General features: G+C 54.7%; 212 protein-coding genes and 7 pseudogenes (2 of these 219 only partly in view). 100 read left to right on the top strand and 119 right to left on the bottom strand.

What is annotated here, in order from left to right:
• Window positions 1-623, top strand: the end of a protein-coding gene (locus E2F51_RS16420) for a serine/threonine-protein kinase (protein WP_134823981.1). It extends 823 nt beyond the left edge of the window; the window shows 623 of its 1,446 coding nt (coding positions 824-1,446); its start codon lies off the left edge, out of view; it ends in the stop codon at window positions 621-623.
• Between the two features lie 10 nt (window positions 624-633).
• Here the strand turns inward: E2F51_RS16420 and E2F51_RS16415 are convergent, their stop codons facing one another.
• Window positions 634-1,311, bottom strand: coding sequence for a gamma-glutamylcyclotransferase (locus tag E2F51_RS16415; RefSeq protein WP_134823980.1), 678 nt, complete (start codon window positions 1,309-1,311; stop codon window positions 634-636).
• A gap of 616 nt (window positions 1,312-1,927) precedes the next feature.
• Between E2F51_RS16415 and chaA the strand changes: the two genes are divergently transcribed.
• Entirely contained in the window at window positions 1,928-3,019 is a 1,092-nt protein-coding gene (chaA, locus tag E2F51_RS16410; RefSeq protein ID WP_134823979.1) for a sodium-potassium/proton antiporter ChaA, read from the top strand.
• A 72-nt stretch (window positions 3,020-3,091) separates the two neighbouring features.
• Here the strand turns inward: chaA and E2F51_RS16405 are convergent, their stop codons facing one another.
• The 6 genes from E2F51_RS16405 to hemA all read right to left on the bottom strand — a co-directional run bounded on the left by E2F51_RS16405 (window position 3,092) and on the right by hemA (window position 8,528).
• On the bottom strand, window positions 3,092-3,505 hold the full coding sequence (locus E2F51_RS16405; protein WP_245174124.1) for an META domain-containing protein: 414 nt from the start codon (window positions 3,503-3,505) through the stop codon (window positions 3,092-3,094).
• 34 nt (window positions 3,506-3,539) lie between these two features.
• A complete protein-coding gene (kdsA, locus tag E2F51_RS16400; protein ID WP_013201854.1) occupies window positions 3,540-4,394 on the bottom strand; it encodes a 3-deoxy-8-phosphooctulonate synthase in 855 nt (284 codons plus the stop codon).
• A gap of 19 nt (window positions 4,395-4,413) precedes the next feature.
• Window positions 4,414-5,223: an invasion regulator SirB1 gene (gene sirB1, locus E2F51_RS16395; protein WP_013201853.1), complete on the bottom strand. Its 810-nt coding sequence runs from the start codon at window positions 5,221-5,223 to the stop codon at window positions 4,414-4,416.
• 96 nt (window positions 5,224-5,319) lie between these two features.
• Entirely contained in the window at window positions 5,320-6,150 is an 831-nt protein-coding gene (prmC, locus tag E2F51_RS16390; RefSeq protein WP_134823978.1) for a peptide chain release factor N(5)-glutamine methyltransferase, read from the bottom strand.
• Complete coding sequence (prfA, locus tag E2F51_RS16385; protein WP_013201851.1) at window positions 6,150-7,232, bottom strand: peptide chain release factor 1; 1,083 nt, start codon at window positions 7,230-7,232, stop codon at window positions 6,150-6,152. Before prfA ends, prmC begins: the two co-directional genes overlap by 1 nt.
• A 39-nt stretch (window positions 7,233-7,271) precedes the next feature.
• Window positions 7,272-8,528 carry a glutamyl-tRNA reductase gene (hemA, locus tag E2F51_RS16380; protein ID WP_013201850.1) on the bottom strand — a complete coding sequence of 419 codons (1,257 nt, stop codon included), beginning with the start codon at window positions 8,526-8,528 and terminating at the stop codon, window positions 7,272-7,274.
• A gap of 227 nt (window positions 8,529-8,755) precedes the next feature.
• Between hemA and lolB the strand changes: the two genes are divergently transcribed.
• The 4 genes from lolB (at window position 8,756) to E2F51_RS16360 (ending at window position 12,792) form a co-directional block, all read left to right on the top strand.
• Window positions 8,756-9,379, top strand: coding sequence for a lipoprotein insertase outer membrane protein LolB (gene lolB / locus E2F51_RS16375; RefSeq protein ID WP_013201849.1), 624 nt, complete (start codon window positions 8,756-8,758; stop codon window positions 9,377-9,379).
• Window positions 9,376-10,272, top strand: a complete 897-nt coding sequence (ispE, locus tag E2F51_RS16370) for a 4-(cytidine 5'-diphospho)-2-C-methyl-D-erythritol kinase (protein ID WP_134823977.1) — start codon at window positions 9,376-9,378, stop codon at window positions 10,270-10,272. The genes lolB and ispE overlap by 4 nt, the downstream gene beginning before the upstream one ends.
• A 134-nt stretch (window positions 10,273-10,406) precedes the next feature.
• Window positions 10,407-11,354: a ribose-phosphate diphosphokinase gene (gene prs / locus E2F51_RS16365; RefSeq protein WP_013201847.1), complete on the top strand. Its 948-nt coding sequence runs from the start codon at window positions 10,407-10,409 to the stop codon at window positions 11,352-11,354.
• Between the two features lie 268 nt (window positions 11,355-11,622).
• Window positions 11,623-12,792, top strand: coding sequence for a diguanylate cyclase (locus E2F51_RS16360; RefSeq protein WP_134823976.1), 1,170 nt, complete (start codon window positions 11,623-11,625; stop codon window positions 12,790-12,792).
• A 40-nt stretch (window positions 12,793-12,832) separates the two neighbouring features.
• Here the strand turns inward: E2F51_RS16360 and ychH are convergent, their stop codons facing one another.
• Entirely contained in the window at window positions 12,833-13,114 is a 282-nt protein-coding gene (gene ychH / locus E2F51_RS16355; protein ID WP_041691986.1) for a stress-induced protein YchH, read from the bottom strand.
• 275 nt (window positions 13,115-13,389) lie between these two features.
• Here ychH and pth point away from each other — a divergent pair, with 275 nt between their 5' ends.
• Entirely contained in the window at window positions 13,390-13,977 is a 588-nt protein-coding gene (gene pth, locus E2F51_RS16350; protein ID WP_053143534.1) for an aminoacyl-tRNA hydrolase, read from the top strand.
• Between the two features lie 308 nt (window positions 13,978-14,285).
• Here the strand turns inward: pth and E2F51_RS16345 are convergent, their stop codons facing one another.
• The gene (locus tag E2F51_RS16345) at window positions 14,286-14,939 is read right to left on the bottom strand and encodes an EAL domain-containing protein (RefSeq protein WP_013201843.1); all 654 of its coding nucleotides are present in this window, start codon (window positions 14,937-14,939) and stop codon (window positions 14,286-14,288) included.
• A 253-nt stretch (window positions 14,940-15,192) separates the two neighbouring features.
• Window positions 15,193-16,674 carry a SulP family inorganic anion transporter gene (locus E2F51_RS16340; protein WP_134823975.1) on the bottom strand — a complete coding sequence of 494 codons (1,482 nt, stop codon included), beginning with the start codon at window positions 16,672-16,674 and terminating at the stop codon, window positions 15,193-15,195.
• A 354-nt stretch (window positions 16,675-17,028) separates the two neighbouring features.
• Here E2F51_RS16340 and ychF point away from each other — a divergent pair, with 354 nt between their 5' ends.
• From ychF to E2F51_RS24075, 17 genes and pseudogenes are all read left to right on the top strand, one after another.
• Window positions 17,029-18,120, top strand: a complete 1,092-nt coding sequence (ychF, locus tag E2F51_RS16335; protein ID WP_134823974.1) for a redox-regulated ATPase YchF — start codon at window positions 17,029-17,031, stop codon at window positions 18,118-18,120.
• Between the two features lie 514 nt (window positions 18,121-18,634).
• Window positions 18,635-20,320, top strand: coding sequence for a ShlB/FhaC/HecB family hemolysin secretion/activation protein (locus E2F51_RS16330; protein ID WP_134823973.1), 1,686 nt, complete (start codon window positions 18,635-18,637; stop codon window positions 20,318-20,320).
• On the top strand, window positions 20,320-20,850 hold the full coding sequence (locus E2F51_RS16325; protein WP_167738408.1) for a toxin-activating lysine-acyltransferase: 531 nt from the start codon (window positions 20,320-20,322) through the stop codon (window positions 20,848-20,850). The genes E2F51_RS16330 and E2F51_RS16325 overlap by 1 nt, the downstream gene beginning before the upstream one ends.
• A gap of 9 nt (window positions 20,851-20,859) precedes the next feature.
• Complete coding sequence (locus tag E2F51_RS16320) at window positions 20,860-29,625, top strand: hemagglutinin repeat-containing protein (protein WP_134823972.1); 8,766 nt, start codon at window positions 20,860-20,862, stop codon at window positions 29,623-29,625.
• The gene (locus E2F51_RS16315) at window positions 29,622-29,882 is read left to right on the top strand and encodes an immunity protein (protein WP_134823971.1); all 261 of its coding nucleotides are present in this window, start codon (window positions 29,622-29,624) and stop codon (window positions 29,880-29,882) included. The genes E2F51_RS16320 and E2F51_RS16315 overlap by 4 nt, the downstream gene beginning before the upstream one ends.
• Window positions 29,883-30,088: 206 nt before the next feature.
• On the top strand, window positions 30,089-31,312 hold the full coding sequence (locus E2F51_RS16310; protein WP_371732134.1) for a VENN motif pre-toxin domain-containing protein: 1,224 nt from the start codon (window positions 30,089-30,091) through the stop codon (window positions 31,310-31,312).
• Window positions 31,309-31,563, top strand: coding sequence for a hypothetical protein (locus E2F51_RS16305; RefSeq protein ID WP_134823966.1), 255 nt, complete (start codon window positions 31,309-31,311; stop codon window positions 31,561-31,563). The genes E2F51_RS16310 and E2F51_RS16305 overlap by 4 nt, the downstream gene beginning before the upstream one ends.
• Window positions 31,564-31,579: 16 nt before the next feature.
• Window positions 31,580-32,614, top strand: a pseudogene (locus tag E2F51_RS16300) (VENN motif pre-toxin domain-containing protein); the annotation flags it as partial.
• A gap of 337 nt (window positions 32,615-32,951) precedes the next feature.
• Window positions 32,952-35,033 (top strand): annotated as a pseudogene (locus E2F51_RS23865) (hemagglutinin repeat-containing protein); the annotation flags it as partial.
• Entirely contained in the window at window positions 35,022-35,486 is a 465-nt protein-coding gene (locus E2F51_RS24090; RefSeq protein WP_371732189.1) for a CdiA family toxin C-terminal domain-containing protein, read from the top strand. The pseudogene E2F51_RS23865 and the gene E2F51_RS24090, both read left to right, overlap by 12 nt.
• 8 nt (window positions 35,487-35,494) lie before the next feature.
• The gene (cdiI, locus tag E2F51_RS16280; RefSeq protein ID WP_167738407.1) at window positions 35,495-35,860 is read left to right on the top strand and encodes a ribonuclease toxin immunity protein CdiI; all 366 of its coding nucleotides are present in this window, start codon (window positions 35,495-35,497) and stop codon (window positions 35,858-35,860) included.
• Window positions 35,861-36,005: 145 nt separating this feature from the next.
• A pseudogene (locus tag E2F51_RS24085) lies at window positions 36,006-36,164 on the top strand (hypothetical protein); the annotation flags it as partial.
• A 44-nt stretch (window positions 36,165-36,208) separates the two neighbouring features.
• On the top strand, window positions 36,209-36,502 hold the full coding sequence (locus E2F51_RS24080) for a hypothetical protein (protein WP_245174207.1): 294 nt from the start codon (window positions 36,209-36,211) through the stop codon (window positions 36,500-36,502).
• A 278-nt stretch (window positions 36,503-36,780) separates the two neighbouring features.
• Window positions 36,781-37,035 carry a hypothetical protein gene (locus tag E2F51_RS16265; RefSeq protein ID WP_134823966.1) on the top strand — a complete coding sequence of 85 codons (255 nt, stop codon included), beginning with the start codon at window positions 36,781-36,783 and terminating at the stop codon, window positions 37,033-37,035.
• A 16-nt stretch (window positions 37,036-37,051) separates the two neighbouring features.
• Window positions 37,052-38,158 (top strand): annotated as a pseudogene (locus E2F51_RS16260) (VENN motif pre-toxin domain-containing protein); the annotation flags it as partial.
• 13 nt (window positions 38,159-38,171) lie between these two features.
• Window positions 38,172-38,543: a hypothetical protein gene (locus tag E2F51_RS16255; RefSeq protein WP_245174123.1), complete on the top strand. Its 372-nt coding sequence runs from the start codon at window positions 38,172-38,174 to the stop codon at window positions 38,541-38,543.
• Window positions 38,544-38,592: 49 nt separating this feature from the next.
• A pseudogene (locus E2F51_RS24075) lies at window positions 38,593-39,433 on the top strand (hemagglutinin); the annotation flags it as partial.
• Between the two features lie 149 nt (window positions 39,434-39,582).
• Here E2F51_RS24075 and E2F51_RS16250 read toward each other — a convergent pair.
• Complete coding sequence (locus tag E2F51_RS16250; RefSeq protein ID WP_134823963.1) at window positions 39,583-40,086, bottom strand: DUF2569 family protein; 504 nt, start codon at window positions 40,084-40,086, stop codon at window positions 39,583-39,585.
• A 385-nt stretch (window positions 40,087-40,471) separates the two neighbouring features.
• Between E2F51_RS16250 and E2F51_RS16245 the strand changes: the two genes are divergently transcribed.
• Window positions 40,472-41,605 (top strand): glutathione-independent formaldehyde dehydrogenase, encoded by a 1,134-nt coding sequence (locus E2F51_RS16245; protein WP_134823962.1) that lies wholly within the window; start codon window positions 40,472-40,474, stop codon window positions 41,603-41,605.
• A 135-nt stretch (window positions 41,606-41,740) separates the two neighbouring features.
• Here E2F51_RS16245 and E2F51_RS16240 read toward each other — a convergent pair whose 3' ends face one another.
• The 5 genes from E2F51_RS16240 to E2F51_RS16220 form a co-directional block, all read right to left on the bottom strand.
• On the bottom strand, window positions 41,741-43,069 hold the full coding sequence (locus E2F51_RS16240; protein WP_167738406.1) for a TolC family protein: 1,329 nt from the start codon (window positions 43,067-43,069) through the stop codon (window positions 41,741-41,743).
• A 58-nt stretch (window positions 43,070-43,127) separates the two neighbouring features.
• Window positions 43,128-44,129, bottom strand: a complete 1,002-nt coding sequence (locus E2F51_RS16235; protein ID WP_134823960.1) for a hypothetical protein — start codon at window positions 44,127-44,129, stop codon at window positions 43,128-43,130.
• Window positions 44,126-46,228 carry a peptidase domain-containing ABC transporter gene (locus tag E2F51_RS16230; protein WP_134823959.1) on the bottom strand — a complete coding sequence of 701 codons (2,103 nt, stop codon included), beginning with the start codon at window positions 46,226-46,228 and terminating at the stop codon, window positions 44,126-44,128. The genes E2F51_RS16235 and E2F51_RS16230 overlap by 4 nt, the downstream gene beginning before the upstream one ends.
• Window positions 46,215-47,447 carry an HlyD family secretion protein gene (locus E2F51_RS16225; RefSeq protein ID WP_134823958.1) on the bottom strand — a complete coding sequence of 411 codons (1,233 nt, stop codon included), beginning with the start codon at window positions 47,445-47,447 and terminating at the stop codon, window positions 46,215-46,217. The genes E2F51_RS16230 and E2F51_RS16225 overlap by 14 nt, the downstream gene beginning before the upstream one ends.
• 68 nt (window positions 47,448-47,515) lie before the next feature.
• Complete coding sequence (locus tag E2F51_RS16220) at window positions 47,516-47,713, bottom strand: hypothetical protein (protein WP_134823957.1); 198 nt, start codon at window positions 47,711-47,713, stop codon at window positions 47,516-47,518.
• A gap of 401 nt (window positions 47,714-48,114) precedes the next feature.
• Between E2F51_RS16220 and E2F51_RS24315 the strand changes: the two genes are divergently transcribed.
• Window positions 48,115-48,267 carry a DUF333 domain-containing protein gene (locus E2F51_RS24315; RefSeq protein WP_371732188.1) on the top strand — a complete coding sequence of 51 codons (153 nt, stop codon included), beginning with the start codon at window positions 48,115-48,117 and terminating at the stop codon, window positions 48,265-48,267.
• A 130-nt stretch (window positions 48,268-48,397) separates the two neighbouring features.
• Here the strand turns inward: E2F51_RS24315 and E2F51_RS16210 are convergent, their stop codons facing one another.
• The 8 genes from E2F51_RS16210 to E2F51_RS16175 all read right to left on the bottom strand — a co-directional run bounded on the left by E2F51_RS16210 (window position 48,398) and on the right by E2F51_RS16175 (window position 52,964).
• Entirely contained in the window at window positions 48,398-48,901 is a 504-nt protein-coding gene (locus E2F51_RS16210; RefSeq protein WP_134823955.1) for a FidL-like protein, read from the bottom strand.
• Entirely contained in the window at window positions 48,891-49,604 is a 714-nt protein-coding gene (locus E2F51_RS16205; RefSeq protein WP_167738405.1) for a winged helix-turn-helix domain-containing protein, read from the bottom strand. The genes E2F51_RS16210 and E2F51_RS16205 overlap by 11 nt, the downstream gene beginning before the upstream one ends.
• 239 nt (window positions 49,605-49,843) lie before the next feature.
• Complete coding sequence (locus tag E2F51_RS16200) at window positions 49,844-50,176, bottom strand: SMR family transporter (protein WP_209215564.1); 333 nt, start codon at window positions 50,174-50,176, stop codon at window positions 49,844-49,846.
• A 12-nt stretch (window positions 50,177-50,188) separates the two neighbouring features.
• Window positions 50,189-50,758, bottom strand: coding sequence for a LuxR C-terminal-related transcriptional regulator (locus tag E2F51_RS16195; RefSeq protein WP_134823953.1), 570 nt, complete (start codon window positions 50,756-50,758; stop codon window positions 50,189-50,191).
• Between the two features lie 37 nt (window positions 50,759-50,795).
• A complete protein-coding gene (gene mdtI, locus E2F51_RS16190) occupies window positions 50,796-51,125 on the bottom strand; it encodes a multidrug/spermidine efflux SMR transporter subunit MdtI (protein ID WP_134823952.1) in 330 nt (109 codons plus the stop codon).
• Window positions 51,112-51,465 (bottom strand): multidrug/spermidine efflux SMR transporter subunit MdtJ, encoded by a 354-nt coding sequence (mdtJ, locus tag E2F51_RS16185; RefSeq protein ID WP_245174122.1) that lies wholly within the window; start codon window positions 51,463-51,465, stop codon window positions 51,112-51,114. Before mdtJ ends, mdtI begins: the two co-directional genes overlap by 14 nt.
• A gap of 89 nt (window positions 51,466-51,554) precedes the next feature.
• Window positions 51,555-52,025, bottom strand: coding sequence for a hypothetical protein (locus tag E2F51_RS16180; RefSeq protein WP_134823951.1), 471 nt, complete (start codon window positions 52,023-52,025; stop codon window positions 51,555-51,557).
• Between the two features lie 720 nt (window positions 52,026-52,745).
• Window positions 52,746-52,964: a TraR/DksA C4-type zinc finger protein gene (locus tag E2F51_RS16175; protein WP_134823950.1), complete on the bottom strand. Its 219-nt coding sequence runs from the start codon at window positions 52,962-52,964 to the stop codon at window positions 52,746-52,748.
• A 282-nt stretch (window positions 52,965-53,246) separates the two neighbouring features.
• Between E2F51_RS16175 and E2F51_RS16170 the strand changes: the two genes are divergently transcribed.
• Window positions 53,247-54,104 (top strand): winged helix-turn-helix domain-containing protein, encoded by an 858-nt coding sequence (locus E2F51_RS16170; protein WP_134823949.1) that lies wholly within the window; start codon window positions 53,247-53,249, stop codon window positions 54,102-54,104.
• Window positions 54,101-54,583 carry a hypothetical protein gene (locus E2F51_RS16165; RefSeq protein WP_013201797.1) on the top strand — a complete coding sequence of 161 codons (483 nt, stop codon included), beginning with the start codon at window positions 54,101-54,103 and terminating at the stop codon, window positions 54,581-54,583. The genes E2F51_RS16170 and E2F51_RS16165 overlap by 4 nt, the downstream gene beginning before the upstream one ends.
• A 143-nt stretch (window positions 54,584-54,726) precedes the next feature.
• Here E2F51_RS16165 and aqpZ read toward each other — a convergent pair whose 3' ends face one another.
• Together aqpZ and E2F51_RS16155 are read right to left on the bottom strand one after the other, a co-directional pair.
• A complete protein-coding gene (aqpZ, locus tag E2F51_RS16160) occupies window positions 54,727-55,422 on the bottom strand; it encodes an aquaporin Z (protein WP_134823948.1) in 696 nt (231 codons plus the stop codon).
• A gap of 529 nt (window positions 55,423-55,951) precedes the next feature.
• Entirely contained in the window at window positions 55,952-57,868 is a 1,917-nt protein-coding gene (locus E2F51_RS16155; protein WP_134823947.1) for an Ig-like domain-containing protein, read from the bottom strand.
• 504 nt (window positions 57,869-58,372) lie between these two features.
• Between E2F51_RS16155 and E2F51_RS16150 the strand changes: the two genes are divergently transcribed.
• Window positions 58,373-59,596, top strand: coding sequence for an acyl-CoA dehydrogenase family protein (locus E2F51_RS16150; RefSeq protein WP_134823946.1), 1,224 nt, complete (start codon window positions 58,373-58,375; stop codon window positions 59,594-59,596).
• 138 nt (window positions 59,597-59,734) lie between these two features.
• On the opposite strand, the gene E2F51_RS16145 is transcribed toward E2F51_RS16150, so the two are convergent.
• From E2F51_RS16145 to E2F51_RS16125, 5 genes are read right to left on the bottom strand one after another with little or no spacing between them, the layout of a single operon-like run.
• Complete coding sequence (locus tag E2F51_RS16145; RefSeq protein WP_134823945.1) at window positions 59,735-61,114, bottom strand: NtaA/DmoA family FMN-dependent monooxygenase; 1,380 nt, start codon at window positions 61,112-61,114, stop codon at window positions 59,735-59,737.
• A 13-nt stretch (window positions 61,115-61,127) separates the two neighbouring features.
• Window positions 61,128-62,807, bottom strand: a complete 1,680-nt coding sequence (locus tag E2F51_RS16140; protein WP_134823944.1) for an ABC transporter ATP-binding protein — start codon at window positions 62,805-62,807, stop codon at window positions 61,128-61,130.
• Window positions 62,807-63,688 carry an ABC transporter permease gene (locus tag E2F51_RS16135; RefSeq protein ID WP_134823943.1) on the bottom strand — a complete coding sequence of 294 codons (882 nt, stop codon included), beginning with the start codon at window positions 63,686-63,688 and terminating at the stop codon, window positions 62,807-62,809. The genes E2F51_RS16140 and E2F51_RS16135 overlap by 1 nt, the downstream gene beginning before the upstream one ends.
• Window positions 63,688-64,701, bottom strand: a complete 1,014-nt coding sequence (locus E2F51_RS16130) for an ABC transporter permease (protein WP_134823942.1) — start codon at window positions 64,699-64,701, stop codon at window positions 63,688-63,690. Before E2F51_RS16130 ends, E2F51_RS16135 begins: the two co-directional genes overlap by 1 nt.
• The gene (locus E2F51_RS16125) at window positions 64,698-66,329 is read right to left on the bottom strand and encodes an ABC transporter substrate-binding protein (RefSeq protein WP_134823941.1); all 1,632 of its coding nucleotides are present in this window, start codon (window positions 66,327-66,329) and stop codon (window positions 64,698-64,700) included. Before E2F51_RS16125 ends, E2F51_RS16130 begins: the two co-directional genes overlap by 4 nt.
• 307 nt (window positions 66,330-66,636) lie before the next feature.
• Between E2F51_RS16125 and E2F51_RS16120 the strand changes: the two genes are divergently transcribed.
• A complete protein-coding gene (locus E2F51_RS16120) occupies window positions 66,637-67,269 on the top strand; it encodes an alanyl-tRNA editing protein (protein WP_134823940.1) in 633 nt (210 codons plus the stop codon).
• A 714-nt stretch (window positions 67,270-67,983) separates the two neighbouring features.
• On the opposite strand, the gene E2F51_RS16115 is transcribed toward E2F51_RS16120, so the two are convergent.
• Window positions 67,984-69,528: a methyl-accepting chemotaxis protein gene (locus tag E2F51_RS16115; RefSeq protein WP_013201787.1), complete on the bottom strand. Its 1,545-nt coding sequence runs from the start codon at window positions 69,526-69,528 to the stop codon at window positions 67,984-67,986.
• 135 nt (window positions 69,529-69,663) lie between these two features.
• On the bottom strand, window positions 69,664-70,557 hold the full coding sequence (locus E2F51_RS16110; protein ID WP_134823939.1) for a substrate-binding domain-containing protein: 894 nt from the start codon (window positions 70,555-70,557) through the stop codon (window positions 69,664-69,666).
• A 220-nt stretch (window positions 70,558-70,777) separates the two neighbouring features.
• Between E2F51_RS16110 and E2F51_RS16105 the strand changes: the two genes are divergently transcribed.
• On the top strand, window positions 70,778-71,902 hold the full coding sequence (locus tag E2F51_RS16105; protein ID WP_134823938.1) for an alkene reductase: 1,125 nt from the start codon (window positions 70,778-70,780) through the stop codon (window positions 71,900-71,902).
• Between the two features lie 16 nt (window positions 71,903-71,918).
• On the top strand, window positions 71,919-72,233 hold the full coding sequence (locus tag E2F51_RS16100) for a helix-turn-helix transcriptional regulator (RefSeq protein ID WP_134823937.1): 315 nt from the start codon (window positions 71,919-71,921) through the stop codon (window positions 72,231-72,233).
• Between the two features lie 167 nt (window positions 72,234-72,400).
• Here E2F51_RS16100 and arsC read toward each other — a convergent pair whose 3' ends face one another.
• The 4 genes from arsC to E2F51_RS16080 form a co-directional block, all read right to left on the bottom strand.
• Window positions 72,401-72,829, bottom strand: a complete 429-nt coding sequence (gene arsC, locus E2F51_RS16095; protein WP_134823936.1) for a glutaredoxin-dependent arsenate reductase — start codon at window positions 72,827-72,829, stop codon at window positions 72,401-72,403.
• Window positions 72,830-72,878: 49 nt separating this feature from the next.
• Window positions 72,879-74,162 (bottom strand): arsenic transporter, encoded by a 1,284-nt coding sequence (locus tag E2F51_RS16090; protein ID WP_134823935.1) that lies wholly within the window; start codon window positions 74,160-74,162, stop codon window positions 72,879-72,881.
• A gap of 85 nt (window positions 74,163-74,247) precedes the next feature.
• The gene (locus E2F51_RS16085) at window positions 74,248-74,601 is read right to left on the bottom strand and encodes a metalloregulator ArsR/SmtB family transcription factor (protein ID WP_134824887.1); all 354 of its coding nucleotides are present in this window, start codon (window positions 74,599-74,601) and stop codon (window positions 74,248-74,250) included.
• A gap of 440 nt (window positions 74,602-75,041) precedes the next feature.
• Window positions 75,042-75,815, bottom strand: coding sequence for a YdcF family protein (locus tag E2F51_RS16080; protein ID WP_134823934.1), 774 nt, complete (start codon window positions 75,813-75,815; stop codon window positions 75,042-75,044).
• A gap of 94 nt (window positions 75,816-75,909) precedes the next feature.
• On the opposite strand from E2F51_RS16080, the gene E2F51_RS16075 reads away from it, so the two are divergent.
• Both E2F51_RS16075 and dcuR read left to right on the top strand, forming a co-directional pair.
• On the top strand, window positions 75,910-77,550 hold the full coding sequence (locus E2F51_RS16075; RefSeq protein WP_134823933.1) for a sensor histidine kinase: 1,641 nt from the start codon (window positions 75,910-75,912) through the stop codon (window positions 77,548-77,550).
• Window positions 77,544-78,263, top strand: a complete 720-nt coding sequence (gene dcuR / locus E2F51_RS16070; protein ID WP_013201781.1) for a two-component system response regulator DcuR — start codon at window positions 77,544-77,546, stop codon at window positions 78,261-78,263. The genes E2F51_RS16075 and dcuR overlap by 7 nt, the downstream gene beginning before the upstream one ends.
• 2 nt (window positions 78,264-78,265) lie before the next feature.
• Here dcuR and E2F51_RS16065 read toward each other — a convergent pair whose 3' ends face one another.
• Together E2F51_RS16065 and E2F51_RS16060 are read right to left on the bottom strand one after the other, a co-directional pair.
• Window positions 78,266-79,231: an FAD:protein FMN transferase gene (locus E2F51_RS16065; protein ID WP_134823932.1), complete on the bottom strand. Its 966-nt coding sequence runs from the start codon at window positions 79,229-79,231 to the stop codon at window positions 78,266-78,268.
• A 372-nt stretch (window positions 79,232-79,603) separates the two neighbouring features.
• Complete coding sequence (locus tag E2F51_RS16060; RefSeq protein ID WP_134824886.1) at window positions 79,604-80,392, bottom strand: MipA/OmpV family protein; 789 nt, start codon at window positions 80,390-80,392, stop codon at window positions 79,604-79,606.
• Between the two features lie 324 nt (window positions 80,393-80,716).
• On the opposite strand from E2F51_RS16060, the gene E2F51_RS16055 reads away from it, so the two are divergent.
• The 7 genes and pseudogenes from E2F51_RS16055 to E2F51_RS16025 all read left to right on the top strand — a co-directional run bounded on the left by E2F51_RS16055 (window position 80,717) and on the right by E2F51_RS16025 (window position 88,938).
• Complete coding sequence (locus E2F51_RS16055; protein WP_013201778.1) at window positions 80,717-81,409, top strand: response regulator; 693 nt, start codon at window positions 80,717-80,719, stop codon at window positions 81,407-81,409.
• A pseudogene (locus E2F51_RS16050) lies at window positions 81,406-82,592 on the top strand (sensor histidine kinase). Before E2F51_RS16055 ends, E2F51_RS16050 begins: the two are co-directional and overlap by 4 nt.
• A 91-nt stretch (window positions 82,593-82,683) precedes the next feature.
• Complete coding sequence (locus E2F51_RS16045; RefSeq protein ID WP_134823931.1) at window positions 82,684-83,814, top strand: efflux RND transporter periplasmic adaptor subunit; 1,131 nt, start codon at window positions 82,684-82,686, stop codon at window positions 83,812-83,814.
• Window positions 83,811-86,849, top strand: a complete 3,039-nt coding sequence (locus E2F51_RS16040) for an efflux RND transporter permease subunit (protein WP_134823930.1) — start codon at window positions 83,811-83,813, stop codon at window positions 86,847-86,849. Before E2F51_RS16045 ends, E2F51_RS16040 begins: the two co-directional genes overlap by 4 nt.
• Window positions 86,850-86,900: 51 nt before the next feature.
• Entirely contained in the window at window positions 86,901-87,488 is a 588-nt protein-coding gene (locus E2F51_RS16035) for a TetR/AcrR family transcriptional regulator (RefSeq protein WP_134823929.1), read from the top strand.
• Complete coding sequence (locus tag E2F51_RS16030; RefSeq protein ID WP_134823928.1) at window positions 87,488-88,420, top strand: DMT family transporter; 933 nt, start codon at window positions 87,488-87,490, stop codon at window positions 88,418-88,420. The genes E2F51_RS16035 and E2F51_RS16030 overlap by 1 nt, the downstream gene beginning before the upstream one ends.
• A 29-nt stretch (window positions 88,421-88,449) precedes the next feature.
• Window positions 88,450-88,938 (top strand): GNAT family N-acetyltransferase, encoded by a 489-nt coding sequence (locus tag E2F51_RS16025; protein WP_134823927.1) that lies wholly within the window; start codon window positions 88,450-88,452, stop codon window positions 88,936-88,938.
• 61 nt (window positions 88,939-88,999) lie between these two features.
• Here the strand turns inward: E2F51_RS16025 and E2F51_RS16020 are convergent, their stop codons facing one another.
• Together E2F51_RS16020 and E2F51_RS16015 are read right to left on the bottom strand one after the other, a co-directional pair.
• Window positions 89,000-89,737, bottom strand: coding sequence for a GntR family transcriptional regulator (locus tag E2F51_RS16020; RefSeq protein ID WP_134823926.1), 738 nt, complete (start codon window positions 89,735-89,737; stop codon window positions 89,000-89,002).
• Window positions 89,738-89,835: 98 nt separating this feature from the next.
• Window positions 89,836-90,939 carry a sugar phosphate isomerase/epimerase gene (locus tag E2F51_RS16015; RefSeq protein WP_134823925.1) on the bottom strand — a complete coding sequence of 368 codons (1,104 nt, stop codon included), beginning with the start codon at window positions 90,937-90,939 and terminating at the stop codon, window positions 89,836-89,838.
• A gap of 519 nt (window positions 90,940-91,458) precedes the next feature.
• On the opposite strand from E2F51_RS16015, the gene E2F51_RS16010 reads away from it, so the two are divergent.
• The 7 genes from E2F51_RS16010 to E2F51_RS15980 all read left to right on the top strand — a co-directional run bounded on the left by E2F51_RS16010 (window position 91,459) and on the right by E2F51_RS15980 (window position 98,562).
• The gene (locus E2F51_RS16010; protein ID WP_134823924.1) at window positions 91,459-92,571 is read left to right on the top strand and encodes an ABC transporter ATP-binding protein; all 1,113 of its coding nucleotides are present in this window, start codon (window positions 91,459-91,461) and stop codon (window positions 92,569-92,571) included.
• A 17-nt stretch (window positions 92,572-92,588) separates the two neighbouring features.
• Complete coding sequence (locus E2F51_RS16005) at window positions 92,589-93,638, top strand: PotD/PotF family extracellular solute-binding protein (RefSeq protein WP_134823923.1); 1,050 nt, start codon at window positions 92,589-92,591, stop codon at window positions 93,636-93,638.
• Window positions 93,639-93,647: 9 nt separating this feature from the next.
• Window positions 93,648-94,475, top strand: a complete 828-nt coding sequence (locus E2F51_RS16000) for an ABC transporter permease (RefSeq protein ID WP_134823922.1) — start codon at window positions 93,648-93,650, stop codon at window positions 94,473-94,475.
• A complete protein-coding gene (locus E2F51_RS15995; RefSeq protein ID WP_134823921.1) occupies window positions 94,468-95,292 on the top strand; it encodes an ABC transporter permease in 825 nt (274 codons plus the stop codon). Before E2F51_RS16000 ends, E2F51_RS15995 begins: the two co-directional genes overlap by 8 nt.
• A gap of 24 nt (window positions 95,293-95,316) precedes the next feature.
• Window positions 95,317-96,741 carry a M24 family metallopeptidase gene (locus E2F51_RS15990; protein WP_134823920.1) on the top strand — a complete coding sequence of 475 codons (1,425 nt, stop codon included), beginning with the start codon at window positions 95,317-95,319 and terminating at the stop codon, window positions 96,739-96,741.
• Between the two features lies 1 nt (window position 96,742).
• Window positions 96,743-97,399: a flavin reductase family protein gene (locus E2F51_RS15985; protein WP_134823919.1), complete on the top strand. Its 657-nt coding sequence runs from the start codon at window positions 96,743-96,745 to the stop codon at window positions 97,397-97,399.
• 89 nt (window positions 97,400-97,488) lie between these two features.
• Window positions 97,489-98,562, top strand: coding sequence for a porin (locus tag E2F51_RS15980; protein WP_134823918.1), 1,074 nt, complete (start codon window positions 97,489-97,491; stop codon window positions 98,560-98,562).
• Between the two features lie 107 nt (window positions 98,563-98,669).
• Here E2F51_RS15980 and E2F51_RS15975 read toward each other — a convergent pair whose 3' ends face one another.
• Complete coding sequence (locus E2F51_RS15975) at window positions 98,670-101,447, bottom strand: flavocytochrome c (RefSeq protein ID WP_134823917.1); 2,778 nt, start codon at window positions 101,445-101,447, stop codon at window positions 98,670-98,672.
• A gap of 622 nt (window positions 101,448-102,069) precedes the next feature.
• On the opposite strand from E2F51_RS15975, the gene E2F51_RS15970 reads away from it, so the two are divergent.
• Both E2F51_RS15970 and fumA read left to right on the top strand, forming a co-directional pair.
• Window positions 102,070-103,581, top strand: coding sequence for an anion permease (locus E2F51_RS15970; RefSeq protein WP_134823916.1), 1,512 nt, complete (start codon window positions 102,070-102,072; stop codon window positions 103,579-103,581).
• A 165-nt stretch (window positions 103,582-103,746) separates the two neighbouring features.
• Window positions 103,747-105,393, top strand: coding sequence for a class I fumarate hydratase FumA (gene fumA / locus E2F51_RS15965; protein WP_134823915.1), 1,647 nt, complete (start codon window positions 103,747-103,749; stop codon window positions 105,391-105,393).
• Window positions 105,394-105,450: 57 nt separating this feature from the next.
• Here the strand turns inward: fumA and E2F51_RS15960 are convergent, their stop codons facing one another.
• On the bottom strand, window positions 105,451-106,881 hold the full coding sequence (locus E2F51_RS15960) for a 6-phospho-beta-glucosidase (RefSeq protein WP_134823914.1): 1,431 nt from the start codon (window positions 106,879-106,881) through the stop codon (window positions 105,451-105,453).
• Window positions 106,882-106,895: 14 nt separating this feature from the next.
• A complete protein-coding gene (ascF, locus tag E2F51_RS15955) occupies window positions 106,896-108,356 on the bottom strand; it encodes a PTS cellobiose/arbutin/salicin transporter subunit IIBC (protein WP_134823913.1) in 1,461 nt (486 codons plus the stop codon).
• 260 nt (window positions 108,357-108,616) lie between these two features.
• On the opposite strand from ascF, the gene E2F51_RS15950 reads away from it, so the two are divergent.
• The 4 genes from E2F51_RS15950 (at window position 108,617) to E2F51_RS15935 (ending at window position 115,222) form a co-directional block, all read left to right on the top strand.
• On the top strand, window positions 108,617-109,630 hold the full coding sequence (locus E2F51_RS15950; RefSeq protein WP_134823912.1) for a LacI family DNA-binding transcriptional regulator: 1,014 nt from the start codon (window positions 108,617-108,619) through the stop codon (window positions 109,628-109,630).
• Window positions 109,631-109,813: 183 nt separating this feature from the next.
• Window positions 109,814-111,481: an alpha,alpha-trehalase TreA gene (treA, locus tag E2F51_RS15945; protein ID WP_134823911.1), complete on the top strand. Its 1,668-nt coding sequence runs from the start codon at window positions 109,814-109,816 to the stop codon at window positions 111,479-111,481.
• A gap of 119 nt (window positions 111,482-111,600) precedes the next feature.
• A complete protein-coding gene (locus E2F51_RS15940; RefSeq protein ID WP_053145462.1) occupies window positions 111,601-112,878 on the top strand; it encodes an MFS transporter in 1,278 nt (425 codons plus the stop codon).
• Between the two features lie 226 nt (window positions 112,879-113,104).
• The gene (locus E2F51_RS15935; protein WP_134823910.1) at window positions 113,105-115,222 is read left to right on the top strand and encodes a TonB-dependent siderophore receptor; all 2,118 of its coding nucleotides are present in this window, start codon (window positions 113,105-113,107) and stop codon (window positions 115,220-115,222) included.
• Between the two features lie 62 nt (window positions 115,223-115,284).
• On the opposite strand, the gene E2F51_RS15930 is transcribed toward E2F51_RS15935, so the two are convergent.
• Window positions 115,285-115,533 carry a GlsB/YeaQ/YmgE family stress response membrane protein gene (locus E2F51_RS15930; protein WP_013201740.1) on the bottom strand — a complete coding sequence of 83 codons (249 nt, stop codon included), beginning with the start codon at window positions 115,531-115,533 and terminating at the stop codon, window positions 115,285-115,287.
• A 185-nt stretch (window positions 115,534-115,718) separates the two neighbouring features.
• Between E2F51_RS15930 and E2F51_RS15925 the strand changes: the two genes are divergently transcribed.
• Window positions 115,719-116,456 (top strand): flagellar brake protein, encoded by a 738-nt coding sequence (locus E2F51_RS15925; RefSeq protein ID WP_134823909.1) that lies wholly within the window; start codon window positions 115,719-115,721, stop codon window positions 116,454-116,456.
• Between the two features lie 53 nt (window positions 116,457-116,509).
• On the opposite strand, the gene emtA is transcribed toward E2F51_RS15925, so the two are convergent.
• On the bottom strand, window positions 116,510-117,133 hold the full coding sequence (gene emtA / locus E2F51_RS15920) for a membrane-bound lytic murein transglycosylase EmtA (protein ID WP_371732187.1): 624 nt from the start codon (window positions 117,131-117,133) through the stop codon (window positions 116,510-116,512).
• Between the two features lie 292 nt (window positions 117,134-117,425).
• Between emtA and ldcA the strand changes: the two genes are divergently transcribed.
• A complete protein-coding gene (gene ldcA, locus E2F51_RS15915; protein WP_105759226.1) occupies window positions 117,426-118,346 on the top strand; it encodes a muramoyltetrapeptide carboxypeptidase in 921 nt (306 codons plus the stop codon).
• A 15-nt stretch (window positions 118,347-118,361) separates the two neighbouring features.
• Window positions 118,362-119,024 (top strand): MBL fold metallo-hydrolase, encoded by a 663-nt coding sequence (locus E2F51_RS15910; protein WP_013201735.1) that lies wholly within the window; start codon window positions 118,362-118,364, stop codon window positions 119,022-119,024.
• A 7-nt stretch (window positions 119,025-119,031) separates the two neighbouring features.
• Here E2F51_RS15910 and E2F51_RS15905 read toward each other — a convergent pair whose 3' ends face one another.
• Entirely contained in the window at window positions 119,032-119,436 is a 405-nt protein-coding gene (locus E2F51_RS15905; RefSeq protein WP_041691970.1) for a hypothetical protein, read from the bottom strand.
• Between the two features lie 111 nt (window positions 119,437-119,547).
• Window positions 119,548-119,772 carry a YgdI/YgdR family lipoprotein gene (locus E2F51_RS15900; protein ID WP_013201733.1) on the bottom strand — a complete coding sequence of 75 codons (225 nt, stop codon included), beginning with the start codon at window positions 119,770-119,772 and terminating at the stop codon, window positions 119,548-119,550.
• 205 nt (window positions 119,773-119,977) lie between these two features.
• On the opposite strand from E2F51_RS15900, the gene E2F51_RS15895 reads away from it, so the two are divergent.
• Both E2F51_RS15895 and E2F51_RS15890 read left to right on the top strand, forming a co-directional pair.
• Entirely contained in the window at window positions 119,978-120,223 is a 246-nt protein-coding gene (locus E2F51_RS15895; RefSeq protein ID WP_013201731.1) for a DinI-like family protein, read from the top strand.
• Window positions 120,224-120,319: 96 nt separating this feature from the next.
• Window positions 120,320-120,562, top strand: coding sequence for a hypothetical protein (locus E2F51_RS15890; RefSeq protein WP_245174121.1), 243 nt, complete (start codon window positions 120,320-120,322; stop codon window positions 120,560-120,562).
• Window positions 120,563-120,577: 15 nt separating this feature from the next.
• Here the strand turns inward: E2F51_RS15890 and E2F51_RS15885 are convergent, their stop codons facing one another.
• From E2F51_RS15885 to E2F51_RS15870, 5 genes are all read right to left on the bottom strand, one after another.
• Entirely contained in the window at window positions 120,578-120,775 is a 198-nt protein-coding gene (locus E2F51_RS15885; RefSeq protein ID WP_013201729.1) for a hypothetical protein, read from the bottom strand.
• A gap of 299 nt (window positions 120,776-121,074) precedes the next feature.
• The gene (locus E2F51_RS15880; protein ID WP_134823908.1) at window positions 121,075-122,826 is read right to left on the bottom strand and encodes a glycosyl hydrolase family 28-related protein; all 1,752 of its coding nucleotides are present in this window, start codon (window positions 122,824-122,826) and stop codon (window positions 121,075-121,077) included.
• A gap of 232 nt (window positions 122,827-123,058) precedes the next feature.
• A complete protein-coding gene (locus E2F51_RS23860) occupies window positions 123,059-123,259 on the bottom strand; it encodes a hypothetical protein (protein WP_167738404.1) in 201 nt (66 codons plus the stop codon).
• Window positions 123,256-123,606: a hypothetical protein gene (locus E2F51_RS15875; protein ID WP_013201726.1), complete on the bottom strand. Its 351-nt coding sequence runs from the start codon at window positions 123,604-123,606 to the stop codon at window positions 123,256-123,258. The genes E2F51_RS23860 and E2F51_RS15875 overlap by 4 nt, the downstream gene beginning before the upstream one ends.
• On the bottom strand, window positions 123,603-124,070 hold the full coding sequence (locus E2F51_RS15870; protein ID WP_134823907.1) for a glycoside hydrolase family protein: 468 nt from the start codon (window positions 124,068-124,070) through the stop codon (window positions 123,603-123,605). Before E2F51_RS15870 ends, E2F51_RS15875 begins: the two co-directional genes overlap by 4 nt.
• A 279-nt stretch (window positions 124,071-124,349) precedes the next feature.
• Between E2F51_RS15870 and E2F51_RS15865 the strand changes: the two genes are divergently transcribed.
• Both E2F51_RS15865 and E2F51_RS23855 read left to right on the top strand, forming a co-directional pair.
• Window positions 124,350-125,039: a helix-turn-helix transcriptional regulator gene (locus tag E2F51_RS15865; RefSeq protein WP_013201724.1), complete on the top strand. Its 690-nt coding sequence runs from the start codon at window positions 124,350-124,352 to the stop codon at window positions 125,037-125,039.
• A gap of 121 nt (window positions 125,040-125,160) precedes the next feature.
• Entirely contained in the window at window positions 125,161-125,298 is a 138-nt protein-coding gene (locus E2F51_RS23855; protein WP_167738403.1) for a hypothetical protein, read from the top strand.
• Window positions 125,299-125,306: 8 nt separating this feature from the next.
• Here E2F51_RS23855 and E2F51_RS15860 read toward each other — a convergent pair whose 3' ends face one another.
• Both E2F51_RS15860 and E2F51_RS15855 read right to left on the bottom strand, forming a co-directional pair.
• Window positions 125,307-125,594: a phage holin family protein gene (locus E2F51_RS15860; protein WP_013201723.1), complete on the bottom strand. Its 288-nt coding sequence runs from the start codon at window positions 125,592-125,594 to the stop codon at window positions 125,307-125,309.
• Window positions 125,581-125,961, bottom strand: coding sequence for a putative holin (locus tag E2F51_RS15855; protein WP_013201722.1), 381 nt, complete (start codon window positions 125,959-125,961; stop codon window positions 125,581-125,583). Before E2F51_RS15855 ends, E2F51_RS15860 begins: the two co-directional genes overlap by 14 nt.
• Window positions 125,962-126,276: 315 nt before the next feature.
• On the opposite strand from E2F51_RS15855, the gene E2F51_RS15850 reads away from it, so the two are divergent.
• The 3 genes from E2F51_RS15850 to E2F51_RS15840 all read left to right on the top strand — a co-directional run bounded on the left by E2F51_RS15850 (window position 126,277) and on the right by E2F51_RS15840 (window position 128,326).
• On the top strand, window positions 126,277-127,107 hold the full coding sequence (locus E2F51_RS15850; protein ID WP_053145469.1) for an alpha/beta fold hydrolase: 831 nt from the start codon (window positions 126,277-126,279) through the stop codon (window positions 127,105-127,107).
• A 221-nt stretch (window positions 127,108-127,328) separates the two neighbouring features.
• On the top strand, window positions 127,329-127,856 hold the full coding sequence (locus E2F51_RS15845) for an ATP-binding protein (RefSeq protein WP_134823906.1): 528 nt from the start codon (window positions 127,329-127,331) through the stop codon (window positions 127,854-127,856).
• A complete protein-coding gene (locus E2F51_RS15840) occupies window positions 127,856-128,326 on the top strand; it encodes a GNAT family N-acetyltransferase (protein WP_134823905.1) in 471 nt (156 codons plus the stop codon). The genes E2F51_RS15845 and E2F51_RS15840 overlap by 1 nt, the downstream gene beginning before the upstream one ends.
• Before the next feature lie 131 nt (window positions 128,327-128,457).
• On the opposite strand, the gene icd is transcribed toward E2F51_RS15840, so the two are convergent.
• Window positions 128,458-129,708: an NADP-dependent isocitrate dehydrogenase gene (gene icd / locus E2F51_RS15835; protein WP_134823904.1), complete on the bottom strand. Its 1,251-nt coding sequence runs from the start codon at window positions 129,706-129,708 to the stop codon at window positions 128,458-128,460.
• A 132-nt stretch (window positions 129,709-129,840) separates the two neighbouring features.
• Between icd and rluE the strand changes: the two genes are divergently transcribed.
• From rluE to E2F51_RS15795, 8 genes are all read left to right on the top strand, one after another.
• Window positions 129,841-130,473, top strand: a complete 633-nt coding sequence (gene rluE / locus E2F51_RS15830) for a 23S rRNA pseudouridine(2457) synthase RluE (RefSeq protein ID WP_134823903.1) — start codon at window positions 129,841-129,843, stop codon at window positions 130,471-130,473.
• 33 nt (window positions 130,474-130,506) lie between these two features.
• Window positions 130,507-130,983 carry an NUDIX domain-containing protein gene (locus E2F51_RS15825; protein ID WP_013201716.1) on the top strand — a complete coding sequence of 159 codons (477 nt, stop codon included), beginning with the start codon at window positions 130,507-130,509 and terminating at the stop codon, window positions 130,981-130,983.
• A 57-nt stretch (window positions 130,984-131,040) separates the two neighbouring features.
• Entirely contained in the window at window positions 131,041-132,144 is a 1,104-nt protein-coding gene (gene mnmA / locus E2F51_RS15820) for a tRNA 2-thiouridine(34) synthase MnmA (protein ID WP_134823902.1), read from the top strand.
• 73 nt (window positions 132,145-132,217) lie between these two features.
• The gene (gene hflD / locus E2F51_RS15815; protein WP_134823901.1) at window positions 132,218-132,862 is read left to right on the top strand and encodes a high frequency lysogenization protein HflD; all 645 of its coding nucleotides are present in this window, start codon (window positions 132,218-132,220) and stop codon (window positions 132,860-132,862) included.
• Window positions 132,863-132,890: 28 nt separating this feature from the next.
• Window positions 132,891-134,261 (top strand): adenylosuccinate lyase, encoded by a 1,371-nt coding sequence (gene purB / locus E2F51_RS15810; protein ID WP_134823900.1) that lies wholly within the window; start codon window positions 132,891-132,893, stop codon window positions 134,259-134,261.
• A 127-nt stretch (window positions 134,262-134,388) separates the two neighbouring features.
• Entirely contained in the window at window positions 134,389-135,057 is a 669-nt protein-coding gene (gene phoP / locus E2F51_RS15805) for a two-component system response regulator PhoP (protein WP_013201712.1), read from the top strand.
• A 4-nt stretch (window positions 135,058-135,061) separates the two neighbouring features.
• Window positions 135,062-136,522: a two-component system sensor histidine kinase PhoQ gene (phoQ, locus tag E2F51_RS15800; protein WP_134823899.1), complete on the top strand. Its 1,461-nt coding sequence runs from the start codon at window positions 135,062-135,064 to the stop codon at window positions 136,520-136,522.
• A 103-nt stretch (window positions 136,523-136,625) separates the two neighbouring features.
• Window positions 136,626-137,753: a JmjC domain-containing protein gene (locus E2F51_RS15795; RefSeq protein WP_013201710.1), complete on the top strand. Its 1,128-nt coding sequence runs from the start codon at window positions 136,626-136,628 to the stop codon at window positions 137,751-137,753.
• A gap of 68 nt (window positions 137,754-137,821) precedes the next feature.
• Here E2F51_RS15795 and pepT read toward each other — a convergent pair whose 3' ends face one another.
• Together pepT and E2F51_RS15785 are read right to left on the bottom strand one after the other, a co-directional pair.
• Window positions 137,822-139,051 carry a peptidase T gene (gene pepT, locus E2F51_RS15790; protein WP_134823898.1) on the bottom strand — a complete coding sequence of 410 codons (1,230 nt, stop codon included), beginning with the start codon at window positions 139,049-139,051 and terminating at the stop codon, window positions 137,822-137,824.
• A gap of 113 nt (window positions 139,052-139,164) precedes the next feature.
• Window positions 139,165-139,722 carry a helix-turn-helix domain-containing protein gene (locus tag E2F51_RS15785; protein WP_134824884.1) on the bottom strand — a complete coding sequence of 186 codons (558 nt, stop codon included), beginning with the start codon at window positions 139,720-139,722 and terminating at the stop codon, window positions 139,165-139,167.
• A gap of 95 nt (window positions 139,723-139,817) precedes the next feature.
• Here E2F51_RS15785 and E2F51_RS15780 point away from each other — a divergent pair, with 95 nt between their 5' ends.
• Window positions 139,818-141,008: a benzoate/H(+) symporter BenE family transporter gene (locus E2F51_RS15780; protein ID WP_134823897.1), complete on the top strand. Its 1,191-nt coding sequence runs from the start codon at window positions 139,818-139,820 to the stop codon at window positions 141,006-141,008.
• A gap of 31 nt (window positions 141,009-141,039) precedes the next feature.
• Window positions 141,040-141,756 carry a GntR family transcriptional regulator gene (locus E2F51_RS15775; RefSeq protein WP_134823896.1) on the top strand — a complete coding sequence of 239 codons (717 nt, stop codon included), beginning with the start codon at window positions 141,040-141,042 and terminating at the stop codon, window positions 141,754-141,756.
• On the opposite strand, the gene E2F51_RS15770 is transcribed toward E2F51_RS15775, so the two are convergent.
• Window positions 141,753-142,952, bottom strand: coding sequence for an enolase C-terminal domain-like protein (locus E2F51_RS15770; protein ID WP_053145484.1), 1,200 nt, complete (start codon window positions 142,950-142,952; stop codon window positions 141,753-141,755). The genes E2F51_RS15775 and E2F51_RS15770 overlap by 4 nt on opposite strands.
• A 292-nt stretch (window positions 142,953-143,244) precedes the next feature.
• On the opposite strand from E2F51_RS15770, the gene E2F51_RS15765 reads away from it, so the two are divergent.
• On the top strand, window positions 143,245-144,645 hold the full coding sequence (locus E2F51_RS15765; protein WP_134823895.1) for a PTS transporter subunit EIIC: 1,401 nt from the start codon (window positions 143,245-143,247) through the stop codon (window positions 144,643-144,645).
• 536 nt (window positions 144,646-145,181) lie between these two features.
• Here E2F51_RS15765 and cobB read toward each other — a convergent pair.
• The 5 genes from cobB to lolC are packed head-to-tail and all read right to left on the bottom strand — an operon-like array spanning window position 145,182 to window position 150,082.
• The gene (gene cobB, locus E2F51_RS15760; protein ID WP_013201702.1) at window positions 145,182-146,015 is read right to left on the bottom strand and encodes a Sir2 family NAD+-dependent deacetylase; all 834 of its coding nucleotides are present in this window, start codon (window positions 146,013-146,015) and stop codon (window positions 145,182-145,184) included.
• A gap of 10 nt (window positions 146,016-146,025) precedes the next feature.
• Entirely contained in the window at window positions 146,026-146,937 is a 912-nt protein-coding gene (nagK, locus tag E2F51_RS15755; protein WP_134823894.1) for an N-acetylglucosamine kinase, read from the bottom strand.
• Window positions 146,938-146,941: 4 nt separating this feature from the next.
• The gene (gene lolE / locus E2F51_RS15750; protein WP_013201700.1) at window positions 146,942-148,186 is read right to left on the bottom strand and encodes a lipoprotein-releasing ABC transporter permease subunit LolE; all 1,245 of its coding nucleotides are present in this window, start codon (window positions 148,184-148,186) and stop codon (window positions 146,942-146,944) included.
• Window positions 148,186-148,890: a lipoprotein-releasing ABC transporter ATP-binding protein LolD gene (lolD, locus tag E2F51_RS15745; RefSeq protein ID WP_134823893.1), complete on the bottom strand. Its 705-nt coding sequence runs from the start codon at window positions 148,888-148,890 to the stop codon at window positions 148,186-148,188. The genes lolE and lolD overlap by 1 nt, the downstream gene beginning before the upstream one ends.
• Window positions 148,883-150,082, bottom strand: a complete 1,200-nt coding sequence (gene lolC, locus E2F51_RS15740) for a lipoprotein-releasing ABC transporter permease subunit LolC (RefSeq protein WP_013201698.1) — start codon at window positions 150,080-150,082, stop codon at window positions 148,883-148,885. The genes lolD and lolC overlap by 8 nt, the downstream gene beginning before the upstream one ends.
• A 272-nt stretch (window positions 150,083-150,354) precedes the next feature.
• Here lolC and E2F51_RS15735 point away from each other — a divergent pair, with 272 nt between their 5' ends.
• Both E2F51_RS15735 and mfd read left to right on the top strand, forming a co-directional pair.
• Window positions 150,355-150,564 (top strand): hypothetical protein, encoded by a 210-nt coding sequence (locus tag E2F51_RS15735; protein WP_013201697.1) that lies wholly within the window; start codon window positions 150,355-150,357, stop codon window positions 150,562-150,564.
• A 74-nt stretch (window positions 150,565-150,638) separates the two neighbouring features.
• Entirely contained in the window at window positions 150,639-154,082 is a 3,444-nt protein-coding gene (gene mfd, locus E2F51_RS15730) for a transcription-repair coupling factor (RefSeq protein ID WP_134823892.1), read from the top strand.
• Window positions 154,083-154,198: 116 nt separating this feature from the next.
• Here the strand turns inward: mfd and E2F51_RS15725 are convergent, their stop codons facing one another.
• The 22 genes from E2F51_RS15725 to yceD all read right to left on the bottom strand — a co-directional run bounded on the left by E2F51_RS15725 (window position 154,199) and on the right by yceD (window position 172,806).
• Window positions 154,199-154,738, bottom strand: a complete 540-nt coding sequence (locus E2F51_RS15725) for a glycine zipper 2TM domain-containing protein (RefSeq protein ID WP_013201695.1) — start codon at window positions 154,736-154,738, stop codon at window positions 154,199-154,201.
• 299 nt (window positions 154,739-155,037) lie between these two features.
• Entirely contained in the window at window positions 155,038-156,342 is a 1,305-nt protein-coding gene (locus E2F51_RS15720) for an NAD(P)/FAD-dependent oxidoreductase (protein ID WP_013201694.1), read from the bottom strand.
• Between the two features lie 221 nt (window positions 156,343-156,563).
• On the bottom strand, window positions 156,564-157,106 hold the full coding sequence (ycfP, locus tag E2F51_RS15715) for an alpha/beta hydrolase YcfP (protein WP_134823891.1): 543 nt from the start codon (window positions 157,104-157,106) through the stop codon (window positions 156,564-156,566).
• A 24-nt stretch (window positions 157,107-157,130) separates the two neighbouring features.
• Window positions 157,131-158,141, bottom strand: a complete 1,011-nt coding sequence (gene nagZ / locus E2F51_RS15710; RefSeq protein WP_209215447.1) for a beta-N-acetylhexosaminidase — start codon at window positions 158,139-158,141, stop codon at window positions 157,131-157,133.
• Window positions 158,142-158,163: 22 nt separating this feature from the next.
• Entirely contained in the window at window positions 158,164-159,033 is an 870-nt protein-coding gene (gene thiK / locus E2F51_RS15705) for a thiamine kinase (RefSeq protein ID WP_245174120.1), read from the bottom strand.
• Window positions 158,993-159,589, bottom strand: coding sequence for a penicillin-binding protein activator LpoB (gene lpoB, locus E2F51_RS15700; protein ID WP_013201690.1), 597 nt, complete (start codon window positions 159,587-159,589; stop codon window positions 158,993-158,995). Before lpoB ends, thiK begins: the two co-directional genes overlap by 41 nt.
• A gap of 10 nt (window positions 159,590-159,599) precedes the next feature.
• A complete protein-coding gene (locus tag E2F51_RS15695) occupies window positions 159,600-159,968 on the bottom strand; it encodes a YcfL family protein (protein ID WP_013201689.1) in 369 nt (122 codons plus the stop codon).
• A 25-nt stretch (window positions 159,969-159,993) separates the two neighbouring features.
• Complete coding sequence (gene hinT / locus E2F51_RS15690; RefSeq protein ID WP_013201688.1) at window positions 159,994-160,344, bottom strand: purine nucleoside phosphoramidase; 351 nt, start codon at window positions 160,342-160,344, stop codon at window positions 159,994-159,996.
• 170 nt (window positions 160,345-160,514) lie between these two features.
• Window positions 160,515-161,948, bottom strand: a complete 1,434-nt coding sequence (gene ptsG / locus E2F51_RS15685) for a PTS glucose transporter subunit IIBC (protein ID WP_134823889.1) — start codon at window positions 161,946-161,948, stop codon at window positions 160,515-160,517.
• A 290-nt stretch (window positions 161,949-162,238) separates the two neighbouring features.
• The gene (locus E2F51_RS15680) at window positions 162,239-163,033 is read right to left on the bottom strand and encodes a metal-dependent hydrolase (protein WP_134823888.1); all 795 of its coding nucleotides are present in this window, start codon (window positions 163,031-163,033) and stop codon (window positions 162,239-162,241) included.
• A 9-nt stretch (window positions 163,034-163,042) separates the two neighbouring features.
• Window positions 163,043-164,041, bottom strand: a complete 999-nt coding sequence (holB, locus tag E2F51_RS15675) for a DNA polymerase III subunit delta' (RefSeq protein WP_134824882.1) — start codon at window positions 164,039-164,041, stop codon at window positions 163,043-163,045.
• Window positions 164,038-164,670, bottom strand: a complete 633-nt coding sequence (tmk, locus tag E2F51_RS15670; RefSeq protein WP_013201684.1) for a dTMP kinase — start codon at window positions 164,668-164,670, stop codon at window positions 164,038-164,040. Before tmk ends, holB begins: the two co-directional genes overlap by 4 nt.
• Window positions 164,660-165,679, bottom strand: coding sequence for a cell division protein YceG (yceG, locus tag E2F51_RS15665; protein WP_134823887.1), 1,020 nt, complete (start codon window positions 165,677-165,679; stop codon window positions 164,660-164,662). Before yceG ends, tmk begins: the two co-directional genes overlap by 11 nt.
• Window positions 165,680-165,691: 12 nt before the next feature.
• Window positions 165,692-166,492: an aminodeoxychorismate lyase gene (gene pabC, locus E2F51_RS15660; RefSeq protein WP_134823886.1), complete on the bottom strand. Its 801-nt coding sequence runs from the start codon at window positions 166,490-166,492 to the stop codon at window positions 165,692-165,694.
• 169 nt (window positions 166,493-166,661) lie between these two features.
• Entirely contained in the window at window positions 166,662-167,903 is a 1,242-nt protein-coding gene (gene fabF, locus E2F51_RS15655; RefSeq protein WP_013201681.1) for a beta-ketoacyl-ACP synthase II, read from the bottom strand.
• A gap of 94 nt (window positions 167,904-167,997) precedes the next feature.
• A complete protein-coding gene (acpP, locus tag E2F51_RS15650; protein WP_013201680.1) occupies window positions 167,998-168,234 on the bottom strand; it encodes an acyl carrier protein in 237 nt (78 codons plus the stop codon).
• Between the two features lie 154 nt (window positions 168,235-168,388).
• A complete protein-coding gene (gene fabG / locus E2F51_RS15645) occupies window positions 168,389-169,123 on the bottom strand; it encodes a 3-oxoacyl-ACP reductase FabG (protein ID WP_134823885.1) in 735 nt (244 codons plus the stop codon).
• A gap of 18 nt (window positions 169,124-169,141) precedes the next feature.
• Window positions 169,142-170,065 carry an ACP S-malonyltransferase gene (gene fabD / locus E2F51_RS15640; RefSeq protein WP_053145597.1) on the bottom strand — a complete coding sequence of 308 codons (924 nt, stop codon included), beginning with the start codon at window positions 170,063-170,065 and terminating at the stop codon, window positions 169,142-169,144.
• Window positions 170,066-170,079: 14 nt separating this feature from the next.
• A complete protein-coding gene (locus tag E2F51_RS15635; RefSeq protein WP_013201677.1) occupies window positions 170,080-171,033 on the bottom strand; it encodes a beta-ketoacyl-ACP synthase III in 954 nt (317 codons plus the stop codon).
• A 5-nt stretch (window positions 171,034-171,038) separates the two neighbouring features.
• Window positions 171,039-172,073, bottom strand: a complete 1,035-nt coding sequence (gene plsX, locus E2F51_RS15630) for a phosphate acyltransferase PlsX (RefSeq protein ID WP_013201676.1) — start codon at window positions 172,071-172,073, stop codon at window positions 171,039-171,041.
• A gap of 26 nt (window positions 172,074-172,099) precedes the next feature.
• Window positions 172,100-172,270 (bottom strand): 50S ribosomal protein L32, encoded by a 171-nt coding sequence (rpmF, locus tag E2F51_RS15625; protein WP_013201675.1) that lies wholly within the window; start codon window positions 172,268-172,270, stop codon window positions 172,100-172,102.
• Between the two features lie 14 nt (window positions 172,271-172,284).
• The gene (gene yceD / locus E2F51_RS15620; RefSeq protein WP_013201674.1) at window positions 172,285-172,806 is read right to left on the bottom strand and encodes a 23S rRNA accumulation protein YceD; all 522 of its coding nucleotides are present in this window, start codon (window positions 172,804-172,806) and stop codon (window positions 172,285-172,287) included.
• A 142-nt stretch (window positions 172,807-172,948) separates the two neighbouring features.
• Here yceD and E2F51_RS15615 point away from each other — a divergent pair, with 142 nt between their 5' ends.
• Window positions 172,949-173,533, top strand: coding sequence for a nucleoside triphosphate pyrophosphatase (locus tag E2F51_RS15615; RefSeq protein WP_134823884.1), 585 nt, complete (start codon window positions 172,949-172,951; stop codon window positions 173,531-173,533).
• A gap of 92 nt (window positions 173,534-173,625) precedes the next feature.
• Here E2F51_RS15615 and rluC read toward each other — a convergent pair whose 3' ends face one another.
• Complete coding sequence (gene rluC, locus E2F51_RS15610; RefSeq protein WP_013201672.1) at window positions 173,626-174,588, bottom strand: 23S rRNA pseudouridine(955/2504/2580) synthase RluC; 963 nt, start codon at window positions 174,586-174,588, stop codon at window positions 173,626-173,628.
• A gap of 571 nt (window positions 174,589-175,159) precedes the next feature.
• Here rluC and rne point away from each other — a divergent pair.
• A complete protein-coding gene (gene rne, locus E2F51_RS15600) occupies window positions 175,160-178,984 on the top strand; it encodes a ribonuclease E (RefSeq protein WP_134823883.1) in 3,825 nt (1,274 codons plus the stop codon).
• A 160-nt stretch (window positions 178,985-179,144) separates the two neighbouring features.
• Here the strand turns inward: rne and flgL are convergent, their stop codons facing one another.
• The 11 genes from flgL to flgB all read right to left on the bottom strand — a co-directional run bounded on the left by flgL (window position 179,145) and on the right by flgB (window position 189,071).
• Window positions 179,145-180,104, bottom strand: coding sequence for a flagellar hook-associated protein FlgL (gene flgL, locus E2F51_RS15595; RefSeq protein ID WP_013201670.1), 960 nt, complete (start codon window positions 180,102-180,104; stop codon window positions 179,145-179,147).
• A 21-nt stretch (window positions 180,105-180,125) separates the two neighbouring features.
• Complete coding sequence (gene flgK, locus E2F51_RS15590) at window positions 180,126-181,778, bottom strand: flagellar hook-associated protein FlgK (RefSeq protein WP_053145608.1); 1,653 nt, start codon at window positions 181,776-181,778, stop codon at window positions 180,126-180,128.
• A 118-nt stretch (window positions 181,779-181,896) separates the two neighbouring features.
• A complete protein-coding gene (gene flgJ, locus E2F51_RS15585; protein ID WP_013201668.1) occupies window positions 181,897-182,835 on the bottom strand; it encodes a flagellar assembly peptidoglycan hydrolase FlgJ in 939 nt (312 codons plus the stop codon).
• Window positions 182,835-183,941, bottom strand: a complete 1,107-nt coding sequence (locus E2F51_RS15580) for a flagellar basal body P-ring protein FlgI (protein ID WP_134823882.1) — start codon at window positions 183,939-183,941, stop codon at window positions 182,835-182,837. Before E2F51_RS15580 ends, flgJ begins: the two co-directional genes overlap by 1 nt.
• An 11-nt stretch (window positions 183,942-183,952) precedes the next feature.
• A complete protein-coding gene (locus E2F51_RS15575) occupies window positions 183,953-184,651 on the bottom strand; it encodes a flagellar basal body L-ring protein FlgH (RefSeq protein ID WP_013201666.1) in 699 nt (232 codons plus the stop codon).
• A gap of 66 nt (window positions 184,652-184,717) precedes the next feature.
• Window positions 184,718-185,500, bottom strand: coding sequence for a flagellar basal-body rod protein FlgG (flgG, locus tag E2F51_RS15570; RefSeq protein ID WP_013201665.1), 783 nt, complete (start codon window positions 185,498-185,500; stop codon window positions 184,718-184,720).
• 17 nt (window positions 185,501-185,517) lie between these two features.
• Entirely contained in the window at window positions 185,518-186,273 is a 756-nt protein-coding gene (locus tag E2F51_RS15565) for a flagellar basal body rod protein FlgF (RefSeq protein ID WP_013201664.1), read from the bottom strand.
• 21 nt (window positions 186,274-186,294) lie between these two features.
• Window positions 186,295-187,539, bottom strand: coding sequence for a flagellar hook protein FlgE (flgE, locus tag E2F51_RS15560; RefSeq protein ID WP_134823881.1), 1,245 nt, complete (start codon window positions 187,537-187,539; stop codon window positions 186,295-186,297).
• A 27-nt stretch (window positions 187,540-187,566) separates the two neighbouring features.
• Window positions 187,567-188,238 (bottom strand): flagellar hook assembly protein FlgD, encoded by a 672-nt coding sequence (gene flgD, locus E2F51_RS15555; RefSeq protein WP_134823880.1) that lies wholly within the window; start codon window positions 188,236-188,238, stop codon window positions 187,567-187,569.
• Window positions 188,239-188,249: 11 nt separating this feature from the next.
• Window positions 188,250-188,654: a flagellar basal body rod protein FlgC gene (gene flgC, locus E2F51_RS15550; protein WP_013201661.1), complete on the bottom strand. Its 405-nt coding sequence runs from the start codon at window positions 188,652-188,654 to the stop codon at window positions 188,250-188,252.
• 3 nt (window positions 188,655-188,657) lie between these two features.
• Window positions 188,658-189,071: a flagellar basal body rod protein FlgB gene (gene flgB / locus E2F51_RS15545; protein WP_013201660.1), complete on the bottom strand. Its 414-nt coding sequence runs from the start codon at window positions 189,069-189,071 to the stop codon at window positions 188,658-188,660.
• Between the two features lie 157 nt (window positions 189,072-189,228).
• Between flgB and flgA the strand changes: the two genes are divergently transcribed.
• The 5 genes from flgA to E2F51_RS15520 all read left to right on the top strand — a co-directional run bounded on the left by flgA (window position 189,229) and on the right by E2F51_RS15520 (window position 191,757).
• The gene (gene flgA / locus E2F51_RS15540; protein WP_134823879.1) at window positions 189,229-189,897 is read left to right on the top strand and encodes a flagellar basal body P-ring formation chaperone FlgA; all 669 of its coding nucleotides are present in this window, start codon (window positions 189,229-189,231) and stop codon (window positions 189,895-189,897) included.
• Window positions 189,898-189,998: 101 nt separating this feature from the next.
• Window positions 189,999-190,298 carry a flagellar biosynthesis anti-sigma factor FlgM gene (flgM, locus tag E2F51_RS15535; protein ID WP_013201658.1) on the top strand — a complete coding sequence of 100 codons (300 nt, stop codon included), beginning with the start codon at window positions 189,999-190,001 and terminating at the stop codon, window positions 190,296-190,298.
• A 4-nt stretch (window positions 190,299-190,302) separates the two neighbouring features.
• A complete protein-coding gene (gene flgN, locus E2F51_RS15530) occupies window positions 190,303-190,734 on the top strand; it encodes a flagellar export chaperone FlgN (RefSeq protein ID WP_013201657.1) in 432 nt (143 codons plus the stop codon).
• A gap of 349 nt (window positions 190,735-191,083) precedes the next feature.
• Window positions 191,084-191,422, top strand: coding sequence for a type II toxin-antitoxin system RelE/ParE family toxin (locus E2F51_RS15525; RefSeq protein ID WP_134823878.1), 339 nt, complete (start codon window positions 191,084-191,086; stop codon window positions 191,420-191,422).
• Complete coding sequence (locus E2F51_RS15520) at window positions 191,419-191,757, top strand: helix-turn-helix domain-containing protein (protein ID WP_013201656.1); 339 nt, start codon at window positions 191,419-191,421, stop codon at window positions 191,755-191,757. The genes E2F51_RS15525 and E2F51_RS15520 overlap by 4 nt, the downstream gene beginning before the upstream one ends.
• Before the next feature lie 37 nt (window positions 191,758-191,794).
• On the opposite strand, the gene murJ is transcribed toward E2F51_RS15520, so the two are convergent.
• The 4 genes and pseudogenes from murJ to rimJ form a co-directional block, all read right to left on the bottom strand.
• The gene (gene murJ / locus E2F51_RS15515) at window positions 191,795-193,333 is read right to left on the bottom strand and encodes a murein biosynthesis integral membrane protein MurJ (protein WP_013201655.1); all 1,539 of its coding nucleotides are present in this window, start codon (window positions 193,331-193,333) and stop codon (window positions 191,795-191,797) included.
• Window positions 193,334-193,418: 85 nt separating this feature from the next.
• Window positions 193,419-194,341, bottom strand: a pseudogene (locus E2F51_RS15510) (Gfo/Idh/MocA family protein).
• 1 nt (window position 194,342) lies between these two features.
• A complete protein-coding gene (locus tag E2F51_RS15505; RefSeq protein WP_134823877.1) occupies window positions 194,343-194,984 on the bottom strand; it encodes a DUF480 domain-containing protein in 642 nt (213 codons plus the stop codon).
• Between the two features lie 4 nt (window positions 194,985-194,988).
• Window positions 194,989-195,579 (bottom strand): ribosomal protein S5-alanine N-acetyltransferase, encoded by a 591-nt coding sequence (gene rimJ / locus E2F51_RS15500; protein WP_013201652.1) that lies wholly within the window; start codon window positions 195,577-195,579, stop codon window positions 194,989-194,991.
• Between the two features lie 282 nt (window positions 195,580-195,861).
• Between rimJ and grxB the strand changes: the two genes are divergently transcribed.
• From grxB to solA, 6 genes are all read left to right on the top strand, one after another.
• On the top strand, window positions 195,862-196,509 hold the full coding sequence (grxB, locus tag E2F51_RS15495; protein ID WP_013201651.1) for a glutaredoxin 2: 648 nt from the start codon (window positions 195,862-195,864) through the stop codon (window positions 196,507-196,509).
• 154 nt (window positions 196,510-196,663) lie between these two features.
• On the top strand, window positions 196,664-197,230 hold the full coding sequence (locus E2F51_RS15490) for a lipoprotein (protein WP_013201650.1): 567 nt from the start codon (window positions 196,664-196,666) through the stop codon (window positions 197,228-197,230).
• Between the two features lie 164 nt (window positions 197,231-197,394).
• Complete coding sequence (pyrC, locus tag E2F51_RS15485; RefSeq protein ID WP_134823876.1) at window positions 197,395-198,441, top strand: dihydroorotase; 1,047 nt, start codon at window positions 197,395-197,397, stop codon at window positions 198,439-198,441.
• 81 nt (window positions 198,442-198,522) lie between these two features.
• The gene (gene dinI / locus E2F51_RS15480; RefSeq protein WP_013201648.1) at window positions 198,523-198,768 is read left to right on the top strand and encodes a DNA damage-inducible protein I; all 246 of its coding nucleotides are present in this window, start codon (window positions 198,523-198,525) and stop codon (window positions 198,766-198,768) included.
• A gap of 256 nt (window positions 198,769-199,024) precedes the next feature.
• Window positions 199,025-199,279: a biofilm formation regulator BssS gene (bssS, locus tag E2F51_RS15475; RefSeq protein ID WP_013201647.1), complete on the top strand. Its 255-nt coding sequence runs from the start codon at window positions 199,025-199,027 to the stop codon at window positions 199,277-199,279.
• Between the two features lie 105 nt (window positions 199,280-199,384).
• Window positions 199,385-200,500, top strand: coding sequence for an N-methyl-L-tryptophan oxidase (solA, locus tag E2F51_RS15470; protein WP_105759267.1), 1,116 nt, complete (start codon window positions 199,385-199,387; stop codon window positions 200,498-200,500).
• A 59-nt stretch (window positions 200,501-200,559) separates the two neighbouring features.
• Here the strand turns inward: solA and proP are convergent, their stop codons facing one another.
• Complete coding sequence (gene proP, locus E2F51_RS15465; protein WP_013201645.1) at window positions 200,560-202,032, bottom strand: glycine betaine/L-proline transporter ProP; 1,473 nt, start codon at window positions 202,030-202,032, stop codon at window positions 200,560-200,562.
• 617 nt (window positions 202,033-202,649) lie between these two features.
• On the opposite strand from proP, the gene E2F51_RS15460 reads away from it, so the two are divergent.
• Together E2F51_RS15460 and E2F51_RS15455 are read left to right on the top strand one after the other, a co-directional pair.
• Complete coding sequence (locus tag E2F51_RS15460) at window positions 202,650-203,204, top strand: cytochrome b (protein WP_134823875.1); 555 nt, start codon at window positions 202,650-202,652, stop codon at window positions 203,202-203,204.
• Window positions 203,205-203,227: 23 nt separating this feature from the next.
• Complete coding sequence (locus E2F51_RS15455; protein WP_041692258.1) at window positions 203,228-203,800, top strand: YceI family protein; 573 nt, start codon at window positions 203,228-203,230, stop codon at window positions 203,798-203,800.
• A gap of 48 nt (window positions 203,801-203,848) precedes the next feature.
• Here E2F51_RS15455 and E2F51_RS15450 read toward each other — a convergent pair whose 3' ends face one another.
• Window positions 203,849-204,898, bottom strand: coding sequence for a rhodanese-related sulfurtransferase (locus tag E2F51_RS15450; protein ID WP_134823874.1), 1,050 nt, complete (start codon window positions 204,896-204,898; stop codon window positions 203,849-203,851).
• 214 nt (window positions 204,899-205,112) lie between these two features.
• On the opposite strand from E2F51_RS15450, the gene E2F51_RS15445 reads away from it, so the two are divergent.
• From E2F51_RS15445 to E2F51_RS15430, 4 genes are all read left to right on the top strand, one after another.
• Window positions 205,113-206,207 carry an NADH:flavin oxidoreductase/NADH oxidase gene (locus E2F51_RS15445; RefSeq protein ID WP_134823873.1) on the top strand — a complete coding sequence of 365 codons (1,095 nt, stop codon included), beginning with the start codon at window positions 205,113-205,115 and terminating at the stop codon, window positions 206,205-206,207.
• 161 nt (window positions 206,208-206,368) lie between these two features.
• Window positions 206,369-207,289 carry a Kdo(2)-lipid IV(A) acyltransferase gene (locus tag E2F51_RS15440; RefSeq protein ID WP_134823872.1) on the top strand — a complete coding sequence of 307 codons (921 nt, stop codon included), beginning with the start codon at window positions 206,369-206,371 and terminating at the stop codon, window positions 207,287-207,289.
• Window positions 207,290-207,447: 158 nt separating this feature from the next.
• Window positions 207,448-208,683 carry a multidrug efflux MFS transporter MdtG gene (gene mdtG, locus E2F51_RS15435; protein ID WP_013201639.1) on the top strand — a complete coding sequence of 412 codons (1,236 nt, stop codon included), beginning with the start codon at window positions 207,448-207,450 and terminating at the stop codon, window positions 208,681-208,683.
• 647 nt (window positions 208,684-209,330) lie between these two features.
• Complete coding sequence (locus E2F51_RS15430; protein WP_134823871.1) at window positions 209,331-209,657, top strand: hypothetical protein; 327 nt, start codon at window positions 209,331-209,333, stop codon at window positions 209,655-209,657.
• A 2-nt stretch (window positions 209,658-209,659) separates the two neighbouring features.
• Here the strand turns inward: E2F51_RS15430 and E2F51_RS15425 are convergent, their stop codons facing one another.
• Complete coding sequence (locus E2F51_RS15425) at window positions 209,660-210,196, bottom strand: DUF4225 domain-containing protein (RefSeq protein WP_245174119.1); 537 nt, start codon at window positions 210,194-210,196, stop codon at window positions 209,660-209,662.
• Between E2F51_RS15425 and E2F51_RS15420 the strand changes: the two genes are divergently transcribed.
• Window positions 210,189-210,596, top strand: coding sequence for a type VI secretion system tube protein Hcp (locus E2F51_RS15420; protein WP_134823870.1), 408 nt, complete (start codon window positions 210,189-210,191; stop codon window positions 210,594-210,596). The genes E2F51_RS15425 and E2F51_RS15420 overlap by 8 nt on opposite strands.
• Before the next feature lie 320 nt (window positions 210,597-210,916).
• Here E2F51_RS15420 and E2F51_RS15415 read toward each other — a convergent pair whose 3' ends face one another.
• Window positions 210,917-211,639, bottom strand: coding sequence for an HNH endonuclease (locus tag E2F51_RS15415; protein ID WP_134823869.1), 723 nt, complete (start codon window positions 211,637-211,639; stop codon window positions 210,917-210,919).
• 380 nt (window positions 211,640-212,019) lie between these two features.
• On the opposite strand from E2F51_RS15415, the gene E2F51_RS15410 reads away from it, so the two are divergent.
• Complete coding sequence (locus E2F51_RS15410) at window positions 212,020-212,418, top strand: MysB family protein (RefSeq protein WP_134823868.1); 399 nt, start codon at window positions 212,020-212,022, stop codon at window positions 212,416-212,418.
• A gap of 65 nt (window positions 212,419-212,483) precedes the next feature.
• On the opposite strand, the gene E2F51_RS15405 is transcribed toward E2F51_RS15410, so the two are convergent.
• The 3 genes from E2F51_RS15405 to mdoG form a co-directional block, all read right to left on the bottom strand.
• Window positions 212,484-212,726, bottom strand: a complete 243-nt coding sequence (locus E2F51_RS15405; RefSeq protein ID WP_013201634.1) for a YceK/YidQ family lipoprotein — start codon at window positions 212,724-212,726, stop codon at window positions 212,484-212,486.
• Window positions 212,727-212,886: 160 nt separating this feature from the next.
• Window positions 212,887-215,457, bottom strand: coding sequence for a glucans biosynthesis glucosyltransferase MdoH (mdoH, locus tag E2F51_RS15400; protein ID WP_105759273.1), 2,571 nt, complete (start codon window positions 215,455-215,457; stop codon window positions 212,887-212,889).
• Window positions 215,450-216,988 (bottom strand): glucans biosynthesis protein MdoG, encoded by a 1,539-nt coding sequence (gene mdoG, locus E2F51_RS15395; RefSeq protein WP_173363026.1) that lies wholly within the window; start codon window positions 216,986-216,988, stop codon window positions 215,450-215,452. Before mdoG ends, mdoH begins: the two co-directional genes overlap by 8 nt.
• A gap of 270 nt (window positions 216,989-217,258) precedes the next feature.
• Here mdoG and mdoC point away from each other — a divergent pair, with 270 nt between their 5' ends.
• Window positions 217,259-218,410, top strand: coding sequence for a glucans biosynthesis protein MdoC (gene mdoC / locus E2F51_RS15390; RefSeq protein WP_013201631.1), 1,152 nt, complete (start codon window positions 217,259-217,261; stop codon window positions 218,408-218,410).
• Window positions 218,411-218,451: 41 nt separating this feature from the next.
• Here mdoC and E2F51_RS15385 read toward each other — a convergent pair whose 3' ends face one another.
• Complete coding sequence (locus E2F51_RS15385; RefSeq protein ID WP_013201630.1) at window positions 218,452-219,924, bottom strand: phospholipase D family protein; 1,473 nt, start codon at window positions 219,922-219,924, stop codon at window positions 218,452-218,454.
• 155 nt (window positions 219,925-220,079) lie between these two features.
• Here E2F51_RS15385 and E2F51_RS15380 point away from each other — a divergent pair, with 155 nt between their 5' ends.
• Complete coding sequence (locus E2F51_RS15380; RefSeq protein WP_134823867.1) at window positions 220,080-221,234, top strand: beta-glucosidase; 1,155 nt, start codon at window positions 220,080-220,082, stop codon at window positions 221,232-221,234.
• Here the strand turns inward: E2F51_RS15380 and E2F51_RS23850 are convergent, their stop codons facing one another.
• The 9 genes from E2F51_RS23850 to E2F51_RS15340 form a co-directional block, all read right to left on the bottom strand.
• Complete coding sequence (locus E2F51_RS23850) at window positions 221,235-221,375, bottom strand: hypothetical protein (RefSeq protein ID WP_167738402.1); 141 nt, start codon at window positions 221,373-221,375, stop codon at window positions 221,235-221,237. It lies immediately after the preceding gene.
• Between the two features lie 166 nt (window positions 221,376-221,541).
• Entirely contained in the window at window positions 221,542-223,746 is a 2,205-nt protein-coding gene (locus E2F51_RS15375) for a TonB-dependent siderophore receptor (RefSeq protein WP_134823866.1), read from the bottom strand.
• A gap of 296 nt (window positions 223,747-224,042) precedes the next feature.
• Window positions 224,043-225,275 carry a beta-ketoacyl-ACP synthase gene (locus E2F51_RS15370; RefSeq protein WP_134823865.1) on the bottom strand — a complete coding sequence of 411 codons (1,233 nt, stop codon included), beginning with the start codon at window positions 225,273-225,275 and terminating at the stop codon, window positions 224,043-224,045.
• Window positions 225,272-226,003: a 3-ketoacyl-ACP reductase FabG2 gene (locus tag E2F51_RS15365; protein WP_013201626.1), complete on the bottom strand. Its 732-nt coding sequence runs from the start codon at window positions 226,001-226,003 to the stop codon at window positions 225,272-225,274. Before E2F51_RS15365 ends, E2F51_RS15370 begins: the two co-directional genes overlap by 4 nt.
• The gene (locus E2F51_RS15360; protein WP_134823864.1) at window positions 226,000-226,473 is read right to left on the bottom strand and encodes a hotdog family protein; all 474 of its coding nucleotides are present in this window, start codon (window positions 226,471-226,473) and stop codon (window positions 226,000-226,002) included. The genes E2F51_RS15365 and E2F51_RS15360 overlap by 4 nt, the downstream gene beginning before the upstream one ends.
• On the bottom strand, window positions 226,466-227,623 hold the full coding sequence (locus tag E2F51_RS15355) for a beta-ketoacyl-[acyl-carrier-protein] synthase family protein (protein WP_134823863.1): 1,158 nt from the start codon (window positions 227,621-227,623) through the stop codon (window positions 226,466-226,468). The genes E2F51_RS15360 and E2F51_RS15355 overlap by 8 nt, the downstream gene beginning before the upstream one ends.
• Window positions 227,623-228,189 carry a DUF3261 domain-containing protein gene (locus E2F51_RS15350; protein WP_134823862.1) on the bottom strand — a complete coding sequence of 189 codons (567 nt, stop codon included), beginning with the start codon at window positions 228,187-228,189 and terminating at the stop codon, window positions 227,623-227,625. Before E2F51_RS15350 ends, E2F51_RS15355 begins: the two co-directional genes overlap by 1 nt.
• On the bottom strand, window positions 228,186-230,504 hold the full coding sequence (locus tag E2F51_RS15345; RefSeq protein ID WP_134823861.1) for an MMPL family transporter: 2,319 nt from the start codon (window positions 230,502-230,504) through the stop codon (window positions 228,186-228,188). The genes E2F51_RS15350 and E2F51_RS15345 overlap by 4 nt, the downstream gene beginning before the upstream one ends.
• On the bottom strand, window positions 230,476-230,686 hold the end of the coding sequence (locus E2F51_RS15340; protein ID WP_209215555.1) for an outer membrane lipoprotein carrier protein LolA. The gene runs 392 nt beyond the window's last position; 211 of the gene's 603 nt are visible here — the last part of the coding sequence; the start codon falls outside the window, past its right edge; its stop codon occupies window positions 230,476-230,478. Before E2F51_RS15340 ends, E2F51_RS15345 begins: the two co-directional genes overlap by 29 nt.

The following is a 230,686-nucleotide window of genomic DNA, read 5'->3' as shown; positions in this document are numbered from 1 at the left end:
AGTCGCTGGCGATGAAACCGCAGGATCGTCCTCAGTCTATCGACGCGCTGGCGGCGCTGATCGAGCTGCCGGTCAGCACGGTTGAGCAGCTGGTGACGGCTGTGACGCAAATCTCCGAACCGGCTCCCGAGCCGTCAGTCGAGCCGGAGCCGCTTCCAGAGCCGGTGATGATTGCCGTTAACCCGACGGCGGGCTCCGCAGAGATTGTCAGCCCGCGCAGCAGCCGTAAGCTGTCCAAACCGCTGGCGGTGTTAAGCGCGGTGGCACTGGTTGCGGTGGTGGGTCTGGTGGTGATGCTGAACCGGGGAGGCGATAAAACCGTCGAGCATCCGGCCGCGGCGGCGACGGCAGATGCCACGGCACCGGTCGCCAGTGCTGCGCCACCGGCAGCAGCACAGAACACCGGCCCGATGCTGGCAACGGTCTATCTGAAGCTGACCGCCGGTGAAACCGTGTTGCTGAACGGCACGCCGATGGACGTTAAGCCCAATAACAACGGCTATGCCTCGCTAAATCTGGCGGCGGGAAGCTATAAAATCGAAGTCCATTCCGGCACGGCGGTACACACCCAGCAGCTGGATATCAATAAAGCGGGTACCTGGCTGATTAACCCGGGCGTGTAAACGGTGGGGATCACCCCACCATATTGTTGTGGCACTCCTGCAACTCGCGTACGCGCTGAACCAGATCGGTCAGACAGTCGTCATACAAGCCCCGCTTCTTTAACTCCTGTTCAAGGGAGTAAAGATACTGCGCGTTGGTGCCCAATGGACCGCTGGCTTGTGCAATCAGCGGCGCAATGGTTTTCGGGCAGGAATCGGCCTCATACAGCGCATGCCGTGGGTCCATCACGAACGCCATTGCGGTAACCGTGCGGCCGTCTGCCAGCTTCAAATCGCACCAGGTGGGCAGATAGCAGCCGGTGACCATCTCGCGCTTCCACAGCAGCTCCAGCTCTTCATGCAGCTTATCTTCGGGCAAACGATAGGCCAGCCCGGTGGTTTCACCGCCCTCTTTCAACGCCAGCATGCGTCCCGGCTGGGTCGCCGTGCCGCGCCCGGCGGTTAAGCGCAGGCAGAATGCCCGATGCCAGCCTTCCAGCGTGCCTTCGGCAATTTCATCCGATTCGAAGATCGGGTTCCACATCAGCGAGCCGTATCCAAAAATCCACACCGGGCTATGATTGGGACGACAGGCCAGCGTAGCGGCTAATGAGGCTGCCCGTTGCTCACAGGTCCATAACAACGATTCCTCAATAGCACCAAAAGCTGTCTTACAATCCGCTTTTAACAGGAAATCTCTTGTTAACATAACCCCTCCGCCCGCCACTGCTCACTCCCTGCCACTGCGTTTTACCGTCCCTGAAATTGAATTATTATGAAACTCATGGTTTCAACGCTATCAATGACCCTATGTCATTCATCACCCGCAATCAAGTTTGAACCGCGTCACAAAAGAAAAAATTTCACTTAACTTCATCATCGGCATTATAAGAATAAACTTCAGCAGCAATGTGGCGAACAGAGGGCTTTATCCGCCTCTTTTGCTGCTGCCTGGAACAGCGCATTGCTGGTCGCCGCTAAAGTCACGCCTTTCACCGATCTTAAGGAAAAAATGTGCTTTACGCCCTGTTTAATCAGCAAAAATCCGCATAAAGCCAAATAAAGATGGGGTTAATGATGAATAAAGGCAAAATAAGCCATGCCAATACAGTATGATAGGTTGATAAAGTCATAGTTATTGGTCATTTGAGCCAAAAACATTAAAAACCTGTAAATTATGGTAAATAGTACAGGTTTAAAGTTGATAACCCGTTACAATTCCGTTGCTTGTAATATAACCACTGCCGTTCGATGCTATTATTTATGCCTGCAGGTGTTCCCTGAATTCAGGCTAACAGGACAGATAAACAAGGATAAATCAGCCTATGAGTGCCCATGAAGGCGTCAAAACACGCCATAAAGAAACATCCTTAATTCTTCCCCTCGCCGCGCTGGGTATTTTGTGGTTTTGGGGTGCCTCAAGCTCGTTTCCCATCGTTATCACCATCAACCTTATTGCCCTGTTCGCTATCCTTAGCAGCGCCTTTAGCGTGGTTCGCCATGCGGATGTGCTGGCACACCGTCTGGGAGAACCCTACGGCTCGCTGATCCTCAGCCTGTCGGTGGTGATCCTGGAAGTCAGCCTGATCTCGGCGCTGATGGCGACCGGCGATGCCGCACCGGCATTGATGCGCGACACCCTCTATTCAATCATCATGATTGTGACCTGCGGTCTGGTCGGCGCGGCGTTGCTGTTGGGCGGACGCAAGTTTGCCACCCAGTACGTTAACCTCGCCGGGGTTAAGCAGTACCTGATCGCCATTTTCCCGCTGGGTATTCTGGTGCTGGTGTTTCCCAATGCCCTGCCCGGCGGCAACTTTTCCGTCGGCCAGGCGCTGCTGATTTCGGCAATTTCTGCCGCGATGTATGGCGTGTTCCTGCTGATCCAGACCAAAACGCACCAGAGCCTGTTTGTTTACGAACATGAAGATGAGGGCGATGACCCGCACCACGGCAAGCCCTCCGCGCACTCCAACATCTGGCACTCGGGCTGGCTGATTGTGCATCTGATTGCGGTGATTGCGGTCACCAAGATGAACGCCACGCCGCTGGAGTTCTTGCTGACCACGCTGAATGCGCCAGAGCAGTTCACCGGCTTCCTGGTGGCTTTGCTGATCCTCTCCCCGGAAGGTCTGGGCGCGATTAAAGCGGTGCTGGCGAATCAGGTGCAGCGTGCCATGAACCTGTTCTTCGGTTCGGTACTGGCGACCATCTCGCTGACGGTGCCTGCGGTGACGATTATTGCTACCCTCACCGGCCAGCAGCTGATCTTCGGCCTGGAGCCGCCACAGATGGTGATGATGATTGCGGCGCTGCTGTTATGCCAAATCTCCTTCTCCACCGGCAGAACCAACGTGCTGAACGGCGCGGCGCATCTGGCGTTGTTTGTCGGCTATCTGATGACCATCATGCTGTAACGCTAAACGCAAAGCATAAAAAAACGGGGCGAAATGATTCGCCCCGTTTTTATTTGACTGACTGAAGAAGAGTTACTGCGCGCGATAGACCAGCGAGTGGCCCGCGCCGGTCAGCGTCAGCGTGTTCTGCTCAAGCTTAACGGTGGCGCCCGCGGTCAGCATTTTACCAATGGCCATTTCCCACTGGTTCAGCTTCGGATCGCTACACATCATGCGGGTAGACGCCATTTGCGGCACGCTCAGCACGTTGTCTTTCAGCGTGCCCTGACCAAAGAAGCGATTACACATTACGCCGGTGACGCGCATTTCATCACTGAAATTGATCCCCGGCTTCATGCCCTGAGGCGCGCTGATGGACTGGCCATCCACGGTGGTCAGCACAAAGTTACGGTTCGCTAAAGACGCCTGCGCGTCGTGCCGGGCAGCGCTACTGCATCCGCCCAGCACCATGGCGGCCGTTAACACGGCGAGGGTTCTTTTCATCATTCACTCCTTGTCCTGAATGTCCTTAACCGATTACTCAGTTGCTGGTATCCAGCTCCGCGAAGCTTTTAACCAGATCATCAATCGCTTTGATCTGCGCCAGGAACGGTTCCAGCTTATCCAGCGGCAGCGCCGACGGACCGTCGCATTTTGCGTTAGCCGGATCCGGGTGCGCTTCGATAAACAGACCGGCCAGGCCAACGGCCATACCGGCGCGAGCCAGTTCGGTGACCTGACCACGACGGCCGCTGGATGCGGAGCCAAACGGGTCACGGCACTGCAGCGCGTGGGTCACGTCAAAGATCACCGGGCTACCGTTAGACACCTGCTTCATCACGTTGAAGCCCAGCATATCCACGACCAGGTTGTCGTAACCAAAGTTGGCACCGCGATCGCACAGGATCACCTTGTCGTTGCCGCCTTCGGCAAACTTATCGACGATGTTACCCATCTGGCCTGGGCTGACGAACTGGGGTTTCTTAACGTTGATCACCGCGCCGGTTTTCGCCATCGCTTCAACCAGATCGGTCTGACGGGCGAGGAAAGCCGGCAGCTGGATCACGTCCACCACGTCAGCCACGGTCTGCGCCTGGCTGGCTTCATGCACATCGGTGATCACCTTCACGCCGAAGGCCGCTTTGATGTCCTGGAAAATGCGCATTCCCTCTTCCAGGCCTGGGCCACGGTAAGAGTGGATGGAAGAGCGGTTGGCCTTGTCAAACGAGGCCTTGAACACGTAGGGGATACCCAGCTTCTGGGTCACGGTGACGTAATGCTCACAGATGCGCATCGCCAGATCGCGAGATTCCAGCACGTTCATGCCACCAAACAGCACGAACGGCAGGTCGTTTGCTACCTTGATATCGCCAATGTTAACCACTTTCTGTTTCATGTCTTCGCCTTATTCTCTGTTAATGCAGCGTAATCTGTTTTTGTTCAATCGAATGGATCTGCAGCTTAATCATTTCGCTGACCGGGTCTTCTGGGCACTGTTCAACAAAGTAGGTCAGATCCGTCAAAGCCACATGTTCACACTCTAACTGGGCGAAAATCAGCCCACGGTCGCGAATTTCGTAGGGATCTTCCGGGTCCATCTGCACCAGCACCTGGCTGACCTGCAGTGCCAGCTCCATCTGCTTCTCTTCCATCAGCGCGGATTTCAGCGTATCGAGCATTTTATTCAGCACCAGCTGCGGTTCGGCTTCCTGAAGGTCGTCGTCATACAGCTCCGCGACCGGGCCAATATTGCCCTTAAGCCAGGCTTCCAGCGTATGTTCATCGAGGGTATCGCCGTTGAACGGGTTAATTAACCACATCTCTTCGTCGATCCAGTCGGCACGTAAAATCAGCTGGGTGGGGAAAATGACCGGCATCAGCGGTAACGACAGCTGACCGGCAATGTGCAGGAAAATGATGCCTAACGAGACAGCCGTTCCCTGACGGGTTCTGAGAACATTATCCAGCCACAGAGTGTCGGACAGGCGATATACGCCGCTGGCGCCGCCAAATCCCCACTGTTTCCAGAACAGCTCGATTAACTTCTCAAGCTGCATGTCCTGCTCTAACTGCTGTGGAATTGCTGCGCGGGCCTCTGCTACCAGTGCCGCTAACTGCTTATTCACGTCTTCAGCAGGGAAATCGGGGCGGATAGCTTTGGTGGCTGCTATTACCGCCTCACACAGTGGTAACACTGTGAGATCTTCAGTTGCTATCGACGTCATACACTCCCCAACAATGGCATTTTGCCACGATGATACCGCCAAATAGCCTCCCCGTCAGCCGGGGACCGCGCCATTCGGTCATTCTCTTGCGTTCATTTAGCGTTTCTGGGCATAAGTCACACGATCGTTGCCACCATAATCTTTTGCGGTGGCGACGCTGACAAAATGATTCTGCTGCAGGATCGCCCGCACTGTCTCCGCCTGCTGCCAGCCATGCTCCAGCAATAACCAGCCGCCGGGCAGCAAATAGTGCCCCGCTTCTGCTGCAATCAGCTTAATGTCCGCCAGCCCATTATCGGCGGCAATCAGGGCGCTGTCGGGCTCAAAGCGCACGTCGCCCTGCTGCAGATGTTGATCTTCAGCATCAATATACGGTGGATTGCTGACGATCAGCGTGAACTGTTCGCCGGATACCGCGCTAAACCAGTTGCTGAGCCGGAACCGTGCGTTGGTGATGCCCAGCCGCTCTGCATTGCTTTCGGCCAGCGAAACCGCGGCGGCAATGCGATCGACACCCGTCACCTGGCAATCTGGCCGCTCGGAGGCGATGGCTAACGCAATCGCACCGGTGCCGGTGCCGAGGTCAAGAACGGTACTCGCAGTTTCGGGAAGATGGGCCAGCGCCTGCTCGACCAGCAATTCGGTATCAGGACGGGGGATCAGGGTGTCGGGGGAAACGCTCAGGGACAGCGACCAGAATTCGCGCTGGCCGGTCAGATAGGCAACCGGCTCGCCGTTGGCACGGCGCGCCAGTAAATCGTCCAGCTGGCTGAGCTGTTCCGCGCTTAGTTCGCTGTCATCAAAGGCAATAATCCAGCTGCGGGATTTGCCAGTGACGAAGCCCAGCAGGATTTCGGCATCCCGCTTGGGGCTTTCGCTGCCCGCCAGGCGGGCAATCGCCGCCCGCAACCACTGGCGTACGGTCATTAGTCCTGACCGGACAGTGCGGCCAGCTGATCCGCCTGATATTCCTGCACGATAGGCTCAATCAGCATATCCAGCTTGCCCTGCATCGCTTCATCCAGACGGTAAAGCGTCAGGTTGATGCGGTGGTCGGTAATACGGCCCTGCGGGTAGTTATAGGTGCGGTTACGGTCGGAACGATCGCCGGTGCCCAGCAGGTTGCGACGGGTAGAAGCTTCTTCCTGATGCAGCCTGGCGGTTTCTGCCGCACGGATACGCGCGCCCAGCACCGACAACGCTTTCGCTTTGTTTTTATGCTGTGAACGTTCGTCCTGACACTCCACCACGATGCCGGTTGGCAGGTGGGTAATACGGATGGCCGAGTCGGTGGTGTTAACGTGCTGACCACCGGCACCGGAGGAGCGGAAGGTATCGATTTTCAGATCGCCGGCGTTGATTTCCGGCATTTCCGCTTCCGGCAGCTCGGGCATAATCGCCACGGTGCAGGCAGAAGTATGAATACGGCCCTGCGATTCGGTTTCCGGTACGCGCTGCACGCGGTGACCGCCTGATTCAAACTTCAGACGCCCGTAGGCACCGTCGCCGATCACTTTGGCAATCACTTCTTTATAGCCACCATGCTCACCGTCGTTGGTGCTCATGATTTCAATTTTCCAGCGGCGGGTTTCAGCATAACGGCTGTACATACGGAACAGATCGCCGGCGAAAATCGCGGCTTCATCGCCGCCGGTGCCGGCGCGCACTTCCAGATAACAGTTACGCTCGTCATCCGGATCTTTCGGCAACAGCAGAACCTGCAGCTCCTGCTCCAGCTGTTCGCTGGTAGCACGCGCGTCTTTTAATTCTTCCTGCGCCATGTCGCGCATTTCAGGATCGTCCAGCATCTCTTCGGCTGCGGCGATATCGTCCTGGTTCTGCTGCCAGCGACGGAAACACTGGCTCACGTCGGTCAGCTGCGCATATTCGCGTGACAGAGCACGAAAACGGTCCTGGTCGGCAATCACGCCCGCATCGCCCAGCATCGCCTCAACTTCTTCATGGCGTTCCTGCAAGGCTTCCAGTTTGGCAACAATAGAAGGCTTCATTGGTGTTGTTTTACCTTGTGTTCAATAGAGGCTAAAACGCTATTCCAGCCCGAGGCTGTCGCGTAAAATCTGCAGGCGTTCATCATCCCCATCACGGGCAGCCTGCTGAAGAGATTTGGTAGGAGCGTGGATCAAACGGTTGGTCAGCTTATGGGCCAGATCGCGCATCACTTCCTGCGGATCGGCGCCCTGTTGCAGCGCGGTAAGCGCACGGGCCTGCAGCTCTTCACGCACCTGGTCGGCCTGCGAACGGTAGTCGCGAATGGTTTCCACCGCGTTCTGCGCCCGCAGCCAGGACATAAACTCACTGCTTTCCTGCACCACAATGGTTTCGGCCTGCACGGCGGCGGCTTTACGCTGCGCCATGTTGCTTTCGATGATCGCCTGCAGGTCGTCAACGCTATAGAGATAGGCGTTCGGCAGCTTGCCGACTTCCGGCTCCACATCGCGGGGTACGGCTATGTCCACCAGTAACATGGGTTGGTTGCGGCGTTTTTTCAACGCCCGCTCCATCATGCCTTTACCGATAATCGGCAACGGGCTGGCGGTGGAACTGATAATGATGTCGGCTTCGGCCAGGCGCGCGTCGATTTCCGCCAGGCCGATCACTTCCGCCCCCACCTGATCGGCCAGAGACTGGGCACGTTCACGGGTGCGGTTGGCGATGATCAGATTTTTAACGTTGTGCTCGCGCAGATGGCGCGCGGCCAGTTCGATGGTTTCCCCGGCACCGACCAACAACACGGTGACGTCGGCCAGGGATTCAAAGATTTGTCTTGCCAGCGTACAGGCCGCAAAGGCGACCGATACGGCGCTAGCGCCAATCTCGGTTTCGGTGCGCACGCGCTTGGCCACCGAGAAGGTTTTCTGGAACATCCTTTCCAGCTCGCTGACAATCGGCTGTCCGCGATGGGAATCGGCAAAGGCTTTCTTCACCTGCCCCAGAATCTGCGGCTCCCCTAACACCAGTGAATCTAAGCCACTTGCCACGCGCATCAGATGGCTGACGGCGTCGTTATCATGGTGCCAGTAGAGGCTTTTCGCCACCTCTTCGGCACTCAAATGATGGTAGTCACATAGCCACTTAACCAACTGTTCCTGCAGGTTTTCCTGTTGCTCAACGCTTAAGTAGAGCTCGGTCCGGTTACACGTAGACAGCACCACGCCGCCCTGCACCATTGGCTGGGCCAACAGACTGCTAAGGGCTTGATCCAACGTCTCCGGGGAGAACGTCACGCGTTCACGCAGAGCAATTGGGGCCGTTTTGTGATTAATTCCGAGAGCCAGCAAGGTCATGGTGATTAGGTTGGGGTTATCCCACAGTTGATAGGGTTTTGTGAGGCGCATTCTACAAGATGCGCGAGATCAAGAAAAGCCATCGTTCACCGAAGGCTGTAACAAGATATAGTTATTATGCATCAAATAAGACAAATTGAGCATTGACGCCGTCCGCCGGTCTGGTTAGCTTGGACGGTTACTTTGGGCATGAAAGCCCTTCCGGAGTCTGAGGAGTTGACCCCTTAATGTTTACGCAGAATCGCCGCCTGATGCGGCTTCTCCCGCTTGCCGCCCTGTTATTGACCGCCTGTACCATCAATAAACCGCAAGGTCCTGGCAAGAGTATTTCCTCGCCACAATGGCAGCAGCACCAGCAAGACGTTGAAAAAATCACGCAATATCAGACCCGCGGCGCTTTTGCCTATCTTTCTGATAGCCAGAAAGTCTATGCCCGTTTTAACTGGCAGCAGACCTCCCCCGATCGCTATCGTTTGATCCTGACCAACCCGTTGGGCAGCACCGAGTTGCAGCTGGATGCCCAGGGCAGCGTGGTGCAGTTAGTCGACAACAAAGGCAAACGCTATACCAGCAATGACGCCGAGAAGATGATTTCTCAGCTGACCGGCATGGATATTCCGTTAAACAGCCTGCGTCAGTGGATGATGGGCCTGCCGGGTGATTCGTCCGATTACACGCTGGACGACCAGTATCGCCTCAAGTCAGTGAATTACAGCCGCGACGGCCAGAACTGGCAGGTGACCTATCAGGGTTATGACAGCAAGCAGAACCCGACGCTGCCGTCCAATCTTGAGCTGAAAGAAGGCAACCAGCGCATCAAACTGAAAATGGACAGCTGGATCGTTAAATGAGTGCAGGCTACGTTCCCCTGACGGCGAGCAGCCGTGAAAGCTGGCCGGCGCCCGCCAAGCTGAATTTATTTCTCTACATTACTGGCCGTCGTCCTGACGGCTACCATAATTTGCAGACGCTGTTTCAGTTTCTCGATTATGGCGACACCCTGACCATTGAAACCAACGCCAGCGGGCAGATCGGCCTGCTGACGCCGGTGGTCGGGGTAAAAGAGGAAGATAATCTGGTGGTGCGGGCGGCGAAGCTGTTGCAGCAGCAGGCTACATTGCGCGGAACGCTGCCGGCGCAGGCCGGTGCCAGCATCGCCATTGAGAAACGCCTGCCGATGGGCGGCGGGCTGGGCGGCGGCTCGTCTGATGCGGCCACGGTGCTGGTCGCGCTGAATCATCAGTGGCAAACCGGCTTCACGCTGAGCGAGCTGGCCGACTTGGGATTATCGCTGGGCGCGGACGTTCCGGTGTTCGTGGAAGGCTTCGCCGCCTTTGCCGAAGGCGTCGGCGAAAAATTGACTCCGGTGTCGCCTGCAGAAAAATGGTATCTTGTTGTCCACCCTGGCGTGAACATTTCCACACCGGCTGTTTTCACCGATCCTGAGCTGATACGCACCACGCCAGCCCGCGAAATCAGTGAGTTATTAAGTGCTGAATTCCGTAATGATTGTGAACCAGTCGTAAGAAAACGTTTTCGCGAGGTTGAACAGCTCGTTTCCTGGCTGCTAGAATACGCGCCGTCGCGCCTGACCGGGACAGGAGCTTGTGTGTTTGCTGAATTCGACACCGAGTCCGCTGCCCGCCAGGTGTTTGAGCTAACGCCGAAAGCGTGGCAGAGCTTTGTTGCGCGAGGCGTTAACGTTTCGCCGCTGCACCGCCACCTTTCGACGTTATTAGAGTGACCGTGACAGCATCGCCACGTTCCTGATGCTGCACGTAGATGACTATACCCGTATGAAACCGTCGTTACGGTATTCCGCCCAGTGCCGCTAACGATGATGTTCATTCTCTGGACGCAAAGCCTGAGGTTCTTCTCGTGCCTGATATGAAGCTTTTTGCTGGTAACGCAACACCCGAACTAGCACAACGTATTGCCAACCGCCTTTACACTAGCCTGGGCGACGCCGCCGTCGGTCGTTTCAGTGATGGTGAAGTGAGCGTACAAATTAATGAAAATGTACGCGGTGGTGATATTTTCATCATCCAGTCCACCTGTGCCCCTACCAATGACAACCTGATGGAACTGGTTGTGATGGTAGATGCCCTGCGCCGTGCATCCGCTGGCCGTATTACTGCCGTAATCCCGTATTTTGGTTATGCCCGTCAGGATCGTCGCGTACGTTCCGCTCGTGTACCCATCACGGCCAAAGTGGTTGCTGACTTTCTTTCCAGCGTAGGTGTCGATCGCGTACTGACTGTGGATCTGCATGCTGAACAGATTCAGGGCTTCTTTGACGTCCCGGTTGATAACGTATTTGGTAGCCCGATCCTGCTTGAGGATATGCTGCAGATTGGCCTGGAGAACCCGATTGTGGTTTCCCCGGACATCGGCGGTGTGGTTCGCGCCCGTGCTATTGCTAAACTGCTGAACGACACTGATATGGCGATCATCGATAAACGCCGTCCACGCGCTAACGTTTCACAGGTGATGCACATCATCGGTGACGTCGCTGGCCGTGACTGCGTGTTAGTGGATGACATGATCGACACCGGTGGGACGCTTTGCAAGGCTGCTGAAGCGCTGAAGGAGCGTGGTGCCAAGCGTGTATTCGCTTACGCCACGCACCCTATTTTCTCCGGCAATGCCGTGGAAAACCTGCGTAATTCCGTGATTGATGAAGTGGTGGTTTGCGACACCATTCCGCTGCCGGAAGAGATTAAAGCCCTGCCAAACGTGCGTACGTTGACGCTGTCTGGCATGCTCGCTGAAGCGATCCGTCGCATCAGCAATGAAGAGTCTATCTCTGCGATGTTCGAGCATTGATAGCGAAGGGACGGGTTCGCCCGTCCCTCTTTTTTTCCGGCCAATTATTCCAAATTCGTTAAGCCCTTTTATCACTTCTGGAACAACCTAAGGGTCCGCCTTCTTTCTTCCCCGGCGATTGCCTCTGTTGTCAGCCCTTCTGTACCGCCCTTTAGTCCTGATTGTCATCTCTCGCAACTATTTTTAATCATTCCCGCCAGCCAGCTCTTTTGGCCGCTATTTATTAATGATATTTTGCCTGAATGATTCCACCAGGAATAATCCTAAGATGACGCTGGACGTCTATACCCTGTTTGTTTGCGAGCTCTATGTGCTGTTTTTTCTCAGCATCATCATGGTGTTTGCATGGAAAGGCTCACAATATAATCGCGTATTGGGCTTTCAGTGCCTGGCGATGGTGATCACCATCATTGCGGTGTTCCTGAGCAGTTTGCGCAGCAACGGCAGTCTGTTTCTGCCGGTTGGCGTGGGCAATTTGCTGGTGATGCTGGCCTACAGTCTGCTGGTGATGTCGTTTCGGGCGTTTCGCGGCGCGCGCAGTGGCTGGTTATGGCTGGCCGGGCCACTGGTCTGGGTGGTTTTGTGTCAGTGGTCGACGTTTTATCACTCGATGCCGATGCGCATTCTGGCCGTCTGTCTGCTGTGTGTGATTTACACCGCCTGGATGATTATTGAGTTGCACCGTTCGCGGGCCACCTTGCCGGTGACCTACTGGCCGGCCCAGCTGCTGTTATGGATCCATCTGGTGTTCCATCTGACGCGCGCGGTGGTGGATGGCGGCATTCCCAGCCCGCTTCATGGCGCGATTGGCGGTTCGACCTTTTCGGTTTACGTCATTCTGGAGTCGATCATGATGGTGATCGGGCTGACCTTTACCATGTTGGCGATGGTCAATGAGCGCACGCAGATCAAGTATAAGAACGCCTCGTTGCTCGATCCCCTGACCGGCGTCTGGAACCGTCGCGCGTTGTTTGAGCAGGGTGAAGCGTTGGCTCGCCTGTGCGATAAAACGGCGCAGCCGCTGACAATTATGCTGTTCGATTTGGACCATTTTAAGAGCATCAACGACCGCTTTGGTCACAATCAGGGCGATCTGGTGCTGATTGATTTTTGCCGACAGGTGCAGCAATCACTGCCGGCGCAGAGTCATTTTGCGCGATTAGGCGGCGAAGAGTTTGCGGCGATTCTGGTGGCCAGCGAGCGCGATGCCTTGCGGATTGCCGAGAAGATCCGTCAGACGGTCGAGCATTCCCATCCGGAAGGGGTGAATTACACGGTGAGTATCGGTGTCGCCACCGCGCAGGGTGCCTACCATCAGATACCAACGTTAATGGTCGCCGCTGATGAAGCTTTGTATCAGGCAAAGGCATTGGGGCGAAATCGGGTGACGCGTTTTGTGGCAACCGAGGCGAATGCGCTGTCAGGCGTGGCGGGATAAGGGATGAAAACGCCTCTGAACAGAGGCGTTTTTAACGGGATTAATGGTGGCTATGCCCATCGGTGCTGCGACGGCAGCGTTTATCGTAGTGACGCACCCAGTAGTAGCGGTCCGCGACTTTTTCACGTCCGCTGATGCGCGCGCCGACCAGCCAGAGCAATGCGCCGATAAAGATGCTGAAGATTGCGCCGTGAACCATAAACTGGGGCAATTGCAGTTGCGGCAGCTGATTAAGCACGGAGTAACCGACACCAGCGACCATCACCACCAGCCCAAACACCATTAATGAATTACCGGTCAAATTGGCATGTTTACGTTTCATCATTCCCCTCCAGTTTCCAGATAAGGGCGTTGTCCTGTGCCCGGATGTCATAAGTTTATGCAATAGATGTTTAAGTTGGTGCGGGACAGATCACATTTGTTGCTAAAAGTTTGACAATTCTTTACGCACAAGCGACTGATTTCTTATAGAAAATGCATTATCACGCCAATGAACTATTGCGGAGTGTGTCACGTTTTGGTGGGGGATTTTGCGTTTTCAGCCGGGCAAAGTACACTAGCCCCCTTCTTCACCGCACTCTTCAGGAAAACAGACAAGTGAGCAGCATTAAACTGATTGTGGGCCTTGCCAATCCCGGCGCAGAGTACGCCGCCACCCGCCATAATGCCGGTGCCTGGTACGTCGATTTATTGGCACAGCGTCACAATCAAGCGTTAAAAGAAGAGAGTAAGTTTTACGGTTACACCGCGCGTTTGAATATTGGCGGCGAAGATGTCCGTTTACTGGTTCCGACGACCTTTATGAATTTAAGCGGTAAAGCGGTGGCCGCGATGGCGACCTTTTACCGGATTACGCCGGAAGAGATTCTGGTGGCGCATGATGAGTTGGATTTGCCGCCGGGCGTGGCGAAGTTCAAGCAGGGTGGCGGTCACGGCGGTCACAATGGCTTGAAGGATATCATCAGCAAGCTGGGCAACAATCTAAACTTCCACCGTTTACGGATTGGCATTGGTCATCCGGGCGATCGCAACAAGGTGGTGGGATTTGTGTTGGGCAAGCCGCAATCAGCCGAGCAGTCGTTGATTGATAATGCCATTGATGAAGCCGCGCGCTGTACTGAGGTGTGGTTGAAGGAAGATCGCTTAAAGGCGATGAACCGGTTGCACAGTTATAAGGCTGAGTAATTTCTTCGGTTGAAGGTCAAAACCGGGTCGGCGGCTCGGTGATCTTAAGGTCAAAACCGGGTTTGGTGGCTCGGTGATTTTAAGGTCAAAACCGGTGCAGTGGCTCGGCGTTACCACAGGGCGCGTTATCCGGGACGCCGTGAACCCATCCCTGGGGGCTTGGATGCCGCATCCCTGCGGCATACACCCGGCTAACGCGCCCTGTGGCACCACCCTGTAGCAATTGAGATAGTTACCCGTTCGGTGAACACACAGGTCAAAGGCTGAGATCGTTACCCGCTCGGTGAACATACAGGTTAAACGAAAGATTACTGGTCGGCTTTGCCCAATTCTTTCAGCGCCACCATCGGTAAGAAGTAGCCCTGAACGCCCCAGATTTTGCTTTCGGCCAGTTTCCCCAGTTGAATTTCACTCTGAACCCCTTCGACAATCACCCGGTTGGTGTACTGGCGGATATTGGCGATCAGGATGCTGAACCAGGGTTTGGTGACGTTATCGAGAAAGAACTGCCGATCCAACTTCACCGCTTCGAACATTTTCGACTGCAGCGCATTCAGGTTCGCGTCCCCTGCCCCTAAATCATCCAGCCACAGGATGTTGAGCTGTTCGATCAGCGTGCGCAGCAGCGGATTGTTCGGACCATCGTGCAGGTTCGGGAAATCCTCTGACAGTTTCAGACGGATAAAGGGCAAATGGCTGAGGATCTGCTGGATAAACGCCGACTGGCTGACCACTTTGGCCAGTTGGAAGTTGATTGTCAGGCAGCACAGCAAGCCGTGTTGTTGGAAATAGTCAGCGTAATGCTCAATGGTGAGCAATTGATTAAGCAAAAGGGTTTCCGGATCGAGCTGATCGACCAGCGGAGTACCCGAATCAATGTCCATTTCGCCCGGCGTCAGATCGAGTGCGATCAGTTCACCGTTCAGCGTGTGGATAGGAACACAGTTGTAATTATGTATCATGCCTTCATGCCAATGTTCAGGCGTCCTGCCAATGCTAAAAATCGTCGTACAGATAAAACATAGATGCTTATTCTGTAAAACAGCGAATCAATACGACGATTTTTAACGTTATCGGCAGGTCCAGCGGCAGCTTTACTGTTTAGTCACCCCTGGCAACAATTTTTATGCTTCTCAACCTTTCCTGAAGGTCAGGATTTTTTTACGGTATTGGAATCATTTAGATTGCCGGTTGGCCCGGCAATCATTTCATTACTCAGGCATCATTACTGGCAACTTTATAATCCGGATCGTCCAGTTCATGGCTGCAGAATGGCCCGGCCTGGCGCAACAGGCTGATGCAATCTTCGCTCAGGTGGCGCAGACGCAGGCTCTTGCCGGCCTCAAGATAGCGAGCAGTCAGCTTGTCGATCGCTTCCACCCCGCTGGAATCCATCACCCGGGTGCGGGCGAAATCGATCACCACACTGTCGGCATCCTGTTGCGGATTAAACAGTTCCTGGAAACTGGCGGTGGAACCAAAGAACAGCGGCCCTTCCAGACGGTAGGTTTTCTCACCCTCTTTTTCCGACTGCGCGATAATGGTGATGCGCGCATGCTGCCAGGCAAAGACCAGCGCCGAGATAATCACCCCGCAGATTACTGCCATTGCCAGGTCGGTGAAAATCGTCACCAGCGTTACCGCGATCATGATCACCGCATCGGCTTTCGGCATGCGTTTCAGGCGTTTAATGGAGCTCCATTCGAAGGTGTTAATGCACACCACGAACATAATGCCCGCCAGCGCCGCCACCGGCAGCAGTGCGATATAGTCCGACAGGCTAATGACAAACAGGATCAGCAGGACCGCGCCGACCAGGTTGGAGATGCGCCCGCGCCCGCCGGAGGTGAAGTTGATAATTGACTGACCGATCATCGCACAGCCGGCGAAGCTGCCGAAAAAGCCGCATATGGTGTTACCGATGCCCTGCGCCACGCACTCCTGGTTGCCGGCACCCTTTTTGCTGCCCATTTCATCCAGCACCGCCAGCGTCAGCAGCGACTCAATCAGCCCCACCAGCGCAATCACCACCGCATACGGCAGCACGATTTTCAGGGTTTCCCAGGTTAATGGCGCGGTCGGCAGATGGAAGGATGGCAGTGAACCGGAGATATTCGCCAGGTCGCCAACGCGTTTGGTATCCAGGCCAAAACCAATGGCAATCGCACTGATGACAATCAGCGCCGCCAGCGAACCGGGAATGGCTTTGGTCAGTTTTGGGAACAGCCAGACGATCAGCATCGCCAGCGCCACCAGCGCATACATCACCGGCCCCTGCCCTTTAATCATTGGGAACTGGGCCAGCATTATTACGATGGCCAGGCCGTTAACGAAGCCGTATATCGCCGGTTGCGGCACCAGACGGATAAACTTACCGAGCCGCAGTACGCCAATCGCCAGCTGGATCAGCCCGGCCAGAATGGTTGCCAGCAGCACGTACTCGTAGCCGTGCTGGGTAATCAGGCTGATCAGCACCACGATGATCGATCCGGCGGCACCGGAGATCATTCCCGGCTTACCGCCGAAGAAGGCGGTGACCAGCCCGAGAATAAAGGCGGTATGCAGACCGATGGTCGGCGACAGCCCGGCCAGCAGAGAAAATGCCGTCGCTTCCGGGATCAGCGCAACAGACACCACGGCACCGGCCAGCACGTCATTTTTGACGTCACTCGCCCTGAGCTTGCTCAGATTAAACATTAAAATTTCCAGTTATCATTATTCAGGTGAAATCCTGCACCGCGGAAGAACGGGCGCAAAGAGGCTCGTCAGAGAGACGAGTGGCGCAACAGGCGTTGCTGGCAAGGGAAGTCTTAAGGTGGCGTAAGCAGCAAGCGATGCATCTGCGGCGTTCTCCGTCAGCTGTAAAGTTAGGTCAGTATCGGGAATTGTGAGGCAGATCTCAACCCTAATCCCGAACGTCAGGGCATAAATCAACGTCATTTGCCGCATAATTCCGTGTATAATGCGCGGTAACTTTTTAGTCGTAACCAACTAATACTACCGGTGAGTCGTCTATCTCATTGGTTATCAAGCAATTAAGGTGATTCAAACATGGGATTCAAATGCGGTATTGTGGGCCTGCCAAACGTCGGGAAATCCACCCTGTTCAATGCGTTAACCAAAGCGGGCATCGAAGCAGCTAACTTCCCGTTCTGTACCATTGAGCCAAATACCGGCGTGGTGCCAATGCCTGACTCCCGTCTGGATCAGCTGGCGGCCATCGTTAAGCCACAGCGCATCCTGCCAACCACCATGGAATTCGTGGATATCGCTGGCCTGGTAAAAGGCGCGTCGAAAGGCGAAGGCCTGGGTAACCAGTTCCTGACCAACATCCGCGAAACCGAAGCGATCGGCCACGTGGTGCGTTGTTTTGAAAACGACAACATCATTCACGTGAACAACAAAGTGGACCCGGCTGACGATATTGAAACCATCAATACCGAGCTGGCGCTTTCCGACCTTGATACCTGCGAACGTGCTCTGCAGCGCGTGCAGAAGAAAGCCAAGGGCGGCGATAAAGACGCCAAAGCTGAACAGGCCGCGCTGGAAAAATGTCTGCCGCATCTGGAAAAAGCCGGCATGCTGCGCGCGTTGGATCTGAGCGACGAAGATAAAGCGGCGATCCGCTACCTGAGCTTCCTGACCCTGAAGCCAACCATGTATATCGCCAACGTGAACGAAGACGGTTTTGAAAATAACCCGTACCTCGACATCGTGCGCGCGATTGCCGAAGCGGAAGGTTCCGTCGTGGTGCCCGTATGTGCCGCCGTTGAGTCTGATATTGCCGAGCTGGAAGATGCCGACCGCGAAGAGTTTATGGCCGAGCTGGGCATTGAAGAGCCAGGCCTGAACCGCGTGATCCGCGCCGGTTACTCGCTGCTGAACCTGCAGACCTACTTCACCGCAGGCGTGAAGGAAGTGCGTGCCTGGACCATCCCGGTCGGTGCCACCGCGCCACAGGCTGCCGGTAAGATCCACACCGACTTCGAGAAAGGCTTTATCCGCGCCCAGACTATCGCCTTTGATGACTTTATCGCCTGCAAGGGTGAGCAAGGCGCGAAAGAAGCCGGCAAGATACGCTCAGAAGGTAAAGAGTACATCGTTAAAGATGGCGACGTGATGAACTTCCTGTTCAACGTCTAAATCGTTATTGTGGTCTCATGAGGTTTGATTGAATCTCATAAGAATCGCCAAAATTATAAAATCCACGCAATTGCGTGGATTTTTTTTATTTCATAGAGTCTCAAATGGTTTCGTAGAAGCGTAGTTAAAATTGAGTACGCAGGTGAGTACCTCCGACTTGAATGGACTGAGGCAGCTCAGGAACAAAAGCAGATCTTATTAAGTCCAAGCTGAATGAATTATTAAAGATTAGGCCTTATTACCTCCGCCACTCATATTTAGAGCCCCTCATGGTGTACAGGCTATGAAATAGAAACCTGGTGTAGATAAAGTCACACATCAGTAAAAAACAATTCCCAATTCATATTATTTCCATTCTCATTAATCAAGTTCATTAAGAAAAAACCTCAGAATATTGTAGGAAATTTCTTATATTTTAACGTTAGAGAAATCTCACAGTGAATATTGAAATCACAAAATAAACAGGTAAAGTATAAACATTAGTCAGGAACGACCATAATTACGGAACACACTCATGGAAGAGAAAGCAGGCATATCGCTTGCCGCTGGCGTATTTTCGCTGGCAATCGGCACCCTATTCCCGCAGATAGCAACCGCTGGCGAACAGGACATTATTCAACAACAGCGCCAGAAAGCGATTGAAGCCCAGCTTCAGCCGCAGACGCCTGACATCCGTCTGCCTGCGCCCGCAAGCAGTTCATCGCGCGTCAGCTTCCCGCAAGAAAATCCCTGTTTCGAGATTCAGCAGATCACGCTGAACGGCCTGAATGACTTTCCGGGCTGGCTTCCATTGCAACGTCTGGCCAATCAGGGCCAGGGGCATTGTCTGGGCGTAAAGGGGATTAACCTGCTGATGAGCGTACTGCAGAATCGCATGATCGACAGCGGTTACGTCACCAGCCGCGTGCTGGCAACGCCGCAGGATTTGTCGCGTGGCACGCTGACGCTCCAGCTGCTGGCCGGAAAAATCAGCCACATTACACGCACCGATCCCAGCGATCGCTATGTCACGCTAGCCACCGCACTGCCCTCGCGTGAAGGCCAACTCTACGACCTGCGTGATACCGAGCAGGGACTGGTAAACCTGCAACGCCTGCCTACCGTTCAGGCCGATATGGCGCTGATCCCCGGCAGTGCGCCTGGCGAAAGCGTGATGACCGTGCAGTGGAACCAGAGCAAAATGTGGCGGCTGGGCGCATCGCTCGATGATTCCGGATCGACATCTACCGGGCGTTACCAGGGTGGACTCACGCTGTATGTCGATAACCCCCTTTCGCTGAGCGATATGCTCTACGTTTCGGCGAGCCATGATTTGCAGTTCGGCAATGATAAAGGCACGAAGAACTTCACCGGCAGCTATTCGGTGCCGTTTGGCTACTGGCTGGCGGGCATCACCACCAGTGATTACCGCTACAACCAGACGGTGGCCGGGGCGTTCACCGACTATCAATACAGCGGCAAAAGTAAAAGTCTGAACGCCAATATCAGCCGCGTGTTGCACCGCAACGGCAGCCAGAAAACTACGCTAAGCTACGACGTCATCACGCGTGAGACCCGCAACTTCATCAACGATACCGAGATTGAAGTGCAGCGCCGCCAGACCTCGGCGTGGAAACTCGGTCTGCAACATCGCCACTATCTCGGTAGCGCCACGCTGGATGCGGGCGTCAGCTATCAGCGCGGCACCCGCTGGTTTGGCGCACAGCCCGCGCCGGAAGAGTATTGGGGGGAAGCCACCGCCCTGTCGAAAATTGTCCAGCTGAATGCGCAGCTGGCCGTGCCGTTCTCACTCCTCAACCAGCGATTCAGTTTTAACACCCAGTATCTGCGCCAGATGAGCAACACGCCGCTGACGCCACAGGACCAGTTTGCCATTGGCAACCGCTGGTCGGTGCGCGGTTTTGACGGCCAGCGCACGCTGAACGCCGATGAAGGCTGGTATCTCCGTAACGACATTGGCTGGGCCACACCGCTACCGTCGCAGGAACTCTATCTGGCGCTGGATTATGGCGAAGTCAGCGGACGTAACAGCGGGCAGGATTATCTGATCGGCAAGCATCTGGCCGGTGGCGCGGTAGGACTGCGCGGCTACGCGCTGCGCACCAGCTATGACCTGTTTGCCGGAATTCCACTCTCTAAACCCGCAGGCTATCAAACCAGCGGCCTGACGCTGGGCTTCAACCTCAACTGGAGTTACTGATGGAAATCAATAACTACAGGTTGATTGCACCGTGGGTCACGCCTGATGAAGCCCGCGAAGCCGAAGTGCTGGGCATGGCGGTCTGGCTGTGGATGCACTCAGAACGCCATCGCGATGCGCCGCTGCATACCCTGCCGACGTTGTTGCTGCCACTGATTAAACAGCAGCAGTACGCCATCGCGGTGAAAAACGGTATACCGGTGTTCTTCCTCGGCTGGGCGCGGATGGATGAAGACGCTGAACGGCGCTATCTCACGAACGCTTCAGTGATGATGAAAGAACAAGACTGGACCAGCGGCAATCGCCTGTGGATCACCGATTTCATTGCCCCATTTGGTGAGGTGCGCGCGCTGCAGAAGCTCACCCGCGAGGTGATTCTGCCAGAGCATTGCTGCCGGGCATTAGATCATCAGGGCGAGCAACGCGGTCGGCGGGTGCGTTTTTTTCATGGAAAGAGCATTAAACATGCCGCCGCCAGGCAATGGCAGCAGGCAAATCCACTCAGCGTGGCGCTTCCAGAAATCGGATAAGGACATCAGATGAACAAACTTCTCTATCGCATCATTTTCAACAAAGCGCGCGGCATGCTGATGGTTGTCGCCGATATCGCCCACAGCGGGCAAGGCAAACAGGCGCGCACGCAGCGGAGACAACAGAAAGCCAGCCAGACTTGTATGCTCTCCGCGATGCGCTTCGCCCTGCTGAGCGCTCTGGGCTGCGTCACCGTGCTGCCCGCTCAGGCGCAGATCGTGGCCAACGGTCAGGCTCCGGGTAACCAGCAACCCACCGTTATCGCTACGGCCAACGGCACGCCGCAGGTCAACATCCAGACGCCAGGCGCGGGCGGCGTATCACGCAATAACTACAGCCAGTTCGATGTCGATCAGAAAGGTGTCATCCTCAACAACTCTCACGGCAACACCCATACCCAGCTTGGCGGCATGGTCACCGGTAACCCGTGGCTGGCGCGCGGTGAAGCCAGCGTGATCCTCAACGAGGTGAATTCACGCAACCCCAGCCAGCTCAACGGCTACGTGGAAGTCGCCGGCAGAAAAGCGCAGGTGGTGATTGCCAACCCGTCCGGTATCACCTGCGATGGCTGCGGCTTTATCAACGCCAACCGCGCAACCTTGACCACCGGCCAGACGCAGCTGAGCAACGGCAACCTGACCGGCTATCAGGTCAGCGGCGGCGAAGTTGCCATTAACGGCAAAGGTCTGGATTCACGCGGCCAGGATTACACCGATATCATTGCCCGCACCGTGAAGGTGAACGCGGGCGTCTGGGCCACCGATCTAAAGGTAACGACCGGTCTCAATCAGGTCGATGCGACGCATGAAGTGCTGACGGCAGGCCAGACCGCTGCGGCAAGTCGTCCGCAGGTGGCGCTGGATGTGGCAGCGCTGGGCGGCATGTACGCCAGTAAAATCCGTCTGATTGGTACTGAACAGGGTGTTGGCGTGCGCAACGCCGGTTCGCTGGGCGCCACGGCGGGCAACTTTACCCTCAGCAGCGACGGTCGCATTGAAAACAGCGGCAGCATTAACGGCGCGCAGGATATTGCGCTGATCGGTAACGCCGATATTCGCAACAGCGGCACGGTTTACGCGCAGCGTGACAGCCAGATTCAGGCCGTTTCCGAGGTCAGTAATCAGGGCGTACTGGCGTCCGCAGGCAATAACCGCATTCAGGCCGGTTCACTCAATAATGCCAGCAGCGGCGTGCTGGCCGCAGGGATGAAGGCCGACGGCGCACTCGGTACACAAGGCGATTTGAGTCTGACCACGCGCGGGCAGCTCACCAGCAATGGGCGTAACCTGGCGGCGGGTAATCTCAGCACTCAAGGTAGCGCGGTCGATCTCAGCGGCAGCCAGACCTATGCCAGCGATATCAACCTGAATGCCAGTCGCGGCGATGTCACCACGCGCAGCGCCACGCTTGAAGCAAAGAACAACCTTCGCGTAAGCAGCAATACGCGCATTAATAATGACGGCGGCAAAATTCAGGCGGACAGGCTTAACCTCACTGCTCCCGCGCTATCCAATCGCCAGGGAATTATTAGCCAACTGGCTGACGCCGACCTGCTGCTGTCGCACGCCGCAGGCATCGACAACCATAGCGGCACCCTTGCCAGCAACGGCTACAACCTGACGCTGAACACCGACGTGCTGGATAACGGACTCGGTAAAATTCAGCACGCCGGTGATGGACAACTGAACATCCAGGCCTCCACGCTGAACGGCAGTCAGGGCAGCCTGATCAGCAATGGTGGATTAGCGCTGCGTGGTGATGCGCTCAATTTTGACGGCGCGACCACCGCCGCTGCGCAAATCCGTATAGATGCCAGCACCCTTTCGCACCGTCAGGGTGAGATGGTGCAAAGCGGCAATGGCGCGATGGATATCAACGTGACGTCGGCGCTGGACAACAGCGACGGCAAACTCGCCGGTAACGGTAATGTGAACCTGAACGCGGGTTCATTGAACAATCAAAATGGCCAGGTTATTGCCGCCGGTACCGGTTCGCTGAATACCCACATTGCACAAAAACTGGATAACCACAGCGGCACGCTGGCGGCCAGCCAGAATCTGGCCGTTAACGCCGGAGCGCTTGATAACACAGTGGGAGTCATCAGCGCCGTGGCGGGCAACACGCAACTGGCCAGCCAGGTGCTGAATAACAGCAGCGGAAAAATTAATGCCGGTCAGACACTCTCTGTCACCAGCAACGGTCTGAACAACAGTGACGGCCTGCTTACCGCCACCACCACCACGTTGCAGCTCGGCAGTGGCGCGGTGAACAATCAGCGTGGCACGATTGCCGCCGCTGAACAGCTCAGCATCACCAGCGGTACATTTGATAACACCACCGGACTGCTGCAAAGCCTTGGCGATGCGCGCATTGATACCCAGGGCGATGCCTTCATCAACCGCGACAGCGACACTGACGGCGGTGTCATCGCGCTGGGTTCACTGACGCTTCATTCCGGCCTGCTGGATAACCGCAACGGCGTGATCAACGCGCAGGATTTACGCCTGTTTAACGGCGATATCACTAACCATCACGGCCTGCTGGCAGCGCAGAACGCGCTCAGCATTACGGCGGGTGGCATTGATAATCAGCAGGGCAATCTGGTTGCCGGTCAGTCACTGGCGCTGCAAAGCGGTGAGCTGCTGAACAGCAATGGGCTGGTGATGAGCAGCGGCACGGCAACGCTTGCCACGGCGAATCTCGATAACCGTCTGGGACAAATCGGCGCGGTCGGCGATTTATCGCTCAGCACGCAACAACTGCAAAACGACAACGGCGGTCTGATGCAGAGCGGCGCTGCGCTGCGTATCGACACGCACGGCCAGCGGCTGAGCAACACCAATAGTGGCGCAACCGGCGGGATAATCAGCCAGGGCAATATGCATCTGGCGACTGGCGAGCTGGATAATCAGCACGGCGCGCTACTGGCCTCCGGTGCCATCAGCCTTGCGTCCGGGCAGGTGCTGAACCCGTTCGGGCAAATCACCGGGCTCGGCGGCATCACCGCACAAACTCAGTCAGTGAATAATCAGCAAGGCACCGTTCAGGCTGGCGGCATTCTTGACTGGAATACGCAAGGCAGTCGTTTCAACAACGCCAGCGGTCTGATTAGCGCCCAGGACGATTTCACTCTGCGCAGTGGCGAAGTCAATAACCGTGAAGGCCAGGTGATTTCCGGCAGCAATCTGGCGTTGAACACCGCCGCACTCGATAACACCGACGGCATGCTCGCCAGCAAGGGCGATTTTACTCTGGTTGCCAGCACGCTGACCAACCTGCGCGGCGCATTGCAGGCCGCGGGTAATATGGCGGTGACGCTGGTGAACAACTTCACCAATCAGGGTAATGTGCAGGCCAACGGCAATCTGACGTTCACAAGCCACGGTGATATCCGCAATGAAAAGCTGATTCAGGCCGGTGATACGCTGCACGTCAGCGCCATCAATCTGACTAACCTGCAGGATGCTGAACTCAGCGGCGACAGCACACTTCTCGATGCCAGCAACACGCTGACCAACTACGGCCTGATTGATGGTTATTCCACGCGCCTGAACGGCCGAACCGTCAGTAATATCGGCACCGGACGCATCTATGGCGATTTTCTCAGCATCCAGGCAGGCACGCTCAATAATCTCGCTAAGAATGGTACCGCAGCAACCATCGCAGCCCGTCAGCGTTTAGATCTTGGCGTCGGCACGCTGAACAATCGCGATCACGCGCTGATTTACAGCGAAGGCGTGATGAGCGTGGGTGCCGCGATTGATGCCAATGGCCACGCTACCGGACAGGCCGGAACCGTTAACAACCACAGCGCTACCCTCGAATCTGCGGGCGACATGCTGCTTAACGTCGGCAGTCTGAACAACATTAACGACAATTTTGAAACCGAGATCGTCGAAGTGTCGCGTGAAGATATTGAGGAGTATCAGGTCTCGGGCAATGCCAATCGCTATGGTCGCGATGAGGTCAGTTTCGCGCATGATGAGGTCGATTTTGTGCTCACGCCCGATTATCCGGGGCGACAAAACGACAAAAACGACAACTGGTATCGTTACGAATATGAACGCACCGTTGAAGAAACGCGCATCAAAACCAGCGATCCGGCGCGCATCATTGCAGGCGGAAATCTGACGATTAACGCGGGCAACGTACTGAACGACAAGAGCCAGATCATCGCCGGTAATAATCTGGTGATTAACGCGGCCACGCTCGACAACGTGGAGGTGGCCGGTGAGCGGCACATCAGTGACGTTGGCAAGGCGTTCCATTACTGGCGCATCCATAATAAAGGCGGCGATAGTCAGGGCAAGAGCACGGCGGATTACATCCCGCCCACCGTTATCCAGAGCATTACCTTAAAACCCAGCACCTTAGAGGAGCATCAACAAATTAGCGGCAGCGGTCTGGTGATTGACAACCGGACGGGCGGTAGCGTGGGTGATATTTCGCTGGGCGACCTCAGCGCAGGCGCGGCGTTTAATCCCGGCAACGCGATATTGCTGCCGCCGGGTAAAACCTTTGAAGTGCCGGTGAATACCGCCGCGAAAGGCGATGCGGCGGGCAGCGTGATCCGCACTCAGGGTCCGAACACGCGCCTGCCGGATAACAGCCTGTATAAAACCCATCCGGCTGGCAGTGATTACCTGGTCGAAACCGATCCCCGTTTTACCAATGCGCAAAAATGGCTCGGCTCGGATTACATGATGCAGGCGTTCGTCACCAATCCTGACAACGTGCACAAGCGGCTGGGCGATGCGTATTACGAACAGAATCTTATCCGCCAGCAGGTGATTTCATTGACCGGTCAGCGCTATCTGGACGGTTATGACAGCGATCAGACGCAGTACAAAGCGCTGATGGATGCGGGCATCGCCTACGGTAAACAGCTGAATCTGGTGCCGGGCATGGCGTTAACGGCTGAGCAGATGAGCCTGATCACCGGCGACATGGTGTGGCTGGTGACGCAGGCCGTCACCCTCCCCGACGGCAGCCAGCAAAAGGTACTGGTGCCGCAGTTGTTTGCCAAAGTGCAGTCGGGCGACCTCGACGGCAGCGGCGCGCTGCTGGCCGGGAAAAACGTCAGCCTGAACCTGAGCGACGATATGAACAATAGCGGTCGTATCAATGCGCGCGCCAATACGCAGGTGGTGGCCGAAAATATTAATAACCTTGGCGGGCTGATTCAGGGCGACAGCACCGCTCTACAGGCACGTACTGATATCAATAATTTCGGCGGCGTACTGAAAGGCAGCTCTGCACTGGCAGCGCTGGCCGGGCGTGATATCAACGTCGTCACGGGCACACGCACCGCTGAAAGCGCCGACGGTAACTTTGCCCGCACCAGCCTCGATCGTATCGCCGGTATTTACGTGGACCAAGGCGACGGCACGCTGAGATTGCAGGCCGGACGCGACATCAATCTGACTGCCGCGCAGGTGGTGAACAGCAGCGAGAATGGCAATACGGCGATTATCGCCGGACGCGATATGAACCTGAACGCCGTCACCACCGGCAGCCGCGACAATCTCAATTTTGACAGCGACAACTGGCTCCATCAGTCGTCATCCACGCAGCTGGGCACGGATATTGTCGGTAAAGGCAACGTGGAGCTGGCCGCAGGCAATAATCTGCTGGCAACGGCGACCAGCGTCAATGCCGGCGGCAGGCTGGCATTGAGCGCAGGTAACGATCTGAGCATCGTCAGCGGTGAATCCCGCACGCAGATGGATGAGCACACCAAAGCCAGCGGCACCAGCGGCATCGCCTCCAAAACCACCCGCGAGACGCACACCACCATCGATGCGCGCACGGCGGTCGGCAGCTCGCTCTCCGGCGACAGCGTCCAGATGCTGGCCGGTCACGACCTGCTGGTGAAAGGCAGCGACGTGGTGGGAACGCAGGATGTGCGGTTGGCGGCGGGCAATAATCTGACCGTGACCACCGCCGCTGAACAGCGCGACGAATCGCGCATGATTCAGGAGACCAAATCGGGCCTGTCCGGCACCGGCGGCATCGGCGTCAGTTACGGCAGCAACGCGCAAAAATCCACCACCACCGCGCATACCGACAGCGTGCGTGGCAGTACGGTGGGCAGCGTGCAGGGCAACCTGACGATGCAGGCGGGCAACGATCTGCTGGTTCACGGCTCTGACGCCGTCGCCGGTAAAGATCTGACGCTGACCGGAAAAAATGTCACGGTCAGCGCCGCCGAACAGGGGCTGAGCCAGCGCGATACCTATGAAACTAAACAGAGTGGTCTGACGCTGGCACTCTCCGGCGTGGCGGGCAGCGCGCTGAATACGGCGGTCACCACCGCAAAAGATTCGCGTGAGGAAAGCAGCGGACGACTGCAGGCGCTGAAAGGCGTGCAGGCAGCATTGTCCGGCGTACAGGCCGCGCAGGCAACGCAGCCAGGCGCTGCAAGTCAGGACAACGCCATTGGCATCAGCCTTTCCTACGGCAGCCAGCAGTCGAAGTCTGAAACTAACCTGACGCAGAAAACGCATCAGGGCAGCACCCTCACCGCCGGTAATAACCTGAACGTCATCGCCAGCAGTGGCGACATCAACGTGCAGGGCAGCCAGCTGCAGGCGGGCAATGACGTGCTGCTGAACGCCAGCCGCGACATCAACCTGACCTCCAGCCAGGACACCGAACGCTCACGCGGCACCAATTCGTCCAGCGGCGGCTCGGTGGGCGTGGGCATCGGTGCGGGTTCTGGCGGCTGGGGCATCAACGTCTCTGCGAGCATCAACAAAGGCAGCGGGCATGAGAACAGCGACAGCCTTGTCCACAATGAAACGCAGGTTACGGCCGGTAATCGCGTGACGCTGGTCAGCGGACGCGATACTACGCTGACCGGCGCGCAGGTCAGCGGCGAATCCATTAAAGCGGATGTCGGTCGCAACCTGACGCTGACCAGTGAACAGGACAGCGCGACCTACGACGCGCAGCAGAAAAATACCAGCGCGGGTGCCAGCTTTAACTTTGGCTCGATGTCCGGCTCGGCCAGCATCAACATGAGCAAGGATAAGATGCACAGCGACTATCAGTCGGTGCAGGAGCAGACCGGACTGCTGGCGGGCAAAGGCGGCTTCGATATCACGGTGGGTGAACATACGCAGCTGAACGGCGCGGTTATTGGTTCGACGGCGGATGCGGATAAAAACAGGCTGGATACCGGCACGCTGGGCTGGAGCGACATAAAAAACGAGGCTGAATATAAGGTTCAGCACCAGAGCGTGGGCATCAGCACCGGCGGCAGCATCGGCAACCAGTTTGCCGGGAACATGGCCAACGGCCTGCTGACCGGCGCGAACAACTCGGGCAGCGCGGACAGCACCACCAAAGCAGCGGTATCGGATGGCACGATTGTTATTCGCGACCAGCACGCGCAGAAACAGGACGTGGCCGACCTGAGCCGCGACGTGGAGAACGCCAATCCGGGCCTGGGGCAAATCTTTGATAAAGAGAAAGAGCAGAACCGGCTTAAAGAGGCGCAGCTGATTGGCCAGATTGGCAATCAGGTGGGTGATATTGCACGGACCCAGGGCCAGATTGAAGCCACAAAAGCCGGTAAGGCAGAGCTGGCTGCGAAAGGCGTTAAAGAACCGGGTGAGAATGCCACGAAGGAAGAACGTGCCGCCTGGAATAAAGCCCTGACGGAAACCTCCGGCTATAAAACGGCCCAACAGCAATGGGGAACCGGCAGCGCCATCCAGCAGGGTATCCAGGCGGCGACTGCTGCGGTACAGGGGCTGGCGGGCGGGAATATCGCTCAGGCCGTCAGCGGCGCGGCGGCGCCTTACCTCGCTGAGCAAATCCATAACCTGACCACCACAAAAGGCCCTGACGGTAAGGATGTGGTGAACACCCAAGCCAATCTGATGGCTCATGCGGTACTGGGTGCGGTGGTGGCGCAGATAAACGGCAACAGCGCACTGGCCGGAGCCGCAGGGGCAACCACCGGTGAGTTTATCGCGCAGCAGCTGTATCCGGGTGTACCGCGTGAACAGTTAAGCGAGGACCAGAAGCAAAACATCAGCGCACTGGCCACGCTGGCGGCGGGCCTGGCAGGCGGGATTGTCGGTGACAGCACGGCAGATGCGGTGGCCGGAGCGCAAGCCGGGAAGAACTCGTCCAATAACAACAATCTTGGCGGACTGGGCAGCTACGGTCAAGCAGCGGCATCGCTGGGATCCTCAATGATCGAGGCTGGCGCAACAACGGAAGAAATCGATGCGGCGCTGAGTAAGAACGCCAAAGGTGATTTACCAGCAAACCAGAATCCGGCCACCGGACTGTTAACTGCCTGGGGCGCGGGGATGACAACCGTTGTGGCTCCTGTTCTGCTACCAGCTACCGCAACGGCGGGAAGTGTCATTGCTGCGGGAGCAATAGGCGGTTCAGCAAACGTGTTTAACCAGTTGAACAGTGGCGACCCTTTCAGCGCAACGGATGCACTTATTGCTACTGGTGTCAGTGCATTAACGCAGGGTAAAGGATTCTGGTTTACTGAAGCGGCCAGTATCACCGGGGCTTATGCTGGCGCTAAATTGCAGGGGAAAGATACACTTCCGGTTGTTGCTGGTGCAGTTATTGGTACTGTAATTGGTGCTGGTGGAGGTAAAGCTGTAGAAGTTGGTAATAAATATTTCCCAATTGTCTCAGATAAAACAGCTGGTATTGCTGGAACTATTGGCGGTTCTGTAATTAGCGAAGCTACGGGAAGTAAAGTTGAAGATAAGCTAAAGAATGCGGGAAACAATAAATGACAACTAATACTTACGGCTTAAAATCCCTTTTTATTTTAATAATAATTTTTATCGTTACCATGATTCTTGCTTTTTTGTCAGGCTGCTTATGTGCTGCAATTTTGGTTTATTTTAAAAATGGAAATTTCATTTTTGGCTGGCATGAGGATGTTCTTTTTTCAATTAAAAGAGGTATCGTGGTGGGAATCCCCACTGGAGTAGGTATCTGGATTTTATCCAGGATGAAACAAAAAGAAGAGCCATCCTCAAAGCAATAAAGAGCCAATCCCGGCACAGACCGGGGTTAGCTTACCCGTCAATCAGTCCTCAGCTGATAGGTAAAATTGGCAATCCGATATTTGATAAAGAGAAAGAGCAGAACCGGCTTAAAGAGGCGCAGCTGATTGGCCAGATTGGCAATCAGGTAGGTGATATTGCCAGGACGCAGGGGCAGATTGAAGCCACAAAAGCAGCGAAAGACAAGATGAAGGACGTCTCGCCGGAGCAGCTGAACACGGCAGAGTCAGACTGGCGCAAAGCCAATCCGGGCAAAGAGCCAACGGCAGACGATATCAGCGGCCAGGCGTACCAGAACTTCTATAAAAAGGCGTTTACCGAAAGCGGGTTCGGCACCGGCGGTAAAGCTCAGCAGGCTATCCAGGCGGCAACAGCGGCGGTACAGGGGCTGGCGGGCGGAGACATAACTAAAGCACTGGCCGGGGCTTCAGCGCCTTATATTGCCAATGTTATCGGCCACAGTGGACTTGAAGGTCCGGAGAAAGGATTGGCGCATGCAGCTGTAAATGCGGCACTGGCAGCAGCTCAGGGAAATAATGCGCTGATTGGTGCGAGCGGCGCTGCTACGGCGGAGATGATCGGTATGATCGCGCTTGATGCCTACGGCAAACCGGCTGGTCAACTTAGCGAAACAGAGAAACAGACAGTGAGCGCACTGGCGACCCTGGCGGCAGGTCTTGCTAGCGGTCTGGCTGGAGGTAGTCCGGCAGATGCGATTGCGGGAGCGCAGGCCGGTAAGACGACGGTTGAAAATAATCTCTTTGGAGGAAATGACGAATCGCAAATTAAGTACTTGCAGGCACACGCGAAGGACGTGATGTCCTGTAATGATGATCCTTCTTCAGAATCCTGTCGCCGTGGTGGGGCTGTTAATAAAGCTATGGCTGGGGCGTTAGCAACAGGTGGTATTGCATCCCTCTCAGCACCAGCCCAAGCTATGTGGGCTCTGGGTGCCGGAGCTAATGCAGGAATGCAATATATTGGTAGTGGAGAAATAAATCCGGGGAATTCAGTTATCGCAGGCTGGGCAAATGTCATTACTATGGGTAATGGTCTTGCTGGAACAGTGACATGGAATGCCGGTGCCGGTGCTCTGACTAATCATCTAAATGGAGATGACCCTCTTACGGGAGCAATAACAACAGGTCTCGGCGCTGGCGTAGGGTATGGCGTTGGCAATCTGATTTTCAAACCAATTGCAAACACTACAGGTAAGTTGGTTACTGGAGGTTGGGATCCCAAGTTCAATCCAGAACTACTGAAATACACTGAGATTAAGGGGCAACTGGGTATATCAAAAGAGATGTTACCAAGTAAGATTCCGGGGGCAATAGGAAACGTCAGTGGTTCCTCCAGTTCTGAATATGCCGGTTATGAAGCTCAAAAAATTATTGATAAGGTAAAAAAATGAGGATCCGTAGCTATAATTTAAAAAAAGAATTAGCTCTTAGCCTTTACATCTTTTTTGGCTGTTTACTGTCAGTAATAATCGCGGGGTTATTAGTGAAATTATGTTTTTCAATCATTTTGTGGATTTTAACTGATGAGTTTGAATTGACATGGAATGAAGTTTTCCTAGGAATTAAAATCGGGGGGGGCGGAGGAGCAATATTAGGGATTGGATTAGTTCTGTTGCGGGCATTCAAAGTTAAAGGATTTTAATTTTCAGGAAAGAGGAGCCGGAGCCTCCGGCTCGGTAATGGGTGAATACATTGCCCAGCAGATGTATCCGGGCGTTCACCGTAAAGACCTGGCGGAAGAGCAGCGCCAAACGATAAGCGCGCTGGGAACACTGGCGGCAGGACTTGCCGGGGGGTTAGCCGGCAACGGCACGGCAGATGTTGCTGCTGCAGCACAGGCCGGACAGACCACCGTGGCCAATAATCTACTTGGTGCAACCTCTTCCGACAAACTTGAGAAAGTTATGGAGAAAATCAAACAGGGCGACAGGTCTTTAGCCGCCGCTAATGAACTGATCCAGCTGGAAAATGCCGATAAACGCAGTGATGCGCTGGTCTCCAAATTCACTAAAGACCCTGCACAAATGAACAGCACAGAGCGGGCTGAGCTGGCCGGTTATCTGCGGGTTTATGCTGCTGAGATGGAAAAAGAATATGGCTCAGCGGTATCACAGGAACTGTTGAAAGGGTTGTTGTCGGGTCAGGACTATGTAAAACGGAATCCAGATTTTGAAGCGATGAGCAAAGCTCAGTCGATAATGAATACCTGGGGCTACCATAAATCGAACGCCAGTATTGGCGACTCTGCCCTGATATTTGGAAGCAGCGTGTTGGGTAATACCATCAGGGAAGGAATGGCGCTGAATGCGGTGGTAGGAGCAGGTGTGAATGCCGGGGTTCAGCTTAGCGGTAATGACTCATTCAGTTATGTGGATATGATTATGGCAGGAGTAACAGCCGCCGCGACAACAGGAAAAGGTATAGGTGTATCAGCTGGGATCAGTATGGGCGGTGCAGCTATAGGCAGTGGGATTAAAGGGGAAGATCCGACTAACTCTATGGCAGGTGCCGGAGCGGGTACTGTCGCTGGAGGTATAGGCGGCACTATCATAAAAGGTGTCACTTCAAAAGTTGCGGAAGAAACTGTTTCTGATTTAACAGGTGCGATTGGTGGTAGCTATCTCAGTGAAAAAACAGGAAACTTTGTAAAAGATAATTTGGATGGGAAGGAAAAAAATGACAATAAAAAGTAACTTTTTCTTATTAATCAAATTAATATTCATGTGTCTGATGCTATTTTTATTTTTCGATATTATATCAGTGCTACTTGGATCCTCTATTACCTATTTTGAAAAAGGTTTTTTTCCATTCAGTTGGAGTGATGTTTTTTTATCTTTTTTTAAGTCTGGATATGTCGGCGGACTTATTCTGGGTGTCGGGATCTGGGTAAAAATCTGGTTTAAGGGAAGAAAACAGCGGAATGCTTCACCTGAATAAAAGATAAGTTCCCAGCCCTCAGCGGCTGGGATTTGTTTATCTGTCGTCTGGCGTCAGCCAGCGCTGCGCTTCTTCGGCTTTGCCGTCACTTCCATCATCGCCAACAGCTCGCGTTGGGCCGGCAATGACGCGCTGCTGAACGCCAGCCGCGACATCAACCTGACCTCCAGCCAGAACACTGAACGCTCACGCGGCACCAACTCGTCCAGCGGCGGCTCGGTGGGCGTGGGCATCGGTGCGGGTTCTGGCGGCTGGGGCATCAACGTCTCTGCGAGCATCAACAAAGGCAGCGGGCACGAGAACAGCGACAGCCTTGCCCACAATGAAACGCAGGTTACGGCCGGTAATCGCGTGACGCTGGTCAGCGGACGCGATACTACCCTGACCGGCGCACAGGTGAGCGGCGAATCCATTAAAGCGGATGTCGGTCGCAACCTGACGCTGACCAGTGAACAGGACAGCGCGACCTACGACGCGCAGCAGAAAAATACCAGCGCGGGTGCCAGCTTTAACTTTGGCTCGATGTCCGGCTCGGCCAGCATCAACATGAGCACGGATAAGATGCACAGCGACTATCAGTCGGTGCAGGAGCAGACCGGACTGCTGGCGGGCAAAGGCGGCTTCGATATCACGGTGGGTGAGCATACGCAGCTGAACGGCGCGGTTTTTGGTTCGACGGCGGATGCGGATAAAAACAGGCTGGATACCGGCACGCTGGGCTGGAGCGACATAAAAAACGAGGCTGAATATAAGGTTCAGCACCAGAGCGTGGGCATCAGCACCGGCGGCAGCATCGGCAACCAGTTTGCCGGGAACATGGCCAACGGCCTGCTGACCGGGGTTAACAATTCGGGCAGCGCGGACAGCACCACCAAAGCAGCGGTATCGGATGGCACGATTGTTATTCGCGACCAGCACGCGCAGAAACAGGACGTGGCCGACCTGAGCCGCGACGTGGAGAACGCCAATCCGGGTCTGGGGCAAATCTTTGATAAAGAGAAAGAGCAAAACCGGCTGAAGGAAGCGCAGCTGATTGGCCAGATTGGCAATCAGGTAGGTGATATTGCACGGACGCAGGGCCAGATTGAAGCCACAAAAGCCGGTAAGGCAGAGCTGGCTGCAAAAGGCGTTAAAGAACCAGGTGAGAATGCCACGAAGGAAGAACGTGCCGCCTGGAATAAAGCTCTGATGGAAACCTCCGGCTATAAAACGGCCCAACAGCAATGGGGAACCGGCAGCGCCATCCAGCAGGGTATCCAGGCGGCGACTGCGGCGGTGCAGGGTCTGGCGGGTGGGAATATCGCTCAGGCCGTCAGCGGCGCGGCGGCGCCTTACCTCGCTGAGCAAATTCATAACATGACCACAACAAAAGGCCCTGACGGCAAGGATGTGGTGAACACACAAGCCAACCTGATGGCTCATGCCGTGGTTGGTGCAGTAACTTCCTGGGCTGCGGGCAACAGCGCATTAGCAGGAGCCTCCGGCACGGTAATGGGTGAATACATAGCCCAGCAGATGTATCCGGGCGTTGACCGTAAAGACCTGACGGAAGAGCAGCGCCAGACGATAAGCGCGCTGGGGACACTGGCGGCAGGACTTGCCGGTGGCGTTGTTGGTGACAGCACAGCGGATGCGGTTGCCGGGGCACAGGCAGGTAAAAATGCTGTTGAGAATAATTATCTGCACGTTTCGGAGAAGACTGAACTTGAGATAGCGAAGCAGAAACTCCAGAACAGTAAAGACCCGGCAGAGCGTGAGCAGGCGCAGCAGCAGATCAACGATCTGCGCGAGAAGGATATCAGCCGCGATCAGAAGGTGATTGAAGCCTGTGGTAACGGTAAAGCTGCCAGTAGTGGTTGTGTTTCAGCTAGACTGGAGGCTTACTCAGCCAAAGCTGAGTATGAAACCGGGCAATACAATAACAAAGTCAGCGAGATGTATCCGGACGCTTACGGCCAGATATTAAACCTGCTGAATATCACCAGCGTTGATGCCCAGAATCAGCAGCAGGTGAAAGATGCGATGGTGAACTATGCAATGGTTCAACTTGGTGTTGATAAGGTGACAGCTGAAAATTACATCGAAACCTATGACGGGATGAAGACGGTTGCCGCTTCGATGACGCCAGTTTTGGGTGTCGCGGCTGTCAGTAAACTCAGTACATTGGCTGAAAAGGTTGTAGTTTATCCATCGGGAATCAATTTCAAAATTGATCAGCCAAAACATTTGGCAACCGTCGATAGTTTTACACAGAAAAATGGGATCTCGGGCGGTCATAATGCTAATGCATTTTATGAGTCAGCGAAAGAATATAATGTGAAAGTAGTCAGTGAAAGACCTACAACCGTGAAGGGTATTACTGAAGTGAAATATCTGGTTCCAACCAAGAATCGGGATGGAAGTCTTACTGGTGAATATAAAACTACCGTTGAGACTAAAACCATCTATGATCCTAATGTATTCACCGATCAGAAAATCTTAGATCTTGGGCAACAGGCTGCTGCCAAGGGATTCAATGAGGCAATGTCGAGTAAGAGTGGTCAGGTAAATGTAACCGTGGATGGTGTTAATTTTAGAATTTACGTAGATAAAACGACTGGAACAGTTCGTAACTTCCATCCTAATTGAGGTGATCCATGATAAAAGAATTATTTACTCAACAAGATGTAGATGGCGGGATCAATTTAATTGTTGCGTCCTATTTTGACAGAATGTACGAGGATGATAATTTTATTGAAGCTCTTGAATTATTTTCAAATGGAGGTTCTTTAAATAAAGATGGTGCCTATTGCAATTTCCCCGACATGAATAGCCACGATGAAAGCGAACATTTTGAGGGTGTAGAATTTGCTGTAGGTTATCCGCCTTCTGAAGCGGAGACAGTCATTGTCAGCGAAGAAACCTGTTATCAATATGTCCGTTTAGCCTGTGAAAAATATCTTAAGCTGCATCTTGAAGATACAGATAAAGTTAACGAATTACTGGCTAAGATCCCTTCTTGAATAGCAGATCCCAGCCATTAAGGCTGGGATTTTACTTTATAACCAGCGAGTTACCTGAAACAGATCGCCACTCCCCCGTTCCTTCCGAGATCTTGCGTGGCCGCTTCTACTGGGTGGCAAACAGTTAAATAAACGCAGCTATCTCATGCTACTTACGGTCAGAGAGTTTCTTGTAGGCCCACTTCAGCGTGGTCACCACCTCCGGCTCTGCGGGCAGTTCCGGCTGTGGTTCCTACGCGTCATCAGCGCGGATAAAAACCTGTACCACTGCTTCGGCTGCGATGCGGGCGGTTCGGTGCTGGACTGGCTGCTGCATACCGAACGGCTGAGGTTCCTACAAGGGATCCTGTGGCTGCGGCAACTGAACGGTACTACCTATGTGCGCCCCGCTTCTTCGCCACTGTGGCCCGTCAGATCCTCACCGATCTGGACGAAGACGGACAGGCCCTGCCACACCAGGTCACCGACTTCTTTCACCCTAACCTGTTGGATAACGAGGGCGCGCAGGGGTGGCTGGCGTCGAGCGCGCAGTCTGGTGGTGCCGGTGGCGACTGGTCAGAGAGTTACGATCCACAGAGCTGTGGCCGGGTGTTGCAGCTCTACGGGCGGCACACGATGGCCGAGCATATGTTCATGGAATGATCGGCAAGCATCTGTATCTGCCCTTGCCGGCGTAGGGTATGGCGCTGGCAATCTGATTTTCAAACCAATTGCAAACGCTGCAGGTAAGTTGATTACTGGAGGTTGGGATCCGAAGTTCAATCCAGAACTACTGAAATACACAGAGATCAAGGGGCACTGGATATATCAAAAGAGGTGTTACCAAGTAAGATTCCGGGGGCAATAGGAAACGTCAGTGGTTCCTCCAGTTCTGAATATGCCGGTTATGAAGCTCAAAAAATTATTGATAAGGTAAAAAAATGAGGATCCGTAGCTATAATTTAAAAAAAGAATTAGCTCTTAGCCTTTACATCTTTTTTGGCTGTTTACTGTCAGTAATAATCGCGGGGTTATTAGTGAAATTATGTTTTTCAATCATTTTGTGGATTTTAACTGATGAGTTTGAATTGACATGGAATGAAGTTTTCCTAGGAATTAAAATCGGGGGGGGCGGAGGAGCAATATTAGGGATTGGATTAGTTCTGTTGCGGGCATTCAAAGTTAAAGGATTTTAATTTTCAGGAAAGAGGAGCCGGAGCCTCCGGCTCGGTAATGGGTGAATACATTGCCCAGCAGATGTATCCGGGCGTTGACCGTAAAGACCTGACGGAAGAGCAGCGCCAGACGATAAGCGCGCTGGGGACACTGGCAGCAGGACTTGCGGGCGGCGTTGTGGGTGACAGCACGGCGGATGCGGTTGCCGGGGCGCAGGCAGGTAAAAATGCTGTTGAGAATAATTATCTGCACGTTTCGGAGAAGACTGAACTTGAGATAGCGAAGCAGAAACTCCAGAACAGTAAAGACCCGGCAGAGCGTGAGCAGGCGCAGCAGCAGATCAACGATCTGCGCGAGAAGGATATCAGCCGCGATCAGAAGGTGATTGAAGCCTGTGGAAATGGCAATGCAGGAAGTTCGGCCTGTGCCGGAGCCAGACTGGAAGTTATAGCGGCCAAAGTAGAATACGAAACCGGCCAGTACAATAATAAAATCAGTGATATGTATGCTGACTCTTACGGTCAGATAGTGAACCTACTGAATATCACCAGCGTTGATGTGCAGAATCAGCAGCAGGTGAAAGATGCACTGACGCAATACGCAATGGATGTGCTGGGTGTGGATCGACAAACGGCACAAAGTTATGCGGAAACGAAGCAGGGAATGGATATCATTGTCGCTTCGGTGACGCCAGTGCTAGGCTCAGCGGCCGCTAAACAGCTCAGCAAAGTTGTTGATGCTAATCTTAAGGTCGTGGCGAAAGGTAATGTTGATGGAGCAAAATTCACTGATACCAATCAGGGAGCAAGGCCTTCCAACTTGGCATATGTGAATAAGCCAACACTGATTGACGGGCGAATTCAGGCTAAAATAGATAAGCAAACCAAGCCTCTTCCTAATGGAAACATGGCAACAGCTCATGCTGAGGTGGGTGTCATCCAGCAAGCTTTTGAAAAGGGTATGTCTCAAGGACGTTATATGACCATGAGTGTATCTAAAGAACCTGTATGTGGTTATTGTCGCGGTGACATTGCAGCTATGGCTGATAAAGCGGGACTAAAATCTTTAACGATCTATGAAGAGGCAACAGGATCCGTTCTCTATTGGCAGCCAGGAATGAAATCTCTCAAGGTTAGGGATTAAAATGAATTTCAAAATGAGTTGGACGTTGGATGGAAATGGCGGGAATAAGCAGATCTCAAGCTGGGGCGAAATATTAATCCAGTTGGAACAACTTCAGGGAAAAGAAGGTTCTCTTACCCTTGATATGCTGACCAGTGTAGATAAAGGGGCGGAAATGCTACAGGTCAGAACTGAAAGTGGTTATTACCTAATGACATTAGGTGAAATCTTCGAAGAGGAATATCAGGTAAGAACTTATTGGGATCCTTCTAAACCTGATGTCGAAAAGGTGATACTTGGTGATCGTTGGCCTAAGCGTCAGCTTACAAAAGACTTCAATCTTATTATCATGCTATTCAAAGAGTTCTTTGATACAGGCAACGTATCAACGGATCTTCTGAATTAATACACAAATCCCGGCCAGGCCGGGATTTTTTATCCCCCCGCTCACACCTCAGCTCAACGGTGCGGTTATTGGCTCGACGGCGGATCGACACCGGCACGCTGGGCTTCAGTGACATCCACAACAGCGCGGCGTTTAAGACCGAGTACCAGAGCGTGGGCATCAGCACCGGCGGCAGCATCGGCAGCCAGTTTGCCGGGAACATGGCTAACGGCCTGCTGACCGGCGCGAACAACTCGGGCAGCGCGGACAGCACCACCAAAGCAGCGGTATCGGATGGCACGATTGTTATTCGCGACCAGCACGCGCAGAAACAGGACGTGGCCGACCTGAGCCGCGACGTGGAGAACGCCAATCCGGGCCTGGGGCAAATCTTCGATAAAGAGAAAGAGCAGAACCGGCTTAAAGAGGCGCAGCTGATTGGCCAGATTGGCAATCAGGTGGGTGATATTGCACGGACGCAGGGCGAGATAGAGGCCTCAAAAGCAGCGAAAGACAAGATGAAGGACGTCTCGCCGGAGCAGCTGAACACGGCAGAGTCAGACTGGCGCAAAGCCAATCCGGGCAAAGAGCCAACGGCAGACGATATCAGCGGCCAGGCGTACCAGAACTTTTATAATAAGGCGTTTACCGAAAGCGGGTTCGGCACCGGCGGTAAAGTTCAGCAGGCTATCCAGGCTGCAACAGCGGCGGTACAGGGGCTCGCGGGTGGAGACATAACTAAAGCACTGGCAGGGGCTTCTGCGCCTTATCTGGCAACTGTGGTTAAAAACACAGTTGGAGAAGACAATCAGGCTGCTAACCTAATGGCGCACGCGGCAATCAATGCGGCGCTGGCATTGGCAAAGGGCGAGAATGCAGCAGTGGGAGCGGCAGGTGCTGCGGTTGGAGAAGCGATGGGTATGGCCAGCATCACCTCCGGCTCCGGTGGCGGTGGCGGTACTTCCGCCGTCAGCATCAGACAACCGTTCATCACCCGCACATTAACCGGCGTCCCGGTTGCATTGACGCTGTTACTCATATTAAAGGCATCTTTCTCATTTCATCGCGTAAATGTTCGTTTTACACGAACCGATGTAATGAAATACGGGATCCAAATAAGGGCCGAGATCACATTTCTGAAAATAGGAACCAGTTCATTGTATCCAATATTGACGCCCGGAATTAATACATACAGCATGTAGGCATTTAATGTCATTGTCGAAACTGTTGATATCAAATATAAAATGTAGAGCTTAGGTAAAGACTTTTTCTTTTTCAAGAAAAACGAAATGACCAAAATCGAAAAAAATAATTGCAAAATATAAATAGCAATTGAAATTATGAAAAAAACCCTTGCATCGGTATTAAGTTGCCAATAGTTAACCGAAATAACCTTTAATGCATCTGTTAGTGCAAAAAGATAAGAAGCAGCGGCAACAATTAATCCAATGAGAGGTAAATATAGGAATCCACCAATTTTTCTGAACTGTTTTGCTTCGCATTCATCGCAAAACTCCCTGTCTGGGGAGATTTCTACTCCACACTTTGTGCAACCCCATTCCATAGTTAGACCTTATAAAATCCTTGATAATTTTCATTATACTATGCCATCTGTCTTACGGATACAACTGGATACAACTGGATACAATATCGACTTTTCGTTCGAAAAACATGCGTTAAAAAGAATAATGAATTGCTGTAGGGATTATTAATCCGCCTCAAGCTAATATCAATCCCTTCAGAATCATTATTAGACTATGTGATATTTCGCTGTCTCCCGGCTTTAACGACGTCGTCGCCTGCAAGGGTGAGCAAAGCGCGAAAGAAGACCGATCAAGAAACATCCCGATCCACCTCCCTCCCGTTGCGATCCTGTCACTACGCTAAACTTGTCTGATATCCAAATCTGTCGGGTTGCAGTCAATGCCGGACGCACTCAGGAGAAGACGATGAAAGCAGTTATCTATAACGGTCCTTATGATGTTCAGGTGAAAGATGTCCCGGACGCAAAAATTGTTCGTCCCACGGATGTCCTCGTTCGCATCACCACCACCAATATTTGCGGTTCAGACCTACATATGTATGAAGGGCGAACCAGCTTTGAACAGGGGCGCATTCTGGGTCATGAAAACCTCGGAGAGGTGGTCGAAATTGGCTCAGGCGTTGAGCGTATCAAGGTGGGCGACTATGTGTGCCTGCCGTTTAACGTCGGCTGCGGTTTTTGCGAAAACTGTGAAAAAGGCCTGACCGGCTTTTGCCTCACCACCAACCCCGGCACGGCGGGTGCAGCCTATGGTTTTGCGGAAATGGGTCCGTGGGAAGGCGGTCAGGCCGAGTTGCTGCGGGTGCCTTTTGCCGATTTTAACTGCCTGGTGCTACCGCCAGACGCGGCAGAAAAAGAAGATGACTATGTGATGCTCTCAGACATCTTCCCCACCGGCTGGCACGCAACCGAGCTTGCCGGCGTGAAGCCCGGCGAAAGCGTGGCGATTTATGGCGCGGGACCGGTCGGATTGATGGCGGCGCATTCGGCGATCATCAAAGGCGCGTCCCAGGTATTTGTGGTGGATACACATAAAGACCGGCTGGCGCTGGCAGAAAAATTGGGCGCCACGGGAATCAATGCGACGGGCGATGAGGCCGTGCAAAAAATTTTCGACCTGACCGATGGGCGCGGTACCGATTGTGGCTGTGAATGTGTCGGCTATCAGTGCTGTGATAAACATGGCCACGAAGACAATTCGGCTACCATGAACAGTCTGGTTGCCTCGACGAAAGCCACCGGGGGGATCGGCGTGGTCGGCGTGTTTATTCCTCAGGATCCGGGGGCTGAATCCGAGCTGGCCAAACAGGGTAAAATGCCCTTTGATTTCGGCAGTTTCTGGTTCAAAGGACAGGCAATCCGTACGGGCCAGGCGAACGTCAAAGCCTATAACCGTCAGCTGGCGCGCCTGATCCATCATGGTAAAGCCAAACCGGGCGAGATCATTTCACATCGCCTTTCGCTTGATGAAGCGGCTGCCGGTTATAAGCACTTTGACGACCGGGATGAAGGATGGACGAAGGTTATCCTTAAGCCTTAAGCCCCGTTGCCCGGCAGGGGAAAACACCTGGCGGGCAAGGCTGCATTCGGCTTTGATGACGCTGTTGCCTGCGCAAGGGTGAGCATGGCGCAAAAAAACCGCAAAATGTTGCAGGTGAAAATGCTGCTTTGGGCTTCAGCCTCCCAGAGACTTAAGCAGGGCAACGCTGTTAAGGATGACCAGCTGTCTTTTACTTTCAAGCTCGATTTGCACGCCAGAGTAAATATCCAACGCTTCATAATGCGTATATAAATCCTGATACCCTGCTTCATAACGGCGTTTATTGTTGTCGAAGTTAACGGACTGAGCCTTTAGCTCCTCACGCACTACGGCGAGACTCCCCTGAGACAGGCGTAGGGCATCGGTGGCATCTTTAATCTCCTTCAATGCCTGAGCAATGGTGTTGCGGTAATCGATGATCGCCATCTTCTGTTGGGTTTCAGCATATTTAAGGCTGGCATAATGTTTAGGCAGGTCGAACACCGGTATCATCATCGAGGGTGTCAGCGTCCAGTTATCACGATAGCTGTCCACTATTCCGTCCAGCGAACTGGAGGTGCGCCATGCATTAGCAAACAGGCTGACGCCGGGAAGCAATGCAGCACGAGCGGAACCAATATTGCCGTTGGCCGCCTTAATCTGCCATTCGGCAGCAATGACGTCAGGTCGGTTAAGGATAATGTCGGAGCGGATCGCCTGCATAAGTTGAGGCGCCTCGTTGTAACTCACAATCGTTTGCCAGTTATCGGCGTTCAGTGCCGGTGAAACCGTGCCGGATAAATATTCAAGCTGATGTATTCTCGCCAGAATCTCCACTTCAAGATTATGCGTGGTGCTTTCGTCAGTGCCTTTACCTCGCAGAAACTTGGTTAAAACGATTGGCTCTAACCTGCCCTGCTGATTAATGCGCATCAGCTTTTCTTCAATACGCTGCATCTCGATCTTTTTAATCTGCAAGATATGCCATACCTGAATCATTGAATGCGCTTCATACCAGGCTGTGGCTAAATCAGACATCAACGTCATCTGCACATTGGCGACCAGGCTACGATGACTTTCTTCACTGCTATTCATTGAGGCGATCTTATTGCGCTTTTTGCCCCACAGATCGACCTCCCAGGAGTCAACGCCCATTCGCCCCTGATATTGTTCAGATCTCTGTTTAAGCGTCTGATTAGTGAGCGGCGAACTGACCGAATTCATCGAGATTGTTTTACTCGCGGTGTAATTCAGGCTGGGAATCAGGTCAAACAGCGAACTCAACTTTTGCGCTCGGGTGCTTTCAACGCGAGCCATGGCCAGCTGAAGATCAAAGTTATTGATGAGCGCATTTTCCAAAATAGCCAGCAAGGCCGGATCGTCCCGGTAGAGATCCTGAAAGCGGTAACGGCCGCTGCTCTGCGCGGCTTTCAGCTCAACCACGGGATCGGCCACGCTGTCAGGACGCTGATATTCAGGCGCCAAAGAACACCCGCTCAGGCTTAATGTCGTGGTGATAAACAGGGTCCTGAATGAGAATAATTTAGTCATAGCTGCGACGGTATTTGTTGTTTAACACAGTAAAATGGCGCATCTCTTTTTCGTTTTTCCTGTGAAGGGCGATCAGTGGAAAATGGTAATAGGTGTCAAGGGTTGAAATGAAATGCCATTGCCATGGGGTTTCCCTGACATAGCGTTCAAGAAAACCGACCATTTCATGGTTTATTTCTTGCTGTTGCCTACCGATAACCGCTGCGGTTGTCACCGTGAATTTTCGGGAAGCCACGTTATAGCGGTTAGAGACAAGTTTCATACACACCGCTCGTTTTATGGCGAGTTTAATAATCCCCGTGGTCATATGGCCTTTTTTATTAAAAAACGTCACCGGCTCGACCGCTCCGGTTAAATTCCCGGCCACATAACAGGGCAGATCATAGAAAACAGCCACCACCTTATTCGGCTCCCGCAAATAACGCGCGATCTTAATCAACGCGCCTGGCGCGTTGATATTGATAAAGGATACGCGTACGCCGGGTATGGCGATCAGGTTATAGTTTCGCGCATTTTCTTCGGTAATCTCTTCAAATATCGGCACCAGAAAATCGTAATCCATGCCCTGGTATTGTCTGGCCAGAGTTAATATTGTCAGCCAGTAATCTCCGGTATGCGTACAGAGCAACAATTTCGCCTGTGTCAGATTCGGATCGGACAGATGACAAACCTTCTCCAGCAAAGCCGAAACCGTTTTCCAGTCATGTGAAAACATGAACAGTGAGAGGTAACGGGAAATTAGCTTGGTTAAAATAAGCTGCCTTCCAGACCATAGCTCTTGCCTACCGGTAACCTTTGCAGATAACTGCATGGCCGTCTTGACTGAATAGTATTCAGAAAGCGTCCTTCTGAATAAAACAGAAACCATGTTTATCAATAACAATGCGGTGGATAAGGATCGCCATGTCGCTACCACCGCCATTGCCCTGGCAACCATTGCCAGCAAAACACGCCTGTGCAGCAGGCCTGGCCTCGCATTGATGCCCGATATCATCTGGCCTCTCCCCGCAGAACCACCCGCTGTTCAATACTGTCGATTAAGGCAGCATCATGACTGACAACCACGCAGGCGACGGGCAGGCGGCGAATAAGCGCAATGATTTTGTGACGCGATTCATCATCAAGATGTGAAGTGGGTTCATCCAGCAGCAAGAGCTGCGGCTTTCGGTACAAGGCTCGGGCAATCATTAGTCGTTGCAGTTGGCCGGATGAGAGCCTGGTACCGTTAGCGCCGAGCGAAGTATTCAAACCGGATTTCAAACTTCTGATAACCTCGGCAAAATCTGCCTGTTCGATGCAGTTCTCCAGTAACGTCATATCATAGCGATCGGATTCAAAAATAATATTATCCATCACGTTACCTTTGATTAACTTCCCATTAGGACTCACCAATGAGATCTGTTGCTGGAAGGGATTGAGTCCAAACCTGGCCAGTGAAATATCATTAATCAGAATCTCACCTGCCGTGGGTTTGAGCAGGCCCGATAACATATTCATTAAGGTGGTTTTACCGCAGCCCGAGGGCCCGGTGATGACGAGTTTCTCACCTTCGTGAATATCAAAATTGACGTTTTTTATGAAATTATCGTCAAGATTACTGTAGGCAAAGCTGATATCGCGGAAACTCACTTTTCGCACCGGTTCAGTTATCTCTTTGACCGAAGACTTGAACGATATCGCAGCCGTTTTATCAGACGGTAGTATTTCCTGTAAGCGTTTAACCTCAACGGAACACACCCGGATATTGACATGACTTTCGACAATTGACTGAATATTATTAATCAGACAATTTTTATAGAATATAAAAGTCAGTAACTGCCCCGCCGTTGTCTCACCCTGCAGTACGCTTAACGATCCCAGGCCGATAATCAGTAAGGTCTGAACATGCGAAAGGGTCGTCACCATTAATTCAATCAGCGACTGCGTTCTTTCAATTGCGGAGCGATTGTATTCCAGCTCTGAATGATGCTCGGACCATGCCAGGATCCTGTGATGTTCATTGTGATTGATCTTAATCACATCGATATTATCTACCGACTCCAGCAATACATTATCTCTGCGGACTTCGGCATCGAGAGAAGCATATTGGCGGGAGAGCATTTCTGGCAGCATTAACACTCTAACGAGGATCATTATGGAGGTCACCGCAAGGGTGAGCATGGCCAGATGGGTGTTGATGAAAAACAGCAGCACCACAAATAAACCGGCAAAAAATGACTGTATGAAAATATCTATCCAACCATTGGTATAGATAATGTGGAAAACATCAACGGATTTAATTTTACGTAAAATATCCGATGCCATTCGTTTACCGAAATATTTCAACTCCATGTTGAGAAGATCGCTGACTATCCGGTGCCCTTCATTCAGGCTTAACATCCTTCTTAATCGCTGGGCTTGGGCGATTTTCAGATAGCTTGCAATCGCCTGCAGCAGATAGACAAAACCGAAGATGTACAGCAACAGAAACAGTAAATCATCGTCGTTTTTTGACAAGACTTCATCGAAGACTAAAGAAATAAACTTAGGAATGGCAATATGGGTCAGCTGAATGATCACCGCCAGCACCGCCAGCGGGATCAGATAGCTTTTCCAACTCTTAAGTCCTTTTCTGAAAGCACTGGCGCTGAAAAAATGGCCATTGTCTGCGGAATTTTCCCTGCGCTGCCCTTTCGTATCGGCCACGAAGCTGTTATCGGGTATGACTTCAAGCGCAACGCCTGAGTAAAACTTCTCTACTTCCCGCCAGGTGAAGGAACGGCTGCCGATGGCAGGATCCATGACTTCGATTTTTGTTTTGCTGGTTTTTTTAAGCACCACAAAATGGCAGTTATCCCACAGTAAAATTGCCGGCGTTTGCAGCTCACGCAGGCTGTCTGCGGCGACCTGAACGCCGGTGGCAATCATCTGATGCTCGGAAAAAATCTTTATCAGATGAAAAAATGAAAGCCCCTCAAGAGTGACCTCATACTGGTTACGGAGGGTCTGCAACTGCAGCGTCTTATTAAACATTGCGCTGATATAACTGACACAGGCCAGACCGCATTCTGCGCACTCATCCTGTAGGACATCTCGTACATTATTTTTCAGCATGGATATAATCCGGATTACGTTTGAGGGCTTGTTTCACAGGAAGGAATAACCACTCAATTAACGTTTGCTTTGGCTGACGTAATGAGGCACTGACGGTCATGCCGTCCGCGAGAAATTCCATCGGGATTTTATTATGTTTGTCATTAGCCAGAATATTCAGTTTCACCCGGAACCAGGATTCTTTATCATCCACACTGACCCGGGTCGGTGTAGTAGAAATATTGATGACCTTTGCGGCCAAAACGCCATAGCTTTCATAGGGGAAAGTATCAACACGTACGAAGACCTTCTCGCCAGGGCTTATCAGGCCGATTTGTTTACTGCTCAGTTGCAGGACTACAACGGGTTCTGCAGCGCTGTTTTCTTTCAGGATCACTGATGGCGTCAGGGTGCGTCCATCAATGAAGTCCCCTTTCAATATCCCCATATCATGGACAATCCCTTTTATGGGTGAAGTGACAATATATTCCTGTCGCATGCGGATATTATTTAACTCGCTACCGATTTCCCTGATTTTACGGCTGATGTCATTTTTACGTTGTAAGGACTCTTGCTCAAGCCTGGCGTAATGAATCTCTTTTTCTATTTTAGTTTGCAACAGTCCAGACTTTTCAACCTCACTTTTTTTCACACCCAGCTCATTTTCAATGATCAGCTGCCTGGTGTTTTCCACTTCCGTCTTAGTAATAGCGTTGTCTTTGTATAATCGCGTTAAATCGCGTAACTGAGTGGCATAAAGACGTTTTTTATCGTAATAGTCTTTGATTGCGTTTTCGGCAATGGCAATAGATTGTGTCAACTCGTTAAAATAACTTTCTTTTTGAATGAGAAGTTGGTCATGATTTTCAGACTGATTTTTTCGTTCAGTCTCGAATTCCACTAACGTCTCATTCAACCGCTTGGTTGTCTCCTCGGCCATATTACCAACACCATTATGGTCTTTGGTATTTTGCCACAGTAAAGCCACGCTAAAAATGGCATCTCCCGGATTAACGCTGTCGCCTTCATTAACGTAGATTGCAGAAACATTTCCGGGTTTTTCTGCCGTTAGCCGGTAAAATGACTCGCTGCGGATCAAACCCTTAACGTCTTCTTGTTTACCATAACGGCCATTCAGCAATAACAACATAAAAATAGCTGTCATAAGCGCAATGACACCGCAAAAAAAATTAAGACTGATAGGAGCACGCGTAAAACACTGATTAAATTGATTTGACATAATAGCTTAATATCAGAGGTGGGGTTTACCCCACCTCTTATTGATGACGAATAAAATATCAGGCGAGATTAAGAAGCACTTTTCTCAATCGCTACACCAGCAGCACTGCCAACCAGTGCGCCTACAGCAGCTCCCGGAATACCCATAATTGCGCCAATACCGGCGCCACCGATCCCACCAATAGCGCCGCCGCCCCCTCCACTCCCCCAACCACCGCGCACTTCCTTACAGTGTTCAGCACTCATTGCTGTTTTGTTCAGCATCATATTTCTCCATAAATAAAGTTAAAGTAGAAACCAGGTGTTATATAAAATCGCAGCTATACTCATTGCAGCCTCGGCAATATATATCACAACGTCATGCTGCCTTGTTAATCTGGCGGCAACAATATTTATGGAAAAAAAACCCTTAATTAGATTTTTATTCTACCATCGGAATGATATTTATATTTAAAATCTATGAATTTAACAGTTTTATGAAAAAATTTTAAAAATATCACAACACCTTCAAAAAAACCAAAGTGGATAATCTTTGTCGACATGCTAAAATATTGACATATTTTAGTTTACTTAAAGGAAAAACAGTGAAGCCTATTGTTATATTGTTAGGGTGTGTGACCCTCGCTGCCTGCACCACTGAGGAAGGTAAACCTTCTCCCTCGCTGAATATGGCGAATCCGGCTGCAGTCTATTGTCTCCACGTCGGTGGTAAGTTAAGTACCAGCGAGTCTGACGCAGGAAAAAAAGGGTATTGTACGTTAGCGGACGGTGAACATATCGATGAATGGGATTTATACAGAAGGGAGCATAAACAGAACTGATTTCAAAAACTCTGTTTAAACGGGTCGGTCATCGTCGCCAGATGATGACCCGTTCTGAGAATAGATAGGCATAACTTCATTTGTAACGCGACAGACAAACTGTAGGGACAATAAACGCCTGCTTAAATGATTAATAGCGGATACAGGAACTGGTAAACGAATAAGGACCACCAACAATGTAACTTTTTTTATCCAGAGGGAAAATGTCAATCTGGAAAGTCTCAGGATTAAAGGTGTACTCGCCTAACAACATTTTAAACACGTTATCGGGGGTATCATCCAGTATTGATTTTTTCATGTCTTTGATATGATAGCTGATGGTTTTTCCTTGTAAAAATACGCCGTCCGACAGCAACAGGCTCCGGTTCAACTTTTTGGTTTCACCGTTGATGGTAACTTTGCCATTAAAAATCACATAGCCGGATTCTTTCGAATAAAACCGCATATCCTGGGTGACGGAAAACGTCAGGTCACTTTGATTTTTTCCAAAATCATAATGGGTGAAGAACGTGCATTTAAAGGGAACGATTCTCTCCCGCCAGACGACCCAATGCCCGATAAAAGCGGTCATCGCCACGGCAACAATCACTACAAGACTCACAGTAATAAAAAGGACCGTTCTTTTACTTTTCATCACCACTCCAGTCCAGATAATAAACATTTTCACAAGATATGTTATAACCATTATTACCAATACTGCAGTACGACAGCATTGTGCGCCCGTAAGTTTGTAAGGATGAAGAGGCATAATTGTCGAAATAGACGCGTTTACCGGTCTGACAGCTCAGTTGATTTTTCTTCATGATTATTCCCACTTGCTTCTTCACATTGGCAACTTCACTGTCATTAAAGGTTTTAAGCATAGTAAGTTCACATCCACCTTCCATCTTCACAACCTGAGCGGTAGGATCTAAACTATCCGTATACAGGTATTTGTAAATTAAACCGCCGCTGATGATGACCAGCATCAATAACAGCACAGACAGAATCTTTTTTCTTGAAAAGGAAAACGACTTTCCCAGTTCACTGACATCCTCTGAGTTGATAATGTGCGGAATCCCTGGCACGTCTTCTTTCGTAATGAGCACATTTTCACTCAGTCTGATGCCCACCGTCGGTAGCGTGACAATAAAGTTATCACATCCCAACCTCACCAGGCTCCTCCTGAGGATACTCATATACTGATTCAGGTTGCTGTTGGAACTTCTCAGACCATATTTATCCCATACTTCGACGAACAAAAAGTCGCGGGTTAATATTTCCCCTTCAGATTCTAAAATCAATTCAATTAATCTTCGGGCGGGCAATGGCAAGGTTAACGTGTCATTGGTCGACACTAATGTTAACGAACCCTCATACGTATTATACTTTATTGTATTATTGATGGTGTATTGCATTTTTAGACCATTAAGGAAATAATTAAAAATGTCAGGTAAGTGTAGTTGACAACAATAAACAAGTACAGTTAATTCCGGTAGTTAGGTAAACACTCAGCACAGTTTCATCTTTCTCCGCTGCCAGCCTGGGTTAAGTAAAAAATGAAACGCTTCCCCTTTTCCTTTGCGGCTTTCCTTCTTTAATGCGTGATTGATTTTGAAAAAAGATTCACTACTAAAACCCCAGCAATAATGAGGGTCAATCCCGCGATCCCGGCGGCGTCCAGTTTCTGGCCATACAAGAGATAGCTGGTGACCGATATCAATACGATGCCAACCCCTGACCAAATGGCATAAGCAATGCCGGTGGGCAAGACCTTCAATGTCAATGATAAAAAGAAAAAGGCCACCGCATAGCCCAGCACGCAAAGCACGGTTGGCCATAAGCGGGTAAAACTTTCCGAGCTTTTTAAGCTGCTTGTCGCAATGACTTCAGCAATGATTGCAATACCCAAAAACATATACGTTTTAATCATAACCTGTCATTAATAATTACTGAAATCGATATGGTGCTCGTTACAATATGCTAACCTTGCCAGTAGCCACTGGTTCAGATCGGTATTTTTGCACAATTTCAATACCGTCATCGCCTTGCGCTTATGCTGACTAACGGTTTTTTCACTTATATTCATATAGTTCGCGATATCTAACGGTTTTTCGCCTAATGAAAAATAATATAGCACCAGATTCTGCTGTATTGACAGCTTGTCAGAAACAAATTCTCGATGAAGCGAACAGATGCGCATCCGGATAATATTGAAAAGAATATCGTGCAATACGGAACAAGGTGCATCCCGATAGACTTTCCCCCGGAAATACCCATGTTTTTGTTTATTGCCAATCAATATTATTCTCTTGTCGTAGGCCAGATCGATGGGTATTTCATCCCACGAAACATTAGGCGCCCAAAATATAATATCTGCAAGAGGATGCGCGTTTTCCATTTTGATAAACATCACATCATGGCGTGTCTTTAGAAAGTAATTTCTGATAATCGCTTTCAGTCCAGCCTTAAAATACTCATTGCTGTCTATAATCATGATTTTATATAGCATATTTCCATGTCCTGTCGATCTAAAAAATCCATTTTTCTCACGAAAGTTTGATCAGCACCATGCCGGAGAGGATAAACAGCACGCCAGTCCAGCCCTTTCGATTTAACCGCTGATTAAATAACACACCACCGGCGATAATGGTTGCGATGATGCCAAATCCTCCCCACACCGCATAAGCTACGGAAAGCTCAATCCCTTTCACCGCTTGCGCAAGTGAAGCAAATGCGCATAGCACCGCGGCAAGTGACAAAAGGCCATATTTTCTTTTTCTGAAACCATCCGAATATTTCAGCCAAATGTTAGCGACAACTTCAAGCAACACGGCAACAATTAACCAGCCCGCATGGATCCATTCAAATTGTTGCATCACTCACTCCTTTTTTAAGCTTGGTTCCTGATTTAATCAACGCAATGCCGATAATCAACAGGGTCAGACCGGCGACTTTCATTAAGGTCAGTGATTCATCAAATAATCGCACGCTCAATGCCGTAATAATCACAATGCCGATCCCTTCCCATAGCGCATAGGCAACCCCGAGGGCGACCTTCTTTACGGAAAAGGATAACAACACATAGGATGTGGCAATCATCACTAACATAAAAATAAAACCAATGTTGTTATCATTGACGCTTGACCACTTCATCGAAAGCGTGCCAATAACCTCTGTTGCGATTGCAAGACCTAAATAAACCCAGTAAATAATCATATTTTATATTGGGACGTAAACTCCCCTCCTGATAATTGAGTTGATTTTGATTTATGCTGCCGTTTGACAGGCAGAATGCTATTGAACTATCAATAAAGTTTCGGGTTAAATATCACCGCCACGCTACCGCAATAGGTATCAGGCGCGTTTTTTAGCATGTTGCCCACGTCCCGTTTGTCTACATTGAAATCAATGCTTCCTTTGACTCCTCTGGCAAACGTATCGGTGTAAAAAATATTTTTGCTGGTATCAAATCCGGTATACAGTTCCTGGCGAACCATCGTAGTACCTGATTGAACGTCTGTAATATTGACGGGCAACGTTAAGAAGGTTTTCACGGGAACCAGCTCCCCCGTTTTGTCGCTGCTTATGGCACACCCTGTTCCGCTTTCATACTCACAGGTCAGATAGACGGTGAAATTGCCTGAACTTGAAAGATTGAAACTGCTCTTACCCGTCAATTGAGGTGTAATCCGCGTAACAACCCATCTCTCACAGGCCGGTCGACCGAGCTGATACCATAGCAACCTTGATTCCCTTCTGGTACGCGCCACAGCCATGCGACTTGCGTAGACCCCACTATCCAGCCAGCACTTTGGTTAGTGCACCCAACCTTAGGGAATAATGAAAACGCCTGGTCTCCGCCTCCCCATTCAGAAATTTTGGAGTTGTTATTCGCCGTGTAATTTCCGCTAAAGGCTTCTATGCGAAATTTTACGGTTTGTTTATCGGAATTCTGTGAAACCCGCTTAGCAAGAGGTTTCGTCGATGGGGTGCATTCTCACGGAAAAATCCTAGGCAGGCCATATATATCGAAAATTATCGCTTCTATAGATTAATACTCTGCATATGAAAAATAAATTATATCTTCATACCGATAAATGAGATTGGCGTTTCAAAAGAGGGGAATATTTAGGCGATAAAAAGGCTTTATTCGCAATACAAAAAGAGGCAGATTTCCCCCAAATTCTAAGAGTCTGAGAATAAAAGCGACCGTTAAAAGCGATTAAACGTTTAGAGAAGGGGTTAGGGTGAGTATCTCAGGTGGGGCGTCGGAGAAGGCCTTTTGGGCGTAGCCATCGTCTGCGGGTTCACCCAGCGGATTTGGGCAATTGGCAATGAAATAACTAATGATCATCACCCCTACAAAAAGCAGTGCGGTTGTCTTATTCATACTGAAATTACTCAATACCATGGTGAAAGGTGTTGCGATCCCCCAGCGCCTGATGACAGGGTCGGTAGATGAAACCGTTAATAAGTTGGCGTCAGCGTTAGCCAATTCATTTAAAGAGGGTTTTCTCTCGTAATTCGCGAATATCCTGGCAGGTATAACAGGTCACTGCGCTGGGGATAATTCGACGCCGTTCATCTGAAATAGTCTCTCCGCAATCCTGACAACTTTCCTGACCTGTTTGTGTCAGCATTATCCGGATTGAGATAATTTCGTTACGCTGCGCCAGCGTAATGCATTTTTCAGCCTCATCAGCTAAGTCGGCCACAGGAGCCCCCCTCGTTAGTCTTATTTGAACGTTTGCCCTATTATCGGGTTGGTCGGGGATATGCGGCAACTCATGCTGTTATGAAGTATCTTAAGTCGGTTTCAGCCTGTTTACCCTACTGTCTTATCAGTTCTGATTACCATTAAACCATTGATACCTCAGCCGCTTAAGATGCATGAGAAAAGCCTGAGGAAAAAGTGAAGCGGCATCATTAGTGGCGCTTAAAATTCTGTGATACTTTGATTTTTTACTGAAATTTCAACCAGGTTGGGTCGATAAACTATGGGCATTAAAACCATTCAGCTTGAGGGTAACGTGGTGTATTCCCCGATCACGCACTCTCTTTATAAGGCCGGAGACAGTGAGAATCAGGTTGCTTTAGCCATTCCTGCCAGCCTGTGCCTGTTAAGTTTGCTGCAGCATAAAGGCGAGATTGTTTCTCATAGCGATCTGCTTTCCTTCGCCTGGGAGGCAAGGGGAATGATGGTTTCTCCGAATACGGTTTATCAGAACATGTCGATACTGCGTAAGGCGCTGGAATCGATGGGTGTTTCCAGTGAGATGATAAGAACGGTGCCCAAGCGGGGATTTATGATACCGGCCGGTTTTCCGGTTGAGTTTATTTATGAGAATGAAGATAACACCCCACTCAGCCAGGCTGAAGAGGAGATAATCCCGGCGCCCTCCCCGGTCCTTCCATCAGCTTTAGAAGATCCCCCTTCAATCCCGGACACCTCAGTCCCTGCAGCGCCCGCTGCCGGTAAAACCAATCGCAGGCTTCAGGCTGTTTTATTCGGCATCGCCTGTTGTATGGCGTTTTTGATTACCACGGCTGCGACGCGTTATCTGGGCAACGATACTATCCCTGCCTATATTGCGCCGGACTTTTCACCGTTGGGCAACGTTAAAGACTGCCAGGTGTTCAGGAATTACTCGTCAAGAGACGACGCATTCTTCACCAAATTCATTGCCGATAAGAATGTCGAATGCGGAACGCAGAAATGGTGGTACATCACTAATTACCCACCGTCTGAAGAGGTGTCGATATTACGTTGTTCAAAAGAACTTACCGCGTCAGGCAGCGATAAAACTCCGCTCTGCACCTCCGACTTCTATAGCGAAAACGGTCAACAACAATGAAGAAAATTAACCTACGCACCGTCCTGATGTCGGTGGTGATCCTGCTGTTTGGCTTTGCCGGTTATTCGCTGGGTAAAGAGCAGGTCCGTGCAAACGATGTCTTCTTCTGCACCGCTAATTTCAATACCCATTCAGGCGATGAAATGCTCAGCCTGTCGATTAACTACAACCTGAACCATGGCGATGGCTATATCACCATGAACGGGACTTACTTTAAGGATGGGGTCAAAAAATCTGACATCGATCTGAAAAAGGAGTTTCTTTACACGCAACAGGATGGCGAGTTTACCTTTACGGAAAAACCCAACGGCGTAATGGAAGTGAATGACGGCGATCAGCAGGTGCTGCGAAAATTCCTCTCTGACTTTTACTTCAGCAGGAATGTCGGGACGCATCACGTCAGAATAAAGCAGATCCGGCCGGGCGTGTGGATTTTCACCACCACCCCGACGCCTTATATGATTTGTTCGGAATACTAACTTTTGCCCGCCCGGCCACTCTTTGTTTTGGCCCCCTCGCCATCACATCCGGCTCCATGAACACCAACAAAAAAATGCCCGCCGATCGGTTAACGCGATTGGCGGGCATTCCCTACAGCAGTTTTATTAATCAGGCTGAATATTCAGTCTTTCGATGCCAGAACAAAACGGTAAACCAGACCACCGATAACACCGCCGATAATTGGCATTAACCAGAACATCCACAGCTGGTCCATTGCCCAGGTGCCCTGGAATATCGCCACTGCGGTACTGCGCGCCGGGTTGACCGAGGTGTTGGTGACCGGAATGCTGATTAAGTGTATCAGCGTCAGCGACAGACCGATGGCAATCGGCGCGAATCCGGCCGGCGCACGCTTGTCGGTTGCACCGTGGATCACAATCAGGAAGATTGCGGTCAGCACGCCTTCACACACCATCGCCGCCATCAGGCTGTAACCACCCGGTGAATGCTCGCCGTAACCGTTAGACGCAAAACCGCTGGCGGTGGCATCAAAACCGGCATGGCCACTGGCAATCACATACAACACGGCGGCGCCAGCGATCCCACCCAGAACCTGCGCAAGGATATACGGCACCACGTCGCGGGCGGCGACACGGCCACCGGCGAACAGGCCCAGCGTCACCGCCGGGTTAAAGTGCCCGCCAGAAATATGGCCGACCGCAAAGGCCATCACCAATACCGTCAGGCCAAACGCCAGCGCCACACCGGCAAAGCCGATGCCTAATCCCGGAAAACCGGCGGCAAAAATGGCGCTACCACAACCGCCAAACACCAATACAAATGTACCGATAAACTCTGCGGATAATTTCTTAAACATACCGTCACCTGAAACGTTAAGTGGAGTGTAATGCGCAAAGACATTTGAGGATCTTTGCACATCGGGAATTAATGAAGGGAATGAGACGTCATAGTGAGAATAAAATCATCCGAATGGTTTGAATAAATTAACGTCACTTTTCTTAGGGGCAGTTTACGGGCTGAGTTATTCTGTTCAACTCATAAAGTTATCATTTGGCCGGCAGGAAATAGGAAGCCAGTCAGCCTGACGCATTACAAAGCAGTTACACCGCTAATCACATGATATAATTCGATTTATTTTACACACAAAAATGCCTCACCCGCAAAGATGAACAGCGTTTATAACGATCTGAAGTGAAACATGAGAGTTTTATGAGATGTATTTTCAGGCGAGGATGGATATTGCCTGATGAATTGACTCTTCACCAGACAATAACCCCGGCAGCAGGCGTTAGAATATTCGCCCTGCTGCCGCTTACGACATTATGTCTCTGTCGTGTCCTCACCCGCTAATAGCGAAACCGGTGAGGGTCACTGCCGCGAGCTAATTACACCATCACTGCCGGGTGCTGTAATAAGTGGTCAGCCAGCGTATAAGGTGAGTCGTTAACCAGCGTACTTTCGACCGGGATATGGCTGGCGGAACTGGCCGTGGTGTCCGTGGCCACGCTGGCCGTCACGGGCGATGAACTCGCCGTTGCCCCATCATCCTGAGCAACGGTTGGCGCGTAAAACGCCAGTAAATGATCCATATTCAGCGCGGTTTCGTGGGACGCCACGGTGACATTTTCACTGGCCGTGGCCTGGTTGCCGGCGCTGTCATGTGCCGTCACCTTGATGACATAGTCGCCGTCATCCAGCGGCGCCAGCTGTCCGGCAAGAATCGTCAGCGCCCATTTGCCATCGGCTTTAACCGCCGCGCTGTAGCTTTGATCGCCGAGAGTTAAGGTCACCGTACTGCCCGCATCGAGATGGGTTGAACTGCCCTGCAACAGATGCCAGGTATTGACATCATCCGCACCGATAACGTGATCCGCAAACGCGGTATCCAGCGTCAGCGTCGGTAAATTGTGCGTTGCGACGTCAAAAAAGTCGCTCAGGGTTTGGCTATCGCTGTTGCCATACTGATCCGAGCGATGGGCACTGGCGGTCACCGGCCCTTCCGCCAGCGCCAGCAGATCGGCGCTCGGTAAGGTGATCATCCCGCCGCTGTCCGGCTGGTAGGTTTTGCCGTTGATGTCCAGCGAGGTCACGCCTTCAATATAGAAGCTCAAATCCTGCTGTGCTTCCTGATAGTTCAGGATCATGTCACCGCCGATATCCATCTCGTAATAAACCGGCGTCAGCTGGGTGACCACATTCAGCTCTTGCGCCATATCGGTATAGTTATTGGCCCCGTCATGATACCAGGCGTGGATCTCACCATTTTTAATAAATCCGGCCACGTCGGCCGCGGCGATCAGCACCTGCCAGTGTCCCTGAGCATCAATGGTTGCGGCATGCTCGTGACCATCGCTACCTTTCAGGATCAGCGACTGACCCAACGCCACGGCAGACAGTGAGCCGCTCAACAGCAGATCGTGTTGGCTCTCCGCCAGGTTGATCACATTGTCATCCGTGACCTTGTCGAAGTGGATTTCTGGCACGCTGGTCATATGGGTGATTAACGTCAGATCGTGGCTGACGGTGCTGGTTTTGCCATTCGCATCAACCGCGGTCAGGGTCAGACTGTGCAGGCCATCCTGCATTGCCAGCAATTGCTCGGTGGTAAAGTGGCCGGTCCAGCTGCCGTCAGCATTGACTAAAGCGGTGACGGTCGCGGCGCCCAGCGTCAGGGTAACTTTGTTGTGGTTGGCCATATGCGTTGAGGTGCCGCTGATGTCCACGCCATAAATGCTTTCGGCGACGTTGATGGCGTTATCGCCGCTGATGGCGTCCACCGTCAGGGTCGGCTTGATGGTCTTATCAACATACAGGCCAAAATCCACGTTGGTATCGGTGTGGTTGCCGGCTTTATCGGTGATGGTCAGCTTCAGGCTGTAGTTGCCGTCGGACAAGCCTTTCAGCACTTCTGGCGGCATCGAGGCGTTCCAGTAACCCCACTTATTGACGGTACTGGTCCAGCTTTGATCGTTAAAGCTCAGGGTGACGGTCGAACCGGCCTCGCCTTCGGCCCGGCCACGCAGATGAATACGGTGGCTGGCTTCCCAGGCGGCAATCACGCCATCGCTGGCGACCGGTTCATAAGGGCGCAACGGTGCAGGCGCCTCGGTATCTACCGTGCTGACCGCCAGGGTATTGATGCTGGGCGCACTCAGGCTGCTGGCCATTTCCGGCGTGAGGGTGGGTACCGTCAGGCGGCTGGATGATGCAGGTTCCGTGGTTTCGGCGGCAGCATAGTTGCTGACCGCATTCTGGAAAACAGACTCCAGACGCAGAGCACGGTAGTCAACGCGTTGGGACATAGGTCACCTCGTTCAGAATTTTGGCGCGCAAGCCATCGCGACACCTGAAGGTGCGGGATGGCGGATGGTTTGTGCGAGCCATGCGAGACGGCCCGTTTCCTCTGGCAGGAACGGGTTACCTTAACGGGTAACAATTTTGCAATAACAAATCCCCTTTTCATTATGAAAAGAGGAATAAACAGCAAATGATTTTTTTAATCTTGTGCCCTTCGCGGTGGGTCACCGTTTAAGCTGCCCTCACCCTAATCCTTCATTTGATTTATAGATAGTGGCCAAATTCTGAATACTAATCTGCGTATTGATTTAGCTTATGATTATTTCTACCTGTTTATTCTTCACCAACCCCTTTACAGTTTGAATACCGACAGCGCGGTCACGGCTGCCTATTTTTCAACCGTCACCGACTCGCCAGCCAAATCACTTTCACATTTAATATCAGTCGATTAATCAATGGCATGGCGTTTGCTAAAACCGTTTAACGCGAATTAATTATAAGGGATCAGCATGTCGCAAATTGATGCAGCCTGGGGTGCAGGCCCAACGCCTGATTATGAGCAACTGGCGGAACGTTTCAGGCCACTCTTTACCAGAATTCGCGACGGCGCGATTGCACGGGAAATAAACCGTGAATTACCTTTCGAACAGATTCAGTGGTTAAAAGAGAGTGGTTTCACGGCATTACGCGTACCGCAAGAATATGGCGGCAGCGGTATTTCCCTACCTGAGCTGTTTAATTTGTTAATTGAGCTCGGCGAAGCTGATTCAAATCTGGTCCAGTCGATACGCGGTCATTTGGGGTTTGTCGAAAATGTGCTGAACAGTGATAACCCCCGACGGCGCGAAACCTGGTTACCGCGACTGGGCCGCGGCGATATCGTCGGCCCGGCCTGGAGCGAAGCCGGTGACGTGCAGCAGTCGGCGTTTTCAACGCGGCTGGAACAGATCGGCAAGCAGTGGCGCATAGATGGCAAAAAGTTCTACACCACCGGCTCGCTCTACTCGGACTGGATTGACGTCGGCATCAGTGATGAGACGGGGAAAACGCTGGCGATCACCGTTTCACGCTCGGCACCCGGCGTGACGGTGGTTGATGACTGGAATGGGTTTGGTCAGCGGCTTACCGCCAGCGGCACCTCGGTGTTTAATAACGTGGTGGTGGAGGAAAGCGATATCTACGACGAGGATAAATTCAAATACTCCCCGGCATTTTATCAGCTGGTTCACCTCGCAACCCTCGCGGGGCTTGGCCGCCAGCTTAGCCGTGAAGTGGCTGAAAACGTGGCCGCCCGCAAACGCACCTACAGCAATGGCAACGCCGCCCGCGCCGCGCAGGATCCGCAGATCCTGGCGGTGGTCGGCAAACTGCGCGGTGCGGCCTATACCAGCGGCGCGATTGTGCTGAAAACGGCCGAGGCGCTGCAGCGGGCCTTCGACAGTCGCTTTGCCGGCGATGAACCGGCGGAAGTGCAGGCCAACGCCATCGCTGAGATCGAGGTGTCGCAGTCGCTGAATGTGGTGACCGATCTGCTGCTTAACGCGGCCACCATTTTATTCGATGCGTTAGGCGCATCCGCCACCCTGAATCCGCTGTCGTTAGATCGGTTCTGGCGCAATGCGCGCACCCTCTCCTCCCACAATCCCCGCATCTATAAAGACCGTATCGTCGGCGATTTTGCGGTGAACGGCACCTTGCCGCCGCCGCAGTGGCGTATTGGTGTTGCCTCTTAGCCGGGTTAAATCACCAATGGCGGATGGCGATCGCCTCCTGTCCGGGTTCAATCACCCGTGGCAGATTGCGATCGCCTCACCAACGAATACAAGCACCAGATACTGCTGAGCCTGTATAGCGCTCAGCAGCCGGTTCTGTTAATCCAGCCTCAGCGTTCTCTGTGGATGCGTCGCCGGTAGCTGGCTCTCTTTGCCGAAGAGTTTTTCGCGCAGGGTGCCAGGCCGGTATTCTTTGCGCGCCAGTCCGCGCTTTTGCAGCACCGGCACCACATGCTCAACCCATTCATCCCACCAGCCCAGCGTGGTGACCGGCACCACGTTAAAGCCGTCGACACCCGCGTCCGCATACTGCTGCACCTTATCGGCGATTTGTTCCGGCGTGCCGGCAAAACGTCCTGGCAGTAACGCATGTTGCAGCAGGTATTCGCGCCAGGTCAGCACGCGGCCCTGACCGTAATCCGCATCAACCGCAATGCGGAATTTGGAACGCATATGCTGGCTGAACTGCTCCTGACGGCTGAGCTCGGTCAGCGGCGTATCGGGATCGATACTGGATAAATCGATCCCCGAACCGCCGCTGTAAAAGCCCTGTAAGGCATTGATATCGATATTATCGAACAGATGCTGCTGCTTGCGTTTGGCCTCTTCCTCGGTCGAGCCGATTACCGTTGACAGCGACACCAGCTTTTTCAAATCTTCCGCCTGGCGGCCATAGTTAATCAGCTCGCGATTCAGAATAGCGATATCTTTGCGCGCGGTCTCCGAGGTTTGTGACGGCAGGAACGTCACCTCGGCATTGCGCGCCGCAAAACGCCGGCCCGCGTCGGAATTACCGGCCTGGAAGAACACCGGGCTGCGCTGAGGCGAAGGCTCGACAATGTGCGGCCCCTCGACGCGATAGCGTTTGCCGACGTGGTTAATCTTGTGGATTTTATCCGGATCGAAGAAGCGGTTGGTGGCCGGATCGTGTAGCACCGCGCCATTCTCCCAGGAGAGTTCCCACAGCTTATAGGCGACATCGAGGTATTCCTGCGCCCATTCATAGCGTTCATCGTGCGGCACGATGTCATTGAAGCCGTAGTTGCGGAAACCGTTCGATAAATAGGAGGTGACAATATTCCAGCCGATACGCCCGCGGGTGAATTCATCCAGCGAGGAGATCTGGCGGGCAAATGAAAACGGATGGGCCTGAATCACGTTACTGGTGACCACAATCCCCAGATGCTCGGTCACCAGCCCCAGCGCAGACACAATGGTGATCGGGTCCGGCTCGGGAAACTGCGTGCCTGCCCGGATGGTGGTTTTACCGTCGCCAAAGTCGGCATCATACACCCCCACCACATCGGCGATAAACAGCGTATCAAAGCGCCCTTTTTCCAGCGTTTTGACGGTTTTGACGTATTCATCCAGCTGGTTATAGCCGTACTGGACCTGGCCTTCGGTGGTGCGCCAGTAACCATGGCTGTGGTGGTTCGGCGTCAGGTGCAAAAAACCGTTATAAATCAGTTCGCGTGACATTATGACTCCCGTTTTAGTGGTGGGCGAATTCCGCCGCCTGCAGCCGTGGCAACGAGGCGAGTAACTTTTGCGTATAAGGATGGCGCGGACGATAGAAGATCTCGCTGGCGGTGCCCTGTTCCACCGCGACGCCGTTTTGCATCACCAGCACCCGGTCGCTCATATGGTGGATCACCCCGAGGTCGTGGGAGATAAACAGGTAGCTCACGCCCAGCTGCTGCTGTAAATCGCTCAGCAGATCGAGGATCTGCGCCTGAATGGTCACATCCAGCGCCGACACCGCTTCGTCGAGCACAATCACCTGCGGTTGGGTGGCAATGGCCCGTGCAATGGCCACGCGCTGGCGCTGGCCACCCGATAACCGAGCCGGCTTTTGCGCCATATGTTCTGGCCCCAGCCCCACCGACGCCAGCAGGCTTAACGCCCGTTGCGTCGCGGTCTGTCCGGGGATCGCCGGCCCGAGGGCAATGGCATCGAGCAGAATCTGTGACACCCGCCAGCGCGGATCAAAAGAGGAAAGCGGATCCTGATAGACCACCGAAATATGGCGGCGAATTGCCCGCTGTTCCCGCGCTGAAGCATGGCTCCAGGGCTGGCCGCGAAACAGGATCTCACCGCTGTCCGGCTGCACTAACGCCAGCGCAATCCGCGACAGGGTGGTTTTGCCCGAGCCGGATTCCCCCACAATGCCGAGCGTTTCGCCGCGCCCGAGGGTAAAGGAGACGTCCGACACCGCGCGGTGTCCCTTAAAGCCTTTGACGATATTCCGCGCGTCCAGCAGCCATTCTGCCGACGCGTTGGCCGCCGTTGCCGGTTGCGCGACCGCGACCACCCCGTCGCCCGCAGACAGCCGCTGCCCTTTGGTGTGTTCGCTGGGTATGGCGTTGATCAGGCCCTGGGTATAGGCATGCTGCGGGCGTTGCAGGACCTGTTCGACCGTGCCCGATTCCACCAGCGTGCCGCCCTGCATCACCAGAATGTGGTCGGCAATTTTCGCCACCACCGCCAGGTCATGGCTGATCAGAATGATGCTGGTGCCGCGGTCCAGCATCTGCCTCAGCACCTCCAGCACCTGCGCCTGAACCGTGACGTCCAGCGCGGTGGTCGGCTCATCAGCAATCAACACGTCGGGATGCAGCGCAATTGCCGAGGCGATCAGCGCGCGTTGACGCAGGCCGCCAGAAAGTTCATCCGGCCGCTGGCTGGCGCGGAAGGCCGGTTCAGGCACGCCAACCTCTTCGAGCAGCGCCTCGACCTTTTGCTGGCGGGTCGTCCGGTTTCCCCAACCGTGTAGCGAAAGCGCTTCAGCAATCTCTTTGCCTACCGGCCGCAGCGGATCCAGTGACACCAGCGCGTCCTGCAGGATGAATCCTACCCTGACCCCGCGCACCTGCTGCCACCAACCGTCACTGCGATCGAGCAGCGTCTCGCCATCAAGCGTGAGGGTCCCGGCCTGCACCTGCAGCTGTTCCCCGGCCAGCCCCACCAGCGATCGGGCGGTGACGCTTTTGCCCGATCCGGACTCGCCGACCAGCGCCACGCACTGACCCCGTTGCAGGGCGAAACTGACATCCTTCACAATGTGCCGACGCGGGCTGCCTTCGCCCGTTGTCCAGACATTGAGTCCCCGGACATCAATGATGGTGTCGGTGACGCCGCGCGGGATGGCCTGACTTTCGTTTTGCTTGCTCATCAGCGCGATTCTCCTTCTGCCCGCTGTTGCAGGTAACGGCCAATTTGGGTGAAGGAGAGCGCCACCAGTACGATGGCGATCCCCGGCAGCACTTCCAGCCACCAGGCCACGGTGACGTTGATTTTTCCGGCTTCCAGTAACGCGCCCCACTCCGGCGACGGCGGCACCACGCCGAGTCCAAGGAAAGATAACCCGGATGCCCAGACCACCGACTGACCGATGCCCAGCGCCACCAGCGACACCAGCGGGCGAAAGGCATTTGGCGCGATATGCTGTAAAAACAGCCGGTGCCAGGGATGCCCCAACGCCCGCGCGGCCTCGACGTAACCGGACTGCCGCACCTTAAGCGCCTGGGCACGCACCAGCCGTGCATAGCCCGGCGCGGTGCCAATCCCCACCGAAATCAGCAGGCTGCTGGCGGAAGGACCCAGCAGCGCCACAAACAGCAACGCCAGTAACAGCGTGGGAAACGCCAGCAGAATTTCCAGCAGGCGGTTAACCGGCCCGGCAATCCAGCGCGGTGCCAGCGCGGCGCTGAACCCGAGAACGATCGCGCCCACCAGCGCAATGGCCATCGCTCCCAGCCCGATCGCCAGCGACTGACGCGTGCCCCAGATGATGCGGCTGTAGAGATCGCGGCCAATATCATCGGTGCCCAGCCAGTGGGCGAATGACGGGGCTTGCAGCGCATTAAGCAAATCGGTGCTGAACGGGTCATGGGTCGCCAACAGTGACGGCGCCACGGCGGCGACGATAAACAACAGCGCAACCAGCAGCGACAGTGCGGTGGAAAGCGGTATCACCGTCAGGGCGCGCCGCAAGCGCTGACGCGGGACGTGCCCGGCCTTCGCCTCTGAAAAATCGGAAATATGGCTGGTCATCAGTGGCCTCGCAGTCGCGGATCGACGATCAGATAGATCAGGTCGACCGCCAGATTAATAACGATATAGAGAAAGCTGATCAGGATGACGATCCCCGATACCAGCGCGAAATCCTTATTGCTGACCGCATTGACCAGCACGTTGCCGAGGCCGGGACGGGCAAACACCGCCTCCACCAGCACCGCGCCGGAGAGTAAATTGCCGATCGCCCAACCGCTGAGGGTAATCGCCGGGATCAGCGCATGGCGCAGGACGTGATGCAGTTTGACCTTGCGCAGACTCATGCCGCGCGCTCGCGCAGAGAGTACAAAGGGCTCCTGCATGTTGCGCTCAAACTCTCCCCGCAGGGCGTGGCCAAGAAATCCGGCCAGCGGGATGGCGAGGGTAATCGCCGGCAGTAAGGTGCCGTACAGGCTGTCGCCTCCCACCACCGGGAACCAGCGCAGATCGATGGCAAATACAATCAGCAGCAGGATGCCAATCCAGTACTGCGGCAGCCCGGCCATTATCGTCTCCACCGCCGAACCCAATGCCCCCAGTCTGGCGCTGCGCCCCGCCGTCAGCAGCGTCCAGGGAATGGCAATCACCCACGCCAGCAGCAGCGCGGCAATCGCCAGGGTAAAGGTGGGAATCAGCTGCTCGGCAATCACATGCACCACCGGCCGCTGTAGCTCGAACGAAAAGCCAAAATCGCCGTGCAGCAGACGCCAGAAGTAGCTCAGGTACTGTTCGGGAATCGGTTTATCGAATCCATACAGCGCGTTGATCGGCGCAAGCTCCGCCGGGGTGCGTTCAATCACCTGCCCTGATGTGATGTTCAGCAAAATCGTGGCGCGGTCGCCGGGCAGAATCGATAGCACGACAAAGGTCACGGTGATCGTGCCCCACAGCACAAACAGTGCCGAGCCAATCCTCAGCGAAATGCGGCGCCACAGACTGCGGTGTTTAACCGAAGTGTCGCCCGATCCCTGGCTGGCGGTCGGTTGATTCCCGGATGAAATAAGATCGGTCATGGCTTCTCCTGCACGAAGTAGGCGTCGTTGAAATTCAGTAAGCCATTGCCGCTGTCCTGCCAGATGCCCCGGACGTTATTGGCTATCGCGACGTTGTAAGTGAAGTTGTATCCCCCGATGGCAATCGCCTGATCGTCAAACCACTTTTGCAACACATCGAATTTCTGGCGACGAAGGGCAGGATCGGGTTCGCGTTGTGCGTCGAGGATCTGTGACTCAACCTGCGGGTTATTGAAGAAACTGGTGTTATTGCCGTTGAACGCGCCGGCAAGCGTCGCGTTATAGACGATGTCGAGAATGTTCGGTGACGGCCAGACCCAGTAACCAAAGCTGATTTCCTTATCCGCCGGTCGCGACTTCGCGCCCGCAAAGCCTTCGGTTTGCGTCAGCGGGATCAGCACCAGTTTGATACCGACCTGCTTAACCTGATCCTGCACCGCCTGCAGCATCAGCGCGCCTTCCTGATCGATAATCGCCTGAATAAAGGGCAGTCTGGCAACCAGCGACTCGCCGTCCTTTACCCGATAGCCTTCGGCATCGCGTCCGGTCCAGCCAGCCTGATCCAGCAGCGCATTGGCTTTGGCAACATTGAGGGAATAACGATTGTCGACGTTGAGATACAGCGGCGTGCTTTTACTCAGGGATCCGTTGCCTTCATACGGCACCGCACCCTTGAACACCGTTTTGACAATCTGCTGGCGATCCAGCGCATAGGCAAAGGCCTGACGTACCCGCCGATCGGTAAAGGGGCCGCGCTGAACGTTGAACGAAAAGGCCTGTGGCCGGCCGGTGGCCACGTAAGACAGGGTTTGATAGTCCCGCTGCAGCGCGTGCCACTGCGTGGAAGGTGGCTGGTAGATCACGTCTGCGCCGCCGCTGACCAGCGCACCCCAGCGGGTGGTGGCGTCCGGCACAAATTTCCATTCCAGATGCTTTATATAGGCCGGGCCATTGTGCCGGGCGTTTGGCGGTGCCCAGTGATAATCATCGTTGCGGACAAAGCTGATGCCTTCCCCTCTGACCCATTTTTCCACTTTCCATGGGCCTGTCCCGACCGGTTTCAGGCATTTTTGCTCACTGCTGTTATGCGCAATGGAATCCGGTGACTGGAAACCATAATGCCCATTCGCCAGCACGTTATAAATTTCGGGATTGGGCTCAGATAAATGTAGCTCAACGGTATAATCATCGACTTTAGTTAAGCCGGTCATATAGGTAAAACCGTGCCAGCCAATACCTTTAGTCCACGCGGAATAATTAGCGACCACCGCATCGGCATTAAATTTATCGCCATCGGTAAATTTAACGTCTTTGCGTAAATGAAAGGTAATGGTTTTGCGATCCGCTGATTCCGTCCAGTCGGTTGCCAGCCAGGGACGTATTTTCCCGTGATCAAAACTGACCAGATAATCGAAAACCTGCCGCGACAGATAGGCCTGTTGCACCCATCCACCCCACAGGCACGGCGGCTCCTGTTCGTGCAGGTAAACCAGCGTGCCGCCGTCCTGATTATGCCCTGCCACCGGCGCCGGCCCTGGATCCGCCAGAGCGACAGGCTGCCCCACCAGCAGCAGTATCGCCGCTGTCGCCAGCGGTAATAAGGTTTTATTTATGCGTAAACTGCTCATCGCGTCATTCTTTCCCCTGATAATGCCGAATATTCGCTGGACCGCAATTATTGCTGCGGCCTGAACGTTATTTAAATGAAGATCGCATTCTGTTTATAAGACGAATAGAGCACACAAAGCCGCGAGGGCAAATATCAATAACGGCAGTAGATAGTTAAATATGACACACCCGTGTCACGCTTTTTGTTACTGAACAAATAACGCTGCGTGACGGTCAATACAGGTCGGCTTGTTGACAGTATTGATAATAAAAGGTAAATGGTTGACCTGTCTTAATGCACAGAGAACAGCGTCTAAAGGAAAGAACATGACTGAACGTAGCTATTTTGATAACGATGCGCTGGAGATGGAAACGACGGTCATCAGCTGTACACCGCAGGACGATGGCCGTTTTCGTGTCATCCTCGCCGCCACCCTTTTTCATCCGCAAGGCGGCGGGCAGCCTTCCGATCGGGGAACCCTTGGTACGGCGGACATGCTCCATGCCGCACAGGAAGACGGCGAGATCGCCCATTACACCGATGGGCCGGTCGCACCCGGCCCGGTTCACATCAAGGTGGATGAAACGCTGCGGCGGTTGCATAGCCATTATCACTCTGCGGGACACTTTATTGCCGTGGCCGGGGAGAGATTCGGCTGGCACGGCAGCAAGGGCAATCACCGCCCTGGCGAAGCGCGGGTGGTATTTGAGCCCACTGAGCAGAAAACACCAGTGACGGCAGAGCAGATTGCAGCCGATGTCGCTGAGATTGTCGCGCGCGATCTGCCGCGCCACCTGACGATCGCAGACGGCCGTCGTGAGGTGACCTGGGGAGACTTAACTGCGTATGCCTGTGGCGGTACCCACGTGGTCAGCACGGCTGAGGTGGGTTTAGTGCGCATTCTGAAAATCAGTGAAAAGAAAGGCGTGATGACGGTCAAATATGAGGTTGGCGAGTAGGCGTTACCAGCGCTGAAGCCCTGTATAAAACGCTTAAAAAAAGCGCATTTTTCGGAAACTACTGACCATATTAACATGGCATTAAAAACAGTATTGACTCGTGATCTTATTGGAGTAGTTTATTAACCAACGGCAGGAAAAACCCTCCAGTCGTTAATAAGTTAACGCTTTACAGTGTTAAGTAAGTAATCTGCGATGAAGGTCACGTAATATTGTTGTATGGGCATTGACGGTGGGGAAGTTATCCACCCGACGCGTTAGGGCCTCGAAACAAAATCTGTACCGATCGCAGGATGGGAACGAAAACGCGATGATGTCAGGCCATGTTTCAACAGTACTCAGAGTCGACGTATCGTTATCTTTTATGACGATTTTCCGACGATAGTCAGGCCATGCATCAAGAGTATATATCGCGATGGGGAGATGTACGTGTTCCGCCCGCTCGTAGAATGGGCTGTGTTTAAGCGGTAATAATAGGAGGTCATTTATTAACACAGTGCCTAATATTATCTGTGTGGACTTGTACATTTAACGTTGTACAATCAGCAGTAAATCGATGTAAGTAAATTAATGCTAAATTACGAGTATGCAGTACGTTAAAAGCCCTGACCTGAAAAGTCGGGGCTTTTACATTTCTGCGGTTGTCGAAAAACGTTCCAAACCTTACCGGTAATTATCCGCCCTGCTCAACTGAACAGGACGGCATTTTGGCTGTTATGCGTCAGACAAGCGGAAGGTGGAGACGGAGTGCGTCAGGTAATGCACCTGCTCTTCCAGAGAAGCCGCCGCCGCCGCGGATTCCTGCACCAGCGAGGCGTTTTGCTGGGTCACGCTGTCCATCTCGGTCACCGCCTGCTCAATCTGACTGATGCCGCGACTCTGCTCATCAGAAGCGGTCGAAATATGATCCATCAGCACATCCACCTGGCTGACCGAAGCGATTATCGCCCCGATCGCCTCGCCGGTCCGGCCAACCTGATCCGATCCGGCGCGAATGTTGATAACGGATTCGGCAATCAGACTTTCGATCTCTTTGGCCGCCACCGCACTGCGCTGGGCCAGATTACGCACTTCCGCTGCCACCACCGCAAACCCACGGCCCTGTTCACCGGCACGCGCCGCTTCTACCGCCGCATTCAGCGCCAGGATATTGGTCTGGAAAGCAATGCTGTTAATAACGCCGGTAATATCTTCGATTTTCTTCGAACTGCTGTTAATCAGTCCCATGGTGACGATCACCTGCTGGGAGACCTTTTCGCCGGTTTTGGCATTTTTCACCGCTTCGCCGGTCAGGCGGCTGGCTTCGAAGACGTTTTCGGTGTTCTGTTTCACCGTCGCGCCTAACTCTTCCATGCTGGCTGCGGTTTCGGTCAGGGCGGCGGCCTGCTGCTCGGTGCGCGACGCCAGATCGATGTTGCCGGCAGCAATCTCTTTCGAGGCGTGCGACACGGTCAGCGTCGAGTTGCGAACCTGACCAATAATGTCGGTCAGCGACTGGCGCATCTGCTCCATGGTGGCCATCAAATCCTGGATTTCGCTCTTAGAACCGACAGTGACCGGCACCGGCTGGTCGAGGATCCCTTCGGCGATTTTGCTGCAATAGGCTTTCGCGCTGTCCAGCGGATTCAGCACATAGCGTTTGATAAAGAACAGCACGGCGGTGATCACCAGCAGGAACAGCACGCCAAAGAAGATAATCACGCTCATCCCCAGGCTGAAGTGGCTCTGCGCATCGCTGTTGAGCTTTTTAGCATAGGCCTCGTGCTCGGCGAGCACCTGATCGAGGACGATTTCATACTGTCGGTCGAGACGGATCACCGTCGCCAGCTGGTCCTTAAAGCGCGCCTGATCGTTGGCTTCCGCCGCGTCAATCATCGGCTGAATGCCCTGCTGACGGTAGGTCAGATAGGCCTGCTCATAGGCTTTTGCTGCCGCGTCTTCACCGGCTAAGCGCGGCGCATCTTTATACGCCTGGAATGCGGCATCGGCCTTGCCGATCACCGTCTTCACGCCTTCCAGCGACGGCTTAGACAGCCCATCGCTCCCCTCACTGGCCTTCATATATTCCATCAGTCGCAACCGTAAGGTGCGGCTGTGGTTAATCGGGTCAATGATCGACAGCACAACGCGGATCTCTTTATTGACCGCATCAAGCGACTGGTTGCTGCGGGTCAGCAACCAGATGCTGGCGAACATACTGCTAATAAAGATGATAAATAAGAACAACATAATCAACAGCGAGGATTTTTTAACCGACATAGCGTTATCCAGATAAGGGGAGGTCTTTAACTGTTAACGGCATAAATTTCGAAAAATTTAGCCCCTGCCCCCAGGATCTGCTTTGAAAAGGCGATTTTGCAGCGAATGTTAAAATCGGTGTCGGCTACGCCGGGATTAATGTCGGCTGGCACAACCACATTTCGGGATGTCACCGAGCACTTCTTTGCCTAAATGCGAATGCCTGACCTGCAGCTGGCCCTGCTGCCACTGGCCGCTGAGATCGGCCCGCTTGTCCAGCAGTCGGTTTAGCGCCTCGGTCACCAGCAGATCGCTGCGTGGTGCCCAACTGGTCAGGTGCCAGGGGGATGAACCGGCATCATCACTGTCATTGAAGCCCACCACGCCGATGTGCACGCCCTGACCAAAATCCCGGATTGCCTGAATCGCGCCGAACGCCAGCAGATCGTTTTCACATAACAGCGCATTAATGCGTTCTGACGCCCGGGTCTGTTTCAGATAGGCGGTCATGGCCTGCCATGCCAGTTCGCGGTCGTCGTTGCCGGCAATCAGCACCCTGTCCAGCCGTTTATCCGCCGCCGTCAGGCTGTCGACAAAACCGGCCATCTGTCGCAAAGGCGTTGAAGCGCGGTCTTTGCCCTGCATAAAGCCAAAACGCTGATAGCCTTGCGACAGCAGCAATTTTCCGCTCTCAACGCCCGCCTCATACCCCTCGGCCGCAACCACCGACTCCTCACCCTCGCTCGCGCCGCCAAGCTGGACGACGGGAACGCCGGGAAGAAGATCGCCTGCCACCGACTGCGCAGTGCCGTCGGCAGTGAGGAATACCAGTCCGCCGGGTTCGAGGCCTGCGGCTTTTTGCATCAGGGACGGCGTGCGGTCCGCAGAACGGGCATTGAGCAACAGCGGCAGATAACCGCGCAGATCCAGCTGCCGGGTGACTTCGTTCAGCATTTTCAGGGTCCAGGGATTGTTGAATCCCTCGATGACCACGCCAATAACGCCGGCGCGCTGGCCGCCTTTTTGCTGCTGCTGGGGCTTATCCGTCATGAGTATTTTCCCGCTTATCAGGCTAATTCGGTTGAGAGAATGAACAGGCATTCGCGCTGTTAAGATGGTGCGATCTGTCATCAGCATGACGCAAAGTCCAAGATCTGTCACCGTCGCGAAGCGACATCTGCAACACAGATCGTCTGATAAAATGCATTTACACATTTAAATTTATAAATATAATGGCCCGGCAAATTATTCTCAAAAAACCGGAAGCTTTATGAATCGTCCTACCCTTTTTTCCCCGCTTCAGCTTGGCGGCTTCACCCTGCGTAACCGTATTGCCTTGCCGCCTTTAACACGCTGCCGCAGTGAACAGCCTGGCAATATTCCCGGCGAGATGATGGTGGAATACTACCGTCAGCGCGCCACCGCCGGCTTTATGATCACCGAAGGGACGCAGATTGAGCCGCGTGGACAGGGCTATGCCTGGACGCCGGGGATCCACAGTGAACCGAAGATCGCCGGATGGAAAAAGGTTACCGAAGCCGTACACCAGCAAGGCGGTACGATCTTCTGCCAGCTGTGGCACGTGGGCCGCGTCTCGCATACTGCGCTTCAGCCCGGCGAACAGCCGCCGGTAGCACCTTCTGCCGTCACCGCCACCGGCGTTCGCGTGTTTATCGAAACCGGGCCGGGCGAAGGCATGTTGACGTCGCCCAGCGATCCCCGCGAACTCAGCACCGACGAAGTGAAAGAGATTGTCGGGCTGTATCGTCAGGCGGCAGTCAATGCGCAGGCCGCCGGATTTGATGGCGTGGAGCTGCACTCTGCCAATGGCTATCTGATCAATCAATTTATCTCTGAACACACCAATTTCCGCTGTGATGAGTACGGCGGTTCGCTGGAAAACCGGCTGCGCTTCCTGAAAGAGATTGTCGAAGCGGTCAGCGAGGTGTTTGGCAGCCAGAAAGTCGGCGTGCGTTTTGCGCCGCTGTTTACCAGCACCGACGAAGAGCGCGTCTATTTAGGCCTGGTGGAAAGCGATCCGCACGCGACCTATATCGCTGCGGCCGGCATGTTGAATGAACTGGAGATTGGCTATCTGTCGATTGCCGAAGCCGACTGGGATAACAGCCCGGATCTGCCGGTCAGCTTCCGCACGGCGCTGCGGGAAACCTTCCACTGGCCGATCATGTATTCCGGCCGCTATACCCGCGAGAAAGCCGAAAGCATTCTGCAAAATGGCTGGGGCGATCTGTTTGGATTCGGCAGAACCTTTATTGCCAACCCGGACTTACCGGCCCGCTTTGCGTCGGATGTTGCGTTAAATCCGGTGGATGCGTCCTCGCTGTATGGTGGCGGCGCTAAAGGGTATACTGACTACCCGGTTTACCGCTCCTGATTGTTTGTGAGGCTGCATGTCCCCTGAAAGCGCCATGAAATTACTGTCCAACCCCACCCGGTTGGCGGTGTTGCAGTGGCTGAAGACCCCGCAACAGGCCTTTGCAGGCTATAGCCAGCTCTATGACTATGACCTGTACGGGGTGTGTGCCAGCCTTATTCAGGACAAGGCCGGCTTATCCCAGCCGGCCACCTCGCTGTGCCTGAAGGTGCTGTTTGAAGCCGGACTGCTGGAAGCCAGCAAGGTTGGAAAGTGGACCTATTATCGCCGCAATGAAACGCGTATTAATGACGTGCGCGAAAGCCTGGTCGGCTTTTTGCAGGATTTATAACGCCGTCGCATCACCCTGCGCCCTCCGTGAGCTGGTGCACCCAACCCGACTCAGCATATATCGAGAGCGGGTCATAGCGGGTAAACCAGCGCAGCATATAAATAAAAAGCCGGCAGCTGCCGGCTTTTTATTTTTCACACACGGTATGCCCTTAACCTGATGAAAAATCAGCGGCTGACGCGATTTCCTTGCTCATCAATGATCGCTTCGCCATCCTCTTTGATAAATGCACCCTGCTGCGGGTCTGGCAGTATGTCGAGGACCACTTCGGAGGGGCGGCAGAGCTTCGTGCCCAGCGACGTCACCACCACCGGGCGATTAATGAGGATCGGATGAGCCAGCATGGCATCGAGCAGTTCGTCATCGCTGAAGCGGTCTTCCGCAAGGCCGAGGTGCTCGTATGGGTCGGTATTTTTACGTAGCAGGGTGCGTACGCTGATGCCCATGTCGGCAATCAGTTTTTTCAGCTCGTCGCGCGACGGCGGTGTTTCCAGATACAGAATCACCGTGGGTTCGGTGCCGCTGTTGCGGATCAGCGCCAGCGTGTTGCGTGACGTCCCGCAGGCCGGGTTATGGTAAATGGTGATGTCAGTCATGAGCGGTACTCCGATAAGGCGCTGCACAGGCGCAGCCCTGGGGTTAGGATTAAACAGACAGGCGCAGGGCCAATGCGGCCAGCGTCACAAAAAGTACCGGCAGGGTCATCACTATGCCCACGCGGAAGTAGTAGCCCCAGCTGATAGCGATATTCTTCTGCGCCAGTACGTGCAGCCACAGCAGGGTGGCGAGGCTGCCAATCGGGGTGATTTTCGGGCCGAGGTCGCAGCCGATGATATTGGCGTAAATCATCGCCTCCTTCACCACGCCCTGAGCGGTGCTGCCGTCAATCGAAAGCGCGCCAACCAGCACGGTAGGCATGTTATTCATGACGGACGAGAGCGCCGCCGTCAGGAAACCGGTGCCGAGCGTAGCGCCCCAGACGCCGTGCTCTGCAAACCTGTTCAGGACGGCAGAAAGGTAATCTGTCATTCCGGCGTTACGAAGACCGTACACGACCAGATACATGCCCAGCGAGAAGATAACAATCTGCCAGGGCGCGCCTTTCAGCACCTTTCCGGTATCGATCACATGTCCTTTACGGGCAACCAGCCAGAGAATAAACGCCGCTACCGCTGCCACCAGGCTGACCGGCACGCCGAGCGGTTCGAGGGCAAAAAAGCCGACAAGCAGCAGGATGAGCACAATCCAGCCAGTTTTAAAGGTGCGCACATCTCGAATAGCTTCACGCGGCGCTTTCAGCTTCGCCAGATCGTAGGTGGCTGGTATGTCCCTGCGGAAAAACAGGTGCAGCATGATCAGCGTGGCGGCAACCGAAGCAATATTTACCGGCACCATGACCGAGGCGTACTCACTAAAGCCCAGCTTAAAGAAGTCTGCCGTGACAATGTTCACCAGGTTCGACACGATGAGCGGCAGGCTGGATGTGTCGGCGATAAACCCTGCCGCCATCACAAATGCCAGCGTCGCACCCGGGCTGAAGCCCAGCGCCAGCAGCATGGCAATAACAATCGGCGTCAGAATTAAAGCCGCTCCATCGTTGGCGAAAAGTGCCGCGACAACTGCGCCTAACAGTACGATATAGGTGAAAAGCAGCCGGCCTTTGCCACCTCCCCATTTGGAAACGTGCAGCGCAGCCCACTCGAAAAAACCGGACTCATCGAGCAGCAGGCTGATAATGATTACCGCAATAAACGTAGCTGTGGCGTTCCAGACAATCTGCCAGACGGCCGGAATATCGTCGATGTGTACCACGCCCGTCAGTAGCGCCAGGCCGGCACCAATTACGGCACTCCAGCCAATACTGAGTCCTTTCGGCTGCCAGATGACCAGTACCAGGGTCAGGACGAAAATCGCACCCGCCATAAACATAGCTTCTCCTTTTTTAAACAAAACTAACCGTTAATCCGGGCTGACAACAACACATACATAAAAACAGATATGTATAGGTAAATTTTTACATGCAGACAGGTTTGCCATTGGTTGTTACGTTATCGCGTTCTGCCTGTTGGCTGAGATGCAGAATGTCATCCCGCTGGCACAGATATGCCTGCTCAATGATTGCCGCAGACCATGCAGGCATGTGTGGTGATAACCGATAATGGATCCATTTGCCGTCACGCCTGTCGAGGAGAAGGCCGCCTTCTCTCAGAAGAGCCAGGTGCCGGGATATCTTCGGCTGAGTTTCTTTCAGGGTTGACGAAAGTTCACAGACGCAGAGTTCACCTTTTTCCCGAAGTAACAGGACCAGATTGAGTCGGGTCTGGTCAGACAGGTTTTTGAAAAGGTGAAGAGGCTCAAGTTGATGCATGATGACTCCTGATTCCAAGACTGAAGCCAGTGTCGCCTGCTGCAAAGAGAGTGTCAAATACATATTCATTAATTCGAATATGTATATCAGTGCACCATTATTCTTCCCGGAGGAAAATTTATGCTGTGCCTGATCTGCTGATTCAATGTTATGGCTGCGGAGCACAACCGGCATGTGCATACCCAGCACTGGAAACATGATCCCACTCCCCTCACATAAACCGTCACGTCTGTTCGCCTTGTCCATACCGAGTCATGCTCCCGGTAACCGTTCAACCTGATGTGCTGGCGTGAAAGGTGAAGCGGAGGGCCATATGCCGCTAAACAAGATTCGGTGTGGGAATGACCTTCAGGGCGAGAGACGGGCTCACTCTGCTTCAGTGGTGACAGCTAATCACCACATCGTGTGAGATAAGACGCTGAAGGATAAGTGGCGCGCAACTACCGACTTAGTTCAGCCAGCCGTGGATTCTCACTCAGGCGACGCCAGGCGCTTTCCACTGCGCCCGGCATCTCAACCGCGCCAATATACCCTTTGCCGTTCGGGCCATAACCGTGGGCATCATCTTTCAGGCGGGCCATTTCCCCCAGAATCATCGACAGATAGCGCTCCAGTGACCATATCCCGCCTGACACCGGCGCGCCGGTAATGGTGAGTTGGGAATCTACCCTCGTCAGCACGGGGGTAAATACCGGCCAGCTCAGGCATTCAGCCTGCACGCCCTGCTGGTGCCACTGATGTAAATAGGTGGCTTTGGTGCGTCGCTGCATCAGCGGATCCTGCACCAGCAGATACTTTGCCGGAACCTTCCCGGCCTTTTGCAGAAAAATGAGGCTGAACTGCGCGTTTTCGCCACAGTTCCTCGAGCGGTTTTCATTCAGCACCTGCTCTGGCGGTAAACCAAAAGCCTGTATTGCCATCGCTTGCAGCAGATCGCCTTCCCCGCCGGTCAGCGTAGCGAGTTGCTGATAACGCCCGTCTGCGGCCAACGCCATGCGCAGCAGTTCGGTGGAGTGTCCCTCGCCGCCGCTGAGCAAAAGAGGAATGCCGCGCTGACGGGACAACGCCATCGCCCCTTCAATTTCCGGGAGGATGGCATTACCTGCGAGGATAATAAGTTGAACGTCGTCGATCTCCCGTTCCGCCAGGTCGTTTTCCGCCAGCCAGTGGGACAACAGATTGAAATCATCGACTTCATAAACGCTGAGTTGCATTAAAAACTCCTTATTAAAAGCATTACAGGTCAGGCAGAGTCAGATAAATTTACCTTAATGGAAAGCCTCCGCAGGAAAATTCGGAAATCATGCCATGAAACGCCAGCCAACCCTTCCGGGGCTTAAACGCCCGATGAAGCTCAGTACCTCCGTCAGCCTGATGGTCAGCGCGGTGATTGTCGCCGTCTTACTGGCCGTCCACTTTTTCTATTTCCTGCAGATAAGCCAGGTCACAAACAAAGGCGTCGAGGATAAAGCGTTGGCGGTGGCGCGGACGCTGGCGGATTCGCCGGATATTCATCGCGGATTGCTGTTACCGCCGGACAGCAACGTGATTCAGCCGATCGCTACCGCCGTGTTGCAGAGCAATGACCTGCTGTTTGTGGTGGTCACCAATATGGCCGGCATTCGCTATTCGCATCCCAACAAAGACGCCATTAATCACCACTTTATTGGCGACGATTTGCAGCCCGCGTTGCTGGGCAAAGAGAATGTTTCGATCAACCGTGGGCAGTTAGTACAGGCATTGCGGGTGTTTACTCCGGTGTTTGATGCTGAACACAAGCAGATTGGCGTGGTGGTGATTGGCATCTCGCTAAGTGAAGTGGCGGATCAGATTAACCAGAGCCGTTGGAACATTCTGTGGACCGCGCTGTTCGGCATCCTGGTGGGTGCTATCGGCACCTGGCTGTTGGTGAAAGCCTCCCGACGGATCCTGTTCGGCCTGGAACCGTACGAAGTCTCTGAGCTATTTGAACAGCGTCAGGCCATGCTGTATGCCATCAAAGAAGGGGTGATCGCCGTGGATATCAACGCCCAGGTGACGTTGATTAACCATGCCGCGCGCAAGCTGTTCCGCGAGACCGGCATGCCGCAGGCGCTGGAAAGCGAAATCATTCAGAGTATTCAGGCCACCGGCGCGCTGATTATCAACCTGCGTGAAGTGCTGCGCAGCGGAAAACCGCAGCGGGACGAAGAGATCCTGTTCCGCGGTCGGGTTTTGCTGTGCAACACCATGCCGGTGCTGAAAGGCGGCGTGATGATTGGCGCGATCTGCTCTTTCCGCGATAAAACCGAAGTGACCCAGCTGACCCAACGCCTGAGCGGCATGGTTAACTATGTGGACGCGCTGCGTCAGCACTCCCACGAGTTTATGAACAAGCTGCATGTGATCCTCGGCTTATTGCATATGAAAAGCTATGCGCAGCTGGAAGATTACATTCTGAAAACCGCCAATAACTACCAGACCGAGATCGGCTCGCTGGTGAAAAAAATCCAGTCGCCGGTGATTGCCGGCGTGCTGCTGAGTAAATTAAACCGCGCGGCGGACAGCGGCCACCAGCTGATCCTCAGCGAGGACAGCTTCCTGCCCGACAGCGGCAACGAACAGCAAACCTCGGTGCTGGTCACCGTGCTCGGCAATCTGATTGAGAACGCCTTCGATGCGCTGGCGCAGCAGCCTGATGGCGAAGTCAGCGTGCTGCTACACTATCAGAACGGCTGGCTGAGCTGTGAAGTCAGCGATGACGGCCCCGGCATCCCGGCAGAACAGCTTGATGCGATCTTTGAGCACGGCTTTTCGTCGAAGGGTGAGCAACGCGGCGTAGGTTTATTCCTCTGCAAGCAGCAAATCCAGAGCCTTGGCGGCGAAATTATTGTAGAGTCCGACCCTGGGGTTTATACCCAATTCTTAGTACAACTGCCGTGGGATGGAGGAAACCGATCCGCATGCTAAATGTGTTAGTCGTCGATGATGATGCGATGGTGGCAGAGCTGAACCGCTGCTACATTGGCCAGATCCCGGGATTTGCCTGCTGCGGCGTGGCGTCAACGCTGAAACAGGCCAGAGAAATGGTGCTGCACAGCGAACTGTCGGTGGATTTGATCCTGCTGGATATCTACATGCAACAGGAAAACGGGCTGGATTTACTGCCTGAACTGCGGGCGGCCAGGCGCAATATCGATGTCATCGTCATCTCTTCCGCCGCCGATGCCCAGACCATTCAGCAATCGCTGCATTACGGCGTGGTGGATTATCTGATCAAGCCGTTCCAGTTCTCCCGCTTTGAAGAGGCGCTGACCGGCTGGCAGCATAAGAAATCGCTTAAGGACCAGCATCCGTGGTATCAGCAGACCGATGTCGATGCCCTGCTGCACGGCAATCCGCCGGACGTCACCGAAGCGCACCGTCTGCCAAAAGGCTTAACGCCGCAAACGCTGCGCACGCTGTGCCTGTGGATTGACAGCCATCACGACAGCGAGTTTTCAACCGACGATCTGGCCGCCGCCGTGGCCATTTCCCGCGTGTCGTGCCGCAAATACCTGATCTGGCTGGCGCAGCGTAAAATCCTCTCCACCAACCTGCATTATGGTTTAACCGGCCGGCCGGTTTATCGCTACCGCTTGCAGGCGGAACATCGCGAGCTGTTAAAACAGTTTTGCCAGTAGCCTTAAACGGCGTGAAAATCCGCGTCCAGCAGCGTGAAGCTAAACTGCCGCTGGGAAGAGCAGATCACCTGGCGGTCGCGGGTCACAAAAACGGCTTCGATTTCGGGTGTGTTTGCCAGATAGTCGAGGCCTTTTTTAACGCCCATTCCGTACAGCAAGGTGGTGTAAATATCCCCGTCGATGGAGTCCTCAGAGATCACCGTCACGCTCAGTAATTCGTTATCCAGCGGATAGCCGCTGGCCGGGTCCAGAATATGGTGGTAGCGCTTGCCGGCCAGCTCGAAATATCGCTCGTATACGCCGGAGGTCACCACCGATTTGCCGCTGACGGTGATCACCCCAATCAGTTCTTCCGGCGCGCCAAACGGCTTCTTCAGGCCGATGCCCCAGCCCGGCGCCTCGCTATCCGGCGTTCCGCCCAGCGTCTGCACGTTGCCACCGAGATTGATCAGCGCATGTTCAACGCCCTGCTGACGTAAAAAATCCCGCACCCGATCGGCAATATACCCTTTGGCGATGGCCCCCAAATCGATCTCCATCCCGCGCTGTAGCAGAAACACCGAACGGGCCGCTGGGTCGAGGATCACCTGCTGCGGATCGGTCAGCGGCAGCAGCGCCTGAAGTTCTTCCGCCGGCGGCACGCTGTCGCCGTGAAAACCGATCTTCCAGCGTTTGACCAGCGGGCCGATGGTGACGTTAAACAGGCTGTCCGGCAATACGCTGACCGCTCTGGCGCGGGCGATCAGGTCAAACACCGGCTGGCTGACCACCACCGGTTCGATGCCGGCGGCATGGTTGACCGACATCACTTCCGACTGCGGCCGGTTGACCGTCAGCAAAATCTCCTGCTGCTTAATCACTCTGAACACCGCGCCGGCCAGCGCTTCATTATGATCAAACAGTTTGAGAAGGATCGGCGACCCCATCAGCACTGCGGAGTAGGAATAGACGTGGGTGTCAGATGACATGCTGCGCTCCTGCTTTCTGCCCAGATAGGGCTGACATTGTGCCACGGCGCATCATTTTGTGCTGGTGTTTGCCATCCGCATCGCTGGGCGATCGAAAGCCGGTGAGGCTTAAGATTGTTTTATCAGGGTTAACATCTGCTTATTCACCGCTACGCCTTCACGCCAGCAGTAAGTAAAGAATAAAATAACTCAGCAGATAGCCGGCAAGTATTATGCACAGCACTTCCCCTTCGCCTGATTCTTTTTCAGCCGACCGCAATTCTGCGGAATGATTCCGCGACCGGTAAGGTTCCGGATACTCCGCTGAGCGTTTTGTCATATATTTCACCACGCGTAAAGGTTAATAACCTAATAAACCGGACTTAAGGTAAATCAGAAGCTGTAAGTAATGGCGGCGATGGCGGTAAATTCATTCCGGCGATAAACAATCGGGCTGTCATCCGCCTTCTCACCCAGCCAGGTATAATTACCGATCAGCATGCTGCCCCACTGCGCGCTGTACTGATGATTCCAGGTCAGGCTCGACTGCATGCCGTAGAAGCCACCGCCGGTGTGATAAGTTGCATAGCCGCTGCGCTCGCTCTGCTGTCGGTTAACGCCATAAAAGGTATTGTTGTAGCGGGCATCGCCAAACAGCGCCGCCGTCTGTAACGCCACCGTGTCGGTGCTGGTCTGCCAGGGCAGCAGCGTGACGGAGCCCTGATACTGCACGCCCTGCGAATCCGTCAGCGGTAAGGTGGCCTTACCTTCAACGGAAAACCACGGCGTGGCCTGCCAGCCAATGGCGATCGCCGTATTGGCCACCGCGCTGATATTACCCATGCCCTTCAGCTTATCGGAGCCATCCCGCCAGAGATTGTTGTCGTCCGACCGCCCAAGGTTGTAGCCCAGCGTGTGTTCCAGATAGAGGCCATTATCCGCCTGCAGGTCGTAGCCCAGACCTTTTTGCGAATCGAAGAAAAACGCGCCGTCGCGCGCCTGCACCAGCGGGACAACCTGCCACTGACGCTGGTCGGAACCGCTGTAACGCGGCGTATTCACCGCGCCGATGCCCACCATCAGGCTGGGATCGGCCGGTGCAGCCTGATCGGCTCGCACTAACGCGCTCTGGGCAATTAACAGCAGGGAGGCTAAAGGCCACAGTCTATTTATCGGCTTCATCATAATCACTCATGTCGGATTTTCTTACCCTGACTCAGGGTCCCTGGAATGAGCTGATGATGAGCGCACGTTATCAACAGACGGTCGGTTATTTATTAAGAACGTGTCAAGACCGACTTATTTCACAGAAAAATAGTGCTATTGATGACGATTGTTTTGTTGTACTCTGCTTTTAATTTCAGGAAATAGTTTTACCGGCAGCCGCTTAATACAAATTAAATGGCTATTGCACGTTATTTAATGGGTGACGTGTTGATAAATAAATTATAAATACGCCAATATTATATTGGCAGATGATTATCAAGAAAGAGTCAAGGTGCAGCGATGCAGTCAAAAAGAATTCTGATCGTTGAAGATGATGCGGATGCCGCCAGCGTGCTGGAGGCCTATCTTAAAAGGGACCATTTTGAGGTCGCCATTGTCGGCGATGGGCTGCGCGCGCTCGATGTTGTCGCCCAGTGGAAACCGAATCTGATCCTGCTGGACGTGATGTTGCCCGGCCTGAATGGCACCGAGGTGCTGGCTGCGCTGCGGCGAAAAAGCCACGTGCCGGTGATTATGGTCACCGCGATGGGCGAAGCGCATGACAAGATTGGCGCGCTGCGTTACGGCGCCGATGACTACGTGGTCAAGCCCTACAATCCCGGAGAAGTGGTCGCCCGTGTCCACGCCGTGCTGCGGCGCGGCGTCCCGGCGGCGCTGGCGGATGAGCGGCTGCGCTGGAACGGGCTGGAAGTCGACAGCGAATCGATGACCGCCACGGTGGGCAGCGAAGCGGGCCGCGCCCTGCTGGACCTGACGCCGACCGAATTCTGTCTGCTCACCACCCTAATGCAATCCCCTACCCGTGCTTTTTCACGCCTGCAACTGCTGGAAAAATGCCTGCCGGACAGCGAAGCGCTGGAGCGGGTGGTTGATACCCACGTTTATAATCTGCGCAAAAAGCTGGAGCTGGCGGGCATCAGCGAAGTGTTGATCAATGTGCGTAGCGTCGGCTACCGGTTCAGACAGCCATGAGTAAAATTTCCCATCAGTTTTTATGGCGCTGGATCTGTATGCGCATCCTGGCGCTGGCGATTGGCACCATCGTCATTATCGCGGCGTTAATGTGGCTGCGGTTTGCGCTGGAAAATATGTGGATCATGCAGCGGATGTCACCGGCACTGAAGCAGGAATTTCAGATCCTCCTTCACAACCCGACCCTCAATCCTGCCCGCTTCCATCAGATTATGGACGATCGCTGGGGGCTGCAGTATTCGGTGCCCTCTATCGCCTCGCCCGACTGGATTGCGCTGGGGGTGATGATCGTCATCATGATCCCGGTGATCACCCTGGTCGGTTTGCGTATCGCCCGGCCGTTATCTGCACAGTTTGGCAGCCTGGTGCTGGCCGCCGGCGCGGTGGCACGCGGCGAGTTTTCCACCCGCGCGGCACAGATAAAAAATGCCCCGACCGAGCTGGTGCGCTTTACCGCCGACTTTAACGCCATGACCGCCCAGCTGGAGAGGTACGATCGTGAGCTGCAGGCGTCGCACGTGGCGATGGCCCATGAACTGCGCTCGCCATTAACCGCCGCCATCGGCCGGATGCAGGGCATGCTGGATGGGGTTTTCCAGCCGGAGCCGGAGCAATTGCAGATGGTGATGAAGCAGTTACAGCATCTCAGCCGCTTAACCGATGAGCTGCACCTGCTCTCACTGGCGGATGCCGGGCAGCTGGTGTTGCATCATGAGAGCCTGGATATCACCGAGCTGCTGCACGAGCGGGCGAACTGGCTGACGCCGCAGGCGGAAGCGCTGGGCATGGCGATCGTCATCAGAGAACAGGCCCCCTGCATGATCACCGGAGACGCCTTCCGTCTGGCGCAGGTGTTCACTATCGTGATGGAGAATGCCCTGCGCTATGCCGCCGAGGGCGTTGCCTCAGCGTGTGGCTGGAAAGCCAAGGCGACCGGCAATCGATCTGTTTTAAAGATCGTGGGCCGGGTGTAGCGGAGGATTTTCTGCCTTCGCTGTTTGACCGCTTCACCCGGGCCGATTCCTCACGGGCGCGGCATTCGGGCGGCTGCGGTCTGGGTCTGTCGATTGCCCGCGCCATCTGTCTGGCGCACGGTGGCGAAGTGGTTGCAACGCTGCCGGACGACGGCGGCCTGCTGATAACGGTTATGCTTCCCACCGACCGGGATAAAAGTGCGCAATAAAGTCAGAAATTGACCCCATCTTGATAAAACATACGGCGATTCTGGACAGGTCGTCCTGAAACTGACGCGATTCAGTTTCAGGACGATGACCATGACCGCGTTGATTATCCCTTTCGTCAGACAAACACTGCATGCCCTGGCCGTGAGCCTAAAAAACACCCTGCTGGTTATCCTGCCGGTGACCTGTTCACTCTGCGGCTGCGGCGAAAAATCCCCGCTGCCGGTCGCGCCTCCGCGCCCCGTTCGCTTCATCCTGGCCCCCGCTCCCGAGTCGGGTGTGTCACTGAGCCAGACCGGCGAAATACGTGCCCATGATGAAATCACGCTGGGCTTTCGCCTTGATGGCAGGATCACCGCCAGAGCGGTGGACGTTGGCGACCGGGTGCACGCCGGACAGTCGCTGGCGACCATCGAAAGTGAGAGCAGCCATAATCAGCTGCTCAGCGCCCAGGCAGACGTTGAAAGTGCTGCGGCTGCCGAACATCTGGCCGCCCTCAGCCTGAAGCGAATGACGTTGCTGATGCCGCAGGGCGCAATTGCCCGCGTCCAGCTGGATACCGCGAAATCAGACTGGCAGTCCGCCGCCGCCCGACTGAAAAGCAGTCAGGCAGCCCTCAGCAATGCCAGAGAAACCCTGTCCTGGACCACGCTGAACGCGCCGGAAGACGGCATTATCACCGGCGTCAGCGCCTCAGCCGGGCAGGTGGTCAGCGAAGGCCAGACCGTGGTGACGCTCGCCACCTCAGGCAGCCGGGATGCCGTCTTTGATGTCGCCGATCCTCACCTGTTTAGCGCAAATGCCAGCACACCGTTGCTGATCACCCTGCTTGCCAATCCGGCGGTTCAGGTCAGCGGATCGCTGCGTGACGTCAGCCCGCAGGCCGATGCGCAAACCCGCACCTGGCGCATCCGCGTCACCCTGAACAATCCGCCGGACGCGATAGCGTTGGGAGCCAGCGTACTCGGCCAGATAACCCTGCCGGGACAGTCTGCCATCCGCCTTCCGGCGTCGGCGCTGACCCGTTCTCAACACGCCGCCGCGCTATTCGTGGTCGATCGCAATACGCAGACCGTGCACCTGCGGCCGGTGGTGGTCGACCGCTTCACCGTGGACGCGGTGTGGGTGAAATCCGGCATCGCACCCGGTGAGGCGGTGGTGACCGCCGGCGTCAGTCATCTACGCGATGGCGAGAAAGTCAGTGCTGGGGAGCCGAATCCATGAATGCCAAATTCAATCTTTCCCGCTGGGCGCTGAGCCACCAGCAGCTGATGGTGTTTTTTATGCTGTTAATCATGGCTGCGGGCATCATGAGCTTTGAGCAGCTGCCGAGAAATGAAGATCCTGCCTTCACCATCAAAACGGCGGTGATCGGTGCGCAGTGGCCTGGGGCGACGGTCACGGACATGGTCAATCTGGTGACCGATCCGCTGGAACAAAAGCTGCAGGAGATCCCGCATCTGGATTATGTCGAAAGCGAAACGCGTGCCGGTCAAACCACCCTGTTCGTCAACCTGCGCGATGACACGCCGCCCAATGCGGTGGCGGATATCTGGTATCAGGTCAGAAAGAAGGTGCAGGACCTGACGCCTTCCCTGCCTGATGGCGTCAGTACCCCGGCGGTCAACGATGAGTTCGATGACACCTGGGGCACTATTTACGGCTTTACCGCCGAGGGGTTTAGCCCGCAGGAGCTGCGCGACCGGGTTGAAACGGTTCGCCGCAGCCTGGCCAGCCTGACGGACGTGGGCAAAATCCGGCTGATCGGCGTTCAGGAGCAACAGATCACCGTGGCCTTCTCGTTGCATAAGCTGGCGGGAATGGGGATCACTGCCGATCGGGTGGCGGACGCGCTGAAACAGCAGAATGCCGTGGTTTCAGCGGGCACGTTAAGGACGCCCGGTGAAAATATCGCGCTGCGGGTCAGCGGGGCTTTTACCTCAGAACAGAGTCTGCGCCAGGTGACCTTGAATATCGCCGGTCGCTATATCCCGCTGGCGGATATTGCCAGCGTCACCCGTGATATCGCTGACCCGCCTGCGCCGGCATTTCGCGTAAACGGTGAGCCGGCGATAGGGCTGGCCATTTCAATGGCCGCTGGCGGCAATATGCCGGCATTCGGCAAGGCGCTGAATCAGCGGATGGCGGCGATCCAGCAGCAGCTGCCGCACGGCATTGAGGTGGTGCAGGTTGCCGATCAAAGCCAGGTGGTGGTTCAGGCGATCGGCAGCTTTGTTCGGGTGCTGCTGGAAGCGATCGCCATCGTGCTGGCGGTGTCTTTTCTCTCGCTGGGAATGCGGGCCGGCCTGGTGGTGGCGGCCGCCATCCCGCTGGTGCTGGCCCTGACCTTTATCGGTATGCAGCTGGCGGGGATCGGGCTGCAGCGCATTTCACTGGGTGCGCTGATCATTGCCCTCGGCCTGATGGTCGATGACGCGATGATCGCCGTGGAAACCATGGTCACCCGTCTGGAAGCGGGCGACAGCCGCTGGCGGGCGGCGACGGTGGCGTTTGAAACCACGGCGTTTCCGATGCTGACCGGCACGCTGGTGATGATCAGCGGCTTTATCCCGGTCGGTTTTGCCGCCTCTGCCGCCGGGGAATACTGTTATTCCCTGTTCGCGGTGGTGCTGATTTCGCTGCTGTGCTCCTGGGGCGTGGCGATACTGTTTTCGCCCCTGATCGGCAGCTGGATGTTGGCCGAATCCCTGCACGGGCACGTCAGAAAAGAAGGCAAACTCATCGGCTGGTATCGCGGAATTCTCCAGCGCGTGTTGCGCCACCGCCTGCTGACCATTGGCATCGCGCTGTGCCTGCTGGCCCTGTCGGCGTGGGGAACCACCTTTATGCAGGGCGAATTCTTCCCGGCCTCCGATCGTCCCGAGCTGCTGGTCAGCCTGAACCTGCCCGCCAATGTCTCTCAGGCGGAGACCGCCCGCAGAACCCGCGATCTGGAAGCTCGGCTGAAGGGCAATGATAATATCGATCGTTTCAGCAGCTATATCGGCGGCGGCGCGATCCGCTTCTATCTGCCGATGGACGTGCTCAACGACAATGAAAATACCGCGCAGCTGGTGTTGGTGGCGAAAGACCTCGCCGCCCGCGATCGCCTGCGCAGCCAGCTACAGGCGATGCTGAGTCAGCACTTCAGCGATATCACCACCCGCGTGTCGCCGCTGGAGCTGGGGCCGCCGGTGGGCTGGCCGGTTAAATACCGGGTGACGGGACCGGATAACGACACCGTCGGCATCTTTGCCCGTCAGCTGGCGGAAGTGGTCGGCAAAAATGCCCTGACCCGCGATGTGAATCTGACCTCAGGTGAGCCCGAGCGGGTCACCAACCTGCTGGTTAACCAGACTGCGGCGCGGGCGGCGGGCCTGTCTTCGGAAAGTCTCGCCGACGGGCTGAACACTTACTGGTCAGGTAAGCAGGTCACCACCTTGCGTGAGGGTAACCGTCAGCTTGGCGTGGTGCTCCGCGGCAGCGACAGCGATCGGCAGGACCTGGCGGCGCTTTCCGGGATGCTGTTTACCAACAGTCGGGGAGAGAAGATCCCGCTGGCCCAGGTGGCAACGCCACAATGGCTGGTTGACGATCCGGTTATCTGGCGACACCAGCGGCTGCCGTTTATTACCGTGCAGACCGATGTGGCACCCGGCGTCCGGGCTGAAGCCCTGTCGGACAGCCTCGCACCGGCTATTGACCGATTCCGCACCTCGTTGCCCTCGGGCTACAGCATCGAAGAGCTGGGCACGGTGGCCGAATCAAACAAAGGCAACGGCTCGATCTTTGCCGTGCTGCCGGTGACGCTGGGCATCATGCTGGTGCTGCTGATGGTGCAGCTGCAGCGCTTTTCACGGCTTTTCCTGGCGCTGCTGATGGCACCCTTTGGCCTGATTGGCATCGTGATGGCGATGCTGCCGTCGGGCACGCCGATGGGGTTTGTCGCCCTGCTGGGGGTGATCGCGCTGACCGGGATGATCATCCGCAATGCGGTGATCCTGATCAGCGAGGTGGATAACAATACCCGCGCCGGCATGGCGCATGACGCCGCGATCATTGCGGCGGCGCTGAACCGTTCACGTCCGATTATGCTTACCGCCTGCGCGGCAATCCTCGGGATGATCCCGATCTCCCATCAGGTTTTTTGGGGTCCGATGGCCTGGGCAATCACCGGCGGACTGTTAGTGGCGACGGTGGTGACGCTGACCGTGCTGCCGGCTTCGATGAGCCTGGTGATGCAGACTGAGGTTGATTAACCGCGCAGAGTAGGTAGACTGGTCTACCTACTTTTATTCACGAGGTGACTTATGGCTGGCCTGCCTGTGGGTTCTGAATCCGCCTATGAAAAGCTGCTCAACGCGGCACGCGTCCTGTTTTATAACCATGGCGTCAACGGCACCGGCATTGATGCCATCATCAAGCGGGCTGGGGTGGCCAAAAAGAGCCTGTACAACAACTTCGCCTCTAAAGATGAGCTGGTGGCCACCTACCTCCGGGTGCGTCATGACGAGTGGCTTTCGCTGTACAAAAACCGGGTGGCCAGCGCCATCACCCCGCGCGACCGGGTGCTGGCGGTGTTTGCTGCCTATGAGGATCACGCCGAATTTGCCTATGAAAATGGCTTTCGCGGCTGCGGGTTGCTCAACGCGGCAGCCGAGCTGCCGGCCGGATCGCCGGGACGTCAGGCGGTGCGTGAACACAAGGAAGAGGTCGAGGCCATTCTGACCGCGCATCTGAGCGATTTACTCGGCGGAGACGCCGGTGCTGCCGGTGAAATGGCCCGACATTTTGCCTTTCTGCTGGAAGGCAGCATCTCACGCGCCGGGCTGGAAGGCCGCAGCGACTGTGTTACCCAGGCCGCCGCCATGGCGGGCAAAATGATGGAGGCCTGTTAATGCTGTCATCCGGACAACGACTGGGCGGTACGGCGGGCGTGCTGATTGCAGCGATCCTGTGGGGCACCACCGGCACCGCCGCCACCTATGCCCCAGGGCTGAGCCCGCTGGCGGTGGGCGCGGTGGCAATGGGGATTGGCGGACTGCTGCAGGCGCTGATTGCCGCGACCACGATCATTCGTCAGCGCCGCCTGATTGCCCGACACTGGCCTTTTCTGTTGACCGGAGCCCTCGCGGTCGCGGTCTATCCCCTCGCCTTCTACACCTCGATGCGCTATGCCGGGGTAACGGTCGGCACGGTGATCTCCATCGGCTCTGCGCCCCTGCTCTCCGCGCTGATCGAAACCCGTCTTGACGGACTGCGCCTGACAAAACAGTGGGCGATCGGCGCCTTGGTTGGCGTGGCCGGCATGGCCTTGCTGTGCATGGCGGAAAGCGGCGGGCACGGTGCCGGCAACGGCTACGCCATGGCGGGCATCGCCCTGGGACTGCTGGCCGGTTTCACCTATGCCCTGTATTCGTGGTCAGCGAGGCGGTTAATGCAGTGCGGCGTGCTGCCCCGCGCGGCGATGGGTGCCACATTTGGTGCCGGGGGGCTGCTGCTGATGCCGGTATTGCTGCTGACCGGCGCGCCGCTGCTGGCCGCCTGGAATAATGCTGCGGTTGGGATTTATATGGCGCTGGTGCCGATGTTTATTGGTTACGTCTGCTATGGCTACGGGCTGGCGCGCATTCCCGCCAGCATGGCCACCACCATCACCCTGCTGGAACCGGTGGTTGCCGCGCTGCTGGCGGTGGTGCTGGTCGGAGAAAGGCTGCCGTTTTATGGATGGGCTGGCGTCACATTAATCGTCGCCAGCCTGGCGGTGATCACCCTGCCGTTAAGCATGCTACGCTTCCCTGCGGGCAGACGCCGATCGGAAAGGGTCTGAGGCGATAACCAACGGCTAAGGGTATCTGAATGGAACAATTGCGTATTGCGCGCTATGCACCGGGTGATGAGCGCGGGTTAATCCCAATGATTTTGCATATCCAACGTGAGGAGTTCGGCATCGACATCTCGGCTGAGGATCAACCCGATTTGATGCAAATCCCGTCATTTTACCAGTGTGGCAGCGGTGACTTCTGGGTAGCACGGATGGCGGACGCGGTGATTGGCACCATTGGTCTGAAAGACATCGGTAACAATATGGCGGCCTTACGCAAGATGTTCGTGGCCGCCGCCTGGCGAGGACGTGAACTGGGGATTGCCCGCCAGATGCTGGCGCTGCTGATTGAAACCGCTAAACAGCGCGGGATCAAAACGATTTATCTCGGTACCACCGACAGGTTTCTGGCGGCGCATGCCTTTTATGAAAAGCACGGTTTCAGCCTGGTCAGCCAGCATGATTTGCCCTCAACATTCCCTTTAATGGCGGTCGATACGCGGTTTTACGCCCTAGACCTGTGAGCGGCATACATTTTTCGATGAGTGGGATACCTGCCAACGAGGTTGGCAGGCGTCATTTCGCTCAGGAGAAATTCTCCAGCACCGAGATAAAGGAGTGGCGATCGCCCTGCCCTTCGGTCAGGTGGACACGGCCTTCAATATCGGCAAGATGATGGTCCATCAGCTGCTGCGCCTTAGCCAGATCTTTCGCTTTCAGCGCTTTGACAATCATCCGGTGATGATCGGCACCGCAGTCGTCGGTGTGCTTCTCTTCATACAGCGCCATCACCAGCGACAGGCGCGCCACGATTTTTGACAGCATTTCCGTCAGCACCGCATTGCCGGCCATGTCCGCCAGTACCAGATGAAATTTTCCGGACAGCACGGTTTTCGATTTTTCATCGCCGTGCTGATGGATATGCTCTTCCTCATCGGTGAGCTTTTCCAGAAATTCCAGCTGGTCCCTGGTGGCCCGCTGCGTTACCAGCTCCAGCAGAATACCTTCCAGCTTGCGACGCGCTTCAAACAGGCTTCGCGCTTCCTGAATCCCCGGCTCGGCAACGAAGGTCCCGCGATTGCGCTTTCTTTCCAGCAGGTGATCGCTTTCCAGTACGCCCAGCGCGCCGCGCACCACGGTGCGGCTGACGCCAAAGTGCTCGGCAATCGCTTCTTCCAGGATTTTGCTGCCCGGTTTCAGCGCGCCCTCACCGATGGCGCTGGCCAGCGTAATGCGAATACGCTCGGACACATCATCAGTAACGTCACCCGTCGCGGCCTCTTTTCCGGCTGCCGCTGCGCCCCGGCTGCGCGTAGTTTTCATGCTTTTCTCCCTAATCTTGCGATGAGCACACCCACCGCATTTGGTCTTCAGACCCACCGCCGCCTACTATCTCCGTAATACAATCCCTGCGCAACGTCTCAATTTAAGATGATGCCCTGTTCAGCACAGAGAGACCGGATATGGTCGGCAGAGCTGCGGATCGCGCTGACGGTCTGGTGGTAACCGTAAGGCTGATGCTGATAGCTTGGATAACCGTAGTTGGCCGACTCATAGCCTTCCCAGTCGGCCACTTCGCCGGCCTGTACGCGCAGCTCGTAAGCGTCCAGCATGGCCATATAGGCGTCCAGCTCTTCCGGCGTTAAATCAGGATGGCCGGCGCGCCACAGCGGATCGTTAATCTGGATGCACTGGCGCGGATTGGCCCTGCGCGGCTTATCATCCGATGACTGCGCAATTTCCAGCGACAGGTTAACCTGCGGGTTGGCCTGCGCCAGCAGCGCCAGAATGGCGGAAAAGTCGACGATGCCGCTGCCGCACGGACGCGGCTGGAAGTCCAGGCCGCCGGGTGCCCGGCCAATATAAGCATCTTTAATATGCGTCTGTCTTACCCACGGCGCCAGTCGGCGCGCGGCCCACACCGGATGTTCCGCGCGCTGCAGCATATTGGCGGTATCCAGCACCACGCCGACGCAATCCTCGCCCACCGCCTCAATTAAACGCAGGATTTCAAACGAGGTGATCTCGTCATGGGTTTCGATATTCATATGCACGCCGTTGGCGCGAGCCGCCGGCGCCAGCTTACGCAGCACCTTTTCCATCGCCAGCAGCTGATCGTCCCAGCTTACGTCGGTGCGAAAGCGATCGACCGCCAGCCGGCCAGGATAGGCAGGTTTAAAGTTCCCCGGCGACACCCACAGCTCTTTGCAGCCAATGGCCGCACCGGCCTCAATCATCCGGGTTAAGCCGGCGATGATGTCACCGTTGCCGATATCGCGCAGCTCCGGGGACTCGGCGCTGCAATAAGGATTGATTTTGCCGAGGCCACTTTCGAGATACAGGCCGAGGCTGTCAGCCTTGTCGCGGATCGCCCGCAGCTCGCCGGCATTCAGCGTGGGGCTCATATCCAGCAGGGTGCTGAAGAAAACGCCGTCCAGGCCCAGCTCGACAACGTGGTCGAGGCTCGCCAGCGGGCCGCGCTTTTTTACTTCTGGTAGCTTTAAACCATCAATGCCTAATCTCATCAGGGGAATTCCTTTAATGGGGACTGTCTGATTTGCTGTGCAAGCGGTATGCCAGGCATAACGCATCGAGAGTAACCCACTGATTAACAGGAGAAAAAATTTAATAATAAAGTTTCGAATCTACATTATACAAAAATAAAAATTAATCACCAAACAAAGCGATCTCGACTGGCCATGCGCCGTCACTCCTTGCCAGACAAGGCTTGATGGCCGATGCGCGCTCTGAATCCCCCTGCTTACCCTCAACTTTATCCCTGCCTTTACGCCGTTCCCTGAGCAAATTCGCACCATTTTGATGAAACTTATGCACCAAAAAAGTGATCGCTCATTGTCAAAGACTGTAGAATATTTCGTATTAAATAGTTTCGCATATTTTTACGAACGTAATTTCGAAAATAAAAGCCATTTAAATCATAAAATTAGGATTTATTCCGCCGCGTAGCGCGGGGTTGGCATGTCGCTTGCAATTTTCCTGTCATCTCGGTTCTTTATTTAGCGTCTCAGCACCAGGGAAGCACTATGTCAACTATGCCTAAAACATCAGAACGCAAGCGGCTCAGCGTTCAGGGTCTTACCCATAGCTACGGCGGCAATAATGCGATCAGCGACATTGCCTTCACCATTGAACCCGGCGAAATCGTGGCGCTACTGGGCCCCAGCGGCTGCGGGAAATCCCCCGTGCTGCGCGCCATCGCCGGGTTGATTCAGCCCAAAGCCGGAAAGATTGAGCTGGGAAACCAGAACCTCGCGGCCGTGTCGGCCAGGGCGCGCGGCATTGGCATGGTTTTCCAGAACTATGCGCTGTTCCCGCATCTGACGGTGGCCGAGAACATTGCCTATCCGCTGGCGTGCCAACAGGTGCCCCGCGCTGAACGCAAGGCGCGCGTGACGGAGATGTTGGAGCTGGTGCGGCTCGGTGAGTATGCCAACCGTCTGCCGCGTGAACTGTCGGGTGGTCAGCAGCAACGCGTTGCGGTTGCCCGTGCCATTGCCGGACGGCCGTCACTGTTGCTGCTGGACGAGCCTTTCGGTGCGCTTGACCGCGCACTGCGCTTCGATCTTCAGGTTGAGCTGCTGCAGCTGCAAAAGAGCCTGGGCATCACCACGCTGATCGTGACCCACGATCAGGAGGAGGCGCAAAGCCTGGCGAACCGTCTGGTGCTGATGAATAAGGGCAACGTTGAACAGATTGATACGCCGATGGCGGTTTACGATCGCCCGAAATCGCTGTTTGTGAATACCTTTATCGGCCAGACCAACCAGCTGCCGGGCGAAGTGCTGCGCTTTGAGGGTGACACCACGGTGATTGGCCTGGCGGATAACAAATTCCTGCGTCTGCCGCGCCGGCTCAATTTTACCCTCGGTTCCAGGGTGGTGATTACCTTCCGTCCTGAAGAGGTGCAACTGACCGAACACCCCGGCGACAACCGCCATCCGGTGACCTTAACCGTGTCGGTGCCATTGGGCCCGGTGCTGGTTCACGACCTGTCGCTGGGCTGCGGTACCGGTTTGCGTGCCTCGCAGGTGCGTGGCCCCGGTACGGCTATACCGCTTCCCGGTTCTCAGCTGTTTGCTGAAATCGATACCACTCGCTGTCACGCCTTCCCGGCTGAACCGCAACCCGTTAGTTAACACCAGGAGTGAACAACATGAAAGACTTTGAAATCAGTCGTCGTCGGTTCGGTCAGCTTATCGCGGGCGCAGCGGCCACTTCCCTGCTGCCGCTGTCATTTCGGGCGTTGGCTGCGGGCCAGCAGACTGCGGTTGCCGCCACCTTTCCCGGCAACTGGGAAGATGCCTATCGCAACGTGCTGACCCCGATCATGAGCAAATCGGGATTTGGCCTGACCATCGCCCCGGCGATGGCGCAGGATCAGCTGGCAAAAGTAATGGCCAGCCCCGGCAATCCCCCGTATGACGCGCTGCTGATGTCGCCAGGCCAGATGGATATTGCGGTTAAAAACGATTTGATCCAGAAGATCGATCCGTCACGGCTGAAGAACTGGAACCTGCTGGACAAAAGTTTCCAGGGCGAATATGGCCCAACCGTCACCGTGGAAGTGAACGGTATCGCCTATAACCCGGAAATGGTTCCGCGTCCCGCCGGTTATGCCGACCTGTTTACCAACCCAAAATATAAGGGGCTGGTCTCCTGGACCGGTTTCGCCTCTAACACGGCGGTGATGGCCTATACCGAAATAGCCAAAATCTACGGCACCGGCCCGAATGATATGGCAGCGGTGTTCAAGCTGTTTAAGGAACATCCTGAGCAGTTTGCCAGCATTGTCGACAGCACCAACCATCAGATGACCCTGTTCCAGCAGCAGGAAATCGCGGTGTTTATGTGCAGCACCAGCAACGTTGCCCGCCTGAAAAGCCTCGGGATGAAGGCCGAATTTGTCCACCCCGTCACCGGCTCACCGGCGGCACCGGTCAATATCCATATGACCAAAGGCACTAAAAATGCCGACGCCGTGTATGCCTATATGGATGCCGCCATTTCAAAAGCCGCACAGGATCAGTTCAAGATGCCGCCAGCGGAAATGTTCCCAACCAATAAAGAGGTTGAGCTGACGCCATCCATTTCGGCCTACGTCACCCGCGCCGAGCTGCCGAAGCTGGTCTACCCGGACTGGGCGGCAATTAATCAGAATCGCGATGCGTGGATCCGCGAGTTCGACACCCTCGTAGCGGGATAAGGTGAGGTTATGAAACAGAGCGGCTTTCCGTATGTCCTGCCCATGCTACTGCTTTCCGTGGCGTTCTTCGCAACGCCGCTCGCTGTTTTAGTCGGGTTTAGTTTTTTCTCAAAAAGTGGCATCACGCTGGATCACTATTTCCGCTTTTTTGGTGACGCCTTCAACTTCCACGTGCTGATCAACACGGCACGACTGGGGATTGAAACGGTGATCGGCACCACATTGCTGGGCATTCCCATTGCGCTGCTGTACTGGCACAGCGGGAGAACCGTGCGGCAGATGGTCATTTTCCTGACGCTTGTCCCGATGCTCACCAGCAACGTGGTCAGAACCTTTGCGTGGATTGTTATTCTCGGTCGCCAGGGGCCGATCAGCGACGCGCTGATGGCGCTGGGCATCACCGGCATGCCCACCAGCCTGATGTTCACCGAAACCGGGCTGGTGATGGCGATGTGCCAGATCGATCTGCCGCTGATTATTCTGCCGCTGATTGCCATTCTGACCCGTACCCCTTACTCACTGACCGAGGCCGGACAGGTGTCGGGCGCCGGACCCTGGCGCATTCTGTTTACCGTGCTGCTGCCGCTGATGCTGCCGGGGCTGTTGGCCGGCTGGATCCTGGTGTTTGCCAGCACCAGCAGCTCGTTTGTCACTCAGTCCGTGATTGGCGGCGCGCGTAATGTCTATGTGCCACAGCTGATTTATCGCGAAGTCGGCACGCTGTTTGACTGGCCACTGGCGTCCGCTATCGCGGTGGTACTGCTGGTGTCGACCGGCTGTCTGCTGGTGGCACTGACCATGATTTCACGTCACAGGAGGCTGAGCGGCCATGTCTGATCACCGAGAAAACCCCATCCCTGGCTGGCTTTACACGCTGTTCGTCTATGGCTTCGGCACCCTGTGCCTGATCTATCTGGTCGCGCCGATCGTCATCGCCATCATGATGTCGTTCACCGCCGGGCAGACGCTGAAGTACCCGCCGGAAGGCTTCTCCCTGCGCTGGTATGAAGCGCTGCTGGATCCGGTGCGCTCCGGGACTGAGCATATCGCCGCCTGGAACTCGCTGAAAATTGCCGGATGGGCGGTGCTGGGATCGCTGCTGTTTGCGGTGCCCGCCACCATCGGCATGACGCGGATGAAGCGTAAAAGCGTCAATGCCATCGAGCCGCTGCTGCTGGCGCCGCTGGTGTTGCCAAGCCTGGTGTACGGGCTGGCGGCGCTGATTGTCGCCAACTTCTTTGGCTTCGCGCCGTCGCTGTGGCTGACGGTGCTGGGACACGTGGTGGTGTTTGGTCCGTTGATGTACCGCGCCGCGTCGGTGGTGGCGCAGGGGCTGAATCCGTCGCTGGCCGAAGCCTCCACCACCATGGGTGCCAGCTGGTTTATGACCTTGCGGCGGGTGATCCTGCCGCTGCTGATGCCGGGCATCCTCGCCGGCGCGTTTCTGGTGTTTATCCAGTCGCTGGATAACGTCACCGTCACGCTGTTCCTGGCCGATGCCAGTACCACGGTTCTGCCGCTGCGTATGTTTGCGCTGATTGAAGAGTCGCTGGATGTGCGCGTTGCCGCCATCTCCGGGATCCTGATCGCCATTACGCTGCTGGGCCTGCTGGTGGCCCGCCGCGTGCTGGCCCCGCGCCCGCAGAACCCTTAATTTACTGAACAAAAAGGAATGATTATGACCATGCAAGGCAACCCGGCCGCAGGCTATCGTATTGGCGCGCTGCTGGCTGATTTTCAGCCCGATTTTGAATTCTCAGCGCCGCTGCCGCTGCCGCTGGACGAGTTTGAGGAACGTTTACGCCGCGTCCGCCGTGCCGCGGTGGAGGCCGGACACGATGCGCTGGTGGTGCATGCTGGCAGCGTCGGCTGGTTCCATGCCTCTAACCACTATTTGCGCTACCTGTGTGACTGGATGCGTGAAGGGGTATTAATTATCCCCACCGACGCCGACAAACCGCTGACGCTGCTGTCATTCTTCACCCAGTCGGTGCTGCTGCCGCCTGCGGGTGAGCCTTTGCTGGTCAACGATATCTGGCAAATTGGGCCGATTGGCCGCGAATATTCGGATCGTCCGGGTGATTCGGTGGTAAAAACCGCCGAGAAATGTGCCGAGATCCTGACCGGTCTGGGCCTGAAGAAAGCGCAGATCGGCCTCCTCGGCGATCGCACCGCCCTGACCTTCTGGGCCGGACTGGAATCGATGCTGCCGGGCGCTAAATTTGTTGCCGACAACCCGATCCTCGACCGCCTGCAGAAGGTGCGTTCACCGCGTGAAATTGAGATGTTCCGCGCCGCGGCGCAGCTGATCAGCATCGGTACCCAGGCGGCCTACCACGTCGCCAGGCCGGGCGTGACCGACCACGAGATCTTCGCCGCCTTCACCGCCGCGCAGATGGCCTTTGGCGGCGAGACCGGCGACGGCTATCAGATTGGCATCAATGAATTCGGCACCCACTGCGGCAAGCCGTACGGTCACGTGGTGCGTCCGGGGGATTTGATCAATCTGTATATCTCCAACGTCACCTGGCGCGGCTACACCGCGCAAACCGCGCGGATGATCGCGGTGGGCGAGATCACCGAACGTCAGGAAAAAGTGCTGGCAGCCTGCACCGACGGCGTAAAGCGCGCAGAGCGGCTGATCAAGCCCGGTGCGCTGATGCGCGATATCAATAACGCCGCCTTTGAGTCGATGATCGAACAGGGCCTGCTCACCTCGCCGGAAGCGCGCACCATGCCGTACAACTGGTCGCCGATGCCGGATGGCGGCGCACGACTGATCCCGCAGCAGTACGTCAAGGATATCGACTGGGAAGCTCAGGGCCGCAAGCTGATGCATGTTTATCCGGCCACGCACGGTCCGCATAACCCCAATCTCGGCCATTCGGTCGGCATGGCCGGCGGTCAGAACAGCTTCAATATTTCATCGCACAACTACGACCGGCTGGAAGAAGGCATGGTGTTTGTGCTGCATACCCAGTGGCTGGAACCGCTCTCTGCCGGCTGCAACATTGGCGACTGCTACGTCGTGACCCGTGACGGCTTTGAGAACCTCAGCCGCCATACGCCGTTAGAAACTCACCGCATTCGCTCTGGAGCCTGAAATGAATCCCGCCGTCCCGCACACTTTTTTTGATTTCGCCGACTTAACCGAGCGCGAGCGTTACAAGATTTTGATTGGCACCGTGATCCCGCGCCCGATCGCGCTGGTGACCACGCTCAGCAAGGATGGCGTGCCAAACGCCGGTCCGTTCAGCTTTTTCAACGTGCTGACCCACGATCCGGCGATTGTGGCGATTGGCGTCGAGAACTATGACGATATGCGCTTCAAGGACACCGCGCGCAACATTCGTGAAACCGGCGAGTTCACCGTGCATATCGTTGACGATGCGCTGGTTAATCAGATGGAGATCTGCGCCATTAAGTTCGGCCCCGAGGTGGAGGAGCTGGAGACCGCCGGGCTGGACACTACGCCCGGAAAAATGGTGCGCAGCCCGCGCATTCTGTCCGCACCGGCCGCGCTGGAGTGCCGCCGTCATACCACGCTGCAGGTTGGCGCCGCGCGCGAGATCATTTTAGGCGAAGTGGTTGGCGTGTATATCCGCAGCGATGCGGTCAATCCTGAGAATATGCATATCGATCAGCAGCTGATGGATGCCGTGGGCCGCATGGGCGGTAATACCTACTGCCGCACCCGCGATCAGTTTGACGTAAAAACATTAACTAAAGAACAATGGGAGGCACGCCAGCTCACTAAATAAGTTTACCGTAATAAAAGACAGGGATTCTATTATCAGTAAATACCCCCCTTAAGGGGGGAAAAAAAACAACATTAAACAGGGTTTATAAAATGATGAAGCGTTCTCTTGCAATGGCAGCCATGCCACTGTTGGCTTTCCTGTGCCCGGCACACGGAGCTGAGATCTATAATAAAGACGGAAACAGACTTGATTTGACCGGACGTATTAAAACCTCGCACGTTATTTCCAACGATGCTAATAACGATGGCGACGCTTCATCAAATCTCCAGGGTGGGTTTTACGGCGAAACGCAAATATCCAACCAGCTTACCGGCTATGGCACCTGGTCATATCAGTACAGCCTGCATAATTCCGAAGGCAGCGATGCGCAAAACGGCAACGCCACCCGCCTGGGCTACGCCGGATTAAAGTATGGCCAGTGGGGCTCCATTGACTATGGCCGTAACTTTGGCCTGGTGTATGACGTGATGAGCTATACGGATATGCTGCCGTATTTCGGCAGCGACTCCGACTATAACGACGTGTTCCTGGTGGGACGTTCCGCCGGATTGCTCACCTGGCGTAACAACGGCTTCTTCGGCCTGCTCAGCGGGCTTAACATTGCCGCGCAGTATCAGGGCAAAAACGAACGCGCCGGCGACAGTGATGCCATCACCCGCTCCAACGGCGATGGCTTCGCGCTGTCGGCCACCTATGATTTTGACTCGGGCGTCAGCCTGGTGGGATCCTTCGCCAGCCTGGATCGCACCGAGGAACAGAACAGCATGAGCCGCGGCAACGGCGAGAAAGCACAGCACTGGGCCGCCGGGGTAAAATACGATGCCAACAGTATCTATCTTGCCGCTGACTATGATGAAACGCTGAACGCCACGCCGATTAGCGGCGGGTTTGCCAATAAAGCGCAAAATATTGAGGCGGTGGCACAATATCAGTTCACCAATGGTTTCCGCCCGTCTCTGGCCTGGATATTCTCCCGGGCTGAAGATATTGAGGGGATTGGTGACACGGATATTATTAACTATATCGCACCGGGCGCGTATTATTACTTCAATAAGAATATGGTGGTGTTTGCAGAATATAAAATAAACCTGCTGAAAAATGACAATCCGCTGGGGTTAGCCACGGATGATGTGATGGCACTGGGAATTGCGTATCAATTCTAAGCTGCGGCAAGGGTTTAATTGAACGTTCTGATAAGCGTATTCACGCAATAAGAGGGGGTCACGCCCCGAGCCTGAAAATGGCCGGAGAGCGTGACCCCATTGTTGCTTTAGCGTCGTGCCAGCGCCGCCGCGTTTTTACCGGCCAGGATACCGAAGATAATGATATCGGCCACGGCGTTACCGCCGATACGGTTTGCACCGTGGATACCGCCAACCACTTCACCTGCCGCCCAGGCACCTTCAATCACCTGTTTCTGCGCATCCAGCACTGCGGTGTCCGGGTTGATGGTCACGCCGCCCATGGTGTGGTGAACCCCTGGGGCAATGCGGATAGCGTAGAACGGTCCCTGATTCAGTGGATGACGCAGCGCGGTTTTACGGCCAAAGTCTTCATCATCCTGTTTTTCCACAAACAGGTTGTAGCGTTCCAGCGTCGCCAGCAGCGCATGGAGATCCATGTTCAGCTTAATCGCCAGCTCCTGCGGTGACGGTGCGCTGATCACAAAGCCCTTGGCGATATACTCGTCAGCCGCTTTGTTATTCAGGCGAACCTGCTCATCGAAGATCACCCAGGCACTTTTCTCCGGCAAGGCGATGATTTCGGCGGAGACTTTGTCGCGGGTTTCCATCTCATTAAAGAAGCGTTTGCCCGCCTGGCTCACCAGAATCGCCCCACCGCCACGAATGGCTTCGGAAATCAGGTAGGAGGTGGTCTGCTCCACCGTTGGGTGGATTTGGATCTCGCCCATATCCACGGTATCGGCACCGATTTTCTGCAGCATGGCGATACCGCTGCCGGTGGCGCCGGCATGGTTGGTAGTGACGAAGCCATCCAGTTCAGGACGGTATTTCACCACCATCTCGCGGTTGGCGCTGAAGCCGCCGGTCGCCACAATCACGCTTTTGGCATTCAGGATGCGGGTGTCGTTGTATTCATCGACCACCTTCACGCCTTTAACCACACCGTTCTCAACCAGAATCTCCGCCACAGAGGTTTCCAGCAGCACTTCGATATCGCGCTTGTTGATGTTTTTCACCAGGCCGCTGATCAGGAAGCCGCCAACCGCAGACCGGTCAGCCGGACGGTGCGTACGGTCAATGCTCATGCCGCCGGTGATGGTGATATCGCACAGCTCAATTTCCTTGGCGGCCAGCCATTCGATCGCTTCTGGCGCCAGCTCTACGAACTCTCTCAGCAGCACCGGATTGTTTTTGAATTTGCCGCCCTTCAACGTTTCGTCATAGAACAGGTCTTTGCTGTCCTCGATGCCTTTCAGTTTCTGGAAGCGGGTTTCTGCCGCGTTCATCCCGACCGACGCCTTGATGGTGTTGCCGCCGATGGTGGGCATCTTCTCGATGATCACCACGTGAGCGCCGTCGTCGCTGGCCTGAATGGCGGCAGCCAGGCCTGCGCCACCGCTGCCGATCACCACCACATCGTAATTCACCGGTGCCGCCGGGTTGCCGCCTTCCTCAATCACGTGCTCTTTACTGGAAGTGGCCAGCGCGCGGGAAACGGCTTTTTTCAGCGCTTCACTCTGGGTGGTCGCGCCGGTGATGGCGTCCACGTGCGGGCTGTTGGCGACCAGGATGCGGCTGCGCAGGCTTTCGAAGGTGGTGGTGAAGTCCACGTCCAGTGTGTCATCCGGCACCAGAATAATGTCGGTGATACGGTCGGTATCCAGCGTGACGTTGATTTTCAGCTTCAGCGCTTCGGCTTCCACTTTTTCCTGATAGACGCCAGCTTTGTATTTGCGGCCGGTGGTGCTGGTATCGCGGATCATCGCGTCGACCAGCGAGAAGCGCCACAGCGGCTCAGGAATGTTCAGCGCTTCGCGTTTGTTGCTGTCGATATACAGTTCAAGGTGTTCGTTGTTGGTAATGCGATCGGCCCAGTCAGGATAGGCGATGCAGGCCTTACCGATCGCCACCAGGTCAAAGCCATGTTCCAGCGCGCTTTCGGCATCTTCTTTATTCACCACGCCACCGACGCCAATCACCGGCACTTTGGCGAGGGTTTCAGAGCGCATGGCGATAAATTTTGTGATCAGCGGCGTCGGATCTTCACGGTCGACGATGGAGGAACGCAGCAGCTGGCCGACGGAGAAGTGCACGTAATCCAGGCCACGCGCGGCGAGCTTCTCCAAGAGGTACATGGTGTCATCAAAGCGAATGCCGGGAACTTCCAGCTCTTCTGGCGAGAAGCGATAGCCGATAATAAAAGAATTATCCGCGAAGCGTTCGGCCATTTTATGGGTGATTTCCAACACTTCCAGCGGGAAACGGGCGCGATTATCGCGGCTGCCGCCCCACTTGTCGTCACGCTGGTTAGAGTTTGGGGAGTAGAACTGTTGGATCAGATAGGTATTCGCGCCGTGGATTTCCACCCCGTCAAAGCCGGCTTTGATCGCGCGGTTAACGGCATCACCAAATTTGGTGATCATCACATCCACTTCTTCCGCGGTCAGCGCCTGCGGCGTGGTGGCCCCTTCACGGGGTGCGGCGATGGCACTCGGCGCAACCGGCGTTCTGCCGCCAATCAGCTCAGGCTCAACCATTCGGCCGCCGTGGTAAATTTGCAGGATCGCTTTCGAGCCTTTGGACTTGATGGCATGGGCAATTTTGCTCAGGCCGGAAATTTTGTTGTCGCTGTCGATAGCGATGGCGCCGGGGAAAGCCGGGCCTTTAGGATCGATAAAACAGCATTCCACGATCACCGTACCAATGCTGCCTGCACGGTCACGGTAGTACTCCACCAGCTCGCTGGTCACGGTGCCATCATAAAATCCGGTACAGGTGGTCATCGGTGCCATCAGCAGGCGGTTTTTCAGCACCGCGCCATTGGGCAGAGTCAGGGGATTCAGGATCGGGGTGAGAGTATGCATTATGATCAACTCCAAAATTTAAAAGTTTTGAATTCTGTCGCGGACGCGTTACTTTCCATTTAATTAAGTGGTCCGATGTGATGCAGTTAATATAACAATTTCTTTTCTTATATAACCGTTAATTTTAGTTATAAAACTTTTAAACGAACTGAAGTCGGTTAATTGATGGCCATGCTTCAAATACCAACTTCAATTGTTAATCATTAGTAGTAAAAAATCAACCCTTCATTAACATACCAAATAAAACCATAAAAATCAGACACATAAAATCGTAGTGGATTTTTCAGGAAATTGAATCTACTGTCTTTAAGTTCAAGGCGATAGCGAAGATGTGACCGACTTTATACAGAAAACAGGGTTTTATTAAATTAATTACATTTTTATATTAATTTAAGGGTGGCGAGAATATTTTATTGATCCAGATCAAAATTAGCGTCACGGGTAAATCGCATTATATTCGCACGTTGTCATTAATATAAATATGAAGACGGAAGATAAGGAAGTGAAATTAACTCAAATGTCACGGTAAAATAGCTAAAGTAACGATTAAGAAACTAAAAAAAGTGACTGTAGACAAACCGGGGCGTTAAATCGCATTCTCCACAACTTGCAGACAAATACTATGAAAACGACATCAACTTTAAGTGAACCCGTCGCGGCACCTCCTGCCCCAGCGGGACAAAAAAAACGGCTGATTATGATGTTCCTGCCGGTGCTGGTCGCCGTGCTGCTACTCCTGACCCCAGTGCCTGCCGGGTTGGAACCCTATGCCTGGCACTTCTTTGCTATCTTCGTCGGTGTCATCGTCGGGTTGATCTTTGAGCCTCTGCCGGGTGCGGTAATCGGCCTGACCGGGGTGGTGGTAATCGCCCTGTTTAGCCAGTGGCTATTATTCAGCCCGGCCGAACTGGCCAACCCGAAATTTAAAATGGCCACCGAGTCATTTAAATGGGCGGTGAGCGGCTTCGGTAATTCCACCGTCTGGCTGATCTTCGGTGCCTTTATGTTTGCCGCCGGTTATGACAAGACCCAGTTTGGTCGTCGTCTGGCGTTGATTCTGGTGAAATATCTCGGTCGTCGCAGCCTGACGCTGGGTTACGCCATTACCTTCGCGGATTTACTGCTGGCGCCCTTCACCCCGTCCAACACCGCGCGCAGCGGCGGCACCATCTACCCGATTATTGCCAACCTGCCGCCGCTGTACGGTTCTAAACCGAACGACCCGAGCGCCCGCAAAATCGGTTCTTACCTGATGTGGGTAGCGATCACCGCCGCCTGTATCACCAGTTCGATGTTCCTGTCGGCCCTGGCTCCGAACCTGCTGGCGCTGGCGCTGGTGAAAAGCATCGTCGGTTTTGAAATCTCCTGGGGCACCTGGTTCCTCGCCTTCCTGCCGCTGGGCGTACTGCTGATTCTGACCATGCCGCTGCTGGCTTACTGGTTCTACCCGCCGGAAGTCAAAATCAATGACGAAGTGCCGAAATGGGCGAAAGGCGAGCTGGAAAAACTGGGCAAACTGTCACGCAACGAAATTCTGCTGCTGGTGTTTGTCTGTAGCGCCCTGCTGATGTGGATTTTTGCCACCGCCTGGATTGAACCGGCCATGGCCGCGCTGCTGGTGGTGGTGCTGATGCTGTGGACCGGCGTACTGAACTGGAACGACATTACCAGCAACAAACCGGCCTGGAACACCTTCGCCTGGTTTGCCACCCTGGTGGCGCTGGCGGATGGTCTGGCACGCGTGGGCTTTATCGGCTGGTTAGGTAGAGAAGGCGGTCAGCTGCTGACCGGCATTGACCCACAGGTGGCGGCGGTGATGCTGCTGGTGGCCTTCTTCCTGCTGCACTACCTGTTCGCCAGTACCACTGCGCATACCACCGCGCTGCTGCCGGCCATGCTGACCATCGCCGCCGCCATTCCGGGCATCAATATGCCGGTCTACTGCCTGATGATGGTGACATCACTGGGTGTGATGGGGATTATCACCCCGTACGGTACCGGTCCAAGCCCGATTTACTACGGCAGTGGTTACCTGCCAACCAAAGACTACTGGCGCCTTGGCACCATCTTCGGGGCCATCTTCCTGGCGGGCCTGATGCTGATTGGTTATCCGTGGATGGTCATGATGTTCTGACCCGCTGCGGCCCAGGCCGCAGAAGCATGCAGATGTTGAATAATTGTTATATCATCTCTTCCCTTGCCGGTCTTAGCGGGCCGGCAAGCCTAAAACCAATAAGATGCTGTCGCCAATGATATTGCCTGTTGCTCACGCAGCAACGCGTCATTAAGTGAGAAAAAAATGTCGAATAAACCTTTCTACTATCAAAATCCCTTCCCGCTCGCCGCTGACGATACCGAATACTACCTGCTGACGGCGGATCACGTTTCCGTTGCCGAGTTCGATGGTCAGGAAGTGTTGAAGGTTGACCCGAAAGCGCTGACCGTGATGGCGCAGCAGGCTTTCCATGACGCCTCCTTTATGCTGCGTCCTGCCCACCAGCAGCAGGTTGCTGCGGTGCTGGCCGACCCGGAAGCCAGTCAAAACGACCGCTATGTGGCGTTACAGTTTCTGAGAAACTCGGAGATCGCCGCGAAAGGCGTTCTGCCAACCTGCCAGGATACCGGCACCGCGATCATCAGCGGCAAGAAAGGCCAGCGTGTCTGGACCGGCGGCGGTGACGAAGCGGCGTTATCTCAGGGCGTCTACAACACCTATATTCAAGACAATCTGCGCTACTCCCAGACCGTGGCGCTGGATATGTATAAAGAAATCAATACCGGCACCAACCTCCCGGCGCAGATCGACCTCTACAGCGTTGATGGCGATGAATACAAGTTCCTCTGCATCGCCAAAGGCGGCGGTTCAGCCAACAAGACCTATCTCTATCAGGAAACCAAAGCCCTGCTGAGTCCGGCGAAGCTGAAAGATTACCTGATCGGTAAAATGCTGACCCTCGGCACCGCTGCCTGCCCGCCATACCATATCGCCTTTGTCATTGGCGGCACCTCGGCAGAAAGCACCCTGAAGACGGTCAAACTGGCGTCCACCCACTATTACGACGGGCTGCCAACCGAAGGGAACGAGCACGGTCAGGCCTTCCGCGATGTGCAGTTGGAAGAAGAGTTACTGGTTGCCGCACAGCAGCTGGGGCTTGGCGCGCAGTTTGGCGGTAAGTACTTTGCGCACGATATCCGTGTGGTGCGTCTGCCGCGTCATGGCGCGTCCTGCCCGGTGGGCATGGGCGTCTCCTGCTCCGCAGACCGTAATATCAAAGCCAAGATCAACCGTAAAGGCATCTGGATTGAGAAGCTGGAAGATAACCCAGGCAAATATATCCCTGAGGAACTGCGCGAGCAGGGCGAAGGCGACGTACTGCATATCGACCTGAACCGTCCGATGAAAGAGATCCTCGATCAGCTTTCTCAGCATCCGGTCTCAACCCGCCTGTCGTTAAGCGGCACCATTATCGTGGCGCGTGATATTGCCCACGCCAAGCTGAAAGAGCGTCTGGATAAAGGCGAAGGTTTGCCGCAGTACATTAAAGATCACCCGGTGTATTACGCCGGTCCGGCCAAAACGCCTGAAGGTCATGCTTCCGGTTCATTGGGCCCGACCACCGCAGGCCGTATGGATTCGTATGTCGATCAGCTGCAGGAAGCGGGCGGCAGCCTGATTATGCTGGCGAAAGGCAACCGCAGCCAGCAGGTGACCGATGCCTGTCAGAAACACGGCGGCTTCTACCTGGGCAGCATCGGCGGCCCGGCAGCGGTGCTGGCGCAGCAGAGTATTAAGAGCCTGGAGTGTGTGGAGTACCCGGAACTGGGTATGGAAGCCATCTGGAAAATCGAAGTGGAGAACTTCCCGGCCTTTATTCTTGTCGATGACAAGGGCAACGATTTCTTCCAGCAGATCCATCAGGAACAGTGCGCGAAATGCGTTAAGTAAGCTGGCCTGACCGGTGCCCTTCTCTTTCCAGAGCAAGGGCACTTTTTTTTGCCTGAACTAACTCAAATCCGCACCGTTACTGGCAATCACTTTCTGATACCAGTAGAAGGATTTCTTGCGGGTTCGCGCTAACGTTCCCTGCCCCTGGTCGTCACGATCGACATAGACAAAGCCATAGCGCTTGCTCATTTCGCCGGTGGACGCCGACACCAAATCGATGCAGCCCCATGAGGTATAGCCGATCACCGGAATGCCATCGGCAATGGCTTCGCCCATCGCTTTAATGTGCTCGCGCAGATAGCTGATGCGGTAGTCATCGACGATCTCGCCCTCAGGGGTAATCTCATCTTTGGCCCCGAGGCCGTTTTCCACCAGGAACAGCGGTTTCTGATAACGGTCATACATCATATTCATGGTGATACGCAGTCCGAGCGGATCGATGCCCCAGCCCCAGTCGCTGACCTGAATATGCGGGTTTTTCAGCGATTTCACCACGTTGGCGGCACTGCTGTTGTTCTCGTTCATATCGGCCGAGGCACAGCGTGAGGCGTAATAGCTGAAGGAAACGAAGTCGACGGTATTTTTCAGTAGCTCGCCGTCACCCTCTTCCATCTTGACGCTAATGCCTTTCTCGGCGAACAAACGACGGGTATAGGACGGATACGCGCCGCGCGCCTGCACATCAATAAAGAACAGGTTTTCGCGGTCTTTCTCCAGCGCGGCCCAGACGTCCTCGGGCTTGCAGGTCCGTGGGTAGAAGTTTCCGCCGGCCAGCATGCAGCCCACCTGGTTATCCGCATTGACTTCATGGGCGATTTTGGTCGCCAGCGCGCTGGCCACCAGCTCGTGGTGCGCGGCCTGATACTTCACCTGAGACGGGTCTTCACCTTCTTCAAACACCAGTCCGGCACCGGAGAACGGGCTGGCCAGCAGGATGTTGATCTCGTTGAAGGTCAGCCAGTATTTCACCAGCCCGTCAAAAGCTTCAAAACAGGTGCGGGCATAACGGGCGAAGAACGCCACCATTTTGCGGTTACGCCATGAGCCGTATTCAGTGACCAGATGCATCGGTACGTCAAAATGGCACAGCGTCACCAGCGGTTCGATGTTGTGTTTTTTGCACTCATTAAATAGATCGCGATAGAAGGCGATGCCGGCTTCATTGGGCTCCAGCTCGTCACCGTTTGGATAGATGCGGCTCCAGGCGATGGAGGTTCTGAACACGGTGAAGCCCATCTCGGCCATCAGTGCGATATCGTCTTTGTAACGATGGTAAAAATCGATCGCCTGATGGCTGGGATAGAACTCATCCTCACGCAGCGCAACGCGCTTTTCTAATCCGACTTTGACCGCCAGACGATGCGTGCCATGCGGGATGACGTCCACCGTCGTCAGCCCTTTTCCACCTTCAAAACTTGCGCCTTCGGCCTGGTTAGCGGCTAATGCGCCGCCCCATAAGAAACCGTCGGGAAACTGTGTTGCTGACATGACTTTCCTCTCTATCAGGGTGTTTTTACGGCAAGGGACGCCGGTGGTACGGCATCACTCTGCTTACTCTGTGCGGTGCGCGGCGCGTCGACCGGAATATCCTCAAAGCCGAGCAGTAAGGTGGTAACAAATGAGACCACCACCGCCAGCACCATCACGCCGACCACCCAAACAATGCTCATTGGATTGGCGGGATCAAAGAACTGCACGCTGGTGAACAGGCCTGGCGAGGCCATCGAGTGACTGGCCAGACCGCCAATTCCGGCTACGGCGCCGCAGATAAAGCCACTGATCAGGCAGGCAATCAGCGGGCGCTTAAGGCGCAGGGCCACGCCGTACAGCGCGGGTTCGGAAATGCCGGCCACAATGGCGGACGCCGCCGCAGCCAGCGCCGTCTGGCGCAGCTCCGGGTTTTTGGTGCGCCACGCGACGGCCAGTGAGGATCCGCCCAGCGACAGGTTGGCCCCGATTTCCGACGGCATTACCATGCCCTCTTTGCCGGTTTCGGCAATGGTCTGAATAATGGTGGGGGTGAACACGCGGTGCATACCGGTCATCACCAGCAGCGGCCAGGCGGCGCCCATGATCGCCACCGACAGCCAGCCAAGGTAGCTGTGCACGGTATAAACCACGGCAGAGATCCCGGTACCTATCCAGATGCCCAACGGGCCAATCAGCACGATGGCGATGGGTGCGGCGATCAGCATAATCAGCATCGGCTTAAGGAAGTTTTTGGTGACCACCGGCGTGATGCGATCCACCCAGCGTTCGATATACGACAGCAGCCAGGTCATGCACAGTGCGGGGATCACCGTGTAGGTGTATTTCACCGCCGTCACCGACAGGCCAATAAACTCGACTTTTTGCCCCTGGGCAGCCTTGGCCATCAAATCGATAAAGGCCGGATGCACCAGCACCCCGGCGATAGCGATGGCCAGCGACAGATTGGTTTTGAATTTAACCGCCGCCGAGGCAGCGACCATCACCGGCAGGAAGAAGAAGGCGCCATCGCCGATAACATTGAGGATCACCAGCGTCGGATCGGCCTTGGTAAAGACACCGGACATTTCCAGAATCATCGCCAGCAGCTTGACCATCGAGCCGCCGATAATCGCCGGGATTAACGGTGACATGGTGCCAATCAGCGCATCGAGAATGCCCGCGCCAATGCGCTTAAAGGAGAATTTCTTGTTGCTGCTGCTGGTCTCTTTTGTCGCGACGTCGGCGGGCAGCAGTTTCTGCACTTCGGCATAAGCCTGAGAGACGTTATTGCCAATGATCACCTGGCACTGGGTGTCGTTGCTTACCACGCCCATCACGCCGGACAGTGACTTCAACACCGCCGTATCCACCTGGGCAGCGTTAACAACCACGAAGCGTAAACGGGTCATGCAGTGGGTCACGGCGGCGATATTGTCCACGCCGCCCAGCGCAGCGACTATCGACTGCGCCAGAGGTGCAAAGTTCTTGGCCATCAGGGACTATTCTCCAGAATTCATAGGGTTAGGCGTTCAGGCTGCAGGAGCACGGTCTCTTGTTGGCCGTTAATCTGCAACGCTGAGAAAAATAGGTAACCGGTTTCACACGAGAATGTTCAACTCAGGGCTAAACTTCAATCAATTTGGTAAATGGCGATCTGAATTTGTGACAGCGATCGTTATTAGCGGGTATTTAATCGCGTGGTCTGCAGAATGTGTAGAATGACGCTTCATTTTGACTCTTCCAGGAGGGGCCTGTGTCAACAATGCAGGAAGTGGCAGCCAAAGCAGGCGTCTCAAAGGCCACGGTTTCGCGTGTGCTTTCCGGTAAAGGCTACGTCAGCCAGCAGACCAAAGATCAGGTCTACAAGGCCATTGAAGAAGCCGGTTACCGGCCTAATTTGCTGGCACGCAATCTGGCCACCAGCAAATCAATGTGTATTGGCCTGGTGGTGACCAACACCCTGTATAACGGCCCTTACTTTAATGAACTGATCTCGCAGGCGGCCAAAAAGCTCGATGCCAACGGCCGCCAGCTATTGCTGGTGGATGGTAAAAACAGCGCGCAGGAGGAGCTGGAAGCGATTGATTTCCTGCACGATCTGCGCTGTGACGCGATCATCATCTATCCGCGTTTTTTATCGGTGGATGCGCTTGACCGGCTGATCGATAAAGACAATAAGCCGCTGATGGTGGTGAACCGTAAACTGCGCCAGCACCAGAGTCACTGCATCTCCTGCGACCATAAAGGCGCCAGCTTTAATGCCACCCGTTATCTGATTGAACGCGGTCACCGGCAGATTGCCTTTATCACCGGCTCGCTGGACTCCCCTACCGCGCTGGAACGCCTGTCCGGCTATAAGCAGGCGTTGGCGGAACATGCCCTGCCGGTCAGCGACGAGCTGATCGTGAGCGGGAAATGGTCGCCCGCCAGCGGCGCGGCCGCGGTGGAAACCTTGTTGAAAAACGAAACCATTTTTAGCGCCCTGCTGGCCAGTAACGATGAAATGGCGATCGGGGCGATGAAAAAACTCAATCAGGCCGGCATGGCGGTACCTGCCCAGGTGTCGGTAATGGGGTTCGATGACATCCCGACCGCCGCCTATTTGATCCCTGCCCTGTCGAGCGTTAAAGATCCGGTCAAAGAGATGGTCAACGAAGTGATCGGCCAGATCATTTCGATGCTCGATGGCGGCTATTTAGCTAAGCAAAACACCTTTTTCTCCGAGATGATCGTCCGGGATTCGGTCGCTGACGGACCTTTTCTGTAATCCACACTGACTCTCCACTCTGCGGCATCATAGTCTGATGCCGCTTCTGATTTGATACCTGCAAAACCCTGACCAGTTCACATTTCGCGGCATAGCCGATGTAGGACCAAAGAAAGTCGTCTAAAGTTTGTTTCAGGGTCAATAACTTACAGACAGCCATCGTCTGGACATGGAGAACTACCTATGCAGAGAGTTGAGAAGCGTCAATGGAAAGCGGTTCTGGTGCTGCCGTTAATGGTCGCAGCGCTGACACAAACGGGCTATGCGGCAGAGAATGATGCCGGGCAACATCTGCTGAGTAGTGCACCTCAGCCACCCGATATCCGGCTGGGGCCGTTGTTCCATGCGGTGCAGGCGGCGAAACTCTACCCGGATCAAAAAACCTTTGCCGATGCCGTGCCTAAAAGCAATCCAACGTCGATTCTGGCCGACTGGCAGATGCAGAAAAAACAGAGCAACTTTGATTTACGCCATTTTGTTGAGGCTAATTTCACCCTGCCGGCTGCCGGTGAAAAGTATGTTCCGCCGTCCGGACAGAGCCTGCGCGAACACATTAATGGCCTCTGGCCGGTGCTGACCCGCTCGACGCAGCAGGCCAGCCAGTGGGATTCGTTGCTGCCGTTGCCGAAACCGTACGTGGTGCCTGGCGGCCGCTTCCGCGAGGTCTATTACTGGGACAGCTACTTCACCATGCTCGGCCTCGCCGAGAGCGGCCACTGGGATCGCGTGCAGGATATGGTGGAAAACTTTGCCCACGAGCTGGATACCTACGGCCATATTCCTAACGGTAACCGCAGCTATTACCTCAGCCGCTCGCAGCCGCCGTTCTTCAGCATGATGGTCGATTTACTGGCCCAGCATCAGGGCGACAGCGCTTACAGCAAATACCTGCCTGAGCTGCAGAAAGAGTACGACTACTGGATGGCGGACGCCGACAGCGTTAAGCCGGGCCAGGCCAGCAAGCGGGTGGTGAAGCTGAAGGATGGCACGCTACTGAACCGCTACTGGGACGCCCGCGACGTACCGCGTACCGAATCCTATATGGATGACATCGCCACCGCGCAGAAGGCCAACAACCGCAATAAAGCTGAGCTGTACCGCGATCTGCGTGCCGGCGCCGCCTCCGGTTGGGACTTCAGCTCGCGCTGGTTTGATAAGCCTGGCGACCTCTCCACCATCCATACCACGCGGATTGTTCCGGTCGATTTGAATGCGCTGATGTTCCATCTGGAGCAAACGCTGGCGCGCGCCAATAAAGTGGCGAAAAACGACGATGCGGTGAAGAAATTTGACGCGCTGGCGAAGAAACGTCAGGCGGCGATCAACCGCTACCTTTGGGACAATAAGCAGGGCTTCTATGCCGATTATGACTGGCAGAAAGCCACCATCCGTCCTCAGCTGACGGCGGCCACCCTGTTCCCACTGTATCTGCAGGCGGCAACGGAAGAGCACGCCACCCGCACTGCTGACGCGGTGAAGTCCCAGCTGTTGAAAGAAGGTGGACTGGCGACGACCAACGTCAACAACGGTCAGCAGTGGGATGCGCCAAACGGCTGGGCACCGCTGCAATGGGCGGCGGTTCAGGGACTGAATAATTATGGTAAACAGGCGCTGGCGAAGGATGTCGGCATGCGCTTCCTGCAGAACGTGCAGGCCACCTATGACAAGGAACACAAGCTGGTCGAAAAATATGTGGTGGAAGGTAAAGGGCTCGGTGGCGGTGGCGGCGGTGAATATCCGTTGCAGGATGGTTTCGGCTGGACCAACGGCGTGACGCTGAAGCTGATGGACCTCTACTGCCCGAAAAACAGCACCTGTAATAACGTGAGTGACATAACCAAAACGCAGTAAGCGTTGCAACCCTCGCGGCTGCCTGCCCAACCGGCAGCCGCGGTAATAACCCTATCCTATTGTTCTTCCGTGACTATAAAAGGCACTCTGCGTTAACCCCCTCACCAGGACCTCCCTTTATGCAGACCACTGACTCTCGCTTCCCTGAGAAAAAAATGTTAATTGCCGGATCGGTTGGCAACTTTATCGAATGGTATGAATTCGCGGTGTATGGCTTTCTGGCGACCGTTATCGCCGGAAACTTTTTCCATCTTGAAGGTGAGAGCGATCTGACCAGCCTGATCCTCACCTACGCCGCCTTTGCGCTGGCCTTCTTTTGTCGGCCGATTGGCGCGATGATTTTTGGTCGCATCGGCGACCGCATCGGCCGCAAGCCGACGCTGATAGCGGTGCTGCTGCTGATGACGCTGGCGACCTTTCTGATTGGACTGATGCCCACTTATGCCACCGTCGGCGTGGCGGCACCGCTGCTTCTGACCCTGCTGCGGATGCTGCAAGGGCTGTTCGCCGGCGGGGAATTTGGTGGTGCGGTGGCGCTGATGACCGAATTCGCCCCGGCGGGAAAACGCGGACGCTACGGCGCGTGGCAATCCTTCACCGTCGCGCTGGGGTTACTGGCGGGTGCCGGTCTGGTGGCCTTGCTGTCGGCGCTGCTCACGCCTGAACAGCTGAAAGGCTGGGGATGGCGAATCCCCTTCCTGCTGGCGTTACCGATGGGGCTGGTGGCGCTGTGGCTGCGGTCACAGCTGGAAGAGCCGCCCACCTTTGCCAAAGCGCAGAAGCTTGAACCCGCACCGCTGTCTTCAGTTGTGAAAGCCATCGTACTGGGCATCGGCAGAATGATGGGCTGGTCGGCCGCGGGCTACACCTTCCTGGTGGTGATGCCCTCGTGGTTGCAGACCGCGCTGCATGCCAGTTTTCAGCAGGCGTTGCTGGCAACCGTATTGGGCAACGTCGGTTTTGCGTTAACCATTTTACCGGCGGGAAGGCTCAGCGATCGCTATGGAAGGCGCAGTATTATGCTGCTGGCGATGCTGGTGGTGGTCCTGTTTAGCTATCCACTGCTGGCCCTGTTGCAGCAACCGGACGCCGCGCTCTGGCTGAAAGGATTAGCCGTTCTGATAGCCGGTGCGGTAGTGGGGATGATTGCCGGTCCCGGTCCGGCGATGCTGGCCGAGATGTTTCCTACCCGCATTCGCTATACCGGCCTGGGCCTGGCCTATTCACTTTCTAACGCCGTTTTCTCCGGCTGTGCCGGGCTGATTATCACCGGACTGATCAAACAAACCGGAAATATCTATATCCCAGCGTGGTATGTGATGATCACCGGGGCAATCAGTGCGCTGGCGCTGCTGACGCTAAACCGCGACGATCATCTGCACGACCTCAAGCCTTAGACTCACCCCAAGCCAGCGGCGCGCTCCGCTGGCCTCTCCTGCCGGCGATATAATTCCCTTATTTTTGCAAGTGAATAGATAAGCAAATTCAATGCTTGAAAGTATGTTACGGAAAGATAATAATTCTCATTGAGATTATCATATATCTTTACATTACCGTCACGACGCGTCTTTCACTGTAACAGCGTCGGCGGACCTTTCTTCGCATTTTGTAAGGGAATTGACAATGAGAATGGCTTTTTCTTTAAAGCGTTCTGCTTTGCTTTGCTCCATCGCTCTGGCTACACCTGCTTTCACCTTTGCGGCCGAGACGCTGGTCGTTACCGCGCAACCCGCAGAAACGGCGACCACGCCAACAGAGGGTTACACGGCTAAAACCAGCAAAGGCGCAACCAAAACAGATCGTCCGCTGATCACCACTGCCCAGTCCGTTTCCGTGGTTACCCGTCAGCAGATGGAAGACCAGGGCGCGATGGACGTTAACCAGGCGCTGAACTATACCGCCGGTGCCTTTACTAACTTCGCCGGTGCCGCAACCCGTTATGACACCGTTTCTCTGCGCGGCTTCCACGGTGGGGATGTTGATAACATCTTCCTCGATGGCCTGCGTCTGATGAGCGATCCGGGCAGCTATAACGTCCTGCAGGTCGATCCCTGGTTCCTGGACCGTATCGATGTGATCAAAGGCCCGTCTTCTGCCCTGTATGGTCAGACCGTGCCGGGTGGACTGGTGATGGAAACCTCCAAGCGTCCACAGTTCACGCCTGAAGGCCACTTCCGTGCCTCTACCGGCACCAATTCCACCAACAGCGCCGCCTTTGATTACACCAATGCGATCAACGATCAGTGGGCGTTTCGTCTGACCGGTATCACCCGTAACAGCGACACCCAGTACGATCACACCCGTGAAGAAAAATACGCCATCTCCCCTTCCGTGCTGTGGCAGCCGGATGAAGATACCTCGCTGTTGCTGCGTGCCTATCTGCAGAAAGACCCGTCAGGCGGCTATCACAGTGCCGTGCCGGGCGATGGCAGCATTACCGAACATAACGGCCGCAAGCTGAGCAACGGTTTCTACGACGGCGACAGCTCACTGGATCAGTTCAAGCGTAACGAGCAGATTTACAGCTACGAATTCGCTCACCGCTTTAATGACACCTGGGCGTTCCGTTCTAACGCCAGCTATTCCCACTCCAACGTCGACCTCGATCAGGTTTATCAGATTGGCTGGGACGCCGATAACCCGAATCTGCTGAACCGCTACTACTCCGGTTCACGCTCCTCGCTGGATGCGTACGCCATTGATAACCAGCTGGAAGCCGATTTCGCCACTGGCGAAGTGGATCACAAAGTGGTGCTCGGCGGGGAATATCACCAGTACAAGAACGATCTGAGCGATGCCAGTGGATCAGCAAATCAGCTGAATGCGCTAACCGGCCAGGCCATCGGCGATCGTCTGAGCTATGACTTTACCGATTCGCAGCGTCGTTATTACCAGACCGGCGTCTATCTGCAGGATGAAATGACCTGGCAGAAATGGCATCTCGACCTCTCTGGCCGTTATGACCGCATCGTGTCGGAAACGGATGATTACTCCACCAGCACCAAAAACCGTCGTCAGGACGATCACGTCAGTGGCCGTGCCGCCCTGTTATATGCGTTCGACAATGGCATTTCGCCATACGCCAGCTATAGCCAGGCCATTACGCCGCAGTCACTGTCCGGTGAAGATGGCAATCTGCTGAAGCCAACCACCTCCGAGCAGTATGAAGCCGGGGTGAAATACCAGCCGAACGGCACGTCCGATCTCTACTCGGTTGCGGTGTACGATCTGACGCAGAAAGACGTGGGTAACCGCGTTGTGGTCGGTTCCTATTATGAGCCTGCCGGTAAGGTGCATTCACAAGGGTTTGAACTGGAAGCACATAACCAGATCACGCCTCGTCTGAGCACCATTGCTAACTACACCATGAACCACGTGCGCTTTAAGGATTCTGTGGATGGCAACGACGGCCACACGCCGTACGTTACGCCAAACTCCATGGCCTCGGCCTGGGCGAAATACCAGCTGGATTGGGGTATCAGCGTCGGTGCCGGTGTGCGTTACATCGGCAAGCAGTGGGCGGATAACGAAAACACCACCCGTCTGCCCTCCACCACGCTGTTTGATGCTTCTGTGCGTGCCGATCTTGGCGCCTGGAACAGCAGCCTGAAAGGCGCGTTTGTGCAGGTTAATGCCAATAACGTGACTGACCGTGATTATGTCTCGGCCTGTTACGGTACCGGTTACTGCTACTGGGGCGCAGAGCGCACCGTGGTGGCGACCGTCGGCTACGATTTCTAATCCGCCATCCATAAAAAAAGGGAGACGATATCGTCTCCCTTTCCTTTACTGCCCATCGCTGGTCAGCTTTTCACTTTACGGTAAATCCACAGCACCACAATCGCGCCGATCACCGCGACAACAAAGCTGCCGAAGTTAAACCCGTCTACCCTGCCGAAGCCGAACAGCGTACTGATCCAGCCGCCGACCACAGCACCGATGATGCCGAGAACCACGGTGATGATAAATCCGCCGCCGTCTTTACCTGGCATAATCCACTTAGCGATAATCCCTGCGATCAGACCAAAGATGATCCAAGATAAAATTCCCATTTACAGCTCCTTGTTACTTACTGATTAGACGGGATTAGTATAGGACAGGATTCTAACTCTGTGATTTAAATCTAAACTTTTTGTCAGTTTTTTTTGCTTCAGCCCTAAAGCGTCACGTTGAGATGCCGATACTTCGACGTATCACCGCTCAAAGCGTGTTTTCTGGCAGTCAACCGGAGTGGAATGTGAAAGAAAACGATAATGAACAGTACCTGAAACGCGGCCCGTTGGCGGTGTTGGCGGTATTGAAGAATCTGATGAAAAATCAGACGCCAATCCTGGTCTCTCACGCGCGTGGCCAGTTTATTACCAAATTGCTGGATGCCGACAAGGATCGGATGGTGCTCGATCTGGGCAGTAACGATCATGAAAACCAGCTGGCGATGGACGCCGAAGACCTGCATCTGACGGCGGAAACGCACGGGGCGAAGGTCGAATTCGCTCTCGGCACGCTGACTGACGATAAGTTTGATGGCCTGCCCGCCTTCGGTGCCGACCTGCCAGATATTCTGTGGATGATCCAACGGCGGGAATTTTTCCGCGTGAATGCCCCGCTTGACCCGATATTTTATTGCTACGTGCAATGGCCCGACGGCAGCGGCGAAGGCCGGATGCGTCTGCAGGATTTGTCACTCGGCGGCATTGGCGTGCTGGGCGATTCGCCGATCCCGGAAGGGCTGCACGGTGGCGAGCAGTTTAAGAAGCTGCGCGTTGAGCTGGGGGAATATGGCCGTTTTGAAGTGGATGCGTATCTGATCAACGTCGGTAAGCGCAGCATTGTCGGCAATAAGAATGAAACCGTGGTCACCCCACGTCTGAGCTTCCGCTTCAGTTCATTAAATGCGGGCGAAGAACGTTCGCTTCAGCAGGTGATTTTTTCTCTTGAGCGCCTGGCGCGCGATAAAGCCACTCGCTTCCAGTAGATTGCCGACCTGAAGAACAGGCGGCGTGCCGGGCAGTCAGCACGCCGGACCCTTTAGATGGTGCGGTAAGCGGTGGTCACTTTCCACAGATAACGCGGTGCCTGAGCGGCAGGATGCTTATTCTGCACGTGCTGGTAAAACTCTTCCGGCGACATTGAGTTAATCATTGCAATCGCCTGATCCCGATCGCGTGAGAAGGTTCTCAGCAACGCACCGGCACCGTTGGCATACGACACGATGGTGGCGTAACGCAGGGTTTTCGGATCGCGGATGCCGGCCAGCGACTGATCCTGCAGGATCTTCAGATAGGCCGTACCGATATCAATGTTCCTTACCGGATCGCGCAGCTCTTTACTGCTTGGCTGCCCTCTTCTTCCCTGAACCCGGTAAACTTCACGGCCTGCTGTTGAGGCTTTAATCTGCATCAATCCAATGGCATTCGACTTACTGACTACCGTTGGATTGCCGCCCGATTCGACTGAAATAATGGCATCTACCAGCTTTGGATCGACCCCGTAGTTGTTTGCTGCGCTCTCCGTGAACATCGACCAGGCCTGAGCCACCTTTTCTGGCGGCGCCTGGGTTAACGGCGTTTGCTGCTGAGTTATTGTTTGTTTATGCGGTTCACTGGCACATCCCGCCAGCAGTAACACGCCCAGTATCGCAACCGTTTTCACTTTTCTCACGCTGTTTTCATCCTCTGAGCCTTAGCCTCGCGCCTTACAATAGCGTGCGCCGGACAAAAGAAAATTACCGAAACTCTGAATTTGACGCGCTTGCGGGTGACTTCACCTGCGCTTTTCGTCATCATCAGGGGTATTGGACCGTCAGTGGCGTAAAAAAATTCCTTTCGAAGTGGATAAAAATCACACAGATTGTGATTGAAGGCGACTTTTTTTTCGCACTGCCTGCAAAATGCCGTTGAAATACGGCCGATCTTTCGCCGCACCGAGGATTAAAGTGAACATTATGTCCGTTACTCCGCGCACTTTTCATCTGATTGCTCCTTCTGGCTATTGCCATAATCAGCCGGCCGCGCAGCTGGCGGTAAAACGCTTGAAGGATCAAGGGCATCACGTGGTGAATACCGAGGTGATTGCCCGCCGTGACCAGCGCTTTGCGGGGGATGATGCCGAACGTTTGCAGGATATAAACGGTCTGGCGCAGATGGAGGATCTGCCGGATATCCTGCTGGCGGTGCGTGGCGGTTATGGCGCGACCCGGCTGCTGCCGCAGATTGATTTTGCCGCCGTCGCTGCCCGCCTGAAGGACCAGCCGGTGGCGCTGTGTGGCCACAGCGACTTCACCGCTATCCAGCTTCCGCTGCTGAAACAAGGTGCCATTTCTTTCAGTGGCCCGATGCTGACCGGCAATTTTGGCGCTGAGGTTTTATCTGATTTCACCGTTGACCACTTTTGGCGCGCGCTGACTTCGCCTAAATTAATCCTTAGCTGGGAAACGCAGCCGCAGGATATCGACGTACAGGGCACCGTCTGGGGCGGTAACCTGGCGATGATTGCCTCGATGATGGGCACCCCCTGGCTGCCGGAGATTGAAGACGGCATTCTGGTGATCGAGGATGTGAATGAGCACCCTTTCCGCGTGGAGAGAATGCTTCTTCAGCTGGCACAGAGCGGCATCCTGGCACGACAGAAGGCAATTGTGACCGGCAGCTTTACCGGCGCGACACTCACCGATTATGACAATGGCTATGACTTCGACAGCGTCTGGACGCTGATTCGTCAGGTAACGGGCGTACCGCTGGTTACCGGTCTTGAATTTGGCCATCACTGGAATACCGTGACGCTTCCGTTAGGCGCGCAGGGACATTTACAGGTCAAGGGTTCAAGCAGCACGCTGACGCTATCAGGGCACCCTACGCTTCGTTAACCATCCGGAGCGCCCATGAAGCAGTTGTACGAGGATCTCTGGGTTTCAACCCCGGAGTTTCCGGCCAGTGAGCATGAGCCGGAACTGATGATGCATGGATTTTTGCTGCAGCATACGCGGGGAAACTTACTGATTTCCCGCGTCGAGAATCTGAACGACCATCAGGCGATTGAAGATTTGGGCGGGATTATCCGCCATTATCTGACCCATTCCCATGAAGCCGGGCCGGGTGCCCGTTTACTGCAAACGCGCTTTAACGCGGCCTTGTATTGTCATAACAAGGCGCTGGGCGCGATCAGCCCGTATGTCGAAGCTGACGACACCTTCAATCAGGCTGAGCTGCACTGTGGCAGCTTTCACGTGGTTCCCACGCCGGGCCATACGCCGGGCAGCACCAGCTATCTGTATGCCTCACCCTTTGGCAAAACCTATCTGTTTGTTGGCGACACCATCACCATGTCACACGATCGCTGGGTGACGGTGTTGGTGCCGGAAAGCAACGAAGCGGATTTGAAAAAGTCGATTGAGTTCTATCGGGCGCTGAGGCCCGACGTGGTGTTGATGGGCACCACCGCCGGACATCTGTCCTGGCAGGAAGTGACGATGCGCGAATGGCTGGCGTTGCTGGATGAGGCGGAGAGTTCGCCGCTGGATCTGCGCCAGCGGCTGCCTGACTAGCCGGCGATCAGGAGGCGACGTTGCCGGACGAATCGGTACGTTGCAGATCGACCGCGCTGTTTTCACGCTCGCTACTGCGGCTACAGGGCACCAGCTTTTGTACGCCGCTGTAGGAGAAGAAGGTGTCATCGTCTGAGGTGTTCACCACCATCTGATCGCCATTGCGGAACAGCACGATCGACACCTTTACCCCGTTATCCGTTTTGGAACGCTGATTACCCGCCGCAATCTGGAAATTATCGCCCGGCCACATAAGGGTGGTCAGGCCGTATTGCGCCTGGGTGACGGTCATCGTGGGGCGGCCTGGGCAGGTAATCTGAAATTCGGTGTTGAGTGGCGGCGTGTCGTTGTTAGCCTGTGCAGCAAAGGTGGCACAGACGAGCAAACATCCAGTGGCGATAGTGCGGAACATGGGCAGCGGTCTCCGGGCGATTCTCTCTGATTTCATTGACTATATGTCAGAAAGCCTACCACAGGACGCTACCCACGTTTGCCTTAAGTGTTACTAAATCCCCGGCAGAGATTAATTATTCAGCGAGTTCATCTCTTTGATTTGATCCTGATTCACCGCCTGCTGCTTACCATTTTCATCGGTATACATCACCATGCCGGTGGCTTTATCGACTTCAGGTTTCCCCTGGACCACCACGGTGCTGCCATCCTTCATCTGCAGAACATGGTCGCTGGAACAGCCTGCCAGCAGCAATCCGCCAGCGAGTAAGGTCAGTGCACAAGCTAATTTTTTCATTTTAGGTTTCCTTCATTGGATTCAACACTGTGCAGTGTAGCCTGGTGATTTTCGTTAATTTGATGAATGTTGCGGAGAATTCCGTTTGCTTCACAGATTGGCGGCGCGAGGCCATTTTTCAGTTTATTCCTGGAGGGCAAATTTTCATTGAAGGTTGCGGACATTAACTGTATTTTTATCCAGCATTTATAACCAGGATAACCCCATGTTTGTAGAACTGACTTACGATAAGCGCAACGTTGCCGGATTGCCCAATGCGCAGGAACTGATTCTGAACGAGCTGGAGAAGCGTATTCAGCGCGTTTTCCCGGCTGCCGAAGTGAAGGTAAAACCGATGCAGGCTAATGGCGTGAAAACCGATGCCAGTAAAAGTGACAAGTCGGTGATGCTGCGGATCATTGAAGAGATGTTCGATGAAGCCGATCAGTGGCTGGTGTCAGAAGAATTTTAAACGACGGTGGGCATTTTTCACACTGTGCGCGTCCACCGCTAAAGTTTTCACCCGCTGAGCCGAAGATGTTCCCAGGGCATAACGAATGGGAATGCGATGATGGCAGTACTTTATATTCCGTCACTGGTCAGTTTACTGGTGAACGCTGAAAAGCAAAAAGGCAGTGGGTTGACGCAGCAGGAAGTGGAACAAATTCGTGATAATGCCACCTGCATTTCCGTGCCGGACAACCTTGTCCGGGGGATGGATCCGTCACGAGGATACCGTGATATCGATCCTGCAAGATGCTGGGAGGCGTGGCGTGACTCTCGCTCTGCGGGTCTGGCACAGACGGCATAATACGCAGTCGCCGGACTATTTCGCCCGTTGAGCAATTTCCGCATACAACAATTCGTAGACTTTCGCGGCATGGGCCGCACTGTCGCGCAGCATTTGAATGGCATCTTCCAGCGTCTGCGGTTCGATATTGCCAACAATACGCCAGCCCAAAGCGATGTTTTTCGCTTCTTCCAGTCGGTTGGGGTTATCTTCGATTGAAGCAGCTTCTGACACAGAATTCTCCTGATTTGCGTTTTGGCCCTATTTTACGGATCAACACTCCGCCATCTCAACCCCCGATTTCTGCCGGAGTGTAAAAACGTCCGTTTTTTACGCTTTTTTGACCAAAAAGGCGTTTTATCCGCCCAAATCAGAAAAAATCACGGCAAAAAACAGATTAATCCTGGTGATGAATCAGCACTATTTCACCCTTTGCCACTGACTACCAGCCCTTTCGCAGGAAAAGTTCGCTTAAAATCCTCAGACGAAAAAAAACCGCCCTTAGCAGGCGGTTTTCGTTAGCAAGCTACTATTCAGCTGAAGTAAGGGAATTTACGATCTATCCCGTTAACGTTAAGGGTGATATACCCCACCGGGGCCGCGCTGACTGGGGATGCCGCCTCCGTTGTCGCTAAGGTCACGACCCCATTTTCATTGGCGCCGATGCCCGCCAGGCCGTTGTGGAAACTTAAGCGCGCGTTGGGCGTGACGGTGCCGACGGTGGTCAGATCGGTAACCTCCGACAGATCCGGTGTAAATAAGGAACACTCCCCGGCTTCAAACCGCGTTGGCCCGGTCGATCGCACGTTAAACATGGTGTCGCCACTGCCCGCTTTCAGCTTCACCCAGACCTCAACGATATTCTGATAGCTGCGCGCATACTTGACGTCAACCACCGCCGTGGTGCCGCGATGGAACATATCGGCCCACACTGAGCTGACGCAGCGCTGCAGATTCAGGTAGGTGACGCCCGAGGAGATGGTTTGCAGCGGGCTGGCCGCGGTGCCGGAAGGATTGGCCGTCGACTGTTTGCTGACCATCTCCAGCGTCCACTGCTGATTGGCTTTCGGGAAGACAAATTTGCCGATGCGATACCATTTATCGGTGTCCGATGTGTTACTGAGCTTATAGCCGCTGTACCAGCCGGCTTTCATCGATCCGGTCATGGTGGTGCCAAAGTTTTCATCACGACGCCAGCCGCTCTCATAGCCTGACAGCCAGCGATCGGAGGTATTGTCCAGATTGACCGTCGCACCGGCCTGCAGGCTGAGCTGACGCAGCAGCACCCGGCTGTTATTCAGCAGCAGCGGATTGGCGCAATCCTCGAGGCTCAGGGCATCGATAATCCACTGGCCGTTGCTTAAATCACCGGGGAAGCGGGTATGTTCAACCCAGACGTTGCGGATCAGCCCCTGGGTTAATCGCGGCATCTTCAGCGTGGCATCGCCATAACCGTACTGGAAGTTGGCATTCGACAGCTCAATGGCGGTCGAGTGATCCCAGACGCCGTTTGGCGAGTTTGACCAGCTGATGTCAAAGACCCGGGCATAGGTATTTTGCGAATAGATTTGATCGAATCGCGTGTCGAGGGTATCCAGCAGTTTCACCGCCGTGCCGCCGTTATACTGCACGCGGAAGCAGCGGATATTAACGAACTCCCCTTCGATGGTGGTGTTCTCAAAGAACGGCTGCACGTTGGACAGCATGTCCGCGGTGATCGCCCCGGTATTGCTGGCCGTATCCGCCGTGGCCTGGCCGTTCCAGCTGATGCCGCGAATGATGGTCCGGCGGGCATTCACCTTGAACACCGTGTTGATCGATTTGTCCGAGATAATCACCGTTCTGGGCGTGACGCCATACGGCGCATCGTCACCATACAGAGCAAAACACGGAATTTCGCTGGCGCTGAGGTCGACAGGCGAGATTAAAAACTTGCCTGCCGGGAAACGCACGCCAATATCTTTTGCATTAACATCATAGCCTTGCGACCAGCTAAACATCCGCTTAAAGGCGTCGGTATCGTCGGTGACGCCGTCACCTTTCGCACCAAAATGATACAAATTCACCTGTTCGGTGTCATTAATGATGCGCTTCCAGTAGAAGGTGCTGCCCTTCGCCATCGAGCCGCCGTCATCACTCAGCGTGGTGGTGCCGAGGAAGCCGACAAAGTCGCCGCCGCCATGAAAACTGGAATCCTTGTCGTAGTAGCGTTTGAGTGCCGCAATATCACCGGCTTTCGTTGGCGCAGTGGTTCGCAAATCAGCAAAGCAGTTTACTTCGATCATAAAGACCTCCGGATGGATGGTTACGTCCAGTGAGACGCCCGTGACGGGCAGGATTGAGATTGAGATGGAGATGGAGATGGAGATGGGACGTTACGTTGCAGGGTATTAGAGTGATGGCGGCCAGGCCGCCTGGAGATAAAAGGGATTCAGTGCCGGTAACGCTATTTTGTTACCAGCTTCTTGGCCAGCGCGACGATTTCGGCGTACTCATCGATGTTGTGCCCGACCGAGCTCAGCAACTCGCCGACTTTTCCAGCACCACGTCATTGGTGATTACCGTGACCTGGCGAGTTTGGGTATTGCTGCTTAACGGGCCGTTGCTCTCTTCGGGGATCGTGGTGGTATCAGTCATGATAATGTCCTCATTTTGCTTCGGGGTGCGGAGGCCGGACAGCAAACGCCATCCCGCCCCCAGTAGTTGCAGACGATTCATGTGTGTTCTCCGCAATCGAGTTTCTCTCGTTCAGTCGCTAACGGCCGCTGGCGGACAAACTGCGCCATCACCGCCATCGCCACCATAAATGCCCCAATCATGCCGAGGTAGTTGGGGGGAATAACGCTTTTGGCATCGGGCGGTAACAGCTGCCAGGCGCGCATCGCGGAATCAGGAAAGGATTGCACCCAGGCGCTGATCACCGATCCGGCTGAAGCCAGCCACACCGACCAGGTTTTGAACAGCAGCCTGGCATGATGCACAAACTCAACCGAGCTGTACTTGCGGATCGTTAACAGCAGCAGAATGGTCATCAGGATGGCGCAGAGATAGAGGGCGAATTTCATAGCAACCCCCGATAGCAGTCGTAGGTGCCGCTGCGCATCACCGCAGCATGACGTTTCGCCCGGGCCGGCGTCTGCCTGGCCCAGAGGCTGTTCAGCATGCCGTCCGCCGCAGAGGAAAAGTCGCCGCGTGACATCGCTTTCAGGCTCTCTTTGAATCCCGACAGCCCTTCCACACCCATTTGATAGGCCATGCTGAAGAGAATGTCGGCCCGCGCCTCATTGCACTGGCGAAGCGCATCGGCAAGCAGTGGGCGCTGCTTCAGCTCAAAAATTTTGCTCTCGACCAACATCTGCATCCCCAGCTCACCGACCGGCGCCGGCACTTTGAAGATATAGCTGGTCAGGGCCGCGCCTTTTGGACCGATTTTGATCCCTGCGGCCACGGTGGGATAGCCCAGGGTGTCTATAAAGGGAACGTCGCGATACCCTTCTTCATACTTTAGGATGGAAACTATCTGACTCATGGTAAATACTCCTCTTGACGCAAAAAATGAGTATCAGACAGCAAGGCTGGCTGAAAAATGCGTAGGAATCATTTTTCACCTGTGGAAAAATGATCGACAGGCAGGTTAATTGCGAGGTTTACAGGCACCTGTATCGGCGCGGCCAGATTGTGTAAAGAGCGTAACGGCTTCAGATGTTGCGTGGAGACGTTATTTAATGCGTTATACGCATATTAGTAGGCAGTATTTTATTGCGCAAGGCGATTTGTGTAAAACGCATAAAAAAGGTGTGAACGCTTAATGAAACCCGGAGAAAGAATCAGACAGCTTCGCAAAGCGAAGAAGATGACGCTAAACGCGTTAGCAATGCAGGTAGGAAGTGATGTCGGGAACCTGTCCAGACTGGAACGCGGGGTGCAGGGATACAGCGATGCGTTGCTACAAAAATTGGCGGATGCACTCGCAGTGCCGATTTCTGCGCTATTCTCATCAGGAGAGCTGAAGAATACTGGTGATTTATACAGTGTATCTTCGTTAACCGAAATGGGGAGAGATGATGTGTATCGTGTTGACGTCCTTGATGTTTCTGCCAGTGCGGGTGAAGGTTCACCGGCCAGAGAAGTGGTTCAGGTCATTAGATCTATTGAATATGTGCGGAAGGAAGCCAGCGTTATTTTTGGCAATAAACCTGAGGCCATTGTTAAATTGATAAACGTCCGGGGCGACAGCATGGAAGGAACCATTGAACCTGGCGATCTGATTTTTGTCGACGTCAGCGTCCCCTTCTTCGATGGTGATGGGATTTACGTTTTTGATTTCAATGGCGATATGTTCGTAAAACGCCTGCAAAAAGTGAAGTCAGAACTGTATGTCATTTCCGATAACCCCCGCTATAAAGAGTGGACGATTTCCGCTGAGGAGATGGCGATGCTGCATGTGGCCGGCCGGGTAATGCTCAGCCAGTCGCAACAGTTCCGCCGCCATGGCTAAGTCTCTGTGCAACCCGCTTCCGGCGGGTTTTGTTTCCTTCTCCGCTATTTAATGCGTTTGACGCATATAAAAACCCCTTCTAAGGTTAGTTTACCGATACTCTCCTTAACGAGGTGCACTGATGAACTCACGACAACGCCGGGCCCTACGCTATCGCGAGGCCTGCAAAAAACTGGATCGCCAGCTCACTCAAGCCCTGACCGGCAGTAACCGCCGGATTGATAAAGCCCTGACGCTGCCGCCAGGGGTGAAAGAGTGACGGTTAACCTATTTCTGTGGTCGCAGCACGGCAAAAATCAGCGCCACATTGCCTTTCGCCCGAAAGACGGCTGCGGCAAAAATCAGGTTAACCATCACCGACGCCCAGCTGGCATGGGCGTATGCATCAAAGAAATAGCGGAAAGGAATCGAGGCGTAGGACAGCACAATTAAGTAAGCCAGCCACGATGCCCACCATTGGTGGTGGGCGCCCGGTTTGCGAAACATCATGAGCCGCAGCGCAATGGCGGTGGCGGTGACGACGTTGGTGAGTACCAGAGGATCATTTGTTACCATGGAAACCTCCTTTAAGGCGTGCCAGCCAGCTGACCGGATCATGCTCACTGAATAAGGTTAAGGTTTTGATTGCCACGGCGGAGAGTAATATGGCTCCCAGCCCATCCAGCGGACGGTCGGTATAGCCCGATAACTGTTCCAGCTTGGCACCTGCCAGCCCTGAGCCAAACACCCCCACAATCCACGAGACAAGGAAATAGGCTGCACGCACAATCAGTCTGAGATCGACGGCGCTGGCAACATAATAAACAGCCCCCGCAAAGGCACCGAATAACACCCCATAATTGATGCCGGCCATCGGACCGGACAACAATGAACCTGCTGAAGATGCCGCGCCTGCGCTAACGGCGAGTAAGTTCCCGACCATAATGCCCCCTTTTGCTACAGCGTCTTCTCAAGGATTTGAGCAACAAAAAACCCCGGCCGGGGCCAGGGTTCCAAAAATTCGTTTGTCTGCGCTGTTGCTGCTGATAGTAATACCTTAGATCGCTTAATGCGTACGCGTGAGCACTTTAATTCATTATTTTTTGGCGCTGATTATGCCGTTGTTTTCCCTCAACTCCGGCGAATTCACCGCGCGCGATGCGACAACTTCAAGGCTATGAACTAGCCTTTAACAGCCCGACCTGCCACAGGTAATGTTATTCCCAATCAATCAGTTAATTGTGTGAGGAGTGAAATAATGTCATCAGGTAGCTATCTAAAACTTAAAGATGGGACAAGCCTTTACTATAAAGACTGGGGCAAAGGCCAGCCGATAGTGTTCAGCCACGGCTGGCCTTTGTCCGGGGATGCGTTTGAAGATCAGATGTTTTTCCTGGCTTCGCACGGTTATCGGGTGATCGCCCATGACCGTCGGGGACACGGCCGCTCTTCCCAACCCTGGGACGGCAACAATATGGACCAATACGCTGACGATTTGGCTGAACTGACCGCCGCGCTGGATTTACAGGATGCGGTGCATATCGGCCACTCTACCGGCGGAGGCGAAGTGGCCCGCTATATCGGCCGTCACGGCATCTCACGTGTGGCAAAAGCGGCACTGATTGGTGCGGTACCGCCGATTATGGTTAAGACCGATTTTAACCCGGACGGTTTACCCAAAACGGTGTTCGACGGGATCCGCGAGGGCTTGCTGAAGGATCGATCCTCACTGTTTAAGGACTTCCCCACTGCCTTTTATGGTTTTAACCGCGACTCTGCGCAGTCCTCACAGGGATTGCGCGACAGCTTCTGGCTGCAGGGAATGCAGGGATCGCTTAAATCGTTATATGACTGTGTGGCGGCCTTCTCCGAAACGGATCAACGGGAAGACCTGAAGAAGATGACCATCCCAACGCTGGTGCTATACGGCGACGACGATCAGATTGTGCCGCCGAAGTCGTCCAGTGAAGCGGCCATCAAGCTTTTGCCAAACCCAACGGTAAAAGTCTATCCGGGTGCGCCGCACGGATTGTGCAGTACCCATAAAGATCAGGTGAATGAGGATTTGCTCAACTTTATTAAAAGCTGATTGCGCCTGCGGGGCGGGATGCCCCCTTTTTGCCGTGCAGATCGCGGCGATAGACTTCACCCCCTGCCTTCTGCTAGTTTTTAAACCATGCACCCTGATTCCTCTACCACCCAGATGATGATTATTACACCCGTAACTCCGGTGGGATAACGTTCGTCTTTCAGTCGACACCCGCCAGATAAGGCGGGCGCCTTGTCTGGTTTCATACAGCGAGGTTAAAAATGTCTACCGGTTCCCTTCCAAACGCTTCCTCTCCCACCCTGCATTTGCTGTGCGGGAAAATTGCTTCCGGCAAATCGACTCTGGCGAGTCAACTGGCTGAGGCGCCCGCTACGCTACTCATTTCTGAAGATCGTTGGCTGGCGGCGTTGTACCGCGATGAAATGAACAGCGTGGCAGATTATGTCCGCTGTTCGGCTAAGCTGCGTGCGGCGATGACACCCCATCTGATCGCGCTGCTGGAATCGGGCCTTTCCGTGGTGCTGGATTTCCCGGCCAATACGCTGTCGCTACGCAAATGGATGCGGGAAATTGCCGATTCAGCCTCTGTACTACCGCAACTGCATTACCTCGATGTCGCTGACAGCCGCTGTAAGGCCCGTCTGCAGGCCAGAAACGCCGGCGGAAACCATGACTTTGCCGCAACCGACGCGCAGTTCGAGCTGATTAGCCGCTACTTTGAAGCGCCGCAGGCTGAAGAAGGGTTTGAGGTGATAGTGCATTCGTCTGAAGATGAAGGAGAAGAGTAATGGCCGTCAGACTCGCTGCTGTTGAAGAGGTTGAACAGTTGTGGAATATACGTAATCAAGCACTGCGCGCCGGATGTAAGGATGTCTATTCTGCCGAAGCATTACGGGCCTGGACACCAGAACAGATGCCAGAAGGATATCGTCAGGCGGTGCTCAACAACCCCTTCTTTGTCATCGATGATCCTACGAAGAGCTTCCCCGTGGCGACCGGCTTTCTGGACCTGGCAGAAAACAGCATCGAAGCCATCTTCACCCTGCCGGCGTATTGGGGAAAAGGTTATGCAGCGGAGATCGTCACCGCCTTAAAGCAGGAGGCCATAAAGCGTGGCATCAGGAAATTGACGCTCTCTTCCACACCAAACGCCCTGAGCTTCTATCAAAAACAGGGATTCACATTAGTTAAAGAAACCGTCTATCACTCGGCCAGCGCGGGCGCTCTGCCCTGCATTGATATGGTGATCAACATATGATGCCTTTAGGGAAATATCGTCAGTTTGACCTTAATGAACCCTTTGTGGCGACGCTGGGAGGATTTACCCCGCTCCTTTCTGTGGACGAAAAAAAAGGAGCCCTAAGGCTCCTCTTATCGCAGCAAACACACTTACATGTGTTTGATCATTGCGTCACCAAACTCTGAAGATTTCAGCAGCTTAGCGCCATCCATCAGACGCTCAAAGTCATAGGTCACGGTTTTGGCAGCGATTGCGCCTTCCATGCCTTTAACGATCAGGTCTGCGGCTTCGAACCATTCCATGTGACGCAGCATCATTTCTGCGGACAGGATCACTGAACCTGGGTTCACTTTATCCTGACCAGCGTACTTAGGTGCGGTGCCGTGGGTCGCTTCGAACAGTGCACACTCGTCACCGATGTTTGCACCAGGCGCAATACCGATACCGCCAACCTGCGCCGCCAGGGCGTCGGAGATGTAGTCACCGTTCAGGTTCATACAGGCAATAACGTCATACTCAGCCGGACGCAGCAGGATCTGCTGCAGGAACGCATCGGCGATAACGTCTTTTACAACGATCTCTTTGCCAGTGTTCGGATTCTTGATCTTCATCCCCGGGCCGCCGTCGATCAGCTCACCGCCGAACTCTTCCTTCACCAGCTGATAGCCCCAATCCTTGAAGGCACCTTCGGTGAACTTCATGATGTTGCCTTTGTGAACCAGCGTCAGCGAGTCACGATCGTTGGTGATTGCGTACTCGATGGCAGCGCGAACAAGGCGTTTGGTGCCTTCTTCTGAACACGGCTTAACGCCGATACCGCACTGCTCTGGGAAGCGAATTTTCTTCACGCCCATTTCATCACGCAGGAACTTGATCACTTTATCCGCTTCTGCAGAACCGGCTTTCCACTCGATACCCGCATAGATATCTTCGGAGTTCTCACGGAAGATGACCATATCGGTCTCTTCTGGACGCTTAACCGGGCTTGGTGTGCCGGTGTAATAACGCACCGGACGCAGGCAGATGTAGAGATCAAGCTGCTGGCGCAGAGCCACGTTCAGGGAACGAATACCGCCGCCGACTGGGGTGGTCAGTGGGCCTTTGATCGCCACGCGGTACTCTTTGATCAGGTCCAGCGTCTCTTCTGGCAACCAAACGTCCGGGCCGTAGAGCTCTACCGATTTTTCACCGGTGTAAATTTCCATCCAGGAAATTTTACGCTCACCGTTATAAGCTTTCTGCACAGCGGCATCGACAACTTTGATCATCACTGGAGAAACGTCCACACCGATACCGTCACCTTCAATGAAAGGGATGATAGGGTTGTTAGGTACGTTCAGTTTTCCATTCGCCAGGGTGATTTTCTGACCTTCCGCCGGAACAACTACTTTGCTTTCCATTAACCTCTCCTTCGAGCGCTTTTTTTGTTAATGATTTGTAAGATGCGCGTCAATACTACTTGAATATTCACGTCGCGCCAATCATCTCCGGATTGCGGTATAATGCGCTCATGGTTTTAAAGTGCAAAGCATATGCGAAAATCTTCCGTTAAGAATCACCGCGTTAAACGATTCAGCCCGTCCTCTAGCGCCCGTCAGGTCGATAAAGGTCCACGCCGTGTCATTATTTTTAACAAACCTTTTGATGTGCTGCCCCAGTTCAGCGATGAAGCGGGACGAAGTACGTTGAAGGATTTCATCCCGGTGGCCGGTGTTTACGCCGCAGGACGCCTGGACCGCGACAGCGAAGGGCTGATGGTGCTGACCAACGACGGCGCGCTGCAGGCCACGCTGACTCAGCCCGGAAAACGCACCGGGAAAATTTACTATGTTCAGGTGGAAGGCATCCCCGATATCAGCCATATTCAGGCGCTGCGGGATGGCGTTAATCTGAAAGATGGCCCGACCCTGCCCGCCGGCGCAGAGTTAGTGGCCGAACCGGAGTGGTTATGGCCGCGTAATCCACCGATCCGCGAGCGAAAAGCCATTCCCACCAGTTGGTTAAAGATCACCTTATACGAAGGGCGTAATCGCCAGGTCAGAAGGATGACCGCGCAGATTGGCTTCCCTACCCTGCGCTTGATTCGTTTTGCGATGGGCACGCAGCTGCTGCAGGATTTACCGCCGGGCGAATGGCGAGACGTCACCGCCGAATTTCCTCTTTGAGCCACTTAAGCCATTACCAGCAAGGAGTCAGCCATGTTCAAACCCCACGTCACCGTGGCCACCGTTGTGCAAGCCGAAGGGCAATTTTTAGTGGTGGAAGAGATGGTAAGAGGACGCGCGACCTGGAATCAGCCTGCCGGTCATCTGGAAGCTAACGAAACCCTGCTGCAGGCCGCGGTGCGCGAGCTGTATGAAGAGACGGGGCTGGAAGGCGTTCCGCAGGCGTTTTTGCGCCTGCATCAATGGATCGCGCCGGATAATACGCCGTTTTTACGCTTTCTGTTCGCGCTGGATTTACCGAACGTGCTGCCGACTTACCCGCAGGATCGTGATATCGATCGCTGCTGGTGGCTGCCACCGGACGAGATCCTCAACGCGAAAAAGCTCCGTTCTCCGCTGGTTGCGGAAAGTATCCGGATTTATCAGCAAGGGCCGCGCTATCCACTGGAGGTGCTAAGCGCGTTTCAGTGGCCATTTAGCGAGGATGCGCCCGCGGCAGACGCGTGGTAGAATATGCCGCAATTTTACAGGGCAGCCTTTAACTGCCACTAAAGTCGGGTATTTCTCATGTCTCTAAGCCAGAAAAAAGTGATCGTCGGTATGTCCGGCGGTGTTGACTCCTCGGTTTCCGCCTGGTTACTGCAACAGCAGGGCTATCAGGTTGAAGGCCTGTTTATGAAAAACTGGGAAGAGGACGACGGTGAGGAATACTGTACCGCCGCGGAAGATTTGGCCGATGCGCAGGCGGTCTGCGACAAATTAGGTATCTACCTGCATACGGTAAACTTTGCTGCCGAGTACTGGGATAACGTCTTTGAGCACTTCCTGGAAGAGTACAAAGCCGGACGCACGCCTAACCCGGATATTCTCTGCAACAAAGAGATCAAATTCAAAGCCTTCCTCGAGTTTGCCGCCGAAGATTTGGGCGCCGACTTTATCGCCACCGGTCACTATGTTCGTCGCCAGGATGTCGATGGCAAAAGCCGTCTGCTGCGCGGCCTGGACGACAACAAAGACCAGAGCTACTTCCTCTACACCCTTGGCCACGAGCAGATCGCGCAGAGCCTGTTCCCGGTTGGCGAACTGGCTAAACCGGAAGTGCGCCGCCTTGCCGAAGAGCTTGAGCTGATCACCGCGAAGAAAAAAGATTCGACCGGCATCTGCTTTATCGGCGAGCGCAAATTCCGTGACTTCCTGGGCCGCTACTTACCGGCTCAGCCAGGTCCGATTTTAAATGCCGAAGGAGAAGTGGTCGGTGAACATCAGGGCCTGATGTACCATACGTTGGGACAGCGTAAAGGTTTGGGTATTGGCGGCACCAAAGCCGGCAGCGAAGAACCCTGGTACGTGGTCGATAAAGATGTCGCCAATAACATCCTGGTGGTGGCACAGGGCCATGAACATCCGCGCCTGATGTCTGTTGGCCTGGTGGCACAACAGCTGCACTGGGTGGACCGCGAAATCCTCACGGCGCCGTTGCGTTGCACGGTCAAAACCCGTTACCGCCAGGCCGATATTCCTTGCACCGTGACGCCATTAGGCGAAGATCGGATTGAAGTCCGCTTCGACGAGCCGGTTGCCGCTGTCACACCGGGCCAGTCTGCGGTGTTTTACCTTGATGAAATCTGCCTGGGTGGTGGGATTATCGAAGCACGCATGCCGCTGCTTTAAGCGCACGCTGCCCCTGAAAATGATAACAGCATACTGGCGTAACCCCTGAACAAGGGGATTTACAGGAGTTACCGTGGCGAAGAATTATTACGATATTACGCTGGCCCTCGCGGGCATCTGCCAGTCTGCTCATCTGGTCCAGCAACTGGCGCATCAGGGCCATTGTCCGGCAGAGCCGCTGAAAACCTCGCTGCAAAGCGTGGTCGATCTTAACCCGGCATCAACGCTGGCGATTTATGGCAATGATGAAGCGAATCTGCGCTTCGGTCTTGAGTCGCTACTGGCGGTGTTAAACAGCAGCAGCCGCCACGGTGCCGGTGCCGAACTGACCCGCTATACGCTGAGTATGATGGTCCTGGAGCGTAAGCTCAGCGCCAATAAGAGCGCGCTGAACGACCTTTCTCAGCGCGTCAGCCAGTTAGATCGCCAGCTGGCGCACTATGATTTAGATTCCGACACGCTGCTGAGCGCCATGGCGGCCATCTATGTCGATGTGATTAGCCCGCTCGGTCCACGCATTCAGGTTACCGGCTCGCCCGCCGTGTTGCAGAATGCGCAGATCCAGAGCAAAGTCCGCGCCACCCTGCTTGCCGGTATCCGTTCTGCGGTACTCTGGCACCAGGTCGGCGGCGGTCGCCTGCAGTTAATGTTTTCACGCAATCGCCTCGCCGCTGAGGCGAAGCAAATGCTGTCCCGTATGCCCGAGTCTTCACTCTAATTTGTTAACCGATCCAGGAGTTGCACTGATGGAATTATCCTCTCTGACTGCCGTCTCACCCGTTGATGGCCGTTATGGCGACAAAATCACCCCGTTACGTGGCATTTTCAGCGAATTTGGCCTGCTGAAATTCCGCGTGGAAGTGGAAGTTCGCTGGTTACAGAAACTGGCCGACTGCGCAGAGATCAAGGAAGTTCCTGCATTTGATGCCGACGCAAACGCTTTCCTCGATGCGATTGTCAGCAATTTTAGCGTGGAAGATGCAGCGCGCATCAAAACCATCGAACGCACCACCAACCATGATGTGAAAGCGGTTGAGTACTTCCTGAAAGAGAAGGTGGAGCCAAACGCCGCGCTGCATGCGGTTTCTGAATTCATCCCCTTCGCCTGTACCTCTGAAGACATCAACAACCTGTCTCACGCACTGATGCTGGAAACCGCACGCCGTGAAGTGATCGTGCCTTACTGGACCCAGATCATCTCCGCCGTGAAAGATTTGGCCGTGCAATACCGCGATATTCCTCTGCTTTCCCGTACCCACGGTCAGCCGGCCACGCCGTCTACGCTGGGTAAAGAGATGGCGAACGTGGCATACCGTTTCGAGCGTCAGCTTCGTCAGCTGGAACGCATTGAAATGCTGGGTAAAATCAACGGCGCTGTCGGTAACTACAATGCACACATCGCTGCTTACCCGGAAGTGGACTGGCATGAACTGAGTGAAAGCTTTGTCACCGGTCTGGGCATCACCTGGAACCCGTACACCACGCAGATCGAGCCGCACGACTACATTGCCGAGCTGTTTGACTGCATGGCGCGCTTCAACACCATCCTGATCGACTTCGATCGTGATGTCTGGGGTTATATCGCCCTGAACCATTTCAAGCAGAAAACCATCGCTGGCGAAATCGGTTCTTCCACCATGCCGCATAAAGTTAACCCGATTGACTTCGAAAACTCAGAAGGCAACCTGGGTCTGGCCAATGCCATGATGCAACACCTGGCAAGCAAACTGCCAGTTTCACGCTGGCAGCGCGACCTGACTGACTCCACCGTGCTGCGTAACCTTGGCGTGGGTGTCGGCTATGCGGTGATCGCTTATCAGTCAACGCTGAAAGGCATCTCTAAGCTGGAAGTGAACCGTGACCGACTGCTGGACGAGCTGGATCACAACTGGGAAGTGCTGGCCGAGCCAATTCAGACCGTGATGCGCCGTTACGGCATTGAAAAGCCGTATGAAAAGCTGAAAGAGCTGACCCGTGGCAAGCGTGTGGAGGCCGATGGCATGAAAGCGTTTATCGATAGCCTGGCGCTGCCGGAAGAAGAGAAAACCCGCCTGAAACTGATGACCCCGGCTAACTACATCGGCCGTGCGATTCAGATGGTCGACGACCTGAAGTAATACTGCCTCGCGGGCCGGCGCTAGTCGGCCCGCGTTAACCTGCTGTTTATCTGCTTTCACCTATACTCTGCAAAGACTTATAACAAGGCTCTGGGGCCGTAACACTGTCAGACAGAAAGGATAAATTATGCGCGTACTGGTTGTGGAAGATAATCAACTGCTTCGTCACCATCTCGCCGTACAGTTGCGGGATATGGGCCATCAGGTTGATGCCGCTGAAGATGCGAAAGAAGCCGACTATTTCCTCAACGAACACACGCCTGATATCACTCTGGTTGACTTAGGCCTGCCCGATGAAGATGGCATGGCGCTGATCCGCCGCTGGCGCAGCGAGGATGTTAAGCAACCGATTCTGGTGCTGACCGCGCGTGAAGGCTGGCAGGCAAAGGTAGAAGCGCTGGAAGCCGGTGCCGATGACTACGTCACCAAACCTTTCCATATTGAAGAAGTGGTTGCCCGCATGCAGGCGCTGATGCGCCGTAACAGCGGTCTGGCCTCACAAATTATTTCGTTAGCGCCTTTCCAGGTCGACCTCTCACGCCGTGAGCTGACCATTAACGACACTCAAATCAAGCTGACCGCGTTTGAATACACCATCATTGAAACGCTGATCCGCAATGCAGGCAAAGTGGTCAGCAAAGATTCGCTGATGCTGCAGCTTTATCCGGATGCTGAACTGCGTGAAAGCCATACCATCGATGTCCTGATGGGCCGTCTGCGCAAGAAAATGCAGGCTGAACATCCGCTGGATGTGATCACCACCGTGCGCGGTCAGGGCTACAGGTTCGATTTGTAAACAGATGCCAGACATACGCCCGAAAACACCCTTCTCTCTCCGCGCCCGCTTCCTGGTGGCTACTGCTGCCGTGGTGCTGATCCTGTCACTTTCCTACGGGATGGTGGCGGTGGTCGGCTACGTGATGAGCTTCGATAAGAATACCTACCGGGTGATGCGCGGTGAAAGTAACCTGTTCTTCACCCTTGCGCAGTGGCAGGACGGTAAATTAACCATCGCCCAGCCAGAGCGGGTATCGTTGAATTTCCCGACGCTGGTGTATATCTATAACGAGAAAGGCAAGCTGCTGTGGCAACTGCGCGACGTGCCGGAAATCCGCAATAAGATTAAGCGCGAATGGCTGAAAAGTTCGGATTTCTACGAGATCGATACCAATAACAGCACCAGCCGGGAAGCGTTGGGAAATAATACCGAAGCGCAGAATAAACTGACCGCTTACGACGATGACAATAACGACACCTTCACCCACTCGGTGGCCGTTAACCGTTATGATGCCACGCCGAACCTGCCTGCGCTGACCATTGTCGTGGTCGATACCATTCCGCAGGAGTTGCAGCATTCAGACGTGGTCTGGTCATGGTTCAGTTATGTGCTGTTGGTTAACCTGCTGCTGGTGATCCCCCTGTTATGGCTGGCCGCGCACTGGAGTCTGCGCCCGATTGGCACGCTGGCGGCGCAGATTCGCGAGCTGGAAGGTGGCACGCGCGACACGCTGGATCCCCGGCCGCCGCAGGAATTAAAAAGCCTGGTGCGCAACCCCAACCTGCTGTTGGATAACGAGCGTCAGCGTTATACCCGCTATCGCACCACGCTCAGTGATTTAACCCACAGTCTGAAAACCCCGTTGGCGGTGCTGCAAACCACCTTGCGCTCGCTGCGTGGCGGTCAGAATCTGTCGATTGAGCAGGCCGAGCCGATTATGCTTGAGCAGATCAGTCGTATTTCACAACAGATTGGTTATTACCTGCACCGCGCCAGTATGCAGGCCGATCACAACGTGCTGAAGCGCGAACTGCATTCGGTTCCGGCGCTGCTGGACAGCCTGTGCTCGGCGCTGAATAAGGTTTATCAGCGTAAAGGCGTAGTGCTTACCTTGGATATCTCCCCTGAACTGACCTTTGTTGGCGAACATAACGATTTGATGGAAGTGATGGGCAACGTGCTGGATAACGCCTGCAAATATTGCCTGGAATTTGTCGAAATCAGCGTGCGTCAGACCGACGAAGAGCTGCATCTTATCGTTGAGGATGACGGTCCGGGCATCCCTGAAAGCAAACGGGACATGATCTTTATTCGCGGACAGCGAGCCGACACCCTGCGTCCAGGCCAGGGGCTGGGTTTAGCGGTGGCGAGAGATATTCTTGAGCAGTATGCCGGTGACATTGTCGCCTCCACCAGCGAGCTGGGTGGCGCGCGGATGGAAGTGATTTTCCGGCGTCAGGAAGTCTTACACACCGACGAATAGTGACGACCGCCGCTTCCCTGAGCAGTGCCGAGCAAATGGGTTACCCCGACCCCGCCCGGCACTGTTATAATCGATTAAATTCAGCGTTTCAGGAACTCCCTTCATGGATTATCAACTCGATCTCAACTGCGCAGATTTTATTCAGCGTTACTGGCAGAAACGTCCGGTAGTGCTTAAGCGTGGCTTTAAAAATTTCGTTGACCCAATCTCCCCGGACGAACTGGCCGGGCTGGCGATGGAAAACGAAGTCGACAGCCGTCTGGTCAGCCATCAGGACGGAAAATGGCAGGTCAGCCACGGCCCGTTTGAGAGTTTTGATCACCTTGGTGAGAACAACTGGTCGCTGCTGGTGCAGGCGGTGGATCACTGGCACGAGCCTTCAGCCGCGCTGATGCGCCCGTTCAGTTTCCTGCCTGACTGGCGTACCGACGATCTGATGATCTCCTTCTCGGTCCCTGGCGGCGGTGTGGGTCCCCACTTCGATCAGTACGACGTGTTTATTATTCAGGGCACCGGCCGCCGTCGCTGGCGCGTGGGCGATAAGGTGCCGTTAAAACAGCATTGCCCGCACCCTGACCTGCTGCAGGTTGAGCCGTTCGACGCGATCATTGATGAAGAAATGGAGCCCGGCGACATTCTGTATATTCCGCCAGGATTCCCGCATGAAGGCTACTCGCTGGAAAACGCCATCAACTACTCTGTTGGCTTCCGTGCGCCGAGCGGACGTGAACTGATCAGCGGCTTCGCTGACTATGCTATCGCCCGTGAGTTGGGCAGCCACCGCTTCAGCGATCCGGATGTGCCGGCACGTGAACACAAAGCTGAGATCCTGCCCGAAGAACTGGAAGGCATCCGCGCGATGATGATCGACGTGATCAACCAGCCGGAGCAATTCAACCAGTGGTTCGGTGAGTTTATTTCGCAATCGCGCCATGAGCTGGATGTGGCACCGCCAGAACCGCCGTATCAGCCAGATGAGATTTACGATGCGCTGCAACAGGGTGATAAGTTATCCCGCCTTGGCGGTCTGCGCGTGCTGACCATCGGCTCTGCGGTGTTTGTGAACGGCGAGCAGATGGAATCTCCTCATCATGCAGCCCTGACCGCCATTGCTAACCTGCATCAGCTTGGCGCAGAGGACCTGGCCGAAGCGCTGGACGATCCGTCGTTCCTCGCCCAGCTGGCGGCGCTGGTCAACAGCGGTTACTGGTATTTCAGCGACGAAGAATAGTAGACAGCCCAGAATCTCAGGGCGTCTCAAAGACAAAAAGGCCGATCTCGCATCGGCCTTTTTTATTTTTATTTCGCTTTTTCTGCCGTTAGCGCCGCGATGCGCATAATGACCGTCACCGCTTTTTCCATATTATCCAGCGAGGCAAACTCGTGCTTGCCGTGATAGTTATAGCCGCCGGTAAACAGGTTCGGGCACGGTAATCCCATAAAGGATAACGCCGCGCCATCGGTGCCGCCGCGGATCGGCTTCACGTCCGGTTCGATATCGCACTCGCGCATCGCCTGCAGCGCCAGTTCGACAATATGTGGATGGGCCTCAACCTTCTCGCGCATATTGAAGTAGCTATCATCAATTTGAACGTCTATGCGGCAACCCGCCTGCAGATTTTTGCTTTGCGTTGCCGCAAGATCCCTTATCAACTGCTTACGTGCGGTGAAGCTTTCAAAATCAAAATCACGGATGATGTAGTGCAGCTCGGCTTTATCCCCGCTGCCCTTGATGTTGTGCAGATGGTAAAAACCTTCATAGCCCGACGTGTGTTCCGGCACTTCTTTTTCCGGCATCGCCGCATGGAAGCGCATCGCCAAATCCAGCGCATTCACCATCACGTTTTTAGCGGTGCCGGGATGAACGTTATTGCCGGTAATTTTTACCGTGGCGGAAGCCGCGTTAAAGTTCTCAAATTCGAACTCGCCCATTCCGCCGCCATCCACGGTGTAACCCCATTCCGCGCCAAAGGCCGCTACATCAAAACAGCTGGTGCCTTTACCGATCTCTTCGTCTGGCGTAAAGGCCACGCGGATTTTACCGTGCGGAATATTCCCGGCTTTCAGCCGCGCCAGCGCCGTCATAATTTCGGCAACGCCGGCTTTGTCATCAGCGCCTAACAGGGTTTTACCGTCGGTGGTGATCAGCGTATGGCCAATCAGGCTGTGCAATACCGGGAACATCACGGGCGACAGAATTTCATCGCCGATGCCGAGGGCAATATCGCCGCCGCGATAATTTTCGACGATTTGCGGATTAACGTGTTTCGCGGTGAAGTCCGGCGAGGTGTCCATATGCGAAATAAAGCCAATCGTCGGCACGTCCCAGTCGACATTCGCGGGGAGCGTCGCCATCACAATGCCGTGATCGCTGAGCGTAATGTCGCTGAGCCCCAGGCTTGTCAGCTCCGCCTGCAGCACACGCGCCAGCTGCCACTGTCCTTCGGTACTCGGCACCTGACGTGCGGCGCCTTTCGATTGCGTGTCATAAGAAACATAGTTTAAGAAGCGATCGAGTAAGTTATTCATCTGCCGTCCCTCTGAATGCGAATGCGTAGTATGTGAAACCTCACCCATCAGAATATTGCTCCATGTCACTACTGCAGCAAGTTACCCGGCTGTTGTTGCCTTCTGACGGTATTTTAGTGGGTTTTGGGATAGTGGATCAGGCTTTGGAAGTGAACCACCCGATCGGTTTCATTGCGATAGCTGTGCGGACAGTCGGCCTGGAAGCGTAACCCTTCCCCGGTCTGCAAACTGTGCCAGCGATCGTTAACCTGCAGCGCTAGCCTGCCGCTGAGCACGATCACATGTTCAATCACCCCGTGGTCATGGGCCGAAGAGTCGCTGGACGCGCCCGCCGCCAGCTCGACGGCCAACATATCAAATCCCAACTGCGGATCGAAAGGAAACACCGGTGTGACCTGCATATTGCCGCTGTGTTGCTGCCAGCTGGCAATGGAGCCACTGCGTTGCACCTCTGCTGAAGATGGCGGCGTGGTGGCGGTGATAAAAAGTGAAAAAGGGACGTTAAAGCCGGTGGCGATTTTCCACAGCGTGGCCACTGTCGGGCTGGATTCGCCGCGCTCTATCTGCCCGAGCATGGCTTTACTGACGCCAGTCTGCTCCGCCGCCATCGTCAGGCTCCATTCGCGCGACGTTCGCAGTGATTTCAACGTGTGTCCAAGGTCGGGTTCCATCATTCCTCCAGTCAGTCCGGGGCTCAGTATAGCGGTTGTACGTTATAACGCACAGTGGTAGCGTGTGCGTTATAACGTACAAACAGGAACCTGCCATGCGCCCGCCGTTTTCCTTTCAGCATCTGACCTTCCCGGCCGTCGTGGCCGGTTTTGTTGCCGTTCTGGTGGGCTATACCAGTTCAGCGGCGATCATTTTTCAGGCCGCCGGTGCCGCCGGTGCCTCTGAGCTGCAAATCGGTGGCTGGCTAAGTATGCTCGGCCTGGCGATGGGCGTGACGTCACTGGGACTGTCGCTTTACTACCGCGCGCCGATTCTGACCGCCTGGTCAACGCCCGGCGCGGCGCTGCTGGTGACCAGTCTGCCAGGCACGCCGATTGCGCAAGCGATTGGCATCTTCATATTCGCTTCAGGGCTGATTTTCCTGTGCGGCGTGACCGGTCTGTTTGCGCGGCTGATGAACTATATCCCGCAGGCGATTTCTGCCGCGATGCTCGCCGGGATCCTGCTGCGGTTTGGTCTGGATGCCTTTGGCGCGCTGAAGCTTAACTTTCCGCTGACCGCCAGCATGTGTCTGGCGTACCTGCTGGCAAAGCGCTATCTGCCCCGCTATGCCATCGTGCTGACGCTGGTCGCCGGCCTGCTGATCGCCGGGTTCAGCGGTGAGATCCCCTTCTCCCATCAGCCGTTGCGCTTTGCCCTGCCGCAATTTATTGCCCCAGAGTTTAGCCTCTCAACGCTGCTCGGCATTGGCATCCCGTTTTTTGTGGTGACCATGGCGTCACAGAATGCGCCGGGCATTGCCACCCTCAAAGCCGCCGGTTACCAGGTACCCATTTCCCCGTTGATGAGTTGGACCGGCCTGGCCTCGCTGCTTCTGGCACCTTTTGGCGGATTCTCGGTGTGTATTGCCGCGATCACCGCCGCGATTTGTATGGGGCCTGATGTGCATCCCGATCCTCAGCGGCGATACTGGGGTGCGGCCTGCGCCGGCTTTTTCTACCTGCTGGCAGGATTATTTGGCGCCGCGATTGGACAGTTATTCAGCGCCCTGCCGCCGGCATTGATCCACACCATCGCCGGACTGGCGCTGCTGGGGACCATCGCTGGCAGTTTGCAACGCGCCCTTGCCGACGAGAAACAGCGGGAAGCGGCGGTGATCGCTTTCCTGATCACCGCGTCCGGGCTGAGTTTGCTTGGTGTCGGAGCCGCGTTCTGGGGCCTGGTGGGTGGCGTGATCACCCATCTGATCCTTTCTCTGCCGAAGAAAAAGCCCGTTGAGGTATAGTAGTTATCCCCGAGCGAGTGGTGGCAGCACGATGAAAAAGAAAGACTTTGTGACTCAGGATTTGCTGAGCAAAATCTATCAGCAACACGATCCGGCGCAGCGTAAGCTGCCGCCAGAGCGACAGCTGGCGGAAGAGTATGGCGTGTCGCGCTTTACCATCCGCCAGGCGCTGGAGAAGCTGGTGAGCATTGGCGTAGTCAATGTGGTGCAGGGATCGGGCATCTACATCAGCGAGCGCGCCCGCACCAATCCCCTGGTCTATAACTCGATCACCGAAAAGCGTTTCGACCAGATTGGCTTTAAGCTGATCAGCCTGCATAAAAAGCTGCCGGATAAGGACGAACGTCAGGTGTTTGGCCTGGCGGCAGACGCGTGGATTTGGCGGTTTTGCCGGGTACGTTACGTGGATAATGTGCGCACGCAGATTGAGGTTTCGAAACTGCCGGTAGCCGATTTTCCGGATCTCAACCAGCACATTATTGAGAGTTCACTGCAAAAATACGTTTTGAGTCGCGGGTTCCGCATTTCGCATCTGCTGACCAGTTATCAGGCGATTGCGGTCAATAAAGAGCAGGCGGCGTTGCTTGCCTGCAAAAAAGGCATTCCGGCGATGCAGATCAACAGCCGGGGAATTCTGGAAGGCGGCCGCGTATTTGAGATCAGCGAGGTGGTGGATATCCATTACCACTGCACCTACGTCATCCCGTTCAATCACGACAGCCTGACCTTCCGCCAGTCTTCGGGTTAAGGCGTATGCATGGCGCCATTGGGTAAGCGGCTCTGCGTCCATTCATGCGCGCGATACGCTACCGGAAACGCTTCTGCGGCCTGTTGTTCAAAGCCCACCCCAATGCCCGGCCGGTCAATCGGATAGAGATAGCCCTGCTCCGCCTGTGCTGCCTGTGGGAAGACTTTCAGCGTATTGGCACCATACGGATTGAATTCCTGAATCGCGGCGTTATGCAGGTGGATATTCAGATGGGTATTCACCGCCGCGCCAATTGGCGTCATATCCGGCGGCCCATGCCAGGCCAGTCGTACGCCAAATGCCTGACAGAGCACCGCCAGCTTCAGCGCCGGGGTGATTCCGCCCAGTTGAGAGACGTGGCAGCGGATAAAATCAATGCGACGGTTAACCACTAAGTCGTGCCATTCGGCCGGATTGTTAAACAGTTCACCCAGCGCCAGCGGCACGCAGGAATGGGCACGCACCTGCTCCAGCCAGCCGGATTGCTGAGGCGAGACAATATCTTCGATAAAGTACGGCTGATAAGGTTCAACGGCTTTAGCAAACTGGATCGCCTGCTGTGGGAACAGGCGTTCGTGGACGTCGTGCAGGATATGGAAGCGATTGCCGTACTTTTCCCGCAGCGCCTTAAACATCGCCACGGTGTTGGCCATATATTCATCCTGATCGTAGTAAGCGCCTGGCGTGGGCTGTCGGGTGCTGTGCATCCCTTCTGGCGTGCCGCCGTAAAAGCCAAGCTGGCAGCGAATATGACGATGACCGTCGGCGAGTAATGTATCGATCTGGGGAAAGAGGCCTTCCAGCGTTTCCGCCGACGCGTGGCTGTAAACAGCGATGGCATCTTTCGATTTACCGCCGAAGAGCTGATAAAGCGGCATACCGGCCAGCTGCCCTTTGATATCCCACAGCGCCATATCCACGCCAGAGACCGCATTGTTGATCACCGGACCATTCCGCCAGTAGGCATTCACCATCATCATCTGCCACAAATCTTCAATGGCATTGGCATCGCGGCCAATCAGCAGCGGCTTAAGATAGTCATCCACCATGGTTTTCACCGCCAGTGGGCGTTGCTGGAAGGTTGCGCAGCCATAACCAATGATATTTTTATCGGTGGTCACACGGACCACAATCAAATTATGGCGGTCAGGTTTAGTGATAAAACATTCAATATTTTTAATCAGCGTGGGTGACATTAAAATAGGCTCCGGTCTGGATCAGGTGGTCACTGAAGAGGTTTACTCCGGTTAATGTGCAGTACTATGAAGCTATTTATCGGCTGGCGTAAACCCTTTTTTTCGTCTGTTTTTTTTGGTCTGAAAAGCGTCAATATTATCGCCAAAAACCAGACCAATTATTGATTAGCCTGACTTTTAACGCCTGCTGATGGCGAACTGTGAGCTGAATCAACATTTATTGGTTTGTTTTAGGTTGAGGGTTTCTCTACTATTTCGCCTGGAATATCAGATCGTTTCAGGAGCAGGCTTCATGGGAATTACCGCGACAAGTCAAAAGATAATAGAGCTGGTAGGGGGTGCCGGTAATATAAATAAAGTCTGGCACTGCATGACCCGTCTGCGTTTTGATCTGGTTGATAAGAGCAAAATACGCCAGGCCGATATTAAGGCGTTACCGGGAGTATTAGGCGCACAGATTCAGAGCGATCAGTTTCAGATCATTATCGGACCGAAGGTCAATGAGTGGTATCAGGCGATTTTGCCTCAGGTGTCGCCGGATGCCGATCGGCCAGCCGCCGCGGGAAAAGCCAGAAAAGGGCTAATTTCGCTATTTATGGATACGGTCTCCGGGGTATTTGGTCCGATTGTACCGGCCATCGCGGGTGCCGGGATGATCAAAGGTTTGCTGGCAGGATTGATTGCCCTGAAGGTGATTTCAGCCAGCAGCGATACGGTGGTGGTCATTGATTTGATTGCCAGCGGCGTGTTCTATTTTCTGCCGTTTTTCCTGGCGATTTCAGCCGCGAAGATGTTCAAAACCAACGAGTATCTGGCTGCGGCGGTTGCGGCCTGTCTGATGTATCCCTCGCTGATTGACGCAGCGAAAGCGTTGGCCAGCCATGCACCCGGCGCGGTGGACACCATTTACTTCTTCAACGTGGTGCCGGTATCGGTGTTTAATTACGCCTCCAGCGTGATCCCGATTATTTTCTCTGTGCTGGCGCTCAGTTATATCCATCGTTGGGTCGACCGGTTTATGCCGGACGTACTAAAAACGGTTTTCACCCCGACATTGACGCTGTTTATTGCTGCATTAGTCGCGCTGGTGGTGATTGGACCAATGGGCATCTGGCTGGGCAAGCTGTTGGCCTGGTTTATCGAAGGGTTATTTGGCATTTCGGCAAGCTTCGCGGGTCTGGTGGTCGGTGCCATTCGCCCGGTAGCGATTCTGACGGGAATGCTTCACGCCATGACGCCGATTGCGTTGCAGAACTTTACCGATCGCGGCTATGACATGTTGATGCCAATGATGTTTATGGCAAACATGGCGATAGCCGGCGCGACATTCGCTATCTGGCTGCATTGCAAGACGCGTCAGGAGAAGTCCGTGGTGCTTTCTGCAGCGATATCAGCGTTATTGGGGATTACCGAGCCGGCGCTGTTTGGGGTGTTAACGCGTTATAAGAAAGCCTTTATCGCTGCCACCATTGCCAGTTCATTAGCCTCGGCCTTTATCGCCTTCTTCGGCGTGCGGTTATACGGTTATATCCTGTCGAGCATCTTCAGTTTGCCCGCCTACATCGGTCCCTATTTCGTTTTCGCCTTGATGGGCGTGGCGATAGCGTTGGTGTTGTCGTTTACGCTGACGATGTTGTTGGTCAGGAATAAACCATCGGAGAGTGCTGAGCAGGTGGTTGAGAGCGAGGCGTGATGGGGTTTTGGAGTTGAGGTCATGGGTGAGTGCGGTGGCACGGTGTCAGCACAGGTCAAAACCGGTTCCGGGGGTAAGGCGTCAGCATAGAGTGCCTTATCCGAGGCGCCGTAAATACATCCCTGTAGGCTTGGCTGCGGCATCCCTGCCGCAGACACTCGGCTAAGGCACTCTATGCCGCCACCCAATAGCATTGGTGTCGGTGGCTGTATTCGTGGACGCACAGATCAAGACCAGCTCGGTGGCACGGCATTGCTGCAGTGTTTCCCAGACGCACAATTCCAAAGTATGCCGCTGTAAACGGTTTTGACGTGTGCATCCCCATTTAAACAGGTGACACTGAAGCGTCGAGGAAGGGAGAGAAGGTTGATAGCGAGTCTTCGGCGACAGGGATGTCGCCGCTGAGCCCCCAGGGATGGGTTTACGGCGTCTTTGCGTTCAACCTTCTCTCCCTGAACGGGATACCGGGCCACGCAGACGACTTACTGGCTATCAGCGGCGACAACCTCTTCGCCTCAACTACTTACCTTCAGCAATTACCGCGCGATTTTAGCCAGTAGATTGTGCACAAACTTCGGCACGACTTCACTCGCTAAACCGTAGTCTTTTTCTTCGAACTCACTGCCGACCTGGCTGGGCTCGAGGTTCAGCTCGACGGTATGCGCGCCCTGCAATTTGGCTTCGTGAACGAAACCTGCGGCGGGGTAAACGTGGCCTGATGTTCCGATGGCGACGAAATAGTCGGCCTCGCTCAATGCCGCGTAAATCTCGTCCATCTGTAATGGCATCTCGCCAAACCAGACGACGTGGGGACGCAATACTGACGGGAACTGGCAACAATGACAGCGATCTTCTGGCTTAACGTCATCACCCCAATGCAGGATCTGCCCGCTGGTGGCACAACGCACTTTCAGCAACTCACCGTGCATGTGGATTACGTGACTGTTCCCTGCACGCTCATGCAGGTTGTCGATATTCTGCGTCACCAACAGGAAATGATCGCCCAACGCGGCTTCCAGTTCCGCCAGCGCTTCGTGGGCGGCGTTCGGCTGGATCTCCGGCTGTTGCAACTGACGACGGCGGGCATTGTAGAAGTCTTGCACTTTTTGCGGATCGCGCGCAAAACCTTCCGGCGTGGCCACATCTTCGACTTTATGATCTTCCCATAAGCCATCGGCCGCGCGGAAAGTCCGGATACCCGACTCGGCAGAAATACCTGCGCCGGTCAACACCACCACGCGTGGCAATGGATGTTGGGCTATCTCAATATTGCGATCGCGCTCAAAAATACGCTGACGAAAACGCTGGTGCACCTGGCGTCGGGTCTTCTTGTATCGCGCCAGACGCAGTCGGCGACGGGGAGTTCGCATCATAATTTCTCTATTCCTTAACGTGCAGGAATGCGGCACCGCGCATTCCACCTGCGTCTCCGTGACGCGCCTTTTCAAACCTCGGTGGTTTGGCAACCGGCAGCAGATGAGGTCTTACCTTCTCTGCCAGGCCGTCATACAGCGCGTCGAAATTGGACAATCCCCCCCCCAGTACCACCAGATGCGGGTCTACCAGCGTCAGCAGGTTACCCAGACAAACGGCCAGCAACTCCCGGTATCGGTCGGTATGGGCGATGGCTTGCGGATCTCCCTGATAATAGCGGGAGATAATCTCGGGTGCACTGAGAGCCTGCTGATTATGCAGCTGCCAGAGGCGGGAAAATCCCGAGCCCGACAGCCAGGAATCAATGCACCCCGTCTTGCCACAGCCACATCGCGGCTGCACTACGTTTTGTCCCAGCACGTCCAGCGCATCAATCGGCAAACGCGTGTGGCCAAACTCGCCCACCACGTAATTGCGCCCGGTTAACGGCTTGCCGTCAACAATCAGTCCGCCGCCAACGCCAGTGCCAAGGATCAGCCCCATCACCACCGGATAGGTCTGAAACTCTTCATCCCAGGCTTCCGAGAGGGCAAAACAGTTGGCGTCGTTATCGATGCGCACATCGCGACCCAGCCGTTGCGAGAGATCGGCCTGCAACGTTCTGCCCGTCGCGGCGGGCACGTTGGCGGTGAACAGCGTGCCATCGTCCGGCACCGGGATCCCCGGCACGCCAATGCCCACGCTGCCCCGTTGACCACAAAAGGCATCGGCTTCTTCCGTGAGCGCAACCAGCAGATCCACCAGCGCCTGATAGTCGTCTTTTGGCGTGACGACCCGCTTAGTCCAGACCTGCTGAAGCTGAAGGTTATACACCCCCAGCGCAATCTTGCTGCCGCCAACGTCAAAACCGTAATACATGCTGTTATTGTCCGCTCAGTACACGCGCCGGGTCGATTTTGCTCGCCCGCCGTGCGGGATACCAACTGGCAATCAGACTCAGCACCAGCGAGGTGACCAACACGATAGCCACATCTGACCAGTGCACTTCTGATGGCAGGAAGTCGATAAAGTAGATATCGCCGGACAGGAAATGATAGCCGGTTAAGGTTTCAATTCCGCGAATCAGCGGCGTGAGGTTGAATGCCGCCAGCACGCCAACCACCACGCCACTGACGCTGCCGACCAGCCCGGCCATCAGGCCATACCAGACAAAGATAGCGCGGATCAGGCCATCCTTCGCCCCGAGCGTGCGCAATACCGCAATGTCGCCACTCTTATCCTTCACCGCCATCACCAGCGTTGAAACGATGTTGAAACAGGCCACGCCAATCACCAGCACCATCGCCAGATACATAATGGCGCGGATCATCTGGATATCGCGATACATGTAGCCATAGGTGCCAATCCAGCTGCGGATATAGACGTAAGAATGCGTCACTTCACCGGCATCACGCACCAGCTTTTGCGCGGCAAACGGGTCGCTCATCTTCAGTGCAATGCCCGTGACGTTGTCACCCATGCCTAAATATTGCTGCGCATCACCCAGAGGAACCAATGCCAGGCTGTGATCCAACATGCCGCTGAGCGCTAAAATGCCGCTCACCTGCAGGCGTACGCGCTTCGGTTGCAGCAGCTTATGCTCGGGATCGCTGTTGGGGATCATGATGGTCAGCCAGTCGCCCTGCTTAACCTTCAGGCTGGTCGCCACGCCCTGACCAAGAATGATTTGCTGTTTGCCGGCGCTGAAACTCTGCCAGGCATTGTTCTGCACATACTTCGGCAACGCGCTCAGGTTGTTTTCCTGCTGAGGATCGACGCCCTTCACCTGAACCGCCTGCAGCTTCGCGCCGCTTTCAATCAGCCCGGTGAAGTTGATGTACGGTGCAGCCGCAGCGATGCCTTTCACCTGCTCTACCTTCGGCAGCAGTTGCTGCCAGCCGGTAAAGGGCTGATTGACCGGCTCGATTTCGCCATGCGGCACTACCGCCAGGATACGGTTATTCAGCTCGCGCTCGAAACCGTTCATCGCACTCAGCCCCACGATCAGTACCGCCACGCCCAGCGCAATACCGACGGTGGAAATCACCGAGATCAACGACACCATGCCGCTACGGCGACGCCCACGGCTGAACCGCAGGCCAAGAAGAAGAGAAAGATTGCCCGCCATTACGCCTTCCCTGCCAGTAACACGTCTCCGCTTAGCTGGCCGTCACGCATCTCCATCTGGCGGTTAAGCCGCTTCGCAAGATGTAAATCGTGGGTTACCACCAGGAAAGCCGTGCCCTGACGCACGTTCAGTTCGCCCAGCAGATCGAAAATGGCATCCGCGTTGCGGGCATCCAGATTACCGGTGGGCTCATCCGCCAGCACCAGGCGCGGATTGTTCACCAGCGCACGGGCGATGGCCACACGCTGACGCTCGCCGCCGGAAAGCTCGGACGGACGGTGTTTCGCACGCTTATCCAGACCCACGGCCGTCAGCATCTCCATCGCTTTGGCTTCGGCCTCGGCTTTGCCCACTTTGCCAATCAGCAGCGGCATCGCCACGTTTTCCATCGCCGTAAAGTCCGGCAACAGATGGTGGAACTGGTAAATAAAGCCCAGCTCGCGGTTACGCAGTTCAGCCTTCGCCGAGGTGCTCATGCCGTTAAGGGATTTGCCGTTAAACACCACATCGCCAGAGGTGGGCGTATCCAGCCCGCCCAGCAGATGCATCAGGGTGCTTTTACCGGAGCCGGAGCTGCCGACAATCGCCATCATTTCGCCAGGGGCCACGCTGAAGGAGACATTGCGCAGCACATCCGTCTGGACGCTGCCTTCCTGATAGCGTTTGCACAGGTCATTGCACTGCAACAGAATCGGGTTACTCATAACGTAAAGCCTCAGCGGGTTGTACGGCGGCGGCGCGCCATGAAGGATACAGCGTGGAAAGCAGCGCCACGACCATCGCCGTTACCACAATGGTGATCACTTGCGGAATGGAAATTTCTACCGGCAGCGCCGCGCCATCAAGGAACGCGCCAATCAACGGCATCAGGTTATTCAGCTGGCTGGCTAACAGCACGCCGAGCAGCGCGCCCAGCACCGAGCCGACAATGCCTGCGGTGGCACCCTGCACCATAAACACCATCACAATTTGCCGGCGGGTTAAGCCCTGGGTTTGCAGGATCGCCACTTCGCCCTGCTTCTCCATGATCAGCAGACCCAGCGAGGTGATGATGTTAAAGGCTGCCACGGCGACGATCAGGCTCAGCAGCAGGCCCATCATGTTTTTCTCCATGCGCACCGCCTGGAACAGCTCGCCTTTACGCTCGCGCCAGTCTTTCCATACCAGCCCTTCCGGCAGCTTTTGCTGGCTGAGGCTATCAACCTGCAGCGGCTTATCCAGCCACAGACGCCAGCCGGTGATGTTGCCCGCAGGATAACGCATCAGTCTTGAGGCATCCTGCTGATTTACCAGAATCTGATAACCGTCCACCTCACTGTTGGCGGCGAAGGTGCCCACCACGGTAAACAGACGCTGGCTCGGCAAGCGGCCCATCGGCGTGAACTGGCTGGCAGAAGGCACCATCAGACGCAGCTCTTCACCGCGCTTCACGCCCAGCTGGGTCGCCAGCTGTTCACCAATGATCACGTTATATTTGCCGGGCTGCAGATCGGTCTGCTTGACGTTCACCAGATAAGGCGAAAGGGGATCCGGTTCGTCCGGGTTAATGCCCAGCATCACGCCCACACCGACGCTGCGGGCGCTTTGCAGCACCACATCCCCGGTGGTCAGCGGCGTAATTTTCTTCGTTCCTTGCAGCTTGAGGCTGTCAGCCGGCAGCTGTTGCGGATTGATCGAGCCTTTGTCGCTGGTAATCAGCGCCTGAGGCATCAAATTGAGGGTGCTCTTCTCGAGCTCATGCTCAAAACCGTTCATCACCGATAACACGGTGACCAGCGCCAGCACGCCAAGCGTGATGCCGATGGCGGAGAGCCAGGAAACAAACCGGCCGAAGCGGTCTGAAGCTCGTCCACGCATATAGCGCAGACCGATAAATAACGCGACAGGTTGATACATGTAATCCGTCTTCTGGCAAAGCGTTGGCAAAAAGTGATCGAAGATAATAAAGGTTAGCCCGGCGTTATGGAACCTCTAAGCCGCTGACTGTGCAGCTTTGTTTTGTCAGCAACAGCAACAATGGCCCTCATCACCGCGATATCGCACAAAAAACAGCCGCTAATTGCTCAATTGTCGGCCGTGAATCGGCTTACACTACTATTAACCCCTCTCAAAAAGAGGTAATACGTTAAGTGCAATATCGCCGTAGAGTCAGCCCAGGAGTGGTAAAAATGTCTAAATATCCTAAAGGCAGCATTGTCAGGCACAAAACCGGCGACATTAAAGGCATGGTAGTGAACGTGTTCGAACAGGGCGATTCACCCGCGGGTTACTACGTAAAGTGGGATGACGGCAACCACAGCTATCACGGTGAAAAAGAGCTGATCTGGGCAAACATTGACCGACCTAAGATGCACTACACCCAACAATCGCCGAAATAGAGGTATACTCCGGTTAGCTGAAGGGGAACACGGTTCCCTGCTCTCCATTTTGCGAAGAGACCGTCTGACTGATTATGCCTGAACACATTCGTTACACCCTGCCCGTAAAAGCAGGTGACCAGCGCCAGTTAGGTCAACTGACCGGTGCCGCCTGTGCGGTGGAATGCGCTGAAATCATCGAACGCCATCCTGGCCCGGTGATGTTAATCGCCCCCGACATGCAAAATGCCCTCCGCCTGTATGATGAGATCAAACAGTTTACCGACGAGCCGGTGATGAGCCTGGCCGACTGGGAAACGCTGCCTTTTGACAGTTTCTCACCGCATCAGGACATTATTTCCTCACGCCTTTCCACGCTCTACCAGTTGCCGATGATGGAACGCGGTGTGCTGATCCTGCCGGTGAATACGCTGTTGCAGCGGGTTTGTCCGCACAGCTTCCTGCACGGGCACGCGCTGGTGATGAAGAAAGGCCAGCGGCTGTCGCGCGATACCTTGCGCAGCCAGCTTGAACAGGCCGGTTACCGTCACGTCGATCAGGTGATGGAACATGGCGAATACGCCACCCGTGGCGCGCTGCTGGATCTCTATCCGATGGGCAGCGATCAGCCCTACCGCATCGACTTCTTTGATGACGAGATCGACAGCCTGCGCTTGTTCGACGTCGACAGCCAGCGCACGCTGGAAGAGGTTCCGGCGGTTAACCTGCTGCCGGCGCATGAATTCCCGACCGACAAAGCGGCGATTGAGCTGTTCCGCACCCAGTGGCGCGAACATTTCGAGGTGCGCCGCGAGTCCGAACACATCTATCAGCAGGTGAGCAAAGGCACGCTGCCGACCGGCATCGAGTACTGGCAGCCGCTGTTCTTCGATCAGCCGTTGCCGGCGCTGTTCAGCTATCTGCCGGAAAACACCCTGCTGGTGAATACCGGCGATCTGGAAGTCAGCGCCGACCGTTTCCTGCTGGATGTCACCTCCCGCTTTGAAAGCCGCCGCGTGGATCCTATGCGCCCGCTGTTGCCGCCAGAAAAGCTCTGGCTGCGCACCGATGAGCTGTTTAGCGAGCTGAAAAACTGGCCGCGCGTGCAGTTGAAAAGCGAAGAGCTGCCGAAGAAAGCCGCTAATACCAACTTGCAGTATCACCCGCTGCCGGATCTGGCGGTGCAGGCGCAGGCCAAAGTGCCGCTGGATACCTTGCGTCGCTTCCTGGAAGCATTCAGCGGCCCGGTAATCTTCTCGGTTGAGAGTGAAGGCCGCCGTGAAGCGCTGCAAGAGTTGCTGGCGCGGATCAAAATTTTGCCTCAGGGCGTGCATACCTTTGCCGAAGCCGAAGCGGCCGGTCACTATCTGATGATTGGTGCCAGCGAAAAAGGCTTCGTCGACGGTTTGCGCCAGCGGGCGTTTATCTGCGAAGGCGATCTGCTGGGCGAACGCGTCAGCCGTCGTCGTCAGGACAGCCGCCGCACCATTAACCCTGATGTATTAATCCGTAACCTCGCTGAACTGCGCTCCGGGCAGCCGGTGGTGCACCTCGAGCATGGCGTGGGTCGCTATATCGGGCTGACCACGCTGGAAACCGGTGGTATCACCGCCGAGTACCTGATGCTGACCTACGCCGGTGACGCCAAGCTGTATGTGCCGGTGTCGTCGCTGCACTTGATCAGCCGCTATGCCGGCGGTGCGGATGACAACGCGCCGCTGCATAAGCTGGGTAGCGATGCCTGGTCACGGGCGCGGCAGAAAGCCGCCGAGAAAGTGCGTGATGTGGCCGCGGAGCTGCTGGACATTTACGCCCAGCGTGAAGCCAAAAGCGGTTTTGCCTTTAAGCACGATCGTGAGCAATATCAGCTTTTCTGTGAGAGTTTCCCGTTCGAAACCACCCCCGACCAGGCGCAGGCAATCAATGCCGTCCTCAGCGATATGTGCCAGCCGCTGGCGATGGATCGTCTGGTGTGCGGCGACGTCGGCTTCGGTAAAACCGAAGTGGCGATGCGAGCTGCCTTCCTCGCGGTGGAAAACCACAAACAGGTTGCGGTGCTGGTGCCGACCACCCTGCTTGCTCAGCAGCATTACGATAACTTCCGCGACCGTTTCGCCAACTGGCCGGTGCGCATTGAGATGCTTTCCCGCTTCCGAACCGCCAAAGAACAAACGGCGATCCTTGAGCAGGCCAGAGAAGGCAAAATCGATATTCTGATTGGCACGCATAAACTGCTGGCCAATGAGATCAAGTGGCGCGATTTGGGGCTGCTGATCGTCGATGAAGAGCACCGCTTCGGCGTGCGTCATAAGGAACGCATTAAAGCGATGCGCGCCGACGTGGCTATCCTGACGCTGACCGCCACGCCGATCCCGCGCACGCTGAATATGGCGATGAGCGGCATGCGCGACCTGTCGATTATTGCCACGCCACCGGCACGTCGCCTGGCGGTAAAAACCTTTGTGCGTGAATTCGACGATCTGGTGGTGCGCGAAGCTATCCTGCGTGAAGTGCTGCGTGGCGGCCAGGTTTACTATCTGTATAACGACGTTGAAAACATCGAGAAAGCGGCTAATCGCCTGTCTGAACTGGTTCCGGAGGCCCGCGTGGCCATCGGCCACGGTCAGATGCGTGAGCGCGAGCTGGAACGGGTGATGAATGATTTCCACCATCAGCGCTTCAACGTGCTGGTGTGTACCACCATCATCGAAACCGGTATCGATATTCCGACCGCCAACACCATCATCATCGAGCGCGCGGACCATTTCGGTCTGGCACAGTTACACCAGTTGCGCGGCCGCGTGGGACGTTCACACCACCAGGCGTATGCCTGGCTGATGACGCCGCATCCGAAAGCGATGACGTCCGATGCGCATAAGCGTCTGGAAGCACTCGCCTCTCTGGAAGATTTGGGCGCCGGGTTTGCGCTGGCGACCCACGATCTGGAAATTCGTGGCGCGGGTGAGCTGTTGGGTGAAGGACAAAGCGGACAGATGGAAACCATTGGCTTCTCGCTGTATATGGAGCTGCTGGAAAATGCCGTTGAGGCGCTGAAAGAAGGCCGTGAACCGTCGCTGGAAGATCTGACCAATAGTCAGACTGACATTGAGCTGCGGATGCCTTCCCTGTTGCCAGATGAGTACATTCCGGATGTGAACACCCGTCTGTCGTTCTATAAACGGATCGCCAGCGCGCAGGAAGAAGGCGAGTTGCAGGATCTGAAAGTCGAACTGATCGACCGCTTTGGCCTGTTGCCGGATGCCGCACGTAATCTGCTGGACACTGCTTCGCTGCGCCTGATGGCGAAGAAGATCGGCATTCGTCGGGTGGAAGCCAGCGACAAAGGCGGCTTTATTGAGTTCGCCGAGAAGAATCTGGCTAATCCAGGCTGGCTGATTGGGTTGTTGCAGAAGGAACCGCAGCACTGGCGGCTTGATGGCCCGACCAAAATCAAGTTTATCCGCGACCTGGCTGACCGCAAGTTAAGGATGAAATGGGTCGGTGACTTTATGGCTCAGGTGCTGGCGAACGCCGCCTGAGCCTGACTCAGCAATAAAAAAAGCGGCTAATCAGCCGCTTTTTTTCTGTCCGCGAGATGCCCACAACGGTAAGCATCTTATCAGGCAGCTACGCGCGTGGCGTCAACTGCCGGATTTTATGCCTTGTCGTTCAGCACCAGCTGACCGTTACTGTCCAGCGGGATACGGGTGCCTGGGTCATTATCCATACGGATTTTGCCCTGGTCGTTACCGATTTTATAGGTAACGTCATAACCCATCATTTTTTCCTGCTTGTCGTAAACGGTTTTGCAGCGCTGTTCGGTGGTGGTGTAGGTATCCCGATCCTGCAGTGCGCCCTGCACCTGATTACCACCATAGCCACCGGCCACTGCACCGGCAACGGTTGCCACGTCGCGACCGCGACCGCCGCCAAACTGATGGCCCAGCACGCCACCCGCTACCGCGCCCAGTACTGAACCGGCAATACGGTGCTCATCCTGCACGGCGCGACGGTGTGTCAGCGTCACGTTACGGCATTCCTGACGTGGGTTTTTGGTCGTTTCTTTAATTGGTGTTGCGGAAAGCACCTGCGCATACTGCGGGCTGCGATCAAAAACGTTCATGCCTGCAACAGCAGCGACGCCCAGGGCCGCTGCCACACCAATTCCGATACCTGCCAACATTGATTTATTCACAGGACGTTCTCCTGAAATTGTTACCGCGCAATTTAGCCTGCAGCCCATTCCGTGGCAGAGACCATTACCTGGCGTGCGCGACGCGCCATGTGGTGTTGGGGTAATTTTGCGCATCAGGACCAATTGTGACAATAAGAATACCGGACGAAATCACGTCCAGTTACCATAAGAGAAAGCTTTTAAGAGTGTTCCGATCGACGGCTTTGCGGGGCGGTAAAAGAAGAAAGGCTTATAGTAAACGCGTCACTATAAGCCTTGATGCTTGCAAATACTGTGGTACTACAACGACTAAATTGCGATCAATGCATTTTCAGGCGCGGACGGATCACCCGGTTAATGCTGCCAACCAGCATCATCAGGCCGGTTTTGAAGTAGCCGTGCAGCGCCACCTGGTGCATACGGTACAGCGAAATGTAAACGAAACGCGCAATGCGCCCTTCCACCATCATCGAACCGCGCATCAGGTTACCCATCAGGCTTCCCACCGTACTGAAGCGAGAGAGCGACACCAGCGAACCGTGATCCTTATAGACATAGGATTTCAGGCTCTGGCCTTTAATCTGCGCCAGGATGTTACCCAGCACCAGCGAAGCCATCTGGTGAGCAGACTGCGCGCGCGGCGGCACAAATCCGCCGGAAGGCAGTGCACAGGATGCACAGTCACCAATGGCGAAGATGCTGTCATCCAGCGTGGTTTGCAGCGTGGGCTTCACCACCAGCTGATTGATGCGGTTAGTTTCCAAACCGCCAATCTCTTTCATAAAGTCAGGCGCTTTGATACCCGCTGCCCACACCATCAGATCGGCATCGATAAACTCGCCCGATTTGGTGTTCAGCCCTTTTTTATCGGCGCTGGTGACCATGGTCTGCGTTAATACCCGCACGCCCAGCTTGGTCAGTTCCTGATGCGCCGCGGTGGAGATACGTGGCGGCAGCGCTGGCAGAATACGCTCACCGGCTTCCACCAGCGTGACGTTCAGCGCGCTGTTATCCAGCCCTTTATAACCGTAGCTGTGCAGCTGTTTGACCGCATTATGCAATTCGGCCGACAGCTCAACGCCGGTGGCGCCTGCGCCAACAATGGCGATGTTCACTGTGTCCTGCGGCCCTTCGCTGGAAGAGAATTTCAGGAACAGGTTGAGCATTTCATTGTGGAAACGACGCGCCTGGTGCGGATTATCAAGGAAAATGCAGTGGTCTTTTACGCCCGGCGTACCAAAGTCGTTAGAGGTACTGCCCAGCGCCATCACCAGGGTGTCATAGGCCAATTCACGTTCAGGGACCAACAGCTCACCCTGCGCATCGCGGATCTCAGACAGCTGCAGGCGTTTGCCTTCGCGGTCGATATCGGTCAGCGTGCCCAGCTGGAACTGGAAACCGTGATTGCGGGCATGCGCCAGGTAGCTCAGACCATCAATCCCTTCATCCAGCGATCCGGTGGCCACTTCATGCAGCAGCGGTTTCCACAGGTGACTGGTGTTACGATCGACCAGAGTGATTTCAGCCTTTTTCTTACGCCCCAACTTGTGACCCAGCTGAGTAGCAAGTTCAAGTCCGCCTGCCCCTCCGCCAATAATGACAATTTTCTTCAGTGGTGTAGTCAATTGACCCCCTTAAATTGTGAACCGATCGTTAACTAAAGGTTAAATTAATATCCTTAGTAAACATAGGGTTGGCGAGTTTAATTCGCTATCTGCTGGCAGAATAGCACGGGGATGAAGCAGAGATCTCTTAAAATTGATGCAGGTCAATTTTTACCAACGATCTCAGAATAGTACGAAGAAATAAGGGGCAGGACGCAGCCGGATGACTGCGCCCTAAAGCGTTAACCGAGGGTTTTAAAGGCTTTGATGCGTTGCAGATGTTGCGCGATATTTTTAAATTTATGGCCCTGCACGTCGTCCCAAATAATCTCATAGGTGCTTTGCAACGACTCTGCCGAACGCTGGCTGTCCAGCGCGTCATCGTTGCGCGAGAGAATGGCCAGGCAGCGGTCACGGTTCTTCTCGCGGAAATTACTGACGCATTTCGTCGCCAGATCGACGTACTCTTCCGGGCGATTGATTTTCCCCACCATGTTCTCTTCAGGCCAGAGGTTCGGATTGAAGATGACCTGGCGGATATCGCTGAGAAAACCAATGCGCTCGGCCCAAAAGCCACCTAATCCCACGCCGCAAATCAACGGCCTTTCATCGTCAGTGCTGCGCAGCAGTTTATCGGTCTCATTCAGCAGATACTGCATATCATGCTTGGGATGCAGCGTGCTGTAGCTCAGCAAGCGCACATCGGGGTCAATAAACTGCAGCTGGAGAACCTTTTCATGGTTCCCCGGACTGGTGGAATCAAAACCGTGCAGATAAATGATCATCGCCATCCTCGTTGAGAATTGCCGTCAGCTGCCTTTTCGCTCCAGCCAGCGCGATTGCAGCGCGGTCAGGGCCTTGTTCGCTTCTTTCCAGCGAGGCGAATCCAGCAGCTGCTGGCGGGTAAATGTTTCCCGATGATACAACCGGCTGACGCGTTCGGCGTTGATCGGCGACAGATTATCCAACACGCTGACCGCACCTTGACGGTTATTGCAGACCAGGATCATATCGCAGCCGGCATCCAGCGATGCCTGGCCACGCTCTGCGTAGCTGCCCATAATCGCCGCACCTTCCATCGACAGATCGTCCGAGAAAATCACGCCGTCATATCCTAACTCGCCGCGAAGCACGGTCTGTAACCAGTGGGACGATCCGCTTGCCGGACGGGGATCGATCTGAGTATAGATAACATGCGCCGGCATGATCGCATCCAATGCCTGCTCTTCAATCAGCTGTTTGAAAATCTGCATGTCGTGCTGGCGAATTTCCTGCTCGCTGCGGTCATCACGCGGCGTCTCTTTGTGCGAATCGGCACTGACCGCACCATGGCCGGGGAAATGCTTGCCGGTGGTTTTCATGCCCGCGTCGTGCATTCCGCGGATAAACTGACGCGCCATACGTAAAGCAATGGCCGGATCTTCATGGAAGCTGCGCTCACCAATGGCCGCGCTGCCGTGGCCGATATCCAGCACCGGCGCAAAGCTGATGTCGATATCCATGGCGATCATTTCTGAGGCCATTAACCAGCCGGCCTGCTGGGCCAGCTCGGCGGCCTTCGCTTCGTTATTTAACGCGTAGAAAGACTGCATGGCGGGCAAACGGGTAAAGCCCTCACGAAAGCGCTGAACGCGTCCGCCTTCCTGATCGACGGCAACCACCAGCCGGTTGCGCGATGCCGCGCGAATTTGCCTGACCAGTTCGGCCAGCTGCGCAGGATCGTGATAATTACGGCTAAACAGGATCAACCCGCCGACCAGCGGGTGCTGTAAAATCTCACGCTCTTCTGCATCCAGCTCGTAGCCGAGCACGTCTAACATTACCGGTCCCACACTTCACCTCTTAATCTGATAACACCCGCTGCCAGGCTTCTGCTGCCAGCGTGTAAAACATCGGTTGTTGAGTCTGCTGCCAGCGCAGCTCATACCAGCTGGCCATCAGCAGTCGCAGCCACGGCTGCCAGCGCTGCATCTGCTGCGTCAGCGCCTGCTGGTCAATATTCTGTTGCGCGGCATAGCAAGCCGTTAGCTGCTGTTGTTGTTGCTGGTTGAGGCCGTTGCCCGCCACTATCGCCGCCAGCTCCAGCGCCACATCGCCATCGCTGGCGTATTCCCAGTCGATAAGCTGCAAGCCGTCCCGATGACGGATGACGTTACCGCCATGGATATCCATATGCAGTAACGCCAGCCGCAGCGGCCTGGGCTCGCCCTGCTGTTGACACTTTTTAAGCGCCCGCAGCCAGCCATGATGGCGACGCGTCGGGCAACTTAACTGCCAGTACTGCTGTAACAGCGACAGCAGAGAAAGCCGGTAGCCGCTCAGTGGCTGCGCGTGCAAGGTGGCCACCTTTGAGGCAACCGCCTCAAGGTGCTGAATAAACCCCTGCCGATCCAGCGCTTCGCCAGGCTGCCAGCCCAGCAGTAACCACTCTGCGTTAAAACCCTGCACCGCTGGTGCAAGACCACTGCCTGAGAGTTTGCGCAGAATATGGTACTCGCGACGGCGATCGACGCCGGGAACAGGCTCGGCTTTTCGCTGATGGCGAGCCAGCAAGGTCAGGTCGCCCACCACGACTTTTCCGGTCTGGCCGGTGAGCCCGGTCAGCGGAAAAAAAGAACCGGCGGATTGCGCCGCCGGAAACTGTTGGGTGATCAGCCTGGCAAGCGCCGGATCAATGCTGGACGACACCGTTGCCTGACCAGATGATTTCACCAGTCTGCACCAACATCAGCTGCATTTGCAGCGAAGGCGTTTTCACATCGCCCTGCACGTTGCTGTACAACACATACTGCGCGCCAACAATACGCGCCAGACCCACGGCTTTACTGCGTGAGCCCAGGCTGTCTTCTGCCGACAGGCCCAGCGTCTGCTTGGCGGTCGCTAGCTGCTGCGGCGTGACCAGCGTGAACTGGGTATTATTATCCAGTGCCGTGTGCAGCGCAGCGGTAGCTTTAGAGATTTGCAGGCTGCCGTTGGTGCTGTTTTTCACCCCATCCACCAGCAGAACGCTGCCGGCGGTGACGCCATCGGCTTTCAGCATCTGCGCAATCAATGGCGAGACGCTGGCATCCCAGTTAATGGACTGGAACTTCGGCGGCTGTGGTACGGTTTCCGCTGGCGGTGGCTCAACAGGCGGTTGGACTGGCTGAGTCGGCTGCACCGGCTCGACCGGCGCAGGCTTCTGCGGTTGCTGCTGTTCATTCACACAGCCCGCCAGGATCAGCGCCAGTAACACGACACCCGAGAGTTTGATTAACTTCCTTTCCACGCAATAACTCCTAAAGATACAAATAGAGCCTGACTTTGCTCGCCGTCAGGTTACCGGTTTGCGATGATATTTCAATATTGCCATTGGCGGCCACGGTGGTGGTGCGCGGGGCTTCAAACGGGGTGATTTCCAGACCTTTGTCATCATACCAGTAGAAACGGTAGTGAACGGTTACCGGCTTCACCTGCTGGTTATAAAGCACCGAGGAGGCCCGCTGCTGCCCTTCATTTTCGGACATCACCGGCTGATCGGTGGTGATCCCGGCTGACAGGACCGATGACTCCATCACCAACGACTGCGAGGTATTGATGGTGGTGGGAGGGCTGCTGCATCCGCTGAGCAGCGCCAGTAACGTTATGCCTGTGGCAATCGCCCGCATAGTGAGGTGTGTCCGTATCAGAGGGCTAGTTAGCCAGCATTGGGCCTAAAGGACGACCACCGACGAGATGGAAGTGGATATGATAAACCTCCTGCCCGCCGTGTTTATTGCAGTTCATGATCAGACGGTAGCCATCTTCGGCAATGCCCTGATCTTTGGCAATTTTAGCCGCAACGGTGATCATCCTGCCCAGCGCCGCTTCATGGCCTGGCACCGCATCGTTGGCGGTTGGGATCACAATATTGGGGATGATCAGAATATGAGTGGGCGCTTTTGGCGAGATATCACGGAAGGCGGTCACCAGCTCATCCTGATAGACGATGTCAGCCGGGATTTCACGGCGGATAATTTTACTGAAAATCGTTTCTTCAGCCATCAGTCACTTCCTTAACGAAAAGTAGAGTTCAGGCAGTATGAGTGAGTTAGCCGTTTTCTTTCAACCTTCCCGTGACATTTCTTACGCTAATCGCCTGGCATGTCAGCATTCGGCTTGTACGGGCATGAAAAAGGGGAGCCTCAGCTCCCCTTTCGTCACGGAATAAACCCTTAGCTGTTACGGATATAATCATCCATATCGGTTTTCAGGTTATCGGATTTAGTGCCAAAAATGGCCTGAACACCGGACCCGGCAATCACCACGCCCGCCGCGCCTAATTTTTTCAGGCCAGGCTGGTCGACTTTGGTCACGTCCGCCACGCTGACACGCAGACGGGTGATGCAGGCGTCCAGATTGGTGATGTTCTCTTTGCCGCCAAAGGCTGCGACCAGATTACCGGCCATCTCACTGGCGTTACCCACCGTTTGCTCCGCAGTTGTCTCTTCACGACCTGGCGTTTTCAGGTTGAATTTGGTGATCACAAAGCGGAATACGGTGTAATAAATCAGGCCATAAATGACGCCTACCACCGGGAACAGCCAGATTTTGCTGCTGTTACCACTGAGCACCACAAAGTCGATCAGGCCGTGCGAGAAGCTGGTGCCATCACGCATTCCTAACAGGATACAGATTGGGAACGCCAGTCCGGCCAGCAGAATGTGGATGGCGTACAGCACCGGTGCCACGAACATGAATGAGAACTCAATCGGTTCGGTGATGCCGGTCAGGAACGAGGTCAGTGCAGCGGAGATCATAATGCCGCCCACTTTGGCGCGGTTCTCTGGTTTCGCTGAATGCCAGATAGCGATAGCCGCCGCTGGCAGACCGTACATTTTGAACAGGAAGCCGCCGGAAAGTTTGCCCGCCGTTGGGTCACCCGCCATATAGCGTGGGATATCACCGTGGAATACCTGACCCGCCGCATTGGTGAACTCACCAATTTGCATCTGGAAAGGAACGTTCCAGATATGGTGCAGGCCAAACGGCACCAGCGTACGTTCAATCAGACCATACAGGCCGAAGGCAACAACCGGGTTCTGGTAAGCCGCCCACTGTGAGAAGTCCTGAATCGCCGTACCAATCGGTGGCCAGACAAAGGAGAGCGCCACACCGAGGAAGATCGCCGTGAAGCCAGAGATAATCGGCACAAAGCGTTTACCGGCAAAGAAGCCCAGATATTCCGGCAACTTGATACGGTAGAAGCGGTTAAACATGTATGCCGCAATCGAACCGGCAATGATGCCACCGAGTACGCCGGTATCCGCCAGATGTTTGGCTTCGATTTCCGCCGGCGGTAAATGCAGCACCAGCGGCGCGACCACCGCCATGGTTTTCACCATGATGCCATAGGCAACGACGGCGGCCAGTGCCGAAACGCCGTCATTGTTGGTGAAGCCCAGCGCCACGCCAATCGCGAAGATTAACGGCATATTGGCGAAGACTGAACCACCTGCTTCCGCCATGACGTGAGAAACCACGGCAGGCAACCAGCTGAAGTTGGCAGAACCAACGCCCAGCAGAATACCGGCTATCGGCAAAACCGACACCGGCAGCATCAGCGATTTGCCGACCTTTTGCAGGTTGGCAAAGGCATTTTTAAACATAGTGTGAAGCTCCTGAGTATGATTGCTGTTTTACGCGCGTTACGCGTGATAACGGAGGGGAGATCCCCGCTATTTTCGGAACGTCTTAGCGTTCTCGGTATTTATTACGAAGAGTAAAATAAATCGCTAAAATTTAGTTTGATGAGCATCACGTTTCATCGAAGCTTTGCACATCATCTAGTTCAAATGGCCAGAAAATGCCAGGTTTTGCACAATAAAAAACCGCATCACCCAACAGAGCGATGCGGAATTGCATCAACAGCCGCTGCCGGCTGACGTGAACGCCGTCGTTATGCGTCGGATAACCGGGAGAGCGGCACGTGGAACAGATCGGAAAAGTTCTTTGTGGTGGCTTCAGCCATTTGCTCAATGCTGACGCCTTTGACCACCGCCATATATTCGGCAACATCACGCGTGTAAGCGGGCTGATTTTCTTTGCCGCGGAACGGCACCGGCGCCAGGTACGGTGAATCCGTTTCGACCAGCATACGATCGAGTGGCACGTAGCGTGCCGCTTCGCGGATGCTCTCCGCATTGCGGAAGGTTGCGATGCCCGAGAAGGAGATATAGAAACCCATATCCAACAGTTTGCCGGCCGTTTCCCGATCTTCGGTGAAGCAGTGCAGCACGCCGCCACAGCCTTCCACCTTCTCTTCTTTCAGGATCGTCAGCGTGTCTTCACGCGCATCACGCGTATGGACGATTACCGGTTTGTTCAGATCGCGACCGATGCGGATATGCTCGCGGAAAGATGCCTGCTGCTGCTCCTTAGTCTCTTTCTGATAAAAGTAGTCGAGGCCTGTTTCACCCATGGCGACCACCCGCTGGTCTGCAGCCAGCTGGCGCAGTTCGGCAAAGTCATAGGGCTGTTCCTGATTTAGCGGATGAACGCCGCAGGAGTAGGCAACGTTCGGGCGATCGCCAATCAGCTCAACCATCGCTTTATAACCCGGCAGCGTGGTGGCGACCGCCAGCATAAATTTCACATCGCGCGCGGCGGCTTTCGCCAGCACGTCGCTGACATCGTTGTGCAAGGTGTCATAATCCAGTCCATCGAGATGGCAGTGCGAATCAACTAAAAACATAATTCTTCTCTATTCAGGCTGACCAGACGGCGCCGGGGTAAGCATTTGCTCCCATCCCAGCAGCTGGTCGGTCAGTAATAATTCACGGTTCACGGCAACCACGTTAAGCAGACGAGCGCGACAGACCATCCACTGGCGCACGCTTTCATGCAGTGCGCTGGTCGGCAGTTGCAGGGCCATATCGGCAATCAGCGCTTGCCGATCGACGTTGGCAATATACTGGCCGCCACCCTGCTGCCATTTCAATGCATCGACCAGTAAGGCACACAGCCACCCGGTGCGGTGCGCGGCATCATCGGTGTTCAGCGCGGGCAGCAAGCTTAGCATATCGTCGCGCAATGCCGTCGGTAGCGCGTTACACAGCGACTGGCGGGCCGCCCAGCGCTTTTCCTCTAACAGACTGAGTGCCGCCGCCGGCGCACCGCCACTGAGACGTAAAGCGGTTATGCCATCCTGTTCTGTGGTGGAGACCTGCTTCAGCAGCCAGTTAAGGCTTTGCGCCTCATCCGGTGGAGAAAGGTGAAAGTTAAGGCAGCGACTGCGCAGCGTCGCCAGCAGTTGCGCAGGCTGCTGGCTGCAGAGCAGGAACCAGGTGTTTTTTGGCGGCTCTTCCAGCGTTTTCAGCAGCGCATTCGCCGCCGCTTCGGTCAGCTGAGCCGCATCCGGGATCCACACCACCTTCGCGCCACCCTGCTGAGCATGGTGGTAGAGCTTTTCGGTGATGCTGCGCACCGCATCGATGCCGATCGAACTCTTGCCCTTTTCCGCTTCCAGGCTGTACCAGTCCGGATGGGTGTGCGCCTGCATCAGCTGGCAGGCATGGCATTCACCACAGCTTTTCAACCCGTCACGGCGCTGGCACATCAGCCAGCGGCTGATGCCCCATACCAGCGAGGCATCGCCCATCCCCGGCAGCGCCTGCAGCAGCAATGCGTGATGACCACGCCCGGCCTGGTGCTGGCTGAGGATCTGACGATAGGGCTGATTCAGCCACGGATACCAGATCATCGCTGTTCCTTCAGCCATGCGACCAGCACCTGACGGATCGAGGCGCTGACCTGCTCAATGGACTGCGTGGCATCGACCGTTTGGATCCTGCTGTCGCTGGCGGCCAGCTCCAGGTAACGCTGACGGGTACGGATAAAGAAGTTCAGCGACTCCTGCTCAATGCGGTCCAGTTCACCACGGGCTCTGGCGCGCTGCAGGCCAATTTCTGGCGTCACGTCGAGATAGATGGTCATATCCGGCGCAAACTCGCCGAGCACGCTGTGTTTCAGCTGGCTCATCAGCGCAATGTCCATGCCGCGTCCGCCGCCCTGATACGCCTGGGAAGAGAGATCGTGACGATCGCCCACGACCCAGGCACCGCTGGCTAGCGCAGGTTTGATCACGTTTTCAACCAGCTGAACGCGCGCGGCATACAGCATCAGCAGTTCAGCCTGATCCGTCACCCGCTCACCGTCAATGCCCTGCTTGATCAGGTCACGGAGCTTTTCCGCCAGCGGCGTGCCGCCCGGCTCGCGCGTGAACACGATGTCACTGATACCCTGCTCACGCAGCGTGGCGACCACCACATCCCGGGCAGTGGTTTTACCCGCCCCTTCCAGCCCTTCGATGACGATAAATTTACTGTCCATTTTTTTCCTTCACCGCAAGACGCCACGCCTGAACCGCACGATTATGGCTGGCCAGATTAGTGGTAAACGTGTGTCCACCTTTGCCGTCTGCGACAAAATAGAGGAAGTCCGTTTTCACCGGATGTGCAGCCGCTTCCAGCGAGGCTTTGCTCGGCATGGCAATCGGCCCTGGCGGCATACCGGCAATGACGTAGGTATTATAAGGGGTTGGCGTGTCCAGGTCTTTACGCGTCAGGGTGCCTTTGTAGCTGTCGCCCATGCCGTAAATCACCGTGGGATCGGTCTGCAAACGCATACCGACGCGCAGACGATTGATAAATACCGAGGCAACCTTACTGCGTTCGTCGCTTAAAGCCGTCTCTTTTTCGACGATCGATGCCATGGTCACCAAATCGTTTTTGTCTTTGTACGGCAGGCCGTCCATTTTGCCCTGCCACTGGTTATCCACCAGTTTCACCATCCGCTCGTTAGCCCGCTTCAGCAGCGCCACGTCGGTGGTATTGGCGGTATAGGCATAGGTGTCCGGGAAGAGCCAGCCTTCCACATCCTGTTCGGGTAATGACAGTGCAGCGGCAACGGTCGCCAGCTTATCGTCAGACAGCGTGTGCTTGATATAAGGCGCTGCACGCAGCTGTGCCAGCCACTCCTGCAAACGCTGCCCTTCAACCAAACGTAACGGGAACTGAGCTTCTTTCCCGCTGGCCAGCAGATCGAGCATCTGCCTGACGGTCATGCCCTGGGTGAAGCGATAGGTCCCGGCCTTAAACTTCGCCAGTTCCGGCTCCAGCTTTAACAGCCAGCCAAACCAGACCGTTTGCGGCACGATATGCTGGCGGTTAAGTTCGGCTTCCAGCACCACACGTCCGGAACCCGCCGGCAGCGTAAAGATCGTTTCTTTGTTGATGGTCAGCGCCGAGTCGGCAAACTGGCGTATCTGCCAGTAGCTGAAGGTGATGGCCGCCACGACGATGACGACAATCCCGGTGAAGAGTTTTCTTTTTACTGTCATGAAATATCCATGTTAATCGTCTTGAGGGTGTAACAGAGTAAACAGCTGCCGTGAGGAATAGTGCCAGTGCTCGATCTGCTGCACCGGCAGGATCGGCATTAGCGCATTGGTAATGATCGCTTCGTCCGCGTCGGCCAGTATTTCCAACGGCTGGCTGACTTCCTGCACGGCGGTCCCCAGCTCGCGCAGTCGCTGGATCACCCGCTGGCGTTGAATACCGTTCACCCCTGAATGGCTAAGATCGGGCGTAAACACCTGCTCTCCCTTACGCCAGAACAAATTTGCCGCACAGCATTCCACCAGGCTACCGTCAGTGTCAAGCACCAGCGCCTCGTCTGCGCCAGTCTGGTCAAGCTCTGTACGGATCAGCACCTGCTCAAGCCGGTTAAGGTGTTTGATACCGGCCAGCAGCGGGTTTCTGCCGAGGCGGATCGAGCTTAACGCCAGCGTCACGCCGGTGTGGCGCAACGGATGATAATGCGCGGGGTAGTCAGAGAGGAAGATCATCCGTGAGGGCTGTTGGCATCCGGCGGCACTGTAGCCCCGACCGCCCACTCCGCGCGAAAGGATCACTTTCAGCACGCCATCAGTACGGGTCGCTGCCGCAAAACGCATTTCATCCTGCAGCGCTGACCAGTCGACGTTGGCGATCATCAGGCGCTCGCAGCCGAGTTTAAGGCGCTGCACATGGGCTTCGGGCATCACGATTTCACCCTGCAAAATGCGGGCGGTGGTGAAACAGCCGTCACCGAACTGCACGGCACGATCGCGCGCCTGCAGGCTGTCCTGCCGCTCGCCATTTATCCAGACCATTGCTCCCCCTGAGTGAACATCGCACAGCGGTAAAGATACCCTTTATGCCGCTGCAAATTCATCCGATTGTCTGTGCATAATTGTATAGAGAGATAAAAAGCCCGACCCGCTGCGCGCTTAGCAACAAAAAAGGCCCGCAGAGCGGGCCTTCTTCAAGGTAAGGCAACAATCAAATTTTACGGAAAATCAACGAACCGTTGGTTCCGCCAAATCCGAAGGAGTTACACAACGTGTACTCCAGACCTTTTACCTGACGGGCTGTGTGCGGGACAAAATCCAGATCGCAACCAACATCCGGGTTATCCAGATTGATGGTTGGCGGGATAACCTGGTCGCGCAGGGCAAGAATAGAGAAAATAGACTCTACGGCGCCTGCAGCCCCTAAAAGGTGACCGGTCATGGATTTAGTGGAGCTCACCATCACGCTGCCTGCACTGGCACCGAAGACCGTTTTCACTGCCTGGGCTTCAGCTTTATCACCGGCTGGCGTGGAGGTGCCGTGCGCATTGATATAGCCAATCTGCTCGGGTGACAACTGCGCATCTCTCAGCGCATTTTTCATTGCCAGAGCGGCGCCTGCACCATCTTCCGGTGGTGAAGTCATATGGTAAGCATCGCTGCTCATGCCGAAACCAACCAGTTCCGCATAAATTTTCGCGCCACGCTTTTTCGCGTGTTCGTACTCTTCAAGCACCACCAGACCAGCACCATCGCCCAGCACGAAGCCATCGCGATCGCGATCCCATGGACGGCTTGCCGCCTCAGGATTGTCATTGCGGGTTGAAAGCGCACGTGCGGCGCCAAAGCCACCCATACCCAAAGGCGTACTGCCCTTCTCGGCACCACCTGCCAGCATCACGTCGGCATCATTGTAAGCAATGATACGTGCAGCCTGGCCAATGTTATGCACACCGGAAGTACAGGCCGTGGAAATAGCGATGCTTGGACCTTTCATGCCGAACATAATAGTCAGGTGACCCGCTATCATGTTTACAATCGTGGAGGGAACGAAGAAAGGACTGATTTTACGCGGGCCGCCGTGGATCAGCGAATCGTGGTTTTCTTCAATCAGACCGAGACCACCGATACCGGAGCCAATAGCGGCACCAATACGATCGGCGTTCTCATCAGTAATGACCAGACCGGAATCCTGCATGGCTTGAATGCCAGCGACAACGCCGTACTGAATGAAGGCATCCATCTTGCGCTGATCTTTGCGCGAGATAAATTCTTCACAGTTAAAATCTTTTACTAAGCCAGCAAAACGCGTTGCGTAGGCACTAGTATCAAAATGGTCGATCAGGCTGATGCCACTCTGACCGGCAACAAGAGCATTCCAGGTGGACTCTACGGTATTGCCGACAGGAGACAACATGCCAAGACCGGTCACAACTACACGACGCTTAGACACGTTCGTCCTCCAGGGAGGGAAAAAATGACAATGGAACAGTATGGGGTGTACAGAAAAAACTCAGGCGGTCGAATGACCGCCTGGAGATGCTCACTTATGCCTGGTGATTATTGATGTAATCAATAGCAGCCTGAACAGTAGTGATTTTCTCAGCTTCTTCGTCCGGAATCTCGGTATCAAACTCTTCTTCCAGAGCCATTACCAGCTCAACGGTATCAAGAGAATCAGCGCCCAGATCTTCTACAAAAGAGGCAGTGTTAACGACTTCTTCCTGCTTAACGCCAAGCTGCTCGCCAATGATTTTCTTAACGCGTTCTTCGATAGTGCTCATACTATTAAATTTCCTATCAAAACTCGCTTTCGCGATGGTTTTCGTAGTGTATAAAATGGTGAAAAAGATGCAACTAAATCCCGGCTGGTCAAACCACGAATTTACGCTATTTTGCGGGTATAACCGCAAATAACGCAAATATATTTCGTGATTATCAGACCATATACATTCCGCCGTTGACGTGCAGCGTCTCACCAGTGATGTACGCAGCCTCGTCGGAGGCTAAAAATGCTACGGCATTCGCGATTTCCTGCGCGCCGCCGAGGCGACCCGCTGGCACTCCCGCTAGAATGCCCGCACGCTGATCTTCAGTCAGCGCGCGCGTCATGTCGGTTTCAATGAAACCTGGCGCCACGACGTTAACGGTAATACCACGTGACGCGATTTCACGCGCCAGTGACTTGCTGAAGCCGATCAAACCCGCTTTTGCTGCTGCGTAGTTTGCCTGGCCCGCATTACCCATCGTTCCGACTACAGAACCAATGGTAATGATTCGGCCTACGCGTTTCTTCATCATAGCGCGCATTACCGCTTTTGACAGGCGGAATACGGAAGTCAGGTTTGTGTCCAGGATATCCTGCCACTCATCATCCTTCATACGCATCAGTAGATTATCACGCGTAATGCCAGCATTATTGACTAAAATGTCCACTTCGCCAAATTCAGCACGAATATTTTCTAACACCGCATCAATTGACGCACTGTCAGTCACATTCAGCAGCAGGCCTTTGCCATTGGTGCCCAGATAAGCACTGATGGCGTCCGCACCACTTTGGCTGGTCGCTGTACCGACAACTTTCGCGCCGCGTGCTACCAGCGTTTCGGCGATAGCACGGCCTATGCCGCGACTTGCACCGGTAACCAGTGCGATTTTTCCTTCAAAGCTCATGTTCATCCTCGTCTACTGTTAAAGCGCCGCTGACAGGCTGGCCGGATCGTTTACCGGAGCCGCAGTCAGGGTGTCAACAATACGCTTCGTCAGGCCTGTCAGCACCTTACCAGGGCCAACTTCCAGCAGTGACGTCACGCCTTCCTGCGCCATAAACTCCACACACTCAGTCCAACGGACCGGGTTGTACAGCTGACGAACCAGCGCGCTACGAATGGCCTCTGCTGAGGTTTCGCACTGCACATCAACGTTGTTAACCACCGGGAATGTCGGGGCGTTGAAGGTCAGTTTTTCCAGCGCAACAGCCAGTTTATCGGCTGCGGGTTTCATCAGTGCACAGTGAGAAGGTACGCTCACAGGCAACGGCAGAGCACGTTTGGCACCGGCAGCCTTACAGGCTGCGCCAGCGCGTTCTACCGCTTCTTTATTACCTGCAATCACAACCTGACCAGGCGAATTGAAGTTAACCGGGGAGACAACCTGTCCCTGAGCCGACTCTTCACACGCTTTCGCGATTGACGCATCATCCAGACCGATAATGGCCTGCATAGCGCCCGTGCCTTCTGGCACCGCTTCCTGCATCAGTTTGCCACGCAATTCAACCAGTTTGATCGCTTCATCGAAGGCGATCACACCTGCACAAACCAGCGCACTATACTCGCCCAGGCTGTGTCCCGCCAGCATTGCAGGCATCTTACCGCCTTTTTCCTGCCAAACGCGGAAAATAGCAACAGATGCGGCCAGCAAAGCCGGTTGGGTCTGCCAGGTTTTGTTCAGTTCTTCTACAGGTCCCTGCTGCACCAGTGCCCACAGGTCGTAACCCAGCGCAGCGGAGGCTTCGGCGAAGGTTTTCTCAACCAGCGGATTCTCTGCAGCCAGCTCAGCCAGCATGCCTACCGTCTGGGAGCCCTGTCCCGGAAAAACCATAGCAAATTGCGTCATTGTGAAATCCTTAATCAAAAACGAACCAGCGCCGAGCCCCAGGTGAATCCACCGCCGAAGGCTTCCAGCAGAATAAGCTGACCACGTTGAATGCGACCATCACGCACGGCTTCATCCAATGCGGTAGGAACGGAAGCGGCGGAGGTATTGCCGTGACGATCGAGCGTAACCACGACTTTCTCCATGCCCATACCCAGCTTGCGGGCGGTGGCACTGATAATACGCAGGTTGGCCTGATGCGGAACCAGCCAGTCAATGGCTTCACGATCGAGGTTATTGGCTTGCAGCGTCTCTTCAACGATATGCGCAAGCTCGGTAACAGCCACTTTAAACACTTCGTTACCGGCCATGGTCACGTAGGAAGGCTGCTGCTGGTTCTGACGATCCTGATTAGACAGGGTCAGCAACTGGCCGTAACGGCCATCAGCGTGGAGATGGGTCGAGATGATGCCTTGTTCTTCGCTGGCGCCTAACACCACCGCGCCTGCGCCATCACCAAACAGGATGATGGTGCCACGATCTTCAGGATCGAGCATGCGTGCCAACACGTCAGCACCAATCACCAGCGCATTTTTTACCGCGCCGTTCTTGATGTACTGGTCAGCCACGCTCAGGGCATAGGTGAAGCCTGCACAGGCAGCCGCAAGGTCAAAAGACGCGGCATCTTCAATCTCCAGCAGTTGCTGGATCATGCAGGCTGAGCTTGGGAAGGCGTGGCTGGAGGAGGTCGTCGCCACCACAATCAGTCCGATATCATTTTTATCAATGCCGGCCATTTCCAGCGCGCGTTCTGCGGCGTGGAAACCCATTGAGGCAACGGTTTCATCCGGCCCGGCAATGCGACGTTCACGGATACCGGTGCGGGTGACAATCCACTCGTCCGATGTATCCACCATTTTTTCCAGATCGGCGTTAGTCCGCACCTGTTCAGGCAAATAGCTGCCTGTACCGATAATCTTCGTATACATGTACGTCATTCACTCTTAGGTAATACAGCTTGAAGGCGGGCAGCAATCCGCTCTGGGACTTGCCGCGCCACCGCCTGCTCTGCCTGTTCGATCGCCGCAGCGAATGCGCGTTGATTGGCCGCACCGTGACTCTTAATCACCGTGCCGCGCAATCCTAACAGACAGGCGCCATTGTACTGGTCGGGGTTGAGGTGGCCGAAGCGCTTTTCCAGACGTTTTTTTATCAAACGTGCCAGCAGCGTCATCCACCAGGCCCTTTTTTTACCTTCGCCCTGTGATTTCAACAGCGAAAGAAACATTCTTACCACGCCTTCCATGGTTTTCAGGGTGACGTTGCCCACAAAACCATCGCAGACCATCACGTCCGTTTTCCCGGTAAGAAGATCGTTGCCTTCGAGGTATCCAATATAGTTAATTTCTGGCGATGCACGCAGGATAACTGCGGCATCGCGAATACTACTTAACCCTTTGGTCTCTTCCTGACCAATATTCAGCAACGCCACCCGGGGAGAGTGTATCGACAGAACTTCTTCCGCCATCACCGCGCCCATCACTGCAAATTGTACCAGCATCGCGCTGTCGGACTCGACGTTTGCGCCCAGATCCAACACCACGGTTTTACCCTTGAGCTGATTCGGTAATACCGTCATCAGCGCCGGGCGCTCAATACCGTCCAGCGGCTTGAGCATCATTTTTGCCAGGCCCATCAGCGCACCGGTATTTCCGGCGCTGATACAGGCCTGCGCCCGCCCTTCTTTCACCAACTCAAGCGCCACACGCATGGACGTGCCACGGCTGTGGCGAATGGCCTGTGAGGGTTTGGCATCACTGGCAATAACCGACTCAGCAGGGATCACCTGCAGACGTGCCAATAAGGCAGAATCAGCTTTTGCGAGAAATGACGAGATGTTGTCGGGATCGCCGACCAGAAGAAGATGCAGCTGTGTGTTAGAGGCCAGTGCCTGCATTGCAGCAGGCACTGTCACGCAGGGACCGAAGTCCCCGCCCATGGCATCTATCGCCAGGGTCAGACGTGGCAAAGTATCGCCTTGCGTATCCGCAAGAACTACTTAACGATGACCTTGCGACCGCGGTAGTAACCATCCGCAGTGATGTGGTGACGCAGATGCGTTTCGCCAGAAACTTTATCTACGGAAAGAGATGCTGTGGTCAGGGCATCGTGTGAACGACGCATGCCACGCTTGGAACGGGTTGGTTTATTCTGTTGTACGGCCATGGACCTTACTCCTATTACTTACGCTTTAAACTGGCTAATACGGCAAATGGGTTTGGTTTTTCTGCCTCTGCAGGCAGCTTGCCAAAGACCATGTCCGCCTCGGACACTTCACAGTGTTCAGAATCATGCACCGGAACGACAGGCAGGGCGAGGATAATTTCATCTTCAACCACCGCCAGCAGATCGATTTCACCAAACTCGTTGACCTCGACCGGCTCGTACGCTTCCGGCAGTGCCTCAGCCTGCTCGTCAGTAACGATCGGGCTGAAACAATACGTCACGTGGACCTGATGCGGAAATGTCTTGTTGCAGCGTTGACAACACAGGGTTACGGAGACCGCCGCAGTACCGTTAAATACTGCTAACCGCTGATTGTCGATGGCGAACGACATCGAGCACTCTACATCACTGTCCACACTCACTACCGATTCGGTAATACGCTCCACCTGTTCAGGGGTGTAAACACCCTGATAATCAAGGCGCTTTTGAGCGGTACGAACCGGATCGAGAGTCAGGGGTAATTTTACTTTTTGCATAGGGCGCGCATATTAACTTTCAAACGAGATAGAGTCAAAGAAAAAGGCCGGTTTACAGCATCTTTCACCCAATATTCGCATCCAATGCGGCGCACAGTTTAAAATGCCTTGAACTGATTCGCTATCTATTCTGGAAAAAAATATGACACGACTGGTGCTTGCTTCAACCTCCCCTTTCAGAAAGTTCCTGCTGGAAAAGTTGGGGGTCCCGTTTATCACTGCCGCACCCGAGGTGGACGAAAGCGCGCAACTTGATGAATCCGCTACCGATCTTGTGATGCGACTCGCCGCTGCCAAGGCGCAGGCGCTGGCGGAAACCTACCCGGATCATCTGATTATCGGCTCCGATCAGGTCTGCGTGATTGACGGAAAAATAACCGGCAAGCCGCATACGGCCGCCAACGCGCATCAGCAATTACGCCAGGCCAGCGGCCACAGCGTGATTTTTTATACCGGTCTGGCGGTGTACGACAGTGGTTCTCAGCAGTTACAGGTGATTTGCGAGCCGTTTAACGTCGATTTCCGTCCTTTAACCGAAGAGGAGATCGTAAATTATGTGGCGAAAGAGCAGCCACTGAACTGCGCGGGGAGTTTTAAAAGCGAAGGGTTGGGGATCACGCTGTTCGACCGCCTTTCAGGCCGCGATCCCAATACCCTGGTCGGGCTGCCACTGATTGCGCTTTGCGAGATGCTACGTGCGGCCGGGATCGATCCGCTAAGGAATTGAAAAAGCGTCTGTGTTGCCCGTTGAATCGGGCAACACAGTGCAAAAGCGACGCTAAGTACTTTTGCACTGTCTATCCGCCACCTAATCCACGGTTACTTCGCCGGTGCGGTTTTACGCAGGACTTCCAGGCAGTGCTTCAGCTCGTTGTCGAGCGGCGCTTCGACGCGCATCACTTCACCGGTATTCGGATGGGTGAACTTCAACGCAGCCGCATGCAGGAACAGCCTTTTCAGACCGGTACCGGCAAGCTGCGCATCAAAATCGCGCTCGCCATAGCGATCGTCAAAAGCAATCGGATGGCCCGCGTGCAGCGTATGAACGCGGATCTGGTGGGTTCGCCCGGTGATCGGGCTGGCTTTAACCAGCGTGGCATGCGCGTAGCGCTCTTCAACTTTGAAACGCGTTTCAGACGGCTTGCCTTCGCTATTCACGCGCACAATACGCTCACCACTTTGCAGAATATTCTTCAGCAGCGGTGCCTGTACGGCTTTGATATGCGATGGCCACGAACCCCGGACCAGCGCCAGATAATCCTTCTGCATCCCCTTCTCTCTCAACTGCTCATGCAGCGAGCGCAGTGCTGAACGCTTTTTCGCGACCAGCAGGATGCCCGAGGTATCACGGTCAAGGCGATGTACCAGTTCAAGGAAACGGGCTTCGGGTCTGAGGGCGCGTAATCCTTCGATTACCCCGAAGCTCAGGCCGCTGCCACCGTGCACGGCGGTACCGGACGGTTTGTTCATCACCAGGATGTAATCATCTTCATAGACGATGGCGTGGGCTAAGGCCGCCACTTTATCCAGCTTCGGCGAAATCGCCTCTTCCTCACGTTCTGCCACGCGAACCGGCGGAATGCGGATCTCATCGCCGGCAACAAGCTTATATTCTGGCTTGATGCGACCTTTATTCACGCGCACTTCGCCCTTACGCAAAATGCGATAAATCATGCTTTTCGGCACGCCTTTGAGCTGCGTGCGTAAAAAGTTATCGATGCGCTGTCCTGCCTCATCGGCAGAAATCGTCACCATTCGTACTGCGGGAGTATTGGTTTTCATGGTCGGCGATTCTAAATAGAGCGCCAGGATAGCGCCACCTCTTTTTCTGTGCTTAACTGACGGTGACCCTTGTGGCTGATGATTTATGACCAGTTTTTGGGCAATTTGTGGAATTGAGATGCAAATCGCCATAAAAGCCGGAATAAACTTCACAGAGCCACTAAAGTCACCTTGCTATCACAAGGTTAGCAATGGAATAATGCTACTGTTTTTCCTCGCTAAACCTTGTGAAACAAGAAAAAAGCGTAATAAGAAAGTTTGCCGGATAGCCCATACACGCAGCAATGGCGTAAGACGTATTGTGCAATCAGGCATTTAGCGGGCTGCGGGTTGCAGCCTGGACGACAAGACGGGATTGGTTCACTCTGGTTACTCACTGGCGGTTCCCCCCTTTTTAAAAGCGCTGTTTTTCCATATGAAAAACAGGCTGCCGAGATTTTGCGCCCCTTAGCAGACCACAACCGTGAGGTTGACGTTTTTGCGATGAGACTCGGGGCCATCGGTTACTCGCGTCCAGCGTTACTATTGCCCGTAGCTTTGTCACTAATGTAAGAATAATGAGTAAGTTACGATGAAAAGAATGTTGATAAACGCAACTCAGCAGGAGGAGTTGCGTGTCGCCCTGGTGGATGGACAGCGCCTGTACGACCTGGATATTGAAAGCCCAGGACACGAACAGAAAAAAGCCAACATCTATAAAGGCAAGATCACCCGCATTGAACCAAGTCTTGAAGCAGCATTTGTCGATTACGGTGCTGAAAGACACGGTTTTCTCCCTCTGAAAGAAATCTCCCGCGAATACTTCCCAAGTAATTACAATTCCCATGGTCGCCCTAATATCAAGGACGTACTGCGTGAAGGTCAGGAAGTTATTGTTCAGATCGATAAAGAAGAACGTGGAAATAAAGGCGCCGCCTTAACCACCTTTATCAGTCTGGCCGGCAGCTATCTGGTGCTGATGCCGAATAACCCACGTGCTGGCGGTATTTCCCGTCGCATCGAAGGTGATGACCGTACTGAACTGAAAGAGGCGCTCTCTGCACTAGAGCTGCCAGAAGGGATGGGTCTGATCGTTCGTACCGCAGGCGTTGGCAAATCTGCCGAAGCGCTGCAGTGGGACTTAAGCTTCCGGATGAAGCACTGGGACGCGATTAAAAAAGCCGCTGACAGCCGCCCTGCTCCGTTCCTGATCCATCAGGAAAGCAACGTTATTGTCCGCGCCTTCCGCGATTATCTGCGTCAGGATATCGGTGAAATCCTTATCGATAACCCGAAAGTTCTGGAGCTTGCTCGTCAGCATATCGCTGCCCTGGGCCGCCCGGACTTCAGCAGCAAAATTAAGCTCTACACCGGTGAAATTCCGCTGTTCAGCCACTATCAAATCGAATCGCAAATCGAATCTGCCTTCCAGCGTGAAGTGCGCCTGCCGTCTGGTGGCTCGATTGTCATCGACACCACTGAAGCGCTGACCGCCATTGATATCAACTCCGCTCGCGCAACGCGCGGTGGGGATATCGAAGAAACGGCCTTCAACACCAACCTGGAAGCGGCAGACGAAATTGCCCGTCAGCTGCGCCTGCGTGACCTTGGCGGCCTGATCGTTATCGATTACATCGATATGACCCCGGTTCGTCACCAGCGTGCGGTTGAAAACCGTCTGCGTGAAGCCGTTCGTCAGGACCGCGCACGCATTCAGATCAGCCACATTTCGCGTTTCGGCCTGCTGGAGATGTCCCGTCAGCGCCTCAGCCCATCACTGGGTGAGTCAAGCCATCACGTCTGCCCACGCTGTAGCGGCACCGGCACCATCCGTGATAACGAATCGCTGTCACTCTCTATTCTGCGTCTGATTGAAGAAGAAGCGCTGAAAGAGAACACCAAAGAAGTTCACGCAATCGTTCCAGTGCAGATTGCCTCTTACCTGCTGAACGAAAAACGTGAAGCGGTAAGCGCGATTGAAAAACGCCAGGGCGGCGTGCGGGCCATCATCGTGCCAAACGATCAGATGCAAACCCCACACTACTCAGTTCTGCGTGTGCGCACCGGTGAAGAGACACAAACCCTCAGCTACCACTTGCCGAAGCTGCATGAAGCCGAAATGGCGCTGCCTTCTGAAGAAGAGCACGCCGAGCGCAAACGTCCTGAGCAACCGGCTCTGGCCGCGTTTGTGATGCCTGATGCGCCGCCAGCACCACAGGAAGCGGTTGTTGCTGAAGCGCCACCGGTGGCAGCAGTAGCAGCAGAGCCAGCCCCTGCGGCGGCTAAAGCCCCTGCCGAAGCGGGAACCGGCCTGATGAGTCGCTTCTTCCGCGGCCTGAAGAAAATGTTTGCCGGTGAAGAGAAGCCAGTAGAACAACAGCCTCAGCCAGCCGTTGTGGTGGAAGAGAAAGCTCCTGAAGCGGCAGCGCCACGGGGTGAACGCCGTAATAACCGCCGTCAGAATAATCGTCGTGACCGCAATAACAGCGGCGAACGCGGTGAGCGCTATGGCGACCGTAACGAACGCAATGCCGATCGTAATGGTTCTGAGCGTAACGAACGCACCGAGCGTAATGGCAATGACCGCAACGAGCGTAATGACCGTAACGGTTCTGACCGTAACGAGCGTAACGCCGATCGCAATACTGACCGTAATGCGGATCGCAACGAGCGGACTTCTGACCGTCCGGAACGTAATGAGCGTAACGATCGCAGCGAGCGCACCCCGCGTAACGACCGTAACTCTAACCGCAATGAGCGCATGACTCGCGACCGCGATCCTGCTGCTGAAAGCCGTGAAGAGAACCGTCGTAACAAGCGTAATGCGCCGGCCGTTGAGTCTCCGGAAGATCTGCTGATGCAGGCTGTCGCCGAAGATGCACAACAGCAACAGCCGCGTCGTGAGCGTCAGCCACGTCGTCGTCAGGACGAAAAACGCGCGCCAGTGCAGGAAGAGAAAGTCGCTGAAATCGCTGAGCTTCCAGAAGCCGTTGTCGACGCTTCCGTTGACGGTGATGAGCACGTTCAGGTTATGCCGCGCCGTAAGCCGCGTCAGTTGGATCAGAAAGTGCGTATCGAAACGGCTGAGCAAACTGCGGCTCGCTCTTTTGCGCCGACAGAAGACGAGGTTGCACCGGTACTGGAGCAGACTACTGACTTCCCTGCGGCGGAACACGCCAGTGAAGCGGAAGAAGGCGAAGATCGTGACAGCAACAGCATGCCACGTCGTTCACGTCGCTCTCCTCGTCATCTGCGCGTCAGCGGTCAACGTCGCCGTCGCTACCGTGATGAGCGCTACCCGAACCAATCGCCAATGCCGCTGACCTTCGCGGCTGCGTCGCCAGAAATGGCTTCCGGTAAAGTGTGGATCACCTATCCTGTTGCTCAGGCAACGGATGAGCATGAACACGAGCAGTCTGTGGTGCCAGAGTACGGTCATCAGGATACGGCTGATGCGATTGCCGTGGCTGCAACAGCAGACGCTGCACAGCCTGAAGTGATTGCTGAAGCTCAGCCGGTGCATTTCTCTGAGCCACAGCCGGAAAATACCCCGGCAGTGACGCTGGTGAACACTGACGAAACGACTGCTATCGAAACAGCCGTTAATGAAGAGCCGTCTGTGGTGTCTGCCGCTGACGAAGTTATCGCTGATGCTGTGACTCAACAGGCTGTGCCAGCTGAAGAGGCTCCGGCAGTTCAGGCTGTCGACGCGGTCGAAGAGATTGTGGTTGAAGCGAAGCAGGCTGAAGAGCAGCGTGTGGCAGAAGAAGCCAGCCATCAGGCTGAAGAAGCCGCCTCTGACGTCAGCCCGGCGCTGGAACAGCAGGTAGAAGAAGTGTTGGCAGCACCGGAAGCCGTGGCCGATGTCACTGCAACCGAGCCGCATGCACCTGTTCCTGCCCGTGACGAGCCGGTTGAAGCCCCGGTTGCTCAGGCTCCAGTTGCTACGCCGGTTGAAGCACCGGTTGCTCAGGCTCCTGTTGCTGCACCAGTAGAAGCACCAGCGGCTCAGGCACCTGTTGCTGCGCCAGTTGAAGCACCAGCGGCTCAGGCACCTGTTGCTGCGCCGGTTGAAGCCCCAGTTGCTCAGACCCCTGTGGCTGCACCAGTAGAAGCACCAGTTGCTCAGGCACCTGTTGCTGCGCCGGTTGAAGCACCAGCGGCTCAGGCTCCTGTTGCTGCGCAAGTTGAAGCACCAGCGGCTCAGGCACCTGCTGCTGCAGCGGTTACCGCTCAGCCCGCTTACAAGCACCACGCAACGGCGCCAATGACTAAAGCGCCTGCACCTGAGTATCAGGCTGAACCTGCGCGTGCAAGTGACTGGGTACGCCCTGACTATCAGTTCGATGGTCAGGGTTCTGCAGGCGGGCATGCTGCAACCCATCAGGCAACGGCTCCGGCAACTCGCCCAGAGTAACTGTCGCCTGACTGAAAAAGCCCTGGTCTTATGACCGGGGCTTTTTTTTTACCTCAATATATTCAGGGCAAAAAAAACCCGCTATCAGAAGGTTAACGCTGATAGCGGGAGAAACTGAACGTACCCGGTTTAAGCACGTTCAAAATTGGTAAAGCTTTGATTACATTTTGAACAGAGACATGCTGGACATGTCGGTAAAGACTTTATAAGAGGCCTGCAATGCCGTCTGCTGCATGGTGTAAGACGAGATAGCACTGGTGTAGTCAACATCGACCAGATTGCTCATCTGCGTAGCCTGATTCACCTTGGTGTCATCGCCTTTCGAGTCCAGGTTGTCCAGCTCGGTCAACTGCGTACCCAGCACTGAACGCACAGCAAGCACGTTGTTCAGCGAGTTCTTCAAGCCACGGTTGGTCTTATCCAGTGCCGCAGAAGCGGCATCTGACGTCGCCTGGTCCGCGCTTTCCAGCGGGGTGTTCAGCGCTTTAATCGCGGTATTCAGCGTGGTAAAAATATTGCTCTCACTGGCGCTGCCGTCCGGCTCAGCCGTTGGGTTGCTGGTCAGTGACGTAAAGACCTGGCTACCGGTATGGTTGGTGACCATGGTGCGGTTAGAGTCGACTTTCTGGCTGATTGGCGTATCGCCACCGACATAGGTCACATCCCCGTTAGCATCCTGAGTGAACGGGGCTTTATCGGTCTGATAGCCGGCAAACATGTAACGGCCGTTGCCGTCAGTAGTGTTCGCCAGGTTCAGCAACTGGTCACGGATCCCGGTCAACTGCTGCGCATAAGACGCGCGGTCATCATCAGACAGGGTGCCGTTTGCTGCTGCAACCACGATGGTTTGCGCCTGCTGAACAACGCTGGTCACCTGCTGCAGGTTGGTTTCTTCCTGCGAGATGTTGTTGGTGGCAAAACCCCTGGCCGTAGAATACTGGCTGGTTTGTGCCTGAGCCTGTGACAGCACCACCGCTTGCGCGGCAGCGACAGGATCATCAGACGGATTCACAACCCGCTTACCTGAAGAGAGTTGCTCGCCCACTTTCAACCAGCTGGCCTGAGAACTTGAGATCCCACGCATCTGTTGATCATAGATTTGGGCAGTACTGAGTCGCATCATGAACTCCTTATTCGGTCATCAGCTAACGGCGCTGATCAGCGCGTCAAAAATGGTGCTGGCGGTTTGAATGACCTGGGCATTGGCAGTGTAATACTGCTGATAACGCGTCAGGTTGCCGTATTCTTCATCCAGGTTTACGCCGGAGATTGACTGCTGCTGATTGGTCAGTTGCGTCACGACGTTGGTCTGGGTGGTGCTGGTGGTTTCCAGGTTACTGGTTTTGTTACCGATATCCGCGACCATACTGGCGTAGCTTTGCGTCAGCGTTTTTGATCCGGTAATGACGTTTTTGGTTTGCAGATCCAGCAACGACTGGGCGTTAGTGTTATCACTGACACCATCATCGGCACCGGCTGCGGCAACTTTAGACTCATCGGTAATATTGACGCCCATGTTTACCACGACATCAGCAACCGGTTTCACCAGGAAGCTGTCATTTTTGGCCGGCGAACCACTGACCGTCAGCTGCAAGCCATCGAAGCTCAGGGTGGAGTTGCCGTTAGTGTCGGTGCCCATGGTCGGCGTGATGCTGGCGTTATCTGAATTGCGGGTCACGCTCCAGTTGGTGCCGTCGTAGCTGACCTTGTAGTTTGAGGCCTGAACCTTGCTGGTATCGGTCCATTGCGCACTCACTGAGGCGGTGGTGGTGTTCTTGGTGTTGGAGATAACCGCCGGGCTGCCCAGATTAAAGAAGGCTTCACCGGCATCACCGTTGCTGTCATAACCGGCTTCATGCTGGGTGTTAAAGCTGGAGCCCAGCGCCATCGCCAGCTGACCTAACTGATTACGGGTATTATCCAGGTCGCTGCGGAAAGCCAGTAAGCCGCCGAGTGAACCGGTGGTTACCAGCTTTTCAGGAATCTCACTGGTTGCGCCAGTGGTTGGATTCACCGACGCAATGGTCAACCGGCTTGGATCGCTGCTGGATGGGACGGCTGCCAGCGTGTTGTAGCTGTCGCCGGTAACCAGCGAGATGCCGTTGCCGATGCTGATGTTATAGCTGCCGCCGTCCTGCTGGCTGACGGTAACGCCCACCAGGTTATTCAGGTTGCTGACCAGTTGATCGCGCTGATCCAGCAAATCGTTCGGTGGGTTGCCGTCGCCAGAGCCTTTCAGTTTGGCGATCTGCTGGTTGACGTTGGCGATCTGTTTGGCGTAGCCATTAACCTGATCGACCGTGGACGTCACGGAGGTATTCAGGCTGCTGTCGAGGTTGCGCAGATAGGTATCGGACACCTGCAGCTGGTTTACCAGGCCGCTGGCCTTGCCCAATACCGCCTGACGCGCAGACGCATCATCAGCATTGCTGACCAGCGTCTGAATCGAGGAGAAGAAATCCTGGATGTTAGTCGACAGCGTATTGGTGGTGCTGGAGAACATATCGTCAATGTTCGACAGCTGATTATATTGCGTGGTCAGTGCACTGGACTGCGTGCTGGCCGCGCGCAGCTGATTGGTGATGAACGCATCATATTCACGGTTGACGCTGGCAACGGAAACACCGTTACCGTAGTAGTTTGTCCCGCTTAGCGTGCTGCTGGCCTGAGCAAGGACGGTCGTCTGACGTGAATAGCCCGCAACGCTGTAATTACTGATGTTGTTACTGGTGGTATTCAACGCTGCCGAAGCCGCGTTTATCCCGCTTAATGCGGTATTAATTAAGTTAGACATGTCGGTTCCTTGTTTACCCTGACACAGCACGGGCCGGCATTAAAAGTCGCCGGGGTGCTTTAACACAAATCCGGCCTGAAAAGGTTATCGGTAAAACCGGGACAAACTTGAGTAAAAATCAGAACAAATCACCAATATCCTGGCTGTAAGCCTTGACGACTTTTTCGCCCATATTTTTAAACTGCTGGATCATGCCGACCAGCTTTTGGGCATACTTCGGATCGGTGGCGTAACCCGCTTCCTGCAAGGCTTTAGCGCCCTGCTCCGGCGTGGCGGCAGTGGTTACGGCGCTGTATCGCGGGTTATTCGCGATCAGCTTGACGTAGTCATTTAACGCATCGAAATAGGAGTCATACACGCGGAATTTGGCCTTCACCTTTTTCGCTTCGCCATTCTCATATTCGGTGGTAGTAATTTCGGTGGTTTTTCCCTGCCAGTTCGCCGAGGCTTTAATACCAAACACGTTATAGCTTGGCTTGCCTTCAGCGGTGCGGATCTGACGCTGTCCCCAACCGGATTCCAGCGCCGCCTGGGCGAGGATCAGGTGATGAGGGATGCCACTTTCCGCACTGGCCATCTTAGCGGGCTGGGAAAGCTGGGAAATAAAGTCGCTGCTGTCACCGCTCATGGTGGCATCAGACGCCGGCAGGCGCGGAACGGCCTTGCGCACCAGCTGCTCCATCGCCAGCGGCGGCAGCGTGTTGATAAAGCCTTTATCCAGCAACATCGGCACGGTACCGGCTTTCTCATCCAGCGGCGCCGCCTGCTCCATCTGCTTGACCATCATGTCGGCGAGGCCCAGCCCTTTAGATGCAATCTGTTGCCCAATCTGCTGATCGTACATCGAGGTATAAAGACGCGTTTGCTCGGTGCTCAGCAGGCCATCCTGCGGCAGCGCCTGACGCATACTTTTCAGCATCATTTGTACGAACATCCCTTCGACCTGCTTGGCGACTTCCTTTGCATGTGCTTTAGGATCGCCGCTGGCCTGGCGCTTCAGGTTGTTCAGTGAGCGGCTGTCATACGCCGCTCCCATCAGAGATTGGGAATCGCTCATCAGATAATTTCCAGTTTTGCGTGCAGGCAACCGGCACTCTGCATGGATTGCAGGATAGACATCAGATCGATTGGCGTGGCACCCAGCGCATTCAGGGCACGCACTACGCTGTTGAGGTTGGCGCTGGCATTGACGCTTTGCAGCGCTCCGCCACTCTGGCGCAGATCGATCTGCGTCTGCGGCGTCACCACGGTCTGACCACCACCAAACGGCGTATTCGGCTGACTGACGTTCTGCGACTGGTTGACGGTGACCGACAGGTTACCCTGCGCAATGGCACAGCTGCTCAGCTGCACTTCGCGGTTCATCACCACCGAGCCGGTACGCGAGTTGATGATCACTTTAGCGTCCATGATCGGTACGGAAACATCGATGTTCTGAATATCGGCCAGCAGGCGCACCTGCGAGGTGCCGTTAGCGGAAACCTGCACCTGTACGGTACGACCGTCCAGCGCCTGCGCCGAGCCATAACCACTGCGGGCGTTAATGGCATCGGTGATCCGCTGCGCCATGCTGAAGTCTTCTTCATTCAGGAACAGGTTGATCACGCTGGAAGTGCCGAAGTTGTTCGGCAGCTCGCGTTCAATGGTCGCTCCACCGGTGATACGACCGCCGTTTACCTGGTTGACGGTGACGCTGCTGCCGCCCGCGGACGCACCTGCCCCGCCCACCAGAATATTACCCTGCGCCAGCGCATAAACCTGGTTGTCGACGCCCTTCAACGGGGTCATCAACAGGGTGCCGCCGCGCAGGCTTTTGGCGTTACCCATTGAGGAAACCACCACGTCGATGTTTTGTCCCTGACGACCGAAAGCCGGCAGCTTGCCGGTGACCATCACCGCCGCCACGTTTTTCAACTGCATGTTGGTGCCAGCCGGCACGGTAATGCCTAACTGGGACAACATGTTGTTCAGACTCTGGGTGGTGAACGGGGTCTGGGTGGTCTGGTCACCCGAGCCATCCAGCCCGACAACCAGGCCATAACCGATCAGCTGGTTTTCACGGACGCCGCCGACGGTGGTCAGATCGCGGATGCGATCGGCGTTGGCGAAAGCACTGAAGCCAGCCAGCAGCAGCAGGGTGAAACGAAAAATCATCTTACGCATGGTGGAACCTCTTAATACGGTGACAGGTTCAGGAAGAACCTTTGTAGCCAACCCATCGTCTGCGCTTCATTGATGTAGCCGTTACCGACGTATTCAATGCGGGCATCCGCAACCTGAGTCGACACCACGGCGTTGCTGCCGCTGATGGTGCGAGGGTTAACCACGCCCGAGAAGCGGATAAATTCCGTTCCCTGGTTAATTTCAATCTGCTTTTCACCGACCACTTTCAGGTTGCCGTTCGGCAGCACCTGATTGACGGTAACGGTGATGGTGCCGGTAAAGGTGTTATTGGCCGTGGCGCCACCTTTACCTGCAAAGTCATTTTTGCCGGAGGCATCGATATTGGTTTTATCACCGCCCAACAGGCCGGTCAGCGAACTTGGCACGGTCAGACCGAGCGTGGTGCTGCCGTCGCGTCCTGCACTTGCCGTGGAGCTTTTGCTCGCACTGACGTTCTCTTGCAGGGTAATGGTCAGCGTGTCGCCAATGTTACGTGGGCGACGGTCTTCAAACAGCGGTTGATAACCGTAGTTCATCGGCATCAACCCCTGGAAAATAGAGCCGTTAACAACCGGCGGCGAAGCAGGCAGCGGCTGGGCCGTTGTCGAACCTTCGACCAGTGGCGTACGGGGTACAAGAGCACAACCGTTAAGTGTCAGCAGCAACGAGGCTACCAACAAACGTCCAGGCATTGGGATTTGCTTCGCCATGGAATCACTACCTTTAATAATGAGAGTTCTTTTATTCAGGGTCGGGCGAACCCGACCACATTGGCATTACAACTGCGTCAGTTTGGCCAGCATCTGATCGGACGTGCTGATTGCTTTACTGTTGATCTCGTAAGCGCGCTGAGTCTGGATCATGCTGACCAACTCTTCGGCGACGTTAACGTTGGAGGTTTCCACATAGCCCTGATACAGCAGACCGGCGCCGTTGTTGCCTGGCGTACTGTCGGTCGGTGCACCGGAAGCCTGCGTTTCCTGATAAAGGTTCTCACCCTTACTTTCCAGGCCCGCATCGTTAATAAAGGTACTGAGGGTTAACTGTCCAACCTGCACCGGCTGCGTCTGCCCCTGCTGCGTTACGCTGACCACGCCGTCACGGCCGATAGTCATGCTTAAGGCATTCGCCGGAACGGTGATCGCCGGCTGAACCGGGAAGCCGCCGTTGGTCACCAGCTGGCCGTTCTGGTCAGTCTGGAAAGAGCCGTCACGGGTATAGGCCAGGGTGCCGTCTGGCATCTGCACCTGGAAATAACCCTGACCGCTGATCGCCACGTCTTTCGACGAGTCGGTTTTGTTCAGGTTACCCTGAGTATGCAAACGCTCGGTGGCGACCGGACGAACACCGGTACCCAGCTGCATACCTGACGGTAAGGTAGTCTGCTCAGACGACTGGGCACCTGGCTGACGAATTGTCTGGTACATCAGGTCTTCGAACACGGCGCGCTGGCGTTTAAAGCCGTTGGTGCTTACGTTTGCCAGGTTGTTCGAGATGACGTCCATGTTGGTTTGCTGAGCGTCAAGACCGGTTTTGGCAATCCATAGGGAACGGATCATAGTGATTTCCTCTGCGCTTAGCTCATTGACAGCAGCTGGTTAGCGCGTTGTTCATTCTCATCGACGCTTGAGATCACTTTCATTTGCATCTCGAAGCGGCGTGCGTTGGCGATCATATCGACCATGGTTTCAACCGGTTTGACGTTGCTGCCTTCCAGCACACCGGGCATCACCTGAATGGTGGGATCGGTTTGCAGGACGGCACCACGCTGTGCCTGAGCGGTCGCGGTGAGACGGAATAAACCGTCATCGCCGCGCGTCACTTCTGAACCGACAGCCTTCACCAGTTTCAGACGGCCCAACTGGACGGTGGCATTCGGCGGATCGCCCGGGTTCAGCGCGGTAATAGAGCCGTCAGCAGCAATGGTCACTTCCGAACCCTGCGGCACGGCAATCGGTCCACCGTCGCCCATCACCAGGTTGCCCTGAATGGTCAGCTGACCGGCCGGGTTCAGTTCCATATTACCGTTGCGGGTATAGGCTTCCGTCCCATCCGGCGCGCGCACTGACAGCCAGCCGTCTTCACGGACAGCCACGTCCAGTGGACGCTCGGTGTAGTCGAGAGATCCCTGGGAGGTGTCTGCCCCAGGGGTAGAAGCCGTCACCAGCGTACGGGTTGGCAGCGACAGACCTTCCACCGGCACGGCGCGCAGCGCGTTCAGCTGCGCACGAAAGCCCGGTGTGGAGGCGTTGGCGAGGTTGCTCGCCGTCACTGCCTGCTGCTCGAGGGTCTGACTGGCAGCCCCCATTGCGGTATATATCGCGTGATCCATAAGACGATCCTGTTAGCCGGATTAACGCAAGTTGACCAGGGTGTTGAGGATCTGGTCCTGAGTTTTGATGGTCTGGGCGTTAGACTGATAGTTACGCTGTGCCACGATCATGTTCACCAGCTCTTTACTCAGATCGACGTTGGAAGACTCCAGCGCGCCTGCGGTCAGGGTGCCGAGGTTACCGGTACCGGCAAGCCCCACCAGCGCCTGGCCAGAAGAGTTAGTGGCAGACCAGACGTTGTTACCTTCAGACTTCAGGCCTTCCGGGTTAGCGAAGTTAGCCAGAGCGATCTGACCCAGCGTCTGCGTCTGCTCATTCGAGTAGGTGCCGACGACGGTGCCGTCGTTGTTGATCTGGTAGCTGGTCAGGTCACCTGGCTTGTAGCCATCCTGCGTTGGGTTACCGAAGGTGCTGGTGCCGGTGTTCTGCTGCTGGCTGCCGGCCAGGTTCAGGTTGAAGGTGCCAGCTGCCGAGCCATTCAGCGTCGCGGTGGCAAGCTGTACGGTGGCGGTCGGGCTGGTCATCTGGCCGCTCGAGTTGAAGGTCACATTGTAGCTACCATCGGCGTTGGCACCGGTGCCTGCTGCGCTCTGGCCTGTGGTGCCATCAACCGGATACATTTTCCAGCTGTTATCACCGGTTTTCACGTAATACAGGTTGATGTTGTGTTCGTTACCCAGCGAGTCATAGGTGGTCATCGTCGCTTTGCTGTTATAGGTATCAACGTCAATACTGGACAGGTCGGTATTGGTGGTTGCCCAGTCTTTGGTTGGCGTGCTGTCAGTGGAGTTCAGGTTGGCAACCAGCGCCGCAGCGGAAGTGGCTTTTGCTGACATCGCGGTGGTTGGCACGTTCAGCGCCACCGGGTTAGCACCGGTCTGCACGGTTGGCGGCGTACCGGTTGCCGGGTAGCCAGTCAACTGCAGGCCGTCGGCGTTAACGATATTGCGGTTAGCGTCCAGGGTGAACTGGCCGTTACGGCTGTAGTACACCGCGCCGCTGGTATCGGTCATACGGAAGAAGCCAGACTGGCTGATCGCCACGTCGAGGCCACGGCTGGTCGAAGTGGTGGTACCGTCGTTAAAGTCCTGAGTTACCGCAGCCACCTTAACGCCCAGGCCCACTTTAGAATCAGCAAACATGTCGGCAAAAGAAACGGTAGCGGATTTAAAGCCGACCGTTGCGGAGTTGGCGATGTTGTTGCCGATTACATCAAGGTTACTGGACGCGGCGTTTAAGCCACTGACTGCCTGTGAAAATGCCATGTGTTCACTCCTGAGAGGGTTAAGTTGTTAAATAATCTGACGAACATTCGCGACGGTAGTGGTACCCATCGTGCCGAGGTCTAAAACGGCACCGCTTGTGTCGTTAGTCACCCCATTAACCAGCGCATAGTTCAGCGGCTGCGTAACCAGTTGCCCGGATGCATTGCTGGCGCTCAGTGAAACGCTGTATTTACCGTCTGCCGCGGTGGTGCCATCGGCGGTGCTGCCATCCCATGAGAAGGTATGCACGCCGGCGCTCAGGCCGCCCAGATTGATGGTTTGCACCACCTTGCCGGATGAATCAGTAATGGTTGCGGTGGTCGACGTAGACGCCTGCTCCAGGCTTACGCCAAACGGCGTGGTCTGCCCGCTGCCGACCAGCACCTGAGTACCATCGACCATCACACCGTGACCAATCAGCGTGGTCGCCTGCAAAGACTGTCCGCTGTTGATCTGGCCGGAAATCGATCCCAGCGTGGTGTTCAGTTTTTCAATGCCGCTCAGGGTATTGATCTGCGCCAGCTGGGTGGTCAGCTGACTGTTATCCATCGGATTGGTGGGATCCTGGTTCTGTAACTGGGTGACCAACAGCGTCAGGAAGTTACTTTGCAGGTCCGCTGCCGACGTGTCGGTAGTCGACGCGGCGGTAGTGATGGAGGAATTATCAAGTTTCTCATTGACGCCAACTGCAATGCCCATCAGCCTGCTCCTTATTGACCCATCGTCAGGGTTTTCATCATCATTTGTTTGACGGTATTCAACACTTCCACGTTGGCCTGATAGCTGCGTGACGCGGACATGGTGTTGACCGTTTCCCCGACTACATCGACGTTAGGCATTTTCACGTAGCCCTTGGCATCCGCCATTGGGTTGCCCGGTTCGTACACCAGCTTGGCTGGCGTCGGATCGTCAACGACCTGAGCAACGCGTACCCCACCGGTCGGTGAGCCTGGAACCGCATCCGTCTGGAAAACGACCTGCTTGGCGACATAAGGCTGACCATCCGGCCCGGTCACACTGTCGGCGTTGGCCAGGTTACTGGCGCTGACGTTCAGACGTTGTGACTGGGCGTTCATGGCGGACCCGGCGATATCAAAAATATTCAGTAAAGCCATAAATTATTGCCCCTGTAGCACGGCCATCATGCTTTTGATCTGACCGCTGATCACGGTCAGGTCGGTTTGGTATTTCAGGCTGTTGTCCGCGAACTGAGTACGCTCGCGATCCATATCAACCGTGTTGCCATCCATCGCAGGCTGGTCCGGAACCCGGTACATCAGATCGATAGAGGCGGGCTGCAGCGTTTCCGCGGGAATATGGCGTGCTGACGTCACCGCCAGCGACAGTCCCGATCCTTCCGCACGCCCCTGCTCCATCACCTTATTCATCTGACTGGCGAAATCGATATCGCGAGCCTGATAGCCTGGCGTATCAGCATTGGCGATGTTGGATGCCAGGATCTCCTGCCGCTGGGCACGCAGGTTTAAAGCTTCGGTGTTAAACCGTAGTGCCGCGTCCAGTTTGTCGAGCATGCTTCCTCCGCAAAATGAAAATTCAGAGCTGATAGAATAAACAAGGCACGCAATAGTCATCGTCTGAATAGCGCTAAATTATGTTGCTATTTTGCGCCTTGACCTGAACGGGCCAGGAGTAGAATCAGTGCCAGTTTGATTTATGGGAGAAGCGAGAATGCGGGGAATGACAGCCTTGTGGGTGAGTTTGCTGGGACTGGTGACCCTGTCGGCCAGTGCGGGCGACTTAACGGCTCAGCTCAATCAATTTTTTAAATCCCGCTATGGGGAAACCGGCCAGAATGCCGATACTCTCTCCGTGGTGGTTAAAACGCCGCAGTCGCAGTGGCCGGACTGTGCCGAGCCGCAATTCTCGCTGCCGGGCAACAGTCGGATGTGGGGCAATATGAGCGTGGCTGCCAACTGCGATCAGAACCGTCGTTATATTCAGGTTCAGGTGCAGGTGACCGGCGACTATCTGGTCGCGGCCCGCCAGGTGATCCGCGGTGGCACCCTGACCGCCGACGATGTGAAGATTCAGCGCGGCAGATTAGATACCCTGCCCGCCAGAACGGTGATGTCGGCAGAGGAAGTGACCGACGCCGTGGCGCTGCGGGATATCATTCCTGGCCAGCCGCTGACGCTGATGATGGTCCGGCAGCCATGGCGGGTTAAAGCCGGTCAGAACGTGACGGTGACGGCCAACGGCGGCGGTTTTAGTATCAGCAGTGAGGGGCGCGCAATGAACAACGCCACCACCGCGCAGCTGGTTCGGGTGAGGATGAGTTCAGGTCAGATAGTCAGTGGAAAAGTCGGGGCGGATGGGATTATTCTTATAACGCTATAAAGCACTAAAGAAGGGTTCAGTTCTGCCGATAGTGTTAATAACAGACATAGTACACTTAGCTATCAGGTCGATACACCGCCTGATTATACAGGAGTCAAATAATGAGCATTGACAGAACTCAACCTCTGAAACCGGCAGCAACCGTGCAACCTCGCGATACCAGCGAAACAGCGGCACCCAAAGCGCGTCCGGCAGAAAGCAGCAAAACCACTGAAGCCGGCACTCAGGTTGTTCTGAGCGGCGCACAGTCTCAGCTGACCAAGGCCAGTTCACAAGACATCAACACCGCCCGTGTTGAAGAGTTAAAAACAGCTATTCGCAATGGCGAATTGAAGATGGATACCGGCAAAATTGCCGATGCCCTGATTCAGCAGGCAAAAGATTCTTTAGAAGGTAACTAAGTAAATGCAGAAGCTGCTGACCGCGCTTGATAAAATGCTGGAAGTGTTGAAAAGTCTGGCCGACGTAATGACAGCCGAGCAACAACAGCTCTCGGGCGGTCAGATCAACAGCAGCTTATTGCAACGCATTACCGAAGACAAAAACTCCCTGCTGGCGACGCTTAATTTTATTGAGCAAATGCGCCGTGATGCGGAAAAAGAGGCTGGGCTGCATGCCCCTTACAGCCTCAATCCTGATATGGGCCGCCGTTGGGCAGACATTCAGGAGCAGACCGTGAAGCTGCGCGATACCAATCTGCATAATGGATTGCTGCTGAATCACCAGATTGTCTTTACCGAGCAGGCGCTGGAAGTGTTAAAGCCGCACCAGACTCAGAAGTTTTACGGCCCGGATGGCCAGGCGACCACCAGCAGTTTTATCAGCCGTAAAGTGTAGGCTGGGTTTTCAAAAGTCAGGAAAACCCAGCCAGTCAAAGGCCTGCAACAGCGATCTGACATTTGCACTTTGTGGCCGGGTATTTTTATAGAGCACTATTGCCAGGCCTTCCTTAAGGCCAGGAATACCCGGCTTGATTGCGTTTGACGAATGTTTATTCCTCGTAGCCATGTAGCCGCCAGAAAGCAGTTCCCCCCTTCCCGCTCCTAAACGCCAGCCCGTAACACTTTCACCACAATCCAATCAGTTAGGCCAGATGAAACGAACTGCGCCAGCAAAGGAACTTGCTCTTTGTAATATGGATGTATAAAATTTTATACATAAACACGGTGTAAAGGGACGCTCAAGGATGGGTGAAAAAGCAATTGACTGGCGAGGTTCATCGTACAACGACCTCTTAGCGTTTCCCGATGATGCCAAAAGGATCGCCGGTTTTGAACTGGGAAGAGTACAACATGGTGAAGACCCTCGTGATTTCAAAAGAATAAACGACTGGGGTGCCGGTGTTATTGAAATACGGCTTGAGGATAATGTAAATCGGTATCGCGTTGTTTATGTTGCAAAATTTGCAGAGGCAGTCTACGTGCTACACAGTTTTTTAAAAAAAACGCAGAAGACGAGTCCATCTGACGTAGCAATAATTAAAGCACGCTATAGGGCCGTAGTTGCTGAGCGGAGAGAATTATGACTGATAAAATTGATACCACGTCACGCCACATCACTAAAGCTGGCGGTAATATTTTTGCGGAACTGGGTTTTGAACCTTCTGAAGCAGAAATGCTACTGGCCAAATCCAAAGACGATATTGCTCAAACCAAGGCCATGAAAAGGCAATTAATGAGCGTGATCTCAGATTGGATGGAAGATAAGGGGCATAAACAGAGTGAAGCAGCAAAATTGCTCCATATATCACGGCCTCGTGTATCAGATGTGGTTAATCAGAAGACAGAAAAATTTACGTTGGACTCTTTAGTGACGATGGTTGCCAATACAGGCAAACACGTCAAGATGACTATCGAGTAAAAAAATAAACCCCGCCTGAGCGGGGTTTTGCGTTTTATCAGATCTGAGTTTGACGGGCAAAGTCCTTAACGCGGAAGCCGAGTATTGCCAGCACCGCAAAGAACACCGCGCCACCAACGGCACAGACGCCGGCCAGACGTAACAGCCGCGACAGCATATTACCGGTCGCCCAGTCTGGCATCACATGCAACATGCCCAGCAGTGCCGCCGCCATTACCGCCACACCGATAAACAAACGCAGCAGGAAACCGCTCCAGCCTGGCTGAGGATGGAAGATCTTCTGCTTACGCAACTGCCAGTAAAGCAACGCCGCATTCAGGCAGGCACCCAAACCAATCGACAGCGACAGACCGGCATGTTTCAGCGGGCCAATAAACGCCAGGTTCATCAGCTGCGTCATAATTAAGGTGGCGATGGCAATCCTGACCGGCGTTTTGATGTTCTGACGCGAATAGAAGCCCGGTGCCAGCACCTTCACCACAATAATGCCCATCAGACCGACCGAATACGCCACCAGCGCGCGCTGGGTCATGGAGGCATCGAACGCGCTGAATTTGCCGTACTGGAATAAGGCGACGGTTAACGGTTTCGCCAGGATACCCAGCGCCACCGCACAGGGTAACGCCAGCACAAAACAGAGCCGTAATCCCCAGTCCATCAGGCGCGAATATTCATCGTGATTGCCGCTGGAGAAACTTTTTGCCAGCGAAGGCAGCAGAATGGTGCCCAGCGCCACGCCCAGCACGCCGGACGGGAACTCCATCAGACGGTCTGCGTAGTACATCCAGGAGACGGAACCCGACACCAGGAAAGAGGCAAAAATGGTGTTGATAATCAGCGAGATCTGGCTGACTGACACCCCGAGGATCGCCGGGCCCATCTGGCGCATCACTCGCCAGACGCCAGCATCTTTCAGGTTCAGACGCGGCAGCACCAGCATGCCAATCTTCTTCAGGTGCGGCAGCTGATAGCCTAACTGCAGCACGCCGCCCGCAACGACCGCCCACGCCAGCGCCATCACCGGCGGATGGAAATGCGGTGCGGCAAACAGGGCAAAACCGATCATGCTGACGTTGAGCAAGGTGGGTGCGAACGCCGGAACGGAGAAGCGGTTCCAGGTATTCAGAATGGCCCCGGCCAACGAGGCAAGAGAAATCAGGAAGATATAGGGGAAAGTCACGCGCAGCAGCGCGGAAGTTAAGGCAAATTTATCCGCCGTATCGGCAAAGCCTGGCGCGGTCACCAGAATCACCCAGGGAGCCGCCAGCATCCCGGCGATGGTGATAATCGCCAGCGCCAGCGTCAGTAACCCGGAAACGTAGGCCACGAAAACTTTGGTCGCTTCTTCGCCCTGCTTGCTTTTGTATTCGGCGAGGATCGGAACGAAGGCCTGGGAGAACGCGCCTTCGGCAAAAATACGCCGCAGCAGGTTAGGCAGTTTGAACGCCACAAAGAAGGCGTCCGTCGCCATTCCCGCCCCAAAAACTCTTGCCACAATGGCATCGCGGGCAAATCCCAGCACGCGCGAAAACAGGGTCATGGAGCTGACCGCTGCCAACGATTTCAACAGGTTCATGTTCTTCCGGTTTTTTGGCTTGAAATATCTCGGGCACAGTTTACTGATGTTGCGGCAAATCACCACACTGCTTTGTTACAGCGGATTATTCCCGGTCAATCTCTCGCCAGAGCTTTTCCACCACCCGCTGCGCCATCAGCGCCTGCTCTCCGGAGGTTTGCGGCATTGTCTGATTTTGTGCGCAAGCGATAAAGTGCTGCGCCGCGCCGGCAAAGCCTCTCTGCTCAAGGGTGGTTTGCCAGCCGGGGATCGGATCGATCACCAGCTTACCGGCCGTTTCCTGATGGAAATCGCGCATCTCATCGACCAGCAACAGGCTGCCATCGGTCACGGCACGCACCGATTCACGCTGGCTGCCGGCACGGCGATGCATGCTGGTGGTGATGTGAATGTCATCCTGGGAAAAATGGTGTTCGGCATACAGCATTTCGCCGGCATCGGTGGTCTGCAGGCTGCCGCTCTGCAGTTTCCCTCTGCCGCCGCTCAGCCACAATGCGGTGTCGACCACATGCAGGTAGTCGTCCAGCAGCGTGAAAAACAGATCGTGTGGCCCCACGCTGTCACTGCGGTGCTTATCCATGCGCAGCGACGCCAGGCTGCCAAGATGATCCTTCAGCTGCAGATAACGCGGCGCAAAGCGACGGTTAAAGGCCACCATCAGCTTGCGTCCCCGTCGGTGAGCCAGTTCGACCAACTGTTCCGCCTCGCTGAGTTTCGCTGCCAGCGGTTTATCGACGCAGACATCCACATCCGCCATCAGCAGTTCTTTAACAATGCTGAAGTGGCTGGCGGTTGAGGTATGCACAAAGACCGCATCGCTGGCCGCCGCCACCTCAGCCACGCTGCCCATCAGGGGAATGCGATAGCTGTCGCAAATCACCCGCGCTTTTTGCTGATTGGGCGAGAACGCGCCGGCAATCTCCCACCCGTGGTTTGCGTGACCACCGGCAACCACGCCTTTTGCGCGATGCCACCGAGACCAATAATGCCCACTTTCAATGCCGTCATCTCAGTCTTCCCCGGTTAGTCGTGCCAGAACCTGCTTAATCTCAGCCATTTCTCTTTCCAGCTCGGCGACACGTTCACGCAGGTCGTCATTTTCCTGTGAGACGTCGTTTGACGCTAAGGCGGCCTCATCGACTTCGCCACTGAACAGATGCATAAAGCGGCTTTCACGCTTGCCGGGTTCACGCGCTAATCTGACCACAAACGGGCCGTCTTCACGCGAAGCCAGCGCCTGCAGCGCCTGTTCCACTTCGGCCATATCGGCAAACTCATGCAGGCGCGTGCTGCGGGTGCGCAACTCGCCAGGCGTTTGCGCGCCGCGCAGCAATAAGGTGGCGATCAGCGCCAGTTCACCCGCCGTAAATTTCAGCTGACCAAACTCGGAATTACAAAAACGGTGTTCGTATTTCACTACCCGCTGACCAGAACCGCTTTGCGGGGTGGCCAGATGCTTTTTCACCAGCATATCCAGCGTGTCCTGCACGCTAACTTCACTCAGCGACAGCACCGGCTCACGGTTGGATTTTTGATTACAGGCCGTCACTACGCCATTCAGTGACATCGGATATTGATCGGGCGTGGTGACCTGCTTTTCCAGCAGGCAGCCAATAATGCGGGCCTCTACGGCCGAAAGGTGAATTTTCATTAAGTTATCCGCGACGTTCAGGTGTCCATTCTTTGGCGGTCAGCGCAGTCAGCACGTGATCCTGCCAGCGTCCATCAATCAGTAAATACGCTTTGGCATAGCCTTCTTTTTCAAAACCCAGCCGGGCCAGCAAATCGCCGCTGCGTTGGTTATGCGGCATATAGTTGGCCATAATGCGGTGCATACGCTGCTGGCGCTGCATATAGCGGATCGCAGACTGCAGGGCTTCAAACATCATCCCCTGCCCTTGCCATTTCTCGCCCAGCGAATAGCCCAGATAGCAGGCATGGAATGAGCCGCGCACCACGTTGCTGAAATTTGCCACGCCACGCACTTCATTCTCTTCAGGATCCATCACCACAAAATAGAACGCATTGCCCTGTTTATGCATTTCGGCAATCAGGCCCAGACGCGCCTGCCAGCCAGACGGATAACAGTGGCTTTCATCACGGATCGGTTCCCAGGGTTTCAAGAAAGCCCGGTTTTCAGCATAGTAATCCGCCAGACGCCAGGCATCGCGTTCATGAACAAGACGAACCACCAGCCTGTCTGTAGTCAGGCGGACTTTCGGGGCAGCGGAACGATAGCCAAACATCTTCTCTCCTGATCCGGCCGATAAAGGATTTAAGCGGGTCAACCCGCACAGCAGAACTGCTTAGCCTGGGCCAGATGGCCGACATTTTCTGCGCTTACAAACCACTATAACCGCCAGGGCAGTGACCGGTAAAATAATGCGCATAAAATTTCCTAAAATCTCTTTTGCACAAGTAATGTCCGGTCGCAGTTTGCCCTGTGCTGGGATCTCTTCCATACTTCCCTAATGCATTCAAATGATTGATGGCGGCCCGCCCGCCGTCACCGCTGTAAGGAGGCGTTCTTGAAACTTTATATCTACGATCACTGCCCGTTCTGTGTAAAAGCCCGCATGATTTTCGGCCTGAAAAATCTGCCAGTCGAACTGGTGGTGATGCTGAGCGACGATGAAGCCTTGCCGAAGAAGCTGATAGGGCAAAAGATGGCGCCTATCCTGATGAAAGAAGACGGCAGCTGCATGCCGGAAAGCCTGGATATCGTGCATTACATTGATAATAAGGATCGCGAGCCGCTGGTGACCGGTAAAACCAATCCGGCGATTTCTGACTGGCTGCGTCACATCAACAGCTATCTGAATAAGCTGTTGCTGCCACGCATTGCTGAGGCACCGTTTGCTGAATTCGCTACGCCGGAAGCCCGCCGCTATTTCAAAGAGAAGAAAGAAGCGAATCTGGGCAGTTTCGCCGAGCTCAAGCTGCATGCCGAAGGCTACATCAAGAACGTGAACGACGACTTACGTAAGCTGGATAAGCTGATTGTGAAAGCCAATGCGGTCAACGGTGAGCTGTCGATGGATGATATTCATCTGTTCCCGGTGCTGCGTTCGCTGTCGCTGATCGCAGGCGTGGAGTACCCAAGCCGCGTGGCGGACTACCGTGACAATATGGCCAAACAGACGCAGGTCACGCTGTTGTCCTCGATCGCGTCCTGATTTTCCGAGGGCCACATTCGTGGCCCTGCTGCATTTCCTCACACTTTTTTTCCTTTCCGTTTACCCTTTGTCCTGGTGACTCCATTGCCATTGTCGGGCACTCTATTGCCTCACGTCAGAAGGGTTGCTGACGATTTGTAGACAGAGGATAACCATGAACAAAGCATTTTTCGGGCTATGCGCCCTGCTGCTGGTGGGTTTACTGACCGGCTGTAATCAACTGACGCAGTACAGCATCAGTGAACAGGAAGTGAACCAGGCGCTGGCAAAACACAATAACTACGAGAAGCAGATTGGCGTGGCCGGTCTGGTCGATGCCCACATTGTGCTGACCGATCTCAGCAGCCAGATTGGCCGCGCAGAGCCGAATAAGGTGACTCTTTCAGGCAACGCGAAGGTCAACATCAGTTCGCTGTTCGGCCCACAGCAGGCGAACATGACCTTGACGATGAAAGCGCAGCCGTTCTTTGATAAAGAGCAAGGCGCCATCTTCCTGAAGGATATGGAACTGGTCGACGTTCAGGTCCAGCCTGAAAAGATGCAAGGCATTCTGAAAACCCTGACGCCTTACCTGAACCAGTCGCTGAAAGATTACTTTAATCAGAAACCGGCTTATGTGCTGAGCACCGATCGCAGCAAGGCCGAGTCGCTGGCCAAACGCTTCGCCAAAGGGCTGGAAGTGAAGCCAGGCGAGCTGATTATCCCTTTCGTTAGCCAGTAATCATGCCGTTTCAGCACGCGCTGTGCCCTTTGTCGGCTCAGCGCAGGCTGAAACGCTAATTTCCTCCCGCTGCACACAAAGCAGGTGCATTCCCCTGCCTTTATCCCTATGCTTAGTACCCGGCTAAATCGCCAACCCGATTTCACTTCTGCCGGAGCAGCAAAATGACCGCACAACCTCAGCAACTTATCATTCGCCGTCCTGACGACTGGCATATTCATCTGCGTGACGATGAGATGCTGAAAACCGTGCTGCCCTTTACCAGCGAGGTCAATGGCCGGGCGATTGTGATGCCAAATCTGGTGCCACCGGTCACCAGCGTTGCTGCCGCCATTGCTTACCGCAATCGTATTCTGGATGCACTCCCTGACGGGCATCACTTCACCCCACTGATGACCTGCTATCTGACTGATTCACTGGATGCGGATGAAGTGGAAAAAGGCTTCACCGAAGGCGTGTTTACCGCCGCCAAGCTGTATCCGGCACATGCGACCACGAACTCCAGCCACGGCGTGACCAATATCGCCAGCATCGCCACCGTCCTGGAGCGTATGCAGAAGATCGGTATGCCGTTGTTGATCCACGGTGAAGTGACCGCCGCAGAGATCGATATCTTCGATCGTGAAGCGCGCTTTATTGAAACGGTGATGGAGCCGCTGCGTAAGCAGTACCCGGAGCTGAAAGTGGTGTTTGAGCATATCACCACCAAAGAAGCGGCTGCCTATGTCGAGGAAGGCAATCGTTTCCTCGCCGCGACCATTACCCCACAGCATCTGATGTTTAACCGTAACCATATGCTGGTTGGCGGCGTTCGCCCGCATCTGTATTGCCTGCCGATCCTCAAAAGGAATGTGCATCAGGAAGCGTTACGTAAGGTGGTGGCAACCGGAAACGATCGCTTCTTCCTGGGAACCGACACCGCGCCACACCTGCGGCATCTGAAAGAAGCCAGCTGTGGCTGTGCCGGTGTGTTCAACGCCCCGTCTTCTCTGCCGGCTTATGCCACGGTGTTTGAAGAGATGAATGCGCTGCAACATTTCGAAGCCTTCTGCTCTGAAAACGGCCCACGTTTCTATGGCCTGCCGCTGAACGAAGGCACCATTACGCTGGTTCGCAAGCCGTGGAAAGTCGCTGACAGTATTGCCCTCGGCGAGCACACGCTGGTGCCTTTCCTTGCCGGTGAAACCCTGAACTGGACCGTCGAGCTGTAATCCAATCGAACGCCCTGCATTAAATGATTGCCTCCCGTGAGATTACTGTATATATTTACAGTATCTTATTCGGAGGCTTTTATGCGTATTGAAGTCACTGTAGCAAAAACCACTTCTCTTCCTGCTGGCGCAATTGATGCGCTCTCTTCTGAGCTGGTTAAACGTATCGACAAACAGTTCCCTGAATCCAGCAACAGCGTTTCGGTTCGCTATGCGGGAGGAAATAATCTGACGGTGATGGGCGGTGGCAAAGAGGCCAAAGATCGCATCACTGAAATTCTGCAGGAAACCTGGGAAAGTGCCGACGACTGGTTTATTACCGACTAGCGCTTTTCTCTCCTTTTTTGCCGTTGTTTGCCGGGTTTCGCCATCCGGCTTTTTTATCTTTTTTGCGCATTATTTGTCCATTGCACCCGCTTATATAAAATCTTTAATCAAACTCTCTTCTCCTTTCGCCATAAATTTTCCGCCTGCGAGAATTTAAATCCCTGTTATAATTACTTTGCTCTATGAAAAAAAGCCGCATTGAACCTCGATAAATCACTTCGTTGTCATCATTAACACGAGTAATAAGGGGGTTATAATGGACAGAAACAAAGACGTAATCCAGACACATCCCCTCATTGGGTGGGATATCAGTACTGTAGATTCTTACGATGCCATGATGATCCGTCTTCATTCACTAACGTCAAACGAGCAGCAGAATGAAGACGCAGAAGTAGGTCAGACTTACTGGTTAACCACTGATGTTGCCAGGCAATTTATCTCCATTCTCGAAGCTGGCATAGCGAAGATTGAAGCAACAGACTACGTAGATCGCGATTATAAAAAGCATTAAATCCTGTTGGTTTACTCTCTAAGGCACCCTAAGGGTGCCTTTTTCATTCCTGCTACATTTTGCTATCCTGCACGAATTGCCTGATCAACAAAGGAACCGGTGCAGATGGTTTACGATTTAATTGTGGTGGGAAGTGGATCGGTGGGTGCCGCCGCAGGCTGGTACGCAACGCAGGCCGGCCTGAAAGTGCTGATGATTGACCGCGCGCATCCGCCGCACAGCGAAGGTAGCCACCACGGTGAGTCCCGCCTGATCCGCCATGCTTATGGTGAGGGTGCCCGCTACGTCCCAATGGTTTTACGCGCGCAACAGCTGTGGGATGAGCTGGAAACCGCCTGTGGTGAACGCATTATGCACCGCAGCGGTATCATCAATCTGGCCCCGGAAACCTCTGAATTTATTCGTAACGTCAGCCAGAGCGCGCAAGCCTTCTCCCTGAACGTTGAAACCCTGAGCGGTGAGCAGGTGATGGCTCGCTGGCCGCAGATAACGGTTCCCGATGGCTATACCGGCATTTTTGAACCGCAGTCCGGTTACCTGAAATCTGAAGTGGCGGTCCGCCAGCTGATCCGCCTGGCGCGCGAAGCGGGTTGTGCCCAGCTGTTCAACTGCGGCGTCGACGCGCTGGAAGAGCGTGATGGATTGCAGCATGTGCATACGGCAGATGGCACCTACAGTGGCCGTAAGCTGCTGCTGAGCGCCGGCACCTGGGTAAAAACCTTGCTACCCGAGTTGCCGATCGCGCCAGTAAGAAAGGTGTTCGCCTGGCATCAGGCCGATGGCCGCTACAGTGAAAATAATAAATTCCCGGCATTTACCTGCGAAATGCCGGACGGCAGCCATTTTTACGGTTTCCCGGCGGATAATAACGCACTTAAAATTGGCCGTCATGACGGCGGGCAGCTGATTAGCGCACCTGAAGAACGTAAACCCTTTGGATCGGTAAAAGAAGATGGCAGCGAACTGTTTTCTTTCATTCGCCATTTCCTGCCGGGTGTTGGCGTTTGTCTGCGCGGCGAAGCTTGTACCTATGATAATACGGTGGATGAAGACTTTATTATCGACACGCTTCCCGGCTCGCCCGATCGGCTTATTATTAGCGGGTTAAGCGGCCACGGATTTAAATTTGCCAGCGTATTAGGTGAGATTGCCGCTGGGTTTGCGCAAGGGAAAAATACCGAATTTGATTTATCGCCCTTCTCGCTTTCGCGCTTTAAATAATGTTTTCAGGCAATAAAAAAACCGGGTCAGGCCCGGTTTTTTATTGTCTGGCTTATCGGTTAACGCGTCGCGTCAGCCTCTTTCTTCTGCTGACGAAGACGTAGCTTCTTCACCAGCGAGTGTGCCTCGGCTTCGGTGGCCACGGCTGGCGCAGATCCTGACAGCGGTTTACGGGCGGTTTCACGCAGCGTAAACACCGTCAGCACCCCAATCACACCAGCACCCATCAGATAGTAGGCCGGCATCATCAGATTATGCGTTTTCTCCACCAGCCAGGTGGTGATCAGCGGTGTGGTGCCGCCAAACAGTGAAACGGACAGGTTGAAGCCGATGGCCAGCGCGCTGTAGCGGATATCGGTAGCGAACAGCGCCGGTAAGGTCGCCGGCATCGAGCCGCTGAAACAGGTATGGATCACCCCAAGGATAATCAGACCGAGGAACACCAGGTAAAGATTGCCGGTGCCAATCATCATCATGCAGGGGATCGCCATCACAATCAGCCCGATTGCGCCAGCCCAGATCACCGGACGACGGCCCAGACGGTCATTCCAGTGTCCCCAGAACAGCGTCAGCGGCATCATCACAAACATCACCACCAGGATCAGCAACAGGCTGCTGATTTCGCTCAGGCCGAGGATACCGGTCAGGTAGCTTGGCATATAGGAGGTCAGCATGTAGTTCGACACGTTGAACAGCAGCACCAGGCCGATACATTTCAGCATCTGCTTACGATACTTGCTCAGCATCTGCCACAGGGTCAGACGGGGTTTGCTCTGCTCAAGGGCTTCCTGCTTCTCCATATGCTTCTGGAACGCCGGCGTTTCTTCCAGCTTCAGGCGGATATACAGACCAAACAGGCCCAACGGCGCGGCGATAAAGAACGGGATACGCCAGCCCCAGTCCAGCAAGGTCTGTTGCGGCATAGCAACGGTCAGGATGGTGACCAGTCCGGCGCCCAGCAGATAGCCGCCCAGGGTACCAAATTCGAGGAAACTGCCCATAAACCCGCGACGGTTATCGGTGGAGTATTCGGCAATAAAGGTCGCCGCACCGCCGTATTCGCCACCGGTTGAGAAGCCCTGCAGCAGACGAGCGGCTAGCAGCAGGATTGGCGCGAGAATGCCTATCGAGGCATAGGACGGAATGATGCCGATACAAAAGGTACCGATAGACATCATGATCATGGTGATCGCCAGCACTTTCTGACGGCCGATTTTGTCACCCAGCGGGCCAAACACCAGTCCACCAATCGGACGAACCAGGAAGGCTGCCGCAAAGGCACCAAAGGTTGCCAGCAGCTGCGCCGAAGCGTCACCGCCCGGGAAGAAGACTTTGCCCAGGGTGACTGCCAGGTAGCTGTAGACACCGAAATCGAACCATTCCATGGCATTACCCAAGGCTGCGGCGCCCACCGCGCGTTTGAGCATATCGCCATCAACAATGGTGATGTCGTCTACGGTCAGCTCTTTCGGCTTCTTATGCCGTGAGAAAAGCTTCTTAAGCTTGTTATTTGAATCTGATGCAGTGCTCATACGGTCTCCGGAGTGACTGAATGTAGAGAGCAGCGTCATAGCTTTCGTTGCCGGGATGGAAGTAATGAAGGGAAAGAAAGCTATAAAGCAGCGGGATAAGACGATGATTTACACATAAACAACATCTCTTTACGGTAACTGACTCTATACGACAGACCGGATTTTTTCAAGTTTGTGACCGTTATCGCTGAATTTATCCTCAAAAACCATACAGACCTCCAGAGAAATGCCGATTCTCAGACATCTGCGCCAGAGTCGATAGACAAATTGCTGGCATCCGCTATTCATTTACATTACGCCTTAAGCAGACACATCAATAAATATTACCTATTTTAGGGCGTAATATTGACGAAAAGTTACAAACTACTGACGAATACTTAATTTACCATCAAATAAACAGACATTAACAACTTCTCTTCACCCCACAACCAACCCCACATAAATAAGCCACATAACGCTAAACCAACCTTCTGAAAACCAAATTTAATGATAATAACCCGATTAAACATTCAATATTTCTGAATGATAATCACTATTTGTTTACTACGGGTAATTAGTTGTTGATTTTATGTTTCGGATTATCCAGTCTTGGCAAAAATTGATTGCAGGATGTAAGAATGCGCTGGAAAAACACCCCCACCCGCTTTGGCACCGTCAGCGTAATGCTGCACTGGCTGGTGGCCATTGCCCTCTACGGCATGTTTGCGCTCGGCCTGTGGGTGGTCACCCTCGGCTATTACGACAGCTGGTATCACCCTGCCCCGGAATTGCACAAAAGCATTGGCATCACCCTGTTTGCCGTCATGGTGTTGCGGGTCATCTGGCGATTCATCTCCCCGCCGCCAAAACCGTTAAGCAGTTACTCCGCACTGACCCGTGTGAGCGCCGTTGCGGTGCATCTGCTGCTGTACGGCATCCTGTTCGCCATTTTTATCAGCGGCTATTTGATTTCAACCGCCGATGGCAAACCGATTGAGGTCTTTGGCTTGCTCTCCGTACCGGCCACGCTGGAAGGCTTTGGCGAGCAGGCCGACCTGGCCGGCGATATTCACCTGTGGCTGGCCTGGAGCGTGGTGATCCTCTCCGCTCTGCATGGCCTGGCCGCCCTGAAACACCATTTTGTCGATCGCGACAGTACATTGAAGCGGATGCTGGGTAGCCGCGTTGATTAACCTCTGAAAGGAACAGAACTATGTTGAAGAAAAGCCTGTTAGCACTGACCACTGCCGCACTGCTGGCGAGTGCGGCAACCGCCTCAGCCGCTGACTATAAAATTGATAAACAGGGGCAACATGCCTTTGTGCAGTTCCGCATTCAGCACCTTGGCTATAGCTGGCTGTACGGCACGTTCAGAGACTTTGACGGCAGCTTCACGTTTGATGAAGCCGATCCGTCGAAAGATAAGGTCAATGTGACCATCAATACCAACAGTGTTGACACTAACCATGCGGAACGCGATAAGCATCTGCGCAGCGCGGAATTCCTTAACGTGGCGAAATTCGCTCAGGCGACCTTTGTCTCAACGGGTGTGAAAAAGGATGGCGACGAACTGGATATTACCGGCAACCTGACGCTGAATGGGGTGACAAAACCGGTGACGCTGGAAGCGAAAAAGCTGGGTGAAGGCAAGGATCCGTGGGGAGGTTATCGTGCGGGCTTTGAAGCCGAAACCAAAATTGCGTTGAAAGATTTCAACATTAAAACCGATCTGGGGCCAGCCTCACAGGATGTGCAGCTGATGATCTCGGTAGAAGGGATCCGTCAGTAACTGACGGATAACCACCCGGCCGGATGTCTGACACCCGGCCGGAGGGTATTACTCTGCTGAGGGGATTTTCAGCGTCATCGTGAGCTTGCCACGTGACTTATTGAACACCTTATTGCCATTTTCACGGCCAGCACGGCGGGCGCGCTGCTCTTCAGGCGTTAATGCCAACTCTTCCATGCAGATTGGGCTACAGCATTCTTTATACTGCTCGGCACAGCTTGCGCACTGAATAAACAGCAAATGGCAGCCATCGTTTTTGCAATTGACGTGAGTGTCACAGGCGGCACCGCACTGGTGACAGTGAGCAATCACATCGTCAGAAATGCGTTCACCCATCCGCTCATCAAAGACAAAGTTCTTGCCCTTAAAGCGTACCGGCAAGCCCTGCTCACGCGCACGGCGAGCATATTCAATAATGCCGCCTTCAACGTGATAGACGTTTTCAAAGCCGTTATGACGCATCCACGCACTGGCTTTCTCACAACGGATCCCGCCGGTGCAATACATGACGATTTTTTTCTCTTTATCGTCTTTCAGCATCTCAACCGCCATCGGCAGCTGATCGCGGAAGGTATCGGCCGGGATTTCCATCGCGTTGTCAAAATGCCCCACTTCGTATTCGTAGTGGTTACGCATATCAACAAACACCGCATCCGGATCGTCGAGCATCGCGTTGACTTCGTTGGCCTTCAGATAGCCGCCAATATCGCTGGCATCGAAGGTGTCATCGGTAATGCCGTCGGCGACAATGCGCTCGCGCACTTTCAGGCGTAATACCCAAAACGATTTTCCGTCGTCATCCAGCGCGATATTCATGCGCAGATTATCCAGCGCCGGATGGAAAGCATACAGCATCGCTTTCATCGTTTCGTACTGGCTGGCAGGCACGCTGATCTGGGCGTTAATCCCTTCACTGGCAACGTAAACGCGCCCAAAAACTTTCAGCTTAGTCAGCGCAACATACAGCGCATCGCGGAAGGCTTTGGCATCGTCGAGGGTAAAATATTTATAGAAAGAGACTGTGGTACGCGGTTCGCTTTCAGCCAACATCCGCGCGCGCAGCTCTTCATTGGAAACAAGGTTATGTAACACTGGCATGGTGTACGTTCCTGCGTTCAAGAGAGAAATTTTGCGGGCGCTATCATACCTGAATAGCAGAAAAATCAAACCGGAATCCGGTAAAAGCGGTGAAAAGGTCCAATGCGAATGTCATGACGGCTTCAGGTAAAAGCATGGCCTGCTCAACGCCATAATAAAATTTGCCTATAGTTAGCCTTTGTCACTGACATTGTTAACCCACCGGAGAACCTGCATGAGCCAGCTTTTCAGTCCGATATCCCTCGGTAAGCTAACCCTCGAGAACCGCATCGCCATCGCACCAATGTGCCAGTATTCCGCCGACCACGGCAACGCAACCGCCTGGCACCGCATCCATCTTGGCCATCTGGCGCTTTCTGGTGCGGGCCTGTTGATTATTGAAGCCGCCGCGATTGAAGCCGCGGGCCGCATCACGCCGCAGGACTTAGGGTTGTGGAATGATGAAACTGAACAGGCGTTGGGTTCGGTGTTAAAAGACGTGCGTCAGCACTCCTCCATGCCGATTGGTATCCAGCTTGCCCACGCCGGACGTAAAGCCTCTACCGATGTGCCATGGCGTGGCGGCGGTTTCCTGCAGCCTGAAGCAGGCGGCTGGCAAACCTCTGCGCCTTCTTGCGTACCGTTTAATCAGACCGACGGCACGCCCGTGGCGTTGACCAAAGCGCGCATCGAAGAGATCAAACAGTCCTTTGTTGACAGTGCCATTCGCGCCGATCGGCTGGGCCTGGATTTGATTGAAGTCCACGCGGCACATGGCTATCTGTTGCATCAGTTCCTGTCGCCACTGTCGAACCAGCGTGATGATGTCTACGGTGGCTCGCTGGAAAACAGAATGCGCCTGACGCTGGAAATTTTCCGCGAAGTCCGCCGCGTCTTCCCGGCAAACAAACCGGTTGGGGTACGTATCTCCGCTACCGACTGGGTGGAAGGCGGTTGGGATGTGGAACAATCCATTGCATTAAGTCAGGCGCTGGAGGCCGAAGGCTGCGCGTACATCCACGTGTCAAGCGGCGGCCTGTCACCGGCGCAGCAAATTAAAGTCGGGCCGAATTATCAGGTGCCTTTTGCCGCGGCGATCAAAAAAGCCGTCACGATCCCGGTTATTGCGGTGGGTATGATCACCGAGCCGGAACAGGCCGAAGCGGTGCTGGTTGAACAGCAGGCCGATATGGTCGCGCTGGCGCGCGGTATGCTCTACGATCCTCGCTGGCCATGGCACGCGGCGGCGAAACTCGGTGCGAAGGTGCATGCACCAGAGCAATACTGGCGCTGCGAGCCTCATGAAGTCAAAGGGCTGTTTAAGCAGTAAGCCTTATCGGGGTCGCCACAGCCTGTTTATGCTACTGGTGACCCAAATCAACGTTACTACAGCGGGTTATTTCAATCTGTCCTTAAGAAATGGCACAATAGGCCATAATTAAAAGTTCTTGGGCAGCATAATACTGCCCTTTTTATGCGATCTGGACTCTCATGACTCAACTGCCTCAATTTACGCGCGCGTTGTTGCATCCTCGTTATTGGCATACCTGGTTGGGTATTGGCTTCCTTTACCTGCTGGTCCTGCTGCCTTACCCGTTCCTCTATTATATTGGCTGCGGCCTGGGACGCCTTTCAATGCGTTTCCTGCGTAAGCGCGTGAATATCGCTCACCGTAATCTGGAGCTGTGCTTTCCAACCATGCCGGAAGCAGAACGCGAAGCGATGGTGGTACGTAATTTTGAATCCGTTGGTATGGGACTGATTGAAACCGGCATGGCCTGGTTCTGGCCCAACTGGCGCATTAATAAGTGGTTCCACGTCAGCGGACTTGAGCACATCGATAAGGCACATGAAGACGGCAAAGGCATTTTGCTGATTGGCATGCACTTCTTAACGCTGGAGCTGGGTGCCCGTATTTTCGGTATCCATAATCCCGGCATCGGCGTGTATCGTCCCAATGACAATGCGCTGCTGGACTGGTTACAGACCTGGGGCCGCATGCGTTCCAATAAAAGTATGCTGGATCGTAAAGACCTGAAAGGCATGATCCGCGCGCTAAAAAGCGGCGACATCATCTGGTACGCGCCGGATCACGATTACGGCCCGAAGAGCAGCGTGTTTGTGCCGTTCTTTGGCGTTGATAAGGCCGCTTCAACCAAAGGCAGCTATGTGCTTATCCGCAGCGGTCATCCAGCGGTAATTCCGTTTGTGCCACGCCGTTTGCCGCATGGCAAAGGCTATGAAATGGTGATCCTGCCGGAAGAGAAAGACATGCCGCTGGATGATGAAGCCGCCACCGCAGCCAGGATGAATCAGGTGATTGAACGCGGCGTGCTGATGGCACCGGAGCAATATATGTGGCTGCATCGCCGCTTTAAAACCCGTCCCGCCGGTGAATCCTCCCTTTATTAAATCTGGTTGGGAGCAGGGTTTTCCTCGCCTGTTACCCAACTAAAACCCTTTTTAAACGCTGTTTCTTTTCCTTATGTACCCCCTGTTAATGCCGATTTTTTGCGCGCATAATTAGCCTGCTAATAAAAAAATCCACCCTACAGGTCTTACACTGAACTATGGCTACTGCTGACGTTCCGCTCTCCTCGATCAACTGGCAAAAAAATCTGTTTGTCGCCTGGTGCGGCTGCTTTCTTACCGGTATCGCCTTCAGCCTGGTGATGCCGTTCCTTCCGCTGTATGTCGAATTGCTGGGCGTTACCGATCCTCATTCACTGAATATGTGGTCGGGACTGGTGTTCAGCATCACCTTTCTGTTTTCAGCCATTGCCTCCCCTTTCTGGGGTGGTCTGGCTGACCGTAAGGGCCGTAAGATCATGCTGTTGCGCTCGGCGTTGGGCATGTCTGTCGTGATGGTGTTGATGGGCCTGGCGACGTCAATCTGGCAGTTCCTGGCGCTGCGTGCGGTGCTGGGCTTGTTGGGAGGATTTGTGCCCAATGCCAATGCGCTGATAGCGACGCAGGTTCCCCGCAACAAAAGCGGCTGGGCGCTCGGCTGGCTCTCCACCGGTGCCGTCAGCGGCGCGTTGATTGGCCCGCTGATCGGCGGATTACTGGCGGACAGTTTTGGTTTGCGTCCGGTGTTCTTTATCACCGCTTCGGTTCTCTTCGTCTGCTTTATCATGACGCTGTTTGCCGTGCGCGAAGAGTTTGTGCCGGTGCAAAAAAAGGACATGCTGCACGCCCATCAGGTGTTTACCACCCTGAAAAACCCCAGGCTGGTGCTGACGCTGTTTGTTACCACGATGATTATTCAGGTGGCGACCGGCTCAATAGCGCCAATTCTGACGCTGTACGTGCGGGATCTGGCCGGAGATATTCAGAACCTGGCGTTTGTCAGCGGGCTGATCGCCTCAGTGCCCGGCGTTGCTGCGCTGATCAGCGCGCCACGGCTGGGGAAACTGGGCGACCGGATTGGCCCGGAACGGATCCTGGTGGCGATGCTGCTGGTGTCAGTGCTGTTGCTGATCCCAATGTCGATGGTGCAGAATCCGCTGCAGTTGGGTATTTTGCGGTTCCTGCTCGGTGCCGCAGATGGTGCGCTCCTTCCTGCGGTGCAGACGCTGCTGATTTATAACGCCAGCAATCAGGTGGCGGGACGTATATTCAGTTATAACCAGTCTTTCAGAGACATTGGCAATGTCACCGGCCCGCTAATGGGCGCCGCCGTGTCGGCTCACTGGGGATTCCGCGCCGTGTTCGTGGTGACCGCCTGCGTGGTGTTGTTTAACGCCATTTACTCGTGGATCACCCTGCGCCGCCGCGTGGATCGCAGTTCGATGCTGGATGAGTGAATTTGCTGGCAGGATCGCGCCGAGTTTGTGCTCAATCCTGCCCAGTCCTTTCATTAACCTGCTGAAACGCCTGCACAAAATTCCTTTCATCTTTTTTTATCCTCAGATGTTTCCCCTCAGCAATCTTCGACTATCCTTTCTAAAACCTGAATCAGTTGTTATGGAGAAAAGATCCTACATAGCTACGGCAAGCAGCTTTTTGAGCCTGATGTTCTTCTCCTCGAACAACTTCAGGGGCTAACCTAAGGCACCTCGATACCGCCTTACTTCTTACGCCGGGTGTAGACGTAGTGTTGGAAATGGCATGTTTGCTGCAGATTTCATAGAAGGTAACCCCGTTTGGGGCAGCATGGTGAATACTGATTATATCTTGTCGGAAAATCACATTTCCATGGACATGTCCTCATGTGACTTATGGCGCCATTACTAACATCGGGATTTATTAATCAATGGGGAGCGGGTCAAGGGCGATTAATTTTTTACACGATATATAATCTATGTCACCAATTCAACTTTGGCTCTATTAAGTAAGACCTCCCTCTTCACTTAAAAAAAGATGCACAATCAACTAATGGATGTACCTATTAAGCAGCCATATGTTAGAATAATCATTATCAATTCATAGAAAATTATAGATGGATTCAATTTTGAACGATATGGATTTTGTTAATGATCTTAAGGCCAATGGCTTTACTGACAAGGATATAAGTCGATTAAGAACAATAGTTGAGAGTGTTCCTACTAAGGATCAAACGTTTTCCTCTATAGTTCTTGACTTGAGTAAACGTTTCTGGGGTGGTGTTATTGGGATGTTACTGATGGCAGTTATTGCCATTTTTGGCAGTATCTATGACTCAGCGGAAAACTTTGTCATCTACCTGATAGTTATTCTTTTTGGAGTGACCGTTGTTTATATTGTCACTCCAATGAAATTAGCATGGAAAGCACATCGCTACATGGCTAAGAAAAAGTAACATTATTTGGGATCAGTATTCAGATCTTTAATGTTAATGCCGATCTCTATACCTTTCTTTGCCGCACCAGCTCCTTTTAATGCGAGAGCAGGTTTGCTCATTGTCTGAACCTTTCTGTAATAATCTGATGGCAGATAGTTAAATAGCCTCCATGCTTCTGGTTTTAAACTTAACTTCAAAACCCCATAATACGATGTAGTAAAATCTACGGCCTGATAAGCTAAAAATCCCAATCTTTTGTCGAAGCCCATAAATTCAGCAGCATCTTCATATGCATTTCGCATGAAATTTGTTGGATTGGCACGTCCAAGGAGTTTTTCAGCACTTTCTATAGTTGAGCCAGCACCACTCAGAACCAAACTCGAACCAGCTACAACTCCAATTACATTCCCAGTAGCCATTGAACCAGCAATCAAGGTAGCACCTGCAACCATCTGTAACCCACCCACAACAACACCTATGCCATCGATTATATAACCGATAATTTTTTCATGTTCATGATAGAACTGAACAGATGCAGACACTACCTGGATCGACATTGACTCCTTCTCTTGGGGGGCAAGCCAGGCCGGGAATATGAGTGTTGGTGGTGGGGGTGGAGCTGGCAAGGTTCATTACCGCGATCTTACAGTCCATGCCAATATTGATAAGGCCATTCCTGCAATCATGCGTTATGTCTCTAATGGCAAGCACATCAGTAAGATTGAGCTGGCGATATGTAAAGCCGGTGGCACTCAGAATGAGTACTGCCGTATTACCCTTGAGGATGTACTGATCATTGATGCAATGTTCAATGGTGCAAGCCAGCGTGATCTTGTTGGTATGACATACCAGTTCCAGGCTGCAAAAGTTAAAACCCAGTACTGGGAGCAGTCGACTACTGGCGGTAAGGGTGCAGAAACCCAATCAAGCTGGAACATAAAAGAAAACCGCGAATAAGCTTGATATGACGCATTCTAATAGGTTCAAAATAACTTTCAGAGCCCATCTGAACCTAAGTAGCACCAACCAATAGAATGCGTCTAATTAAAAAATGGGTTGCTATTGTCATTCCATAAAATCCTAAAGCAACAATATTTAATCCTTGCGAATTTTTTTGAGCTCCATAAGAAATTCTCTAGACCACGACATCCATAAGTTACTCTTGTTTTTATTATAAATCATCTGTAGGAATGCCATGAAGTAATTCAACTCATAATATAAACGTATGGTGATTTTTCATGGAGGAATTCAATAGTCACTCCGACTGTTTATTATTTTTAAATGTACCCTGTTTTGATCTTCAGTTCTTCAATTGTCATTAGCTTGTTACCTAAATGTACCATGGCATGACAATTTGGGCAGAGTGGAATAAGGTCAACGATAGGATCGATACTATATCCCTCACCTAGAGTATGAATGGGTTTGATGTGGTGTACATGAAAAAATCCCTTACCATGCTCACCATAGACTTTTCCAAAATCGAACCCACATCCCTTACATGCAGTACCATAATGCCGGATACATTCCTGTCTTGCTCGGGGATCCCTTTCATAAGAATTAACTGTAACTCGTGTCTTTGCCCCTTCGATGAAGTTATCGGGCATTGGGATTTCATCAGGGAAAGGATTAGCGGCAAAGTCTGCATACCAAACGTCACCTTCTTTGCTTAGAAATCGTTTAACCAGTTTACGTTCGAAGTTTTCAATGACTCCTACCTCAGAATTATCAGGGTGTTCAGCAAATTTCATTTTGAATGTGTAAAGCTCGTAGCCCTCAGTCACCAGTTGGAGATGTTCTATGGCCTGAGCATAACCAGGCTGTTTCTTATCTTTACTGTTCTTCTTCCATCCTTCACGAAGAATAACAGCTCTCTCTCGCTCCTGCTCAACATCCCATGTACCAAAGATCACCATTCGCTTTTGATGATTCACAAAAGACCAACTCCATGTCCAGTTGCTACATGTCGCCCCCTCAGATTGGATGAATTGCTTTCTGTTCATGTCACCTCTATTTGTAATTATCTGTTTGTAAAAATAAATCGTTTGAAGAACCCGTTTTTTTAAGTCAGCTTCATTTAGCCTCTTCAATTAACGTGAATTTACTGAAACAACATTTTCCAACTAACCCACAGGCTAATAGTGTTGATACAACACTAAGTTTTAATAAAAATGATTTATTGAAGCGGCGGCCAAGTTTGTGAGTGTGCATGGCAATTAATAACAGAACCGATTTAAAGATCATTAAGCAAGCCCTTTTTGCATGTAACCCACTGATACGCGTATACAAATATGCTTTCATTTTTTTTGCGGTCATAGGTTTACCGTGGCAGAAGATCTACTATCCTTTGCTAATCATCTTATCTTAGAAAGGACGAATTGGTATGTCATTATATGCAACGCTTGAAGAAGCCATTGATGCCGCACGTGAAGAGTTTCTGGCTGCAAACCCGGAAATGGAAGAAGAGGACGCCTCAGTGGGCCAGTTCAACCTGCAGAAATATGTGATGCAGGATGGCGATATCATGTGGCAGGCCGAGTTCTTCGCTAACGAAGGCGATGAAGGGGAATGCTTATCCCTGCGTGGCGGCGAGGCTGCCCAGGCGATTTTTGATGACGATTTCGATGAGATTGAAATTCGTCAGGAATGGCTGCCTGAAAATACGCTGCACGAGTGGGATGAAGGTGAGTTCCAGCTTGAGCCGCCTACGGACACCGAAGAAGGCAAAGCGGCAGCAGATGAGTGGGAAGATGACAACAGCGAGTCCGAACGCTACGAATAGTCCCTGCTGCGGCCCTGTGTGCCGATCTAAGCGCTGAAGTAAGCCCGGCTGAACTGCCGGGCTTTTTATTCGTAAGGACCGTGGTGCGCGTCGACAGGCAGCAACAGCGTATCCACCACCAGTGACAGCGGCAGGTCGATAATAGTCAGAAAGCGCCATGGCGTGTCGCGCACATCCCATTGCACGCCAGGATAATACTGGTTGCCGTGCCCCTGTCCCGGAAACGTCCGGCTGATAATACTGCCGCAGCCCGTCAACAGCACCACGATCGCTCCCGTCAGAATGCCGCGGTAAATAAGCTTAATCATAACCACCTTTAACTGAAGAAAAACGCGCCATTGTAGAGTAACTGCGCAAACGCTATCTGGCAAAAAACGCAAAATTTCCGTAAGCGTTGCGTAAAGCGCCACCGGCGTTGGGCATAAAAAAGGCCGGGAAACAATTCCCGGCCTTTTTAAGTTTCAGCGTTTACACCGTTTCAGGCTTGGTGTTCTGCAGCGCCTGCGGATTCATTTTCAACGACTTGTAGTAATCGAACCAGTCGTGATACTTGTCAGCATGCGCCCACAAGCGGTAATGCATCCTCGACAGCGTCACCGGGTCGCTGATCAACGCCAGACGGCGATCGCGATCCAGCTTGGCCGGCGATTCACTGAGTGCCTGATCAACCTGACGGTCGCGGGCGAATTCCAGCACATCACTTTTCAGGTGGCGGGAGGTCGCTAACGCACTGGCCAGGGCGTTGAACGATGGGTCAAACACGGCGTGCATAAAGCCATCTTTCAGCGCGCGCTCACGGTTCACTTCCACGTAGCGATCGGTATCCACCAGCTCTTTCGGCGGATCGTACTCTTCCGGGATAAGGAACAGTTTGGCGCGTTTCGACGCGGCACCGGTCGTTGAACGGCTGGAGAACACCGACACGAATGGCGACAGGATCAGCGAGAAGACGATTGGCGCCAGCCACCACAGGAAGTTCAGGTCAAGCCAGCCCATTCCTGCAGCCCAGACAATACCCAGTGCCATCTGCGAACCGTGACGTTTGAAGGCTTCGCTCCATGGCGTTGCATCATCATCACGCTGCGGAGAGTTCCACACCACTTCCCAACCGAGGAATGCGCTTACCACGAACACCGTATGGAACAGCATACGTACCGGTGCCAGCAGTACCGAGAACAGCATTTCCAGGAACAGAGATACCGTTACGCGAACCACACCACCGTAAGGCTTCGCCCCTTTGAACCACACCAGCATGATGCTGAGCAGCTTCGGCAGGAACAGCAATACCATGGTGGTGGAGAACAGCGCGATCGCCAGCTCCGGACGCCACTGCGGCCAGACAGGGAAAAGCTGCCGGGGCTGCAGGAAGTACTGCGGCTCCATCAGCGTATGCACCACCTGCAACGCGGTTGACAGTGCCAGGAACATAAACCACAGCGGCGCCGACAGATAGGACATCACGCCCGTCAGGAACACCGCACGGTGAACCGGGTGCATCCCTTTTACCAGGAACAGACGGAAGTTCATCAGGTTACCGTGACACCAGCGGCGGTCACGCTTCAGCTCATCCAGCAGGTTAGGCGGCAGCTCTTCATAAGAACCCGGCAGATCGTAAGCAATCCACACGCCCCAACCGGCACGACGCATCAGCGCCGCTTCCACGAAGTCATGGGACATGATCGAACCGGCGAATGACCCTTCACCCGGCAACGGTGCCAGCGCACAGTGCTCGATAAACGGCGCAATACGGATGATGGCGTTGTGCCCCCAGTAGTGGGACTCACCCAACTGCCAGAAGTGCAGGCCGGCGGTAAACAACGGACCGTAGACGCGGGTCGCAAACTGCTGACAACGGGCATACAGCGTATCCATGCCTGACGCTTTTGGCGACGACTGGATAATACCGGCGTTCGGGTTGGCTTCCATCATGCGCACCAGACCGGTCAGACACTCACCGCTCATCACGCTGTCCGCATCCAGCACCACCATGTAGCTGTACTGGCTGCCCCAACGACGACAGAAGTCATCGATGTTGCCGCTTTTACGCTTCACACGGCGACGGCGACGGCGATAGAAAATGCGCCCTTCCCCGCCAACATCACGCACCAGATCCATCCAGGCTTTCTGTTCCGCAATGGCGATATCCGGGTTGTAACTGTCGCTCAGAATATAGACGTCAAAATTCTTCTCTTCGCCGGTTCTGGCCACCGATTCCCAGGTAGCACGCACACCTGCAAAAACACGTCCGACATCTTCGTTACAGATCGGCACGATCAGCGCAGTACGGTGCTCCGGATTGATGGGCTCATCGCCATTCAGCCCGTAGGAAATACTGTACTTATCCTTGCCGATCATCAGCTGCAGGAAGCCCATCAGCGCGGTCCAGAAGCCAGCGGAGACCCAACAGAACAGCACCGCGAACAGGAACAGGATCCCCGTTTGCAGCACGTAAGGCAGGATCTGCAGCACCGACTGCTGCCAGTTCTGGTTGATCATCTCCAGCGGATCGATCATCGCCCAGCCCTGGTAAGGCAGAATGGTTTTCATGTACCAGGTCGCGACAACGGTCTGTGCGATGGTCAGCAACAGCAAGATGTAGCGACGGATCGAACCAACATGACGCCACTTATCTTCCTGCCGCTGTTCTTCAGGATCGGCATAACGATGAGTGGTTTTGCGGCCACGAACGGAATCCCAGGCGCGCGCAACCGGGTTGGTGCGCCAGGCTTCCGGGTACATGGAAGAGCGAGTATGGCGAGGCATGGCCTTCAGCGTGGTGCGGTCAAGTTCATCAGTATCGAACTGTTTCCCTTCCCCGACGGACTCCGGCCAGCTCATTTCGATACGCGATTTAACCGACTCCAGTGGCGCATCGTCAGGACGACACTCTACCGGGCCGCCATCCGCAAGCGACTGGTGCAGCTGGCTGAACGCCTCTTCAGGTTGTTCAGGCAGCGATTCACGCAGCGCCCCCTTCCGCTCGGCGGAAAGGGGCAGCGCATCGATATAGTCAGTGGGTAAAACTGTAGGCTTATTCATTGGCAGGCAACTGATAGCTCCAGGTTTCTGTCAGCGTCTTATCACCGCTCATCAGCGCAGCACGCATCTCGGTCGCTTGCTTGTTGTCTTTGACGCGTAAACGCATCATCAGACGCCAGCCTTTCGTTACCGGATTATAGCGTACGCTGTTTTCCACCAGCTCACCGTTGTTACCGATGCTGACCTGAGGCGTTACCTGGGTATTCTCCGGCAACTTGCTCATGTCCTGACCGGTGAAGTCCACCACGAAGGCGACCGTGCCATCCGGCTGGCGAACCAGGTTAGACTGCTTCACATCGCCCGTTGAGCGCAGCGTACTTTTCACAAACGCCACATCTGGCGAATGCAGCTGGCTCTCGTCGCGAGTGAAGTGCAGACGGTATTTAAAGTTCATCTCTTTGCCCGGATCCGGCAGGTTTTCCGGCGTCCAGAAAGCAACGATGTTGTCGTTGGTTTCATCAGCCGTTGGGATCTCGACCAGCTCTACGCGGCCTTTACCCCAGTCACCCTGTGGTTCGATCCAGCCACTTGGACGCAGATCGTAACGATCGTCCAGGTCCTGATACTGATCGAAATCACGTCCGCGCTGCAACAGTCCGAAGCCTTTCGGGTTCTCAACGGTAAAGGTGCTCACCGCCAGATGTTTCGGGTTGTTCAGCGGACGCCAGATCCACTCACCGTTGCCGGCGTGGATAGAAAGACCGTTGGAATCATGTAACTGCGGACGGTAGTTGGTGTTTGGCGAAGGTTGGTTCGGCCCAAACAAGAACATACTGGTCAGCGGAGCCACGCCCAGCTTGCCCACTTTGTCGCGCAGATAGACTTTAGACTGCACGTCAACCGTGCTTTCTTTGCCTGGGGTGATCAGGAAGCGATAGGCTCCCGTCGCCCGTGGCGAATCCAGCAGCGCATAGATCACCAGATGCTTATCAGACGGTTTTGGACGTTCGATCCAGAACTCTTTAAAGCGTGGGAACTCTTCGCCAGATGGCAATGCAGTATCAATAGCCAGACCACGAGAAGAAAGACCATAAACCTGGCCGGCGCCAATCACGCGGAAGTAGCTCGCGCCCAGGAAGCTGGTGATCTCGTCATCTTTCTTGTTTTTACTGTTTAGCGGGTACAGCACTTTAAACCCGGCAAAACCGAGGTTTTTAACCGTTTCCGGATCGTGCTTTACGTTGCCAAAGTTAAAGTAATCTGGTGAATATTTAATCTGTCGAACCGTCGAAGCGGTGACTTCATTAATCTGCACCGGTGTATCGAAGTACATTCCTTGATGATAGAACTCAAGCTTGAATGGGGTCTTCAGCTTACTCCAATAGGCTTTATCGCGATTGAACTGAATCTGCTGATAATCCGCATATTTCATGTCTCGCAACTGGGAAGGCAAATTGCTTTTCGGCGCTTCGTACCCTTTCCCTGCCAAATCTTTAGCCTGCTTTGCTACGTCATCAATGTTGAAAGCCCAGCTGGAGCTGGCATACATCGACAGCAAAACTGTTACGCCTAACCAGCGCAATTTCATCAGTTTTGGCTTATTTTTCATTTTAATCAGCACATCCCCCCCTTTCGTGTGCTTAAATCAATCCTATCCATCTTAATGGATTATTCAGCATTCCGACAGCTCGGCAATCATTTAGTTCCTCGTGTTACCTGCGCTAATCGCCTTATTCTCAAGTGTTTAACGGATCCAGATTAGCCTGATAGTATACCCGCGATTTCTACCCTAAAGTGAGCGTAAGGCTTTAGCGTGGCTCAGGGCGAGCCAACGCGTTAACGTGTTGAATATTGGATATATATGACTAAAAACACACAGGAAAGAGAATACTTTTTCGACTCGATCAGGGCCTATTTGATGCTGTTGGGCGTGCCATTTCACGTCTCCCTGATTTATTCCACCCAGATCTGGACGGTGAACAGCCCGGCCCCATCTGAGTGGCTGACCCTGTTAAATGACTTTATTCATGCTTTCCGTATGCAGGTATTTTTTGTCATTTCCGGGTATTTTTCCTACATGCTTTATTTGCGATACAGTTCGAAGCACTGGCTGAAGGTCCGGCTTGAACGTGTCGGCATCCCAATGCTGGCGGCGGTTCCGCTGCTTACGCTGCCGCAGTTCTACCTGATAAAAGACTGGACCAGCAAGATTGGCGACTGGCATGACTTCAGTTTTTACCAAAGGTTTAATGCGCTGGCGTGGAATTTAATTTCCCATCTTTGGTTCCTGTTGGTGCTGGTGGTATTGACCGTTGTCGGAATTTGGGCCTTTAAATGGCTGCGCGATGGCAAAGGCTCAAAAACAGACTATTCCGACATAACCTGGAGCAAATTATCCCTCGCCATCCTGCTTTGTAGCCTGGCCTGGGGAGCCATTCGTCGTCTGCTGTTTATTTTTGCCCCCGATTTGCTGGGCGATGGCCTGTTTAATTATGCGGTAATGCAGTCACTGTTCTTCCTGCCTTTCTTTATGTTGGGCGCCATGTCGTGGAAGTATCCGGCGATTAAAGCCCTGTTCGTCAAACCGGTGCCCTGGACTTTTGTCGGTTCAGCGCTGGCGTTTGTGGCGTACGTGGCTAACCAGACTTACAACAAAGGCGAAGGCTGGCTGTACGAGATTGATGCGGTGGTGTCGATGATGATGGGCCTGTGGATGGTGAACGTGGTGTTCTCGCTGGGACATCGCTTCCTGAACTCGCATTCCCCACGCGTAACCTACCTGGTGAATGCCTCACTGTTTATCTACCTGGTGCACCATCCGTTGACCATTATCTACGGCATCCTGTTCGTACCCGAGATCGGCAGCAACACCCTTGGCTTCTTTGCCGGGTTGGTCTTTGTGTTTGGTATCGCGTTTATGCTGTACGAAATCCATCTGCGCGTGCCGTTACTGCGCTTCCTTTTCTCAGGAAAACCCCAGCGCAAAAAGACTGCCGCTGAAAAAGTCAGTTAAAAAAAACGCCCGTTCATCTGCTGAACGGGCGTGTTATCACCTCACAGTAGCCACTCAATCGGCAGACGCCAGACCAGACGAACCAGCAACCGCTGCATAAAGCGCGTTCGGGGTTCATGTTTATGCACAATCTCTTTCTCCCCTTCTCCCGGATACTCCACCCAGTTTACCCGACCCCACTTGTCCAGACGTAAGGTCCAGGCCCGGTCGCGCATCCGGGTGATAAAGCGCTGGTGAATACTGGATGCCAGATATTCACTCTCAATCACGAAGCCCATTTCGGTGTTGAGCATGGCGGAGCGCGGGTCAAAGTTGAACGAGCCGATAAACACCTTTTCGTTGTCGACGCTGAAGGTTTTCGCATGCAGGCTGGAACCTGAATTACCGGTTAATCCCCGGTCATGCGGCTTATCGCGGTTATCGGTATGCGGTTTCAGCTCATATAAGGTGATGCCGTGGCGCAGCAACTTCTTGCGCCATTTGGCGTAGCCGGCATGCACTACCGACACGTCATTGGCCGCGAGAGAGTTAGTGAGAATGGCTATCTTCACCCCCTTGCGCACCAGCGACAGCAGCTGCGCCACGCCGGCTCGCGTCGGGACAAAGTAGGCCGAGATAATATCGAATTGCGTTTGGGGTTTGCCAATCACCTCCAGCATGCGTTGAGGCAACAGGCTCCCGGCTTTCGCCCGGCCTAATCCTTTACGCGGATCGTCACTCAGCAAGCGGGTGTTGGCCCAGATTAGCCGCAGATCGCCACTTTCCAGCTGTGCGACGAATGGCGAGGCGTGAATCCGTTCCAGATAGCGCTCAACCTGCGGGTCGCTGTGCCAGGCTTCTGGTAATGACACCGCACTGTTGGCCGCCGCGTCATCGAGATCAACCACTTTGCTGAAGGGTTCAACCGCCCGGCTTTTCCAGTAACGCTCAAAGTCCTTCGTCACCTCGGCCACCACCGGGCCAATCGCCAGCACGTCGAGATCGGAAAACAGCGGCTCTTCTCCCGCGCCAAAATACTCATCGCCCACATTTCGTCCACCAACAATGGTGGCTTCGCCATCTACGGTGAAACTTTTGTTGTGCATACGGCGATTAAGCCGGGCAAAGTCGGTGAGATAGCCCAGCGCTCTGAGCGTGCGGAACGAAAAGGGATTGAACAGCCGGATCTCGATATTCGGGTGCTTGCTGAGCTGGCTGAGGGTTTCATCCAGCCCCATGGTGTTGTTGTCATCCAGCAGCAGCCGGACCTTAACGCCACGTTCCGCGGCTTCCAGTACCGCGCTAAACAACAGTCGCCCGGACATGTCGTTCTGCCAGATGTAGTACTGAATATCCAGCGTGTGCTCGGCCATGGTCATCAGCAGATAGCGGGCCGCAAACGCGTCCAGGCCATCTTCAAGCGGGTGAATGCCGCTGTGGTCGGGATGATTGTCCACCAGGGGAGAGACGGCACGGGTCAGACGCGTCTGCTCAAAATCAGGCTCGTCAGGTTCAGGGGTATAGGCTTCGGCCATCAATGGTCCTTAGTTCGAAGGAAAGGTCCTGCTGGTTCTATTATCAATGCTGTTTGCCTGTATTGTCATGCGACTGTTCTGATTGCGGCCTGCAATGGCATTTAGTCTAGACTTAGCCCAGTGCGTTGCGATAGCCCTTGAGATGAGGAAATGCCATGAATAGCGAAACGCGTCAAGACTCTCCCCTGCGCCACAGGCCACAGCTGTTTAAAAGTTTCTTTCAGGGCAGCTTCGCCTGCTCAACCGCCTGCCGCAGCGAAGGCAAACGCCTGGACCTGGTGATCAACAGCGGCCATGACACCCTGTTAGAGAAGGATTACGCCCATCTGGCGGCTGAACATCTTTATACCGCGCGCGATGGCGCACGCTGGTATTTGATCGAGAAAACCGCCGGAGAATATGACTGGTCAACATTTTTACCGATGTTACTGGCCGCCAAACAGCACGAAATTGAGATGATTTGGGAGCTGGCCCATTTTGGCTGGCCCGACGGACTGGATATCTGGCAACCGCAGTTTATCGATCGTTTTGCGGCGTTCTCACGCGCTGCCGCCCGTCTGATGCGCGATGAAGGGTTTACCACCCCTTTCTTTACGCCAATGAATCAAATCTCTTTTTGGTCATGGGCCGGTGCCGATGTCGCCTGGTTTAACCCCAATGTGACCGGTCGCGGCCGCGAGTTAAAACAGCAGCTGGTACGGGCGTCTGTCGCCGCCATGCACGCCATCAGGGAAGAGCTTCCGGCGGCGCGATTTGTGCTGACCGATCCGCTGGTTAACGTCGCCGCGCTGGAGAGCAGCGAGGCCAGTCGTCAGGAAGCCAGCCGCCAGCACGAGGCGCAGTACGAAGCCTGGGATATGCTCAGCGGTCGGCTGAATCCGGAACTGGGAGGCGATCCGGCGCTGATGGATATTATCGGCCTGACCTGGTATCCCGATAATCAGTGGTTTGTTAATGGCGATCCGCTGGAGGCCCACCATCCCGATTACCGCCCGCTTTCATCGCTGTTGAGCGAGGTATGGCAACGTTATCAACGCCCGTTGCTGATTGCGGAAACCGGTGCGGAAGGCGACGCCAGGGTGCCGTGGCTAAAAGGGGTGATTGAGCAGGTCGGGATGGCGATGGATCGGGGATGCGAAATCGAGGGGATCTCACTGTTTCCGGCGGTGGACTACCCATCCTGGGCTGACGACCGACGTTCGCCTGGCGGCCTGTTCGGCCTGCCAGATGCCAACGGCAACCGAACCATTTATGAGCCGTATGCGCTGGAGATCCGCAGCCAGCAGATTAAGTTTAAGCAGAGAGAGTAATCAGGTCATGCACAGGGTGATCACCAGCACAAACATGATCAGCGTGAAGGAGGTCAGGGCCAGAACCACAATGGCAAACTGCGCATCATCAAGCGGAAAGCGGGGCTCTTTAGGGTAATCGTTTTCAGGACGTTCGCTCATTTTTCTTCATCATTTGCTGGCCAAACGTCCTGTGTTTAACGCCAGTATTTTCTTATGGACTGTACTATAGCACAGTCGCCCGCTGATAAAATGAATAGTCCCGGCGGTTCAGGCAAATAGCGTAAGAATTCTGTAAAGAAAAAAGGCCGCTTTCGCGGCCTGTGATTTAAAAATCGTAGGAGAGGGAAAGTTTCAGCTCTCGCGGGTCGCCCTGATAAATGTAGGTCCCGTAGCTTTCCACTCCGGACCAGTATTTCTCGTTGGTGACGTTTTCCACGCCCAGCCGCCAGGTCAGATCGTTCTGCTGCACCTTCATCCGGTAGCGCATACCCAGATCCAGCGTGGTATAGCTGTCCAGTTTCTTGGTATTGGCTTCGTTAGCATACTGCGAACCAGAATGCGTGACGCGGGCCAGAGCGGTCAGACCTTCGATCGGTTTGATGTCGTATTCCGCACTCAGCACGGTATAGAAGTTGGCCACGCCGATGGCATTTTTGCCGTCCCAGGTGCCATCTTCCGTTTTACTCATTTTCGGATCCAACCAGGTGGCGCTGCCGTTCAGACGCACACCGTAGATCGGCTCACCAAATACGTTCAGCTCCACGCCGCGGTTACGCTGTTCGCCGTACAGGCCAAACACGTTGGTTTGCGGGTTGATGATACCGGTTGGTTTTTTGATTTCAAACAGCGCCATCGTGCCGCCTATGTTGCCGTAATCTACCTTCATCCCCACTTCATTCTGCTTCGACAGGGAAATGCCGGTTACCTGACCGACGTTGACCGCCCCGCTGCTGGCGGTGTCACCCGGCTGCAGCGCTTCAATGTGGTTAGCATAGAACGAGACGGTCTCCCATGGCTTAACCACCAGACCGTAGCCCGGCGTCCAGCGGGATTTGGTGAAGCGCGCATCGGTATCTTCCTCTGCGGTGCCGTAGGCATAGTTGCGCACCACCACTTTCTGATGACGGGCACCGACGGTGAGCAGGATTTTGTCGTCAACAAAGCCCAGCGTATCCGACAGCAGCAGCCCTTCCGTCCGCACGCGGCTGGTTGGACGCGGGTCATCAAGATCGCCACCAAAGTAGGTGTTAGTTGGCGCGGCCACCGGCGAGGTGTCATAAATATTGGTGGCTTGCGGGGTCAGCGCCATGCCGTAAGAGGTCTTTTCACGCTTGGTCAGCGCGGAGTAGCCGACGTTAACGCTGTGGCTGACAAAGCCGGTATCGAACTTACCGCGAACGCCGGCCATACCGCTGAAGGCATCAACGATTTTGTTGGTGTCCATGCGGCCGATAGTGGCCGTGCCGTCTTCATCCTTCAGTGATGGTGAAGCATACGCGCCGGTTTCGTGCGAGTGCTGGCCACCCATTGCGCCGTAAAGCGTCCAGTCTGGTGCAATATCATATTCCGCACGCGCCATACCAAATTCGCTTTCCAGGTTGCTGTAAACCCAGTCCTGGCTGTAGTTGCTGGTCGCTCGCGGGACTTCAGGGATGAAATCCACGCCGCTGACGTTCACACCAAGGCGGCCACCGTGGTATTCCTGCTTCTGATAACCCATGTCCAGCGAGGTGCGCAGCTTATCACCACGATAGTCCAGCCCAACTGACGCCAGGGTGGCGCGGCGTTTCTCATTGTCGATCGCCGTTTCGCCTTCACGGTGCAGGACGTTTACCCGCACGCCCCACTGGTTATCGTCACCGAAACGACGGCCCGCATCCAGCGTGGTACCAATCTGTGAAGAGGAGGTGTAGTCAACGCCAATGCGGGTCAGCGGCGTGTCTTCCGCATGCTTCGGCTCAAGGTTGATCATCCCACCCACGCCAGACGAGGCAGAGCCGTTGATCAGCGCGTTGGATCCCTTAAACACTTCAACGCGATCGATCATCTGCGTAGAGACAACCTGACGCGGCATCACGCCCGCCAGACCGCCGAAAGTCATGTCGTCGCCGTCCAGATCAAAACCCCGGATGCGGTAGGTTTCGGCAAAGTTGCCGTAGCCCTGCACGTTCTGCACCGAAGCGTCGTTGGCGACAACGTCTTTCAGCGTGGTCGCCTGCTGATCCTGGATCATTTTGTTGGTATAGCCGATAACGTTAAACGGCACGTTTTTGGCGTCCTGCTCGCCCAGCATGCCCACACGGCCGCCGTTGGCGATCTGGCCATCAAGATAGGCAGGGACCAGCTGGTCGCCGCCCGCTTTGAAGTTGTCATCGGGTTTCGCCACCACCGTCAGGGTTTCTTCGGGGGTTGCCGATTTTTTACCGGCGGTACTGTCGGTGGTTGCTGCCAGAGCGGGCGCAGTCGCTGTGCTAATCAACGCTGCCAGCAGCGATAACCGGAAGCGATTCTGAGTGGAAGAAGAGGCCATTACATTTCCCTGATAATTAATACAATTGATAATAATTATTATTCGGATTGCGATTATCCTCAGGGAAGTCCGAAATGCAAGCTGAAAATGTCAGCAGGACACGCATCGCGGCAAATCGTTCAACTGATTTATTTTCAGCCAGTTAGCGTTTAGAAGATGAACTATTAAGGCGTGATGAAGTATTGAACGGATGGTTGAGAGGGTTAAAAGCGCGAGTCTGACTGGGGTTGAAGGGGTAAGGCCACCGCGCTCCGCCGGGAAGCTGGCGGATATGAGGTGGCCGTGTTACCGCGATGCTATTCGGTCCAGCGACGGAAAATCAGCGAGGTGTTAATGCCACCGAAGGCGAAATTGTTCGACTGAACGTAGTCGGTTTGGATTTCGCGCGGCTGGTGCATGATGTAGTCCAGCTTACCGCAATCCTCTGACGGCTCGGTCAGGTTCAGCGTCTGAGCAAACCACCCTGCCCGCATCATTTCAATGCTCAGCCACGCTTCCAGCGCACCGCAGGCACCCAGCGTGTGGCCGAAATAGCTTTTGAACGAGGAAATCGGTGTCCGGTCGCCAAATATCGCGGCGGTTGCCTGACTCTCGGCAATATCACCGCGCTCGGTGGCGGTGCCATGGGCATTGATATAGCCGATGTCTTCCGCTTTCAGTCCGGCCATCCGCAGCGCCCCTTCGATGCAAATCTGCATCGTTTCCCGCTGTGGCTGGGTGATATGTGCCGCATCGCAATTGGTATAGAAACCCACGATCTCCGCAAAGATGGTTGCGCCACGCGCCTGGGCATGTTCCAGCTCTTCCAGCACCAGCGTTCCGGCACCCTCGCCGATCACTAAGCCATCGCGCTGCTTATCAAACGGCGACGGCGTGGTCTCTGGCGCATCATTGCGCTGGCTGGTGGCGAACAGGGTATCAAACACCGCCGCTTCTGACGGACAGAGCTCTTCGGCTCCACCGGCGACCATCACCGTCTGATAACCGTGACGGATCGCTTCCCACGCATAACCGATCGCCTGGCTGCCCGAGGTACAGGCGCTGGACGTCGGGATGACCCGTCCGCGCAGACCAAAGAACAATCCGGCATTGACCGCTGCGGTGTGCGGCATCATTTGCACATAGGTGGTGCCGGTAATGTTATTGGTGTGCTTCTCGGTCAGCATGGTGGCGAATTCACTGACCGGCCCGGTGCTGCCGGTCGATGAACCGTAGGCAATGCCGGTTTCGCCATTGGTCAGCACGGCATTGCCCAACAAACCGGCCTGCTCCAGCGCCAGCTCACTGGCCCGGGTTGCCATCAACGACACCCGGCCCATCGAGCGAATGCGCTTACGCGTATAGTGTTCCGGCAGGGTGAAATCATCCACCGGCGCGCCCAACAGCGTATTCAGACCGTCATAAATCTGCCACTCGGGCATTTGTCGGACCGCATTGCTACCAGCCCGCATCCTGTCGGCAATCTCTGGCCAGCTGTTACCAAAGGCGGTGACGCCGCCCATCCCTGTAATCACCACCCTGCGGTTCACAGCATACCTCCATTGATTGAAATCACCTGACGCGTGACGTATGCGGCGATATCGGACATCAGATAGCTTGCCAGCCCGGCCACTTCATCAGCCTGACCCATGCGCTTCATCGGGATCATCTTCATCGCCTCTTCAACCGCCACCGGCTCCATCTGGATCATCCCGGTATCAATCAGGCCGGGTGCGATGCAGTTAACGGTGATTTTGCGCTTCGCCAACTCAATCGCCAGCGCTTTCGTGGCGCCAATAATGCCCGCTTTGGCCGCGCTGTAGTTCACCTGGCCGCGATTGCCCATCAGGCCCGAAACCGATGACAGCGTTACGATCCGGCCGCCTTTGCGCAGGCCAATCATCGGCATAATGCACGGATGGATCACGTTATAAAAACTGTCCAGATTGGTATGGATCACGCTGTCCCAGTCATCTTCGCTCAGCGCCGGGAACGCGCCATCGCGGGTGATCCCGGCATTGCTGACCACACCATAAAAGGCACCGTGTTGTTCAATATCCTGTTCAATCAGGGTGCGGCACTGTTCGCGGTTGGCGATATCAAATCCGATACAGCGCCCCTGACCGCCAGCCTGCTGTATCAGGCGCAGCGTCTCTTCCGCGCCCGCGCGATCGCTGTGATAGTGGACCACCACCGTGAAACCGTCGGCTGCCAGGCGGCAGGCAATCGCCCGTCCAATCCCCTTGCTGCCACCCGTGACCAATACTGAACGCGTCATCCGTTATTACCCTGTTGCAAAAGTTGGTGGAGTTCTTCCCGGTCAGGTTGATAGGTGTTCAACCTGCCGCTGGCGTAACGTTCGCCATCAATCGTAATCACGCCGTCGAAACTGCCGATTTTCTCATCGCGCATCAGTAGCGTGACGGTGATTTCCAGCGTGGCGCCGGCCGGAAATACCGCATCCTGACAGCGATAACCGCGCCCGCCTAATAACATGCCCGGCGACGGCTTGCTGTCATGGCGCTGGCGGCCATGCCAGCCGGACCAGACGCCGATGGTTTGCGCGATAATTTCGATGCCAAACCAGGCGGGCAGATCGCCATCCGGCGTCAGGAACGGTGCCAGCACGCCCTCGCCGACCGTTACCTGACAGCTGGCCTGCTCTTCACCGACGGAGAGCACCTTTTCAAGCAGCACCATCGGCGCATCGTGGGGCAAATACTCTGCCGCGCGTTTATATTCAACCATCACTCTTTCCTAAAATCAGGCAGGTATTATTGCCGCCAAAGGCAAAAGAATTACTCATCACCGCCGTTCCCTGCAACGGACGCCCCTGCAGTAACACACCACAGGCAGGCAGCGTATCATCCTGCTCGTTGTCGGTGAAATCCTGCGCCGGCAGCGGAACGGATTGCGTCAGGATCAGCCAGCTTATCGCCGCTTCACAGATCCCGGCCGCGCCCAGCGTGTGGCCGGTCAGATGCTTGGTAGAGCTGCAGGGGATTGCTGTACCAAACAGTTTGCTGACCACCCCGGCTTCAATCTGATCGTTAAGCCGCGTCGCGGTGCCGTGCAAGTTGATGTAGCCCAACGCACCCGGCGCCAGCTGCGCCTGCTTAAGCGCCATCTCAATGGCACGGATCGCGCCTTCGCCTTCAGGATGGGGAGCCGACATATGATAAGCATCTGACGACTCGCCCGTGCCTAATACGGCAACTTTCTGCGGAACGTTAGTCAGCAACATTAATGCGGCACCTTCGCCGATAGTGATGCCGTTACGCTGCTTGCTGAACGGCGCACACCGATCCGCCGACAGCGACTCAAGACTGTCAAAACCGTTCATCGGCATGCGGCTTAAGGTATCTGCGCCACCCACAATTGCCACATCCGCCATCCCTGACGCAATCAGCCGCTGACCGCTGATGATCGCCCGGGCGCTGGAAGAACAGGCGGTCGAGAGCGTATAAGCCGGGCCGGATAACTGCAGATGCTGGGCCAGAAACCGCGACGGATCGCCCAGCTCCTGCTGATAGTAATGGTAGTCCCTGGCGTTTTCGGCAACCTGAAGGTCGGCCTCATGCAATCCCGAGGTGCTGGTGCCGAGCACCACTGCCACCCGGTCGGCACCAAAGGTGCTGATGGCATCATCAACCTGCGGCTGAATTTGCCGTAACGCGGCAAGCAACAGCTGATTATTGCGGCTGCGGTGCGCAGCCAGCGCCTCCGGGATCGGCGGCAAGGCCGCGTCAATCCGTCCGCTCCAGCAGGGTTTGCCCTGCAACAGCCAGCCGCTGTCGGGGCGCATGCCTGGCGCATGATTCTTCGCCAGATTTTCCGCCGTGGCGGTCATGTCGTTACCCAGCGCGCTAAGCATGCCGACTGCCGAAATGTAGATCATCAGGCGTCCAGATGTTGAATAAGAATTTGATAGCCAAACGCAAACTGCTGAATGCTGATCGGCTCACGTTGCGTCCCGCGTTGCAGGTAGCGGATCTCAGTAATCAGCTTGCCGTGATTGTCACGCAGCTGGCGGCGATCGCCGCTGTCTTTAAGGGTCCAGCCCTCAGGCAAGTGCGGCTGCCAGGCGGCGATCGGCCAGTGGCTCAACATAATATCGGCCAGCACCTGGCTGGCTGGCGGCATCTCAGGCAGCACCATGGATTGCTCGGTGTGGATGCCGGTGCCATCGTAAGTGACCCTGAACAAGCGGATCCCCAGCGAGGAGAGCCCGGCCAGCGTCAACTGCTGTCGATCGGCGCTCAGTAATACCAACAGCGACTGCTGTTTGCCTTTGAAGGTGCCGGTCAGCAGCTGCTGCTGATTGAATGCCGGATCGATCCCCGGTGCCGGCAGCGTCACTTTTACCCCTGGCTTGAGCCAGGCTTCTGGCTGACTGCTATCGGGTTTACCGGCACATCCGGCCAGTAACATCACGGCCAGCGCGGCCGCCGCGATTACTTTCATCTTTTTTTCCTTTTTGGCGGCATCGCCAGCGGAGCCAGCAGGAAGGCGGTAAATATGCCGCTGCACAGCACAATGCCAAAACTGGCAATCGCCTGGGTGCTGCTGAAGACCAGCATGCCCAGCGTCAGTAAGGTGGTCGCCATCGCCAGCGTGACGGCCAGTAACGAGGTTATCGGCGTGCCGCGCGGATTACTGAAGAACAGGGTGTAATTAATGCCGATACCCAGTACCAGCACCAGCGCCAGCAGCGAAAACAGATTCAGTGAATGGCCGGACAAGGCTAAGGCAGCCAGGCCACCGCCCAGTGAGAGGATCGACGGCAGGACGCTGATTGCGCCCTGACGCAGGCCGAGGCGCAGCATATAGCTTAGCGCGATCGCCACCAGTGCCGCGACCAGCAGCCAGCCCAGCAGCGTGCGATAGAAGGCGAACAGCCGATCAAAGCTGGCCTTGCGATCGATCCAGCTCACCCCAGGCAAGCTTTTTGCCAGTCCGGCCAGCGCGGCGCTATTTTTCACGCCTTCGATCGGCACCAGCACCCCGCTACGTCCGGCAGGAACGGTCAGCCACAACAGACGCCAGCCTTCGCTGTTCGGGCTGGAAAGCCATTGCTGCGGCGTCAGATGGGTTGCTGACAGATCCGGGTTGCCGACCTCTACTCCAGCCTGACGCAGTTGCGCCATCACGCCCGGTGCCGCACGTTGCAGCAGCTGATGATCTTTCTGCTGCATCGCCAGTGACGACAGCGGCAACAGGCGATAATTGCCCAGCCACTGCTGACTTTTGGCCTTTGCCAGTTGCGGCGCCAGCGCTTCAAGACGTTGCAGGGTCTGTTCCGCGCTATCGCCATAGACCACCATCCAGGTTTGGTCGGCGCTCTGACCGGTTAACTGGGTGATCTGCTTTTCCTGAGCTATTAATGCCGGCGGCAGCGTCTGCAGTTGGGAAATATCATCATCGACATGCAGTCTGCATAGCCCTGCCAGCGAAATCGCGGCGACCAGCAGCGGCAGCCCGACGCGAACGGTGCAATTGCGCCGCCAGCTGCCCAGCCAGCGTCCCATCAGGGCAATGGCAGGCACCGGCCGCACCGGCAGCCCTTTCACCAACAGCGGATACCAGCAGATCACCGTCAGGCACGACGCGGTCAGCCCGACCGCAGCAAAGACGGCCAGCTGTTGGATGCCCGGGAACGGCGCAAATACCATGATCAGCCAGGCAATGGCGGTGGTGCCCAGCGCCAGCAACAAGGCGCGGATTACCTTATTCAGGCTTTCGGCTGGCGTGGCGTCTGCGCCATGCACCATCCGTTCGGTCAGATAGTACAGCGTGTAGTCGGCCGAGATGCCTACGATGCTCAGGCTCATCACCAGCGTCATCAGATGCAGCTCACCAAACACCAGCAGCGTCACGGTAATGCCCGCCAGCGCACCGATGCCCACCGAGAGAGCACACAAAATCAGTGGACGCGGAGAACGGAACACCGAGAACACCAGCAGCAGCACGCCAATAATCGTCGCTACGCCGAGGGTAGAAACATCATGCTTCGCCTGCTGGCTGGCAAAATCACTGAAATACACCGTGCCGCGTGACAGCAGCTGTGCATCAGGATATTTCGCCTGCAGACGGGCTTTGAACGCCGTAAGCTGCGCCACCAGCGCATGGCTTTGCTGCATATCAAAGGAGTTACCTTTCAGTTCCGCGTGCAGGAAATACCAGACCCTCCCCTGCTTATCGGTGGTGGTCAGCCAGCCCTGGCTCAGCCCAAGCTGACCGCTGTTTTGCTGCATCGCCAGTTGCGCGCCGCGCACCAGCAGCAGCGGATCGTGAGTCAACTCCTTGCCGCTGACGCCGGCAAAGGCCGAATAGAGCTGGCCGAGCACCCAGTCGCCTTGCGCGGCACCCGCCTGTTGCAGCCTGGCGCGGGTGGCCGGATCGATCAGCGCATTGCGGTTCTGCCAGGCAAATTTGCCCCAGGCTTGCTGTCGTTCATCGGTCATTGGCCCCTGAACGTTCTCCAGTACCGGCAGACTCTGCAACTGCTGAAGCATCCAGTTGGCGACTTGAGGATCGTTTTTGTCACCGGCACTCACCAGCCACACCAGTTGACGATCCAGGCGTTGCATAAAACCCTGTTGCAGATCGCTGGGAATGTCGCCCATGGTTTGCTCGGGCAGCAAAGCCAGCACGCTGCTGTTGATGGTCGCTCTGGGCAATAGCGTCACCAGCACCGCCACAAGCAGCAGGCAAATCGCCAGCCAGGCGAGAGCCAGTAAGCGCGGTGACTTAGAAATCAAAACGCTTCTGCTCTTCATCGGTCAGGCTGGCAGGCGTCAGGCGCTGGTGACTCAGCGTGATGTCGGTGTTGTCACCCTGACGATCGTTCAGCTTTATCACATCCAGATACTCCGCGCCCTGCAGGGTGATGGTGTTGAACAGTTTATCCAGCGGCGAGGTTTTCGGCGTCAGCACCAGCTGCCATTTCTGCTGGCCGAGA

It is taken from the genome of Erwinia sp. QL-Z3 (genome assembly GCF_004551645.1).
In the GTDB taxonomy this organism is placed as follows: domain Bacteria; phylum Pseudomonadota; class Gammaproteobacteria; order Enterobacterales; family Enterobacteriaceae; genus Erwinia; species Erwinia billingiae.
This window is presented reverse-complemented; position numbering and strand designations above follow the sequence as displayed.

Coding starts and splice junctions, on each gene's coding strand:
- E2F51_RS16415 (WP_134823980.1), bottom strand. CDS start 1,311: ATGTTAACAAGAGATTTCCTGTTAAAAGCGGATTGTAAGACAGCTTTT.
- chaA (WP_134823979.1), top strand. CDS start 1,928: ATGAGTGCCCATGAAGGCGTCAAAACACGCCATAAAGAAACATCCTTA.
- E2F51_RS16405 (WP_245174124.1), bottom strand. CDS start 3,505: ATGATGAAAAGAACCCTCGCCGTGTTAACGGCCGCCATGGTGCTGGGC.
- kdsA (WP_013201854.1), bottom strand. CDS start 4,394: ATGAAACAGAAAGTGGTTAACATTGGCGATATCAAGGTAGCAAACGAC.
- sirB1 (WP_013201853.1), bottom strand. CDS start 5,223: ATGACGTCGATAGCAACTGAAGATCTCACAGTGTTACCACTGTGTGAG.
- prmC (WP_134823978.1), bottom strand. CDS start 6,150: ATGACCGTACGCCAGTGGTTGCGGGCGGCGATTGCCCGCCTGGCGGGC.
- prfA (WP_013201851.1), bottom strand. CDS start 7,232: ATGAAGCCTTCTATTGTTGCCAAACTGGAAGCCTTGCAGGAACGCCAT.
- hemA (WP_013201850.1), bottom strand. CDS start 8,528: ATGACCTTGCTGGCTCTCGGAATTAATCACAAAACGGCCCCAATTGCT.
- lolB (WP_013201849.1), top strand. CDS start 8,756: ATGTTTACGCAGAATCGCCGCCTGATGCGGCTTCTCCCGCTTGCCGCC.
- ispE (WP_134823977.1), top strand. CDS start 9,376: ATGAGTGCAGGCTACGTTCCCCTGACGGCGAGCAGCCGTGAAAGCTGG.
- E2F51_RS16360 (WP_134823976.1), top strand. CDS start 11,623: ATGACGCTGGACGTCTATACCCTGTTTGTTTGCGAGCTCTATGTGCTG.
- ychH (WP_041691986.1), bottom strand. CDS start 13,114: ATGAAACGTAAACATGCCAATTTGACCGGTAATTCATTAATGGTGTTT.
- E2F51_RS16345 (WP_013201843.1), bottom strand. CDS start 14,939: ATGATACATAATTACAACTGTGTTCCTATCCACACGCTGAACGGTGAA.
- E2F51_RS16340 (WP_134823975.1), bottom strand. CDS start 16,674: ATGTTTAATCTGAGCAAGCTCAGGGCGAGTGACGTCAAAAATGACGTG.
- ychF (WP_134823974.1), top strand. CDS start 17,029: ATGGGATTCAAATGCGGTATTGTGGGCCTGCCAAACGTCGGGAAATCC.
- E2F51_RS16330 (WP_134823973.1), top strand. CDS start 18,635: ATGGAAGAGAAAGCAGGCATATCGCTTGCCGCTGGCGTATTTTCGCTG.
- E2F51_RS16325 (WP_167738408.1), top strand. CDS start 20,320: ATGGAAATCAATAACTACAGGTTGATTGCACCGTGGGTCACGCCTGAT.
- E2F51_RS16320 (WP_134823972.1), top strand. CDS start 20,860: ATGAACAAACTTCTCTATCGCATCATTTTCAACAAAGCGCGCGGCATG.
- E2F51_RS16315 (WP_134823971.1), top strand. CDS start 29,622: ATGACAACTAATACTTACGGCTTAAAATCCCTTTTTATTTTAATAATA.
- E2F51_RS16310 (WP_371732134.1), top strand. CDS start 30,089: ATGAAGGACGTCTCGCCGGAGCAGCTGAACACGGCAGAGTCAGACTGG.
- E2F51_RS16305 (WP_134823966.1), top strand. CDS start 31,309: ATGAGGATCCGTAGCTATAATTTAAAAAAAGAATTAGCTCTTAGCCTT.
- cdiI (WP_167738407.1), top strand. CDS start 35,495: ATGATAAAAGAATTATTTACTCAACAAGATGTAGATGGCGGGATCAAT.
- E2F51_RS16265 (WP_134823966.1), top strand. CDS start 36,781: ATGAGGATCCGTAGCTATAATTTAAAAAAAGAATTAGCTCTTAGCCTT.
- E2F51_RS16255 (WP_245174123.1), top strand. CDS start 38,172: ATGAGTTGGACGTTGGATGGAAATGGCGGGAATAAGCAGATCTCAAGC.
- E2F51_RS16250 (WP_134823963.1), bottom strand. CDS start 40,086: ATGGAATGGGGTTGCACAAAGTGTGGAGTAGAAATCTCCCCAGACAGG.
- E2F51_RS16245 (WP_134823962.1), top strand. CDS start 40,472: ATGAAAGCAGTTATCTATAACGGTCCTTATGATGTTCAGGTGAAAGAT.
- E2F51_RS16235 (WP_134823960.1), bottom strand. CDS start 44,129: ATGATATCGGGCATCAATGCGAGGCCAGGCCTGCTGCACAGGCGTGTT.
- E2F51_RS16230 (WP_134823959.1), bottom strand. CDS start 46,228: ATGCTGAAAAATAATGTACGAGATGTCCTACAGGATGAGTGCGCAGAA.
- E2F51_RS16225 (WP_134823958.1), bottom strand. CDS start 47,447: ATGTCAAATCAATTTAATCAGTGTTTTACGCGTGCTCCTATCAGTCTT.
- E2F51_RS16220 (WP_134823957.1), bottom strand. CDS start 47,713: ATGATGCTGAACAAAACAGCAATGAGTGCTGAACACTGTAAGGAAGTG.
- E2F51_RS24315 (WP_371732188.1), top strand. CDS start 48,115: ATGGCGAATCCGGCTGCAGTCTATTGTCTCCACGTCGGTGGTAAGTTA.
- E2F51_RS16210 (WP_134823955.1), bottom strand. CDS start 48,901: ATGAAAAGTAAAAGAACGGTCCTTTTTATTACTGTGAGTCTTGTAGTG.
- E2F51_RS16195 (WP_134823953.1), bottom strand. CDS start 50,758: ATGCTATATAAAATCATGATTATAGACAGCAATGAGTATTTTAAGGCT.
- mdtI (WP_134823952.1), bottom strand. CDS start 51,125: ATGCAACAATTTGAATGGATCCATGCGGGCTGGTTAATTGTTGCCGTG.
- mdtJ (WP_245174122.1), bottom strand. CDS start 51,465: ATGATTATTTACTGGGTTTATTTAGGTCTTGCAATCGCAACAGAGGTT.
- E2F51_RS16180 (WP_134823951.1), bottom strand. CDS start 52,025: ATGGCTGTGGCGCGTACCAGAAGGGAATCAAGGTTGCTATGGTATCAG.
- E2F51_RS16170 (WP_134823949.1), top strand. CDS start 53,247: ATGGGCATTAAAACCATTCAGCTTGAGGGTAACGTGGTGTATTCCCCG.
- E2F51_RS16165 (WP_013201797.1), top strand. CDS start 54,101: ATGAAGAAAATTAACCTACGCACCGTCCTGATGTCGGTGGTGATCCTG.
- aqpZ (WP_134823948.1), bottom strand. CDS start 55,422: ATGTTTAAGAAATTATCCGCAGAGTTTATCGGTACATTTGTATTGGTG.
- E2F51_RS16155 (WP_134823947.1), bottom strand. CDS start 57,868: ATGTCCCAACGCGTTGACTACCGTGCTCTGCGTCTGGAGTCTGTTTTC.
- E2F51_RS16150 (WP_134823946.1), top strand. CDS start 58,373: ATGTCGCAAATTGATGCAGCCTGGGGTGCAGGCCCAACGCCTGATTAT.
- E2F51_RS16145 (WP_134823945.1), bottom strand. CDS start 61,114: ATGTCACGCGAACTGATTTATAACGGTTTTTTGCACCTGACGCCGAAC.
- E2F51_RS16140 (WP_134823944.1), bottom strand. CDS start 62,807: ATGAGCAAGCAAAACGAAAGTCAGGCCATCCCGCGCGGCGTCACCGAC.
- E2F51_RS16135 (WP_134823943.1), bottom strand. CDS start 63,688: ATGACCAGCCATATTTCCGATTTTTCAGAGGCGAAGGCCGGGCACGTC.
- E2F51_RS16130 (WP_134823942.1), bottom strand. CDS start 64,701: ATGACCGATCTTATTTCATCCGGGAATCAACCGACCGCCAGCCAGGGA.
- E2F51_RS16125 (WP_134823941.1), bottom strand. CDS start 66,329: ATGAGCAGTTTACGCATAAATAAAACCTTATTACCGCTGGCGACAGCG.
- E2F51_RS16120 (WP_134823940.1), top strand. CDS start 66,637: ATGACTGAACGTAGCTATTTTGATAACGATGCGCTGGAGATGGAAACG.
- E2F51_RS16115 (WP_013201787.1), bottom strand. CDS start 69,528: ATGTCGGTTAAAAAATCCTCGCTGTTGATTATGTTGTTCTTATTTATC.
- E2F51_RS16110 (WP_134823939.1), bottom strand. CDS start 70,557: ATGACGGATAAGCCCCAGCAGCAGCAAAAAGGCGGCCAGCGCGCCGGC.
- E2F51_RS16105 (WP_134823938.1), top strand. CDS start 70,778: ATGAATCGTCCTACCCTTTTTTCCCCGCTTCAGCTTGGCGGCTTCACC.
- E2F51_RS16100 (WP_134823937.1), top strand. CDS start 71,919: ATGTCCCCTGAAAGCGCCATGAAATTACTGTCCAACCCCACCCGGTTG.
- arsC (WP_134823936.1), bottom strand. CDS start 72,829: ATGACTGACATCACCATTTACCATAACCCGGCCTGCGGGACGTCACGC.
- E2F51_RS16090 (WP_134823935.1), bottom strand. CDS start 74,162: ATGTTTATGGCGGGTGCGATTTTCGTCCTGACCCTGGTACTGGTCATC.
- E2F51_RS16085 (WP_134824887.1), bottom strand. CDS start 74,601: ATGCATCAACTTGAGCCTCTTCACCTTTTCAAAAACCTGTCTGACCAG.
- E2F51_RS16080 (WP_134823934.1), bottom strand. CDS start 75,815: ATGCAACTCAGCGTTTATGAAGTCGATGATTTCAATCTGTTGTCCCAC.
- E2F51_RS16075 (WP_134823933.1), top strand. CDS start 75,910: ATGAAACGCCAGCCAACCCTTCCGGGGCTTAAACGCCCGATGAAGCTC.
- dcuR (WP_013201781.1), top strand. CDS start 77,544: ATGCTAAATGTGTTAGTCGTCGATGATGATGCGATGGTGGCAGAGCTG.
- E2F51_RS16065 (WP_134823932.1), bottom strand. CDS start 79,231: ATGTCATCTGACACCCACGTCTATTCCTACTCCGCAGTGCTGATGGGG.
- E2F51_RS16060 (WP_134824886.1), bottom strand. CDS start 80,392: ATGAAGCCGATAAATAGACTGTGGCCTTTAGCCTCCCTGCTGTTAATT.
- E2F51_RS16055 (WP_013201778.1), top strand. CDS start 80,717: ATGCAGTCAAAAAGAATTCTGATCGTTGAAGATGATGCGGATGCCGCC.
- E2F51_RS16045 (WP_134823931.1), top strand. CDS start 82,684: ATGACCGCGTTGATTATCCCTTTCGTCAGACAAACACTGCATGCCCTG.
- E2F51_RS16040 (WP_134823930.1), top strand. CDS start 83,811: ATGAATGCCAAATTCAATCTTTCCCGCTGGGCGCTGAGCCACCAGCAG.
- E2F51_RS16035 (WP_134823929.1), top strand. CDS start 86,901: ATGGCTGGCCTGCCTGTGGGTTCTGAATCCGCCTATGAAAAGCTGCTC.
- E2F51_RS16030 (WP_134823928.1), top strand. CDS start 87,488: ATGCTGTCATCCGGACAACGACTGGGCGGTACGGCGGGCGTGCTGATT.
- E2F51_RS16025 (WP_134823927.1), top strand. CDS start 88,450: ATGGAACAATTGCGTATTGCGCGCTATGCACCGGGTGATGAGCGCGGG.
- E2F51_RS16020 (WP_134823926.1), bottom strand. CDS start 89,737: ATGAAAACTACGCGCAGCCGGGGCGCAGCGGCAGCCGGAAAAGAGGCC.
- E2F51_RS16015 (WP_134823925.1), bottom strand. CDS start 90,939: ATGAGATTAGGCATTGATGGTTTAAAGCTACCAGAAGTAAAAAAGCGC.
- E2F51_RS16010 (WP_134823924.1), top strand. CDS start 91,459: ATGTCAACTATGCCTAAAACATCAGAACGCAAGCGGCTCAGCGTTCAG.
- E2F51_RS16005 (WP_134823923.1), top strand. CDS start 92,589: ATGAAAGACTTTGAAATCAGTCGTCGTCGGTTCGGTCAGCTTATCGCG.
- E2F51_RS16000 (WP_134823922.1), top strand. CDS start 93,648: ATGAAACAGAGCGGCTTTCCGTATGTCCTGCCCATGCTACTGCTTTCC.
- E2F51_RS15995 (WP_134823921.1), top strand. CDS start 94,468: ATGTCTGATCACCGAGAAAACCCCATCCCTGGCTGGCTTTACACGCTG.
- E2F51_RS15990 (WP_134823920.1), top strand. CDS start 95,317: ATGACCATGCAAGGCAACCCGGCCGCAGGCTATCGTATTGGCGCGCTG.
- E2F51_RS15985 (WP_134823919.1), top strand. CDS start 96,743: ATGAATCCCGCCGTCCCGCACACTTTTTTTGATTTCGCCGACTTAACC.
- E2F51_RS15980 (WP_134823918.1), top strand. CDS start 97,489: ATGATGAAGCGTTCTCTTGCAATGGCAGCCATGCCACTGTTGGCTTTC.
- E2F51_RS15975 (WP_134823917.1), bottom strand. CDS start 101,447: ATGCATACTCTCACCCCGATCCTGAATCCCCTGACTCTGCCCAATGGC.
- E2F51_RS15970 (WP_134823916.1), top strand. CDS start 102,070: ATGAAAACGACATCAACTTTAAGTGAACCCGTCGCGGCACCTCCTGCC.
- fumA (WP_134823915.1), top strand. CDS start 103,747: ATGTCGAATAAACCTTTCTACTATCAAAATCCCTTCCCGCTCGCCGCT.
- E2F51_RS15960 (WP_134823914.1), bottom strand. CDS start 106,881: ATGTCAGCAACACAGTTTCCCGACGGTTTCTTATGGGGCGGCGCATTA.
- ascF (WP_134823913.1), bottom strand. CDS start 108,356: ATGGCCAAGAACTTTGCACCTCTGGCGCAGTCGATAGTCGCTGCGCTG.
- treA (WP_134823911.1), top strand. CDS start 109,814: ATGCAGAGAGTTGAGAAGCGTCAATGGAAAGCGGTTCTGGTGCTGCCG.
- E2F51_RS15940 (WP_053145462.1), top strand. CDS start 111,601: ATGCAGACCACTGACTCTCGCTTCCCTGAGAAAAAAATGTTAATTGCC.
- E2F51_RS15935 (WP_134823910.1), top strand. CDS start 113,105: ATGAGAATGGCTTTTTCTTTAAAGCGTTCTGCTTTGCTTTGCTCCATC.
- E2F51_RS15930 (WP_013201740.1), bottom strand. CDS start 115,533: ATGGGAATTTTATCTTGGATCATCTTTGGTCTGATCGCAGGGATTATC.
- ldcA (WP_105759226.1), top strand. CDS start 117,426: ATGTCCGTTACTCCGCGCACTTTTCATCTGATTGCTCCTTCTGGCTAT.
- E2F51_RS15910 (WP_013201735.1), top strand. CDS start 118,362: ATGAAGCAGTTGTACGAGGATCTCTGGGTTTCAACCCCGGAGTTTCCG.
- E2F51_RS15905 (WP_041691970.1), bottom strand. CDS start 119,436: ATGTTCCGCACTATCGCCACTGGATGTTTGCTCGTCTGTGCCACCTTT.
- E2F51_RS15900 (WP_013201733.1), bottom strand. CDS start 119,772: ATGAAAAAATTAGCTTGTGCACTGACCTTACTCGCTGGCGGATTGCTG.
- E2F51_RS15895 (WP_013201731.1), top strand. CDS start 119,978: ATGTTTGTAGAACTGACTTACGATAAGCGCAACGTTGCCGGATTGCCC.
- E2F51_RS15890 (WP_245174121.1), top strand. CDS start 120,320: ATGATGGCAGTACTTTATATTCCGTCACTGGTCAGTTTACTGGTGAAC.
- E2F51_RS15880 (WP_134823908.1), bottom strand. CDS start 122,826: ATGATCGAAGTAAACTGCTTTGCTGATTTGCGAACCACTGCGCCAACG.
- E2F51_RS23860 (WP_167738404.1), bottom strand. CDS start 123,259: ATGAATCGTCTGCAACTACTGGGGGCGGGATGGCGTTTGCTGTCCGGC.
- E2F51_RS15875 (WP_013201726.1), bottom strand. CDS start 123,606: ATGAAATTCGCCCTCTATCTCTGCGCCATCCTGATGACCATTCTGCTG.
- E2F51_RS15870 (WP_134823907.1), bottom strand. CDS start 124,070: ATGAGTCAGATAGTTTCCATCCTAAAGTATGAAGAAGGGTATCGCGAC.
- E2F51_RS15865 (WP_013201724.1), top strand. CDS start 124,350: ATGAAACCCGGAGAAAGAATCAGACAGCTTCGCAAAGCGAAGAAGATG.
- E2F51_RS23855 (WP_167738403.1), top strand. CDS start 125,161: ATGAACTCACGACAACGCCGGGCCCTACGCTATCGCGAGGCCTGCAAA.
- E2F51_RS15860 (WP_013201723.1), bottom strand. CDS start 125,594: ATGGTAACAAATGATCCTCTGGTACTCACCAACGTCGTCACCGCCACC.
- E2F51_RS15855 (WP_013201722.1), bottom strand. CDS start 125,961: ATGGTCGGGAACTTACTCGCCGTTAGCGCAGGCGCGGCATCTTCAGCA.
- E2F51_RS15850 (WP_053145469.1), top strand. CDS start 126,277: ATGTCATCAGGTAGCTATCTAAAACTTAAAGATGGGACAAGCCTTTAC.
- E2F51_RS15845 (WP_134823906.1), top strand. CDS start 127,329: ATGTCTACCGGTTCCCTTCCAAACGCTTCCTCTCCCACCCTGCATTTG.
- E2F51_RS15840 (WP_134823905.1), top strand. CDS start 127,856: ATGGCCGTCAGACTCGCTGCTGTTGAAGAGGTTGAACAGTTGTGGAAT.
- icd (WP_134823904.1), bottom strand. CDS start 129,708: ATGGAAAGCAAAGTAGTTGTTCCGGCGGAAGGTCAGAAAATCACCCTG.
- rluE (WP_134823903.1), top strand. CDS start 129,841: ATGCGAAAATCTTCCGTTAAGAATCACCGCGTTAAACGATTCAGCCCG.
- E2F51_RS15825 (WP_013201716.1), top strand. CDS start 130,507: ATGTTCAAACCCCACGTCACCGTGGCCACCGTTGTGCAAGCCGAAGGG.
- mnmA (WP_134823902.1), top strand. CDS start 131,041: ATGTCTCTAAGCCAGAAAAAAGTGATCGTCGGTATGTCCGGCGGTGTT.
- purB (WP_134823900.1), top strand. CDS start 132,891: ATGGAATTATCCTCTCTGACTGCCGTCTCACCCGTTGATGGCCGTTAT.
- phoP (WP_013201712.1), top strand. CDS start 134,389: ATGCGCGTACTGGTTGTGGAAGATAATCAACTGCTTCGTCACCATCTC.
- phoQ (WP_134823899.1), top strand. CDS start 135,062: ATGCCAGACATACGCCCGAAAACACCCTTCTCTCTCCGCGCCCGCTTC.
- E2F51_RS15795 (WP_013201710.1), top strand. CDS start 136,626: ATGGATTATCAACTCGATCTCAACTGCGCAGATTTTATTCAGCGTTAC.
- pepT (WP_134823898.1), bottom strand. CDS start 139,051: ATGAATAACTTACTCGATCGCTTCTTAAACTATGTTTCTTATGACACG.
- E2F51_RS15785 (WP_134824884.1), bottom strand. CDS start 139,722: ATGGAACCCGACCTTGGACACACGTTGAAATCACTGCGAACGTCGCGC.
- E2F51_RS15780 (WP_134823897.1), top strand. CDS start 139,818: ATGCGCCCGCCGTTTTCCTTTCAGCATCTGACCTTCCCGGCCGTCGTG.
- E2F51_RS15775 (WP_134823896.1), top strand. CDS start 141,040: ATGAAAAAGAAAGACTTTGTGACTCAGGATTTGCTGAGCAAAATCTAT.
- E2F51_RS15770 (WP_053145484.1), bottom strand. CDS start 142,952: ATGTCACCCACGCTGATTAAAAATATTGAATGTTTTATCACTAAACCT.
- E2F51_RS15765 (WP_134823895.1), top strand. CDS start 143,245: ATGGGAATTACCGCGACAAGTCAAAAGATAATAGAGCTGGTAGGGGGT.
- cobB (WP_013201702.1), bottom strand. CDS start 146,015: ATGCGAACTCCCCGTCGCCGACTGCGTCTGGCGCGATACAAGAAGACC.
- nagK (WP_134823894.1), bottom strand. CDS start 146,937: ATGTATTACGGTTTTGACGTTGGCGGCAGCAAGATTGCGCTGGGGGTG.
- lolE (WP_013201700.1), bottom strand. CDS start 148,186: ATGGCGGGCAATCTTTCTCTTCTTCTTGGCCTGCGGTTCAGCCGTGGG.
- lolD (WP_134823893.1), bottom strand. CDS start 148,890: ATGAGTAACCCGATTCTGTTGCAGTGCAATGACCTGTGCAAACGCTAT.
- lolC (WP_013201698.1), bottom strand. CDS start 150,082: ATGTATCAACCTGTCGCGTTATTTATCGGTCTGCGCTATATGCGTGGA.
- E2F51_RS15735 (WP_013201697.1), top strand. CDS start 150,355: ATGTCTAAATATCCTAAAGGCAGCATTGTCAGGCACAAAACCGGCGAC.
- mfd (WP_134823892.1), top strand. CDS start 150,639: ATGCCTGAACACATTCGTTACACCCTGCCCGTAAAAGCAGGTGACCAG.
- ycfP (WP_134823891.1), bottom strand. CDS start 157,106: ATGATCATTTATCTGCACGGTTTTGATTCCACCAGTCCGGGGAACCAT.
- nagZ (WP_209215447.1), bottom strand. CDS start 158,141: ATGTTAGACGTGCTCGGCTACGAGCTGGATGCAGAAGAGCGTGAGATT.
- E2F51_RS15695 (WP_013201689.1), bottom strand. CDS start 159,968: ATGCGGGCGATTGCCACAGGCATAACGTTACTGGCGCTGCTCAGCGGA.
- hinT (WP_013201688.1), bottom strand. CDS start 160,344: ATGGCTGAAGAAACGATTTTCAGTAAAATTATCCGCCGTGAAATCCCG.
- ptsG (WP_134823889.1), bottom strand. CDS start 161,948: ATGTTTAAAAATGCCTTTGCCAACCTGCAAAAGGTCGGCAAATCGCTG.
- E2F51_RS15680 (WP_134823888.1), bottom strand. CDS start 163,033: ATGTTTTTAGTTGATTCGCACTGCCATCTCGATGGACTGGATTATGAC.
- holB (WP_134824882.1), bottom strand. CDS start 164,041: ATGATCTGGTATCCGTGGCTGAATCAGCCCTATCGTCAGATCCTCAGC.
- tmk (WP_013201684.1), bottom strand. CDS start 164,670: ATGGACAGTAAATTTATCGTCATCGAAGGGCTGGAAGGGGCGGGTAAA.
- yceG (WP_134823887.1), bottom strand. CDS start 165,679: ATGACAGTAAAAAGAAAACTCTTCACCGGGATTGTCGTCATCGTCGTG.
- pabC (WP_134823886.1), bottom strand. CDS start 166,492: ATGGTCTGGATAAATGGCGAGCGGCAGGACAGCCTGCAGGCGCGCGAT.
- acpP (WP_013201680.1), bottom strand. CDS start 168,234: ATGAGCACTATCGAAGAACGCGTTAAGAAAATCATTGGCGAGCAGCTT.
- fabG (WP_134823885.1), bottom strand. CDS start 169,123: ATGAGCTTTGAAGGAAAAATCGCACTGGTTACCGGTGCAAGTCGCGGC.
- fabD (WP_053145597.1), bottom strand. CDS start 170,065: ATGACGCAATTTGCTATGGTTTTTCCGGGACAGGGCTCCCAGACGGTA.
- E2F51_RS15635 (WP_013201677.1), bottom strand. CDS start 171,033: ATGTATACGAAGATTATCGGTACAGGCAGCTATTTGCCTGAACAGGTG.
- rpmF (WP_013201675.1), bottom strand. CDS start 172,270: ATGGCCGTACAACAGAATAAACCAACCCGTTCCAAGCGTGGCATGCGT.
- yceD (WP_013201674.1), bottom strand. CDS start 172,806: ATGCAAAAAGTAAAATTACCCCTGACTCTCGATCCGGTTCGTACCGCT.
- E2F51_RS15615 (WP_134823884.1), top strand. CDS start 172,949: ATGACACGACTGGTGCTTGCTTCAACCTCCCCTTTCAGAAAGTTCCTG.
- rluC (WP_013201672.1), bottom strand. CDS start 174,588: ATGAAAACCAATACTCCCGCAGTACGAATGGTGACGATTTCTGCCGAT.
- rne (WP_134823883.1), top strand. CDS start 175,160: ATGAAAAGAATGTTGATAAACGCAACTCAGCAGGAGGAGTTGCGTGTC.
- flgL (WP_013201670.1), bottom strand. CDS start 180,104: ATGCGACTCAGTACTGCCCAAATCTATGATCAACAGATGCGTGGGATC.
- flgK (WP_053145608.1), bottom strand. CDS start 181,778: ATGTCTAACTTAATTAATACCGCATTAAGCGGGATAAACGCGGCTTCG.
- flgJ (WP_013201668.1), bottom strand. CDS start 182,835: ATGAGCGATTCCCAATCTCTGATGGGAGCGGCGTATGACAGCCGCTCA.
- E2F51_RS15580 (WP_134823882.1), bottom strand. CDS start 183,941: ATGCGTAAGATGATTTTTCGTTTCACCCTGCTGCTGCTGGCTGGCTTC.
- E2F51_RS15575 (WP_013201666.1), bottom strand. CDS start 184,651: ATGGCGAAGCAAATCCCAATGCCTGGACGTTTGTTGGTAGCCTCGTTG.
- flgG (WP_013201665.1), bottom strand. CDS start 185,500: ATGATCCGTTCCCTATGGATTGCCAAAACCGGTCTTGACGCTCAGCAA.
- E2F51_RS15565 (WP_013201664.1), bottom strand. CDS start 186,273: ATGGATCACGCGATATATACCGCAATGGGGGCTGCCAGTCAGACCCTC.
- flgE (WP_134823881.1), bottom strand. CDS start 187,539: ATGGCATTTTCACAGGCAGTCAGTGGCTTAAACGCCGCGTCCAGTAAC.
- flgD (WP_134823880.1), bottom strand. CDS start 188,238: ATGGGCATTGCAGTTGGCGTCAATGAGAAACTTGATAATTCCTCCATC.
- flgC (WP_013201661.1), bottom strand. CDS start 188,654: ATGGCTTTACTGAATATTTTTGATATCGCCGGGTCCGCCATGAACGCC.
- flgB (WP_013201660.1), bottom strand. CDS start 189,071: ATGCTCGACAAACTGGACGCGGCACTACGGTTTAACACCGAAGCTTTA.
- flgA (WP_134823879.1), top strand. CDS start 189,229: ATGCGGGGAATGACAGCCTTGTGGGTGAGTTTGCTGGGACTGGTGACC.
- flgM (WP_013201658.1), top strand. CDS start 189,999: ATGAGCATTGACAGAACTCAACCTCTGAAACCGGCAGCAACCGTGCAA.
- flgN (WP_013201657.1), top strand. CDS start 190,303: ATGCAGAAGCTGCTGACCGCGCTTGATAAAATGCTGGAAGTGTTGAAA.
- E2F51_RS15525 (WP_134823878.1), top strand. CDS start 191,084: ATGGGTGAAAAAGCAATTGACTGGCGAGGTTCATCGTACAACGACCTC.
- E2F51_RS15520 (WP_013201656.1), top strand. CDS start 191,419: ATGACTGATAAAATTGATACCACGTCACGCCACATCACTAAAGCTGGC.
- murJ (WP_013201655.1), bottom strand. CDS start 193,333: ATGAACCTGTTGAAATCGTTGGCAGCGGTCAGCTCCATGACCCTGTTT.
- E2F51_RS15505 (WP_134823877.1), bottom strand. CDS start 194,984: ATGAAAATTCACCTTTCGGCCGTAGAGGCCCGCATTATTGGCTGCCTG.
- rimJ (WP_013201652.1), bottom strand. CDS start 195,579: ATGTTTGGCTATCGTTCCGCTGCCCCGAAAGTCCGCCTGACTACAGAC.
- E2F51_RS15490 (WP_013201650.1), top strand. CDS start 196,664: ATGAACAAAGCATTTTTCGGGCTATGCGCCCTGCTGCTGGTGGGTTTA.
- pyrC (WP_134823876.1), top strand. CDS start 197,395: ATGACCGCACAACCTCAGCAACTTATCATTCGCCGTCCTGACGACTGG.
- dinI (WP_013201648.1), top strand. CDS start 198,523: ATGCGTATTGAAGTCACTGTAGCAAAAACCACTTCTCTTCCTGCTGGC.
- bssS (WP_013201647.1), top strand. CDS start 199,025: ATGGACAGAAACAAAGACGTAATCCAGACACATCCCCTCATTGGGTGG.
- solA (WP_105759267.1), top strand. CDS start 199,385: ATGGTTTACGATTTAATTGTGGTGGGAAGTGGATCGGTGGGTGCCGCC.
- proP (WP_013201645.1), bottom strand. CDS start 202,032: ATGAGCACTGCATCAGATTCAAATAACAAGCTTAAGAAGCTTTTCTCA.
- E2F51_RS15460 (WP_134823875.1), top strand. CDS start 202,650: ATGCGCTGGAAAAACACCCCCACCCGCTTTGGCACCGTCAGCGTAATG.
- E2F51_RS15450 (WP_134823874.1), bottom strand. CDS start 204,898: ATGCCAGTGTTACATAACCTTGTTTCCAATGAAGAGCTGCGCGCGCGG.
- E2F51_RS15445 (WP_134823873.1), top strand. CDS start 205,113: ATGAGCCAGCTTTTCAGTCCGATATCCCTCGGTAAGCTAACCCTCGAG.
- E2F51_RS15440 (WP_134823872.1), top strand. CDS start 206,369: ATGACTCAACTGCCTCAATTTACGCGCGCGTTGTTGCATCCTCGTTAT.
- mdtG (WP_013201639.1), top strand. CDS start 207,448: ATGGCTACTGCTGACGTTCCGCTCTCCTCGATCAACTGGCAAAAAAAT.
- E2F51_RS15425 (WP_245174119.1), bottom strand. CDS start 210,196: ATGTCGATCCAGGTAGTGTCTGCATCTGTTCAGTTCTATCATGAACAT.
- E2F51_RS15415 (WP_134823869.1), bottom strand. CDS start 211,639: ATGAACAGAAAGCAATTCATCCAATCTGAGGGGGCGACATGTAGCAAC.
- E2F51_RS15410 (WP_134823868.1), top strand. CDS start 212,020: ATGTCATTATATGCAACGCTTGAAGAAGCCATTGATGCCGCACGTGAA.
- E2F51_RS15405 (WP_013201634.1), bottom strand. CDS start 212,726: ATGATTAAGCTTATTTACCGCGGCATTCTGACGGGAGCGATCGTGGTG.
- mdoH (WP_105759273.1), bottom strand. CDS start 215,457: ATGAATAAGCCTACAGTTTTACCCACTGACTATATCGATGCGCTGCCC.
- mdoC (WP_013201631.1), top strand. CDS start 217,259: ATGACTAAAAACACACAGGAAAGAGAATACTTTTTCGACTCGATCAGG.
- E2F51_RS15385 (WP_013201630.1), bottom strand. CDS start 219,924: ATGGCCGAAGCCTATACCCCTGAACCTGACGAGCCTGATTTTGAGCAG.
- E2F51_RS15380 (WP_134823867.1), top strand. CDS start 220,080: ATGAATAGCGAAACGCGTCAAGACTCTCCCCTGCGCCACAGGCCACAG.
- E2F51_RS23850 (WP_167738402.1), bottom strand. CDS start 221,375: ATGAGCGAACGTCCTGAAAACGATTACCCTAAAGAGCCCCGCTTTCCG.
- E2F51_RS15375 (WP_134823866.1), bottom strand. CDS start 223,746: ATGGCCTCTTCTTCCACTCAGAATCGCTTCCGGTTATCGCTGCTGGCA.
- E2F51_RS15365 (WP_013201626.1), bottom strand. CDS start 226,003: ATGACGCGTTCAGTATTGGTCACGGGTGGCAGCAAGGGGATTGGACGG.
- E2F51_RS15360 (WP_134823864.1), bottom strand. CDS start 226,473: ATGGTTGAATATAAACGCGCGGCAGAGTATTTGCCCCACGATGCGCCG.
- E2F51_RS15355 (WP_134823863.1), bottom strand. CDS start 227,623: ATGATCTACATTTCGGCAGTCGGCATGCTTAGCGCGCTGGGTAACGAC.
- E2F51_RS15350 (WP_134823862.1), bottom strand. CDS start 228,189: ATGAAAGTAATCGCGGCGGCCGCGCTGGCCGTGATGTTACTGGCCGGA.
- E2F51_RS15345 (WP_134823861.1), bottom strand. CDS start 230,504: ATGAAGAGCAGAAGCGTTTTGATTTCTAAGTCACCGCGCTTACTGGCT.